The organism is Methanobrevibacter sp. TMH8 (assembly GCF_020148105.1).
Classification (GTDB): Archaea; Methanobacteriota; Methanobacteria; order Methanobacteriales; family Methanobacteriaceae; genus Methanobinarius.
The window spans coordinates 1-169,723 of the sequence record NZ_JAHLZE010000038.1 but is presented as its reverse complement, the minus strand read 5'-3'; the positions used below and the strand labels follow the sequence as shown (position 1 = coordinate 169,723).

The window sequence follows — 169,723 nt, the reverse complement described above, 5'->3', positions numbered from 1 at the left end:
TTTGAGCACTCTGTTGCTAATATGTTTTTCATACCTGTTGGGATTTTCTTAGGGAAAGTTACTTGGTATCAATGTATTGTTAACAATTTAATTCCAGTTACTATTGGAAATATTATTGGTGGTGCAATCTTCGTCGGAGTCTTGTACTGGTACACTTATCTAAGAGGCCAAGATTCAAACACGTAAAATTAGATCGCTAATATAAAGTAATAAATTAATAAATTTTACCTTTATTTTTTATTTTAAAATTTTTATTTTAAAATTTTTTTATTTTTAAAGTAATAAAATTTGGATGTTCTTTATTTTTTTAAAATTCTCTTTTTTATTAATTTTTATTAATTTTATTAATTTCATCAACTTTATTAATTTTTATTAGATTATCAATATTTGATACAATTATATAACTAAAAATTTAGGGTTATGAATATGAATAAAAATTTTTTTCTATTTGTTTTTGATTATGAACAAGATATTTTTGTTTTTTATTTTAAAAGGATTAATTAATATGATTTTTTTGATTTTTTAGAAATTATAGTTTTTGACGGTGATGAAAATAGATTTACAATAGTTGTTGAGATTTTTAATCAGAAATACCTTTTAAAATTTGAAAATAATCTATTTTTATTTTTGTTAAAAAATTGTTTTAGATCAATATCAGATAATCTTATAAAGTATAAAGTACTATTAAATAATAGAATTATCATTATTAATTATTATTAATAATAATTAATCATTGATAGAAAAAATCCACATTATAATGATGTGCTGTAGATGTAAATGATTATTATATAAAAATCATATGATTATATATGAATATATTATATACTCAATATAGGAGATAAAATAATGGGAAAGGTAAAAAAACAAGATATTTTGGATATCTTGGATAAATACGACAAAAATGATATTACTATAGCTACTCTTGGAAGCCACACATCCCTCCATATTCTTAATGGAGCTAAGGAAGAAGGTTTTAACACTGCCGTTGTTTGTGAAAAAGGGAGAGAAATACCTTATAAACGATTTGATGTTGCTGATGAATATATAATGGTAGATAAGTTCAAAGATATTGTGGATGATGATGTACAACAGAAATTAAAAGATATGAATTCAATTGTTGTCCCTCATGGGTCTTTTGTAGCTTATGCAGGTCTTGACAGAGTTGAAGATGATTTTAATGTGCCTATGTTTGGAAATAGGGATATCTTAAGATGGGAAGCAGAACGAGATCTTGAACGTCAACTTTTAGTTGAAAATGACATAAGGATACCTTACAAATACAGCAACCCATCAGAAATTGATAGAACTGTTATGGTTAAGTTTCCAGGAGCTCGAGGAGGTAGAGGATACTTTGTAGCTTCTTCACCTGAGGAATTCGATAAAAAAATTGATGCAATGAAAGAAAGAAACTGGATTGAAGATGAAGATGTTGCACAAGCACATATTGAAGAATATGTTACTGGTTGTAACTACTGTATACACTATTTCTATTCAGCATTAAAAGATGAAGTTGAACTTATGGGTGTTGATAGTAGATATGAGTCTAGTATTGATGGTTTAGTTCGAATGCCAGCTAAAGATCAATTAGATGTTAACTTTGATCCTTCTTATGTTATAACAGGAAATCACCCAGTAGTTATGAGGGAATCACTTTTACCACAAGTATTTGAAATTGGTGAAAAATTAGTAAAATCAGCTGCAAAATTAGTATCTCCAGGAATGAATGGTCCATTCTGTATGCAAACTCTTGTTAATGATGATCTTGAAGTTATTGTATTTGAAATTAGTGCAAGAACTGATGGTGGAACTAATACTTTCATGAATGGTTCATCATACAGTTACCTTACTTATGGGGAACCAATGAGTATGGGTAGAAGAGTGGCTCGTGAAATAAAAACAGCTTTAAAAGAAGGAGGAATAGAGAAAATAATTACCTAATTATTCTCTATTTTTTATTTTAATTATTTATTTTAATTTATTACTTATTTATTAATTATTTAATTATTTCTTACTTATTTAATTATTTATTTTCATGTTCTAATTTTTATTTTTTATATTTTTAATGATTTTATTTTATTTAGTTTTATTTTCTTTATTCTTTTTTTTACTACCTTTGCCTATATTCTCCTGCGCCATTTTCTTTTCAATTGCTTTTTTTCTACTAGAACTAAAATAGGATCCAGTAAATCCACAAAAAGCACCAATAGCTAAAAATGAAATTATTATCCAAACTTCAATATTATTCCCAGTAATTGGTCCAAGACGTTGGAAAGCTATGGTAGCTATTCCTAAAGGAAGTGTTCCTATAGCTCCAAGAATAATTCCTTGTAATCTGTTTCGAGAAGCATAACCTATATATAAAAGACCTGCAGATGAAAATATTAGTAAAAAATCTAATTTATAATCAATAGCTAAAATAACAATAAATGCAAAGATCGCTGCTCCAAGTATCAGAGATCTCCAGTTTATATTTTGATAAATATCTTTAAGTTCCATTTCCTCACCCATACATTGAATTTAATCAGTGTTTGATTTGTTTTTATATTCTATATTTATAATATTATTTTGTTTCTTATAATTATTTCTATTTGATTTTAATCATTATTTTTTATTAAAAGAAAATAAAAATGTATGATTGATTATTATTCTCAATAAAAATATTAAATTCAGATAAAAATGAGTAAAAATAATTCTATTTAATAAACAAATATATGTTATATTAATTTAAATAAGAGAGTAATAAAAATAGAGAGACAAAAAAGGAGAATAAAAAAAGAAACAAAAAAGAAGAAACAAAAAAGAGTAAAAGTAAAATTAAGAAAATAAAAAGAAGAAACAAAAAGAGGAAATAAAAAATTAAAAATAATAACTGTTTTAGTTATATATTTAATTCATTCTATCTCCAGCTAATGATCCTCCTATGGCCCCAGTAATTCCCATTATTATTGCATAATATATTAAACTTACAATAACAGCTAGTAGTCCTGCAAATCCGAATATTGCTAATCCTGCTACTCCTCCAAATAGTCCTACTATTGCTAAAAGTATAGCTGCAATAATAGTTCCTAGAGATCCTGCAATAGCAGCATTAACTAATCCTCCCCATGCACCTTCTTTTGCTAGATATCCAACAATGAATCCGATTATTAAAAGTCCTATTGTTTCATAAGCCCAAGAAAGGTTTAATGCTGCTAATATAATTGTTAATATAAACCCAATAATCACGGGTCCCCATTTTACCATTTGATCACCTTATTTATTATTTTAGTTCTCCATGTTTTATTATATTAATATTTTTAAAATATTAAATATAATTGCTGTAATAATATGTTTATTTATTATATTAAATATATTTTTTGTTTTTCTATAAATATAATAAAATCATGTTTATCAAGATGATATTAGTAATGGGTTGCATTATGTAATATCATTATACAATGTTAATTCCTATTCATTATTTAATTGGGATTAGTGGGACAAAACATATTTAACTATGATATAAATCAGTAATGTGGAGGTAAATTATTAATAGTGGTGTAAAGTTCAATGACTGGATGATTATTATATTAGAAGTAACTATTATAGTTTGCAATAGTTTGTTATAGTTTTAATTATTTTGAGTGGATTTTTCATAATTATTTTATTATTGATGACTAATAATAATGATTGGGATAAATGTTAATTAAATATAAAAGGAACTGGGGCAATATTTTATTTTAAATTTTATAAGAATATTGTGGATGGATGGATACATACATATAAATATGATGCAAAATAATATTATTATTAGTCAAGAATTATATTAGTATAATTCTTGATAAAACAGATAGGGGTGTAAAATATATGTTTAATAAAAAAATTATTGTAGGATTAATTTTAGCAGTATTAATGAGCATTGCAATGGTGTCTGCAGCTGAAGCAGCTTCAGTCACAAAAGAAAAAAAAGTTGTGTCTGAAGAGAAAATCGACTCTGGAAAAATTAAATGCAATAATGGATCTGTTGTTGTTTTTGAAACATTTTATAATGGTAAAACTAAGAGATTACATATGGATGTAAAAGTTTATACTAAAAACAAAAAGGGTAAATATATTTTAGATGATACTAAATGGAAATCCACAAGTTTAAAGAAAGTAAATAAAAACAAACTTCAAATTGAATCTAGCTCAGTTATTTCTTCTTCTATTAGAATATCTTATGCAAAAACAGGTTTAAATGTTGTAAATTATTACAAAAAAAATAAATCTAAACTACTCAAAAAATGCTTAAAAAATAGGGTCTAAAACACCTAAAATATTCTATTTATTAAATTTATTATTTTTTCTTTTATTATTTTTTTAATTAGCTTAAATATATAATAAAAGTATTATATGATTATTATATTTTTTGCATGAATAAAATCCTTTAATTTATTTGATTTTGTTTTATTTAGTTAATATGTTAATATATTCCTATTTTTATGAAATTTTAATATTAAATACAAATAAATGATATTGATTTGAATTTTATTGTATGCATATTAATGCAACTAGTTATATTATTATGAATAGAAATAAAATCAAAAATTGGACACAAAATAAATAGATTAATTATTAAATTACTTGAAATTTTGAACATATTATTTGGTTTGTATTATTTTAACATAGTAAATAACATGTAAAAATTCAGTAATCTAATAATGTTTGATATATGTTTTAATTTATAATAACTCTTTTCTTAATTCTTCTCCAGACTTTGGTGAAAGCATAGCTAAAGGAACATCAAAAACAGTCATACATCCAGTTTTTCCTTCATTAGCCATTCTTTTAACAGCTCTAGCATAAGAAACTAAAACACTAGAAGTAAATTCTGGGTTACTTCCGAGTTCTAAAATAAATTCCATTCTTTGATTGTTCCCTGCTTGTGAACGACCAGTTCTTATAACATATCCTCCATGGGGCATACCGCTATGATTTTTATCTAATTCTTCCTGAGTTATGAAATTTACTTCAGTATCATATTCATCGAAATAATTTTTCATAGTTTTTATTTCATTTTCAATTTTTGTCTCATCAGCACCTTCTTCAGTAACTACATAACATATTCTGAGGTGTTTTTCTCTAGTGGTAAACTCTGGGTTTTCTCCAGATCTAACTTTATCCAATGCTTTTTCTATAGGTGCTGTGTATTGTTTACCATCAACAACACCTTCAATTCTTCTAATTGCATCAGAATGTCCTTGACTAACTCCTTCTCCCCAAAATGTGTAAGTATTCCCAACAGGTAGCATAGTTTCTCCCATAATCCTATACATTGAAAATAGTCCTGGATCCCAACCAGTTGAAATTAAACTAAGAGTTTTTGCTTCTTTCCCGATTTTATCAATTTTTCCAAAGTGTATGGGGATATTTGCATGTGTATCAAAGCTATCAACAGTATTAAACATTTTGGCGATTTCAGGGGTTTGTTCTGGTAAATCAGTAGCTGAACCTCCACACAAGATCATCACATCAATTTTATCTTTGTAATCTTTGATTTTACCTATATTTTCCATTAATGGATTATTTAAGGTAGTTGGATCTCTCCTTGTGAATATAGATATAAGTTCCATATCTTCATTTTGCTCTATAGCTAATTCAACTCCTTTTCCTAGATTGCCGTATCCCACTATTCCTATTTTAATTTTTTGAGTCAGTATTATCCCTCCTTTTTTGAAATTTCCCATTATTTTCATTTTATTTTTATTAAAAAATTTCTTTTATATTTTTATATTTATAAACCTCTAAATTAAATTTTCATATTCTGAAATATCAAAATATATGATTATATTATGATATAATAAAATATAAGCTTTTCACATTTTTTATAATTTTTTCTTATTATTTCTAATTTTTTATTATTTTTTCACTTTTTTCTGAACAACTTTTAAAAATATTTTTAAAATTAATTAATATTGTTGATTTTATTGTTGATTTAGTTAATAATTTATAAAAATAGATGAATTTTTTATTAAAATAGAATTAAATGGGATGAAGTGAAATATGGTGAAATGAAATGAAATGAAATAAAAATAAAATTAAAATAAATTAATGAAATTTAGATGAATAATATAGAAATAAATTTAAATATAAATAAATAGAATTGGATAAAATAAATACAAAAAGAAAAATATTTTAATATATAATTATAGATTCTTAAACAAAATTATAGATTTTTAAAGAACATTTTTCATTTATGTAAAGAATAAAAGTCTTTCAGACTCTTTTTGTCAGTATCTGAAAGATCATGCCATCTGATTCCTTGAATAGCTCCCTCAATTCCACATAATCGATTATAACATGCAGAAGGATCATTTTCTTTTATAGCTAACCATGCTTCATGAGAACCACATTCTTCAAGGTCTTTCGCTGTTTTTATCCCTATTTTATTCAGTTGGCTTTCTAAAACTTTACCTATATTGGGTAATTTTGATAATTCTCCCATATAATCATTCCATACTCTACTTAATATATCAGTGCTAATGGCACCCAATTCTTAATTTTAATTATTCTTTTGGTTTGTAGACTTCATCTGATGTTTCTTTAACTTTTTCCATTATTTTTTGAATTTTTGAACTTTTGACTTTTGTTGGTTTTTCTTTTTTGTTTAAATCTTCATCAGTAAATAGTTCAGCTATTCCTCCAATAGAACCAAGTATTCCAGAAACTTCAGTTGGTAAGAATATCTTTGTAGAATTTCCATCAGCTATTTTTTCTAGAGCTTCTAAATATTTAATAGCTATTAAATCATTAGTAGGATTTCCTGCATGAATAGCATCATAAACATCAATTGTAGCTTCTGCTTGACCTTCTGCAATAGCTACTTCTTCGTACTTTTGAGCGTCAGCTACTTTTTTAATAGCTTCTGCTTGGCCTTCTGCTTCAAGAATTGCAGCTTGTTTGTCTCCTTCAGCCCGTTTAATTTCAGATTGTTTGTATCCTTCTGCTTCGAGTATAGCTGCACGTTTCATCCTTTCAGCTTTCATTTGTTTACTCATTGCATCTACAATATCTTTTGGAGGCTCAATTCTTTGAATTTCTACTCTAACAACCCGAGTTCCCCATTTGTCAGTAGCTTCATCAAGAACTTCTCGAAGTTGAGTATTTATCATTTCCCTTGAGGTAAGGGTTTGATCAAGTTCAAGATCGCCTATAATATTCCTAAGATTTGTTTGAGCTAACTTTGTTATAGCTTGATAGAAATTAACAACATTGTAAACTGCATTGAATGGGTCAGTTACTTCATAAAATATAACACAATCTACTACAACAACGGTATTATCTTTTGTAATAACTTCTTGTGGTGGAACATCTACTACTTGTTCACGAAGATCCACTTTTCTAATTATTTCAATAAATGGAATTATAAATGTCAAACCACTTTCTACAGTTCTTCGATATTTACCAAATCTTTCAACAACACCTTTTTCATAAGGTCTTAATATTTTTACAGCTTTAAATGCTAAAACAACTATAATAATTATTACTATAATTGTTAATATTAACATATCCATTTTATCACTTTATAAACTTTATAATTTTTATAATTTCATGAATTTCTTATTTTATAATTTTTATTAAATATTATACTTATCTAATATTATTATACATATCTAATCTTTTAAATTATTTTTATTATTATTTTTTTATAACTTTTAGTTTTACACCTTTTACTTCTTCAACAATAACTTTTTCTCTAACTCCTATGTCAACATTAGATATCGCTCTCCATTCTTCTCCAGATATTTTTATCATACCTGCATTTTCTGGGTCAATAGGTTCTGTTACTATTCCTTCCTCACCTATTAATCGTTCGGCAGCTACTTTTACATCAGGTCCTCCTGCTGTAAGGTGATGTGCAAGTGGTCTGGAAGCAATTAAGCAAATTATTGTAACAATAACAAATACTATTAGTTGTGTTGTTGGATCAAAGCCTATGTAGTTAGCTACAGCTGCTGATGCTGAACCTATTCCTACAGACATTAAATAAAAACCTGCACTAACTAATTCTAACAATAAACATGTAGCTGCAAATAGTATCCAAAATTCCAATTGAATTATAAACATTTTTTCACATCTTTATTTTTTATAATATTATAATTAATTTCTCTAATATTATATTTTTAATTTGAGTTTTTAATTATATTATAATATTTAGTTTGATATAGCTTAATTTTAGTTTAATCCTTTGATTTAATTTAACTAGGGTAATATACTAAAAATATAATAGAACATAACTAGAATTATAGATAATTTGGATAAATAATTATAAATAACAATATTCTATTAATAATATTCTATTTTTCAATATTTTCAATATTTTTAATAAATCCCTCTATTTTAGAATCAAAAGATGATTCAATATCATTTTTTGTTAGATATAAATTATTTAATGGATTTTTATCTGCAACTTCCTCCATTTTTGCTAATGTTTTATCATATCCACTACCCCCACAAGTGCAGAAGAAAGAAACATCATTAAATTTTTCTTTATTTTCTTTTAGATATTCTAATATAGCAGGGGCCATTGTAGATGCCCAAACTGGAGTTCCAACTATAACCAAATCATATTCAGAAGGATTTTTTTCAATAGGTTTTATTTTGGCAGGTTTGCTTTTCATTGCATCATAACCTCCTTTTAAATAACCTATAACTCCTGAACGTTTGTTGATATCAATTATTTCCTCAATATCACAATTTAATTTCTTTTGGATTTCTTTAGCTACTCTTGCTGTGGTTTGTGTCCTTGAGTAGTATGTTACTAAAATTTTCATATATGTTATTATATATCTTTTAAATATTTATGTTTTTTGTAAAAAATGAAATAGAAAATATAGCTGAAAATATTAGCTATAAATATTGTTAATATCATATTTTTGTAATGATTTTAAGGTATATATTGAAAATAAAGTTAATATATTAGTTTTATGATAATTTTTAAAATATATTTTAATAATTCATAAGTATTTAAAAATATTATGAATTTTTTATAAATTTTAAAGAAGTTTTAATATTTAGTTTTAGATATCTGATCTTAAGAATACTATTAATTAATAATAATCTTCTTTCAGCTGATCTTTAATTTTTTCTAAAATGGCTTTATGCATTCTTTTTGAAAATTCAGCTTTGTCGGTCTGGGAAAGAACATCTAAATATCCTTGTGAAACTAAATTAAATGCGAATGGCGAAGGAATAACCGTATTTATTGTTTTAATTTCAAGTTGTCCACTTTCCACCCATTGAAGAACACGAATTGCATTTTTAACATCCATAAAATCTTCGATAACTTCTCTTCTAGCCTCTTTAAGGATAGAGAAATTGTCATCCATATCCTCTACAAATTTAAGTAATATTTTCCCTCTTACTTGTTGCCTTCCAACAGATTTATCCTGACCTTTGTATCGACGGAGTGTCATGAGAGATCGCCCTGCACAATGGCGGAAACGACTCGCTAATGTTTCTGTTTTGTTAATAGCTTTTATAAGTATTGATCGAAGTGTTTCTGAGTGGAGTTCTTTAAATGCTTCAAGTCCTCCCATTCGTTTATCAGAGCTAAGATAAAATCCATTATCGGATATGCTTATTGTAATATCGATTTTATTTTTTTTAGCTATAATATAAGCAACTGCCCGAGAAAGTGCATCATTTACTTGTCTTCCAAAAAGTGTGTGGAATATTAGGAATTTTCTTCCACCAAAACCTGTATAATATTCAATCAATAATTTTTTATTACTTGGAATCTGTGCATAGAGATATTGTTCATTAAAATATTCATATATTGAGTTAGCTGCAAATTCATCAACATATAAATATTCATCAATAAATTCCATAATCTCTTCTTTGCTATGTCCTTTTGCAAATCTCCACTCCATAAAAGCTCTAAAACGTTGAATATCAAGAGCTAAGTCAAATGCAAGTGGAAGTTGTTGTGAAAACCAAGAGGGTATTGTTGGAGGGCCGCTGGCTGGTGAAACATTTATTGTCATTCCTCTTCCGTAGTTAAACCGATATATTCCACCACCAAGAACGAAAGTATCTCCTTTTTTCAGTTTTTCCATAAAATCCTGCTCAATTCTTCCAATAATATCTCCATCACATTTTACAGCTACTGAAGTACTATCTGGAATAGTTCCGATATTGGTTGAATATAACATTCTAGCAAGTCTGCCTCTTTTTCCGAACTGATTTTTATCATAATCGATCCAAATTTTAGCATAGACATATCTTTCTTCAAGCTCACCATATTCTCCAGCTAAATAGCTAAGTACATCTTCAAAATCATCTCTGCTTAAATCTTTATAACAGTAACTCTTTCTAATAACATCATATGCATAATCAATATCCCATGGGTTTTCAATACTCATTCCATATATATGTTGTGCTAAAACATCAAGGGCATTATGTGGAATCTTAATTTTATCGATTTTGCCTTCTTTTGCATTTTTAAGAAGTACTGAACATTCAACAAGATCATCTCTATCGGTTACTATAAGTCTTCCCTTTGATTTCTCATGCAACTGGTGTCCACTTCTTCCGATTCTCTGTAATCCTCGCGAAACTGATTTTGGAGAGTTTATAAGTATTACTAAATCAATATATCCTATATCAATTCCTAATTCTAATGATGTTGATGAAACAACAGCTTTTAAGCTCCCTTCTTTTAATTTATCTTCTGCTTGAAGACGAATTTCTTTTGAAAGAGATGAATGATGGGCCATTATATTATTGTCATTATAATTTTCAGGAAACATCTTTTTAAGATTATAAACCATACTTTCGGTCCCACGACGAGTATTTGTGAAAATAAGACTTGTTTTATGTTCCATTATTAAATCATCAACAAGGTTATACATTGCAAGACGGGTTTCTTCTGAATCAGCTACTACAATATCATCTACTGGAGAAAGGACTTCCATATCAAGTTTTTTAAGATAATTAACATCAACAATTAGACAGTCTCTAGGGGTCCCATATTCATATCCAACTAAGAAATTAGCTACTTTTTCAAGAGGTGACACAGTAGCTGAAAGGCCGATTCTTGTATATCCTCCAATAAGATGTTGTAAACGTTCTAATGATAGGCTAAGATGAACTCCTCTTTTATTTTCGGCCAGTGAATGGATTTCATCAATTATAACATACTTAACATTAGCTAACTTTTCTCTAAATTTTGGAGCTACAAGCAATATTGATAATGTTTCAGGTGTTGTAATAAGGATGTGTGGGGGAGTTTTCAGCATCTTTGATCGTTGATATTGAGTAGTATCTCCAGTTCTGACGGCTTTCCTAATTCCAAGCCCTTTTTCGGTTTTTGTTGCAGTTTTTTTATAAGTTGCACCATTTTTAATAGCTATTTTATCAATTTCTGATAGTGGAACTTCTAAATTTTTCTCAATATCATTGTCCAATGCTTTAAGTGGTGAAATATATATGCAGTAGACCTTATCTTCTAGATTTCCTTTTTCTGCCAGAGTTGTAAGTTCACTAATAACAGATAAAAAAGCAGTAAGTGTTTTACCAGACCCTGTTGGTGATGAAACCAATACATTATTGTTATTATGAATATCTACAATGGCTTGCTTCTGAGCCGGAGTGAAATCATTGAATGTGTTATCAAACCATTCTTTTACCCATGGATGAAGGATTTTGTAAATATCCTTTTTAGAATAGCTTTTGGTTTGTTTTTTTATCATTTTATCAATTATAAAAATAAAAATAAATTAGTTTTTATTATATTTGTTTATTATGAATAATAAATTTTTTTCTAACTTTTCTAACATTTTTATAAGAAGATTTTTACTAGTTTAGTTTATCTTTTTGCTTATATCTATTTTATTCTTCATATTATATCCTTAAAATGAATAAGTTTTAATATAATATAAGTTTTAATATAATTATATTTGAATATAATAAAAATAATTATTATAAAAAAATATATAAAAAATTTATAAAAAATTTACAAAATTTATATAGAATATATAAAAGTATTTTTGATGAATAATGATATAAAGAATAATAATATCAATATCTAATATAAAGTAATATATGATAATATAATCTTATTGTATATTGAATGACCAAACGGTGAAAATATGAATAAAGATGAAGAAAAATTATCTATGGAAGAAGCTATAGCTAAATTAACTGATGATGATGTGGAAGTAAGGAAACTTGCAGTTAATAGCTTAGAAGGAATCAATGATGAAGCTGTTGTAGAACCTTTGATAGTAGCCATGAATGATGAAAATACTCCAGTTAGACATAAAGCAGCTGAAAACCTTGGAAAAATAGGAGAATCAGTCGTTGATAGATTAATTGAAGTGGTTAACAGTGAAAAAGGAGAATATAAAAGATTTGCTTCTTTTGCTTTAAAGGGTACTGGTAGTCAAAAAGCTATTGATTATTTTGCAGAAGCTATCCATGATGAAGACTTTGGTGTTAGGAAAATAGCTGTTAGGTCTCTTGGCGAGCTTAAAGCTACTGATAAAATTGATGATATAGCAGAAATTATGCTTGAAGAAGAAGATTGGGGTGTACGTCTCGCAGCTATCAGAGCTCTTGGTGATATGGGAGTTGAAGAAGCTATCGATCCAATTAAAAAAGCTAGAAGAAAAGAAAAAGATAAAGATTTTAAAAAGGCAGCTAATAAAGCAATTAAAAAGATTGAAAAAGATATTAAGAAGAAATAATCCTTTTAGAACATATAAAATATTTTCTGTTATTTTTCTTATTTTTCTTATTATTTATTATTAGTTATTCTTATTTTATTTTATTCTTATTTTTATTAGTTATTATTATTTTTTTAAAGATTTTCCAATGATTTTATCAACTTTTAATTCTAAAACAGTGGTTATTTTTAAGATTTTTTCTTCAAAATCAGTATCTGAATAATTTTTATTAGAATAATTTTTCATTAGATATTTTAATCCTTTTATTTTATCCTTATTATTTAGAATTTCAATTATACCATTTCCACAAATACTTTCGTAATTCATGGAGTATTTACATGGAATATCACCAGATTTAAGCTCTTTAGAACAATCCATTTCAAAAGCTATTTTATTATTTCTTTTAATTAAATCTAATTTTTTCCCTTCAATTGCGGAATGGAAATAAAGGAATAATTGTCCATCTTTGTAGTTATATCCAAAATTTAAAGGAATTATATAAGGATATTCCTCATCGAATATTCCAATTCTACAAATATCACATTTATTCATTATTTTGATTATTTCTGATATGTCTGTTATCTCTCTATCTTTTTTTCTCATAAAATAGTTCCTTAATAAATTGTTTAAATGCAAATAAAAAGATGTTTAGAGTTCAATAAATATATTAAATATATTACTTATATTTTTCAATTTTTTACTTATATTTTTTAATTTTGAAAATTTGTTATTCTTGTTATTTTTATTGTTTTTGTTATTTTTGCATTGATGTAATTCTAATTTTTATGATTATCATTATTTTAAAGTATATATATCAGTTCTTCTATTCTTAATAAGAGGTAATTCTTCTCTTACTTTAGTTATTTCTTCTAAATTAATTTTATGTATAATTAGTTCTTCATTGTAAGATCCACTAGCTATAATTTCTCCCCAAGGGTTAGCTATAATTGAATGCCCATATGCATTATAACTAGCTTCTTTATCAAGTGCTGGTGAAACACCAACAGTAAATACTTGATTATCAAGAGCACGAGTTCTAAAAAGTAGCTCCCAATGGGCAGGACCAGTGGTTAAATTAAATGCTCCAGGGAATATTAATATATCTGCTCCTCTAAGACTCATAAGTCTAGATAACTCTGGAAAACGAATGTCATAACAAATACCAATTCCAATTTTCCCAATTTTTGATTTTGTGTCAATAACGGTAATATTATTTCCAGAACTTAATGTATCTGATTCTTTAAAATAAATTTTATCTTTTACATCTATATCAAATAAGTGCATCTTTCTATGGTATCCAAGAATTTCACCATTATTGTCAAATAAAAAACTAGTGTTATAAATATTTTCAGTACCTGTACGTTTATTTAATTCTTTTTCAGGGATAGAACCAGCTAAAACATGAATATTCTTAGATTTAGCTATATTAGCTATTGGTTTAAGAGTATAACTATCGTCTTTATATTCAGCATATTCAACAAATTTTTCATTTTCATATGGACAATTAAACATCTCTGGTAAAATAGCTATATCCACATTTGCCTTTTTAGAATTTCCTATCATTTCTACAGCTTTTTGGATGTTTTCATCTTTATCATCCACAACATTCATTTGACATAAAGCTATTTTAAAATTTGTCATAAAATCACGGAAAATAGATATTTTTTAATTATTTTTAATTATCTTTAATTATTTTTTAGTATTTTAGTAGTTTTAAAGTATTTTTTAAGTATTTTTAGTATTTTTTAAGTATTTCTCTAGTATAATGAATTTTAATAAATGATATGTATAATAATATATGTAGTTAATAACAAATATAATTTACATAAATTATAAATTAATATAAATTTAATTAGTACAATAATTTTGCATTTAATTTAAATATATATTAATTCAATTAGGTATGAATTCAATTAAGTTTATATTTTTGAAGGTTTTATCATGTCAAATAAAGAAAATAAAGAAAATAAAGATTCAAATAATTCTCCAATGATTTCATTTAATGATATTAATTATGCAATTTATAAAATTGGCAATTGGAAGAATAAGTATGAAATAAATCTAATTGGGAGTTCTAATGAGATTCCAGCTACTGAATCTACAAAAAATCATGTTTTAAATAATATGAAAGAAATAAGGAAGTCAATGTTCGAAATAAATGGAAAAGAAGTTAATGGAATTGTAGGACTTTCTATTCAGTTAAATCCTACCCTTCAAGTAAAGGATATTAATGAATTAATAGCTGAAGAAGAAAAAGAATATGAGAATATTGTTGCTGAAATAAATGGTCTTGAACTTGAAGATCCAAATGGCTCTATTGAACTGGAAAATGATAATTTTCTTATTTATAAGCTAGAAAAAGATCATCACGTTACTGTAGCTAAACCTGCAAATGGTTTAACCATGAAACATCATGCTGAAGAGATTCAGAGGCTTAAAGATCTAAATAAAGATCTAAATAAATAGATAAATAAATTGAATCGTTTTTCTGTATTAAAAATAAAAATATATAATAATCATGGAAAAATGGAGATTACAAAATGCCTCTTGTTTCAGAAATAAAAATTATAAAGAAAGCGAAACAGCCAGTTTTGTCAATTAAGAAAACTATTAATATTGAAAATTTACCTAGATTAATAGATGAAAGCTATGAGAAAATTCAAAACTATTTGAATGAAATTGGTGAATATCCTGGAGATATTCCTTATGTTAGGTATTTTAATATGAATGTGGAAAATCTTGAAGACATGGATGTGGAAAATCTTGAAGTGGAAATTGGTTTTCCTGTTTATAAAGAATTATCTGGAAAAGAAGATATTGAATCTGGTTATTTACCTGAAATGAAAGCAGTTTATACTATATATCAAGGAATTTATCAAGAAATGGTCCCTGATTACTATAAAGTAATAAATTGGGCTGAAGAAAATAACTTAAAATTAAATAAAACATTTATTGAATATTATTATAACAGTTCAGATGATGTTTCAGAAGAAGATTTATTATTTGGAATTATTATGCCTTTAAAATAAAAATATAGTTTAATACATTATAAATAAATTTAATATTATATATTATTTAATAATATAAGAGATTTAATAAAATAAGAAGAGTTAATAATATAAGAGTAAATAATATAAGATCAAAATATAAGGGCAATTAAAAAAATAATTGTTTAAAAAGAAAGTTATCTTAAGATGGAGAATTTTATTGTAATTCACTATATAATTTTTTCATAGGGTATTATGGAAATTTGAATCTTTTAAATTAGCTTCTGAATTATCAATAATTCTTATGTCGCCATCTTCTAAGATTTTGTCTTTCTTTCTAATTTTAGGAATGGTTTTTAGATTTTTAAGTTTATTTGTGTGTTCATCTTGCTTTTCGTGTGGTTTATGAGGATTTTCGTAGATTTCCTCTAGTTGTTCCATAGAATTTATATTGAATCCATTTTCTGTCATTGATATTGAATCAAAAGTACAGAATAGATATAGGAACAAAAATACCACGAAAAATGCGGTTTTTTTGTTCATTTTGAACCTATAACGTTTATTAATCCATGGCTATTTTCAACGGCGTTTGCCTTCAATTTAATAAACTAAAGACTTGACCTCCTGCCTATGTGAGATTGAGTTTTTTCATTTTTTCTTCAATATGCAATCATAGGTCAACTTTATTAAAGGTCAAATTTTATCTAGATTCTAATTTTTTATCCTATCTGTATTGGATTATATTATTTTTAGACTATATAAATTTTACTATTTGGGTCTTTTTATTCTCAAAATGTGTACTAATTTTCATTGAGATTTTCTTAATTTTTTAATTTATAATAATATTATGGATTTAATAATAAATAATATAATAATAACAATAATAATAAAAAAATAAAATAATAATAAAAGGGTTTTAAGGATTATTCAAGGATTATTTTAGTTATTAATTGATTTGATATGTTAAATATAGTTGAATTATAAAATAATATATTAAATGTTGCGAAATTAATTAAATATCAATAATTAAATCAGCTAATTGTTCTAAGTTTCTAACTTCAAATATTTCTGCACCAACATTTTCATAATGGGAAACACAGCTGTCTGCAACATTCCATTTCTTTTTTTCTTCAGGGTTAAGTATTAAAACCCTTTTTGACTTTTTAACTATATTTTCAATTATTTCTGAACTTTTTGGGATTCTTTCTTCTTTTGGACCTGCCCAATCTCTACAATCACTTAAAATTAAAACATAAGATTTGCTATTTAGATGTGCATGTTTTTCAAAATCAGTAAAAGCTGTAAACATATTAGATTTTCCATGAATCATTGAATTTTGATGTCTTATATTCATTACTTTAATAAAAGCATCAACTAAATCTGGTTCAAAAAGAGCAGAAGTTATTTCAACTGATTTATTAGTGAATTCAAATGCTTTAGCTCTGTTGAATGAATTTTGAGCTGCATAAACCATACAAAAAAACCAAATACTAATCCAATCACAGGAAACACTCACATCACTTAGGAAATAATGGTTTTGCTTTTTAATCTTTGGTTTATTTTTAATAAGTTCTAGAAGTGTTCCGCCATGTTTCATATTCCTTCTAATACTTCTTCTAATGTCTGGATTTTGTTTTTTAGCTATTTTATTCTGCCTAGATCTTTGAGTAGCTATTTTCCGACCTAATCTTTGACATAAATCAATTAATTCAACCTGCATGGTATTTATTGTGTTTATATCACTTTTTAAAAGTTCAGAATTTCCTTCTTCTTTTCCATCAGTATTTAAATCATTTAAACTATTTTTTATATAGTTTATTTTATAATTCTGATTGTTGTCTCCATTTTCTTTATTAACTACTCTTTTACTGCTTACAGAAACATTGTATGTTTTTAAGAATGGAGATTTTCTTCCATAACTTGTTTTTTCCTTTTTTTCTATTTTTTCTTCTTTATTAATAAAAAAATCTTCATAAGCTTGGTTGAATCTTTTTCTATGACGTTGATCTTTTAAGTAAATAGATGCTAAAGCTTCTTTCAAATTTCCATTATTTTTTTCTATTAATGGAGTGGCTTTACAAGCTAATTCAGTACTTCTGATACTTGCAGGAATACCATTTTCTCTAAGTTTAGCTGAAAATTTTACTATTTCAGTTATCATAATTTTTTCTCTAAAAGTAGTCAATATCTCATTATTAATTATAATAGTATAATACTATAATATTTTAATATATTATAATTATTTTAATATCATAATTTTTTAATATCATAATTGCTTAAATTTACTTAATTAATCTCTAATATAATTTATTTTAACTTTATATTCTCTAAAACTTTTTGCCGATCATCCTCATTTTTTATTGCAATTGACAAGGTTTTTTCAAAGGAATCTTTATCTAATTCTTCTTTATTAAATACTATAAGACTTTTCACCCAATCTACACTAGCTCTAATAGATGGGTTTTTAGTAACATTTAAGTTTCTTATTTGTTGCACTGCTTTAACAACACTTTTTACTAGTTTTTCAGATGCTGTTGGTATATGTGATCTCACAATTTCCACTTCCCTTTGAAAACTTGGATAATCAATATATAAATATAAACACCTATCTTTTGTTTCATCGAGTAGCTGACGTTGGGAATTTGAAGTCATAATAACTAGTAAATCATTCATTAATTCGAAAGTTCCAAGATCATTAACAGTTATTTGCTTTTCTCCTAATGCTTGAAGAAGGAAACTTTCGACTTCTTCATCTGCTTTATCAATTTCATCAATTAATATTACTGATGATTTATTATTCATAAAAGCTGATAGTAAAGGTCTTTTTATGAAAAAGTCTTCTTTAAAAACATTATCTTCATTTTTGTTCAATTTAGACATTTCAAGGCTCAATAGCTGTTTTTGATAATTCCATTCTCCAACAATTTGTTCAAATGTTATTCCTTCATAACATTGTATTCTAAAGAAATCTTTTTCAAATGCTTTAGCTATTGACTTTGAAAGCTGTGTTTTCCCAGTTCCAGGAGGGCCTTCGATCAAAATAGGTTTTTTAAGTTCAATAGCTAGGAAAACAATAGTGGCTATGGTTTCATCACTAATGTAATTATTCTCAGCTAAAATATCTCCAATTTCATTTATATTTAAATTTTTTGAAATCAAATCACTCCCAATCCACTTAATAATATTCTCACACCTAATAAAACTAAAACAGCACCACCAACAATTTCAAATTTATTTCCAAAGAATGATCCAATTTTTCTACCAATTAATATTCCTATCTCTGAGAATATGAAACAAACTATCCCAATTAATATAATTGGAATTAGTATAGGAATTTTTAAAATGGCAAATGTGACTCCCACAGCAAATGCATCTATACTAGTAGCTATTGCAAGAAGTGTAAGCTCTTTGAAAGAAAAACGGTCCTTACTGATTCCTTCTTCTTTTTCATCCTCAGTTATACTTTCATAAATCATTTTTGCCCCAATAGCTACTAAAAGAATGAAAGCTATCCAAGGAGCAACAGTGGAAACAAAATGTTCTAGCTGAATTCCAGATATCCAACCTAAAACAGGCATTATGGCCTGAAATCCACCAAAAAATATTCCAAACCAAAGCATCTGAATTTTACTTATATTTTTGATAGTGAATCCTTTAGTTATAGATACACTAAATGCATCCATAGCTAATGCAACTGCAAGTAAGATTATTGTTACTAAATCCAATTTATTCCCCTTTAAAGTAGTTTTATTCTAATTATTTATTTACAATATTTATGTTTTATAAATTTTTGTTAATAAGATTTTCTAAAAAAACATTTTTTATATATTACTAAAAAATAGAATAATAAATCTTATTTAATCTTATTTAATCTAGAAAAAATATCAAGTTATATATTAAAATAAAGAATAAAAAGTAGTTTATAATTTATAGTTTTATGTCTTTTTAGTTTTATAGTTTTATTAGTTTTAATAGGTTATTATTTTCATTTATATTATTTTCTATAATTCATTTTTAAATAATATTGCATTTGAAAGAGTTTATTATGATAATAAGAATAAATTATAATTTGTAAATTATTCTTTAATTATTATATTATTCTTGTTAATTATCTATTATTTCTTGTTAAAATTAACTAAAAATTATCATTTTACATAAATACTTTAAAAATCATATAATATTTTATTCTTTCTATTTATAATTTCTTAAGGATGAATAAGATAGTTTTCCTTTAGATTAAATATTTTCTGAAGTTTTTAGTTCTTTTTTAGAAAAGTATATTTACTAGTAGTTACATATTAACGGTAGGAAATAGACTTCCGACTTAAAATATTTTATTATAAAAATATTATCTGAGGAGTTTTTATAAATTGGTATAACATAATGTTTTTGATGAAAAATTTTTATCTTATCTTAAAAATCTAAAGATAAATATTATAAATTTTATTAATGTGTTGTGATTATTATGTCTCAAGGATTAATTAATGGAAAAATATATTTAAAAGAAAAAGAGATTGTTGTGGAAAGAATAGTTTTTAAAAGTGAAAATAGGATGATAGTTTTTTTAGATAATGATGATGATTATAAAGAATTAGAATCTAATAATAATTTTGATGTTCATTTTAATGATACTATTTTACTTAATTGTGGGGTAAATGAGTTTAATAATTCTGAAAATGCTTGTATTGGAATTTATGAAGTTAAAAGAAATGTTGCATAAGATATTTCATAATTTACTATTTTATGAATAGGTTATTTAATTTATGAATATATTATTTAATATTTTTAGCTAATAGTATAATAATCTAACAGTCTAATAGTTTAACAATAGTCTAATTATAATGTAGTAATCTACTATTTTATTGATTTATTAATTATTAATCTAGTTTACTAATTCTACAATTTACAATCTAATACAATTTATAATTTAATAATTCAAAATATATCTAGAGTTACTTTTTTATCATTTTTTAATTCTTTAGGTGCTTCAACAGATTTAAATTCAATTCCTTCTTCTTCAAGAAGTTCTTTAGCATCTTCTCCAATATCTGGTGCTACAAGTAAACCTCTTATTTTTTTCTTTTCTGCTCCAACTTCTTTCAGATAATCTTGATTTTCTTCTTCAAAATCAGCAAGGTATCTTCTTATTTGTTTAACAGCATTAACTCCAGCTTTTCGGCATTTAAGTTCTAAAACCATTAAATTTCCTTCAGAATCTTTTCCAAGAATGTCTATAAAACCATGTTCAGTATTATATTCTCTGGCTGTTGGAGTAAAACCGGGTTCAATCATAGAAGGGTGTTTCATTATCATGTCGCCCATATCTTTCTCATAACCTGCTAATTCTAATTCTTGATAATCTTCAGCTATTGCAAAACTTGCAAAATGAACTTTTTCTATTTCAACCTCTAATTTTTCTTTCGGGGTCCTACGATGGCTTTCTAAAATTAGGTTATTTTCTTTTATTATAGCTCGAGATCTTGATTTCGGAGGTTGCCAATTAACTGGATCGATTTTTCTTTCTTGATGAACTAAAAAAGACCCATCTGGTTTTAACATGATAAATCGTTCTCCCCAATCTAGTTGGCTAAGTGCTCTTCCTTCATAAATCACTTTACAATAGGCAAATATGTTTATTACAGCTTTTTTACGAATACCCGTATCAACAAGATTATAAGCTTCTTCAATATTAGGATTTTCAAGGAGTTTGTATTTCATCATATCACTGTTTAATTTATAATATTTAATTAAATATAATAATTTAATTTAAAATCAATATTTAATTAAAAATTTAATACCAAATCAATATTTAAATATATGTTAAGCTACAATAATTATAATTAAATATATATTAATAATTATTTAATTATTTAATTTTCTAATTATTTAATTTATAATTTAATTATTTAATTTTTAATTACTTAATTATTATTTCAATAAATAATTTAACTAAAATAATTTATTTAAAATAATTTATTTATAAAAGTTTATTTATAATAATTTATTTTTATAAATGGTTATTTAAGTTTTTATAGATTTTTAATTTTTATAAAGATGGGATATTATGGTTTATAAGATTGAGATTGAAATGGATTTATGTATAGCTTGTGGAAATTGTGTTACTGAATGTGAAGAAATGTTTAAAATTGTTGATGATAGATCTACTTTAATTGATGGTGAAATTAATGAAGATAATTTTTCTATTAAAGAGTATGATGACATTTCTTGCGGAATTGATGCAGCTGAAATGTGTCCTGTTGAATGTATAATTGTTTATGAAGATGATATAGCTATTAATTAAGTTAATATAATGTTAAATATAGTTTTGACTATATATTATGTAGCTTAAGTATGTTTAGGAGTTGAAAATATTAATCAATCATATAAAATTAATGTAAATGAAGAGGATTTTACACCAGAATATTATCAATTAGAATCATTTGAATTTTCGTCTGGAGAGAAATTGAATAATCTTCCTGTTGAATATATTGCTTTTGGAACACCAATTACTGATGATGAAGGATATATAACAAATGCTATTGTTTTTTGTCATGGTTGGGGTGGAGATTATGGTTCTTTAAGAAGAATTATTGATATTATGGGTCCTGGCGAACCAATTGACACAAAAAAATTTTTTATTATAGCTATCACCACTCTTGGATCCCTAAACTCAGCAAGCCCTTCTGTTATGGAGCTCGGAGCTAAATTTCCAAAATACTCTATTGGAGATATGGTTAGATTTCAAATGGAATTTTTAAAAGTTAAATTCAATATCAAACATCTAAAGGGAGTTATAGGAAATTCAATGGGTGGATTTGAAGCATTGACATGGGGAGCTAAATATCCTGATTATATGGATTTTTTAATATCTTTAGTAAGTTCATATAAAGTAGCAGGTCATAATTATGCTCTATTTAAGTTTATGAATAATATAATTGAAAGTGATCCTAATTATAACAATGGAAATTATACTAAACCTCTTACAAATTCTCTTAAATTAGCTAATGAATCTATGTATCCGTATGGTTTGTCAAGAGAATATTATAGGTATGAATTATCTAATGATGAAATTGATTTAGCTATGGATGAAATGGCAGAAGAAGCTGTTGAAGAAAAATGGGATGCTAATGATATAGTTTATAGAAATAATGCTTCAACTGCATATGATATTGAAGATATTGTTTCTAATATAAAAGCGAAAAGTTTGATAGTAGCTATAAACCAAGATCAATATTTCCCTCCAGAACTTGATGCTATTCCTATGTCAAAAATGATAAAAGACTCAAAATTAATCATTTATGATTCTATAATGGGGCATATTGGAACTCATGAAATAATAAAGATAAAAAAAGAATTAGAAGAATTTTTAAAAGATTTTAAATAGAATTTTGAAGGATTTTAAATAACATATAAAAATTATAAGATGAAATTTATAGAAAAATAGCTTTTTTGGAATTGATTTTAATAAAATTGATTTTATTAGGGTTGATTTTTTTTAGAAATGATGTTTGGAAAATGATTTTATGAAAGTAAAGGTAAAAGATTATGGGTCTGCTGAAAAGTTAGACTCTGAAGATAAAGAAATGAGTTTTGTGACTTATGAGGTATCTGGATTAGATTCAGATTCATTAGAATTTTTAAAAGAAAATTTAGAAGGAAAAATAGATATTAGTGATGATTTATTATATATCACAATATTCTATGATGAAGAAATGTCTCCATTTCATACTGATGAAGCCAAAGCTAAAATTGATGATTTTATAGCTAGAGAAGAAATAGAAATGACAGTATTTTTATCTAGTTTTTTAGAAGATAAAAATGAATGATATTAATAAATAATATTAACTATTATTCTATTTAATATTATAAATTTATAACATTAAGGTTTATTTAGGATATTTAAGATATTTAGACTTATTCAGATTTGTTTATGTTATTTGAGTTTATTTAGATTTGTTTGGTGAAATTTCTAAATTTAAATCTAAACTAATGTCTAAACTTTTTGATGAATGGGTTAATGATCCTAATGAAATTATATCTGTTCCTGTTTCTACTAATTTTTGTATGTTTTCGGGATCTACTCTGCCTGAAACTTCTATAATAACATTTTCTCTGAGTTTAAAGTCATTTAAAATTTCTATTGTTTCTTGTATTTGATCAAAATTCATATTGTCCAACATTATAATATCTGCGCCATTTTTAGAAGCAATAGCTGCATCTTTACTATTTTCAACTTCAATCTCTATCTTCTTAGTAAAGCTAACTTTCTCTTTTGTTTGTTTTATAGCATCAGCTATTGACCCCACAATTTCAATATGATTATCTTTGATTAAAACCATATCATCGAGACAAAATCTGTGTGTATCTCCACCTCCAATACTTATAGCTAAATTATCGAATTTAGCTAATCCTGGAGCAGTTTTACGAGTTCCTGCAATTTTAATATTAGGATTAATATTTTTTGCTTTTTTAACTATTTCATTTGTTTGGGTAGCTATCCCACTCATTCTCATAAGTATATTAATTGCAGTCCTTTCTAGAGCTAATATGTCTTTAGCTTTACCCATTATTTCAATGATTGTTCCTCCAGCATAAACTTCAGATCCATCATCCTTAAGGACTGCTACCATTAAATTTCTACTTTCAAAGATTTCTTTCGCAATTTGAGAACCAGCCACAATACCAGGTTCTTTAGCTATTATTTTAGCATTAGCTAATGTTTCATCTGAAACTAATGCTTCAGTAGTAATATCTCCAAAACCAATGTCTTCGTCAATCCAATTTTCAATTGTTTTTTTCATTAAATCACCAAATAGCTATATTTTTATTTAATTATTATTTAAATACTAAATTATATATAATTTTTTGAACAAATATTTTTATACTAAAAAAGAATATATTATCATAGAAATATTTTAGAATGTCTATTTTTAATAGGTTCTTTTAATAAATTTTCTTTATTAAATCTTATTTAATAAAATAGATTTATTAATATTCTTACTAATAATCTTACTAGTAATTTTTACTAATAATTTTACTAATAATTTATCCAATAATTTGTCTAATATTTTTATTAATATTTTTATTACTAGTTTGATTTTATAATTTTATTCTTATAAATTTATTTAATAAATTAAATTTACTTTGAATAACTTTATTATAATAATCTTCTTTAATTAAAATCAATTAAAATCAATTAATATTAAAATCAATTAATAATAATTTAATAAATTTAATAAATATAATTTAATTAATAATCTAATACAATAAATTAATATAATAATGCAATATTAATATAATAATGCAATATAATAATTTTATATAATTTAATAATTATCTTGTGATCTAATGGAAATTACATTCTTAGGAACTTCTTCGGCGGTTCCTTCAAAATATAGAAATCATCCAGCTATAGCTTTGAAAGCTTTTGGAGAAATTATGCTTTTTGATTGTGGTGAAGCTACTCAACGACAATTAGCTAATGTAAAAATAAGTCCGATGAAAATTGACAAGATCTTTATAAGTCATTTTCATGGAGATCATATACTAGGACTTCCAGGTATTATCCAATCAATGGGATTTAGAGGAAGGATGGAAGATAATCCTCTCCATATTTATGGTCCTGTTGGTCTTTCAAATGTGAAAGAAGCTATATTTAATCTTGGTTATTTTGCAGTTGATTTTCCAATTATAATTCATGAAATTGATAACAATGGATCGAAAATAGAAACTGTAGTTGAAACCGAAGAATATGTTATTGAATGCATAAAAACTCATCATAATGTAGTTAATCTTTCTTATTCTGTGCATGAAAAGAAAAAACCTAGATTTTTAAGAGAAAAAGCTATGGAATTAGGAGTTAAACCTGGACCTGATTTTGGAAAGCTTCATAAAGGTATTGATGTTGAAGTCGATGGAAAAATAATCAAACCAGAAGAAGTATTAGGACCTCCTAGAATAGGATCAAAAATTGTTTATTCGGGAGATACAACTCCCTGTGAAGAAATGATTGAATTAGCTAAATGTGCAGATATTTTAATTCATGAATCTACTTATAAAGATGAAGATAGTGAAAAAGCTATTAATAATGCTCATTCTACATCATCACAAGTAGCTGAAATAGCTAAACAAGCTAATGTTTCTAAATTGATACTTACTCATATTAGTACAAGATATACTAATATTGATGATTTAAAAGAAGAAGCATTGAAAATTTTTGAAAATACAGAAGTAGCTCATGACTTTATGAATATAAAATTATAATAGTTGATAAAATGAATTTAAATTCCTTTTTACAATCTTTACAATATCCTTTCGCTGAATTTTTGCTTTATTCAATATTAATAGTAATTATTTCATTGATTCTAGTTAAAGTATTTTCATTTGTAATCAACAAAGCTACAGAAAAGTTTGACATTGAGATGACACTTAACTATCTATTGAAAGATCTTTTAAAATATTCAATTTATATCATAGCATTTGTTTTGATACTAGACATGGCTGGAATTAACATAAGTGCGTTAGTAGTTAGTTTAGGTATCATTGGTATTAGTATTGGTTTTGCAGCTAGAGATATTATTTCTAGTTTTGTTTCAGGGATGTTTATATTAGCTGATAAAACTGTGAAAGTTGGAGAAGTTATTGAAGTAGATAATATTAAAGGTGAAGTAAAAAAACTTGGATTTAGAACAACTACTTTAATTACTTCAGATAATCTAATTGTAACAGTTCCTAATTCAGTTCTTGCTAAAAATCCTTATATTAATTATACTTTTCTTGATGAACATAGAATTGATCTAGAAATGATAATTCCATTTAATGTTAATATAAATAAGTTCAAAAATATTTTTATTCAAAGAGTTTCTAATTTAGATTGGGTATTAGAAAACTCTTCTCCTCAAGTTCTTGTAAAAGAAATGGTGGACTGTGGAATAAAGTTAAAAATCAGTGCTTGGGGTAAAGATTATTCTAAAATTGAAGATTGTCGTTTAAATCTTGCTAATGAACTTAGAAAGATAATAAATGAAATTGGAGAATAATTTGAATTTTTATTATAAAAATTGAGTAATTTGGAATCGTATTAAAAGAATAAAATAATTTATAATTGTATTATAAGAATAAAGTAATTTGAAAATGTATTATAGAAAATAATATAAATGAAAATAATAATTATAATACTATAAATTAATAATAAATATATAAATTATAATATTAATAAATCTTATAATAATTTATAATAAGAAAATTTAAATATTTTTATAACTCAAGATAACTTTAATAAATTTAAAATTTAACTAAATAATTTGTATATAAATTTAGGTAATTTTCATGTTAACAGATTTACAAAAAGAAATAATTGACTTGAAGAATGAAAAAAATGCAATTATTCTTGCACACAATTATCAACCTGGTGGAATTCAAGAAATTGCTGATTTTATTGGAGATTCACTAGAACTCTGTATTAAAGCTTCTGAAATTGAAGATAAGGATTTAGTTGTTTTTTGTGGTGTAGACTTCATGGCTGAAACAGCTTATATACTGAATCCTGATAAAAAAATTGTTATACCTGATACAGAAGCTGAATGTCCAATGGCTCATATGTTAAGTTCCAAGCAGTTAGAGGAAGCTAAGCAGAAACATCCTGATGCAGCTGTTGTTCTTTATGTAAATTCTTTAGCTGATGCAAAAGCTAAAGCAGATATTCTTTGCACATCTGCAAATGCTTTAAAGGTTGTAGAAAGCTTGGATCAGGATAAAATCCTTTTTGGTCCAGATAACAATTTAGCTAATTTTGTTGCAAATCAAACAGATAAGGAAATTATTCCTGTTCCTGAAGGTGGACATTGTTATGTTCATAAAATGTTCCATAAAGGAGATATAGCTTTTGTTAAAGAAAATTATCCTAATGCTGAGATTATTGTTCATCCAGAATGTAATATGGAGGTTCAGTCTCTTGCTGACTATGTTTTAAGTACTGGTGGAATGATTTCTCGAGTTAAAGAGTCTGATAATAATGAATTTATAATTGGGACTGAAATAGATTTAATAACAAGGTTAAGTAGAGAATTTCCTAATAAAAAATTTTATCCTTTATTAGATGAAGCTATTTGTAAGACAATGAAGTTACATTCTCTTGAAAAAGTTAAAAATTCTTTGATAAATGAAGAATTTGAAGTATCAGTTCCTGAAGATATAGCTAAAAAATCTTTAAAAGCTGTTCAAAAAATGATTAATGTTTCTAAATAATAAATATTCTTATATAGTGAATATTTTATACTTTTTTTATTAATAAAATAGCAATAGTTTAAAAATATTAATTGTATTAATAAAGATTTAAAAATATTAATTAGGATAATAAAAATTTAAAGATATTATTGGGATAATAATATTTTAATTATATTAATAATAAATATAATCTTAGTTTGGTTAATAATTTAATTAATTGATATTTAAAAGATTATAGTATTAGATAAAATTCATGTTGTTAAAATTTCTTCGTTATATGGGGGTATAACGAAGAAAGACTACCATGTGATCTGTGATTTAGGATATATATTCACACAAAGTGTGATATATATCTTAAATTGGTATATATTTTTAACAAGTATTATTTTAAATTAAGTTATATATAAATATTTTGTAGAATAATTGCTCTACAAATTTATAACAATAAGATTTAGAAAATAAAACATTATTAATGGGTTGTTTTATAATTTAGATGATTTAGTATTTTTATATTAATTTATACTAATTTTTACTAATTTATATTATTTATATTAATTTATATTAGTTTGCAGTGATTTTTATAATAGTTTATTTTTAATTATAATTTATTCTTCAGAATTATCTTCTATTATTGTAAAACCTGTTTTTAAATGTTTTAATTCTTCTTCTGTTAATAATTTTTCTTTTACATTAATATTCATGATATTACTCTGACCAAATGGATCTTCTATTATCAAAGTTGCTTCAATTTCTCCATTAGTCAATAAAGATAATTTTTCAAGAATATCTAGGCCATTTTTTTGAGATTCTTCATCATCAAAAACTATTAAAGCTTGTTTCACTCCTTCTTCAAAACGTACAATTATTCCTTCTACATTTGATACATATCCAAGGGATTTTGGACCAGGTTCTACCTTTAATCCTAGCTCTGGGATCGATACGGTAGCTGATTGGGATTTAATAACTCTAGATTTTAGAGTATCATTATTTATATGAATGGTATGTTTTTTAGGTTCTTTTTGTTCTAAACAAATAACATCATTATGTTTATATCCACATGCAGTGCATATAATTGAAGTTTCAAGAATCTCTCCAAAATGAGGTATGTTAGAGGTTTTTGTTGTAGATTGGGCTGTTTGTTCACCATGACAAACAGGGCAATCTATTACCATTTTTGCCAATTTATCATCTCATTTTTTATATATTATATATGTCTTAACTATTTATAGCTATTTATAGTTATTTATAACCATTCTAAGCTATTTAAAAGTTATTTTTTAGCTATTTATTGGCTATTTTTTACCTATTTCTCTTTTATCTCTTCTTCTGCGTATAAATAACCTTTTGAATCTAAATCTTTGATTATATTTTCTAAAGTTTTTTTATCAGAGGCACAAATCTTATTGCCTCGAATATTGTTTGATAAATTATAGAGATATTCAAAATCTTCTTTTATTTCAGGTTTATTTCTTAAAGATTCTATGAATTTTTTAGTTTTATCTGGGTCAGAAGCATCAACTTTTCTCGTTAAAGGTTCTCTAAATCCAGGAACTAAATAAGTAACATCTTCTATAACTCCACCATGTTTATTTATAATAATATCTACAACATCAGCTAATTCATCAACAGTATTTTTAAGCATAACTGTTTTACAAGTTTCAGTAATACTTGTTAGCATGTTTTGAACAGTTCCATCAACAGTTTGGGTATTTACAACTTTCACATTATTTTCATTAGCTTTTTTCACTAGAAAATCATGAATGACTCTATTTTCAGAGAAATATTCTAGTTGTTTTCCACCTCTGTGAATTTGCATAGCTCTTTTAACAAAACGATCTTTATGATTCTCTTCACTAGATTCTAAAACGAAAAAATGTATTGATGCATCATTTTTAAACTTATCTATATCTATCAATCCTGGAACAAGATGCACGCCCTCAATAACTACATCATCATAATCAGAAATAGCTCTGCTGATTACTTTTTCAATAGCTGGAATAACAAAGGAGGCATGTTCAACAAAACCTGCATTTATAAGTTCATCATTAGTATCAAAATTTTGTTTGTTTCTTAAAACTGTAAATGCATCAAAAGAAGATTTATGTAAAGCAGGTGCATATTCTTCTCCTATGATTCCTCTAACAATTTCTCTAATAAAGTCAGTTTCTAATAAATGTTTTATTTCTAACTTTTTAGCTAATTCTGCAGATATTGTAGACTTACCAATTCCTGATGCACTTCCGACTAATATAACATATGGTTTTCTCAATTTACTCCCTTCTTAGCTTTTTTAACAACAATTACTGAAATAAAAAAAGATTTAGTAATAATCCTTACATTTATTATTTCTGTCATTGTTTAAGTATCTTTTTATTAGCATTTTATTTTCCATAGCTATTTTTTATAGTCTCATCATCTATTTTACTATAAATTTAAGTAGTAGATGAATTTATATGGTTCAATATTGATTTTACTTTATTCATTAGTTTTTTTGAATAGTTTAATAAGTATCTTATGATGGATATATATCAAAATATTAATTTAACAACTTCTAAAAATAAGTTAAAGTAAAAAATTAACCCAAAGAAAAATCCAATTTATAAAAAGAAAAGAAGAATAATAATTTAATAAATTTTTATTCTAATAATAAATAGGTTTATTTTTTTTGTTTTTCAGAACACTAAATCAAACTATGGTAATAAAAGAGCTAATAATATGGATTTTTTTCCTGTTTTTTATAAAACATTAATAGTGACCATTAGATTATTAATTGTTTTATTTTTTTCATATTTTTAACTCTATATAAATTAACATGATTTTTTGGAGTGTGTGTAATGGAATTATCAGTAATTACTAATTAATTATTTCTATATTTAAAGAAAGAATTTAAAGAGGTGTCTTAGTGGAGAGGGGGAACTTACTTATTATTATATTACTTCTTTTATTATAATATTAGTTTATCCCAAAATAATTCTTTCAATGGGCTGAGTATAATAGATATAATTTTTTAGTTACTAATAATTCATAATATTACACACACTCAAAAAAATTTCATTTTTTGATAAATAAAAGGGAATAAATATTTTAGACAATAATATGTTTATTTAAGTCTAAATGATACAAAAAAGATAAATATATACTTGACATAATTACAGTGAAAGAAAATAGTAATAATGATTTTATACTAAAGAATCATTAATAAAAACCACTTTTCTTTTATATATATCGTTTATGTATAATTTTCCTTTAAGATATCTCGTTTTTTAATATTTTTTCTGATTTATTAACTATGGCAGAAATCATTATAATTATTTATAAAGAATAAAATAACTATGAAAATATTAAAAAATTAAAAATAGCTTTTTACCCCTATATTTTCGCATGAATTAATAATTTACCCTCATTAATAATGAGATTATTAATACATAAAACTAAAAACTCTTCAAACCCCCGTTTGACCTGTTTTATTATATTAATAGTAAAAATACTATAAATATAATATTATAATTTATCTAAATATTAAAGTATTAAACTTATAAGATTGTATAATATATAAGTATGATAAACTATTTAAATTTTGTGCTAATATATAATGCAAAACATACAATAGATAATTAATTTCGAGAATAAACATTATATAATATATATATTTCTATTTTTTCTTATCAATTAATAATAAAAAAGAATTAAAATATATCTAACCTTAAATAACCAAAATAAACACCAAAAAACAGATAATCAAAATACATAGTCCAAAATACATATCCAAAATAAATACTCTAAAATAAATAAAAAACTAACAATATACAAAATTGCCTAATGAAACATATGCTCATAAATTTTCATAAATAAACAAAATATTAATGGATTGATATATATAATAAGTTAATAAAAAAGAAAATCATACAAAAAGAGAAAATAGTTGAAATTGATAGAATTTTATAATTATTAAATGCACTTCTCATTAATATAAGATTTTTTTCCAATCTAGCTGGTTTTTTTAAATATTTTTATCATTTGGGCCTTAATTATTATTTATTTGAACATATAATTCATCAATAATTCCAAATCTATTTTTTAGTTTGTTAATTCAAATATTAATAATTTTTAGATTATATTTTATTATCTATTTTGTTTTTATTATCTATCGTTTGATTAATAGATATATAATCTGTTTATTCCACTTTTGTTTCATATTTATACAAATTTTAAGTAATTTTTTTTAAAAATACTCAAACTATATATTTAATAACAATAAAATATAATATTAAAATAATGTATAAGGTATAATTTCTAAGTCCTTAATTTATTATAAAATATATATTTTAATTAAATTATTTAGATTATATTAATATATATTCTAATTATAATTATTATATTAATTAATATATTTAAATATAAAAAAATTATATTAAGATTATATTAATATAAAAATTATATTAATATTAAGTTTTAATGTATTTATGAATGTAAAATTATGCAATTAAAATATATATTTTATAATAATTATTATTATAACTTTATTTATAATATTATAAATGATTTATGTACAATAATTTATATATAATCTAAAAAATTTAGAAATAATTTAGATTATAAAACTCATATTTATAATAATTCAAATAATATAATAAATTTATCAAATTAACTTTATTGAATTTTAGGAGTGATTTCTTGTATTCTATTGTCTCAGTTGAAGAACTTCAAAGTCTTAATCCATTTATCGTCATTGGATGTGGTGGAGGTGGAGAAAAGTTTTCTAATTTAGAAGGAATTGAAACTGTTGGATTCATTGATGATGATGATACTAAGCATGGGAAAACATTTTGTGGATCTAATGTCTCAGGAAGCTTAATTAAGACAATGGAGGAGACTGATGCTAAAAGTGTAGCTATTATGTTGCCAATTGGTGCGGAAGGTTCAGCTCTTAGATATGCTGTTCAAGCTATTGATAATGGTAAAAATGTGGTTTCTTCATTTAGATCACTTCCTCTTAATGACAATATTTCCTTATTAAATTTTGCAAATGAAAAAAATGTTACAATAAAAGAAATAAGTCCTAGATTAGATGTAATCAATGATTTATTCGGTATTTCTCCAGAAAAATGTTGTGAGACTCTTCCTAAAATATCTTATAAACCAAAAGCACCTGTTGTTTTTGTTGGAGGAACCTCTCAAGAATGTGGGAAAAGAACAACAACTAGATTATTGGGGAAAGCAGCTGATAAGAAAGGATTGACTTCAGTTGTTATTTCTACTGATGAAATGGGCTTAGAACAACCTTCTGACTTGAATTTCAGAGCAGGAAGTTTATCAGCAATGGATATTCCTTCTGCAATTCTTGGTTCAATCAGATATCTTGAAAAAAAGAAAAATCCTGATATAATATTTATTGAAGGTCAGTCTAGTTTAACAGAAAAAGGAAATCCTCACCCAAGAGGTTTATCTGCAGCTATTTTAATTGGAGCTTCTCCTGATGCTACAATTGTTTGTCACAGGCCTAATCATCCTTATAGGGATCCAAGGGGCATAACTGAAGAAATAACTGCAATTGAAGCTGTTGAGCCAACTAAAGTTGTAGGGCTGTCTATAAATTTAAGAAATGCTGATTCAAATATGAAATCTGAAGACTTTGAATCAGAGTTTAATTTACCTTCTGCAGATGTTTATAATGAAGGTGCTTCAAAATTATTAGATTCTATTTTAAAATATTTAGAGGAGAACAATAAATGAGTTTTGTTGATACTTTAAAAAGAAGTCTTGGGTTTGATGAAGAAACAAGAGAACCTGTAACAGGAGACTATGCTGAAGATCTATTAGAAAATGATTTTTACATAGCACCTGAGCAACCGTTTTATGAAATTATTTTAATCAGACCTAGAACTGTTGATGATATGGATTATGTATTTGATCAAATTGTTGAAGAAAATAATCCTGTTATTGTCGATTTAGGATTTCTTGAAAATGAAGGTCCCGATGCATTCCAAATGGCTGGAGAAAAGATTAAAATTCTTAGAAATAAACATAAAACAGAGGCAATTTCTCTTTGTAAAGGCCCTGATAAAAATATGATTATTTTAACCCCTTCAAGAATTAATTTAATCAAAAAAGGATAAATAGTTTAGTAGTTTAGTATTATTTTTATAATTATTTTATCTTATTAATCTTAATACTTTATCTTATTCTATTTTATTTTACTTTATATTATATTATTTTATATTATTTTATATTATTTTATCTTATTTCATACTTATTTTATAGTTATTCTTATATTATCTTATTTTTATTTCTATTTTATAGATAATCATCTTATAATTATTAATATTAGTTTATTTTGTCTCTTTAATGTTTTTCAAATTAACATATATTTTATATTAGCATATATTGATTTTTTTCATAATTAAATATTAAAAAAAGTTTTAGCATTTTTGAAAGCTACTTTATCTATTTTTTTCCCATCAAAACCAATTTTTTGTAATGTACGCACTGTTTTTGGAACAGATAAAGGGTCAGATGGCATATTACTTATGTCACTATTTAAAAGGAATTTATCAAATCCATATTCTTTTAAAATATCAACAGCTTCATCAATTTCCATCTTTTGAGGTTGAATGGTTAATCCTAAAATGAAATCTTCATCTATAACTTCATCAATTACTTTTGAATTAATATGATCTATAACAACTAGTTTAGGATCTATTTTTTTAAGTACAACTGACTTAATTTCTTTTAGAACTTCTTTTTTGTCTTTTCGTGGGGTATGGATTATGACCTTTGACTTTGTTTCATCAGCTATTTCAAGCTGTTTTTCAAATATATTAAATTCTTCTGGAGTTAAATTTTCAAGACCTATTTCTCCAATAGCTATTATATCTTTATTTTCAATATAATCATTTAATTTATTAAAAATGATTTCTGGAGATTTAACAATATTCGTTGGGTGGATTCCTAAAGCTACTTTAAGTTCTAACCCATATTTCGCTGCTCTTTCTGTATCATAATTTAAAATTCTTTCTAAATGATTTAAAAGAACAGTTTCATTAGTTATTTCATAAGGATAATAAGCACAAGTTATTGCAGTGTCTATTCCACTTATAAACATTCTTTCAAAGTCTTCGCTGCTTCTTGCATCTCCATGTATGTGTGTATCTATCAATATATATCCTCCTAATAAATTTTTCTTATTTATTATAGATATATTGTATTTTTCATTATTTGTATTTATCCTATAAATTCTTTAATAAAACTTATTTTAGATTTTAGTTTTAACTTTATTCTTAAACTTTTATTTGCATTGATTTTTATTGCAATTTTTAATTTTATTATATTTTTTAATTTTTTTAATTCTTGTAATTTTTATATTTTATTTAATATTTTATTTTATTTTATTTTTGAAAAGTATTACTTTTATTAATATTTTCCATGTATTTTTAATATAATATTTATTTTATTTTGACATAATTTTATTTTGTTATATCTTAGATTTTATATATTTTTATATTATTTTATTACTTTTTTTTATTATTTATTTATACTTAGATAATATTAAATATATTTATCTTATAAATTCTATTTATATATTCAAATAAACATTAACTGATTTGTATTACTTTCCATGATTTTTATTATCAATGTTATTATTTTCATATGTTTATTTTATTATTAAAATATATTGTTTTTTTTAATATTATTCTATTTATTTATCTTAAAACTATTTTATGAATAATAAAATAATTATTATATTATATTATAGTTTAAAATAATTTTATAGGGTTTCATATGTTTAAAATAATTTATATATTGATTTTAATTTTATTAAATGTTAATTAAAGTTTTATTAAAGTTTTATTAGATAATTATAAAGTTTTTATTAATATTCTATTAAAGTTTTTATAATTTTTTATCAAATTTTATTGATCATTTGATACTTTAATTTTTTGATAAAATAATTATATTTAATACTTTTTCTCATATTTTTATAAAAAAATTTATATAGTAATGATATCAAAATTAGTATTATAATTTATTACAGTATTAAATATTTTTAATAAATTTATTAATAAATAATGAATATTAAGTATTAAATAAATTTCTCAGGATTTTTATTTTCTTTTATTTTTTAATAAAAGTAATACTTTATCAATTGGATTATAACATTTTATAATAAAATTGTAATAAGAATTGTAATAAAAACTATAATAAAAATTATAAAATATTATATTAATTTATATTAGTTTATATTAGATTATATCAGCTAATATTAACTTATATTGGATTATGAGGTTATAGTAAATTTATTAACATTGTATGTTTAATATTGTAATAATGGGGGTAATTTTGAGGAAACATATTATTTAAAGGATTAGGGATTGGTATGTTTAATGAAAAAATATGTTATTTGGATTTGTATGAAGAAGTAATGGAAGAAATTAAATTTTTAACTAACTCTGAGATAAGGATGAATGTTTTAAAGTATTTATCTAATTTATCGGCTAATATTAAAGATTTGAGTTTAGCTACTAATTTGAAATATAGTGCTGTTTCACATAGTATCCATCGTTTGATGGAATATGGATATTTATACGATGATGATGGAAAATTTGGGTTGAATAATATAGCTTTAATGAAATTTATGAATTTTATGAATTTTAGAGATTCGTTCTGTATTCTTAGGGATTATATGGATTTTTGGGATGATCATGATATTTCTTGTATTTCAGTAGAGGATTTATCAGATTTAAGTTCATTAAAAAGGTCTTATTTGGTTGAATCAATCCGAACAGATATATATCAACCTCAAAATATTTTTAAAGAAGTTTTAATGAATTCAAACACTGTTAGATCTATATTTCCTTTCATAAACTCCGACTATCCAATAATTTTCGAGAATTTATTGAAAAATAGTGTTAATATTGAATTATTATGTGAAAAATCTGTTACACAAAATTTTATCCAATCTATAGATACTGAAACTCTTAAAAAGGGATTAAAAAATGGAAATTTTAAGATTAAATCTTTAAAAAAGAATATTAATCTATTTTTAACTATAACTGATGATTTTATGTTTTTTGGATTATGTAAAGATAGTGGTAAATTTGATCAAAATCGTCTTCTTGTTTCAAATGAATCTAAAGCTATTGATTGGGCTAATAAAATCTTTGAAAAGTGTAATTATGGTGGAAATAAATTATATTTTTAATATTGTATTAATATGTGAATAGAGGGATTTATATGATGAATAATAAAAGTAAAAATTTCCATGATGTTAATATTAATAATTCTAATGGCAATAAAAAAGTTAATAATAATGATATTACTAATGTTACTGATGTTGATGATAGTAATAATAATATTGATAATATGGGAGATATTGATGTTATTATTCCTGATGATAGTGCTGATGTAGAAAAAATTAACAATTCTAACAATATTTCTCATAAAAGTGATGAAAAAAGAAATTCAGAAATTTTTAATGATATAAAGCGTATATTAACTTCAACACTAAGAACAAAATTATTAATTTCTTTATTTTCTTCAAAAAAAGATTTAAAATCCCTTCGAGCTGAATTAGATAAACCTTCTACTTCTATATTACATGGAGTTAAACAACTTAGAAAATTGAAATTAATTAAAAAAGAAGATGGAATATATGAATTATCCTCAAATGGAAAAATATTAGCTGCAAACATTTTAAAACTTGTAGAAAATACCTCTTCTATTAATAATAATGTTGAATTTTGGAATCAGCATACTATAGAAGATATTCCTCAAACTTTCTTGAAAAAAATATACAATATTCATAATGCAAGACATATTTCTTCTATTAATTCTTCAATTGGAGGAATTTTCTCTGAAAATTTAAATGAGTACTTGGAGTTTGTGTCAAAATCAAGAAAAATTAAGATTTTAACGCCTATATTTTTTGATATACAGTTGGATATAATAATAAATAATTTAATCAGCAATGTAGATTTGGAATTAATTACCACTGATGAAATTCTAGATTATATGAGAGTTAATGGTTATGGCTATAAATTAATATCATTAAAAAAACATGTGAATATTAAAATATGGAAATATCCTAAAGATTTTAAGATCTTTTTGACTTCTTGTGATAATTTTATATCTTTAGGGTTATTTTCTGGAGAATATTATGATGATTCTTCTCTTCTTCTTGATGAAGAAAAAGAAGGAATAAATTGGGGTTTAGGATTATTCGAATATTATAAGAAAGATTCTGTATTAATAAATCTTGAAGAATATTTTGATATTTTTGAGGGACATTAATAATTAAATAAAAAAAGAGGATTATAAAAATAAAAATTGAAAAAATAATAAAATAATAAAAACAAGATAAATGTAGTAAAATAATAAAAACAAGATAAAAATAATAGAAAAATAAGATAAAAAATTTAAAAAATAAAAAAATCTTTAAATTAATTGAAATAGGATTCAACAACTGATTTTAAGGAATCTATTTTAACTCTCTCTTGTTTTTCTGTATCTCTGTCTCTTATTGTGACAGTATTATCTTCAAGAGTATCATAATCTATGGTGATAGCTATTGGCACTCCAATTTCATCAGATCTTGCGTAACGCTTTCCGATAGTTCCAGAAGTATCATAATCAACCATAAAACCAGAATTTCTAAGAGTGGTTGTGATTTCATTAGCTATTTCGTTTAATTCATCTTTATTCATAAGTGGGAAAACTCCCACTTTAATAGGAGCTAATGAATTAGAAAGTTTAAAATAATCTTTATCTTCTTCATTTTCTGCTACATGAAATGAATGTAGAAGTACAGCATATAATATTCTGTCAATACCAAAGGATGGTTCAATTACATGAGGAATTAATTTTTCTCCTTTTATTTCTTCTTCAATATCTTCGAAATTTACATGTTCGCTGTTTATTTCAAATATTTCTCCATCAATTTCAGCACTATATTGGCCTGTTTGATCTATTGAGTTTTTTATAGATTTTATTTTTTCATCATCAGCATTATCTAAAAATTCTTTAACTTTTGGAGCATTTTGTTTAAATGAAGGGCCAAATTTAGTCATATTTGGTTTAGCTATTGTTTTAGAAACTATTTTTGCCTCATCAAATTGAACATACAAGTCTAATTCTTCATTACTGTGTTTGGAATGGGATTTTAAATCATAATCTCCTCTATCAGCTATTCCAATAATTTCAACCCATCCATAACGGTCTGTTTTAACTTCAACATCCCAACAATCAATTGCATAGTGAGCCATTTCATTAGGTAAATGTTGTCTAAATCTTAAAACTTCATCAGGAATTCCAAGCTCTTTTAAGAATTTTTTAGCTAAATAAATTTGATAAATTAATATTTCATTAGCTACAACTCCACTATCTAATGCTTCTTGTGCTGTTATAGTAATTGGATCTTTTTCTTCTATTTGTGTGGCTTGTGAATTTAGAACAAGTTTTTCATTAGCTATTGATTTGAATTTTGGATGAGTTTTATCATGTGGATTAACAAATATTTCAGCTTCTGCTTGTGTAAATTCTCTAAGACGAATAACTCCTTGACGAGGAGAAATTTCATTTCTATAAGCTTTTCCAAGCTGAACAGCACCAAAAGGTAATTTATTTTTGAAAAAACGGGAAAGTCTTTTAAAAAGTATAAAGATCCCTTGAGCAGTTTCTGGACGCATGTATCCTGGTTTATTTCCTTTAGCTCCAATGTTAGTTTTAAACATGAGATTATAATTCCAAATTTCACTTAATTTATCTCCACAATTTGGACATTCTACTTTATGTTTTTCTACAATCTCATCTAACTCTTCGTTTGTCATACCTTCTACTTCAAGATTAGTAACCTCTTCAATGATATGATCTGCTCTAAATACATCTTTACAACCTTTACATTGTATCATAGGGTCTGTGAAATTGTCTACATGTCCTGAAGCTTTTAAAACTTCTTCTGGAGTAACTGTAGGACTTTCTATTTCATAAAATCCTTCACCAGCTATATATTGCTTTCTCCAAAGTTGCATTATATTGTTTTTTAATATAGCTCCAAGTGGACCATAATCAGTAAATCCAGAAACTCCTGAATATATTTCAAATGATGGCCATAGGAAACCTCTTTTTGTACTAATATTTATCATTTTTTCATGATTCATTAATATAGCTCCAAATATGATGTATTTGATTAATATTTTTATCTAATTAATAAGTTTTAAAGATTATTTTTTTTTAACTCATAATCTTGTTTTATTCTACTACTTTCAGGACGAGTTTGACCCATATATTTACTATCTCTTTCAGGATGGCCATATGGTTTTTCTGCACTTGATGTCATAGTTTCAAAAACAATTTGACAAGCACGTTGACCAGGATATAATGCCACAGGCATTTTTCCAATATTTGATATTTCAAGAGTAATTTTACCTTCAAAACCAGGATCAATGTATCCTGCAGTTACATGCATAGTTATTCCAAGTCTTCCCATTGAAGAACGACCTTCTACTCTAGCTACTAGATCATCTGGAATTTTGACAGTTTCATAGGTTGTAGCTAATGCAAATTCATTAGGATGAATAATAAATGCTTCATCATTTTCTACATGCATTGACTCCATATAGGAATCTAAATCTTCAGAGTCTTTAGGATCAATAAATGGTTTTTTTATAATTCTAAATCCTTTAAATTCACTACCAATTCTTAAATCAACTGAAGATGGTTGAATTTGTTTTTCAGTGTTTTCTAAAGGAGTTATTGTTATTTTCCCTTCTTTTAAATATTTTTTTATATCTTTATCACTTAAAATAGCCATTGTCAATCTCCGAAGTCTTTTAGCTTTAAAATTTAATTTTTTCAGTAATTAAATAGGTTTTAATTGATGAAATTTTTATTATTTTTTATATTTATAATCTTATATTCTATATTTATTAATTTTTTATATCAATTTTTTATCTATATCAATTTTTTATTTATATTAATTTTTTATTTCTATTAGTTTTATTATTTTTATTATTTTAATATATCCTTATTTTAATAGATTATTATATAATCAGAATATATAGATAAAAAATTAATAGAAATAAAAAATACACATTAAAAATTAAAAATATTTAGTAAAACTAGAACTAAAAGATATAATTAAAAATACAATTATATACAATATAAATTAAAAAATATTTTTTGAAATTTATTTGAAATTATAATTATCAATATGATTTTTTATTCAAATTTCATCAATATTCTTCTTAGAATTCCTTTTAAAGTATGAGCTTCTCTACCAGTTATAAATGCTCTATTAATAATATTTTTAAAAGATTTAAGGCCTGTTTTTTCTTTATGTTCAGGTATATTGAGTTTTTTGATTAGTTTTTCCATATCTTTTAGAAGATGTTCTTTTTCAAGATTTGTTGCTTCTTCTAATCCTTCTACAGGAAATTCATTTCTATTTTTAAATATTTCGTAAAAAATAATAGCTGCTGCATGAGATATATTCATGATAGGATAGTTATGATCGGTAGGGATACTTACGATAATGTCACATAGGTCTATTTCTTCATTATAAAGTCCATTTCCTTCCCTTCCAAATAAAATAGCTATTTTTTGATTTAAATTTATTGATTCTCCTAATTCTTGTGGCTTTATAGGAATACGAGAAAGATTATAGCTACCTCCAGGAGTACCAGTAGAACCAATTATAAAATCAATATTCTGTTTTTTAAAAAATTCATCAAGATTAGGATATGTTCTTCTTGCAACTGCATCTTCAACAATAGGTCTAGCATGCATAGCTTGATAATATGCTTCTTTTTTTAGTTCACAGGGGTTTATTAAAACAAGGTTTTTGAGACCAAAATTAGCCATAGTTCTAGCTAAAAAACCAACATTTCCTGAAGATTCACATTCTACAAAGACAATAAATATATTTTTTTCTAGTCTATCATAATTCTTTGAAAAATGTAATCCGTCGGCAGTTGAAAGCTTTTTACCTCTTTTGGTTGATTTTTCTTTTGCTTTAGAAACTGCTTTGGTATCTTCTTTAATTTTTTCTTTTTCTTCATCTAAAATATTCGTATTATTCTTAACAAATACTTTTTCTTCTGAAGCTGTATCTCCTACTTAAAACACATCCTTGGATTTTTATTGTTTATATTAATCTTATTGTTTTTATGATTTTCATATTATTTTTTGTATTTTTTGCATTGTTTATTTATATTAGTTTTATATTTTAATCTTTTTCTTATTTTTATATTTTATTATTTCTATAGTTATTTCTATATTTTTAGTTTAAATCAATTTATAAAACTTATTCAATATCATAAGCCATTTTCAAAAGTTCTAATATATTAATCACTTTTATATTTTTTAATCCTTCTTTGTCTAAAGCATCTTGAATATTGTATTGACAAAATGGACATATACTGACTACTGCATCAACATCAAGCTTTTTAATCATATCTGCTTTTTTCTTACCTAAACCAAATGCAATTTCTGGCTTTCCAGCTCTGACCCCTCCACCAGCTCCACAACATTGATCTGGCTTTTCCATTTCTATAAATTCAAGGCCTTTTATTTTATTTAATATTTCACGAGGTTCTTCACTTATACCTTGACCTCTAATAAGGTGACAAGGATCATGATATGTAACTCTCATATTTAAATCTTTCATCTGATTAGTATCAAGTTTATCAGCTAAAAACTCACTAATATCTAATACATTTAGATTGACTCCATATTTGGGATAGTCTTTTTTCAATGTAGCTCCACAACCAGCACAAACTGTGATTATAGTGTCATATTCAGAAAGTGCATTGTTATTTTTTTCAATAAGATCATTTACAATATTAGTTTGTCCGGTTCTGAGCATTGGTGAACCACAACAGACTTGATTTTTTGGAATATCAACTTCAAAACCATTTTTTTCTAAAACATCTATAAGTGCAAATCCTACATTTTGGAGTCTATAATCTACCATACATCCTGTAAAAACAGCTATTTTAGATTTATCCTTAGATTCAGATTTATTTTTTTTCTTTTTATTCACGGCTTCTATAAAACTTTCTTGAAGAGGTTCTACAGACCTACCAGTAGCTGAAATCATTTTTTTAACTTCTTTGTGAGCTTCAAGAGGTCCTAAATTTTTATTATTAGCTAAAGCTCTCAATTTTTCAATAGCATCTCCAAAGCTGTTAATTTCTTTTGGACAGACTTGTCCACACTTTCCACAGCTAGTACAATAATAAAGTCCCTCATTTATACTTTCTTCAGTTCTATTTCCAGCATCTCTAGGGTCAAAATCAAATTTAGATAAATATCGCATGAAGTAAGGCCCTGCAAATTCATCAGTTTCTTTAATAACTGGACAAGCAGAAAGGCATGAGTAACATTCAATACAACTTCTAACTTTTTTAGTATCAACACACTCTTCGTTTTCAATAATGGAAGGACAATCACATCCTTTTATTTGGATATTATCAACCTCTACATTAATATCTTGACTTTTTTTATTAGAGTTAGCTTCTAAAAATAATTGCATTTTAGCTACTTTTTCTTCAATTTCAGATTTATCAACAATCAAATCTTTTATCACAGGAAAGTCTAGGGGTTCAATAACTGAATAATCTTCGATTTCAGCTTTACAAGCTAGAACCACTTCACCGTTCATTTTAAGTGCACAAGACCCACATTGTCCTGCTCTGCATGAACTTCTAAAACTTATATTAGCATTATATTTATCATTAATAGCCATCAAAGCATCTAAAACTTTCATTTTATAAGTTTTTTCAATTTCATATTTTTCAAAATAAGGTTTCTCATCTTTTTCTCTATCAAACCTTAATACTTTAATTTCTATCATTTTATACTCCAATATTTAGATTTAATATCTAAATTTATAATTTTTATAATATATTTAAATTTGTAATTTATATTTGATTAAAAATAATTTTTAATCTTAGCTGTATCTAGATAGTAATCAGATTAAATAATCTTAGATAATACATGTTAATCATTAGTAATAATTTGATATTATATAACATATATAACATATGTATATATGCGGATATCAGTATATAATTTAGATTTATTTGTTTATTTCTATTTAATATTATTCTTGATACTTGTTATTATTAAAGGATATTAAAAATTATTATATAATTATATAATTAATTGTAAAAATGATTTATATAATATGTAAAAATCATCAAAAAATATATTTAATAATTAAACCAAACATATTTATATATTATAAACTTTTATCTTAATTTAAAGAATATATGTTTGTTATATTACTTATAATTATTGATAGAGAAGAATAGAGATGTTTATATAATAATTATATTAATAATTATGTCTTAAAAATATAATACTATTGCTATTATTCAATAAATCGTTTTTAACTTAATTATTTTGTTTATATTATTTATGAGGAATGATAATGGATTTAAATCAATTAGTACAAGGTAAATTTGGGGATAAGGAGTTTTTATTAGGTAATGAAGCTGCTGTTAGAGGAGCTATTGAAGCAGGTATTTCAATCGCAGCAACTTATCCAGGAACTCCGTCTTCTGAGATTGGAAATATTTTATCAGTTCTTGCAAAGGATGCAGGGATTTTTTTTGAATTTTCTGCTAATGAAAAAGTAGCTATGGAAGTTGCAGCTGCTAGTGCAGCTAGTGGAGTAAAATCATTTACATTTATGAAACATGTGGGTCTAAACGTTGCTTCTGATTCATTTATGACAGCAGTTTATACTGGAACTCCTGGAGGTCTAGTTGTATTAAGTGCAGATGACCCTTCAATGTTTTCTTCACAAAATGAACAAGATAATCGTCATTACGCTAGATTAGCTAATTGTCCTGTATTAGAACCTTCAAACCCTCAAGAAGTCAAAGATATGATGGTTTATGGGTATGAACTTTCAAGAGAATTTTCTATTCCAGTTATTCTTCGTACAACTACTAGGGTTTCTCATATGAGAGGTATTGTAGAATTTGATAATGTTCCTAAAAAAGAAGAAAATACAAATTTATCAAAAAACTCTAAAGAAGTTCATTGGAAAAAAGGCTTCTTTAAAAAGAATCCAAAACAATTTGTTCCAGTTCCAGAAAATGCAATGGTAATGCATGGACAAGTTGTAGAAAAAATGGATGATATAGGAGTTATAAGTAATATTTCTGAGTTTAATAGGGTTTTTAGACCTATTGATCATATAATTGAAGAAAATATTAATGGAAATAAAAATATTAATAATAATATTAATATTAATAATAATAATTTTAATAGTAATAATGGTATTAATAAAACTTCTGATTCTAACTTTAATATTGATTTAAGTCTTGGTGAAATTAATAATAAGAGATTTGGTATCATAACTAGTGGTAGTGCATTTAATTATGCTTTTGATGTGGTTAACGAAGATAATTTACCTATTGATATTTTGAAATTAGGTTTTACTTATCCCCTTCCAAGAGATCTGATTTTAGATTTCCTCGAAGAATTAGATGGAGTTTTTGTAATTGAAGAAGTTGATCCAATAATGGAAACAGAAGTTTTAGCTGCTATTGGTGAAATTGGAATGGATATTCCGGTCTTTGGAAAAATTGATGGAACTTTTCCTCTTATTCATGAATTCAATTGTGATATTGTGAGAAATTCTATTAATAAAATAATTATGGGTGAATTTATTGATGATGGGGCTATTGATGAATTTAATAGGTCTAATGATGAATCTAATAATCCTTTAAATAGTGATGAAAAAATAGCTAATATGCAAGATAATTTACCGTCACGTTCTCCTACATTGTGTCCAGGTTGTTCTCATAGGGCTACATATTTTGGTGTTAGGCGTGCAGCTGAAGAATTAAATATAGCTAATGAAAATCTTATATTTTCTTCTGACATTGGATGTTATACTCTTGGTGTAAGTCCTCCTTATGAAACTACTGACTACCTTCTGTCAATGGGATCTAGTATTGGTGATGCTTGTGGATTTTCTGTTGGAACTGATCAATACATTGTTAGTTTTATTGGAGATTCAACATTTTTCCATGGAGGTATTCCTCCTCTTATCAATGGCGTTCATAACAAACATAGATTTGTGGTAACGGTTCTTGATAATAGAACAACTGCAATGACTGGAGGACAACCAAATCCTGGACTTCCAGTTGATGGAATGGGGGATATTGCTCCTGAAATTTCCATTGAAGCAATAGCTAAAGCTTCAGGTTGTGAATTTGTTGAAACAATTAATCCTATGAATCTAAAAAATACAGTTGATACTTATAAAAGAGCTCTTGAATATGATGGGGTGTCTGTTATAATAGCTAAATATCCATGTACTCTTATAAAAGGAATAAAACCAAAAAAACCAATGGCAGTGAAACATGATAAATGTAATGATTGTCATGAATGCATTGACACATTAGCATGTCCTGCAATTTCTTTAGTCGATGGAAAAGTTATTGTAGATGATTTTATGTGTAAAGGTTGTACTGTCTGTGTGCAAATGTGTGATAAAAAAGCTATTGGTGTAAAAAAAGATTAATATCATATTGATTAAAGTATATAATAATTAAAATAAAAAGATTAAGTAAAGAAATTAATTAAAATAAAGAACTTAAAGTATAGAAATTAATTAAAATAAAGATAATTATATTTAATAAAGAAAATTCTTATAATAATTTTAATAGGGATATTTATGTTTAATAAAGAAAATTCTTATAATATTTATATTTGTGGTGTTGGAGGCCAGGGAATCATTAAAACTTCTGTTATCATAGGTGAAGCAGCTATGCATGAAGGGCATGAAGTTGTAATGAGTGAAATTCATGGGATGTCTCAAAGAGGGGGAGTTGTATCTACAGAGTTAAAGATTGGTGATTATAAAAGTTCAATTATAGAAGAAGCTAATGCAGATATAATTCTTAGTTTTGAACCTATTGAAGCAATTAGAGCTTTAAATAAAGCAAATAAGAATACTAACATAGCTTTTAACACCTCTCCAATAGTTCCTTCAACATTAACTCAATTAAATCAGAGCTATCCTAATGTTAAAAATATTATAAATGTTTTAAATGATAATTATAATTCTGTTTATCCAATTGATGGGGAAAAATTAGCTCTTGATGCTGGAAATCTTTTATCTTTAAATATGGTTCTTCTTGGTGGAGCTATAGCTATGGATACATTTCCGCTTTCAAAAAAATCAATTATAAAATCTATGAAGAACAATTTAAATTCAAAATTCCATGAAATGAATTTAAATGCCATTGAAAATGGTTATAATTTGGTAAAAAATAGCTAATAATAAAAATGATTTGATTTCTGTAATTTAGTTCTAATTAGTAAAAATTAAAAAATATAAAAATAAATATGATAATATTCATAATTTAGTAAAACAGCAAAATAAAAATATTAATATGGTGATTTTGTGGCTTATGAAGTAAAAAATGCTATCATTCAAAGAGATGCTCTTGATGAAAGCTTTGAATTAATTGATCCAAAAGGTCTTTTTAAAAATGAGGAAGTCTTAGTAGCTATAGATAGTAATACTTTAATAACAATTCAACTCTTAATAAAATCAATTTTAATAAATGATTTCAAAAAATGGAATGAAATCACTGAATTAAAAGATAATGAGGATATTTCTAGTTTATTTGTAAAATTAGGATATACTAGAGAAGAAATTGCTAAACTATTAAAAAGTTTAGAAGAATAAATAAATGAAATTTTAAATTAATTTTATACTTATTTTTTCAATATTAGTTTTATTTTAAATATGGTAGTTTTAATAAAACTACTTATTTAAATGTATATATAGTATATATAACTCACTATCTTATATTAATAAATATAATTCATTAATATAATTATTAAATATCTTTAATATCTTCATCAGTTAATAGATTTGCATTATTCTTTTTTAGAACTTTTATTCCATCTTCTATATTTTCTAACCTCATTACAACAATAGCTTCATCTCTTTTTTTACTTACAAATGCATAAAGATATTCTACATTTATACCATTATCATCAAGATATCCAAGTACTGTATTGAGACCATTTGGTTCGTCTGGAACTTCTACAATAATTACTTCATTTTCTTTTACTACAAAATTGTTCTTTTCTAGAATTTTTTTTGCTTTTTCATTATCTGATATAATTAATCTTAGTATTCCAAATTTAGTTGTGTCAGCTATAGATAAAGCTCTAATATTAATACCTTCTTTAGATAATATATCAATAGCTTTTTTTAATTTACCTTCCTTATTTTCAATAAATACTGATATTTGTTTATTCTTCATAAAATTTCCCCATTTTACATTTTATCTTATTAATTAAAATCCCGTTCATCAATTACTCTAACTGCTTTTCCTTCGCTTCTTGGAAGAGATTCTGGTTCTACAAGAGTTACATTCACACGCAAACCAATTTCTTTTTGGACTACCTTAGCTATATTTTCTTCAATAGCTTCCATTTTTCTCATTTCATCTGAAAATAGATCTTTGGTGGTTTCTACTTTAATTTCAAGTTCATCAAGGGCCCCAGGTCTTGTAATTACAATTTGATAATTTGGGGTTAAGCCTTCTATTTTAAGTAAAGCTTTTTCAATTTGTGATGGGAATACTATAATGCCTCTTATTTTAAGCATATCATCACTTCTACCAGTGATTCTACTCATTCGTACTAATGTTCTTCCACATTTACATGTTTCTTTGTTAAGTGATGTTATATCTTTGGTACGGAATCTTATTACTGGCATTCCTTCTCTTGTCAAAGTTGTTAAAACTAATTCTCCATTTTCTCCTATAGGGAGCTGTTTTTTTGTTTTTGAATCAATTATTTCGGGATAAAAATGATCATCAGAAATATGAAGTCCCACTTTCTCAGAACATTCTTGAGCTACTCCTGGGCCAATAATTTCAGTTAACCCATAAATATTGAGAGCTATAATTCCAAGACGTTTTTCAAGTTCATCTCTCATTTCTTCAGTCCACATTTCAGCTCCAAAAATTCCTGATTTTAAACTAATTTCTTCAGGGGTTAAACCTTCTTTTTCGAGAACTTCAGCTAAATAGAGAGCATAAGATGGAGTACAAGTTAAGATTGTACTTTGAAAATCTTTCATAACTTCAATCTGACGTTTTGTATTTCCAGCAGAGATTGGGACTACAGTTGCTCCTACTTTGTGGCCTCCATAGTGAATTCCAAGTCCTCCTGTGAATAATCCATATCCATAACAGTTCTGAATTCTATCTCCTCTAGTTCCAAGAGCCATTGTAATTGCCCTTGCACTAACTTCTGCCCATATTTCAAGATCTTTTTTTGTATATCCTGAAACTGTTGGTTTTCCAGTTGTTCCAGATGTAGTATGTATTTCAATTATTTCTTCTTCAGGAACTGCAAACATTCCAAAAGGATAAGCATCACGAAGGTCTGTTTTAGTTGTAAATGGTAATTTTTCTATATCTTCCAAAGTTTTAATATCTTCTGGTTTAATTCCTACTTCATCAAATTTATTTTTATAAAATGGGACATTTTCATAAGCTTTTTTAACTGTCTCTTGTAGCCTTTTTAGCTGCAGTTTCTCTTTTTCTTTTAAATCCATGCATTCTGTTTTTTGATTCCATACCATATTATCCCTATATTATCTTTATATTATTCGTTTTTTGATTATTTTGACAAAAGTGATCTTTTTACTTATTTATTAAATGATTGTTTCATTATTTTATAAATTATATGTATACTACATTATATAATATATATAAATTATATAGGATGTTATATATTTTGTTTTACATTATTATATAGTGTTTTATATTATTATGGTGGTATTATTTGGTGGTTATATTATTCTTTATTATATTATTTTTATTTTTATTTCTTAGATTTTTTATTCTTATTTTTTAGTTTTTTATCTTTTTATATCTTCTTTGAATTTTTATTTTTATTAGATTATTTATTTATTTTTTATTTTTATTTATGTTATTATTAAATTTTTTAATATATCAAAGAACTTAATCAAAATTCATTTATAAAAACTTATATAATAATAATGAACAAAAAAAGTTTATAGTCTTTTTTAGATTAGATTTTAATATTTGAATCATTGGTTAAAATTTGATATATATTTATCTTAATGATTTTATTATTGTATGAGGTTTATTTATGGATTTAATGATTTTATCTATAGTTTTTATAATATATTTCTTAGTTTTAGGGTATGTTGGTTACCTAGCATGGAAACGTACTCAATCATCAGAAGAATTTATGGTTGCAGGGCGTAAAACACACCCTTATATCATGGCACTAAGTTATGGTGCGACGTTCATTAGTACTGCAGCAATTGTTGGTTTTGGGGGAGTTGCGGGACAATTTGGTATGAGTTTGTTATGGTTAGTATTTTTGAATATTTTTGTTGGTGTATTTATTGCATTTATTTTTATGGGAAAAAGAACTCGAAAAATTGGTCACAATTTAGGTGCTTTGACTTTTCCAGAGTTTTTATCTCGTCGATTTGACAGTAGATTCATCCAATATTTTAGTGGTGGAATAATATTCTTTGGTATGCCTATTTATGCATCTGTAGTTCTTATAGGTGCTGCAAGATTTATGGAAACTACTCTTTCTCTTAATTTCCATTTGTCTCTACTTATTTTATCTATTATTGTAGCAGCATATGTTATATTTGGAGGAATAAAAGGTGTAATGTATACAGAAGTAGTTCAAGGAACTATAATGTTTTTTGGAATGATATTTTTGCTTATATTTACTTATTGGTTACTTGGAGGAGTTACAGGATCTCAAACTGCACTTACAAATCTTGCTCCACATTTCCCAGCTAGTGCTCAAGCATTAGGGGGAACTGGGTGGACAACATTTCCAACTCTTGGAAGTCCATTTTGGTGGTCTCTTGTTTCCACAATGATTATTGGTGTGGGTATTGGAGTTTTAGCTCAACCACAATTGGCTGTTAGATATCTTACAGTAAAATCTAACAAAGAATTAAATAGAGCAGTTTTAATGGGAGGTCTTTTTATTGCTGCTATCCCTGGAACTGCTTATATCGTTGGAGCATTATCTAATGTATATTTCTTTGATAAATTAGGACAAATATCTGTTGATGTTGTTGGAGGGAATATTGATAAAATCATTCCTACTTTTATTAATATGGCTCTTCCAGAATGGTTTGTTTATGTGTTTTTATTAACATTATTAGCTGCAGCTATGTCTACATTAAGTTCTCAATATCATGCTCAGGGAACTTCATTAGGTAGAGATATATATGAAACATTAAAAAAGAAAAAAGATGTATCATCTGTTAAATTAACTCGTATTGGAATTTTAGTAGCTGTTGTTTTAGCATTTGTTCTTAGTTTGATATTGCCTGGAAGTGTAGTAGCTCAAGGGACTGCGTTGTTCTATGGAATTTGTGCAGCGGCATTTTTAAGTGTATATATTTGTGCTTTATATTGGAAAAGAGCTACAAGAGAAGGAGCTATTGCTGGAATTGTTTCAGGAATAATTGTAAGTTTGTTTTGGTTAATATTTGTATTTGGAAAAACTGCAAAAGGACTTGGTATTTGCCAATTTTTAACAGGCCAACCAATGCTTATTCCAACTATGCCTTGGCCAGCTATTGATGCTATAATAATAGCTGTTCCTGTATCTTTAATTTTCACTATCGTTGTAAGTTTACTTACAAAACCAATGTCTCAAGAGTATATTGACAAATGTTTCAAAAGTGATGTTTCAAAAAAGTCTGAGACTAGTGGAAAATAAAAATAAAAATAAAAAATGATGTAAAGTTTATTATTATGGTTTAAAGGTGTAAAAATGATTTTAGGAATACCTGATCCCTGGGTTTTAAGTGGTTATATACTTGTTATTCTATCTACACTGATATGTGTAGCATATGGAATAATAAACTGGAATAAAGGTGATGATGATAGTTATTCTGATGAATAGCTATTTTTTTATTATAATTCATCATAATATTCATTTATTTTTTATTTATTTCTTTTTTTAAATTTTGTTAGTCTTTTACTTTTCATATTTTTACTTTTTTTCTATTTCTGATTATTTATGATAAAAAATAATCTTAATTTCTTTGAAAAAAACATAAATTATGTACTATTATTAATAAAAAATATGTTACATCTAAATTTTTTGATAACTATTCTTTTTATTATATTTATTGATATATTTTAAGTATTGATTTCGAAATTTTCACTTAAAATTTGAACATTAGAATCTATTAACAAGATAATTTTCAAATATTAGCTAAAAAACTATTAATTTTCTTAAAAAATTGTTAAAACACTATTTGGATTATATGGAGCTTAATCTATAAAACTTTATATAATATTAAATTAACAAAAAAATTCATAGTTTTATAAATATAATTAATAATAATTAATAATAAAATTTTTTATTTTTTCTTATATCTTATTAACTTGATAAATTTAATCAATATTTAAGTATTTGAGGGGTATCAATGGATTATGTAGTTTTATTAATAGTTTTTCTAATTTATTTCTTTATTGTTGGGTATGTTGGATACTTGGCTTGGAAACGTACTAAATCTTCTGAAGATTTTATGCTTGCAGGACGAAAAACCCATCCTTATATTATGGCTCTAAGTTATGGGGCTACATTTATTAGTACGGCAGCTATTGTTGGATTTGGAGGAGCTGCTGGTCAATTTGGTATGAGTTTATTATGGCTAACATTCTTCAATGTCTTTTGTGGAATATTCATAGCATTTATTCTAATGGGTAAAAGAACTCGTAAAATGGGCCATAATTTAGATTCTTTAACATTTCCAGAATTTTTATCTAGAAGATTCAATAGTAAATTTATTCAATATTTTAGTGGAGGAATTATTTTCTTTGCTATGCCTATATATGCATCAGTAGTTCTAATTGGTGCTGCTAGGTTCATGGAAACATCTTTATCTTTAAATTTTCATTTGTCTTTACTTATTTTATCTATTATTGTAGCAGCATATGTTATATTTGGAGGAATAAAAGGTGTAATGTATACTGAAGCTGTTCAAGGATCAATAATGCTTTTTGGAATGATATTTTTACTTATATTTACTTATTGGTTACTTGGGGGAATCACAGAATCGCATACTGCTCTTACGAATTTAGCTCCACATTTCCCCGCTAGTGCTCAAGCTATTGGGGGAACTGGATGGACAACTTTTCCAACTCTTGGAAGTCCTTTCTGGTGGTCACTTGTTTCTACAACTATTATTGGTGTAGGTATTGGAGTTTTAGCTCAACCGCAATTAGCTGTTAGATTTATGACAGTAGAATCTGATAAAGAATTAAATAGGGCGGTTTTAGTAGGAGGAATATTTATAGCATTTTCTACTGGAACAGCATTTATAGTTGGGGCATTATCTAATGTTTATTTCTTTGATAAAATTGGACAGGTAGCTGTTGATGTTGTAGGAGGAAATATTGATAAAATAATTCCTACTTTTATTAATATGGCTCTTCCAGAGTGGTTTGTTTATGTGTTCTTATTAACATTATTGGCTGCAGCTATGTCTACATTAAGTTCTCAATATCATGCACAAGGAACTTCATTAGGTAGAGACATATATGAAACAGTTAAAAATAAAAAAAGTATCGGGTCTTTTACATTGACTCGTATTGGAATTTTAATAGCTGTTGTTTTAGCATTTGTTCTTAGTTTGATATTGCCTGGAAGTGTAGTAGCTCAAGGAACTGCAATGTTTTATGGGATTTGTGCAGCGGCATTTTTAAGTGTATATATTTGTGCTTTATATTGGAAAAGAGCTACAAGAGAAGGAGCTATTGCAGGAATCCTTTCTGGAACAATTGTATCTCTATTATGGTTAATATTTGTATTTGGAAACACTGCTAAAGGTTTAGGGATTTGCATGCTTTTAACAGGACAATCAACACTTATTAATATTATGCCTTTCCCATCTATTGATGCTATAATAATAGCTGTGCCAGTATCTTTTATTTTCACTGTTGTTGTGAGTTTACTTACTAAACCAATGAGTGAAGAACATATTAAAAAATGTTATGGTGATGTTGGATTAAAAAAATCTGAAATTAGTGGGAAATAATCAAATGATTCAATATTAATAACCAATTATTAAATAATTAATGAACTTATATAGAGGTTTTAAAATGATTTTAGGAATACCTGATCCCTGGGTTTTAAGTGGTTATATACTTGTTATATTATCTACATTATTATGTGTAATATATGGTGTCATAAATTGGAATAAAGGAGATGATGGTGATATTTAATAAGGCAATATCTTTATAATTAAATATAGAAAATTTATAATTTTACTAAATTATTAATAATTAGCCCTTAAAAATATTAAAACTATCAAAACCATTAAAAAATTAATCAATAGCTAGTTATAACTAATAATGTAAATATATGATTTTCATTGGGAATATTTGATGATTATTCAATATTCAATATTAGTCTTTAATATATAATAAATATTAAATATTGTAATGAACAAACCTATTTATTGATAATTCTTTATAAATTGATAAAATTAATATAGTTTATCAATAAAGGATACAAAAAGACATATAAAGGGATATAAATGAAAATTGTAGAGGATATTATTGGTAAGGAAGTAGTAAATACTGATGCTAAATTGATTGGCAAAGTAGCAGATATTGAATTTGATGAAGATACAAAAGAACTAATATCTTTAATTTTGAAGAAAGGTGGGATTTCAGAAACATTAAATATATCAAAAAGTGAAGATGTAATCCCTTATGATATGATTAGTAAGATTGGAGATAAAATTCTCTTGAAAGATTCATTTGATTTATTTGATTTTTGAGTAGATTATATTTTTCACTTTTTATCATTTTAATTATTCTATTTTATGAATATGGTGAATTAATGACTTCAAAAGATTATTTAATTGATATTTTAAAAGAAAATCAAGTTTTTAAAACTGGTAAGTTTACTCTTTCTTCTGGGAAAGAAAGTGATTATTATATAGATATGAAAAAAGCAATTACTGAACCAAATATTTTAAAGACAATTGCTGAACTCATTAATCAATCTATTGATGAGAATAATATTGATAAAATTGCAGGGCCTGCTTTAGGAGCGGTTCCAATTGCCACAGCCGTATCTCTTCAATCAAATATTCCTCTTTTAATGATTAGAAAAGAAAAAAAAGGATATGGGACTTCTAAATTAATTGAAGGAGAATTAAATAAAGGAGATAGTGTGGTTGTGGTTGAAGACGTTACAACTACTGGTGGTTCTTTAATTAAAGCTATAAAAGCTATTCAAGAAAATGGAGGAATCGTAAAAAAAGCTTTTGTAGTTGTTGATAGAGAAGAAGGGGCTGTGAATGAGTTTAAAAAAGAGAATATTATATTTGAACCATTAATTTCAGTTAATGAATTCTTTTAATCTTGATTTTTATATTATTTCTTCATATTTATTTCTTAATTTTTTTTATTTTTTTATTTTTTCTTTTTTATTTTTTTTTATTCTATTCTTCTATTTTTATTCTTTTAAATGTTTTTTCAAATGTGCTAATTCATCAATTACAATTGAAATTCCAAGTTTCACGGCATTTGGTGATCCTGGCATTGAAAATATCAGAGTTTTCTTATAAACTCCTGCAGTAGCTCTTGAAAGTATAGCTCCAGATCCAAGTTCTTCATATGTTTTTGATCTGAATATTTCTCCAAAACCCTTTAATTCTTTTTCAAATAAAGTTTCTATTGTTTCAATTGTTATGTCTCTACTACCTATTCCAGTTCCACCAGTTGTAAATATTATATCAATATCTTCAGATATCATATCTTCAATAGATTTTATTAACTGATCTTTTTCATCAGGAATGATTTTGTAACTATTTACTTCATATTTTTCTTTTAATTTATTTAATATATAATTTCCAGAGATATCTGTATTTTTTTCTTCTTTTTTATCCTTTGATTTTGAATCACTTAGAGTAATGACACCACATGAAACTTTGATTGGTGCTTTTTTCCTATGTTCTTCCATTGTTTCACTTTTCATAATTATTTCTCCCCAAGGATTTAATTTATTTATGATTATTTTGTAGTATAATATTAAATTTTATTTAATGTTTATATTTTATATCTCTATTTATATTATATTTCTATTCAAAATTTAAATTTAAATTTTTATTTTTATTTTCATTGAATTTCCAATTTAATTTTATCAATATTTTTTATTTACATTTATTATTTATACATGTCTAATATAGTTTTTTCATGTATACATCTTTACTTATCATTGACAATTCAACAATTACTAGTATGTTTTCATTAATAAAAATTTAATATCAATCAAATATCTATAATATAATTTTTATTATTGTTTCTCCAATAGTAAAATCTTTTTTACAGTATAGAAAAGTCTATTATGTTATATTTTTGAAACAATAATATTAAAATAGGTATTTATCAATTTTAAAAGGAAAAATAAATAGTGAGGAGGGTAGGGACTAAAATTGGATTGGAGGCGGATTCAATGCCAATTTTTGTTATGATAATAAGAGTTAAGATGAGACCCTACCCTTCAAGATATTACTATGTAGTTCCTTACATATAAATGTTATGTAAAGTATCAAAAATTGTTAATGGCTCTGTTTTATCTTAAATAAAGATTATTTAGAACTATTTTTACTTTTAAATTATTTTAAAATCTTTTGCAATTGTTTTATTAAGAGGATTTTTTTAATATTATAAAATGGTTAATATATATAGATTATTATAAGATTATAGAATTTTTTTTACATATTAATTCTATAATTTTATAATAATTTATTATATTATTTTGTAATAATACAATTATTTATGAAAAACTTATAATAATAAATATTAATACTTTATTAATGTATATTTTTAATATAAATTAATATAAACTTTAATTATTTAGTTATATTGTATTTTCATTATTTTCATTATATTTATCATGGACATAATTTGAAAAATTATATTTTATAATATATAATATTATAATTAATAATATATTTGAATATAATTAATATAATATTAATATTAATTAATATAATATTAAAAAATATATAAATATTAATATTTGAGAATATACTTAATATAAATATAAATATTTATTATAAATTTTAAAATATAATAGTTCTAATCATAAAAATGTAAATTTTTTTATTTTTTGATTAACTTTATTAATTTTTAATACATAATTCTATTATGGAAAAAATGAAAAGTGAAGTATATTATGTATTAGATGCTTCTGCATTTATAGGAGGCTTTGAACTTCAAAATTCTTTAAATTTCACAATATCTGAAATAAGTGAGGAAGTAAAAGATTTAAAGTCAAAAATGATTTTTGATCAAGCAATTGAAGATAATATTTTGAAAATCAGGAATCCAAGCAAATCGGGGATGGAAAAATTAGATAAAATAATTTCAAATTCAGGAGATAATTTAAGACTTTCTATTCCAGATAAAAGATTATTAGCTTTAGCAATTGATTTTTCAAATAAAAATAAAAATGTAAAAGTTGTCACTGATGATTATTCAATTCAGAATGTTCTTAAAATATTAAATATTCCTTATAGAAGTGTTTTAACTGAAGGTATTAAAGGAATTTATAACTGGAAGAAAATTTGCCAAGGTTGTAGGAGAGAATATCCTGATAACTATGAAGAAGAAATTTGTGAGATTTGTGGATCTAATATATTTAAAAAAAGAATAAAATTAAATTAATTAAATATTTTTATTAATAATTTTTATTAGTAATTTTCTAAAAAATGATGAAAAATAATCTAATTATTTCTATTAATAGGTAATTTTAGATTAAACTAATTTATTGTTCTTGTTATTCTATTATCTATTATTTCTCATATTCTTATTAATATTGAATCATATAGGTTATAAAATGAAAATTGGAATTGTTGTACATGGCCCTAATATTGTTGATTCAGGTTATGCTTTAAAAATTATCAATTTTTTAAAAAACTTTGGAGAAGTCCATTGTATATTAGGTGGAACAATGGGGCGAACTGCTGTTATTGATACATCTTTAGAAGATTTAATTGATATTTCAACTAAACGACTTCCAAGTCAATCAGTTAAATTATTTTTAGAGAAAAATGTAGATGTAATCTTTCTTCTTAACTATGGAAAATCTTCGTTAACTGGTCAAACTTTCGGATTTAAAGTTTTTAAAAATTCATTCTTTAATAATTCAATTAATAATAAAATAAATAGGAAATCAGTTGAATTTATTCAAATTGAAAGACCTGGAGAATTTGATGGGAATATAATTCATTGGATTGGGAAAGATAATGATTTAATATTAAAATTATCTGAATTATTGGATTTAAATATATTAAACCCTGAAATAATTGTTAATAAATATTTTAAAGATGAATTAAAGATTTTTAATAGAATTATTTCTGATAATACCGAGGATAATATCAATGTTAACAATGAAATAAAAGATGGGCTAACTAATGGAATAGCAGATGGAATGTCTGATGGAATAACTGATAGTAATAATGATAATACTGGAAAAAACATTGAAAAAGTAAGGAATATATATGGAGCTAGTCCTAATGAAAATATATTTGTTAATGGTATTGTTATTGGTAAATCAAAATCTGAAAATGTCTCTTTAGTTTCTAAAAATGATAGAATTGTTGAAATTATTGGAGGAGATATAAAAATTCATGGTGTTGAAAAATTAGGTACTGTTGATATTGAAAAAGCTATTGTTAAAACTGGTCTCTTAAGAAAGAGTAATCCTAATCCTAGAATATTATCTAAAACCGATAATATTAATATTAAAGCTATTAATAAAATTGAAAAGGATTATATAAATGTTGCTTTTATTGATCATGCTGCTGAAGATATTTATAATCTAGATAACATAGATTTAGCTGTTACTATTGGGGATGATACCACTCTTGTTGCTTCTGATATTCTTTTTAGATTTAATATTCCTATCATTGGTATTACTGATGGTGATTTAGATAAAGTTGTTGAAAATGGATATGTGGCTGATAAATCTGTTATTATTGAAGTTAAATCAGGTTTTGATGATATTGTAGGTAAATCAATCTTTAAAAATCTTTTCAATTCAAAATATTATCTTAAGTTACCAATTATAATTTACAAAAATAAGGATAATAATGAAAATAAGGAAAATTTTAGAAATAATAGAGATATTAAATTTAAAATATTTGAAGATTTTAAAAAAGAAGTATTCAAAATAGTAAATAATATAACAACTGAATACAAAATAAAATAGTAACTATTGTTAGTCAGAATATAATCAATATAATCTTATTTAAAATATAATCAAGAATAATGTGAGGTATAGTTTTGGAATTAGCTGATCTTGTTAAATCTCTTCAAAATTTTGAAGGAGTTTCTAGAAAAGAATCTATAGAAAATATAACTAATAAATTAGAGGAAGTTTATAATATATCTGGAAAAACTCTTCTTGATTTTGGTGATGATGCATCGACTATTGATATTGGTGATGGAAACATAATATTGTTTGCTGCTGATGGAATCTGGGGAAAATTAATGGATGCTGATCCTTATTGGGCAGGTTACTGTTCAATTCTTGTTAATGTCAATGATATTGCTGCTATGGGGGCTAAACCCATTGCTATGGTGAATATTCTATCGATTAATAATCAAAAGATAGCTAATGATCTCCTTGATGGAATAAAAGATGGTTGTAAAAAATTCAATGTTCCAATGGTTGGAGGTCATCTACATCCAGATGCTGATTGTAATACTCTAGATGTTGCAATTGTAGGAATAGCTAAGAAAGATAAGATCATAACTAGTTTTGGAGCAAATGTAGGAGATAAAGTTATTGTGGCTATTGATTTAGATGGTAGACAACATCCTAAATTTGCACTTAATTGGGATACAACCTATTTTAAGGACGAAAAAATTGTACAGGATCAAATAATAATTATGAAAGAAATTGCAGAAAAAGAATTAGTTACTGGGGGAAAAGACATTAGTAACCCTGGAACTTTAGGAACACTTGAAATGTTGTTAGAATCTTCTAATGTTGGAGCAACAGTGGATTTAAATAAAATCCCAAGAAATGATAGTGTATCTTGGGAAGAATGGCTTAAATCTTATCCTGGAGCAGGTTTTGTTTTAACTGCTAAAGAAGAAAATTTAGAAGAATTAATAAGTTTACTTAAAAGTGTTTCAATAACTGCTTCAATAGTTGGGGAAGTAATTGAAGATAAAAAACTTTATTTAATTGATAATGATCAAAAAATGGTTTTATTTGATCAAAAACTGAATCCAGTTCTTAAGATCAAAAATTAATGAGTTTAAATTAATTTTATCTTAAAAGTTTATAATTTAACATTAATAGTTTATATTTATATTTTATATTTATTTAATATTTTATATGTATAATAATTTAATTATATATAACTTAATGACATGTAAATATTTATTGAGGGTTTTTATGAAAGTAAAAATTAATGGAAATGATGTAGAGCTTAAGGAAGGGTCTACAATAAAAGAAGCAATTGATTTTTCAAATGCTCCTTATGATGATGGCAGTATTATTTGTCTTATTAAAGGTAAAAAAGAATTTGAGAAAAACATCAATAAATATAAGATAAAAACTCCAAAAGGAAGTATAATAATTGAAATGGTTGAAAATGAAGAAGCGAAACCATTAATTGACCTTTGGAAAAAACAATACAAAGATTTTGAGGGGCGTTCTATAAGATGGACGTCATCAAATGAAGTAGCGATTGGTCCTACTACAACTGATTTAGAACCAACAATGGATGAAAATAGATATAAAGATGGGGATGTAATATTAAGCTTATCTGGGTTTAGTAATGAATCTACTCATATAATTTTTGCTAAAGAAGATCATTCTGCAGTTTATGGTGTTCCAGATTTTAATAAAGGTATTTTTGCAAAAATTGTAGGTGGAAAAAGAACTGTACGTCTTTTAGATTCTGATGATGATGTTATTTCTGTAGAAGGAATTATTGAAAGGAGTAGTGTCACTGATAGTGCCTCTGTTTCTAATTTAAATACAGTTTTAAAAGAAGGGAATCAATTATTTACATATGTCATGCTCAAAATAGATGAAAATTCTCCTCAATCTGCTGAACACTTATTTTCTTTAATTGAAAAAGGAAATGTTTCTGTTGATTATGAAGCAAATTCTTTTGTTGGTTTTTATTCACTTCAAGGTTTGGGAAAGAGTGTTGAAAACACAACTATGAGAAAAAGAGGAACTGTAACTGTAAGAAATACTGGAAAAGGTATTGGTAAAGTTTATATCTATAGGGAAGATAGAGTAAAATCTCATCATCATACAACTGTTGCTTATGTTGAAAAAGGGATGGAATTATTAGATATAGCTAGTTCTAAAGATAAAATTACTATAAAAAGTAATCCTGAAAGGATAATGACTTTGGCTATGACTCAAAAAGAAACTGAAGATTATTTGAAATCTATTGGCATATCTCATGAAAAAATTGGTGTTATAGATGATGATGGATTGGTAGTTGAACAAAATCCTGAATTTTCTATTGATATTATAAAAGAAGGTAAGGTTACAACAAAAGGTATCAATAAAGAGGATTTAGCTATAATTGAGATTTATGATAATGAAAATGAAGCTCCAAGATCTTCGTGGTACTTTAAAAAGATTTCTGGCTTAGTTGAAAAGCCAATCGGTGCTTTGAAAGTTCATTTTGCATTTCCAGGAATGAAAATGTCCATTTTTGAAGGAGATTCAAAGGAAGCTAAAGGTTTAATTCCTGAAAATATTCCAGGGGCTTGTGTTGAAGCTGGTAAAATTGGTGTTACAAATATGGCTAAGAAAAATGTTGGTTTGATTGGAGTTAGATTTGAGAGTAATGATGAATTTGGTCCAACAGCAGAACCATTTAATGCAACTAACATTGTTGGTAAGATAATTACTGATTTGAATCATATTGAAGAACTAAAAGAAGGAGAATTACTATATATTAAAAGATCTAAGGAATAATAATTATTAAATAGGTAATATTTTAATTAGTTAATTAATTAGTTAATTAGTTAATTAGTTGATTAGTTAGTTAATTAATTCATTCTATTGATTAAAGTTAAAAATTTAGTATAATATGATAGATTTATAATATGATAAATTATTTTAAATTTAGTATAATATTTTATAATCATGTATTAAAAATTCAAAAGGGATATTATGGTTGAAAATGTATGTATCAATCCAGATCTTGGTAGAGAAGACAGAGATCCTGAAGTTGTTACAAGAATGATTATTTTGGGTCCAAAAGCTAATGTCAGTGAAAGTGAAGTTGTTAATCAGATGCATCTTTTAGGATTGCCTTTAACTATCAAACAAACTTGCTATGGTGCTATGGTTAGTGGAAAAGAAGAAGATGTTATAAAAGCTATTAAAGAGGTAAGAAAGTTAGATCCATATAATATTTTTACAAAAGACAGAGGATTTCCACCAGGTGACCCTCGAAGATGTAGAGGGCATAGAAAAGGACCTCGTGAAGGTTTTCATCAAATGGAAAAAGAATTTCAACTTCTTGGCTATGTTTCAGATGCTTTGAAAAATCCAAAAGAAGTTTCTCTTGAAAAAAAGAGTTGTATTCCAGTAGATGAGTTTGAAGATGTCATGAATCAGTGCTTAGATGAGGAAAAATCCAAAGTAAAAGATAAGGATAAAAAATCTAATGTATAAATTCATGAAAAATAATATTATTCATAATAAAATTATAATCTATAATAAAATTTACAACATTTATAAAATTACAAAAATATTTTGATCTTTGAGGTGACACAATGGTAAAAGTAATGATATTTCCACCTAATTCATTGATTTTAGCAGATTTAATTGAAAGAAAAGGGCATGAAGTTCTTTCTCTCCAAAAAGCGGTTAGGAAAAAAGTTAAAGATCCTGATATAGATTCTCCTCCAATGAATCTTACTGAAGAGGATCCTATTAAAGGATTAAAGTATGCAGCTATTGAAGTTCCTTCTGGAGTACGTGGAAGAATGTCTCTAATTGGGCCTTTAATAGAAGAAGCAGAAGCAGCTATAATTGTTGATGATGCTCCTTTTGGTTTTGGTTGTGTTGGTTGTGCTAGAACTAATGAACTTTCTACTTTTCATCTTAGGAAAAGAGGTCTTCCAACCCTTGAATTAACATATCCTAAGAATAAAGATGAAACTACTGATATGGTAAATAAAATCAATACTTTCTTAGATTCACTTCCTAAATCTAATCCTTCTGATTCTGATTCAGACTCTTCTGATTCTAATGGTTCTGAAACTGATAGTTCTTATTCTTCTAATTCTTCTAATTCTAAAAATGAAAAAAATAAAAAGGAGCTAAACAATGGTTAAAATAGCTTTAATATCCTGTGGTACTGAATATAGTGGTATTCAAAAAGAAATAGAAAAAGCAGCCACTACTTTTGGTTCAGAAATAGTTATTCCTGAAATTGATCTTGAATATATTGATGAAGCTTATGAGAAATTTGGATTTTCTGCTGAGAGTTCAAGTTTAAAGCTAATGATAGCGAGGGCTATGTCTATTGTTGAAGGTAAAAGTAAAGCTGATGCTGTTTTTATAGCTACTTGTTTTAGATGTGCAGAAGGTGCTTTAGTTAGAAATGAAGTTAGACGTTTCATTCAAGAAAATACTCGAATTCCTGTTGTAACATACTCTTTCACTGAACGAACAAAAGCTGATGAACTTTTCATTCGTATGGAGGCATTAACTACTTCTGTAGCTAGAAGAAGTATTCTTGCTCGTGAAAAACAAGAAGGATTAACTCTTGGTGTTGATTCAGGTTCAACAACTACAAAAGTTGTTCTCATGGAAAATAATTCAGTTATTGGAACTGGTTGGACAGCTACTAAAGATATTATGGAATCTGTATATAGGGCTGCTGATGAAGCTTTTGAAGGTACTGGCTATAGTTTAGATGATGTTGAAGGTATTGGTACTACGGGATATGGTCGTCTTACTATTGGAAAGAATATGAAAGCAGAACTTATTCAAGAAGAACTATCTGTAAATGCTAAAGGGGCAGTTTATCTTGCAGGTCATCAAAAAGGTGATGCTACTGTTCTTGATATTGGTGGAATGGATAATAAAGTTATTACAGTTAATGATGGCATTCCTGACAATTTTACCATGGGTGGAATCTGTGCAGGTGCTTCTGGAAGATTTTTAGAAATGACTTCACGTAGATTAGACGTTGATATTACAGAACTTGGGCCTTTAGCTATGAAAGGAGATTATAAAAAAGCTATGTTGAACAGTTACTGTATTGTATTTGGTATTCAAGATTTAGTTACTACTCTTGCAGCTGGTGGATCAAAAGAAGATGTAGCTGCAGCTGCATGTCATTCTGTAGCTGAACAGGTTTATGAACAACAATTACAAGAGATTGATATTCGCGAACCTTTAATACAAGTAGGAGGAACCTCTCTTATTTCAGGACTTGTAAAAGCAGTTAGTGAAACTCTTGGAGGAATTGATGTCATAGTTCCTGAATATTCCCAACATATTGGAGCTGTTGGTGCAGCGTTACTAGTTTCTGGAATGGGCAAAAGGCAGGAAAACAAATAATAATAGAAAAATAGGTGCATTTTAATGCTTGTTGAATCTACTGATAAGGAAGGAGCAAAGGTTTATGAAATGATTATTAAACAAATCTTTCAAGATCTTCAATTGTCGCCTTCGATTAAGGACATGAGAGTTTATGTCGATCCTGTTGAAGTTGTATTTATTTTAGCCATGAAAATGGATAAAACTTCTGATTTCACTATTTTAGGCGATGTAACTAAGATAGAATATGATAAAGAAGCAGATAAAACTATTATTCGTGTAAAAGATGAAAATTATCTTCCGAATATTTTAAAAAAGTTATGGCTTGAAAAAGGAAGAGAAAATGTACATCAACCAGATAGATTTAGCTTTGTTCTTGATGGAAACGAGGATAATTTAGAAAACTTAGTAATCGATGACCCTTATGAAAATCTAAAAAAAAGAGTTTATGATGCTGCTTTTAGAATAATTCCTGAAGGATTTAGAATAATTAGAGATATTTCTCAAGATGATATTATAGCTATTGTATGTACTGATGAATTAATTAAAGATGAGTGGCTTGATAGAGGATTAAATTATGTTAAAGAATTGAAATCTTCTTAAATCACTAAATCTTATTTAATTTTATTTAACTTTATTTAATTATATTTAATTTTCTTTTAATTATATTTCAATTTTTATAGAAATTTAATATAATTTTTTTCTAATACAAATTATAGTTTATTATAATTATTATCTTTTGTTCGTTCAAAATACAACAAAATTTAATAACTAGTTCAAACATATTATATAATTGATATTATTATATTCACATTATTTACAAATTAACAAATTCTTTAAATTTTTTTAAATTTTTTTAAATATTTTTAAATAGATTCTTAAATAGATTTTAAACAATGTTAATATAGTTGATTAGATAAACTTTTTAAATAGGGTTTTTAAATATAATTTTTTATATAGTTTTTAAATAAAAGTAAATTCTAAATATATTGGAATATATATTGGAATACACATTGAAATTATTGAAATATATAGATATATTGAAATATATTGTCTTAAATATATAATTTAATTAATCATTTTAATATAAATTTAATATATTTTTATTGATAGATCATTGGATCTAATGATATGAGGTGACATTATGGAAAAACATAACGGAAGTCGTTTTGCTCATATAACTAAGGCTCATCCTTGTTTTAATGAGAAAATGCATGATAAAGTAGGTCGTGCTCACGTTCCTATTGCTCCTAAATGTAATATTTACTGTAATTTCTGTACAAGGGATATTAATCAAGATGAAGATAGGCCAGGAGTAGCTTCTTGTGTTATGAATGCAGATGATGCAATTAAACATGTTGAAGAAGTAACCAAAGAAGGACCAATTTCTGTAGTTGGTGTAGCTGGACCTGGTGATTCATTAGCTAATGAAGCTACTTTTGAATTCTTTGAAAAACTTGGTAAAACTAACTCTGATTTAATCAAATGTATGAGTACAAATGGACTATTACTTCCAGATTATGCAGAAAAATTAGCTAATCTTGGAGTCAATACTGTTACAGTCACTGTTAATGCTATTGATCCTGAAATAGGAAAAGATATTTATACTTTTATTAATTATAAAGGTAAAATCTATAAAGGAAAAGAAGCTGCAGAAATATTAATTAAAAATCAACTTGAAGGAATTGAAAAATTAGCTAACCTTGGGGTTATCATTAAAGTTAATAGTGTTTTAATTCCTGGATTAAATGATGAACATATTGTTGAAATAGCTAAAGAAGTTAAAAAACGTGGAGCTTCACTTATGAATGTTCTTCCACTTATTCCATTAAATAAAATGAAAGATTATTCACGTCCAAGCTGTGCTGAAATCGAAAAAGTACGTGATGAAGTCGAGGAAATATTGCCAGTTTTTAGAGCTTGTACTCAATGTAGGGCTGATGCTTATGGAATTCCTGGTAAAAAAGATGAAGACAAGCATTTAGGAATGACTCCTGCAAGCCATTACTAATTTTAAAACTTTTTTAATCATATAATTGGCGTATTTATCTAATTATTTTTTGATATTTTTAGTAGAATAGTTTAACTATTCTATTATTATTTTTAATAATTTTTATAATACTTAATTTTACATTTTATAAAATACAATTTGTATATAAAATTTTGTATATGTAATTTGATATATTATTTTTATATGTAATTTTTTAACTATAAAATCAATTTTTATAAAATTTTCTAGTTTATTTCAATATTTAATTAGAAAAATAGATTTATTAGATAATTTTATTATTTATTAATGAAAAAAAAAAAGATTATCAATCCTCTCAAAAATAATATTTGAGAGGAACAGATAATTTTGTCCCGATTAATAAAAAGATTGAAGAGCTTATGATTGAGTAAATGCTTTTTTCAATGTAATGATAAACATGATAACTTTTGGGAGAGTTTATTAATTACATTATTAATTTTATTAATCAAAAACAATAATATAGATTATGGATGAACTTGTTTATATATTTTTCGATTTTGTAAATATATGGAATATATATCTATATTAAATTTATCCAGAATTCTTATTAAATTATATTATTTTAATGATAATAATTAGATGTCTTCCTTTTTTCTTTTCAAATTTAGTTTAATTTTTAAATTCATATATTTTTAATATATTAATGAATTTATTATATACTTTATTATATTATATTTATATCTCGAATTAACATATTTATATCTTGAATTAACTAATTTTTATTAATATCAAAATAAAAATAATCAAAATATTTAAATATAATCAATACTAATACCCCTATAGGTATAATCTAAAATATATTTTTAGATTTTTAATTAGGTGAAAAAATGAAAAAGTGTATGGATTCTGAAAACCTTCATATAAGATTGAAAAAAATTATAGGTCAGCTAAATGGTATTGATCGCATGATTGATGAAGATATTCCATGTGAAGATATTATTATGCAAATTAATGCATCTAAATCTGCTTTACATAAAGTTGGTCAAATTGTTCTTGAAGGACATCTTAATCACTGTGTTAAAGAAGGAATTGAAACTGGAGATTCTGAACAAACAATAAAAGACTTTACAAAGGCTATTGAGTATTTTTCACGTCTTTAGTTTTTTATTTTTTATTTTTTTCTTGTATACCTATACCCCTATACCTATATTATTTTATCATTATCATGTATAATCTTTATTGTTATCTATAATTTGATAATAATTTTTTAATTAAATATTCAGTATGTTGGAAGTTTAAAAATGGATATAGAAAGTGAATTTATAATTGAAGAAAAAAGATCAATAATATTTCTAGCTATTTCAGCTATTGCTTTAATAATGAGTTTTTTTAAGATAGCTACAATTGGACCTATTGATTTAGGATGGATAGCTATTATTCTTTGTGGTATACCTATTATTAAAGATGCAATTGTTGGACTTATTACAGAATTTGATATAAAAGCAGATCTTCTTGTTTCTATTGCTTTAATAGCAGCCATAATTATTGGGGAGATATTTGCAGCTGGTGAAGTTGCATTTATCATGGCTATTGGTGGACTTTTAGAAGAGTTTACTGTGGCTAAATCTCGAGCAGGAATAGAAAGATTAGTTCATTTAACTCCACAAACTGCAAGAATAATTTCTAAAGATGATAATAATAATGAACAAGTTGTAGATGCTAAAAAAGTTGCTATTGGAGATTTAATTAAAGTTTTACCTGGTGAAACTATTCCTGTAGATGGAGAAATAGTTAATGGAGAAACTTCTATTGATCAATCAGTAATGACTGGTGAACCTATTCCTGTAGATAAAACTAAAGGAGATGAAGTTTTCAGTGGTACTGTAAATCAGTTTGGATCTTTTATAATGAAAGCTACTAGAATAGGAAATGATAGCTCACTTCAAAGAATGGTTAATTTAGTTGAGTCAGCTGATGCTGGAAAAGCAAAAATTGTCCGCCTTACTGATAAATGGGCAACTTGGATTGTTGTAATTGCACTTTCAGCTGCAATAGCTACTTACTTCTTAACTGGTGAAATAATTCGATCTGTTACAGTTTTAGTTGTATTTTGTCCTTGTGCCCTTGTACTTGCTACTCCAACAGCTATTATGGCAGCAATTGGAAATTTAACAAAGTATGGTGTTTTAGTAAAAGAAGGAGATGCATTAGAACGTCTTTCTCAAGTTAAAAATATTTTATTTGATAAAACTGGGACTTTAACCTATGGTAAAGGAGAAGTTATTGATTTTATTGAATATAATAATTATGATAATACTGACTATAATAATAATAATAATAATAATAATAATAATAATAATAATTCTAAAATCAAAGGTAATGATACAAGTATTAATAACAATTCTAAAGAAATAATTAAAATTGTTGCTTCATTAGAAAATAAATCAGAACACCCTTTAGGAAAAGCTATTGTTAAATATTATAAAGAGTTTAATAAAAATCTAAATAAAAGAGAATTTAATAAAAATTATCAAAAATCTAAAGAAATGGAGTTCACAAGGTTTTTTGATGTAGATAATTTTGAAATGGTTATTGGAAAAGGTGTAAAAGGAATAGTCAATGGAAAATATGTTTTAGCAGGGAATAAAGAATTTTTAAACACGGAAAACAATGTTGAAATAGATGAAAATTGGATAAATTCTTTATTATCTCCTTTTATTGAAAAAGGAAATACAATAATATACATTGCTTTTAAAGATATTAATAATAAAAATAACAATAAAAATAAAAACAATAATAACAATCACAATTACAATAACAATCACGATAATAATTACAATAATAATTATAATAATAATTATAATAACAATTTTAATAATCCTAATAACTCTAATAATTATAATCATGGTGATTATTTCCAATTTGTTGGGGCTATGATTTTAGGGGATTCATTAAGGGAAGATTCAAAAGATACTATTAAAAATATAGAAAAAATTGGACTTAACACAGTTCTTTTAACAGGAGATAGTGAAAAACCAGCTAAATACATGGCAGAACAACTTGGAATTGATGAATTTCATTATAACTGTCTTCCTGAAAAAAAAATGAATTTAATTGATAGTTATCAAGATCTAAATAATGAATTTGTGGCTATGGTGGGAGATGGAGTTAATGATGCACCTTCTCTTAAAAAATCTCATGTTGGAATAGCTATGGGTGGTATTGGAAGTGATATAGCTGTTGATGCTGCTGATATTGCTCTCATAGGTGATGATATTAAGTTTATTCCTCATCTTTTAGGGATTTCAAAGAAATTAATGGAAACTATCAATATCAATATAACATTATCACTTGCTTTAAACTTTATAGCAATTATTTTAGCTATTTTTGGAATTTTAGATCCAATTACAGGCGCTTTAGTTCATAATATAGGTTCTGTACTTGTAATAGCTTACTCTTCATTGTTATTAAACTGGAAAAACAGTAATTTTATGATTTACTAAGGATTTATAATTAATACTATAAATATAAAGTATTTCTATCATTCTTTTAAACTTTTATTTAATATTATATGAAATATTATAATAAAATGTAATATAAAATATTATTTGGAATATTATTTAAAATCTTATTTAAAATCTTATTTGAAATATTATTTAAAATATTTTTAAAAATATTTCTAAAAATTGATTTTTGTTTATAATGAGGAAAGTATTTATTAAAAGTTAGACATATTTTTTATTGTTAATAATTAAGAAAATAAGAAATAAATCATTCAAATTAATTTTATACTTTTAAAATTCAAATTTACTATGTGATATTATGAAAACAATGGAATGGAAAGATAATAAACTAGTATTAATTGATCAAACTAAATTGCCCGATGAATTAACCTATTTTACATGTGAAAGTTATGAAGATGTGATTTTAGCTATTAAAACAATGATTGTTCGTGGAGCTCCAGCAATTGGAGTAGCTGCAGCTTTTGGGATGGTTCTAGGAGAACTTGCAGGAGAAAATTCACAAAAAGTAGCTAAAGAAATAAAAGCATCTCGACCTACAGCTATAAACTTATTTTGGGCTGTTGATAGGGTTTTAGCCAGCGATGATTTTCTTAAAGAAGCTTTAGATATGTATAAAGAAGATATTGATACTAACTTAGCTATTGGAAGACATGGTGCTGAAGTTATTTTAGATGGAGATACAATCTTAACTCATTGTAATGCTGGAGCCCTTGCTTGTGTTGATTATGGAACTGCTCTTGGTGTTGTCCGTTCAGCATATCATGAAGGTAAAGATATTAATGTTATCTGTGATGAAACTCGTCCTCTTGGTCAAGGAGCACGTCTTAGTGTTTGGGAGATGCAACAAGAAAAGATTCCAGTAAAACTGATTCCTGATGTAGCTGCTGGTTATTTAATGCAACAAGGTGAAATTAATAAAGTAGTTATTGGTGCAGATAGAGTAGCTCATGATGGAATAGTTAATAAAATCGGTTCTCTGATGGTGGCTCTTTCAGCTAAAAGATTCCATGTTCCTTTTTATGTAGCCGCTCCTTTGAGCACTTTTGATCATGATATATCTATTTATGATACTGAAATAGAAGAAAGAAGTTCAGAAGAAGTAATTCATTATGGTGGGTGCCGTATTTGTCCTAAAGACACAGAAGTTAGAAATCCTGCTTTTGACATAGTCCCAAAAGATCTTATTACAGGAATCATTACTGAAAAAGGAATTATTGATCCTGATAAGTTTAATGAATTTTTTCAAAAATTAAAATATGAGGATGTTTAAATTTAAAATTATATAATAATTGTTTTTAATTTATAAATTATTATATTCTTTTTATTTTATCATATTATTTACCATTTTTTATTTGTTATATCATTATACTAATTAGTTCTCTTATTATTCTATTATTATTCCATTATTATTCCTTTTTTATTATATTTATTATATTATTATAGCTATAGCTTCTCATTTTCTTATTTTTTTAATCTTTTAGATTTACTTTTTGATGTTTTTCATTTATTAATATGTATTTTGTTAGAATCGGCTACTTTTTTTATTTTTTTAAATTTTTATTAAATACTTGTTTGTGAGTATTATTTTCTTCTTCATGTTTTTCATTTCATTTTACATTATTTTCATTCATATATTTTTATTTCTTATTTTCTATTATATATTAATTGTATATTACTTAATATAAGCTATTCTAGCTTGAATTATGTAGAAAATCTTATATGGAATGTTTTTTATATAAATTATTAAAGTTATATTATCCTATTGAGATAATATTTTATCATATTATTTCCATTTTTTATCATAAAAATATACGTATAATTAATTTATAAAATCTAACTATATAATATGGTTAAAAGATATTTAATGTATAATAAATTATTAAATAAATCCATTAAATCCAATAAAGCTAATAAATAAAAAAATACAAAAATACAAAATGTAGATTCTAATATAAGGCTTTATTATTTTAAAAATTTTAAAATAAGTTTAAGAATTGGGGTATTATGATATGTATATTGAAAAAACAAGTAAAATAAGCAAAATAACATTTTTATTAGCTTTAATATTTACAACTATATTATTATCTTCAATGGCAACAAACTTTGCCAGTGCAGCTGATAATACTACTTTAAAAATTGATGAAAGTGTAGGTCGTTTTGATACAGTTTCACAGCTAAATGCTAAGTTAATTAGCAATGGTACTGGAGTTTTTAACAAGAAAATTTCATTTTATGTTAATAACACTTATGTGGGATATAATAAAACGGATTCAAATGGAATAGCTAAGATAAATTATCTAGTTACAGAAGTTGGCACATATAATATTAGGGCTATTTTTGCTGGAGATTCAAATTACTTAGCTTCTGAAAATAGTTCATTATTGAAGGTTTCTAAAACACCAACAGTTGTAGAAGCAAGCAACTATTTAACTATTAAAAAAACAGTTCTTCTTAAAGCTAAACTCCATTGTAATTGGGGAAATTTAATGGCTGGAAGAACAATTCTATTCTATGTAAATGGTAAATATGTTGGAAAAGGAACAACTAATATTTTAGGAAATGCATACAAAAGTTATAAAATTAAAAATCCTGGAACTTATAAAGTTACAGCTATTTTTGAAGGAGAAAGTAGATATCTTAAGTCCCAAAAAGTAACAACTCTGATAGTTCCTAATTCTAAATTATATGTTCAAAACTCAAAATTTTTAGAAGGAAAATACGTTTATATTAAATCAAAAGTGTATAACCTTAAAAAAGATGCATCTTCTTTAAAAATTTACTTTAGATATCCTAAAGGATGTGATTTTAAGGATATTCAAAATAATATTGGAACATATAAAGTCAATAATAAAAATAGATTAGTTACATGGACTATTCCAAAATTAAATGGAAAAAGTTCAACTACATTTTTATTAAAGCTTTACCCAACAATTAAGAAAAACTATACTGTTGTTCAAGTAGTTAAATATTCAACAAAAAGGATTGTTAATAAGATTTCTTTTGTTTCAAAAGAAGTTAAAATATTATAGGAATATCATGTGTCTATATAAAATATAATTTATTTATATATAAAATTAAATTATAAGTATAAAAATGGAATTATAATTATTAAATAGCTAATTATAATCAATTCAAATTTAAATACTTAATATAAAAGTAATTTAATAAAATGAAATGGATGTATAAATTAAATAATCTAAAGATTAGATTTTAAGAGGTCTAATATGTATAAAATTGAATATGCTAAGCCTATTATTTTTTTGATTCTTTTAGTAAGTGTTTTTTTCGTGCTTATTTCAGCATCGTCTGCTGCGATGTATGATCCAACAAAAACAATTGATCATGGGAAGAAGATAATTAAAGTAAATAATACAAAATATAAACTTTATTGGGAAACTGAACAATCAATATATCAAGATAAGAAGAAAATGCATATTTCTTATAAATCCATGAAAAATAAAGCAGATAAGGGTTATTTATATATTGAATTCTATAAAACTGGAAAAAAGAAGATGGGCATTTCAAAACAGTATTCATCAATGATTTATGGGACTGAAAAAATTGTAAAACTTAAAACTAACACTGATGATTTTTATTGGAAAAAATTAAGGCCAAAAATTTCTAATATTATTAAAAAACCAATATTAAACAAAGGTTTTATTAAATACAATGAAACTAGATATATTAATGCAACATACACGGATCCTAAAACTGGAAATAACGTAACTAAACCATATAAAATAAATTGGGTGGTTTTTTATTATACTCAAACTTCATCTATAGAGATAATGGCAATATACACAAATTTAAGTGCTTTAAACAATTCAAACATTCTTATAAATCGTTTATTACCCTCAGATCAAATTATTCGTCTTGATAAATTTGCCAAAGGAAAATTGAAAATTACCTCCTCTGTTCATGATATTATGCCATGTGGACCTACTAAAAAGTTTAGATATGTTAATACTAATTTAACTCCAAAGCAGTATTATTTGAAAGTATTAAAAAAAGAATTTGAAACAAAGATATAATTTGATGGATTAATGCAAGTAAATTTTAAAAAAAACGCTAATATGTATAAAAATAAGTATATTAAACTTGTATTCTCTTAATTTTTTTAGTAAGTATCTGTTCTTTGCTTTTTTCTGCTTCATCTGCTGCAAGATTTGAGCCAATAGAAAAGATTGATTCTGGAAAAAAAACAGAACACTTAGTTTAAAATTTATTTTATTTTTATTTTTTTATTTTTCATATTTATTTAAGCTTTATACTGATAATTTATTCTTACTTTTAATTTATTCTTATTTTTAATTTATTTTCCTTTTTAACTATTTTTTCATTTATTTTATATCAATAACTTATTTTAGCATCTATAACTACATGCCATTGTCCAGGACTACTTGATTTAACTTTACGAGTAGCTAAGACTTCAACATCTTTATCATAATTTTTAGCTATTCTTTTTATTCTTTCAATTCCAGAATCAAATCCATCAGAAAACTCATAGTAATGTATAATTCCATTATTATTTATTAGGGAAATAGCTAGGTTTAGAAAGTCTTTTGCAGTTCCTGGTAAATTCATAATAATTCTATCAAATTTTATGTTTTCTTTTATGAATTGTTCATTAGCTATTTGATTTATATCTCCTAATATTGGAGTTATTTTTCCTTTTAATTTATTAAGTTTTATATTTTCTTTCATATATTTGATAGCTATTTTGTTAATATCAACAGCATAAATATTTACATCATGGTCCTTAGCTATAAGGATTGGGAAAGGGCCGATACCTGCAAACATATCTAGAATAATTTCTCCATCTTTTACTTGTTCAGCTATTCTTTTTCTCTCTGTAGCTAATCTTGGAGAAAAGTAAACATTACTAACATCTAGTTTAAGTCTAGCTCCATGTTCTTTGTGAATTGTTTCTGGATTTTCTTCTCCAGTTATATGTTCTAATTGTCGTGTTCTCATTACTCCTTCAATAGCACTTTTTTTCATATATATTGCTTTTCGTTTTGTGAAATTAAGAGTAGCTTCTCCAATTATATATTTTTGATCTTGGAGGTTTTCAGGAATTTCAAGAATAACAATATCTCCAATAATATCAAATGAAGTTTTTAAATCTTCTATTTCTTGTTCTGTCAATTTTCCTTTTAATTCTTCACTTATACTTTGAGGATGTTTTTTTACTTCTTCTAAATCTTTTTCAACTAGACTTATATCAGTATAAATATCATTAAAATTGCCCATATTAATAATAGTATTAGTATTAGTATTAGTATTAGTATTAGTATTAGTATTAGTATTAGTATTAGTATTAGTATTAGTATTAGTATTAGTATTATTATTAGTATTTCCCTTTTTTTGGCTGTTTAAATTATTTTTTAGTTTTTCTATAATATTTTTCAGTGTTTCAGTATTTATTTCATCTTTTATAGGAATATATCCATAATTGTCTTCTGTAAGAATTTTATAGTTTCTAGCTATAATCTCTTTTTCCATTAATATTTTACGTATGGTATCTATATATTTTAATGGAGTTTTTATAGTTAACATAGTTATCACTTATTTTTACTATTTCTATATTTTTTATATTCTTTATTTTATTCTTTATTTTATTCCTTTTATATTCTTATTTTTATATTATATTTTATATTATATTTTATCTTATTTTTTATATTATTTCTTATTTTATTTTTATTTTCTTTTTTCTTTTTTCTTTTTCCTCTTTTTTGATTTATTATTTAGATATTCATAAAAATAATTCTAATATTATTCAATAATCTTAATATTTAATATCATAAAAAATTATACTTATAACTAATATTAAAATTATTATATTAAAGATAATAAAATTAAAGATAATGGGATATAATAGAGATAATAATAGGGATAATAATAAAGATAATAATAAAGATAAAATGGATAATATGGGAAAAAATAAATAATACTTATTTTATTGAGAGAAATTATGAAACTAAATAAAAATCAATTAGAACTAATCAATAAACAGCTAATGTGTTTAAATGAAATTGAAGATGAAAAATGTTTCTATAAAAAGAAATTTGGAGAAATTAGTTTAATTGAGACACAAGAAGATTTTGAAAATCTACCTTTTACAGATAAGAATGATTTAAGAGAGGCATATCCTCTTGGATTACAAGCTGTATCAGATGAAAAGATTGTTAGAATACATTCTTCTTCTGGAACAACTGGAACTCCGGTTATAATTCCTTATACTGCTAAAGATATTGAAGATTGGGCATTGATGTTTGAAAGATGTTATAAATTAGCTGGTGTCACAAATAAAGATAGAATACACATTACTCCTGGTTATGGTCTGTGGACAGCAGGTATTGGATTTCAAAACGGTGCAGAAAAACTTGGTGCTATGACTATTCCAATGGGGCCTGGAAATACAGATAAACAGCTAAAAATGATGATGGATATGAAGTCTACAGTTTTATGTGGGACATCTTCATATGCATTATTACTCGCTGAAGAAATAGCTAAACGAGGTATAAAAGATCAAATATGTCTTGAGAAAGGAATTATTGGATCTGAACGTTGGGGAAAAAAGATGCGTAACCGTATTGGAAGTGAATTAGGTGTTAAACTCTATGACATCTATGGGTTAACTGAAATATATGGTCCTGGAATTGGTATTAGCTGTGAATATGAATGTGGGATGCATCTTTGGGATGATTATTTATATTTTGAGATAATTGACCCTAAAACTGGCGAAATTCTTCCTGATGGCGAGATTGGTGAGTTAGTAATAACAACTCTGAAAAAAGAAGGGGCTCCTCTTATAAGATATCGTACTCATGATTTAACCCGAATAATTCCTGGAAAATGTAAGTGTGGAAGTGAATTCCCAAGAATTGATATTTTAATTGGAAGAACAGATGATATGGTTAAAGTTAAAGGAGTAAATATTTTTCCTAGTCAAATAGAGGAAGTTTTAGCTAAAATTAATGGTTCTTCAAGTGAATATCAATTGATGATAGATCATTTAAATGAAAAAGATATTTGCACATTATTTATTGAGATAAAACCTAATTTCAATAAATATGAACTTGAAAGAGAAATTCAATCTCAATTTAAGTCAGATATAGGAATAAAAATCAATGTTAAACCAGTTGATATTGGTGATTTGCCTCGTAATGAGAAAAAATCAACTAGAATATTTGATAATAGATATTAAATTTTTAAATATTCATTTAAATAAGTATTGAATATATATTAATTATAGATTATAAAATTCATTTATTAAGGAGAAATTACATCCATGATAGCAAAAACATTAGCAGAAGAACTTAATATTAAACAATGGCAAAGTGAAGCTACAATAAATCTCATTGATGAAGGAAATTCAATACCTTTTATAGCTAGATATCGTAAAGAAGCTACAGGTTCTCTTGATGATGAAATACTAAGGAAATTTGGAGATAGATTGGGATACTTGAGAAACCTTGAAGAGAGAAAAGAGCAGGTTATTCATTCTATTGATGAACAGGGAAAATTGACTGATGAAATACGTGTAGCTATAGAAAAGTGTGAAACTCTTGTTGAAGTAGAGGATATTTATAGGCCATATAAACCTAAAAAAAGAACAAGGGCGATTATAGCTAAAGAAAAAGGTCTTGAAGGATTAGCTAATATAATTCTTGAGCAAACTACTGAAATTCCAATTCCAGAGGTAGCTAAAGAATATTTGTCTGAGGAGAAAGAAGTAAATACTATTGAAGAAGCTATACAAGGGGCTCAAGATATAATAGCTGAAATAATTTCAGATAATGCTGATTTTAGAAGGTCTATTCGTGGAGTTACATTTAGGTTTGGGGAATTAGCTGTTACTGCTAAAGATAAAGATAAATCTTCTGAATATGAAATGTACTATGATTACTCTGAAAAATTGAATAGAATAGCTACTCACAGAATTTTAGCTATAAATCGTGGTGAAAAAGAGAAAATTTTAAAAGTCAAAATTGCTGCTCCTGTTGATGATATCATTGAGTATTTGACTCGTCACACTCTTATTGACTATGTTAAAGATGATGAAAATAAATTATCTCCAGAATATAATGAATATACAAAAGATATTCTTGAAGAAACTATATTGGATTCATATAAAAGACTCATTGCTCCTTCTATTGAAAGAGAAATTAGGAGTTCTCTTAGTGAAAAATCTGAAGAAAAATCTATTAGAGTTTTTTCAAAAAATCTTGAACAATTACTTATGCAAGGCCCAATTCAAAATAAAGTGGTTTTAGGATGGGATCCTGCATTTCGTACAGGATGTAAATTAGCTGTTGTAGATGGATTTGGAAATGTATTAGCTACAAATGTTATATTTCCAACAGAACCTCAAAATAAAATAGAAGAATCAAAAGTTGTTGTTTTAAAGTTAATTAGGGAATATAATGTTGATATTATAGCTTTAGGTAATGGAACTGCTTCAAGAGAATCTGAACAAATTATAATAGATATTATTAAAGGATCATCTGTTCAATATGTTATAGTAAATGAAGCTGGAGCTTCTGTTTATTCAGCTAGTAAATTAGCTACTGAAGAATTTCCAGATTTTAATGTAGGTCAAAGAAGCGCAGTTTCAATAGCTAGAAGACTTCAAGATCCACTTGGTGAACTTGTTAAGATAGATCCTAAATCAATTGGTGTAGGTCAATATCAACATGATATGAATCAGAAGAAGCTTGGAGAGTCTTTATCACAAGTTGTAGAAAAAGTAGTTAATAATGTTGGAGTAGATTTAAATACAGCTTCGATTTCTCTGCTTAGCTATGTTTCTGGTGTAAGTTCAAGTATAGCTAAAAATATTATTCAATATCGTGAAGAAGAAGGTGTTTTTACCAGCAGAAAAGAGCTTTTAAATGTATCTAAGTTAGGTCCAAAAGCATATGAACAGTGTGCAGGATTTTTAAAAGTTTATGGTTCAGATAATCTTCTTGATATAACCACTGTTCATCCAGAATCATATGAAGCTACTAAAAAATTGATTAAGAATTTAGGATATAATTTAGATGATTTTAAAGCTATTAACGATGATTTGAAGAAGATACACTTTGATAAGTTAAATAATTTACATGGTAGTGATTTTGAAAGGTTATCTAAAGATTTAACTATTGGAGAAATAACACTTAAAGATATTGTAAATGAACTTAAAAAACCGGGCAGGGATCCAAGAGATAGTATGCCTCAACCAATACTTAGAAGTGATGCACTTGAAATTGAAGACCTTGAAGAAGGTATGATTCTTGAAGGAACTATTAGGAATATAGTTGATTTTGGAGCATTTGTAGATATTGGAGTTCATCAAGATGGTTTGGTTCATATTTCTCAATTAGTAGAAAATCAATTTGTTAATCATCCATTAGATATTGTAAGTGTTGGAGATATAGTTGAAGTTAAAGTTATAGATGTTGATGTAGAAAGAAGAAGGATACAATTAAGTATGATTATTTAAAAATTTAATTTTATTTAACATTTTATTTAAACATTTAATTTTTTTCTTTTCATTGAAAATTTAAAAATATTGGAAACAGGAGAAATAGCTATGTTATACTTTGTAGGATTAGGATTATTTGATGAAAAAGATATTTCATTAAAAGGATTAGAAGCTTTAAAATCTGTTGATGTAGTTTATGCAGAGTTTTTTACATCTTATCTTTTTGGATCTAGTTTTGAAGCTATTGAAGAGTTAATTGGAAAAGAAATAATAGTTTTAAATAGGCAAGAAGTAGAAGAAGAAAATGTTTTTATGAAGGAAGCGATTATGGGAAAAAATGTAGCTTTAATCTGTGGTGGAGATCCACTTATAGCTACAACACACACTGATTTTTTAGTAGAAGCTAAAAAGAAGGAGATTGAAGTGGAAGTTATTCATGGATCTTCAATACTTTCATCTGCTCCTGGAATTTCAGGTCTTCAAGCTTATAAATTTGGAAAAGTTACTACAATTCCATTTCCCGATGAAAACTTTTTTCCACATTCTCCATATATGGCAATAGCTAATAATTTAGCTAATGATGCACATACACTTATATTGTTAGATATTCAAGCACATAAAAATAGATATATGTCTGTAAATCAAGGATTAGATTATCTTATGAAGATTAAAAATGATTTAATTTCTGATAAACGAGAAAATGAATGTCTTATTGATGAAGATACTTTAGCTATAGGTATTGCACGTGTTGGGTCTAAAAATGTTGTTGTTAAAGCAGATAAAATTGGAAAATTAGTTGATTTTGATTTTGGGGGACCATTGCATTGTATAGCTATTCCATCTAAATTACATATAGTTGAAGCAGAGTATTTAGTTGAAGTTTGTGGAGCTCCAAAAGAGATATTAGATGATATTTAGTATATTTAAAAAAATCATATTAGTAAATTTATATTAATTTATTTATTTATATTATTTTTTTTATTTATATTTTTTTTATTTATTTATTGGATTGATTTGATATATATTGAGGAATATTCATTGGAAAAATTTATATGTTATCTAATACTAATATTTAATGATGTATACTAATTTATAGTATATTTAATAGATAATATCTATAGGTATTGTTGCATTCTTCGGCGAGTAAAGGTTTATAGGTTATTGTCTTCGGTTAATTTTTTTTAAAACAACTAATGAATATTATAATATTTATTTTTCTTTAGAGGTGATTCAAATGGCTTTAGAATTTTCTAATATTTTGACTATTATAATTTTAATACTGATTGTTTTCCCAGTAATTTATTTAATATATATTATGTTGCCTAAAAATAAACATTCTAAAGAAATATATCAAAAACCTCCTACTAAAGATCCTCCTGCTTTTGTAAATTCTCTTTTTGGTAGTGGAATAAATAAAATGGTTGGTGAGATAAACATTGGAAGTTTTTATCTTACTTTATTAGATTTAATAAATAGAAAATATGTTTCTGTTAGAATCACTACTAAAAAAGACCAACATAACCAACATAACCAACATAAAACAACTAATGAAAGAATTAAGAAATCTGAATCACGTGAAAAAACATTAGATAAAATTATTCTAAAAATAAATGAAAAATCTACAGATAAGTTACATCCATTTGAGAAAAATGTTTTAAGATGTATACATTCCTTAGAAAATAAAGGAAATATTAATATTCTTGATACAAAAGAAGCTCTTACTAAAAGATTAAAGGTGAATAGTTTCCAAAAAAACTATGATAATTGGATTAAAAACTTCCATGAAGAATTCTTTAAAGATAATAAATCAGAACTTTTTAACAATAACTTTGATAATCTAAAGATATATGGGGCATTGCTAGGAGTAATTTTCATTATAACTTCAATATTTTCTTACTTTGAAAATTCAAATTTGAATTTGATACTTAGTTTTATTATGGGGGCTTTTGGATTCTTTTTAGTATTTGTACCAATTAAAAAGTTAGGTGGATGGACTAAAGAAGGTGAAGAACTTGAACAAAAATGGAATTCATTTAAAAAATTTTATACTGAAAACTTTAAAAGTACAGATAAATCTCAAAAATTTTTGAATGAAGGAATAAATTACTTACCTTACTTATATGCAATGGGGATTTCTAAATCTGTTTTAGTGAAGAATTTCAGTGATTCTAATAAAGTTACTGATACATATGTATTTTTGAAATATAACACTGATTCTATTATTAAGGAGATAGTTAAAGACTTCTTAGCTGCTGATGGAACATTTGATCCTAAATTTTATAATACTTCTGGGAATTTTGTACCAGGGTTTGGATTGTGAATTTGATAGTTTAATTAATTATGAAAAAGTTATGCGGAATATGTATTATATTTTAACATAATTGGTTTTTGATTAGTGCGATTTTTATGTTTAGGGTTCATAATATTTTTTATTCTTTTAATTTTTTAAGGGATGCTTTAACAAAAGCAGGTATATCAGCTGGGCTTCTGCTTGAAATTATGTTGTCATCTATAACAACTTCTTCATCGATAAATATAGCTCCTGCATTTATTATATCTTGTTTAATAGATTTCCAACCTGTGATTTTACGACCTTTTATAACTTTGGCAGTTATTAAAATCTGTGGGGCATGGCAAATTGCAAATACTGGTTTACCACTTTCAACAAATTTTTTTGTAAATTGTACAGCATTTTCGTCTGCTCTTAATTCATCTGGTGAATATCCTCCAGGGATTAGGAGAGCATCGAAGTCGTTTATTGACACATCTTGAAATGATTTTTCAATTTTTTCTGATGCATTTCCTCTTTTACCTTTTACTATTTGTCCTTTTTCAAGTCCTACAACAGTTATTTCATGATTGTTCTGTTTAAAAGCTTTTATAGGTTCTGTATATTCTACATCTTCAAACATATCTCCTAATATTACTACTATTTTGCTCATTATTTCACTCTCCATTTTGTTTTTTAATTGATTTAATGAGGTTTTTAGATTTTTTATTTTTGTTTAATTCCTTTTTTATCACATTAATTAGTGAGTTATAATATGTTTTTATTTAAATATAAAATATAATGATTACAATTCTTATTAAGATATAATTATTTCAAGTTTTATTAAGATATAATGATTTCAATTTTTATTTTTGGTTATCATTTTCATTAGATTGTTACTTACATCTCCTCTGCTTATAATACCTATGACTTTATTATTGGAATCTATTACTGGGAGTTTTTTGAATTGATGATTAGACAAGATTTGGATAGCTTTCTCAAGAGTATCCTCTTTTTTTATAGAATATATTTCTTTTTTTTGCATTAAACTATCAATTGTTGCATTGATTTTTTCATTTAAAACTTCTTGCTCGGTTTCTCCTTCTTCAATAAATATTGTATAAACAAAATCATGAAATGAACCTTTTTTTGGAGCAAGATATCTCAGGACATCTCCATCACTGATCATATTAATTAATTTATTTTCCTTATCAACAACTGGAACTCCACCAATATTATTTTTGCTTAGTAACCTTAGTAATTCTTTTACTGTTGTAGTGGGTTTTATAGAAATCACATCTGTAATCATGAAATCTTTTACTTTGAATGAGTGTTCTTGAGTTGGTTCTTCTGTTTCAGTTTTTGGTAGATGAATATGTTTACGGTTTAGTACTATAATTATTATGGAAGCTATAACAAAGCAACTTCCAACTAAAAATGGTGTGTTGGGTGAATATAATTGAGCCAATATTCCTGCCATAAAAGGAGCTATAGCTCCACCAATCATACGTAGAAACGAAAATGATGCAGAAGTAGTTGATGTTTCAACAGTAGATGTTTTCATAACTGCATTTGTAAATAAAGAATTACTATTTCCAAATAAAAAACCAGAAAAGACTATACATGCAGACATGACAAGTATGTTAGATGTCCATATTCCCATAATCAAAAGAAGTGCAGTGAAAATAATTAGCATTATATATAATGATTTGATAAATCCGAATTTCTTTTCAATTTTAGGTGCTATAAAGTAAGAGGAAATTCCTAGGAGAATTCCCCATCCTAAGAATATGATACCTATATTAAATGGATCTAATCCTAGTGCAAGAGGACTGTATGCTAGTAATGTGAAAAATCCAAAATTATAAAAACAATTAGCAATTCCTAATACTGCAATTGGTCTATTTTTCATTGCACGTAATGGATCAGTTAATGATGTATTTTTTTTGTCACCTAAATCTTCTTTTACATTTGGAAGCTTAATAAACAATAAAAGAAAAACAATAGTCATCATTATACCAATGCCAATAAATGGGTATCTCCATGAAAATTGTCCTAATATCCCTCCAATTAAAGGCCCTATTGCAACACCTATTCCAACAGCTGCTTCAAATAAAACAATTGCTCTTGTTTTTGAAACTCCTGCTGCTGTAACCATTGCAGCCAATCCAGTTGCAAAGAAAAGGGAACTACCTAATGCCCATATCCCTCGCAAACCAATAATTGTCCAAATATTACTTGCAAAACCTGCAATAGCTGCAAATAGTCCAATAATAATAGTTCCGATGAGTAATGTCTTTTTAAGACCTAATCTTGTAGAAATTGCTCCAGTTATAAGTGCTCCAATTGCTATCACGAAATTATAACTACTATAAAGCAGAGTAACTTCACTTGGACTTGCTGATAATGTTTTAGTAAGTGTTGGTAATACTGGACCTATAAGTCCCATGCCCATCAGAGCAGCTATTACTGCAATAAACAATAACCATGCTGCTGAAGGCAATTTTTCATTTTTTATTGAATCATTTGATGACATTTTTTATCCTATAATCTTTTTTATTTTTAGCTGATATATCAGTTATTTTTTTAAGTTCAATCCCCACATTATGATTAAAAAATTATTCTAAATTTGAATTTAATTTATCAAGTAAATAATTTAATTGCTCAAATTCAGATTCAGTGAAAATAGATTTAATTTCTTTAGAATTTTGAAGCATTAGTTCTGATATTTCTTTATATAACTCTTTACTATTATCAGTTAAATATATTAAAAATTCTCTTTTGTCTTTATATGAAATTTTTCTTTCAATGAGTCCCATTTTTTGAAGAGTATTTAAACTTCTGGTCATAGCTCCTGTATCTTTTTTTGTAGATTTTGAAAGCATATTTTGATTACATCCTTCATTTTGATGTATGAAATATAGAATATACCATTGTTCAAAGGTTATCCCACATTTTTTAAGTTTATTTTGAGTTAACCTTTTTAACATATGACTTATTTTGATAAATCTGAATAAAATATCGTTTTCATCGAAAATATAATCCATATAATTACCTTTATCAATTATTAAAAAATAAAATAAATCTAATTTTATCAATAATATAAAAATTTAATATAACTGACTTATCAATTATTTTATAATAATTATTATATAAAGGTTTTGGAATTTTTATATAATTATAATTTTTATATAATTTTTATATAATTTTTATAATTTTTATTAAATAATAAATAATATAATAAAATAAGAATTAATGAAATACTTCAATTTATCTATTCATTAATATGAATAAAAGATTAAATAAGAAATTAAAGAAAAAAAAATAAAATAAAAATTAAAATAATAAAAATTAGATAAATAAAAGTTAGAATTGAAATAAATAAAAAATAAAATAAAAATAAAAATAATTAGAACAAATTATTTATTTTAAGTTAATGAATACAAATTATTTGCTCTATAAATTTGATTTTTATTTCTATTTAGAGAATCTAGTCTGATATTTTTCACATATTTTGCTAATTTTTTAGGTATCTTAAAGTATATTGTTATTATAGCAGACTGTCCGGATCTTAAAGCTTTAATTTTAGCAGTTGCAGTATATTTTTTGAGTTTAGGATGAACTTTACCAAATTTTTTAGGGTATTGATACCAAATCTTTATTTTAGTGGCTTTAGTACTTAAAGATCCAACATTTGAAACTTTAACTTTTAAAAAGTTAATATTTCCTCTTTTATAATCTCTATAATTACTATAACCTGCTTTAACAGCATTTAAAACAAGTTGTGGTCTGTTTGCAACATATACATAATATATTGCAGTAGCATCCTGAATTTTACCAGAATAAGTTCCAAGACCTCCAATATTAAATTTAGTGAAAGTTGCATTGAAAGTTACTGTAATTTTTTTCCAACCTGAATTTTTATAAGCATGTGATATCCATCCACTACTTCTCTTTTTAGTACCATCACCAAAATTTATATAAGAGCTTTTTATTTTAACGCCTTCTACAGCCATTCCAGATTTTGTAGCTCCTTTGTACCTAACTTTTTTTCCTTTAGCTACTTGAAATGTATTTTGGGCATGTTTTTTAATACTTTTTGGTATTTTCGATTTCTCAATGGCGAAAATATTTCCACTTCCACCTAATCCTGCATAATTATTAGCAGCATTATCTAAATCATTATTTATTGTAACTTTGCCATTATTAATATTCATAGCTGCAGAAACAGTTGATACAGAACATATTATGAGAAATGCAATTAATATTGCGAAAATCCCAATTTTAGTTTTATTAATATTCAAATATATTAACCCCCCCTTAAGTTAATTAGAATATATATTTAAAAAAATATATTATTATTATATAATACAAAAAGTATTACATAATCATTCGTATATATACATTTAATCTTATATAAATTTTTTCATTAAAACAATCAATTATAATGAAATTTCATTTTGCTTAATTTTAGCTATTTTTTAAGTTTTCCAATTCATAACTTAGTCAACAATTTGAAAAAATTTATTTTTCTTTTTATATATTTAATAATTTTTTTATCTATTTTTATTTCTATTTTTATATTAATTCTCAAATTAATCAATATTTTTTAAAATTGTTAAATAATTTCTAGTTCTCTTATTTCAGATAATATATTTATTTTAATATTAAAAAATATTTTAATCAAAAATTTAGAATAATATAATAACATATATTGAATCAAAAGAAACTAAAATACTTGAAAATTTTAAGTATTTAAAATAATAAATCATAAATAGAAATAAAAAATAAATAGAAATAAATCATATGATAAAAATAGAATTAAAAAGATATGAATTGGATGCATAGCTTCTATGGCATTTAATTTCCAATTGTCTTTATTTTTTAGGCTGAGAATATAAAGGGTCATGTTCAATATAAGAAAACTTTAGCTATACACCAATTCAGGAATTTAGCTATTTAGAGAGTATTAAGGTAGCTAAATTATGACATATATTGAATTGTATATACGTTCACATCGTTAGTATATAGCTTATGATATATAAATCTTTCGAAAAAATATGAAATTAATAAAAAATAAGAAAGAATAAGATTATGGTAATAATATAATTTAGCTTAAATCTCTTTATTTTAATAATTATTTAATTTATTTATTAAGTTCAAAGAAACTAGCTATAATAGCTTTTACATCTCCATTAATATCCTTACTAGACCAATTTATAGCTATTTTGTCTTCATTTACTTTAAAGAATGCAGTAGAATTTTCATCAGTAGTAAATGTTTTTATATCTTTTCCATCAATAGTAATAATTGTAATATCAGCTGATGAGGCATTCATAAGTTTATCAAGCTCACTTGACCAATTAGTATCATTTATACTAATACTAAGGTCCTGGGATTGATAAACATCTCCAGATTTTATACCATTGATAATATTTCCACTCATCATTGATCCATTTTCATACTTAGCTGGAACTTTGAATTTAAGATCTCCTAATTGTTTAGTTTCCCAGCTACTACTATCACTCATTTTATTATTACTACCAAAGCCCATTGTAAAGGCTGCTGCAATTGCTATTACAGCTATGATAGCTATAATGATTATGATTAAAAATTTATTATTCATATTAGCACCATCTATATTCTTTAATTTATATTAATTTATTTTATTAATTAATTATATTCTCTAATTATTATAATTCTAACTTATTATAATATATAATTATATATAATTCTTGGTTTAATATAATTGACTATATTTTTGGATATAATCTTGATGTTTTTTATCTAATATCTTAAGTGCAGACATATTTTGAGGACTTGTAGCTGCTCGCTCTTCAACAAGGTTTCTAAGGGTTTTATTCTTCATATGTTCTCTAACTTCAGTTAATACAAAATTAATAGTCTGTTCATTACAACTAGCTATTTGTTCTTGATTCATTTCAAATAGCTTATAAACTTCAAGGTCATAATTCTTTGTGGCCGATACTAAAACATTTAAATAGCTATAATAATCTCCAGCTCCAGTTAAAAATCCATCTATTCCCATATAACTAAGTAATGGTATAAATGAACATTCTGCAAATGTAAATATAAGATAACTACTGGGTTTAATATTTCTCCTAAGTTCTACAATCAAATCAACAAGATCTCTGGGGTGAAGAAGTAAATCATCTCCATTAGCTATAATCAATCCATTGTAACCGAGTTTTTCTAACTCTTGTGCACATTGAACTCTAAGGTCAATATATTTGGATCCTTGAATAACAGCTATATTACATTGAGAATTTTTTTCTTTTTCTTCCTTAGCTAATTCAATAGTTCTTCTAACGCTCCATTCAGCTATTTCTCTTTCAACATTGTAGGCAGATTCTTCATCTTTACTTACAAAAATATTTGGATCACTCTCATCAAATACATTCGGTGTCATAATATCTCTAAGTTTTCCAAGTCTTCCAGGACCATCATGACTTTTTATTTCAAATTTATCTACCATTGATTATCACTTTTTATTATAATAGTTTTTATTTATATTATATTATTCATATATCTTATATTATTTTATAATATTTTAATTTTATATTATTTATAATTAGATTTAAATTAATTTTATTATTTGTATTTTATTATCATATATTTTAAATTGTTTTTAATAAAATTACATTAATATTATATTTTAACATTATATTTTTAATATTATATTTCAAATATTCATAATAAATTGATGGTACCTTTTAGGTTACACTTTAGAAAATTTTAGTAAACTTTATATATAAAGTTTTTACAATTATAATTAAGGATTTAAGATAGGTGCTTAGCACAAGTCAATGATTATCCAAGGTGTGTTTTTAAATGTCTGTTTTTGAACGGCTAAAGACTCTTTTTACAGGGTCAAAAAATGATGTAGTTGAGAATAATTCTGATGAAAAGGTATTGGATCAGAAAAAATCAGATAAAACATCTGATTTAAGACCTAAACAGACAGACTCAAATACAAAAGAAGAAAAAGTTGTTTCTTCATCTACAGCTAAAGTTGAAGTAGTTGAAGTAGAAGCTCCAACTGCCACTCCTGAAAGTAAAAAGTCTGGAAATGCAAAAATTGAAGCTAAAACTGAAACTAAAGATGAAAAAGTTGAAGAGAAAGAAAATAAAGATCATTCAGATAATGATTCTAAAAATAAAGAAGAAAAGAGAGATAATATGACTCTATTAAATACTGAAGATAATAAATTAACATTAAGTAATGTTGATCCAGAATTTACCCAAGTCTTTAAAGATGCTGGAATAGATTCTGTAGAAATTTGTTTCCAATGTGGAACCTGTACTGGTGGATGTCCTTCTGGAAGAAGAACTCCATATAGGGTAAGACAATTAGTAAGAAAATGTTTAATGGGATTAAAAGATGAAGTAATCTCTGATGACTCTTTATGGATGTGTACTACTTGTTACACTTGCCAAGAAAGATGTCCTCGTGAAATAAAAATTGTCGAAATCGTTAAGATGGCAAGAAATATTGCTGCACAAAACGGATTTATGGCTCCTGCACACAAGGCTACTGGTTCTTTTGTTATAAAAACTGGTCATGGTGTACCAATTAATGATGCTACTATGGAACTTAGAAAAAGAGTTGGACTTGATGAATTACCACCAACTACTCATTCTTTCCCAGAAGCTTTAGAAGAAGTACAAAAAATATGTGAACTCACTGGTTTTGATGACTTAATTGGATACAATAAAGCTACTGGAGAGCTTGAATAAATTTTTTACTGGAGGAATAAAGAATGGAAATCGCATATTTCTTAGGTTGTATCATGAACAACCGTTATCCTGGTATTGAAAAAGCAACAAGAATTTTATTTAATAATCTTGATATAGAACTTAAAGACATGGCTGGAGCTTCCTGTTGTCCTGCTCCTGGTGTATTTGGTTCTTTTGATAAAAAAACCTGGGCTTCTATAGCTGCTCGTAATATTACTATTGCAGAAGATATGGACTTAGACATAATGACTGAATGTAATGGATGTTTCGGATCCTTATTTGAAACCAATCACATGTTAAAACATGATGCTGATATGAAAGATGAAATTAATGAAGTATTAGCTGAAACTGATAGGGAATTCAAAGGATCTATCGATGTAAAACATTTAGCTCAAATTTTATACAATGATGTAGGTTTAGACAAACTTTCTGAATTAGTCAGCAACCCATTAAATTTAAATGTAGCTGTCCATTATGGATGCCACTTTTTAAGACCATCTGCTGAAATTCAAATTGATAATGCAGAAAAACCAACTATTTTAGATGAATTAGTTGAAATTACTGGTGCTAAATCTGTACCTTATAAAGACAAAATGATGTGCTGTGGTGCAGGTGGAGGTCTCAGAGCTAGAGATATTGATGTAACTGCAAGTTTCACTAAAGAAAAACTCGACAACATGACTGCTGCAGGTGTAGATGCAATTGTAGATGTTTGTCCATTCTGTCACTTACAATTTGATGTAGGTCAAACTGAAGTAAACAAAATGTATAATACTGACTACGGAATACCTGTTTTCCATTTAGCTCAATTATTAGGATTAGCTATGGGATTAGGTGCAGACGAGTTAACTTTAGATTCTCATTTAATCGACTCTGCTCCAGCTCTTGCAAAAATAGTTGAAGAATCTGACAGAGTTACTGGTGGAGAATAAATATATTATGGTGGATAATATCCACTAATTTTTATTTTTTATTTTTTAGTTTTTAGTTTTTATTTTTTTATTTTTTGTTTCTTTATTTAGCTATTTTCAATATATTTTTTAAAATTCTATATTTATTTCTATAAATTTTGTAAATCTACATATATACAATAATTTTTTATACTAATAAAACAAAAAATATATAACAATTTATAAATTAATTACTAATTATATAAATTAGAATAATTAATTAGAAAGTTTAATATAAAAATTAATTAAAATATTATTTTAAATTATTTTAAATTATTTAAATTTTTTAGAAAGTTATATATTAATGGTTACTAAATTAATTAATAGTATTATTAATATCAAATAAGAAGGTGATGAACGATGTTTATAGCAACACTAGGAGGAATATTTAGATTTAAAGATCTTCCTAAAGAATATGGCCCTTATGTACAGTTTAAAGCAACAATTGAGAAAAGAGAAGTAAAAGACGACGATGAATTAGCTATTTTAGATATTACCGGAACTGATAGTCATCATGTTCTTTTTTTAGATTCTTATGATAATATTGAAGAAATTAAAAAAGAATTAAAAGATGCAGATGCTAAAGTAAATCATACTACTTTGAAAATATTAGAAGGGCATTTAAGCTAGACTCAACTTTTTAAAACTAGTTTTTAATACTTAAAATAATAAAATTAGTTTTATATATTATTCAGATTAATTTATAAATCTTCATAAATGATTTATAAATTAATACCTATTTAATTAAGTTTAATTATAGTTTAATTATAATTTAGTTATATTGATATAACTATATTAATTATATTTTAGCATTATTATACTTATTATACTTATTATTTTATCCAATAGAATTTTATGGTGATTTTATTGTTACCAATTGAACAAACATGGTTAATATTAGTTGATCTTCTTACGGATCTTAAAAAAAGAGGATTGGATATTCCTAATTCTATTAATAAAGATATTAGTCTTCTTAAAACTTCTATTAATTTTTACAAAAAAGATATGTCTCATCCTGACATGATTAAAGAATTTGATCGGGCAAATATTATTATTACAGATATACAAGATAAACTTCTTGAATATGCTGAAAATTTAGATGTAGAATATTATAAAGAATGGGTTGATAAATTAAGAAGAGCTAATCTTGGAGAAGAAATATATAAACAACCAGAAACAGCTTCTAAATTCATTGAAGGAGCTCCGCCAGGTTTTTCGTCTGCAAAGGTTCATCTTAAAAAACCAATAGCTGAAGATCGTGTTCAAGAAATAGCTGAATATAATAATATTATAATAGAATTTGAGGATGATACAACTCTTGCTCTATTTGGAAATTCTGATAATATAAAAATGAGTTTAAAAGAAATAGCTCCTTTCTTTAATGAGTAATAGTTTAATATTTAATTTTTTATCTATATCTTTATTTTATTACTATTTTATTACTATTTTATTCATATTTTATTTCATTTCATTTATTAATTTTAATAATATTTCTATAATATTTCCAATTTTTGTTCTTATTATTTTTTCATTATATTTTAATTATATTTTTATTATATTTTCTTTATATTTTTCATTAGTTAGTGAATATATTTTATTTTTTACTAAGTTTTATTCTTACTTATTCTTGTTTTTATATTTACAAAGACATAAGAATTATTGTCTTTAACTTTATTTGTAAAAATTTAATAATATGTTATAATAAATTAAATAAATAGAGATAAAATATAAAGAAAATTGATTGAGGTGATTTTTTGAAGATATTAGGCATAAGCGACATTCATGGCAAGGAATATGAAGGACTATATAGCTACTTGGAAAAAAATGACATTGACCTTATAATAGTTTCTGGAGATATAACTAATTTTGGCCCATTAGAATTTGTAGAAGAGTTTTTTAATAAACTTTCTAGTTATGATTCTACAATAGTAGCTATTCCTGGAAATTGTGATCCAGAGGGAGTAGTTGAGAGGATTGATCAATCTCCGGCTATTTGTGTTCATGAAGATGTTATTGATTTTGATAATTTAGTTATTTATGGTTTTGGAGGTTCTAATCCTACTCCATTTGATACTCCTAGAGAATTTGATGAAGAAACTCTATATAATTCTATAAAATCGGTGATGGAATCAAAAAACATTGATTCTGTTAAAGAAACAACTGATAATTTTCCTTATGGAAAAATTTCTATTTTAGTTACACATGCTCCTCCTAAGGATACTGAAACAGATAAAATTGCAGATGGGGGTCATGTTGGAAGTTGGGGTGTTAGGAAAATTATTGAAGAATATCAACCTCGTTTAAATTTCTGTGGTCATATTCATGAATCGAGAGGTTTTGACATGATTGATAATACTATTATAGTCAATCCTGGAATGCTTGAAGATGGGTATGGCTCTTTAATAGAAATTGATAACAATAACAATATTATAGCTAATTTTGTTGAATTAAAATGAGGTAGTTTTAATGGATGAAAATAAGGATAATAAGGATAATATCGATAAAGAAGCCAATAAGACTAAAATTGGCAATGTTGCTAAAGAATTTAGTGGGACTAAAGTTGATAATGTTGATTTAGGTGAAGGTGTTTTGAAAAAATCTTCTTCTAAGACATTGATTGTATTTTTAGCAGCATTTACTTCATTTATAACTGCCTTTTCAACTTCTGCAATAGCTGTAGCTATTCCATCCATAGCTAATCAATTTGTTATTGATGCTATACTTCAAAATTGGTTAGCCACATCATTTTTGCTCACTATAGCTGTATTTTCAGTTCCTTTTGGTAAATTATCTGGTAAATATGGATTAAAAAAATTTTTTATTATAGGAATATTAGTATTTTTAATAGGTAGTGTTGGAGCTACTTTTTCGTTTTCAGCATACTCTTTGATATTCTTTAGAATAATTCAAGGAATAGCTGCAGCTATGTTAAATGTTGCAGGTTTTGCACTAGTAACTGAAGCACTGCCTCCTCAAGAACGTGGTAAAGGTATTGGATTAACTATTTCTAGTGTTTATATTGGGTTGACTTTAGCTCCAGTTTTAGGAGGTATACTGACTAAAAATCTTGGTTGGCAAAGTATTTTTTATGTTATAATTCCATTACTTTTCATACCTTTGATTTTAGCTGTGTGGAAAGTTAAAGATGAATGGATTACTGGTGAAAATGATCCATTTGATTTTTCTGGAACCATAATATATTCAGCAGGTATATTATTATTCATGTATGGATTCACAATATTGAATGAACTAAACGGGCTAATTTTAACAATTATTGGAATAGCTCTATTAATAGGATTTGGTATTTGGGAATTAAGACAAAAATTCCCAGTTTTCCATGTTGAACTTTTTAAAAATGTTAGATTTTCATCCTCTTCTTTAGCTGCTCTTATTAGCTATTTAGCTACATTTGTGGTAACTTATATATTGAATTATCATTTACAATATATTGAAGGTATGGATCCTCAAACAACAGGGCTTATTCTTATTGTTACTCCTGCATTAATGGCAATTATAGCACCATTTTCAGGAAATCTTTCAGATAAAATTGAACCTCAGAAATTAGCTGCCATAGGTATGGGATTTGTTACAGTAGCTATCTTTATATTGATATTTTTAGATAAAGGCACTCCTTTAAGTGTAATTATCATAGCTATGATTTTACAAGGAATTGGTTATGGTATTTTCTCATCACCAAATACAAACTCTATAATGGGATCAGTTTCAAGAAAATTTGCCCCTATTGCTTCTGCAACAGTTTCAACTGTTCGAGTTATTGGTCAAACGATGAGTTTAGGTATGCTAACTGTGATTTTTGCTATAGTCATGGGTTCAGTTCAGATTGTTCCGAAATACTACCCATTACTTACACAAAGTTCTCAAATTGCATGTATAATTGCTACTATGCTTTGTATAATAGCTGTATTTGCTTCTTTAGTTGGAATGAAATCTAATACTAAAATGAACAATAATTCTTAGAATTTTATTTTTTATTTTTATTCTATTTTCATTCTTTTCTATTTTTTTATTCTTTTTATGTGTTTTATTCTTTTTATTTTAAATATCGACTTCTTAAAATATATATAAAATATTTACTATAAAAATTAAATAAAAAATTATATTAAATGCTTTGTTCATATAATATAATTCGGGAAAAAATATTAATAGATAATTCTTATCTTTAGATTTAAAAATAATGAACTATTAAAAATATTTAAGTGGTTTAATATTTTATTGCTATTTTATAGTTATTTATTGAAAATTTATTGAAAATAATTTTCTTTGAAAAAGTATTTATTTAAGAAAAATATAATTAAAATACCTGGTTATTCAGAATAACTTTTATTGGAAAGGTTTTTATTGAAGAAACTGTTTATAAGGTTTATATAGTAAAATTTTTATTGAAGAAGCTGTTTGTAAGATTTATATTAAAATTATAAAAAGTTGAGATATATTAATATATATAAAATATATAAAATTAATATTAAAATATATTAAAAATATATATTAAAATATATGAATCATATTTTTATCTTCTTTTTCAGGTGATTAAATGATTATGATACAAGGTGAAGTTAGTGGAAAGATATACACTGAACCATTTTCTAAAGGAGTTCTTTCAAGATCTCTAACAAGAGCTGAAATGGGTCCTAATAAAGCTTATGCGTTTGCTTCTTGTATTGAATCTAAACTTATAGAAAATAATATAAGTCTCATTACTATTGATGAATTAGTTGAACTTATAGTCGAAGATTTAAGAGAAGAGGATTCTGAGATAGCTGAAAAATATATTTCTTGGAGAAAAATAAAAAAAGGAACTGAACCTCTGATTATATTAATTGGAGGAGCTTCTGGTGTTGGAACTTCTTCAATAGCTTTTGAAATAGCTAATCGTTTAGGTATTAGAAATATGATAAGTACTGATATGATTCGTGAAGTTATGCGTAAAATTGTATCTAAGGAATTAAGTCCAGTTATTCATGAATCAAGCTTTACAGCATATAAAGGAATGAGGGTTCAACCCCCTCCTGAATTTGATGATGTTTTAGCAGGTTTTAGGGATCATGTTGATACTGTAAGTGTTGGAATAGATGCTGTTATTGAAAGATCTTTAAAAGAAGGAATAAGTATAGTTATTGAAGGCGTTCATATTGTTCCAGGATTTATTAAAGAGGAACTAATGGAAAAAGATAATGTTGTAATGTTTGTACTTACTTTACAGGATAAAGAGATTCATAAAGGTAGATTTTACTCACGATGTAGACAAATGTGGGCTAGACGGCCATTACAAAGATACTTAGATAATTTTTTTGCAATAAGAAAAACTCATAAATATTTTGAATCTCAAGCAAGAAAATTTGAAGTTCCAGCTATTGAAAATATTGATGTTGTAACTACAATTGATTCAATAATTAAACATATTACTGAAACTTATGGAGGGATAAGTGATGTTGAAAAAGATAAAGATTAGAGATGTGATGACTAAAGATGTTTTCACAACAACTGCCGATGAAGAAGTAGTATTTGCATTTGAAAAATTGATGAAGCATAAGGTAAGTGCATTGCCTGTTCTCAATGATTCAAAAGATATGATTGGAATAGTTACTGCTACAGATTTAGGTTATAATTTAGTATTAGATAAATATAAATTAGGAACTAAGGTTTCAAGTGTAATGGTTGAAGATGTAGCTTCAGTTGGTCCTGATGAGTTTTTATATGATGCAATTCGTGCAATGGAAGATAATGCTCCTGATGGAAGTATTATAAATCAACTTCCTGTTATAGAGAATAATAAACTTATTGGAATTATATCTGATGGCGATATTATAAAAGCACTTAAATAATTTTAATTTGATTAAATAAATTTTTTATTAAGAATTATATAGAAATTTTATTAGTTTGAGATTTTATTTATTTAATTTATTTAACTTTAGTAGCTGATTTAATGTTTTAATTATTTTAGTTTATATGGGAAAAATCCATATAAATTAATAAATATAATCAAATTTTAGATTTTTAAAAATATTATTTTTTGAATTAATATTAAAATTTTTTTGGGAATATTAAAATGGATTTTGAGAAATTTTTAATGCCATTTGGTATGATTGCTACAATTTTTTATTTTTTTCATGTATTTTTGGGTCAGATTATTTGGGAAGGATATAACCCAATAACTACTGATATTAGTACCTTAACTGCAGTAGGAAGTCCAAATGTTGAATTACTCTCTATTTTTACTTTTTTCTATGGTTTATTTTTAATATTTTTTTCAATTGGAATGGTTGTAAAATTTTTTAGGGGAAATAATAATTTAATCAAAATAGGATGTTCATTATTACTTATAATGTCTGTAATTTCATTTATTGGATTTGCTTTCTTCCCTCTATCTGTAGATAAAACTGCCATCAATTTTCAAAATATGATGCATATAATTATAACCGGGATTGTAGTTGTATTAACAATTTCATATCAATTTTTTATAGCATTTGGATTTTTAAAAGATAAATTTAAGGCATTAGGATTAATATCCTTAATTTTAGCTATTTTAACAGTTTTATTTGGATTTTTAACTCCTTTATCTTTAAGCTTTGGTTTAAATATTATTGGTTTAACTGAAAGACTTGTTATATTTACTATATTGATCTATATATTCTTTTTATCAATGGTTTATACTTTTGATTTAGACCTATTTTTGGATAAAAATTAATATTTAGTATTTTTTTGGAAAGATTATTTGAAAAGAGGTTAATGTTTATTATTCATATTACTATTTTTAGATAAATATTGATGTAAAATATTAATATAAAATATTTGTTTTAAAATATTTGTTTTTGAAAAATTTTCTTATTTTATCAAATTATAAAATCTTTAATTTTCTTATTTTTTTATTTTAGTAGTTTTTTATTCTTTTGTTTTTTAAAGTCAAAAAATCTATGATTTTTTTATTTATTAAAAACATTTATATAATATTAAAAACAATATTGTTATTGGCTAGACTGGAGGGTTAGGGGTCCTCTGTAAGCACACACCCCCTTAGGTGCAGTTGAAGTTCAGAAGGCGGCATTTGGATTTAATAACAGCCTTGAAAATTGATATAGAAACCTCGTCCTACAGGATTAATGGTCATAAAATCTTAACTGGAGGGTTAAGGTTAATTATGTTTATTTTGGAAACGTGTCAGGCCTGGAAAGGAGCAGCTCTACCATTAACACTTGATGCTTGTAGAGTAGCGGGGCGGAGTTGATTTTCGAGAGTACTGTTGTTATTGAAATTTGTCCACTTCTGGACATGCCATTTTATGATTATAATTTCTTTAATTAGAATCGATTAATACTATAGTGTATTTTTCTATTTATCTAATATTTTAATGATTATTTTAGAATATATTTTTCATGATTTTCTTGTTTATTTATCAAGTTTTTCATGATTTTTTATAAATTTAGAGAATAAAATAGAAAAGGTTTATAAGTAGAATAATACAAATATTGGAATGCTATTTTAATTATTATAACTAATTAATTATAAAGGTCAATTAGTTAAAATATTAGTGATTTATATTATTATTAAATAAATTAGACAATTATTAAAATTAATTTAATAAAATTAATATAAAATTTTCTTTTAAAATCAGTATGTCGGGATGGCCCAGCCTGGTACGGCGTTGGACTGCTAATCCAATGATCCCTTGGATCTCGGGGGTTCAAATCCCCCTCCCGGCGTTTTCACATTTATTATTTCCTTAATTTAATAAGGTTTAATTATTTTTTCTTTTTTCCTATTTTTGTTTTGATTTTTCAGAGGTTCACATTTTATCCAATGGTTCTTCATGGTCATAATCTGCATCATATGGACATGCATGAGCTATAACTAATTGGATAATATTTATTTTATCTGTTAATTTATTTTGAACTTGATGTGAAATTTTATGAGCTTCTTTTAGTGATAAATCAGGATCAACTTCAACATGTAAAGCCAATGTTGCATATGATCCAAAATAATTAACCCTAATACTGTGAACTCCATAAACTCCTTCAACAGAATTAGCTATTCTTTTTATTTCACAAATAAGCTCTTTTGAAGGTAATTTTCCCATTATATTATTTATGTTGTCCTTTCCAACATCATATGCTGCTTTTAACACAAACAAACCTATTAAAAATCCTACTAATGGGTCTAAAAAGGTATATCCAAATTGTGAAAGAATTACACTGATTAATATTGCTATACATGAAAGTATATCCATTTGTTGATGTTTCCCATCAGCTACAATTGCTGGGCTGTTTATTTTCTTTCCAAGATTTATAATATATCTACTCATTATTATATTGATTATTATTCCAAAAAATGCCATTATACCAGCTAAATAGCTAGGAATTCCAATTTCTCCTCCAAAAAATAGTCTTTCTATAGCAACAGTTAGTATTTCATAAGCTATGAATGCTAAAAAGATAACTATAACAAGGCCTGCTATAGCTTCTGCTCTACCATGGCCTAAAGGATGTTCTTTATCTGGTGGTTTTTGACCTATTTTAAATCCAATATAAGCTATAACAGAAGTAGCTATATCTGATAATGTATGAGCTCCTTCAGCTACAAGAGCGAAACTTCCAGAAAATATCCCTACAGTAATATTAAAAATAGTTAAAAATACATTTCCAGCTATTCCAATACGCGCTGCTTTTTTTCCTTTTTTATCTCTTTCAGAGTAGTCTATATAAACATCTCCTTTATATTGATATTTTTTAATAATTATTCATTTTCTGTTTGTATAATTTGTTCTATTTTTGTTTGTATATTTATTCTATTTTTTTGTATAATGTATTCAATTTTTGTTTGTATAATTTGTTCTATTTCTGTTTTTATAATATTATTAATATAATAATATTATATTTGATAATACTGAAATTTTAATTAAATATTTATTTTTTCTAATCTATTCATAGCTTCTTCAATATTCTCATAAGAATTAGCATAAGACATTCTTATATTACAATCACAAGTTTGTCCAAATCCACTTCCAGGTACTGTAATAACTCCTGCTTTTACAGCTTTTTGAACATATTCAAATGAATTTTCTACTTGAGGAAAAGCATAAAATGCACCATCTAATCTTGTACATTTTAGTCCAAGTTCATCTAATCGTTTTGATATTAGGTCTCTTCTTCTTTTAAATTCACTTGTCATACTTTTAACATATCCTTGAGGACCTTTAAGTGCTTCATACCCAGCTACTTGTGAAATTGAACTTGCACATGCTGTGTTGTATTGATGTATTTTAAGAAGTTCTTCAATAATTTCATTTTGCCCAGCTAAATAAGCTATTCTAAGTCCAGTCATAGCATAAGTTTTGGAAAAACCATTAATAACAATTGCATTATCAGTAAATTCACAAGGGGAGTAATGTTTTTTATCATATATTATTTTTTCATATATTTCATCACTTATTATCATAAAATCATGATCAGTAGCTAAATCAGAAATAGATTTTATATCTTTTTTTTCCATAACTGCTCCTGTTGGATTAGATGGAGAATTCATAATAAATGCTTTTGTTTTAGAGGTTATTTTTTCTTCAACATCTTCAAATTTGATTTTATAATTATTACTAATTTTTGCTTCAACTGGGATTGGTTTAGCATCAGATAAATCCACACAAGCTTTGTATGATAAGAATCCAGGATCTGGAATTAGAACTTCATCTCCTCTTTCGAATAATCCTTGTGCACACATATATAATGCTTCACTAGCTCCAACTGTGACTATTATTGATTCAGTATCTATACTTAGATTATTATCACTTTTAAGTTTCTTAGATATTTCTTCCCTTAGTTCTAAAAATCCTTTATTAGATGTGTAATGGGTAAAACCTTCATCAAGAGCTTCATTAATAGCTATTTTAACATTTTCAGGAATATCAAAGTCAGGTTCTCCTATTCCAAGGTTTATAGCATTCTCATCACAAACCTCAAACATCTTCCTTATCTGGGATAACTCAATTGATTTTAGTCTTTCAGCTGGTTTAACCATATTTTCACACTTTTTATATCTTTATTATAATTATTGTATATGGAAACAATATTATTTAAACTATTTTATTAGAAACATCTTTTTCTTATTTAATTTCTATTTTATTACAAGAACCACAACCATAACATGGTTTTTCTTCGCACCAAGGAGTTAAATCAATATTAAACATTTTTTCTCTTTCTTTTTTTAGAAATTTATGATTTAATCCAATATCAATATTTTTCCAAGGTAAATTATCAATATTACTAGAATCATATCCATTACTAAATTTTTTCCACTCTTGCAGTGAAATTTTTGTTTGCAATGATTTTTCAAGGATCTCTCCAACTTCTTTTCCTTTACAGGATAAAACATACTGTATTAATCCCATTTTAGCACTATCAAATTTAACATCAATTCCTTTTAATTCTGATTTCATATACTTTATTTTTGATTTAATATCTTTTAGGTCATATCCTTCCCATTGCATTGGTGTTTGAGGTTTTGGAATCATAGGATTTATACTGAATTTAATAGAATTTTTTTTAGAATGTTTATCAGAATTTCTTTTAGGACTTTTATTAGAACTTCTACTATAACTTCTATTAGAGCTTCTATTAGAATTTTCATTATGTTTCAAAGAATTTATTTTTTTTATATATTCAGCTAAATTTTCTATATCTTCATATGTTTCATTTGGTAATCCTATTAAGAAATATAATTTTATGTTAAATCCAAGGTTCAAAGCATCTTTTATAACTTTAAAAATTTTGTTATCCTCAATATTTTTATTAATAGATTTTCTAAGTGAATATATAGATTCTGGAGCTATAGTAATTGTTTTTGCACCACTTTTCTTCAATTTTTGGAGTGTTTGTAGTTTGATGGATTCAATTCTCATTGAAGGAGTAGATATTTGAAATTTTCGAGCTAATAGTTCTTTAGTTAGCTCATCTATTTCAGAGTAATCAGAAACTGCTGCTCCAATCAATGAAATCTTATTTATCTCAGTATTTTTCCTTGCTTCTTCTGCAACACTCAATAACTTTTCAAGTGAAGTTTCTCGCATTGGTCTATATAGATATCCAGACATACAGAACCTACATCCTCGTGAGCAACCTCTTGAAACATTCAAGAGGATTGAATTTCCAAATACTGGTAAAAATTCTTCATCTTCTTTTTTTTCACATTTCACTATTATTGGATTGGTGATATGGAAAGCATTATCCATATTTTCTACAATTACTTTTTCAACTTTATTATCAACAGCAGGGATATAAACTCCTTTAATAGATGTAAAGGATTCAACTTCTTTTTGAGGATATTTTAATTCTTTATATAAATCTAAAAAATTGTTTAAAACTTCTTCGGCTTCACCGATAATAAAAACATCAATAAAATCAGAAATAGGCATAGGATTTCCTGTTGCACATGGTCCTCCAGCTATTATAAGAGGATATTTATTATTATAATTATTATTATTTCTTTCTTCCCTTTTAATAGGTATTTCTGCTTTTTTCAGGATTTCTAGCATATTAAAATAATCTTGTTCATATTGAAGAGAAAAACTAATAATATCAAAATCTTTAAGGGGGCTGTTTGATTCGATACTTCTAATGTTTGGATAAACAACTCTCTCACACCAACTATCCTTTCTTTCATTAATCATTTCATAGATAATTTGATAACCTAATGAAGACATAGCTGTTTTATATAAATTAGGATAAACTGATGCAGCTCTAATATCTACCTGTAATGGCTTTTTTATAATAACATTTTCTTCATAAATCATGTTTTTAGCTAAAAGTTTATTTATATCATCTTTAATTTATTTATATCATCTTTAATTTTTAATCATTAATTTTCAATTATTTATTTTTAATTATTTATAATTTATATTACATTTTTATGATTTAATAATTTTTACTATATTTAAATAATTTGATTTTTTCTAAAATAATTTCATTACTTGAAATTATATGATTTTTTGTTTGGACATTTATTTTTTATTAATTAATACTATATATAGTATTAATTTGGATAATAAAAGAATATAACTTTATATGCTAAAAAACAAGGTCAAATAAACATTATTTTTTCTTTTCTTAAATCAATTGAATAACTATATAATTAGTTATATATCTATGAAATCAATTTTCATTAATGGAAATTTCTTTGATTTTTATTAGAATAATTCATTTTACATCCTTAAATTTAAATTAAAGTCAATTTTATTCATATTTGTAATGATTTGGTTAATTTTCAGTTAAAAACTAATCATTGTTTTTTAGGAAATTTTTTTTATTTTAAAATCATATCAATACTTTATAACTATTTTCACTAGATTCCCTTTTTTCATAGCAATTATTAGAAAAATAGCTTAATTTAATCCTTATTTTTATTTTAGAAAGCTTTATAAGGGATAAAGATAAATTATCCTTATCCATTATACAAAATTGTTCATTTGAAAAGTGAGGATAAAAATGACTATGAGTATAATGAGTTAATCTGAGGTGGAAAAATTTCGATAAAGAAAAATACATTGCTTTTTGCAATGTTATGTCTATTTTTTATATCTATAGGCACAGCATTTGCAAGTGATGTAAATGATAATAATAATATTAGTTTTAAAAATGAAAATAATGGAAATACACAAAATAGTGAATTATCTGTTATATCAGATAATATAAATGGAACTTCAGATTCAAATAATGTAAATATATTGAGTCAATCAGAAGTTTCAGATAATGAATCAAATGTGAATAACAATGCAGAATCAGAGTCAATAAATGAATCTAATTCAGATATTAACTCTTCATCTGAACTTAAAACATTAGCCCAAGTAATAGATCAGACTACAAATCAAACTACAAATAACACTACAAATAGTACTATTAATAGTACTGTAAATACTAATACAAATAGTAGTGGAAATCAAACAATAAATGTTACAAATAATACTACTTCAAAAAATGTCGGTTCTACCAATTCTTCTAATTCTAAAAATTCAAATTCTAATCAAAATTTAGCTGCTGCTGGAGATTCAAAGCCAAGTAAACTTACTCAAAACCAAATTACTGCAGCTTCTTATTCAGTATATAAATATATCAGAGCTAATAAGAAATTGCCAAATTATGTCACTATTGCAGGTTATAAATTTTCAATGCCTGAATTCATGTATCTTCTCAGTAAAACTACTGTTAACAAATATAAGAAAATTACTTCTAGTGTTGCAATTAAATATGGGATTAAAAATCCTTCAAAACCTTCTGGGTCTACAATAAAAGCTAAAATGTCTAAAAAACAATATGCCGTTCTTGCTAACAATATAGCGAATTATATTATTAAAAATAATAAAGTTCCAAATTATGCTTCTTCATCATGGGGAAAAATACAGTATCAAACAGCTATTTATGGTCTTACAAAGGTTTTAGCATGGAGTTATGTTCATAATAATAAAATTCCTACTTCTTTATCATTAACAGTTAGTAAATCTCAAGCATTGAATAAATATATTCCTAAATATTCAACTAGTTCTTCAAGTAGTGAATCTAGTAAAACTAAAGTGCCTTCTAGTGTTTTAAACAGTAAATACAATGGAGAATCATTGACTAAATATTTGAGTTCAAGTAAAAACTGTCAATCTACATCTTCAACAATAAAATCATTATCTAATTCCCTAATAAAGAACTGTAAAACAGAGCTTGAAAAAGCAACAGCTATCTTTAATTGGGTAAGAGATAAAGTATCTTATAGTTTTTATTATAATACCAAAAAGGGTGCTGTAAAAACTCTTAGTTCTAGAAGTGGAAACTGTGTTGATAAAACTCATTTATTAATTGCTTTAATGAGATCTGCTGGAATTGCAGCTAAATATGTTCATGGTAAAGCTAAATTTAGTAGTGGAAGTGTATATGGACATGTTTGGGCACAAGTACTTGTTGGTGATACTTGGGTTGTTGCAGATACCACCAGCTCAAGAAATAGTTTTGGTGTTGTAAATAATTGGAATCCCAAAACTGCTACAATCTATGGTTCATATTCTACATTGAGTTTTTAAATTTAAGAATATTAGATTTTATTTGTTAAATGAGGGTTAAATCCCTTTATTTATTTTTTTACTTTTATTATATTTTTTATTTATATTTTTAGTTTTTATTTTTAATTTTTAGTTATCTTTTAATTATTTTAATTATTATTACTATTTCCCTTTTTTATATTATTACAGAATTTTTAAGATTTATTTTTTAAAAATATTATTCTTTAAAAATTTACTTAACTGTTTTTACTAGAAATCTTTAGCTATTAACTCTTAGCTATTAACATTTTCAATTATTTTAACAATTAAATATATATGTATAAAAGTTGAATTAATTGTTATAAAAATTAACTTTAGAACTGAATGTAATTACTTAATGTTTTAATATTAAAACATTATAATTAAGGATTATTAAAATGAGTATCAAAAAACGATATAAAAAATTGGCTGTTGGAGGAACATTTGATAGGTTCCATAATGGTCATAGAAAATTACTTGAAGAAGCTTTTAATCAAGGAGAAATGATTGTTATTGGGGTTACTTCTGATTCATTCGGAGGTAAAAAAGGAGATATTGATTCTTGTAATAAAAGAATGGAAAATTTAAATCATTTTTTAGCTACAAAACATGATAATTTTCAGATATCTAGACTTGATGATCCTTTTGGTTCAACTATTTTTGAGGAAAATTTTGATGCAATTGTTGTAAGTGAAGAAACTGAACCAACAGCTCATGAAATTAATAAAATTCGAAAAGAAAAAGGAATGGATCCTATTGATGTAATAGTGATTAGTTTTGTCAATGCAGATGATGGAATTCCTATTTCTTCTACAAGAATAAGAAAAGGAGAGATAGATACTAAAGGTCATTTGTTAAAATGATTTTTAATGTCTTATTTTTTCTTGTTTAATTGTTTATAATATTCTATTTTGTAATATTCTGTTTTATAATATTATCCTGTTTCATAGTATTGTTTTATGATAATATTAATGTTTTATAGCATTTTGTTTTATAATATTATCCGGTTTTGGTTCTTTTTATATTATAGCTTAACGTTATTTTTAGATTTTGTAAAGAATACTATCTCTTACTTTTTCTATTAAGTTTAATAAACTACTGTTTATACTATCAGAAATTTTGAATATGTAGTTTCCAGCTAATATAACTATTATTAAGATAGTTCCTATTAGAAGAATCATTTCTGCACTAATTTGCCCGTTTTTATCATTAAAAATTTTCATATTTCTATTTTCTATTAAATTCATTGTTTCTATTAATTTTTTATTTTTTATTAAATTAAGTAGAGTTCATAGCATTTCTAACATCATTAACATCATTACTAGCATTTAAACTGGTTTGATTATTTGCAAAATAGCTTCTGTATATTAATAAGGCAGCTATAGCTATTACAATAACCCCACCAAATAATAATATATATTCTGCTGCACCTTGACCACTATTCTCAGTTTTTATATTTATAATATCAGTTTTTACATTTTTTATTTTTTCTTTCATGTTCATAATACAAACTCTCCATGTTTTATTACAAATTCTATTACAAATTATTGTTGTGTTTTGTACTATTTAATATTATCTATTTTAAAAAATGTATTATTAATTTCATTACTATTTCATATTTTTTATTAACATTCCTTTTATCAAAACATTATATTTATTAATAAAGGTTACTATAAATATTATATTATAAATTAAGATAGTAATATTATAAATTAGGATATTATCAATAGAATATATAAAAAATTGAATAAAATAAATTGATGTAGGTAATATTTGGGGATGAAATTCTTTAAAATTGATGGAATATTCAATAAGTTCCATATTTATATTTGGTTAGTATAATTATTGTTTATATCTTTAAAAATTAAGTTATTATAAGGTGGTTTAGTGGCAAGTTTAGCTAAAATTTTTGGAGGAGTACTATTACTAGTATCAGGAATAACTATTATCTATGAAAGCAGTCTTCGTCATCTTGTAGAAATAGTAACTATATTAGGATTCATACTAGTTATTATAGGGTTTTATTTACTCATTCTATCTTTTTTTGAAAGAAATAAATCTCCAAAACTTCAAGATTTTAAAAAGAATTCAGATAATAATTCTAAAATGAAAAAATTAGATAATAATCTTGAAAGTAAAAATAATAGGCTAAACAAGGATAATGGTGGCCGAAATACTAATAGTAATAAGAATAATATGGCTGCTAATTTAGGAAAGAATTTAAATAATTCTAAATTAGGTTCTTTAGACACTAAAAAGATTTCAGACAAAGTCAGAGATGTTTCAAAAAATAAAGATCCAAAATCAGTACTAAAACCAATATTGCCAAAATCAAATGAAGATGTTAAAATGTTTAGATTTACTCCTAATTATGAAAAACCTATGAAAGTGAATAGGAGACCTCAAAAAAGGAATAAATCAAGTTTAAATGGTATTGATAATATTAATAACAAAAATAATGAAATTAATGCTAAGCTTAATAAGAATCTTAATAATAAGAATAATAATCTTGGCTCTAATAATAATTCTAATAATAACATTCCTAATTTAAATGATCTTCCTGGAGAAAAATCTGAAATAATTGTAAGAGCTTTAGCTTCAGATGATTTTATTAAACCAATTCACACTGAATCAAAATCTATTCTTGAGCCTAATGTTTCAGATTCTAATGAATTAGATTTAAATAATTCAAATAATATATATAATTCAAATAATTCAAATAATCTTAATAAGAACAATCAAGATAATAATTATAACTCTTTTCTTGATAATGATTCTGAAGAAATCACAATTGATGATCTTGAGAATGACTTTGTTAATATAAATAATAATACAAGTCCTCAAAGATTAGATTCTTTAGATAATAAAGAACTTTCTAAATTCTTAAGTAGTTATGTTGTTTGTTCAAAAGGTAAAATGACTTCTAAAGAAGCATTTGACGAATTAGCTAAAAGTGCAAAATCCGAAATATATTTAGAAATGCCTTCTATTAAAGAAATGACTAATGATTTCTTGTCAAAAATTTCTTCATTAGATGTTAAAATAATAATTCAAGAGTTTAATATTAAAGACATGTCTTATGTTCTATTAATTACATCTCTTCTTGAACAAGGGGTTAAAATAAGGACATTACCTTTAATCAATACTATTAATCTTATAGCTGATGATTCACATGCTTTAATAATCTCTGAAAATGATTCTTTAAATGATTTAGATATTGGTGCTGTATATAATGATTCAAAATCTATATCAAACGTTAAATCAATGTTTAAAATGTCTTGGGATTTAGCTAATGATTTAGATATTAATAATATTACTAAAGAATTCAGTTAATCAACATTATTGATCAAATATTTCTTGCTGTAATATTTATAATCATATTTCATACATATATTTTTATTTCAGTTTTATTAATTATTATTAATTATTATTTATTATTATTTATTATTTTTAGCTGTATAATATTAATCTGTCTTATTATATCATTATTATAATTATTATTCATATATTTAATCATTTAGGGCATATTATAGTATTATATCATCATAAATTATCATAAATTATCATAAAATTCATATAAATTTCATTATATTATTAAATAAATTAAAAAATCTTATTAAAGAAGTTTTATTAAAAATAATTAAAGAAGCTTTATTAAAAATAATTTATTAATTAAGATATTTTAGAAAGCTTTATAAAAATAATTATTAAAAATTAAATGGTGTTAATATGGAAATAACTTGGTTAGGACATTCTGCATTTGAGATAATTTCAGATAAAGGGCTTAAAATATTGATAGATCCTTTTATAAGTAATAATCCTGCATGTAACATTCCTGTTGAAGAAATAGAAGCAGATGTAATTTTGATAACTCATGGACATAGTGATCATTTTGGAGATGCTATGGAAATAGCTAATAGAACTGGGGCAAAGCTAGTTGGAAATCATGAAACTTCTTTATTTTTGTCGCAACAAGGTTTAGAAGCCGTAGGGATGAATACTGGAGGATCAATCCAGATTCATGGTATAAAAGTTACTATGTTAGATGCAAAACATTCTTCAACTATAGACTTTGTAGAAGAGATTATTCCTGGAGGAAGTGCTGCTAGCTTCCTTATAACATTAGAAAAAGGAACAAAAATTTTTCATGCAGGGGATACTGGTCTATTTGGGGATATGGAAAAGATTATTGGAGATATTTACAAACCTGATATAGTCATGTTACCTATTGGAGATAAATTCACAATGGGGCCTTTTGAAGCAGCTATTGCTACAAGATGGATCTCTCCTAAAGCAGTTATTCCAATGCATTATAATACTTTCCCAGTCATTGAACAAAACCCAACTATATTTGCTAACTTTGTAATGCAAATGGATCCTAACATAAATACTATTATTTTAAATCCTGGAGAAACTTTTAATCCAGATATTTAAATTTAAAATGAATTTTAATTATAGTATTATTAACTATCAATGGCCTTAAAAAAGTTAGTAATATTGGTAATTTAGTGGTTTAATATCAATTATATTTAAATACTATTTTGATAAAAGTTATAATATAATAAATAATTATATTTTCTAAATTTATTATTTAAATTCATAGTAAATTATTATTAAAAATTAATTCATCATTTATTCTGAGTGATAAAATGGGTTTATTTGATTTTATAAAAAATTTATTCAAAAGAAATAAAAAAGTTAGTATTGGGCTTTATGGTCATCCAAATTCTGGTAAAACAACATTGGCAAACCAAATAGCTAAGGATTGGATGGGGAAAGAGATTGGTTCAACTTCTAATGTCCCTCATGAAACTAGAACTGTTTTAAAACAGGAAAAAGTTATTATTAAAGATGGGGATAATGAATTAGATTTTGATATCATTGATACTCCAGGAATAGCTACTAAAATTGATTATCAAAACTTTTTAGAGTTTGGTTTAGAAGAAGGTGAAGCTAAAAACAGGGCAAAAGAAGCTACTAAGGGCATTATTGAAGCAATTAAATGGTTAGATGATGTTACTGGTGTTCTTCTAGTTGTAGATGCTACAACAGATCCTTTAACACAAACAAATATTACTATTATTGGTAATCTTGAAGCGAGGAATATTCCTTTCATTGTTGTAGCTAATAAAATAGATATTGAAGGCGCTAATCCGGATAGAATAGTTTCAGTTTTCCCACAACATACTGTGGTTCCTATTTCTGCTTTAAACGGTGATCAGACAGAAGAACTCTATAAAGCAATGTTTAAGAAATTTAATTAGAGGAGGGTTAAACATGGAAGGACTAAAAATGGATTTCATATCCTCTGAAGCTCTTGAAAATGCATCAAGCATGGAAAAAATTTATATGATTATTGAAAAAGTTAAAAATGGTTCTGTAGTTGTTATGGAAGGGGGTCTTACTCCTTCAGAAAGAGCAGAACTCATTGAAACAACTATGAGAGAAATTGATATTGAAAATTTTGTAGGAATAGATGTTCATACATTAGAAAAAGATTCAGCTTCTTTCTTTGGACTTTCAAAGAAAAAAACAGTTGTTATTACAATTATTGGCCCAGCTAATGTCATGAAAACTGTTAAAAAACAATCTAATCTTTTATCTTTGGTTGCTGATGTTAGTAACAGTTAATTAATTAAGATTAATAATGAGGTTAATTATTTAAAAAGCTAATAGTTAGAATTATTTAATTAGGTAGATTGATTGAAGTGATTTAGTTGAATGTATGTAGTAAATGTGGAACAGAGCTTCATGGTGACGATTTATTAGATGGTTGTCCAAAGTGTGGTAGTAAACTTTTTAAGTTTGTCAACACTAAAGCTATTGAGGAAAAAAAACGTAGGGAAAAAGAAGAAAAAGAAAATCCTCCTGAAGAAAAGCTTACTATTGATGAAGACTCTGTTGAAAGTATTAAAGTAGAAGATAAAGGGGTTTATGAAGTTAACCTTCCTCATATATTAGAAGGAGAAAGTGATGTTTATTCTGATAAGGAAGGTAATTATGCTATTGATATTAATGCTCTTTTAAAAAAGAGTAGAAAAGAAAATGAAGAATAATAACTTATAAACTTTTATTTATTATTTATTGTTAAAATTATCTATTTTTTATATTTTTAACTTTTTTATTTTATTTAGCTTTTTAATTTTTTAAATTTTTTACTTATTAACTTATTTTTTTAACTTATTTAGCTTTTGATTTTTTACTTATTAACTTATTTTTAATTTATTATTTTGAATCATAAATTTGTTTCATATTTATTTTTTCCTATTATTTTTATCAAAAAGGCTATTCCCATGGGAATCCATAGCTACTATTAGAGGTCCAAAGTTTTTAACATTTAATTCCCATATAGCTTCCGGCATTCCTAAATCAAGCCAATGAACATCTGTTATTTCATCTATTGAATCAACATATAATGCTGCACATCCTCCGACAGCTACAAGATAAATTGCACCTTCATCTTGTAATGATTTAGCTACATTTTCATCCATTCCACCTTTTCCAATTATGATTTTTGCTCCCATTCCAATTACATCTTTTTCATAGGGATTCATTCTCATACTTGTTGTAGGGCCAATAGCTACTATCTTAAAACCTGAAGTTTTGTCCCCTTCTATAATAGGTCCTGCATGGAATATAGCTGTTCCTTCAAGATCACAAGGTGTTTTTTCTTTTCCTCTTTCGATTATTCTTTTATGGGCTTGATCTCGGGCTGTTAAAATTTTCCCACTAATATTAACAACATCTCCAGCTTTTAAATCTTTTATATCTTCAAACATTACTGGAGTATTTAATTCTTTCATAAACTCACCTAATGATAACTAAATCCTATTTACTTTTCAGTAAATTACATTATATATCTTTATTCAAATATATTTATTATTCATATTATACTATTAAATTATATTTATTTACTAAATTATATTTATTTATTTATTATTTTTATTTACTTATTATCCAAATATATTTATTATTATTCATATTTATTATATTTAGATACATTCATTGTTCATAATTTTTGCTTTTTTCTTTATTTATTATTTTATTTATATTTATTAATTTATTATTCAATTATCTTATAATTTTATTGTAATTGTTACATATATTGCTTATATTATTTCTATTTTTTTGAAAATATTTAAAAAGTATTTTATATGATTAAAACTCCATAATAATATAATAATTTAAAAATATGATTTAGATAGAATTTAGATATATATTTAAAAATTTATGAAATAAATAATTAAAATAATAAGTGAAATTAAAATAATAAGTTGTTTATAAATAATTTATAAATAATATAGCTTATAAATAGTATATCTACTAAGATAATTATCTATAAATGATTATATATAATAAGATAGTATATCTACTAAAATGATATGTCTACTAAGATAATATATCTAAAAAGATATAATAAACATATTAACAAATCTATATTTCTAAAATATATTCTAACAATATCTACTAAAATAATAGTATTTAACAAGTCATAAATGTCTTTATTTAGAGGTTTAATTCAATGTCAAGTATGAGTAATGTAGCAGGGTTGTCTAAGTATATCAGAACATTCCCAAGTACAAAAATATTAATCTTTTCAATGATATTCATTAGCTTTATAGCTGGTGTGTTATTATTTTTCATAGATCCTGCAAAAAATCTTGGTATTCTAGAAAAAATAATTTATGGTGGAGCATTTGGGTTTGGAGCATTTGGTATTAGTTCAATTTTAGGTGGAGCTCTTAGTCAGCTATTAATTACTTCTATGAAAGGAATTAATCTCAAAACAAAGCATTCTATGCTTTTGGCACTTATGTCTATGGTTTTAGTAGTTATTGTAGCTATTATCGGAGCAATAATTTCTGCAATATTCCATATTGGCTTATTAACTAATTCTGTAGTCTTTGGTTGTGTCCTTGTATTTGCTCTTTTGATTTTTGTTTTTTGGAGTACTTCAAGTATAGGTCTTGTTAGATCTGCTTTTGTTGCATCTTTGCAACCATTATTAATCTTAGCAATGCTTATTGTTGTACTTTTCCTTGGAAGTGCAGATGAAGTATTCGCATTTGGATGGGCTTCATTGTTTATAAAAGTTATCGTGGCTAATATAATCTTTTTATTAGCTATTTACTCTTTTGTAGCAGTAATTGAATCTCCAATGAGAAAAAATTTAGGAATTGGTCTTTTAGATCTTGTTAGCTTATTTATTTCTCATGTTGGGGAAGGTAGTGGTTCTTTAGAGAAAATATTTGAGGATATTGGAGAACCTATTGATACTTTAGTTGGAGTAATTAGTTTTAAAAAGAAAGATGAAGATGAATTAAAATCTCTATTTATTAGTCCTTGTGTTCATCCTGGTCCAATTGGAAGTATCGGAGGTTCTAACATGCCTACAATTCTTGCAAATAAGTTTGATAACTTTACTATGGTAGCTCATGGCCCATCTACTCATGATTTCAATCCAGTTTCTCAAAAAGAGATTAATAAAGTAGAAGATGCTGTTAGAAATGCATTAAATAATATTGCTTATGAAGATAAAGCTAGTAAATTTGTAAGATATTCCGAGGGGAATGCAAAAGTTGCAGTTCAATTTTTCAATGATAATCTTGTTATGCTTAGTACATTTGCACCATATGGAAGCGATGATATTGAATTTAGTGTGGGATTATCTATGATGAGTCAAAGTCAAAAACAATGTAATATTGATAATAGTATTATTGTTGATTGCCACAATTCATTTAATGAAGATAAAGGTAGAGTCCTTCCTGGAAATCCTGAAGTTTTTCAATTATTAGATACAATTGATAAAATAAAATGTGAATCCCAAGAAGATGGTCTTAAAGTAGGCTGTGCTGGGAATTCAATGGAAGAACTTGATAAGAATAATGGTATTGGTGAAAGTGGTCTTAAAATAATGGTAATTGAAGCTCAAAATCAAAGAACTGCTTATGTTCTCTTAGATTCTAATAATATGGAAATAGGATTTAGGGAAGAAATCATTGGTGAGGTCAAAAATGATAAAAAATTAGCTATCGATGAAGTAGAAATAATGACTACTGATACACACTTTGTTAATACTTTATCTAATGGATATAATCCTGTTGGAGTAAGTGAAAGGCCTAAAATAATTGATTATATAAAATTAACTCTTAAACTAGCTATTGAAGATTTAGAATCTGTTGAAGTTGGAGCTTCTGTTGAAAGAATTAAAGGTCTCAATACATTTGGTCCAAATAATTCAGTAGAGTTAGTATCAACTATTAGCTCCATTGTAGCTGTTAGTAAGATCATGGCTCCAATAATATTCATTTTAGCTATTTTCTTTGTTTTCATTTGGATATTCTATTTACCTGGAATTTAGTCATATACTTGGAGTTTAGATATATTCTATGAAACATTTCTTTATTTTTAATTAAATAATGTTCAGATATAGTTTATAATAATTAATATAATTTGAATAATTTACATTAATTAATTATAATTAATTTTAATAATTTTTAATAATTTTTAATTCATTTTAATTAAGTTCAATTTAGTTTAAAATATTTTAATAAATTTTAATAATTTTTAATTAAATTTAATTTATATTATTAAAAAATAAGATTAATAAAGATATATGAAAAAGAAATAATGAATTAAAGAATAAAAAAATTATAAATAATAAAAATAAAGAAAAAGAATAAAAATAAAGATAAAAATAAAAATTGAGATAAAAATAAAGAAAAATAAATATAAAAAGAATAATTTTTTAGATTTAATACATTACAGGTGCATAATTTATTAAAAGAGTCCAAACTACAAACCATGCAAATATAAATGGAAGTATTCCATCCCATAACCATTTTGTGAATCCTTCTTGTTTGCCAAAGAGACTATCACATAGACGACCTATAGCATAAAGTATGATTACTCCAAATACTCCAGCTAAAAGTTCATTATTACCAATTCCTGGAAGCATTCCTAAACTCATTAAAGAAGTTATGTAACCAGTAATTATAGCAGCTACAATATGTACTGAAGTGATTTTAACACTATTATCAATTTCCATCAAATTTCCTCCAATAAATAGAAAAATATAAATTAATTAGAATTTTAATATAATATTAAGTACAATAGGTATATAATAAATACTATTTTATTAAATTATTAAATTTTTAAGTTTATAAATTTATTAAATATTATTTATTAAAAAATATTATTATTAGATTATAATTATTAGATTATAATATTATTAGATAACACTATTAATAAATTATACTATTAATTTTGATAATCTTTAGTTTCAATGTCTATTATGAAACAAATCTTGTATTATATTTTATTAGTACTTAAAATTATTTAGATCTATAATAATAAATACTTTATTAAAATTTATTTTAGTAGATTTATATTAAATATTAAAATATATTCTAATATATTTTTAATATATTACAAAGATAGTTAAGATATAATTTATTTAAAATTTTTATTTAATATAAATTTATAATATATATTATAATATATTTTAAGATATTTTATAGATATAATTTATTTAAAACTTCTATTTAATATGAGTTATAAGATATTTTAAGATATTATAATATATTTTAAGATATTTTATAGATATAATTTATTTAAAACTTCTATTTAATATGATTTATAAGATATTTTAAGATATTATAATATATTTTAAAATATTTTAAAGTTTTATGAAATATTAATAAGTTGAAAATTAATGAATTTAAAAAAATTTGTTAAAATACTATTTAAAAGTTATTAAAGGTTTTATCAATGAAAACAATGTCAAATGTGGATATAAATGCTATATGTTATGAATTAAATAGTCTTCTTGAAGGTGCGAGAGTAGATAAATCATTTCAACCGACTAATGACACAGTTATCATGAGGTTTCATGTAAAAGGAACTGGAAGAATTGATGTTATTTTCCAAGCAGGTGTGAGAATTCATACTACTCAATATCCTCTTGATAATCCTAAAATGCCTCCATCATTTCCAATGGTTCTTAGAAAACATTTAAAAGGAGCTAATGTTGTTTCTATTAAACAACATCACTTTGATCGTGTTGTTGAAATAAAGATGAAAAAAGAAAAAACCTACACTCTTATAATTGAATTATTTTCAAAAGGAAATATAATTCTTCTTGATGATGAAAATAATATTATCATTCCTCTTAAGAGAAAACAATGGAGTGATAGAGATATAAGTTCTAAAAAAGAGTATAAATTTCCTCCTAAAAGAGGAATAAATCCATTAGATCTAAATAAATCTGATATAACTGAATTATTTGAAAATTCTGATTCTGATTTAATAAGAACTTTAGCTAGGAGTGGTCTTGGAGGAATATATTCTGAAGAAATTATTTTAAGATCTGGAATCGATAAAAAAAAGCTTGCAACTGATCTTTCTGATGAAGAAATATCTAAGGTATATGAAATAATCATGGAAATATTTGCACCTTTAAAAGACCATAATTATGCTCCTAATATTGTTTATAGTAAAAGTAATGGGTCTGATTCTTCTAATATTTCTAATATTTCTAATGAGTCTGATAAATCTAATACTTCTGATACTGCTAATGCTTTTAATATTTCTAATACTTCTGATGACTCTAATATTTCTAATACTTCTGATGACTCTAATATTTCTAATGGTTCTAACCTTTTTGATATTGAAGAAGATGTTTTACCCTTAGAATTAGAACTTTATATGGATGAAAAAAAATATCAGAAAAAATATTTTGATACTTATAATGAAGCTGCAGATGAATTCTTTTCAAAAAGAATTAAGAATGAAATAAAAGGGGTTCAAAAAGGAATCTGGGATAAAAAAGTCGGAAAATATTCAAAAAGACTTAAAATCCAGGAAGAAACATTAGCTGGCTTTGAAGAAACCATAATAAAATCTAAAGAAAAAGGAGATCTTATTTATGCTAACTATTCTCAGATTGAAAATCTTTTAAAAGTTATTGAGAATGCTAGGTCTAAAGATTATTCTTGGAAAGAAATAGCTAAAACCCTTAAAGAAGCTAAAAAATCTGGAATGCCAGGGGCTCAAATTGTTGAATCAATGGACAAGTTAGGTAATCTTGTTTTAGACATTGATAATATAAAAATAGCTATTGACTCAAAGTTACCTATTCCTGAAAATGCCGAAGTTTTTTATGAAAAAGCTAAAAAAGCTAAGAGAAAAATTGATGGTGCTTTAATAGCAATTAACAACACAAAAAAACAACTAAAGAAGATGGAAGACAAAAGAGATATAGCTTTGGAAAATGTTATGGTTCCGCAAAAAAGAGTGAAAAAGGATCTTAAATGGTATGAAAAGTTAAGATGGTTCATATCTTCAGATAATTTTTTAGTCATTGGTGGTCGTGATGCTGGTACTAATGAAGCTGTGGTTAAAAAATATTTAGATAATAATGACATATATCTTCACTCTGATATACATGGGGCACCTTCAGTTGTGATTAAGACCGAAGGTAATGAAGTAACTGATAACACTCTTAAAGAATCAGCTATTTTTGCAGCTTCTTTTTCAAGTGCTTGGCCGAAAAATTACGGAACTCAAGATGTATATTGGGTCAATCCAGATCAAGTTTCTAAAACCCCTCAGTCTGGAGAATTTGTAGCTAAAGGGTCCTTTATTATTCGAGGAAATAGGAATCATATTCGTGGAGTAAATTTGAAAATAGCTATTGGAATTGTTGATTATGAAGGAAAAAGAATAATGGCAGGTCCTGTTGATGCTATAAAGGCTCATACTGATAATTATGTTATAATAAAACCAGGTTATATTAAAAAAGAAGCAATAGCTAAGAAAATTCTTCATAAAATAAATGAAGACGATTTAATCACTTTAGATGACGTAGTCAGAGTTTTACCATCTGGTAAGTGTGATATTGTAGATTCTTAAATCTATGATTTTTCATTATTCATTTTTATAATATAGATTTTTATTTTTTATTTTATTTTATTTTTTCATTTTTTCATTTTATTTTTTTGTTTTATTGTTATTTTTAGTATTTTTTTCATTTAGTTTTTATTTTTTCATTTTCCTTTTTCTGATTTTATTTAATAATTTGAATATTATTTTCCATTTTTTATAATTTATTTAGTAGTTTTACTAAATTATTTACAAGTTTATTAATACTAGTTATTACAAAATATTAATTAATTATAATTTAATTATAATAGTATAATATTTCATATTAATTTAGTCCGTATTTTACAGTTACAAGATAATGCTTTATTGACGTTTTATTATATCTATTGGTTATTTATGAATAGATAATTGAGGTGAAACAATTTCTAAGAAAAATGAAGATGATAATAATTATCATATTAAGAGTGGGTCTGGGTCAATTATTCTTGGATTATTAGTAGTATTTATTTTAATTATAGTAGGATTATCTTCTCTATATTTTGTTGCTCCGAGTACATTTGATCCGATTGTTAATCAGATATCTCCAACAAATGAATCTTCTAATAATAGTATTTCAAATAATACTACTGTTAAATCAGTTCCTAATAAAACATCTTCAAATCAGGGATACTCTGAAATTACTATTAATGGATTAAAATTTTATGTAAAAACAGAATATAGTAATTTTACAAATATTTCAAACATTTCAGATATTTTAAATATCTCAACTAATTCAAACAATTCAAATAATTCAACTAATTCAAACAATTTAAATAATTTAAATAATTCAAATATTTCTAATATTTCAGGCATTTCTACTATTCCAATTATTCTCAATAATAACATTATAAACAATCAAAGTTTGGTTAATGATACTAATGGCACTAATATTTCTAATGAAGTAAATAATATGTATAAACTTAATAATTCTGTAAATTTAGATTATAATAATTTTACTCGCTTTTTTGCAAATAATGGATCATTTAATGTAATTATAATTAATAATTCTAATATAGAAGAAGCTCTTGCCTTAGTTAATTCTGAATTATCACTTGACAATCTTAATAGCACTGAAATAGTGATTTCTGGAAGTAATTTAAGTGATAATATAACAATTCTCCATTATAATCAATACTTTGATGGGAATAATATTGGTGAAATGACTTTGGCTTATTTTGAGATTAATAATAAAGTAGTTATTATTGCTAATGCTGGAAACGACGTAGATATGAATGTTATTGAAAGTTTTTTCAAGTTAAATAAATTAAATAGCTAATTTTTTCTTTATTTTTATTATTAATCCTTTTATTTCATTATTTTTATATTTAAGTAATTTTTTCCATTTATATTATTATTTTTAGTATTTTTATTAAATTTTCTTTGTATGATTTTGAGCTATTTTTCATTATTAATCATTTTAATATTTTTTTCTATAATCTTCTAAATTATTAGATTTTTTTTTTAAAATTAAGATTATAATAAAAATATTTCATAGTATTAAAAGCTTTTTATAACAAATTTCTATAAACATTTATATACTAAAATAAAATTATATAATAGCACTTTTATATAATTGATATTTTTTTAAAGAATGAATTATATATGATTGATAATTTTTATAAATAATTTTTATAAAATCAATTAATATATAATTGATATATTTAAAAATAAAACTCATAAATTTTTTATAATGTAATTTGTAAATGAGTATAGAATATCCAATAGGAAAAATAATATAAATTATAACAATGGTGATATAATGGCAAATATTGCAGAAGCTGCAGAAAAGAAATTGAAATCAAGAATCCGAAAATTTAAAAAAGTTGCCAAAGATGAAACTGAAAAAGAAAAGTTTTTTGATCAGTTAGGGGCATCTGTAGAGATATTTTTACCTACAAAAAACCCAGAACAACAAGGAGATAGTATTATATTTTACACAACAGCTGAAGGTAAAATTATCGATGCTGAATATTCTTATAATGAGGGAGAAGAAGATTTTACTTCTTTACAAATTTCCGATAAAGACTTAAATGTTTTAACTGAAATTTTTACAGCAAATTTCAAACTTGAATAAATTAGTTATTGGATATTGATTTAGATATCTATTTTAACTTTTTTAATCTTTATTTATTTTATTTATCTTATTTTCTACTTATTTTTCATTATTTTTTGCTGTTTATTTATTTAATTATTTAGTTATGTAGTTGTTACTATTTAATTATTAATTATGTACTTATTTATCTATTTTACCTATTTTTAGTTTCTAATTTCTAATATTATTTTGTAATGTTTTGATATTTTTATTGTTATTTGATTATTTTGGTTTGATTTTATGATTATTTGTAAATTAATTAATTATTCATAAAAATAAAAAATAATATATAATACTTAAAACATAATAATAACAAATAAAGGATATGTTTAACATTAATATCTGTTGATATTTATGAGAAAATTTGAGAAATTGAGTTCATTAAATGGATATATCCCTCTTAAAAAAACCAATGCTGAACTAAATGATATTGGATTGTTGGTCGATGGTCCAAATATTCTTAGGAAAGAATTTGATTTAGATTTAAGGGTGATAAGAAGTTTAATAGCTGAACAGGGGGATTTAAGGATAGCTAAAGTCCTTTTTAATCAATATGCTTCTGACAAACTTATCGAAGCTGTTGTAAATCAAGGATTCTCCCCTCTTGTTGTAGCTGGGGATACTGATGTGCATATGGCAGTTGAAGCCATGGAACTAATTTATAATCCAAATATTGATACTATAGCTTTAATGACTAGGGATACAGATTTTTTACCTATTATAAATAAAGCTAAAGAAAATGGTAAAGAAACCATTGTTGTTGGTATTGATTCTGGATTTTCAATAGCTTTAAAGAATTCTTCTGATAGCTGTATCATTCTTTCTACTGAAGGTGATATTTTAGAATAAATAATATTTAAAATAATTTCATTATTTTTTATTATTATTTATTATAATATGCTATTTATTAATCTTATTGGTTTTTAGCTGTTCTTTTTTCAATTATTTATTGATATGCTGCTATTATTGCTATTGGTTAGTCTTAATTAGGTTTATGTATATTTATTTGGATTCTTTATGATTGTTTGTTAGGTTTGTTTGTTCTGGATTGTTTGTGATTGTTTGTTAGGTTTGTTTATTGTAGATTCTTTGTGATGGTTTGTTAGGTTTGTTTGTTCTGGTTTGTTTGTGATTATTTGTTCTAAATTATTTTTATGTTTGTTTTAAAATTGTTTACTGTGATATTATGCTTATTAAAAATTCATTAGATGAAATGGAAAAAAGAGAGATATCTCTTAAAGTTATTAAATCTATTATAGAAAAAAAGGGAAGAGATTGTTTATATGATTTAACTGGTTTATCTGGTGGATTTTTAGCTACACAAGAAGAATTAGATCTTTTGGAGACTTATATTGGTCCAGCTATTTTTGAAGAGAAACTTCAAGTTCTTGGTAAAAATCATCTTGGTGGGGAAAAGATATTTGCAGTTAACAGGACTAGTTCTGGGATATTAGCTACTATTCTTTCTATTGTTGAAAAAGATAGTTTTGTAGTTCACTTTTTACCTGAGTTTCCAGCACATCCATCTATTCCTAGAAGTTGTGCTCTTGTAGGTGCTAACTATTTAGAATTTGATGATATTGATAAATTCATATCAATTTTTCCAGATAATGTATCTTTAGTTATTATTACTGGTTCTACCATGGATCATAAAATTTTAGATGAAAAATCTTTTAAAACAGTGATTGATCTAGCTAATGAAAAAAATATCTCTGTTTTAGTGGATGATGCATCAGGTGCTAGACTAAGAACAGCTATTTTTTCTCAAAAAAAAGCTATAGAATTAGGGGCTGATTTAGTAGTTACAAGTACGGATAAATTAATGAATGGTCCACGTGGAGGATTGATGGCAGGGAAAAAAGATTTAATCAATCAAATCAAAACTAAAGCTCATCAATTTGGATTAGAAGCACAACCTCCATCTATCTTAGCAATGGTTAAAGGTCTTGAAAACTATAATGAAAATGATTTGAAGAAGTCCCTAAACAAAAAAGATGAATTGATGGAATTATTAGCTAATGACTTTAAAATGTTTGAAAAAACTCCTACGGGAGTAATGGTTTCTGAAGATAATCTTAAAAATGAAATAATCAATCATTTCAAAAAAGATAATACTCATGATTATGGAAAAATATTGGATAAATTTTCAAATAAAGATCTTTGTTTTATTTGGGCTATGTTACTTTTGAAAGAAGAAGGAATTGTAACTATTCCTGCAGTTTCTATGCCAGGTGCTTCAGCTACAGTTAGATTTGATTTAGCTGCCGTTGATGCTGAAAGAATTGATGTTGATATTATTTTTAATAAAATAAAAAACTCTTTTGAAAGTTTATTGAGTGTTATAAATGATGAAAAATTAGCTAAAGATACTATATTCACTTTTGACTGATTTAATTCATTTCATATAATTTAATTATTCATATGAAATTTATTTATATATTAGAAAAAAATTTTTTAATTTATTATTTACTATTTAGTGGATAATAGCTATGAGATGATGTGAAAATTGTATTTAGTAAAGGGGTTTTATCCAAAGAACTATATATTAGTAAATTTAATATCTTATTTTTAATTTTTATATTTTATTTCTTAATTTTTAAATATAGTTATTTTAAATCTTTTTTAAAGCTTTAATTGTAATTTAATATATTTTAATATTATTTTCAATAAAATAAATAAAAATAAAAAATTAGTAAATAAAACTAATAAATAAAATTAATAATAAAAAAATTAATAAAAAATAAGAAATACTCAATTTATTGAATATATTTAACCTTCTCTGATTATACACTCACCAGATATGATTTTCTTGAGATCTCCGTTTTCGAGTTCGAGGATTAATGCTCCTTGGTTATTTATTCCAACTGCAGTTCCTCTTAAGACTTTTCCTAGAGGTTGTTTTATTTCAACATAGCTACCAATTGTTTGTGACATTCTTCTCCAGTCATATAATATTTCATCGAATTCTCCGGCTTTGAATAATTCATAAACGTCTTCAAATTCATTGAGGAAGTTAGCTATAATTTCATATTCTTCTATTTCTTCTGGTGTTTCATTATCTATAGAAGTTGTTTTTTCTCTAAGATCATCAGCTAAAATATTAGTATCTACTCTTGTATCAATCCCTACTCCAACTATAACATAATCGACAGTACTAAATTTAGCATTCGCTTCTGTAAGAATTCCACAAACCTTTTTATGATTAATAAGTATATCATTAGGCCATTTTATTCTTGCATCTATATTCATTCCTCTAAGGGTTTTGGCTACAGCTACACCAGTAGCTAATGTTATAATTGGTGCTTTTGAAGGTTCAATATCTGGTTTGAGTATTATTGAAAGCCAGATTCCTCCAGTTGGGGACTCCCATTTTTTACCTCTTCGCCCTTTTCCTTTAGTTTGAATTTCAGATAGGATAATAGTTCCTTCTTTAGCTCCAAATCTTGATAAAAATTTAGCTACACTATTGGTAGATTCTACTTCTTTAAAACTGTAAATTTCATTTCCAATATATTTTGTATTTAAATTTTTTCTAATTTTTCCACTTGGGATATAATCGATTTCATAATTCCCAACTTCTTTTATAAATTCTGCAATTTTTTCTTCGTCAATTTGAAAAATTCCTTCAGCAGCTTCTTCTGATATTTTCTCTCTATTTTTTGATAGAAGTTCTTGCATACTTTTTTTCATAAGATCACTATCGATAAATCTTTCCATATTTATTTTCTATTTATTAGATTTTTTCATTTTTTGCTTTTTAGCTGTATTAAGATAAGAACCTACAGCTGCTGAAATAGCAGCTACTTTTTTACCAGGCATGAAAGTTGATCTCATACGATTGATTCTTTCAAGGTCTTCTTCTCTGATTATTCTCATTTCATCATCGATTCTTTTTCTATAATCATCAACAAAATGAGTATGAAGTTCTCCTTTTAAGAAATTTTCATTTTTCATTAGAGCTTTATGGAATGGAATTGTAGTATTAACTCCAATAATAATATATTCACTCAATGCTCTTCTCATTCTATTTATAGCTTCATTCCTATTTCTTCCCCAAGCAATTAATTTAGAAATCATAGAATCGTAAAATGTTGGAATTGTATAATTCATATAAACACCACTATCAAGCCTAACTCCAGGACCTCCAGGAGATCGATATCCAGTAATTTTACCAGGATTTGGTGCAAAATCAGCTAAAGGATTTTCTGCATTTATCCTACATTCAATAGCATGTCCATTTACTTTCACATCTTTTTGTGAGTAGCTAAGTTCTTCACCAGAAGCTATTTTTATCTGTTCCTTAACAAGATCTATATTGGTTATAATTTCGGTAATAGGATGTTCTACTTGAATACGAGTATTCATTTCTAAGAAATAATATTCTCCTCCACTATACAAGAATTCGACTGTTCCCGCACTACTGTAGTCAATATATTCCGCAGCTTTAATTGCACTTTCACCCATCTGTTTTCTTAATTCTTCAGTCATAATTGGTGAAGGAGCTTCTTCAATTAATTTTTGGTGTCGACGCTGAATAGAACATTCTCGATCAGCTACATGAATAGTATTTCCATGATCATCAGCTAAAATCTGAAATTCAATATGTCTTGGTTTTTCAATGTATTTTTCTATAAATACTGTTGAATCTCCAAAGTTTGTAGAAGCTACAGATTGTGTGGATTCAATAGCTCGTACTAATTCATCTTCTTCATAAACAGTACGCATTCCTATTCCTCCTCCACCAGCTGAAGCTTTAACAATAACAGGATAACCAATAGAATCTGCAATTTTTATAGCTTCATCAATATCAGTTACTCCACTATCTGTTCCTTCAATTATAGGAACTCCTGCTTTTTTCATGAGCTTTTTAGAGGTAATTTTGTCTCCCATAGATTCAATAACTTTTCCACTTGGTCCAATAAGTGCAATTCCATTTTTTTCACATCTTCTTCCAAGTTCTGAGTTTTCAGCTAAAAATCCATATCCTGGGTGAATAGCTTCTGCTCCAGATTCGATAGCTATGTCCATTATCTTATCAATATTAAGATAGCTCTTTGAAGGAGAAGGATTACCTAATGCATACCTTTCATCAGCATAATTAGTATAAAGGGAAGTTTTATCAGCATCAGAATAGATTGCAACACTTTTAACATCTAATTCACGACAAGCTCTCATTATTCTTATAGCTATTTCTCCTCTATTAGCAATCAGTATTTTATCAAACATTTAGGACCTCTAGTATTTTTTTATAATATTAATGTTTATTCAATTATGTTTATTATTCAATTATTTTTATAATTATTTTTAATAATATTCATATAGATTCAATTAAGCCATATATATCTATTTTATAATTCATATAGATTTTTTATATACATTAAATACATTACATACATTATATAATTTATATACATTCATTTTCATTTCATTTTTATTAAAACTCATATATGATTATATAATTTTTTATTTTTTACTATTTTACAAAGAGATTTAATTAACATTGTCTATAATATAATTTTTATATTTTTACTATAATTTTACTATAATTATCTATATTATAATAGTGATATATATTATAAATAATTTTTTAAAGAGAATTTTATTAAAAAGTAAAATTAAGAAAAGTAAATAAAGTAAATTATATAATTTATGTATATTATGTATAAATTTAATTAATTCATATAACAATTAATATTTATCATATAACAATTAAAATTGATATTTATATAATTGATATTTTTATAATTGATATAATTAGGTTTATAATATGTATTAGAAATAATAAAAGGAAACACTATGAATATAACAAAAAAAAGGCATCTTGAAATAGCTATTGAAGATATTCCTAAGTTTGAATCTCCTCAGATTGATTTAGAACAGTATCCCACTTCAGCTCCAATAGCTGCTGATCTTCTTTGGAATGCTAATTCTCTTGGAGATATAGCTAACAAAAATATACTTGATTTGGGATGCGGTACCGGAGTTTTTGCTATTTCTTCTCTTTTACTTGGAGCAAATTCAGCTACTGGAATTGATATTGATCCATATTCTATAAAAATAGCTAAAAAAACAGTGGATGAAATGGAAATATCTAATGCTAATTTTTGTGTTAAAGATATTTATGATATTGATTCAAATTTTATTGATTCAAATTTAAATTTTGACACAGTTATTACTAATCCTCCATTCGGTGCTCAGTCAAGATCTAAAAAAGGAGCTGATAGAATATTTATGGAAATAGCTGTTAAATCAGCTAATGTTACTTATTCTTTCCACATGGCTGAAACTGAAGACTTTGTTAAAAAGTTTTATGGAGGCCTTGGTGGTGAAATAACTCATAAAATGTATTATAAGTTTCCTTTACTTAATACTTACGAGTTTCACACAATGGAAACTCGTGATATAGATGTTGTTGTTTTTAGAGTGGTTAAATAAGCTATTTAATTTTATTTTTGAAATTTATTAGTTTTTTAATATTAATGTTTTTTTAGCTTTTTCATTTTTTTTTATTGAATAATTATTATGTTAAAATTTTATTTTTCATTTTTTTCATTATGAATAATATATTATTACAATAATTTTCTCTTTTTATAAAACAGATATTAGTAAAGCTTAAATACCTTTTTAACAATAATTTAATAATATATATTCAATTAAATATATTGAAATATATTAAAAATAACCTTTAATTTAGAAATTTGTAGCTATAATTAAGGTTATTATTAGATATTATTTATTGTATTATTGTTATTTTTACTAAATATAGATATATACTAATATATTTAATCATTGATTCTTATTAGTGAATATCACAGGACATTTATGTATTGTGATAATATTTAATGGAAATAATTAATGTAAATAAATATAATATTCTAATGAAAAATTAGCTACAGATATTATAATTGATATAATATTAACTTATAGATTTACTTAGTGGTAACTATCACTGTGATGGTAATCTTTATATATAGATGATGATAAATATCTATAAATGCATAAAAAACAGGTTTCTGTATTTATTCCAGATTCATTTTTAAGTGAAACAAGCGATTTAAAACTCAAGACATATAAAACTGGAGTTATAGGTCGTGCGTTAGCTGTATTTAATGTGAATCAAGTTGTTATATACAAAGATCTTTCTTACAAAGATGATAAATTTGCTGCGGATGCTGATTTTATGGCTGATGTATTGGGATATATGAATACTCCTCAATATCTTCGAAAAAAAGCGTATCCAATCAAATCTGAGTTAAAGCATGTTGGAATCCTTCCACCACTTAGAACTCCACATCATCCAACTGATTCTGATGTAAAAGTCGGTGAATTTAGACAGGGTTTTACAGTCAAAAGAACTAAGAAAGGTACTTTTGTTGACATTGGAATGGAAGGTAGAGATAACCTAGCTTTTTGCAAAGAGCAACTAAGTGTCAATAAAATCTTTAGTTTTAAAGTCACTAAAGTCGCAAAAGAGGTAATAGTCACACCCGATGAACCTGATGATGTTTATTGGGGATATGAGATATTATCCACTCATAAAAGTCTTAAAAATAGCTTAAAATTAGTTAAACCAGATTTTGTTGTTGAAACAACAAGATATGCTGATACAATAAATTCTATTTTTAATGAATTTGAAGAAAAATTAGACTCTGTAGATAAACTTGCTATTGTCTTTGGTGGTCCTTATTCCTCAATTTCAGAGGAATTAGATGGATTTTCCTGGGATCTAATTAAGGTTAATACCGTCCCTTCCCAAGGAACTGAGACTGTCAGAACCGAAGAGGCAGTTATTTCCACTCTGTCTATCATTAATATGTTACTAACTAGCTGATTTCATTTGAAATTAAGTTTTCAAGGGATATTCAAGAAATTTAGCCATATTAATAAATTTGATTATAGTATTGAACTATAATTTGTAAATTAAGCTTTTAATTTGCTATTTGTTAGCTTGATTGCTGTCAAATTAGCTTGTTTGCTATTTATTTAGATAATATGCTGTTTATTTAGTGTATTCTATATCTAATTAATCATAGCTAAACCTTAAAAAGTTTTAAAGTTTCATATTTATCTAGCAATATTGCTATGAGTATACTCTTTAATATAATGAAAAGTATTGTATGTATATAATATACTTAATTGTATAATGTTTCAATGCTTTAAGTATGTTAAAATATAGTTGTATTGCTATTTATTAAATAAATCTAGATTTAATTAATAATGAAAATTTAAAAAATCAATTCTAATTAATTAAGGAAATATATTCGAAAATATAGTCGATTAATATCGATTAATACAAAAAGATGTAAAAAAAGGAGGTTAAATAAATGGTTAGACATCACCAGCCAAGGAGTGGATCAGTTGCATTCAGTCCTAGAAAAAGAGCTGCTAAAGAGACACCAAGAGTTAAATCTTGGCCTCAAGAAGATGAGCCAAAATTATTAGGGCTTGCTGGATACAAAGTTGGTATGACTCATGCCATGATGGTGGACAATGATAAAAATTCTCCAACCAGTGGTATGGAAGTATTCACACCTGTAACTGTATTGGAAGTACCCCCTGTTGTAGTAATGGGAGTGCGGGCATATGAAAAAACTACTTATGGATTAAAAGTTATTACTGAAGTTCTTGCAGATAATTTAGATAAAGAACTTTCTAGGAAGATTTCACTTCCAAAAGAATACAATCAATCTGAAGCTATTGCAAAGATTCAGGAAGCTTTAGAAGAAACTGAAGACATTAAAGTCTTAGTTCACACAAACCCTAAAGCAACATCTGTTCCTAAGAAAAAGCCGGAAATATTTGAATGTGGTATCGGAGGAAAAACTGCAGAAGAGAAATTAAACGCGGCTCTTGAATTACTGGGCAATGAAGTTAAAGCTACTGACATATTTAGTGATGGTCAGTATGTTGATTCTATTGCTACTACTAAAGGAAAAGGATTCCAAGGACCTGTTAAAAGATGGGGTATTAGGATACAGTATGGTAAAGCTGCTAGAAGTAGTAAAAAGAGACATATCGGTTCAATGGGGCCATGGACTCCATCAAGAACTATGTGGACTGTTCCTCAAGCAGGACAAATGGGTTATCATAAGAGAACAGAATACAATAAAAAAATCTTGAAAATTGGAGATGCGACTGATGTAGATGCAGTCAATCCAGAAGGAGGATTTATAAAATATGGTTTAGTTAAAAACGACTATGTTTTAGTTAAAGGATCCTTACCTGGTCCAAGTAAGAGATTAGTTATTCTTAGGAAAGCTATGAGGGCAAAAGGTAAGTCCAATGATGCACCTCAAATAAACTACATAAGCACAAAGTCTAAACAAGGTGTTTAATTATTTTTTTTATATAGATGTTTATTAAGGTGTTTATTTATGAAAGTTAACGTTTATACAATGGAAGGAGAAGTCAAAGAAGAAATCGAACTTCCAGCTATTTTTAATGAAGAATTTAGACCTGATCTCATAAAAAGAGCAGTTATATCTTCACAAACAGCTAGAGTACAACCATGGGGATCTGACCCTATGGCAGGTAAAAGAACTTCTGCAGAATCCTGGGGTTCAGGTAGAGGTGCAGCTATGGTACCGAGAGTTAAAAATGGTTCCAGAGCAGCATTCATTCCACAAGCTATTGGTGGAAGAAGAGCACACCCTCCAAGACCTCAAAAAGTTTATCATGAAAAGATAAATGTTAAAGAAAGAAGATTTGCTATTAGGTCTGCTGTTGCAGCAACTTCAAATTCAAATCTTGTAGAAGAAAGAGGCCACAAAGTGCAAGATATTCCTCAATTACCTTTAATTGTTGATGATGATCTTGAATCAATTAAGAAAACTAAAGAAACTAGAGAAATTTTTAAAAATTTAGGAATTTTTGATGATATTACTAGAGCAAAGAAAAATACAAAGATTCGAGCTGGTAAAGGTAAACTTAGAGGTAGAAAATACAAAAAAGCTAAAGGTCCTCTAATAGTTGTAGCTGATGATAAAGGCATTAGTTTAGGTGCAAGAAACCATGCTGGTGTTGATGTTGTAACTGTTGAAAATTTAAATGCGGAATTATTAGCTCCAGGTACTCATCCTGGTAGATTAACTGTATTTACTAAATCCGCTATTGAAAAGTTAGGAGGATTATTCCAATAAATTCTATAAGTTCTAGATAAATTTTAAAGTAGAAAAACTCTAAGGTAGAATTTAAAACTAGATATTCATTAGAATTTAAAAAATTGGAATAGTTAAGAAGGTGGATAATATGGATCCGTACTCAGTTATTGTTAGACCTCATGTTACTGAAAAAACTATGAATTTAATCGATCAAAAAAATGAACTCACATTTGTTGTTTTGAGAGAAAGTAATAAAACAGCTATCAAAAATGCTTTTGAACATTTATTTGATGAAAAAGTTAAAAAAGTAAATACTCACATCAGTTCAAATGGATTAAAATTAGCATATATCTCTCTTATAGAAGAGAATGCTGCTGAAGATATAGCTGTTAAAATGGGAGTATTCTAATTAAACTTAACATAAGGAGAATAAAAAATGGGAAAACGATTAATACACCAAAGAAGAGGAAGAGGAACTCCTGCTTATCGTAGTGCTTCTCATCGTTTTAAAGATAAGATTCAATACAGAACTTATGATAAAATCGAAAAAGAAGGCAGTTTGAAAGGTAAAGTCATAGATATAGTTCATGACCCAGGAAGATCCGCACCTATTGCTCAAGTTAAGTTTGAAAATGGTGAAAAGAAATTTATACTAGCTCCTGAAAGCATTCAAATTGATGATGATATTGAATGTGGTGTTTCAGCTTCAATTAGTTTTGGTAATTCATTACCTTTAGCTGAAATCCCTGAAGGAACTCCTATTTATGACATTGAAAATAGACCAGGAGATGGTGGAAAATTTGTAAGATCTTCTGGAACTTATGCTTCTTTAATTACACATGATGCAGATAAAGCAGTTATTGAACTCCCGTCAGGAGAGTTAAAATCATTTAACCCATCATGTAGGGCTACTATCGGCGTTGTAGCTGGTGGGGGAAGAAAGGACAAACCATTCCTTAAAGCAGGTAAAAGATGGCATGCCTATAAAGCTAAAGGTAAGAAATCTATGACTGTTAGAGGAGTAGCTATGAATGCTGTAGATCACCCTCATGGGGGAGGAAACAGACAACATCCAGGACGACCTACTACAATTTCAAGACATGCGCCTCCAGGAAGAAAAGTTGGTTCAATTGCAGCTAAAAGAACAGGTAAGAGAAGATAAATTTAAGGTTGTGACTGTTTGGCAAGAAAAATATTTAAATATCAAGGTTACACTCTAGAAGACTTACAAGCTATGTCTTTAGAGGATTTAATGGAAATTTTACCAGCAAGACAAAGAAGATCCTTGAAAAGAGGATTTTTACCAAGACAACAAATTGTGCTGGATAAATTTAGAAAGTTGAAAAAGCAAGAACAAAAAGGTGGAAAACCTTTAGTTATTAAGACTCATTGTAGGGACATGATAGTATTACCTGAAATGGTTGGTACTATTTTTGGAATTTATAATGGTAAAGAGTTTGTTGAAGTAGAATTTACACCAGAAATGATTGGTTGCTACTTTGGTGAATTTGCACCAACCCGACAAAGAGTTCAACATGGAGACCCAGGTATGGGAGCTACCAGATCATCTATGTTCGTGCCTCTTAAATAGAGTTGCGGAGAAGATTGATTAATAGGGTATAATATATAGAGTAAAATAAGGAGATTATTGTATGGCTGATATTAATTATGCTTATAATGATGAAGATACCTCTAAAACAGCTCGTGCTATGGGTAAAACTCTTAAAATTTCTCCAAAGCATTCTGTTGAGATATGTAGAGCAATTAGAGGAATGAATGTTGAAAAAGCAAAAAATTACTTAAATGAAGTAATCGAAATGAAAAAAGCTGTTCCTTTTAAAAGACATAATAAAAAAGTAGGACACAGAAAAGGATTACAAGGTTGGCCTAGTGGAAGATATCCAGTTAAAGCAGCTTCAGAAATTTTAAAAATTATAGAAAATGCTGAAGCTAATGCTGAATATAAAGGTTTAGATACAGAAAATTTAAAAATTATTCACAGTTCTAGCCACAAAGGTTTTGTTATTAAAGGAGGAATTCCAAGAGCATTTGGAAGAGTTACTCCGTTTAACACACCAACAACCCATATACAAATCGTTTTAGGGGAGGCTTAAATTAATGATTGAAAAAGATTTTGTCACTGAAGGTCTCAAAAGGACCAAAATTGATGAATATTTAGAAACCGAGCTTGAAAGAGCAGGTTATGGTGGAATGGATGTTCAAGTTACTCCTCTCGGTACAATGGTAGTTGTATATGCTGAAAGACCAGGAATGGTTATTGGTAGAGGTGGAAAAACTGTAAGGGCTATTACTCAAACACTTAAAAATGATTTTGATCTTGATAATCCTCAAGTTGAAGTTAAAGAAGTTGATGTACCAGAACTTAATCCAAAAATTATGGCTTATAAAATTGCATCAATGTTACAAAGAGGTATGCACTTTAGAAGAGTAGCTTATTCAACTATTCGTAGAATTATGGGTGCTGGTGCTCAAGGTGTAGAAGTAACTATCTCTGGTAAAATTAGAGGTTCAAGATCTGCTGTTGCAAAATTTGTTGAAGGATACATTAAAAAATGTGGTGAACCATCAACAAGGTTTGTAAAAGAAGGTTTTGCAACTGTACAACTAAAACCTGGTGTTTTAGGAATTTTTGTTAGAATAATGCCTCCTGAGGCTGTTTTACCAGATAAAGTTGACATTCTCCCTCCAACAATTGAAGCTGTTGAAGAAACTGAAGAGGCAGTAAAAGTTGAGGAAGAAATTACTATAGTTGAAGATAATGATTCTGAAATTGTAGAAGAAGAAGTAGAACTTGAAGAGCTCGAAGAACTTGAAGATGCTGAAGATATTGAAGCTAATGATACTGAAGAATCTGAAGATATTGAAGAATCTGAAATAGCTGAAGATATTGAAGAAGTTGAAGATGAAACGGATTCATCTGAAAAAGTTCCTGAAGAAACTTCAGATAAAGAGGATGATTAATTTAAATCCTTTTTAAATTAATATTTATTTATAAGAGTTGAAATAAATGGCAATTTTAAGAAGTAAAGAAATTTGGGAAATGGAAATTGAGGACATTCAGGAAAAATTAAATGAACTCAAAGCAGAATTAGCTAAAAATATTTCTAAAAGTTCTGCTGCTGGAGTTAATGAGAATCCTGGAAAAATCCGAGAACTTAAAAGGACTATTGCTCGTGTTCTTACAATTATGAACCAAAAACAGAAGGAGAACTAAATGAAAATCTGTGATGTATGCGGTCTTCCGGAAGAACTTTGTGTTTGTGAAGAAATTGCAAGAGAAGTTCAAACTGTTAAAGTATATACAGTTAGGAGAAGATTCGGAAAACTTATGACAATTGTAGAAGGTATCGATGAACATGATATTGATATAAAAGAGCTTACCAAAGAATTAAAAGCTAAATGTGCTTGTGGGGGGACAGCTAAGAAAGGTCAAATAGAACTTCAAGGAGATCATAAAAGAAAAGTTAAAGAAGTTTTATCTGATATGGGCTTTTCTTCAGATACTATTGAAATCAGAGATTCTGATAAAAAATTCAATAGAAAAAGAAGAAACTAGTCTTTCTTCAATTAATATCAATAAATAATTGCATATACATTTAAAGATATTTTAAAATATACATTGTCAATTAACTCACGATTCGTTTATTAGATAATATGATAACTTCAAAGAATGTTTTCTATCATGAATTAATAGGATTATATTCAGAAGTTGTTAATAGTTCTAATAAATTTTTAATTGGAATTAGTGGGAATATCATAGATGAAACTAAAAAAACTATCTCAATAGAAACTGAAAATGGAATAAAAATTATTCCAAAAGATATTTCAGTTTTTCATCTATTTCTTCCAAATGGAGAATGGGTTGAGATTGAAGGGAAAATTTTGGTTAGTCGTCCTGAAGATAGAATAAAAAAGAAATATAAAAAATTATAATTGAAGATTATAATTATTTAAAAACGGTTATAAAAATTATATTGGTGATAAAATGGTTGGTCTTAATGTTCAACAAGTAGAAACTGAATGTGATGATGATAACTGTCCTTTTCACGGAACCTTGCCAGTTAGAGGTCAAATCCTTGAAGCGGTTGTGGTTAGTGATAAGGCAGAAAGGACAATCACAGTAGAACGTAGTTTCTACAAATTCATACGAAAGTATGAGAGATATGAAAAGAGAAAATCAAAAATTAATGTTCACAAACCTGATTGTTTCAATGTAAAAGTTGGAGATTCAGTTAAAATTGCAGAATGTAGGCCTTTAAGTAAAACTAAACATTTTGTTTTAGTAGAAGTAAAAGGAGATAGCTAAATGAAGACTCTCACATCTAATGTATCTAAATCTTTACCTATTGGAGCTCGTCTCCAATGTGTAGATAATACTGGTGCACGTGAAATTGAAATTATATCTGTTAAAGGATATAAAGGAGTGCGTAGGAGACTTGATGTTGCTGGAGTCGGTGATCTTGTAGTTGCTTCTGTAAAAAAAGGAACTGCAGATATGCGTCGAGAAATTGTTAATGCTGTTGTCGTAAGACAGAAAAAAGAATATCGTCGTGCTGATGGTCTTCGTGTGAAATTTGAAGATAATGCTGCTGTTATTATTACTCCTGAAGGAGTTTTGAAAGGATCTGAAGTAAGAGGTCCAGTTGCTAAAGAAGCAGCAGACAGATGGCCTAGTGTAGGAAGTGCTGCAAGCATTTTGATTTGATTACATTGGTTATTAATTAATTAAGGTGAAAAAATGTCAAAACAACCAAGAAAGCAAAGAAAAGCTCTTTATAATGCACCTTTACACGCTCGCCGTAATATTATGAGTGTCACTTTAAGCAGGGATTTAAAAGAAGATTATGAAAGAAGATCTTTACCTGTAAAGGTTGGTGACACTGTACAGATCATGCGTGGTGAATTTAAAGGGCATGAAGGAAAAGTTGAAGGCATAGATGCCAGAAACTATAAAATTACTGTTGAAGGAGCTACATTGAGTAAACCTGATGGAAACTCAGTATTTTTCCCAATTCACCCATCCAATTTAATGATTGTTGATGCGGACTTAAAAGACGAAAGAAGAAGCAGAATTATTGAGAGGAAGGAATAAAATGGCAAAAATGGGATCAAGAAAGCATCTTAAAAGGTATAAAGCTCCTAGAAATTGGCCTATAAGTCCAAAAGAAAATGTTTGGACTGTCAAACCCGCAGCGGGACCTCATTCTATTGAAGATTCATTATCTTTACTCGTTGTAATTAGGGATATATTAGGGCTAGCTGATAACTCAAGAGAAGCTAAAAGAATTATTAATACTGGAAAAGTATTAGTTGATGGTAGGGCTAGAAAAGATTACAAATATCCAGTTGGTTTTATGGATGTAGTTCAAATTCCATCATCTGAAGAAGTTTATAGGGTTCTTCCAGATTTAAAAGGTAGATTAACTCTTCATCCAATTTCAAAAGAAAATGAAGGATTTAAATTATGTAAAATAACAAATAAAACCACTATTAAAGAAGGTAAAACTCAATTGAACCTTCATGATGGTAGAAATGTTATTGTTGAAGAATCTTTTTCTGCTGGGGATGTAGTTAGTTTAAAAGTTCCTGATCAAGAAATTACTGATAATTTCAAATTTGAAGAAGGAGCATTAGTTCTTATTACTGGTGGTAAACATATTGGTGAAATTGGTATAATCAATGAAATCAATATTAATAAATCATCCAATCCTAATACTGTTGTTGTTGAAAATAATAAAAAGGAAAATTTCCTTACATTAAAAGATTATGCGTTTGTTATTGGAAAAGACAAACCTGAGATTTCACTTCCTGGAGGTAAATGATGAATCCTATGGAAGAAGTTGGCATTGCTAAAGCTACTTTAAATATTGGTGTTGGAGAATCTGGTGAAAGATTATCTCGTGCTATGAATCTTTTAACTACTCTATTTGGACAAGAACCTGTTAAAACTTTTTCTAAGGTTACAAATCCTGAATTTGGAATTAGAAAGCACCAACCTATCGCTTGTAAAGTAACTTTACGTGGTGAAAAGGCTGATAATGCTATTAAAATGATTTTAGATGGAATTGGTAATCGCCTTGGAGAACAACAATTTGATGATCAAGGGAATGTTTCTTTTGGTATAGCAGAACATATCGATATACCTGGAATTCGTTATGATCCAGATATTGGTATATTTGGAATGAATATTTCTGTTACTTTTGAAAAACCTGGTTATAGGATAAAAAGAAGAAAGATTCAAAAAAGGAAAATTCCTAAAAGACACATGGTTAAAAAAGAAGAAACTATGAAATACATGGAAGAAAACTTCCAAGTAAAGATTGGTGAAGAAGAGTAAATTGATTATAAAATTGAATTTTGAAATAATTAAAAAATAATTATCAAAATCAAAAAATATCAATTACTATAAATAATAATTAAGGTGATATGTTGCCAAGAAAATACGGAAAAGCAGCAAAAAAATGTAGTCGTTGCGGAGATCATTCTGCTATGGTCAGTCGTTATGGGCTCATGTTATGCAGGCAATGTTTTAGGGAAGTTGCTCCTAAAATTGGATTTAAAAAATATAATTAGAGGTGTTTATTATGACTCTTATGGATCCTCTCGCAGATGCTTTAACTAATATAAGAAATAATGAACTTCAGGTTAATGAATCTTGTTCTATTTCTCCTGCCTCTAAATTAATTGGGCAAGTTTTAAGCACTATGCAAAAAGAGAATTATATTGGTGAATTTGAATATATAGATGACAATAAGGCAGGAAAGTTCGAAGTAGAACTTGAAGGTAATATCAATCAATGTGGTGTTATAAAGCCTCGTCATGCTGTAAAAAAAGATGAATTTGAGAAATTTGAAAAAAGATACTTACCAGCAAAAAATTTCGGAATTTTGATCGTAACCACTCCTGAGGGTATTATGACCCACAAGGAAGCTAAAGAAAAAGGTATTGGCGGTCGTTTGTTGGCTTATATGTATTAGGTGATAAAATGGTTCTAGTTGCTAATATTACCGAAGAAATAGAAATTCCTGAAAGTGTAGATATTACCCTTGGCGATGATGTAACTATTAAAGGACCTCAAGGTGAAGTGTCCAGAAAATTTACATATCCTAATATATCTATGAAAAAAGAAGATAATAAAATAATTTTAGAAACTTCTTTTCCTAAAAAGAAAGATAAATCTATGATTGGAACAACTCGTGCTCATATTAATAATATGATTACTGGAGTTACAGATGGTTTCACATATCATATGAAAATTGTCTTTGCTCACTTTCCAATGACTGTTAAAGTCGCTGGAGATAAAGTTAATATTGACAATTTCCTTGGTGAAAGACATCCTCGAGTTGCTAAGATTGTTGGTAGTGCTAAAGTTAATGTAAAAGGTGATGAAGTCACTATTACTGGTATTAACAAAGAAGATGTTGGTCAAACTATGGCTAACTTAGAACAAGCTACTAAAATTAAAGGAAGAGATCCAAGAGTATTCCAAGATGGAATATATCTTATAGATAAAGCTTAAATCATTTTCTACTTTTATGTGGAATATTATATATTTATTATATATTTATGATTTATAAATTATAATTTATTGGTGATTCAATGAAGAAAAAATTCAAAAGACAAGAATATGCCAGATATAAAAAGCTTGGGATAAAATGGAGACGTCCAAGAGGAAAAACCAGTAAAATGAGAAGGTATGAAGCAGGAAAGCCTGCAATGCCATCTATTGGTTATGGTTCTCCAAAAACTGAAAGAGGCCTTCACCCATCTGGATTTAAAGATGTTCTTGTTAAAAATATGTCTGAATTAGAAAATTTAGACCCTGTTACTGAAGCTGGTAGAATAAGTGCTACTATCGGTAAAAAGAAAAAAGAAATGATGTTGGATAAAGCATCTGAATTAGGAATTAAAATTTTAAATAAATAATTTAAAAATAAATAATTTAAATAAATTTATTTAATAACTAAATACTTGAATTATAAGAAATTCATATTATATGAAACTTAAATTTTATTAAATATGAGAATCTCAAATTATAAGAGACTTAAATTATGAGAATCTTAAATTATAGGGACTTAGATTATAAGAAAAATATAATGATTTTTGTATTTGGTTTATATTATATAACTTAAAAATTAAGGGAGCTTTAATAGAGAAAACATTTAATGTTTTTTGTATTTGGTTAAAAGCTAAATGGAGGTTTATTATGAATCTTACCACTCAAAAGAGATTAGCTGCAAGTATACTTAAAGTTGGGATTAATAGAGTATGGATTGATCCTGAACAAACTGAAGAAGTATCAAGAGCTATTACAAGAGAAGGTGTTAAGCAGCTAATAGATCAAAAAGCTATAAAAGCTAAACCTAAAAAAGGTATTAGTAGCTACAGATCAAAAAAATTGGCTGAACAAAAGAAAAAAGGAAAAAGAAAAGGTAGAGGTAGTATAAAAGGAGCTAAATATGCAAGAACTCCTAAAAAACAAGCTTGGATGACTACCATAAGAGCTTTAAGAAAAGATCTCAAATCTATGCGTGAAGCAGAAGAGATTGATCCTACTACTTATCGTAAATTATATAGAATGGCTAAAGGTGGAGCCTTTAGAAGTAAATCTTATATGAAAACCTATGCCAGGGATCATGATTTGATTAAATAAGGAGGAATGAATTTGGCACAAGGATCTAAATATAAAGTGGCATTTAGAAGAAGAAGAGAAGGGAAAACTAACTATGCTGCTAGAATGAAATTAGTAGATTTAGATAAGTCTAGATTAGTAGTTAGAGTTTCAAATGCTAATGTCACAGCTCAAATAATTGATGTTGGAGAAAATGGTGATGAAACCATTGTATCTGCACATAGTAATGAATTACAAAAAATGGGTTGGTTAGGTGGAACCAGTAACACAAGTGCAGCTTATTTAACAGCTTACCTATGTGGTAAAAAAGCTTTAAATAAAGGTGTAACAACTGCAGTTTTAGACATTGGTTTAAAACCATCTATTAAAGGTTCTAAAATATTTGCAGCTGTTAAAGGAGCTAATGATGCAGGATTAGATGTTCCTTTCGGTGAAACTATTGTACCTGAAGAAGATAGAATAACTGGTGAACATATAGCAGAATATGCTAAATCTTTAGATGATGATGAAGTTAAAAAACAATTTTCTAAATATATAGAAAGAGGACTTCAACCTGTAGATTTACCTAATCATTTTGAAGATATTAAAAATAAAATTGAAAATGCTTGAGTGGTACTATGAGTTTTAATATGGAAGACTGGGAACCTAAAACAAAAGTTGGTAGAATGGTCAAAGAAGGTACCATTACTGACATAGATGAAATATTTGAAAAAGGTCTCCCAATTATGGAATTAGAAATCGTTGATGCTTTAGTTCCTGATTTAGAAGAAGAAGTAATGGATGTAAACTTAGTTCAAAGGATGCATAAATCCGGAAGAAAAGTTAACTTCAGAGTAATTGTTGCAGTAGGCAATAAAAATGGTTACGTTGGCTTAGGTCAAGGTAAAGCTCGTGAAGTTGGTCCAGCTATCAGAAAAGCTGTTGATAATGCTAAATATAATATTATCAAAGTAAGAAGAGGCTGTGGAGATTGGGGTTGTGTATGTGGAAGAGAACATACGGTTCCTTTCAAAGTAGAAGGTAAGACTGGAAGTGTAAGTGTTACTTTAATGCCAGCTCCTGCTGGTGTTGGATTAGCTGTTGGAGATGTTGGTAAAACTGTAATGAAACTTGCAGGAATTGCTGATGTATGGTCTCAGACAAGTGGTCAAACCCAAACTACTGTTAACTTTGCAAATGCTACTTTTGAAGCTTTGAAACAGCTAAGTAAAGTTAAAGCAAGTGAAAAAGATCTTAAAAATATGGGTGTATGCTCTAGCTAAGTTATTAAATATAATATTATATTAAATATTAATATTTAATATTCTAAGCTATTATGTTTAAATTTATTAGGTGATTTTATGTTTTTTGTTGTAAGAGTTAGAGGTACAACTGGTGTCAAAAGAGATATTGCTGATACTTTAGATATGTTAAGATTAAATAGAATCAATCATGGAGTTTTAGTAGAAGAAAATCCAAGTTTTGAAGGAATGCTTCAAAAATCTAAAGATTACATTACTTGGGGAGAAATTACTTCTGAAACTTTATCTGATATTATATCTAAAAGAGGAGAATTTATTGGTGGCTTAAAAGTTACTGATGAAGTTTTAGCTGAAAAAACTGATTATTCTTCTATTGATGATTTATCTGAAGCTTTGATTAATGGTGATATTAAAGCAACTGACATTGATATGAAACCAGTATTTAGACTACATCCTCCAAGAAAAGGTTATGAAAGTATTAGGCGTTCAATCAGAGAAGGAGGATCTTTAGGTTACAGAGGAGAATCTATTGAAGATCTAGTCAAAAGAATGTGCTAGATATTAGTCTATTGATATATGTAGGTGTTATTATGATTAGAAAAACTCGTAAAATTAATAAAATGAGAGGTTCTAGGTCTATTGGTGGTGGATGTACCAAAAAAAGGAGAGGTGCAGGTCACAAAGGTGGAAAAGGTAAAGCTGGATTAGGCAAACACCACTGGACATGGACTGTTAAAAATGATCCAAAGCATTTTGGAAAATATGGATTTAAAAGACCTCAAAAAATGCTAAAAAAATCTAACCCTGTTAATATAGGTTATTTAGATGATAACTCAGAAAATTTGTTAGCTAAAGGAATAGCTACAAAAGAAGGAGATTCTATTATTATCGATGTAACTGACTTAGGTTATGATAAAGTTTTAGGTAAAGGTAAAATTTTAAAACCATTAAAAATTAAATCTCCAATGTTTTCTGCTTCTGCAGAAGATAAAATACAAGAAGCTGGTGGAGAAGCTATAAAATTATAGTTTTTATAATTATATTTTTTATTCTATATTATTAATTCTATATTATAATATTGATAAACTATAAAAAATTAAATTAGAAATAATTAAACTATAAGATAATTAAAATATGAAAATTATAAATAAATGAATATTACATTATAAAATATTATAATATTTTTTATGTTATAATAAGTTAAATTTAATATATCAAATTATAATAATCAATTAATTAAGTAGTAAATCAAATTTACAATTTATATATGTTTACTAAGTACTGAGGAATAAAATGATTTTAGATTATTTAAAACCATTGTTTTCTATTTTGCCTCAGGTGAAGTCACCGATTCATAGGCAAGATTTTAAAGAGAAATTAAAATGGACAGCTATTGTGTTGGTATTATATTTCTTCCTGACTCAAATACCATTGTATGGATTAAGTCCTTTAGCTGTAGATCAATTTGCTCAAATGAGAGCAGTCATGGCTGGTAGCTTTGGTTCAATCCTTACTTTAGGAATTGGTCCAATTGTTACTTCATCTATTGTATTGCAACTTTTGGTTGGAGCTAAAATTTTGAAATTAGATCTTTCTAAACATGAAGATAAAGCAATGTTCCAAGGTACTCAGAAAATATTAGCTATTGTCTTCACAGTATTTGAAGCAGGAGTTCTTGTTTATACTGGAAGTTTGATTCCGACTGATCCTTCCCTTTTATGGCTTTTAATGGTTCAACTGATTATTGGTGCTATTTTAATATTGTTCCTTGATGAAGTTGTTTCAAAATGGGGTTTTGGAAGTGGTATAGGCTTATTTATTGCTGCTGGCGTATCTCAATCAATTATTGTGGGAACATTCAACTTCTTACCAACTGCAGCAAGTCCAGGTGTAATGCCAGGTATGATTCCTAAGTTTATACAATCTTTAATCGCAGGTTCACCAGATCCGACTATATTGATTCCATTATTTGCTACTATTGGTGTTTTCTTAGTTGCTGTTTATGGAGAAAGTATGAGGGTAGAAATACCAATATCTCATGGACAAGTTAAAGGACATGGTAGAATTAGAGGTTCAGTAGCTAAATATCCTTTAAAATTCATTTATGCAAGTAATATGCCAGTTATTTTAACTAGTGCACTTCTTGTTAATGTTTCATTAATGGCAAGTGTATTCCAAAAAGCAGGATTCCCAATTTTAGGTCATGTTGCAAATAGTAAACCTATAGATGGTTTGGCATATTATTTAACGACTCCTTCAAGTTTAGGAGTATTATTCACCGATCCTCTTAAAGTTTTAATTTATGGTATTTTCTTTGTAGGATTTTGTATCCTTTTCTCATGGTTATGGGTAGAAATGAGTGGATTGAATGCAAAAGAAGTATCAAAACAATTATATAATTCAGGAATTCAAATTCCAGGGTTTAGGAGCAGTAAGAGACAATTATATAAAATAATGAGAAAATATATTCCTGCACTAACTGTACTTGGAGGTGCATTTGTAGGTTTACTTGCATTTGGAGCAGATTTAACTCAAGCTGTTGGTGGAGGTACTGGTGTTTTACTTACTGTTGGTATTGTCTATAAGTTATATGAAGAAATAGCTCAAGAACAACTTATGGATATGCATCCTATGCTTAGGAAGTTTTTAGGAGATAATTAAAAATAGATTAATTAAATTAATATAATTAATGATTTAATTAATTATAATTTATTTAATCATCATTTTAATTAATCATAATTTATTTAATTCATCATTTATTTAATAATAATTAATAATAAATTAATAATTAATATTGAGGCGATTCATTTGAAATTAATAGTATTGACTGGAATTCCAGGTTCTGGAAGTACTACTGTCTTAAATCAAACATTAGAAAGAATTGATTATGTCCATTTAAATTATGGGGATGTCATGACTGAAATAGCTATAGACAAAGGTATTGTAAGTAATAGAGATGAACTTAGAAAATTATCTCCACAAATTCAAAAAGAAATACAAAAAGATGCTGCAGCTAAAATAAAGGAAAGCTCTAAAGATAAGAATATTATTGTTGATACTCATTGTACAATAGCTACTCCATCTGGTTTTTTACCAGGGCTTCCACAATGGGTTCTTGAAGAATTAAAACCCGATACTTTTGTTTTAATTGAAGCTAATCCTGATGAAATTATGCTTAGAAGACTTTCTGATGAGACCAGAGCTAGAGATATGGAAATGTATGAAGATATTCAGTTACATCAAGAGATGAATAGAGCAGCTTCAATGGCATATGCAACTCTTACTGGTGCTACTGTCAAAATATTAGAAAATCATGATGGTCAATTGGATGATATTGTTAATCAGATGGTAGAAACTTTCCAATAAGTCATGTTATAAGTATAAAAATAATTTAAAGATAATTATAAAAATAATTATAAAATATATATAAAATGAATAAGATGTTAAAAATTAATATTATTAATTAAACCAGTATAATATATATAGTATATAATTAATTATAATATATGAAATATAGTTTAAACGAGGAATAAAATGGTTTTAGAAATAATTTTCAATGGATTAAATTCGATTTTCGGTCCAATAATTGCTTTGGATCCTATGCCTCATAATCCTATGCTCACAATTTTCTTAATATCAACTATTATTGCTTTTGTAACTACATTAGCAAATAAATTATTAGTTGATCAAGACGAAATGGAAGCTTCAAGAAATGAAATGAAGCAGTTCCAAGAAAAAATGAAAGAAGCTCAAATGAGTGGGGATGCTAAAGCATTAGCAAAAGCTCAAGCTATGCAAAAAGATGTTATGGCTAAACAAAGTGATATGATGAAAAATTCTTTCAAGCCATTAATTGTAACCTTAGTTCCAATAATGTTAATGTTTTGGTGGATGGCTCAACCAACTAACCCTATTAATGGAGTACTTGTTCATCTTCCACAGTTTGCTTATTATGTACTGTTGGTTCCTCTTTGGCAATCCCTTTATGGCATGTTCTATGGAGGAGCAAATTATATACCATTTGTTGCAGGATGGTTAGGTTGGTACATAATGTGTACATTTGCTATGACACAAATTCTTAGAAAATTTATGGGCTTTAAATCTGGATTTTAGTATTTAAAATCTAGATTAAGTCATATTATTCTCATGATTTTTAATTTATTCATTAATTACATTATTTATAAGGTAATTATTTATCAATAACCTTTTTTTAATAATTGAGTAAATTATTAATTTTACAACCTCTCATGATCAAATCTCGCTAAATTACAATAGATCATGAATTATTAAATATTAAATCAAATATATATTGAATCAGATAATATACGAATAGAATAAATATATAAATTATATTTAAAAGTATATTTAATTAAAATAGCTATAATTTAAAGCTAAACTATTGAAAGCTAAATTTATTTAAAAAGTTAAATTTAAAATTAGGTGAAAAAATGCCTGAATTAAGATATAGATCTAGATCATATAAAAGAATCAATAAAAGAACACCTGGTGGACAAAATGTCTTAAGGTATAAAAAGAAGAAACCAAGTAAGCATGTATGTGCTGAATGTGGTGCAACTTTACATGGTGTTCCAAGAGGAAGACCTTATGAGTTAGGAAAATTATCAAAATCTAAAAAAAGACCTAATCGGCCGTTTGGAGGATATTTATGTTCCAAATGTCTCCGTGATCATTTCAAATCAGAGGCAAGGTCATAATGATTATAACAGTCGGTGGCTTAGCAGGTAGTGGAACCACTACTGCAGCTGATGTATTGTCAAAAAAACTTGATATTCCTTTTGTTTCTGCGGGAAATATCTTTCGAGATATGGCAAAAGAAAAAGGGATGTCTCTTCTTGAATTCAGTAAATTTGCTGAAGATAATACTGCTATCGATATAGAACTTGATAAAAGACAAGTTGAAATAGCTAAAAAATCTGAAAATCTTATTTTAGAAGGGAGACTTTCTGCTCACTTTGTTGATGCGGATCTTCGAATTTGGTTACTTGCTCCCCTATATATTAGGGCTGAGCGTGTTTGTAATCGTGAATCTAAATCAATGGAACAAGCTGAAGAAGAAATAAGAATCCGTGAAGAAAGTGAAGCTTTAAGATATTTAGATATTCATAATATAGATATTAATAATCTTGATATCTATGATTTAATTTTGAATACTAAAAGATTCGATCCTGTTAGTATTTCAAAAATCATATTAACAACATTAAAGGTGATATAAATGGCATCCATAGAAGTAGGAAGAGTATGTGTTAAAACAGCTGGTAGAGAAGCTGGAGAAAAATGTGTAATTGTTGAATTAATCGATGAAAACTTTGTAGAAGTTGTTGGAGGATCTGTTAAAAATAGAAGATGTAATATCAATCATTTAGAACCCCTTGAAGAAACTTTAGATGTTTCTGGTGACATTGAAGCTATTAAAAAAGATTTAGAATCTTTATAATCAAATAGTTACCATTTTCACTATTTTTACTATTTTTATTCTTTTAATTTTATTCTTTTAATTTTTAATTTTTTAATTCTATATATTCATTATATTTTTTTTATTAGATAATTTATATTAGATACTTTATTATTATAGATAATTTACTTTATTAGATAATTTATATTAGATACTTTATTATTATAGATAATTTATTATTATTAGATACTTATTAGTATATGAAAAAATTTATTAGTAATGATATTAAAATTATATCATTATAATCTATTAATATAATCAATGATTTATCTTATTTTGGAGAAAATTTATATGAAAAAATTATTAATAAAATCAGAAGGAAATACAGATCCTAAATATGGTTCAAAACCTAAAGATAGATCTATTGAAGAACATATTTCTAAAGGAGTTATTAATTTAGACAAACCATCTGGGCCTACATCACATGAAATTGATTCATGGGTTAAAAGGATTCTCAATGTTGAAAAAACTGGTCATGGTGGAACTCTTGATCCAAAAGTTACAGGTGTTTTGCCTATTGGTATAGACTCTGCAACAAGAGTTATCCAACTTCTTTTAGCTGCTCCAAAAGAATATGTTTGTTTATTAACTTTTCATAAAGATGTTTCTGAGGAAAATATTAGATCAATTTTTGATGAATTTCAAGGGAAAATATATCAAACTCCTCCTGTAAAATCTGCTGTCAAAAGGGAATTACGTGTTAGAACAATTTATTATACAAATATTCTTGAAATTGATGGAAGAGATGTACTCTTTAAAATAGGATGTGAAGCTGGAACATATGTAAGGACTTATTGTCATGACATTGGTGAAGCTTTAGGAACTGGTGCACATATGAGTGAATTAAGAAGAACTCAAGTAGGATCATTTACAGAAGATAATAATCTTATAACTTTACAAGATTTAACCGATGCATTTTACTATTGGGATAAAGAAAATGATGAATCATATCTTAGAAAATGTATTTTACCAATGGAATCAGCTACTGAACATTTACCCAAAGTATTTATAAGAGATTCTGCTGTTGATGCAATTTGTCATGGTGCTGATTTAGCAGTTGGTGGAGTTTTATCTTTATCTGAAGATGTAAAAAAAGGAGATACTGTAGTCATATTTACTCTCAAAGGTGAGTTAGTAGCTTCTGCACAAGCTCTTTTAAATGCTGAAGAAATTTTGACTTCTTCTTCAGGAATTGTCTTTGATACAAAAAAAGTTTTTATGGGGACTGGAATCTATCCAATGATGTGGAAATAATTTTATTTCTCCTAATATCTTTTTCAAAGAATTTATTTTTATTTTAATTCCTTTATTTTTATATTTTTTCAATAATTTAAGTAGATTTATTAACCGTAAAGTTTAAATGTATTAAAGTTAAAATATTGTGTTATACTCTATAGGTGACTATTATATCCATTAGTATAGTTTTCATTAGTATAGTTTTTAAAAAAGTATATTTTTAATATAAAATGGAAAATTTTAGTTTTTATCGAGTATTTAATTGTTAATAAAAAGAAATAACTTTTATATTTCAAATTAATAATTATTTGCATGTTTTTGAAACTTTTTTATCAGGAGTATATTTCTTCTTGTGAAAACTATGTTTCATTAGCTATATTGTCTTTGCCGAGATAGTCTAGCCTGGTAAGGCGCAAGACTGGAAATCTTGTGGGGATCTCCCCTCCTGGGTTCAAATCCCAGTCTCGGCGTTTATTAGTATATGATATAATTATAGTGTTATATTTTTGCTTTATTTATGCACTTATGCTTTATTTAGGCAATAAATTTTAATCTTTAATTATATATAACTGATATTTGTACTCTTAGAATTTATAGAAATATTTATAATATTTTTTTTAATATTAACTAAGATTAAATTGTTGAAAACTGTGTTTTGAAATAATATGAAATTATATTGTTGTTCAAAACATTCGAATCCAGATTTTACGTCTCATGGATTCGCTCTACTAATCGGAGGTTATTTAATGGAAGACGATTTTAAGCACTTGGTGCGTATTTCCAGAAAGGATGTAGATGGTAATAAAACTATCGAACATGCTTTAACCGATATCAAAGGTGTAGGATTATCCTTATCAAGGTCTCTTGGTTTAGCTATGGGCTTTGATTTAAACCAAAAAATCGGATATATCTCAGATGAAGATGTTATAAAGATTGAAGAAGCTTTAGAAGATCCTCAAAAGTATAACATTCCTGTATGGATGTTAAATAGACAACGTGACTATGCAACTGGTGAAACTACTCATTTAATTGAATCTGATCTTGTTATGACTTTAAGAGATGATTTAAACAGAATGAAAAAGACCAGAAGTTATAAAGGAAGAAGACATGAAGTCGGTCTCCCTGTAAGAGGTCAAAGAACTAAATCTACATTTAGAAAAGGTTCATCTGTTGGTGTAAGTAGAAGAAGAGGATAATTTATTGAAATATTCACTTTAACTAGTTTATTTTATTATAAATACTATAAAAACTATATATAATTATGGAAAATATATGAATTTTAATATAACAATTATATAGAATCATAAAAACTATATGAATTTTAATATAACAATTATATAGAATCATAAAAACTATATGAATTTTAATATAATAATTATATATAATTATAGAAATTATATAAAATTTAAAAAATAATTAAATAATTTCATTATTTAATATTTTGATTATTTATTAAAGTTAAAGTGGAGATTATTAATCTAATTATCGAATTTTATAATATTTAAGGAGATTATATAATGGGTCATCCAAGAAAAGCAAGAAAACAATATGATACTCCACCTCATCCTTGGAATGCTGAAAGAATCAAGTCAGAAAATAAATTAATGGTTAAATACGGTTTAAAAAATAAAAAAGAGATTTGGAAAGCCGATACATTAGTTAAAAAATATAGTAGGGAAGCAAGATATTTATTAGGTTTCTCACAAGACCAAGTAGAGGAAGAGAGAAATGAATTAATTGGGCATTTAACAAGACAAGGGATTCTTGCAGAAAACGCTCAATTAGAAGATATTCTTAACTTAACTGTTGAAAATGTTTTAAGAAGAAGATTACAAACTATGGTTCATCAAAAAGGTCTTTCTCGAACAGCTAAAGAAGCAAGAATGTTCGTTGTACATGGACATATATCTATGAATGGTAAAAAGGTTGATTCTCCAAGCTATGTAGTTAAAAGAGGAGAAGAAGATCTTATTGATTACTATTCTCCTGCAATAGCTAAACAAATTCAAGAGTATAATGCTGGAAAACAAGGAGCTCCTGGAAATGTAGGTAATGTTGAAAAACCTGCAAATAATTCTGAGAATCCTGAAAATTCTGAAAACACAGAAAATGTGAAAAATCCAGAAAATAATTAATAAATGGTGAAATAATGGCGAAAGATGAAAAATGGGGAATAGCTAATATTTACTCATCATTCAATAATACTATCATCACTGTAACAGATATCACTGGAGCTGAAACCATTTGCCAATGGTCTGGTGGAAAAGTTGTACGTGCAGATAGACAAGAAGCGTCTCCTTTTGCAGCTATGGAAGCAGCTACTCGTGCAGCTGATGATGCTAAAGAAAAAGGATTTGTTGGTTTACATATTAAAGTAAGAGCTCCTGGTGGAAATGGTCCAAGAAGTCCAGGTCCTGGTGCACAAGCTACTATTCGTGCTTTAGCTAGGGCAGGTATAAGAATTGGTAAAATTGAAGATATTACTCCAATTCCTCACGATGGTACTGGACGACCTGGTGGTAAAAGAGGAAGAAGAGTTTAAGAAGGGTATATTATGGAGATTGAAGTCAAAAGTAAAGATGAAAATGAAATTGTTTTCATAGTTCGTGATGCAGAAGTACCTTTTGTCAATGCTATTCGTAGAATTGCTATGATGGAAGTTCCTAAAATAGCTATTGAAGATGTTAACATTGTTCAAAATGATTCAGCAATGTTTAATGAGGTATTAGCTCACAGATTAGGATTAACTCCTTTAATTTCAAATTTAGATGCTATTGAAGGAATGGAAATAGCTGATGAATGTGATTGTGAGGAATATTGTCCTAAATGCAGTGTTTCTTTTACTTTAAATAAAACTGGTCCTGCTGTTATTTATTCTAAGGATTTAGTTTCAACTGACTCAACAATAAAACCTGTATATGACACAATACCGCTCTTAAAACTCAAAGAAGACGAAAATGTGGAATTAGAAGCAGTAGCAAAAATCGGTTTAGGTAAAGATCATGCCAAATGGATGCCTACTACTGTTTGTGCTTATAAACAATATCCTGAAATTACTTTTAATGAAGATGCAGAAGTTAATTATGATTTAGCAGAAGTTTGTCCAAGAAATATATTGAAATCTGACAAACGATCTAAAAAATTAAAAGTTCAAAATATTGAAGACTGTTCTATGTGTAAAAGCTGTGTGAGAGCAGATGAAAATGATTATATCAATATAGGATTTGAGCCAAATAATTTCATATTTAGAATTGAAACTGACGGATCAATGCCTCCTGAAGAGGTTTTATTAAAAGCTTGTGATGTTTTATCAGATAAAGCAGACAAGTTTATTACATTTAGTGAAAATTAACAATTAGAGGAGAAAGGAGAGAAGACAAATGGCTAGAAGAGTTATCAAGACAAATCCTAACCTCACTGGACTTATAAAAAATCTTAAAGATAAATCTTACAATGAAGAGGTAGCTATTTGGAAAGATGTTGCACATAGATTAGAACGATCAACAAGAAGACAAGCAGAGGTTAACTTATCTGATATCAATAGAGTCTCAGAAGAAAATCAAACTGTTCTTGTTCCTGGTAAAGTTTTATCTAATGGTCAACTTGACCATAAAGTTAGTATTGCAGCTTTAAACTTTTCAAAAACAGCTAGAGAGAAAATCGAAGGATCTGGTGGAGAATGCATTTCTATCAGTGAAATAATCGAAAAAAATCCTAAAGGTAGTAATATAAAGATTGTAGAATAATCAATCTATCATTTAGATATATACTACATTTAAATAATTATAAGGTGTTATTAATGATTATTGATGGAGAAGGACATATTTTAGGAAGACTTGCTAGTTTAACAAGTAAAAAACTTCTTGAAGGTGAAGAAATTGTTGTTCTCAATGCTGAGAAAATAATGCTCACTGGTTCAAAAGATTGGGCTTATGCTAAATACAAGCAAAGACTTGATAGAGCAAGTATTTCTAATCCAAGGGATATGGGACCAAAATACCCAAGAAGACCTGAAGAAATATTTAGAAGAACTGTAAGGGGGATGTTACCTATTAAAAAATCTAAAGGAAAAACAGCATTTAAAGGATTAAAAGCTTATGTTGGAATTCCTAAAGAATTTAAAGAAATAGAAACATCTAAATTACCTGATGCAGAATATAATAATATTAAAAAAGGAATAGAATTAGGAGAAATTTCAAAACTTTTAGGAGCTAAATTCTAATTAGCTAGTTACTTTAATTATTAATTAGTTAATTATTTGATTAGTTGTATTGATTAAAAGTTTTTATTATAGGACGTGTTTTTATGAAAAAAGTTGTTCACACTAGTGGAAAACGTAAGACAGCTATTGCTCGTGGTACTGTTCAAGAAGGTAAAGGTAGAGTTAGAATAAACAAACGCCCAATTGAATTATACTCCCCAGAACTTGCTAGATTAAAATTAAATGAACCATTAACTTTAGCTGGAGATTTAGCTAATGATGTTGATATCAATGTTAAAGTTATTGGTGGAGGAGTTATGGGTCAAGCAGAAGCTGCTCGAATGGTAATTGCAAAAGGATTAGTTCAATGGACTAACGACATGGATTTAAAAGAAAAATTTGTTCAATATGATAGGACAATGTTAGTAGGAGATCCAAGACGTTCAGAACCTAAAAAATATGGTGGTCCTGGAGCAAGAGCTCGTAAACAAAAAAGTTATCGGTGAATCGATAAACTTTTTATATTTTTTAAAACATATTATTAATAGATTTTTAAGCTGTTTTTTATCAACTTGGAAATTATTAATATACTTTAAAATATATAATTTAAATATACAATTTTATAAATATGCAATTTTATAAATATATAATTTTATAAATATCAATATATGTTTTATAAATAATATTATAATTTAAAATAATTTTATAATAGATTAATTTTATATTAAATTAATTTTATAATAAAGCAATTTATAATAAAATTATTATTTATAAATTTATTTAATTAATGAAAAGGAAATGATGATTTAATATGATTCCTATACGATGTATAAGCTGTGGAAAGCCTGTTTCTGCATATTTTGATGAATATAACAGTAGAATGGCTGATGGTGAAGATTCAAAAGCTATTCTTGATGATATGGGTCTTAAAAGATACTGTTGTAGGAGAATGTTAATTACTCATGTTGAAACATGGGAATAATGTTTGAATATGGGTTTTTATGTCTTTTAACATATTATTGAATTATGGAGATATAAAATGGCTACAAATAAGTTAACAAGATTTGAAAAAGCTAGAATTCTTGGAGCAAGAGCTCTTCAACTTTCTATGGGTGCTAAACCTTTAGTTAAAGTATCTGAATCTATTGATCCAATTGATATAGCTGCTTTGGAACTTGAAAATAAAGTTTTACCATTGGATGTTAAAAAAAGAGAACTTAAAAGTTAAATTTAGAAAGTTAATTTAGAAAACTAAATTTAAAAACATTTAAAATTAAATTTAAAAGTCAAATTTAAAAGTCAAATTTGAAAGTCAAGTTTTGAAGTCAAGTTTGTAATTTAAGTTTAAAATTAAATTTAAAATTGTGTAATATTAATTAATGAAAAGGAAATGTTTAAATAATTATTTATAATAAGTTGTTAATCAGACTATATTAATCTATAAATCAACCTCTATTTTTAAAAGATTTTTAATCTCATTATAGACATATGGTTAGAATTAGGAACAAATTTAACTATTATTACAAATTAAAACATATTATTAGGTTGATATGATGATAGGGGTATAATATTTATTATTCCTGTTTATATTAAACTTAACTCATGTAAAAACTAGTATAAAATATTATAATATAATAATATAGCATATTAATATATTATTATAGTATAATCTTGCTAAATTCTTTATATGATTAATATACTATGTTATAGATGTATAATAATATAATAATTACCAACCGATATAATTTATTGATAATATATTCATTATCTGCTAGAGGTAAAGTTAATGAATCAAAATAATCAATAATGGATAATAGATATTATAGAAATTAATTTATAAATAATCAATATATAAAATAAATAAATTTATATTTATATAAATTTAATTAAACGCTTTTTGGGGTGTTTTTTTGGATAGTGTTATAGAAGATGTTCGTGTTAGAAAAATTTTAGATAGTAGGGGAAATCCTACTGTGGAAGTCGATATTCTTACTTGGAATGGTTTTGGACGAGCTGCAGCTCCTAGTGGTGCTAGTACTGGATCTCGTGAAGTTGTTGCTTTTCCAGAAGGTGGAGTAAATAAGATAATTAGTGAAGTTGAAGATTTAATATCTTCAGAACTTATTGGTATGGATGCTGAAGATCTTAATGATATAGATCTTGTTTTAAAAGAAATTGATGGTACTGATAATTATGCATCTATTGGTGGAAATACTACTGTAGCTGTATCAATGGCAGTAGCTAAAGCAGCTGCAGCTTCATATAATTTACCACTTTACAAATATTTAGGAGGAAATCTTGTTAATGAGATTCCATATCCTCTTGGAAATATGATGAATGGAGGAGCTCATGCAGGTAAGCATGCTCCAGATATTCAAGAATTTTTAATTGTTCCTGTTGGAGCTCAAAATATTACTGATGCTGTTTTTGCAAATACTTCAGTACATAAAAAATTAAAAGAACTTATTCAAGCTAAAGACTCTCTTTTCACTGGTGGTAAAGGAGATGAAGGTGGATGGGTTCCTAATGTAACTAATATTGATGCTTTAGAAATTCAAGCTCAAGCTTGTGAAGAAGTTGGTAATGAATTGGGAATAGCTATTAAACCAGCACTTGATATGGCTGCTTCTGAATTTTGGAATGAGAAAGAAGAAAAATATGTTTATTCTCAGGATAACGTTTCTAGAGATACTGGAGACCAAATTGAATTTGTTAAAGATATTATTGAAACTTATGGAATGATTTATGTTGAAGATCCATTTGATGAAGCCGATTTTGATGGTTTTGCACAGTTAAATTCTCTTATTGGTGATAAATGTCTTATTTGTGGTGATGATTTATTTGTTACAAATAAAGAAATATTATCAAAAGGAATTGAAATGAATGCAGCTAATGCAATTATAATAAAACCTAATCAAATTGGTTCTTTATCTGAAACCTATGCAACAGTTAAATTAGCTAAAGAAAATGATGTTGCACCTGTTGTTTCTCACAGATCTGGTGAAACTACTGATGAAACTATTGCTCATCTAGCTGTAGCATTTGGAGCTCCTTTGATAAAAACTGGTGCTTTAGGTGGAGAAAGAATAGCTAAATTAAATGAATTAATCCGTATAGAAGAAGAATTATCTAATCCTGTAATGGCTAAATTAGATAAATTTGATTAAAATCATTTTATATTAATAAAATTCTAAAATAATAACTTAATAAATTAATTATAAAATTAATTATAAGACTTTATAAGATTTTATAACTTTTTATAATATTTTATAAAAATATATAAATTATATAAATTATAATGAAAATTGATATTGTTTAAAATTAAGAAGGAGATATTATGGCAAATGTAAGTGTTGACTATGATAAATGTGATGGTGGAGACTGCGGAGAATGCGCAGATGTTTGTCCTATGGAAGTTTTAGTCCTTGAAGGAGATAAAATAGTTATAAAAAATCCTGAGGACTGTAGCTTATGTGAAGTTTGTATGGATGTTTGTCCTCAAGAATGTGTAAATGTTGAAGATGATGATTAGATTAATCATATAAATCATATAAACGAAATTATAAGCAAAATAAAAAATAATTATAGTAATTATATAAAATTCAAACTAAAAATTTAAATTAAAATTAATCAATTAAAGATTTAAATTTAATTAATAATATTAAATATATTAAGATAATAAAGGTGATACATTGTCAGAACTTTTAATACCATTAGAAGAATACTTAGCAGCAGGTTTACACATCGGAACTCAACAAAAAACTCATGATATGGAAAAATATATATTCCGTATACGTTCAGATGGATTATATGTATTAGATATAAGTAAAACTAATGATAGAATTATTGAAGTTGCTAAATTTTTAGCTAAATATGATCCAGAAGATATTCTTGTAGTAGCTACAAGACAATATGGTCAAGCTCCAGTTAAGAAATTTGGAGAAGTAACTGGTTGTAAATCCATTCCTGGAAGATTTATTCCAGGAACATTAACTAATCCTAATTATTCTAAGTTCATTGAACCTAAAGTAATTGTTGTAACTGACCCAAGATCTGATTCACAAGCTATTATAGAATCCAAACAGATTGGTGTTCCTGTTGTAGCTTTATGTGATACTGAAAACTTGCTTAGTACTGTAGATTTAGCTATTCCTGTTAATAATAAAGGAAGAAAAGCTATAGCTTTAGTTTACTGGTTATTAGCTAGACAAATCTTAAGAGAAAAAGGAATCATTGGTGAAGACGAAAGTCTTACAATGGATGCAACAGACTTTGAACTTAAATTTTAGATTATCTATATTTACATTAGGTTTACATAATTTTAATATGTATTTATTAAATTAATTTATTAAACTATAATTTGTTGAATTATTGAACTTTGATGTACTTTGATGTACTTTGATACTTGATGTACTTTGATGTACTTTGATATTATAGATTTAATTAATATAATATATTTAATTAACAAGTTCAATCTTTCATAGATATTATTATATTATAAATAAATTTATTAAATTTAAAAAACATATAATAAATTATGATAAGAAAACCAGCTGTGGCAGGACTATTTTATGATAGTAATCCTGAAAAGTTGAAGAGAAACATAGAATCATGTTTCAAACACAAATTAGGGCCTGGAAACATTCCTAAGTTAGGAATTTCAAGGAATTTCGATCAATTTCAAAATAATGATAGATCTAATTCCCAATATCTAAATGTTTATGGATCTGTTGTTCCTCATGCAGGATATGTTTATTCTGGACCTATAGCTGCCCATGCTTATTATAGTATAGTTGAAAATGGATATCCTGAAACATTTATAATATTATGTCCTAATCATACAGGTTTAGGTACTGGAATATCAATATTTGATAAAGGCAAATGGAATACTCCTTTAGGGGATGTTGAAATTGATGAAGAGTTTGCAAAAAACATGGTTTTAAATTCAAACTTCATTGATTCTGATACATCTGCTCATGTTAAAGAACATAGCTGTGAAGTCCATTTACCATTTTTACAATATTTTTCAAATGATTTTAAGATAGTTCCAATTGTTATGTGGATGCAAGATATGGAAACTTCAGAGGATATAGCTGATTCTATTGTTAAAACTGCAAAAAAATTGAAAAGATCTATTTCAATAATTGCTAGTACTGATTTAACTCATTATGAACCTAAATCTATTGCTGAAAAGAAAGATAAGTTTATATTAGATGCAATAAATAATATGGATGAATCTGCTCTTTTAAATTCAATAAAAACTCATAGAATTACAATGTGTGGTTATGGTCCTACTATATCAACAATTAGAGCATCAAGAGATCTGGGTGCAAAAAAAGGGGAAGTTTTAAAATATGCAACTAGTGGAGATATTTCAGGAGATTTAAGTTCTGTTGTTGGATATTGTTCAGCTATTTTTGTTGATTAATCTTTATGTTTACTTAATTGATTGTTATTCTCGAGTAATTAGGTTTTTAAGACTCATATCTAAGTTTTTATCTGAAAATAAAGATTAAAAATATTATTATATATTATAATAAGATATTTAGGTTGTTAGATTGTATAATGTAAGTATTATTGTAATTGTTATATTATAATAATAATAAATCTGTTAAATGATTATAGATTATTCTGTTATTTCATTAGATTATATTGGGTTATTTCATATTTGTTAGGTTATTTAGTATTTAATTATATTTTATCAGATTGAATTAAATTCTTAATTATATAAAATTTTTCATTGTATAATATTTATCATTGTATAAGATTTAATATTGTATAGGATTATATTAATTAATATTATTGGTGTAAAAAATGGAAACTATGGCTTCAGCTCCGGGTAAAACAATTTTATTTGGAGAACATGCAGTTGTTTATGGAGAACCAGCTATCGCAGGGGCAGTGAATAAAAGAGCCACTATAAAATTGAGAGAATCTCCAGTTGATGTTTCTATTTTTAAATCTGATGATTTAGGTTTTGAAGCAGAATTAGATACTATAGCTAAAAAATATACTTTAAAAAAAGGAAAACCTGGCATAATAAATTATATACTTGAAATTTTATCTAAATATCATGATCATAGTCCTATAGAGGTTGATTTATCATTAGATATTCCTATTGGGTCTGGACTAGGATCTTCAGCAGCTGTAACTGTATCTACTCTTGCAGCACTTTTTAAATATCATGGAAAGAAATTTGACAAGTTTTCTCTTGCTCAAAAAGCTCATGAGGTTGAAATTAATGTTCAAGGAGTGGCAAGCCCTCTTGATACTAGAGTTAGTACTTTTGGAGGATTAATATACCTTTCAAGAGATAAAAATATAGATAGATTGAATACCAATCTTAAATCTTCATTTGTTATAGGTTATACTTCAAAAAGAGGAAATACTGGGAGAATGGTCAAATCTGTAAAATCTTTGAAGCAAAGAAATCCAAAAATCATAAATTCTATTATAAAAACTATGGGTAATATAACTGATGAAGCTAAGTTATCTATTGTTCAGGGGAGAGAATATAGATTAGGTGAACTAATGAATATAAATCAAGGTTTATTAGATTCTATTGGTGTAAATACTAATGAATTGTCTAGAATGGTTTATCTTGCAAGAAAAGCAGGAGCTTCAGGTTCAAAAATTACAGGTGCCGGTGGTGGAGGTAGTATTATCGCTTGTTGTCCACGTAATCAAGATAAAGTTTTCAATGCTCTGAACTACTATGATAATGCTATAAAGCTTAACTTTTCAAAAAATGGAGTTTTTGTAAAGTAAATATTATTATAACAATTAATCAATTAATAAATTTCTATATAAATAATATAACTGATTATAAGATAATAATCAAAATATGAATAATTACAAATAAATAATTACAATATATTATAATATAATAATCACAATATGAATAATCGCAATAAATAGTTGCAATAAAATTAATTAAAAATGATATAATAACTTGGGGTTAAAATGATAATTTTAAAGCTTGGTGGAAGTATACTAACTAAAAAAGACTTAAAAAATCCTGAAGTTAATTATAATAATTTAAATAGGATAGCTAATGAAATAAAGATTGCTCTTACTAATAAATCAACTGAAAACCCTGAAAATGCTGAAAGTGGTAAAAATGCTGAAAATACACAAAATACTGAAAATGATTTATTATATGGGGAATTATCTAAAAAATTAGTTATTATTCATGGAGCAGGTTCTTTTGGACATCCTCCAGCAAAAAAATATGGTATTGGTGAATCTTTTACAATGGATCAATATCCTGAAAAAAGGATTGGATTTTCAAAAACACAACTTTGTGTTAAAAAACTTAACACACTTATTTGTGAAGTATTTATTAACCATGGGATACCTTGTGTATCTATACAAGCTTCATCATTTATAACTACTAAAAATAAAAGGATAAATAATTTTAATCTTGATTTAATAGAAAGATATTTGAAAGAAGGTTTTGTTCCAGTAATTTATGGGGATGTTGTTCTTGATGATGATCTTAATATAGCTGTTTTATCAGGAGACCAAATACTTCAATTCATAGCTAAGAACTTGAAAATTAACACTTCAAAATCAAAAAAAGAAGTTATTTTAGGAACTGATGTAGCTGGTGTTTTTACTAAAAATCCTAATAAATATGATGATGCAGTTCATATTCCTAAACTTAGCTCATTAGATGAAATAGAAGAGCTAGATTCAACAACTAATATTGATGTTACTGGTGGTATGATTGGAAAAATTAAAGAACTTTTAGAATTGGCTAATATTGGTATTGAATCAAAAATTATCGATGCAAATGAACCTAATGCAATATTAAATGCTTTAGAAAGAAAAAAAGTTAAAGGAACAATAATTAAACAAAATTAACCTAATTATTAAAAAATATTATTTGATAAAATAAAAATAATCCAATTTATAATTCAATTTATAATTTAATAATCTAATTAATAATTTAATTAATAATTAAAAATAAGGAAAATAAAATGATTTCAGATAGAAAATTAGAACATCTTCTAATATGTAAACACTATGATGTTCAGTATAAAAATAAGAAGACAGGATTTGAGGATATTGAATTAATCCATAATGCCTTGCCAGAAATATCTAAAGAAGATATTGATATATCTACTAATGTTTTTGGAAAAAAATTAGAATCTCCATTATTTATAACTGCTATTACTGGAGGTCATCCATCAGCTTTACAAATTAATAAAGAATTAGCTGTTGCTGCAGAAAGTGAAAAAATTGGTCTTGGTCTTGGTAGCCAAAGAGCGGCTATTGAAAATAATGATCTTGTAGATACTTATAAAGTAGCCAGAGAAAATGCTCCAAATACTCTTTTGATTGGAAATATTGGTGCTCCTCAAATTATTGGAGATAATGATAAATCTAAGGATTTTGCTAAAAAAGCTGTAGATATGATAGATGCAGATATTCTAGCTATTCATCTTAATGTTCTTCAAGAGTCAATTCAACCTGGAGGAGATACTGATGCAAATGGTTATGTCTCTGCTATTGAAAATATTGTGAATATGGTTGATTTTCCAATTATGGTAAAAGAAACTGGGACTGGAATTGCTACTGAAGAAGCTAAAATTTTAGAAAATATAGGAGTAGAATTTATTGATGTTGCTGGAGCTGGAGGAACTAGTTGGGCAGCTGTTGAAACTTACCGTGCTAAAGATAGGTATTTAGGTGAGCTTTTTTGGGATTGGGGAATTCCAACTGCAGTTAGTACTGTGGAACTCTCAAATTCAATTAATATTCCAATTATTTCATCAGGAGGAATTCGCTCTGGATTAGATGCGGCAAAAGCTATTGCACTTGGAGCAGATTCTGTTGGAATAGCATTACCAATTTTGAAAGATGCATTTATTGGTAGAAATGAAATAATTAATTTTATTAAAAGATTTAATGATTCTTTGAAGATAGCTATGTTTTTAGTTGGTGCTAAGAATTTAGAAGAATTAAAAAATTCTAATTTAGTTATTAAAGGCGAAACTAAAGATTGGCTTGAGGAAAGGGATTTTAACACAAAAATTTATTCAAGGAGGAAATAATTTGACTGTAGAAGTTATTGCAATTGGTGGATATGAAGAAGTCGGAAAAAACATGACTGCTGTAAAGGTAGGTGAAGAAGTAATCATTTTTGATATGGGAATACATCTTGATAGAATAAGTATTCATGAGGATACGGATATTGATAGGATGCATAGTCTGGATTTAATTGAAAGAGGGGTAATTCCTGATGATACTCTAATGAAGGATGTTGATGGAAAAGTTAAAGCTATTGTCTTTTCTCACGGACATCTTGATCACATAGGTGCTGTAGCTAAGTTGGCTCATAGATATGATGCTCCAATAATAGCTACTCCTTATACAATAGCACTTATTGAAAGGACAATTAAAGGAGAAAGGAAGTTTTCTGTTTCAAATCCTCTTAAAACTCTTAATCCTGGAGGTAAGCTAAAGCTTTCTAAAGATATAACATTAGAATTTGTTCAATCTACTCACAGTATCCCACAAGCTGTTTTACCTACGCTTCACACTCCGGAGGGAATAGTTGTTTATGCAAATGATTTCAAATTTGATAACCATCAAAAAATATCTCCTCCTCCTGATTATAATAGATTAAGAGAATTAGGTAAACAAGGAGTTCTATCACTTATTGTTGAGACAACTAGGGCGAATGAATTCAATGAAGTTAAAACTTATTCTGAAAGAGTAGCTAAAATAATATTAGAAGATTTAATGAAGCAACCTCTTAAAGAAAAAGCAGGAATGATTGTCACAACTTTTTCTTCTCATGTTGAAAGGATTCAAGCTATAGCGGACATTGCTAAGACTAGTGATAGGCAAATATTGTTTTTAGGAAGATCTATGGAACGATATTGTGGAATTGCTGAGAATTTTGGAATTTTAGATTTGCCTGATAATGCTAGTGTTTATGGAAGTCCAAAAGCTGTTACAAAAGCACTTACACGGGCAGAAGATAATAGAGAAGACTTTTTATTAGTTACAACTGGGCATCAAGGGGAAGTGGATGCATTACTTCCAAGAATAGCTAGTGGAAGAACTCCATTTACTGTACGTCCTGGAGATAATGTCATTATATCAGCTCCAATTATTCCAAACCCTACAAATAAAGCTAATCGGCACATGATGGAACGTAGGCTAATTTCAAGTGGGGCAAGAATTTATTCCAATGCTCATGTATCTGGGCATGCTGGAAGAGAAGATCATAGAGATTTCCTTAGAATGCTTAAACCAATGCATATAATTCCTGCTCACGGAGAATTAGCAATGTTATCTGCATATGGGGAATTAGCTGAAGAAGAAGGATATAGAATTGGTAATAATGTTCATATTTTGAGAAATGGTCAAGCACAAGTATTTAACGGAGGATTTTCTTAAATTCTTTTTATAATTTTAATATAATAATTAACTATTTTAATAATTAACTATTTTAATGTATAATACTAAGTGATTAGGTTATTAGTGACTAATTAGTGATTATTTTTTTAGTGATTATTATTATTCTGATATATTATAATATATTTATTATTATGGAGGTATTTCATGTCAAATATTAATGAGGAAGTAAGTAAAATATTAGGACAATATTCTAAAGATATTACTAAAGAAATCGAGGATGCTCTTTCATCAATTGGTCCAGAAGATCTTCGTGAAGCTTCAATTTATCTAACTAAAGCAGGTGGAAAAATGTTAAGACCTTCATTAACTGTTTTAGTTAGTGAGTCTGTTGGTGGAACTATTACAAGTTCTATAAAGGCAGCAGCTGCTATAGAATTAATTCATACATTTTCACTTATTCATGATGATATTATGGATAAAGACGATATGAGACGTGGAAAACCTTCTGTTCATAAAGTTTGGGGAGAACCTGTAGCTATATTAGCTGGAGACACTTTGTTTTCAAAAGCTTATGAATTAGTTATTAAATCTAAAGATGAAATTAATTCAAACAACCCCGAAGAATGTTTAAATCGTGTTAATCGCACGTTATCTACAGTTGCTGATGCTTGTGTAAAGATATGTGAAGGTCAAGCTCAGGATATGGGGTTTGAAGGAAACTTTGATGTCAATGAAGAAGAATATTTAGAAATGATATTCAAAAAAACAGGTGCATTGATAGCAGCTGCTACTGAATCAGGGGCTATTATGGGTGGAGCTGATGCAAAGACAGTTTCAGCTATGTATGATTATGGTAAACTTATAGGATTAGCTTTCCAAATTCAAGATGATTACCTTGATCTTGTAAGTGATGTTGATTCTCTTGGAAAACCTGTAGGCAGTGATATAGCTGAAGGAAAAATGACTATAATAGTTGTTAATGCTTTAAATAATGCTAATGAGGAAGATAAGAATCGTCTTATAGAAATTTTGAAGATTGGTAATGAAAGTGGCAATTGTGAACAGGTATATATTGATGAAGCAATGGAAATTTTTGAGAAATATGGTTCTATTCAATATGCTCAAGACGTTGCTCTTGCCAATGTTAAAAAAGCTAAAGAACTGCTTGAAGTTTTACCAGACTCTGAAGCTAAATACACTCTTTCTTTAATTGCAGATTTTGTCCTCCAAAGAAAAAATTAAAATTTTTATAAACCTCTATAAGTTTTTATAATTTTTTATAAATTTTTATAAAATTATTATAAAATATATATAAAAAATATATATATAAAAAATATTTTTATTTAAGATAATATTAGTATAAAATTAATAGAAAAATGAAAAATTTTCATAATATATGAAAAATTGGGGATAGGTGTTAAATTGACTGAAGAATTAGATATTATAGAAAAATTATTAAAAGTAAATATTGATGATGTAGATAATGGTATTAACAATGCTCAGATTGAAACAATTAAAGATTTAGTAGTAAGTGAACTATCAACTGGTGATTTGATAGATGTTTTAATAGGAGTACAAATTCAAAGGCTTTCAATAGGGTTTAAAAAAGAATTAGAACACAAAAAGTTAAATAATAATTCTGAAGCAGCTGTTGAAAATTTAATTCAACTTTTAACATTAAAAGGAGATAATGAATGTGAAGTTTTCGATGGTGATGGTGCTATTGAGATAAATCCTTTTAATTTTAATCCTTAATTATATTTTGGCATTGAATAACTATTTAATTTTTTTAATTATATTTTTATACCATTCTATAAACCATTTTTATTTGGGTTTTAATTATATTTCCAAATTTAAATTAATATTTAAATTTAGATATAAACTTAGATATAAACTTAGATATAAATTTAGATATAAATCTAGTTATAAACTTAGATTTAAATTTTCATCTGTTTTGTTTTCAAGATTTTAATACTACTAAACTTGTTTTATAATAAAAATAAATAGTATTAGTAAATATAATAATCAAATTATTTTTTTCATGGAAATATTTATATAGTATGCCATACAATTAATAACCAGGCTATGGTTTTTGGAATGAATATTCGTTTCAAATTAAAAACAAGTTAAAATAAATATAATTATATTATAGTTTTTTTCCTGTTTTTTTTGATTGGGCCTTAGAGTAAAGTTTAAACGTTTATAATAAACATATTCACCCCCCCTGTGATCTTATTTTTTTCTGTTTAATCTTTTCTCTTAAAACAATTAACTATAAATATTTTTTTATTTGTTACTCTTTTGTATATTATGATGATATATCATAAATTTTAAATTTCAATTAGGGGGTAGAAATATATTATATTTATATAAATTACATCAAAACTATATTTTGTAATAATATTTATTGAATTATAATAAAACTATAATAAAAATACAATAAAAATATATAAAATTATATAAAGTTTAAAATTATACTTTAACTTAATATAATTTGTTTATTATGAGGGATATTATATTTTATATTTTATACTTATAATTATGCTATTATAATTAAATTAAAAATTATAATTAAAATATATTTGGAGCTTTTTTAAATGAATACTAAAGATAAAATTCTTGAAACAACGTTTTTATTATCACTTAAATATGGTTATGCTAATGTATCTATAAAGCAAATTAAAGAAGAGTGTGGAATGTCTGCTAGTTCTATATATCATTATTTTACTGATAAAGACGATATACTTTCTCAAATGATAGATAAATATATTTTAAATATTGTTGATTATAATAATGAAATTATGAAAAATGTAAGTGGTTCATTTATTGAAAAATTAAAATTCATTTTTTATTATAGTATAGGCATAAATATTAAAGAAGAATCTCAGGTTAAAATAACAAAGGAACCTATTAATTATAAAAATTATCATTTAATGTTCAATAGCATTTATCATCAGTATCCTGAATACCGAGAGAAGTTTAATAAATTAAATGAGAGTATGCTTCTTTTTTTTAAGGAATTAATTGATGAAGCAATAGAAAATAATGAAATAGGTAATGTTAATTCAGAAGAAGTTGCAATTTTTATTTTTTCAATTATTAAAGGATATACAGAACTTTGGGTGGGATTGCCGGAATATTCTTTAGATGAAATTATAGATATTAATATAAACAATATATGGCGTGCAATAAAGTAAGAGGAATATAATTTTTTTTATAAAATATATAATAATGAAAATTAGCCTTTGAAACAAAATTAAGAATAATATAGAAATAAAAATAAAAAAATAATGAAATAAAAAATACCTAATAAAAAATAAATTGTAATAAATAAAATGTAATAAAGGAATATAATAAATAAATTTTAACAATAAATTGTAATAAATAAAATATAAAAATAAATTGTAATAAATGAATATAATAACTAAAATTTAATAAAAAAGAAAATAAAATATATAAAAAAGAAAATAAAAAATATATACTCGAAAAAACTTAAATTTTATAAATTTGGTGTACAATGAGGCTTGGTATGTGTTGCACCATAAGCTTCTTTTGAATGTTCTTCGATCTTTAGTACAATTCCATTGGAAAATATTTCATAAGTAATATCATTATCTTTAATTTTCAATGACTTTGAAGTTAGTTCGATTGTACCATCATCTTCTTGATAAAATTGAGATATTTCTAAATTTACTTCATTTGTGACTGTTATCTTTTTATCTTTTTCAGAATATTTGTCTATTCTCTTTTTTATATGTTTCAAAACCTTTTTTTCGTCTGACATTTTATCTCTTCCCTAATATTTTATTATTATTAATCAATTAATTATAATAATGGATATATTTTTATTTGTTTTTTTTAATTATTATTCTTTTTCTTTTTGATTTTTAGATATTTGACTTATTATATTCTTTAGTCATTTCTATTAAATGTTACAAATTACTATCAACTATTTATATTTGATTGTAGAATAAATTATTATGCTAAATAAATTAATATTATTTATGTGATTATATGGACGAGTTAGAAAAAACAATCTATAAATATGCACTTTTAAATGCAATAAAACATAAGGGGAATGGGAATCCTGGAGCTGTTATGGGGGCTATTATGAGTAGTGAACCAGATCTTAGGAAGGATGCAAAAAAAATAGGTCCTATTTCTGGAAAACTAGTTGCAAAAGTTAATCAAATGAGCCTTGAGGAACAAGAATCTGAAATAACTAAACTTGGTGTTGATTTAAATGATCAAAAATCAAAAGAAAAATCTAATAATAAAGAAAAAGGTTTAACTGATTTACCTGGAAGTCATGATGGGATTGTTATGAGGTTTGCACCTAATCCAAGTGGACCTCTTCATATTGGTCATGCAAGAGCTGCTGTTCCCAATGCAGAATATGTAAAGAGATATAATGGGAAGTTGATTCTTCGTATTGAAGATACAGATCCAAAACGGATTTATCCTCCTGCTTATGATATGATTCCAGAAGATCTTCACTGGTTAGGTATTGAATTTAATGAAATTTATTATCAAAGTGATAGATTTCCAATATACTATGAATATGCAGAAAAATTAATTAAAATCGGGGCTGCATATATGTGTACTTGTGATGGTGGAGATTTTAAGAAACTTAAAGATGAATGTGAATCTTGTCCATGTAGAGGAAATTCTCCAGAAGAAAATATGGAACTTTGGAAAGAATTTCCTACTATGAAATCTGGTCAAGCAGTTCTTCGTGTAAAAACAGATATAAATCATAAGAATCCTGCTATTCGTGATTGGGTAGCTATGAGAATTGTTGATGAAGAACATCCTAGAATTGGAACAAAATATAGAATTTATCCTATGATGAACTTTTCTGTAGCTATTGATGATCATTTAATGGGGATGTCTCATGTTTTAAGAGGAAAAGATCATTTAGCTAATAGTGAAAAGCAAAAATACCTATATGAACATATGGGGTGGGATATTCCTAAATTTATCCATTATGGTAGATTAAAAATGGAAGATATTGCTCTTAGTACTTCAAAAGCATTAAATGGAATTGAAACTGGAGAATACAGTGGTTGGGATGATCCACGACTTGGAACTCTTCGAGCCATAGCTAGAAGAGGAATTCAAGCTAAAACTCTTCATGATTTAATGATTGAAATTGGAGTAAAAATGTCTGATTCAGCTATTAGCTGGAAAAAGATTTATGGTTTAAATAGAAACATCTTAGAAGAAAAAGCTAATCGTTATTTCTTTGTTCCTAATCCTAAAAAAATAGAGATAGTTAATTTAACTGAAAGTTTAAATGATAATTTAAATGATAATCTAAGTGAAAATTCAGATAAAAACAGTTTTAGTGACGATTTAAATCTTCCAGAAACTATTGAAAGGCCATTACATCCTGATTATTTAGATAGGGGCAATAGAAAACTCGTATTTGATGGTGAAGTATATATCCCTTCTGATGATTTAAATGATGGAATTACTCGATTAATGGATGCTGTAAATATTAATATTAAATCCAATAATATTAGCTATGATAGTAAGTCCTTTGAAGAAGCAAGAGAAAAAAAGGCAAGAATAATTCAATGGGTTCCAGCTAATGATAATATTAAAGCAAAAATAGTCATGAGTGACGCTTCTATAGTTGAAGGAGTATGTGAAGCAAGTTGTAAAGATCTTAAAATTGGGGATATTGTACAATTTGAGAGATTTGGATTTGCTAGGCTTGATGAGATATCAAATAATGAACTAGTATTTTATTTTGCCCACAAATAAATGAAATTTTTTTATTTTATATTTTCTTTTTTATATTTTATTTCTTAATTTTATTTAGAAAATTTAAAAGATTTAGAAGATTATTGAAAAAGCTATTATTAAACTAATTTTTAATTTTATTATTAGTTAATTCTTAGTTATTTTTTATTCAAGTTTTTATATTTGTGATTTTATTTAAATTAGAGTACTTTTCTAATATCTGAAAAGTTTATCCATTTTTCTTGAGCCCTATATTTAACTCTTATATTTTCGTGTTTAATTTCTAATATTTTGCTAGAATAAGATTCACCATTAAAGTTGAATATTATATCATCTCCAACTTTTATAGTTTGAGGTCTTCCTCCAACAATAATTTGTTCTTCCATATTCATCATACCTCCAATATTATTTAAAGAATTATTTTCATTATAATTTTCAGATGAATCTTTAGAGTTGAAAGAATCTAAATCATTATCATATTTATTATATGAATCATTAGTAGCATTATATGGATCAGAATAATTTGTATTATTATCTAAGTTATAATTATTTTCATTGTTTATATTATCATTTTGATTATAATCTTCATAATTATCATAATCATTAGGTGAGTAATATTTTTTAGGAGTTATATATTCACTATTATTGTAATCATTTTCTCTTTGATTAGGATAGCCTTTTCTTATTGTAAAGTTTCCATCATCTTCAAAATGAGTATTCTCCTCAATATTATTTAAATCTCTTTCATTGTTGTAATTATCATTATAATTGTCATATTCATAATTATTTTCTTTATTTCTTTCAAAATCATTATTTATAATACTTCCATCTTCAGAAAATCCATCAAAATGTATGCTTCCATTAGAATTTTCATTATTTTTATTAATGCCACTTTCTATATCTGTGTATTTATCTTCTTTTTGATATTCATTGCTTATTATATCTTGATGTTTTGTATGCATAGGTTCTTGGAATACTTTACTAGCAACTCCATTGTTTAATTTTTGCTGTTTACTCATTGGCTCTTCCCAAGACTTTGTAACAAACCTGTAATTCTCCAATTCATCGGAATCGTCGTGTTTTTTATCAAATGATTCTTGCCAGTGATTTCCAACAATTGGGGGTAATTCACCTGACAAATCTGAAGCCTTTTTATCTTTATAAAATAATTTAACTAGTACAATAGCTATTATTCCAACTACAACAATTGTAATAATTATTGGGAGTGTTATTGGGTTCATTTTATCATCAATTTTAATTTTATATTGTTAATAAATATTTAATTCCATTTATAAATACTTAACTTATTTATGTTTCTTATTTTTATATTGCTAAATATTAAAGCTTTTTCATTTTAATAATTTTTCATGTTAAATTTATTATTGATATATAATATAATAACAAAATTTATTATATACAATATTATATATTACCAATGAATAGAAATTTTACATTATTTGAATTGATATTTTAAATAATTTTATATTAGTATTTAATTAAGCCTATATCTATTTTATATCAATTTTAAATTGTTATAATTAGATATTAATTTAATATATAATTTAAGATAATATAAACATAAATATGGGATAAATATAAACATAAATAAGATAAATATATAAGATAAATATAATTATATAACTAGGAATGGTGAAATTTTTGTCTGTAAAAATTAATGAAAACTATCTTTTATTAGAAAATAGCTATCTATTTATTGAGATTGCAAGAAGAGTTGAAGAATTCCAAGAAAAGAATCCTAATAGCGATATTATTCGTATGGGTATTGGAGATGTAACAAAACCCCTAACTTCTACTGTTATAAAAGCATTTAAAAATGCTGTTGATGAAATGGGTGATGAAAAAACTTTTATGGGTTATGGTCCTGAACAAGGATACTCATTTTTAGCTGAAGCTATAATAAAAAATGATTTTGAACCTCTTGGAATAGATTTATCTGTAGATGAAGTTTTTATTAGTGATGGGTCAAAATGTGACACTGGTAATATTCAAGAAATATTTGGGTTAGATAATAAAGTTGCTGTTACTGATCCTGTCTATCCAGTTTATGTAGATACTAATGTTATGGCTGGTAGAACAGGTAATATTAATGATAAAGGAATGTATGAAGGATTAATTTATCTTCCATGCACAAAAGAAAATGATTTTGTCCCAGAATTACCAAAAGAAAATGTTGATATTATTTATCTTTGTTTTCCAAATAATCCTACAGGAACTACACTTACTAAAGATCAATTAGCTAAATTCATTGATTATGCAAAAGAAAATAATGCATTAATCCTTTTTGATGCAGCTTATGAAAGGTTTATTACTGAAAACAATGTTCCTCATAGTATTTATGAAATTGAAGGTGCAAAAGAAGTAGCTATTGAATTTAGAAGTTTTTCAAAAACTGCTGGATTTACAGGGGCTAGATGTGCCTATACTATTGTTCCAAAAGAACTTAAAGCCTTTGACAGTGAGAATAATCCTCAATCTGTTAATAAACTGTGGAATAGAAGGCAAACCACAAAATTTAATGGTGTTTCTTATCCAGTTCAAAGAGCAGCTGAAGCTACTTATAGTAAAGATGGAAAAAGAGAACTTGAAGAAAATATTGATTATTATATGAAAAATGCAAAAATAATTAGGGAAAGTTTATCTAAAATAGGTTTAGATGTTTATGGTGGGATTAATTCTCCTTATATTTGGGTTAAAACACCAAAAAATATGGATTCCTGGGAATTCTTTGACTTCCTTCTTAATGAAACAAATGTAGTTGGAACACCTGGTGCAGGTTTTGGACCTAGTGGTGAGGGTTATTTAAGATTAACTGCATTTAATACATTAGAAAACACTAAAAAAGCAATGAAAAGAATATCTGACCTTTCATTTTAATTAGCTTCTTTTATAAATCTTTTAAACATTATTTATTATTTATTTCTTTAATTATTCCTTTATTCTTATTTATTTTTCATTAATTTTATTCTTTTTATTCTTTTTATTTCTTTTTTATTATTTTTTGAGGGTGACTCATAATTTTTTTTCTTTTTTCTTTTATTTTTCCTTTAAATTTATATAGTAGGAAGTACAATCTATATTTAAGAAATATTATTTGTTAGGTTGTGTTTTTTATGGTTTTGAAAGATGATTCTATTAATCAA

The 169,723-nt window shown here is 26.0% G+C and carries 167 protein-coding genes, 2 tRNA genes and 1 other RNA gene; 125 read left to right on the top strand and 45 right to left on the bottom strand.

Translation table 11 applies throughout. The features are described 5' to 3' along the window. Both KQY27_RS09180 and KQY27_RS09175 read left to right on the top strand, forming a co-directional pair. Window positions 1-186, top strand: a 186-nt coding sequence (locus KQY27_RS09180; protein ID WP_224426040.1) for a formate/nitrite transporter family protein, incomplete at its 5' end; no start/stop codon positions are given. Window positions 187-846: 660 nt separating this feature from the next. Continuing rightward, complete coding sequence (locus tag KQY27_RS09175) at window positions 847-1,938, top strand: formate--phosphoribosylaminoimidazolecarboxamide ligase (RefSeq protein WP_224426279.1); 1,092 nt, start codon at window positions 847-849, stop codon at window positions 1,936-1,938. A gap of 135 nt (window positions 1,939-2,073) precedes the next feature. On the opposite strand, the gene KQY27_RS09170 is transcribed toward KQY27_RS09175, so the two are convergent. Together KQY27_RS09170 and KQY27_RS09165 are read right to left on the bottom strand one after the other, a co-directional pair. After that, window positions 2,074-2,496 (bottom strand): hypothetical protein, encoded by a 423-nt coding sequence (locus KQY27_RS09170; RefSeq protein WP_224426278.1) that lies wholly within the window; start codon window positions 2,494-2,496, stop codon window positions 2,074-2,076. 390 nt (window positions 2,497-2,886) lie between these two features. Then, the gene (locus KQY27_RS09165) at window positions 2,887-3,243 is read right to left on the bottom strand and encodes a DUF5518 domain-containing protein (protein ID WP_224426277.1); all 357 of its coding nucleotides are present in this window, start codon (window positions 3,241-3,243) and stop codon (window positions 2,887-2,889) included. Between the two features lie 600 nt (window positions 3,244-3,843). Here KQY27_RS09165 and KQY27_RS09160 point away from each other — a divergent pair. After that, entirely contained in the window at window positions 3,844-4,281 is a 438-nt protein-coding gene (locus tag KQY27_RS09160) for a hypothetical protein (protein ID WP_224426276.1), read from the top strand. Window positions 4,282-4,697: 416 nt separating this feature from the next. On the opposite strand, the gene KQY27_RS09155 is transcribed toward KQY27_RS09160, so the two are convergent. From KQY27_RS09155 to KQY27_RS09130, 6 genes are all read right to left on the bottom strand, one after another. After that, the gene (locus KQY27_RS09155) at window positions 4,698-5,711 is read right to left on the bottom strand and encodes a diaminopimelate dehydrogenase (RefSeq protein WP_224426275.1); all 1,014 of its coding nucleotides are present in this window, start codon (window positions 5,709-5,711) and stop codon (window positions 4,698-4,700) included. Between the two features lie 494 nt (window positions 5,712-6,205). Beyond that, window positions 6,206-6,508, bottom strand: a complete 303-nt coding sequence (locus tag KQY27_RS09150; protein WP_224426274.1) for a TfoX/Sxy family protein — start codon at window positions 6,506-6,508, stop codon at window positions 6,206-6,208. Between the two features lie 13 nt (window positions 6,509-6,521). Next, on the bottom strand, window positions 6,522-7,523 hold the full coding sequence (locus KQY27_RS09145; protein WP_342765758.1) for an SPFH domain-containing protein: 1,002 nt from the start codon (window positions 7,521-7,523) through the stop codon (window positions 6,522-6,524). 130 nt (window positions 7,524-7,653) lie between these two features. Next, window positions 7,654-8,082, bottom strand: a complete 429-nt coding sequence (locus KQY27_RS09140) for an NfeD family protein (protein WP_224426272.1) — start codon at window positions 8,080-8,082, stop codon at window positions 7,654-7,656. A 230-nt stretch (window positions 8,083-8,312) separates the two neighbouring features. Beyond that, a complete protein-coding gene (locus KQY27_RS09135) occupies window positions 8,313-8,789 on the bottom strand; it encodes a flavodoxin (protein ID WP_224426271.1) in 477 nt (158 codons plus the stop codon). Window positions 8,790-9,065: 276 nt separating this feature from the next. Next, window positions 9,066-11,708, bottom strand: coding sequence for an ATP-dependent helicase (locus tag KQY27_RS09130; protein WP_224426270.1), 2,643 nt, complete (start codon window positions 11,706-11,708; stop codon window positions 9,066-9,068). A 399-nt stretch (window positions 11,709-12,107) separates the two neighbouring features. Between KQY27_RS09130 and KQY27_RS09125 the strand changes: the two genes are divergently transcribed. Further along, on the top strand, window positions 12,108-12,704 hold the full coding sequence (locus tag KQY27_RS09125; RefSeq protein WP_224426269.1) for a HEAT repeat domain-containing protein: 597 nt from the start codon (window positions 12,108-12,110) through the stop codon (window positions 12,702-12,704). A 105-nt stretch (window positions 12,705-12,809) separates the two neighbouring features. On the opposite strand, the gene KQY27_RS09120 is transcribed toward KQY27_RS09125, so the two are convergent. Both KQY27_RS09120 and KQY27_RS09115 read right to left on the bottom strand, forming a co-directional pair. Then, window positions 12,810-13,286, bottom strand: a complete 477-nt coding sequence (locus KQY27_RS09120; RefSeq protein WP_224426268.1) for a pyridoxamine 5'-phosphate oxidase family protein — start codon at window positions 13,284-13,286, stop codon at window positions 12,810-12,812. Between the two features lie 192 nt (window positions 13,287-13,478). Then, window positions 13,479-14,324 (bottom strand): carbon-nitrogen hydrolase family protein, encoded by an 846-nt coding sequence (locus tag KQY27_RS09115; protein ID WP_224426267.1) that lies wholly within the window; start codon window positions 14,322-14,324, stop codon window positions 13,479-13,481. A 300-nt stretch (window positions 14,325-14,624) separates the two neighbouring features. Here KQY27_RS09115 and KQY27_RS09110 point away from each other — a divergent pair, with 300 nt between their 5' ends. Both KQY27_RS09110 and KQY27_RS09105 read left to right on the top strand, forming a co-directional pair. Further along, window positions 14,625-15,149, top strand: a complete 525-nt coding sequence (locus KQY27_RS09110) for a hypothetical protein (RefSeq protein WP_224426266.1) — start codon at window positions 14,625-14,627, stop codon at window positions 15,147-15,149. A 74-nt stretch (window positions 15,150-15,223) separates the two neighbouring features. After that, window positions 15,224-15,712: a GyrI-like domain-containing protein gene (locus tag KQY27_RS09105; RefSeq protein WP_224426265.1), complete on the top strand. Its 489-nt coding sequence runs from the start codon at window positions 15,224-15,226 to the stop codon at window positions 15,710-15,712. A 201-nt stretch (window positions 15,713-15,913) separates the two neighbouring features. Here the strand turns inward: KQY27_RS09105 and KQY27_RS09100 are convergent, their stop codons facing one another. The 4 genes from KQY27_RS09100 to KQY27_RS09085 all read right to left on the bottom strand — a co-directional run bounded on the left by KQY27_RS09100 (window position 15,914) and on the right by KQY27_RS09085 (window position 19,395). After that, entirely contained in the window at window positions 15,914-16,213 is a 300-nt protein-coding gene (locus KQY27_RS09100) for a hypothetical protein (protein WP_224426264.1), read from the bottom strand. A 469-nt stretch (window positions 16,214-16,682) separates the two neighbouring features. Beyond that, the gene (locus KQY27_RS09095; RefSeq protein WP_224426263.1) at window positions 16,683-17,831 is read right to left on the bottom strand and encodes a VWA domain-containing protein; all 1,149 of its coding nucleotides are present in this window, start codon (window positions 17,829-17,831) and stop codon (window positions 16,683-16,685) included. Between the two features lie 146 nt (window positions 17,832-17,977). Then, window positions 17,978-18,829 (bottom strand): MoxR family ATPase, encoded by an 852-nt coding sequence (locus KQY27_RS09090; protein ID WP_224426262.1) that lies wholly within the window; start codon window positions 18,827-18,829, stop codon window positions 17,978-17,980. After that, a complete protein-coding gene (locus KQY27_RS09085) occupies window positions 18,826-19,395 on the bottom strand; it encodes a manganese efflux pump MntP family protein (protein WP_224426261.1) in 570 nt (189 codons plus the stop codon). Before KQY27_RS09085 ends, KQY27_RS09090 begins: the two co-directional genes overlap by 4 nt. 740 nt (window positions 19,396-20,135) lie before the next feature. Here KQY27_RS09085 and KQY27_RS09080 point away from each other — a divergent pair. Next, window positions 20,136-20,390 carry a hypothetical protein gene (locus KQY27_RS09080; RefSeq protein ID WP_224426260.1) on the top strand — a complete coding sequence of 85 codons (255 nt, stop codon included), beginning with the start codon at window positions 20,136-20,138 and terminating at the stop codon, window positions 20,388-20,390. Window positions 20,391-20,605: 215 nt separating this feature from the next. Here the strand turns inward: KQY27_RS09080 and nucS are convergent, their stop codons facing one another. Further along, entirely contained in the window at window positions 20,606-21,388 is a 783-nt protein-coding gene (gene nucS / locus KQY27_RS09075; protein ID WP_224426259.1) for an endonuclease NucS, read from the bottom strand. 346 nt (window positions 21,389-21,734) lie between these two features. On the opposite strand from nucS, the gene KQY27_RS09070 reads away from it, so the two are divergent. The 3 genes from KQY27_RS09070 (at window position 21,735) to KQY27_RS09060 (ending at window position 23,496) form a co-directional block, all read left to right on the top strand. Next, window positions 21,735-21,971 carry a ferredoxin gene (locus tag KQY27_RS09070; RefSeq protein ID WP_224426258.1) on the top strand — a complete coding sequence of 79 codons (237 nt, stop codon included), beginning with the start codon at window positions 21,735-21,737 and terminating at the stop codon, window positions 21,969-21,971. Window positions 21,972-22,133: 162 nt separating this feature from the next. Next, the gene (locus tag KQY27_RS09065) at window positions 22,134-23,054 is read left to right on the top strand and encodes an alpha/beta fold hydrolase (RefSeq protein WP_224426257.1); all 921 of its coding nucleotides are present in this window, start codon (window positions 22,134-22,136) and stop codon (window positions 23,052-23,054) included. Between the two features lie 139 nt (window positions 23,055-23,193). After that, window positions 23,194-23,496 carry a DUF5750 family protein gene (locus tag KQY27_RS09060; protein ID WP_224426256.1) on the top strand — a complete coding sequence of 101 codons (303 nt, stop codon included), beginning with the start codon at window positions 23,194-23,196 and terminating at the stop codon, window positions 23,494-23,496. A 117-nt stretch (window positions 23,497-23,613) separates the two neighbouring features. On the opposite strand, the gene nadC is transcribed toward KQY27_RS09060, so the two are convergent. Further along, a complete protein-coding gene (gene nadC / locus KQY27_RS09055; protein ID WP_224426255.1) occupies window positions 23,614-24,471 on the bottom strand; it encodes a carboxylating nicotinate-nucleotide diphosphorylase in 858 nt (285 codons plus the stop codon). Window positions 24,472-25,018: 547 nt separating this feature from the next. On the opposite strand from nadC, the gene rnz reads away from it, so the two are divergent. From rnz to nadA, 3 genes are all read left to right on the top strand, one after another. Continuing rightward, window positions 25,019-25,933, top strand: a complete 915-nt coding sequence (gene rnz / locus KQY27_RS09050; protein WP_224426254.1) for a ribonuclease Z — start codon at window positions 25,019-25,021, stop codon at window positions 25,931-25,933. Window positions 25,934-25,944: 11 nt separating this feature from the next. Further along, on the top strand, window positions 25,945-26,709 hold the full coding sequence (locus KQY27_RS09045; RefSeq protein ID WP_224426253.1) for a mechanosensitive ion channel family protein: 765 nt from the start codon (window positions 25,945-25,947) through the stop codon (window positions 26,707-26,709). A 289-nt stretch (window positions 26,710-26,998) separates the two neighbouring features. Continuing rightward, a complete protein-coding gene (gene nadA, locus KQY27_RS09040) occupies window positions 26,999-27,916 on the top strand; it encodes a quinolinate synthase NadA (RefSeq protein ID WP_224426252.1) in 918 nt (305 codons plus the stop codon). A 584-nt stretch (window positions 27,917-28,500) separates the two neighbouring features. Here nadA and KQY27_RS09035 read toward each other — a convergent pair. Together KQY27_RS09035 and KQY27_RS09030 are read right to left on the bottom strand one after the other, a co-directional pair. Continuing rightward, the gene (locus KQY27_RS09035; protein WP_224426287.1) at window positions 28,501-29,067 is read right to left on the bottom strand and encodes a ZPR1 zinc finger domain-containing protein; all 567 of its coding nucleotides are present in this window, start codon (window positions 29,065-29,067) and stop codon (window positions 28,501-28,503) included. Between the two features lie 131 nt (window positions 29,068-29,198). After that, entirely contained in the window at window positions 29,199-30,164 is a 966-nt protein-coding gene (locus KQY27_RS09030) for a 3H domain-containing protein (RefSeq protein ID WP_224426251.1), read from the bottom strand. A 2,405-nt stretch (window positions 30,165-32,569) separates the two neighbouring features. Here KQY27_RS09030 and KQY27_RS09025 point away from each other — a divergent pair. After that, on the top strand, window positions 32,570-33,628 hold the full coding sequence (locus KQY27_RS09025) for a DUF1611 domain-containing protein (RefSeq protein WP_224426250.1): 1,059 nt from the start codon (window positions 32,570-32,572) through the stop codon (window positions 33,626-33,628). Then, window positions 33,625-34,011, top strand: a complete 387-nt coding sequence (locus KQY27_RS09020) for a cell division protein SepF (RefSeq protein ID WP_224426249.1) — start codon at window positions 33,625-33,627, stop codon at window positions 34,009-34,011. Before KQY27_RS09025 ends, KQY27_RS09020 begins: the two co-directional genes overlap by 4 nt. Before the next feature lie 284 nt (window positions 34,012-34,295). Here the strand turns inward: KQY27_RS09020 and KQY27_RS09015 are convergent, their stop codons facing one another. Beyond that, a complete protein-coding gene (locus KQY27_RS09015) occupies window positions 34,296-35,051 on the bottom strand; it encodes a TatD family hydrolase (protein WP_224426248.1) in 756 nt (251 codons plus the stop codon). 1,218 nt (window positions 35,052-36,269) lie between these two features. On the opposite strand from KQY27_RS09015, the gene KQY27_RS09010 reads away from it, so the two are divergent. Together KQY27_RS09010 and KQY27_RS09005 are read left to right on the top strand one after the other, a co-directional pair. Beyond that, on the top strand, window positions 36,270-37,094 hold the full coding sequence (locus KQY27_RS09010) for a transcriptional regulator FilR1 domain-containing protein (protein WP_224426247.1): 825 nt from the start codon (window positions 36,270-36,272) through the stop codon (window positions 37,092-37,094). A 32-nt stretch (window positions 37,095-37,126) separates the two neighbouring features. Further along, window positions 37,127-38,182, top strand: a complete 1,056-nt coding sequence (locus KQY27_RS09005; RefSeq protein WP_224426246.1) for a transcriptional regulator FilR1 domain-containing protein — start codon at window positions 37,127-37,129, stop codon at window positions 38,180-38,182. 149 nt (window positions 38,183-38,331) lie between these two features. Here the strand turns inward: KQY27_RS09005 and glyS are convergent, their stop codons facing one another. From glyS to KQY27_RS08990, 3 genes are all read right to left on the bottom strand, one after another. After that, window positions 38,332-40,047 carry a glycine--tRNA ligase gene (gene glyS, locus KQY27_RS09000; RefSeq protein ID WP_224426245.1) on the bottom strand — a complete coding sequence of 572 codons (1,716 nt, stop codon included), beginning with the start codon at window positions 40,045-40,047 and terminating at the stop codon, window positions 38,332-38,334. A 56-nt stretch (window positions 40,048-40,103) separates the two neighbouring features. Next, window positions 40,104-40,700, bottom strand: a complete 597-nt coding sequence (dcd, locus tag KQY27_RS08995; protein ID WP_224426244.1) for a dCTP deaminase — start codon at window positions 40,698-40,700, stop codon at window positions 40,104-40,106. Window positions 40,701-41,107: 407 nt separating this feature from the next. Continuing rightward, a complete protein-coding gene (locus KQY27_RS08990) occupies window positions 41,108-41,809 on the bottom strand; it encodes a TrmJ/YjtD family RNA methyltransferase (RefSeq protein ID WP_224426286.1) in 702 nt (233 codons plus the stop codon). Window positions 41,810-41,879: 70 nt separating this feature from the next. Here KQY27_RS08990 and KQY27_RS09365 point away from each other — a divergent pair, with 70 nt between their 5' ends. Continuing rightward, complete coding sequence (locus KQY27_RS09365) at window positions 41,880-42,008, top strand: hypothetical protein (protein ID WP_342765756.1); 129 nt, start codon at window positions 41,880-41,882, stop codon at window positions 42,006-42,008. 183 nt (window positions 42,009-42,191) lie between these two features. Here the strand turns inward: KQY27_RS09365 and tfrB are convergent, their stop codons facing one another. Further along, window positions 42,192-43,742, bottom strand: a complete 1,551-nt coding sequence (gene tfrB, locus KQY27_RS08985; RefSeq protein WP_224426243.1) for a fumarate reductase (CoM/CoB) subunit TfrB — start codon at window positions 43,740-43,742, stop codon at window positions 42,192-42,194. 579 nt (window positions 43,743-44,321) lie between these two features. On the opposite strand from tfrB, the gene KQY27_RS08980 reads away from it, so the two are divergent. The 3 genes from KQY27_RS08980 (at window position 44,322) to KQY27_RS08970 (ending at window position 47,603) form a co-directional block, all read left to right on the top strand. After that, the gene (locus KQY27_RS08980) at window positions 44,322-46,430 is read left to right on the top strand and encodes a thiamine pyrophosphate-dependent enzyme (protein ID WP_224426242.1); all 2,109 of its coding nucleotides are present in this window, start codon (window positions 44,322-44,324) and stop codon (window positions 46,428-46,430) included. Window positions 46,431-46,583: 153 nt separating this feature from the next. Continuing rightward, entirely contained in the window at window positions 46,584-47,189 is a 606-nt protein-coding gene (locus tag KQY27_RS08975) for an indolepyruvate oxidoreductase subunit beta (protein WP_224426241.1), read from the top strand. Window positions 47,190-47,315: 126 nt separating this feature from the next. Next, entirely contained in the window at window positions 47,316-47,603 is a 288-nt protein-coding gene (locus KQY27_RS08970; protein ID WP_224426240.1) for a hypothetical protein, read from the top strand. Between the two features lie 154 nt (window positions 47,604-47,757). On the opposite strand, the gene KQY27_RS08965 is transcribed toward KQY27_RS08970, so the two are convergent. Together KQY27_RS08965 and KQY27_RS08960 are read right to left on the bottom strand one after the other, a co-directional pair. Next, a complete protein-coding gene (locus tag KQY27_RS08965; protein WP_224426239.1) occupies window positions 47,758-48,189 on the bottom strand; it encodes an ACT domain-containing protein in 432 nt (143 codons plus the stop codon). 29 nt (window positions 48,190-48,218) lie between these two features. Next, the gene (locus KQY27_RS08960) at window positions 48,219-49,520 is read right to left on the bottom strand and encodes a phenylacetate--CoA ligase (protein WP_224426238.1); all 1,302 of its coding nucleotides are present in this window, start codon (window positions 49,518-49,520) and stop codon (window positions 48,219-48,221) included. A 533-nt stretch (window positions 49,521-50,053) separates the two neighbouring features. Between KQY27_RS08960 and KQY27_RS08955 the strand changes: the two genes are divergently transcribed. From KQY27_RS08955 to pyrE, 6 genes are all read left to right on the top strand, one after another. Next, window positions 50,054-51,667 (top strand): sodium:solute symporter family protein, encoded by a 1,614-nt coding sequence (locus KQY27_RS08955; RefSeq protein ID WP_224426237.1) that lies wholly within the window; start codon window positions 50,054-50,056, stop codon window positions 51,665-51,667. Between the two features lie 54 nt (window positions 51,668-51,721). After that, on the top strand, window positions 51,722-51,853 hold the full coding sequence (locus tag KQY27_RS09295; RefSeq protein ID WP_255596659.1) for a symporter small accessory protein: 132 nt from the start codon (window positions 51,722-51,724) through the stop codon (window positions 51,851-51,853). Window positions 51,854-52,382: 529 nt separating this feature from the next. Next, entirely contained in the window at window positions 52,383-53,996 is a 1,614-nt protein-coding gene (locus KQY27_RS08950; RefSeq protein WP_224426236.1) for a sodium/solute symporter, read from the top strand. A gap of 64 nt (window positions 53,997-54,060) precedes the next feature. Beyond that, window positions 54,061-54,183: a symporter small accessory protein gene (locus KQY27_RS09290; RefSeq protein WP_255596658.1), complete on the top strand. Its 123-nt coding sequence runs from the start codon at window positions 54,061-54,063 to the stop codon at window positions 54,181-54,183. Between the two features lie 314 nt (window positions 54,184-54,497). Continuing rightward, on the top strand, window positions 54,498-54,743 hold the full coding sequence (locus KQY27_RS08945; protein WP_224426235.1) for a PRC-barrel domain-containing protein: 246 nt from the start codon (window positions 54,498-54,500) through the stop codon (window positions 54,741-54,743). A 62-nt stretch (window positions 54,744-54,805) separates the two neighbouring features. After that, the gene (pyrE, locus tag KQY27_RS08940; RefSeq protein WP_224426234.1) at window positions 54,806-55,330 is read left to right on the top strand and encodes an orotate phosphoribosyltransferase; all 525 of its coding nucleotides are present in this window, start codon (window positions 54,806-54,808) and stop codon (window positions 55,328-55,330) included. Window positions 55,331-55,426: 96 nt separating this feature from the next. On the opposite strand, the gene KQY27_RS08935 is transcribed toward pyrE, so the two are convergent. After that, window positions 55,427-55,948, bottom strand: coding sequence for a MogA/MoaB family molybdenum cofactor biosynthesis protein (locus KQY27_RS08935; protein ID WP_224426233.1), 522 nt, complete (start codon window positions 55,946-55,948; stop codon window positions 55,427-55,429). Between the two features lie 1,184 nt (window positions 55,949-57,132). Between KQY27_RS08935 and KQY27_RS08930 the strand changes: the two genes are divergently transcribed. From KQY27_RS08930 to KQY27_RS08865, 14 genes are all read left to right on the top strand, one after another. Then, window positions 57,133-57,642 carry a ribonuclease VapC gene (locus KQY27_RS08930; protein ID WP_224426232.1) on the top strand — a complete coding sequence of 170 codons (510 nt, stop codon included), beginning with the start codon at window positions 57,133-57,135 and terminating at the stop codon, window positions 57,640-57,642. A gap of 172 nt (window positions 57,643-57,814) precedes the next feature. Continuing rightward, window positions 57,815-59,188 (top strand): DUF2117 domain-containing protein, encoded by a 1,374-nt coding sequence (locus KQY27_RS08925; protein ID WP_224426231.1) that lies wholly within the window; start codon window positions 57,815-57,817, stop codon window positions 59,186-59,188. Window positions 59,189-59,262: 74 nt separating this feature from the next. Beyond that, complete coding sequence (locus tag KQY27_RS08920) at window positions 59,263-60,240, top strand: methanogenesis marker 2 protein (RefSeq protein ID WP_224426230.1); 978 nt, start codon at window positions 59,263-59,265, stop codon at window positions 60,238-60,240. Window positions 60,241-60,385: 145 nt separating this feature from the next. Continuing rightward, entirely contained in the window at window positions 60,386-61,936 is a 1,551-nt protein-coding gene (locus tag KQY27_RS08915; RefSeq protein ID WP_224426229.1) for a methanogenesis marker 3 protein, read from the top strand. 198 nt (window positions 61,937-62,134) lie between these two features. Then, window positions 62,135-62,641 (top strand): methanogenesis marker 6 protein, encoded by a 507-nt coding sequence (locus KQY27_RS08910; protein WP_224426228.1) that lies wholly within the window; start codon window positions 62,135-62,137, stop codon window positions 62,639-62,641. 101 nt (window positions 62,642-62,742) lie between these two features. Continuing rightward, the gene (locus tag KQY27_RS08905) at window positions 62,743-63,306 is read left to right on the top strand and encodes a methanogenesis marker 5 protein (RefSeq protein ID WP_224426227.1); all 564 of its coding nucleotides are present in this window, start codon (window positions 62,743-62,745) and stop codon (window positions 63,304-63,306) included. Continuing rightward, a complete protein-coding gene (locus KQY27_RS08900; protein ID WP_224426226.1) occupies window positions 63,299-64,540 on the top strand; it encodes a methanogenesis marker 15 protein in 1,242 nt (413 codons plus the stop codon). Before KQY27_RS08905 ends, KQY27_RS08900 begins: the two co-directional genes overlap by 8 nt. A gap of 24 nt (window positions 64,541-64,564) precedes the next feature. Further along, entirely contained in the window at window positions 64,565-65,122 is a 558-nt protein-coding gene (locus tag KQY27_RS08895) for a methanogenesis marker 17 protein (RefSeq protein ID WP_224426225.1), read from the top strand. Window positions 65,123-65,663: 541 nt separating this feature from the next. Then, the gene (locus KQY27_RS08890) at window positions 65,664-66,530 is read left to right on the top strand and encodes a radical SAM protein (RefSeq protein ID WP_224426224.1); all 867 of its coding nucleotides are present in this window, start codon (window positions 65,664-65,666) and stop codon (window positions 66,528-66,530) included. A gap of 845 nt (window positions 66,531-67,375) precedes the next feature. Then, complete coding sequence (locus KQY27_RS08885; protein WP_224426223.1) at window positions 67,376-67,648, top strand: metal-sensing transcriptional repressor; 273 nt, start codon at window positions 67,376-67,378, stop codon at window positions 67,646-67,648. Between the two features lie 141 nt (window positions 67,649-67,789). After that, the gene (locus tag KQY27_RS08880) at window positions 67,790-69,991 is read left to right on the top strand and encodes a cation-translocating P-type ATPase (RefSeq protein ID WP_224426222.1); all 2,202 of its coding nucleotides are present in this window, start codon (window positions 67,790-67,792) and stop codon (window positions 69,989-69,991) included. A 319-nt stretch (window positions 69,992-70,310) separates the two neighbouring features. Next, the gene (gene mtnA / locus KQY27_RS08875) at window positions 70,311-71,282 is read left to right on the top strand and encodes an S-methyl-5-thioribose-1-phosphate isomerase (RefSeq protein WP_224426221.1); all 972 of its coding nucleotides are present in this window, start codon (window positions 70,311-70,313) and stop codon (window positions 71,280-71,282) included. A gap of 739 nt (window positions 71,283-72,021) precedes the next feature. Then, a complete protein-coding gene (locus tag KQY27_RS08870) occupies window positions 72,022-73,041 on the top strand; it encodes an Ig-like domain-containing protein (RefSeq protein WP_224426220.1) in 1,020 nt (339 codons plus the stop codon). 195 nt (window positions 73,042-73,236) lie between these two features. Continuing rightward, window positions 73,237-74,043: a hypothetical protein gene (locus tag KQY27_RS08865; RefSeq protein WP_224426219.1), complete on the top strand. Its 807-nt coding sequence runs from the start codon at window positions 73,237-73,239 to the stop codon at window positions 74,041-74,043. Between the two features lie 319 nt (window positions 74,044-74,362). Here KQY27_RS08865 and KQY27_RS08860 read toward each other — a convergent pair whose 3' ends face one another. After that, window positions 74,363-75,571 carry a class I SAM-dependent methyltransferase family protein gene (locus KQY27_RS08860; RefSeq protein WP_224426218.1) on the bottom strand — a complete coding sequence of 403 codons (1,209 nt, stop codon included), beginning with the start codon at window positions 75,569-75,571 and terminating at the stop codon, window positions 74,363-74,365. A 415-nt stretch (window positions 75,572-75,986) separates the two neighbouring features. On the opposite strand from KQY27_RS08860, the gene KQY27_RS08855 reads away from it, so the two are divergent. The 4 genes from KQY27_RS08855 to KQY27_RS08840 all read left to right on the top strand — a co-directional run bounded on the left by KQY27_RS08855 (window position 75,987) and on the right by KQY27_RS08840 (window position 81,804). Beyond that, a complete protein-coding gene (locus KQY27_RS08855) occupies window positions 75,987-77,222 on the top strand; it encodes a phenylacetate--CoA ligase (protein WP_224426217.1) in 1,236 nt (411 codons plus the stop codon). A gap of 84 nt (window positions 77,223-77,306) precedes the next feature. Further along, window positions 77,307-79,502 carry a Tex family protein gene (locus tag KQY27_RS08850; RefSeq protein WP_224426216.1) on the top strand — a complete coding sequence of 732 codons (2,196 nt, stop codon included), beginning with the start codon at window positions 77,307-77,309 and terminating at the stop codon, window positions 79,500-79,502. A 90-nt stretch (window positions 79,503-79,592) separates the two neighbouring features. Beyond that, window positions 79,593-80,402 (top strand): diphthine synthase, encoded by an 810-nt coding sequence (gene dph5 / locus KQY27_RS08845; RefSeq protein WP_224426285.1) that lies wholly within the window; start codon window positions 79,593-79,595, stop codon window positions 80,400-80,402. 316 nt (window positions 80,403-80,718) lie between these two features. Beyond that, entirely contained in the window at window positions 80,719-81,804 is a 1,086-nt protein-coding gene (locus tag KQY27_RS08840) for a DUF2207 domain-containing protein (protein ID WP_224426215.1), read from the top strand. A gap of 109 nt (window positions 81,805-81,913) precedes the next feature. On the opposite strand, the gene KQY27_RS08835 is transcribed toward KQY27_RS08840, so the two are convergent. From KQY27_RS08835 to KQY27_RS08810, 6 genes are all read right to left on the bottom strand, one after another. Beyond that, complete coding sequence (locus KQY27_RS08835; RefSeq protein ID WP_305067307.1) at window positions 81,914-82,426, bottom strand: type 1 glutamine amidotransferase domain-containing protein; 513 nt, start codon at window positions 82,424-82,426, stop codon at window positions 81,914-81,916. Window positions 82,427-82,612: 186 nt separating this feature from the next. Further along, window positions 82,613-84,289, bottom strand: coding sequence for an MFS transporter (locus tag KQY27_RS08830; RefSeq protein ID WP_224426214.1), 1,677 nt, complete (start codon window positions 84,287-84,289; stop codon window positions 82,613-82,615). A gap of 82 nt (window positions 84,290-84,371) precedes the next feature. Further along, window positions 84,372-84,800, bottom strand: a complete 429-nt coding sequence (locus KQY27_RS08825; RefSeq protein ID WP_224426213.1) for a MarR family transcriptional regulator — start codon at window positions 84,798-84,800, stop codon at window positions 84,372-84,374. 381 nt (window positions 84,801-85,181) lie between these two features. Further along, window positions 85,182-86,057: a hypothetical protein gene (locus KQY27_RS08820; protein ID WP_224426212.1), complete on the bottom strand. Its 876-nt coding sequence runs from the start codon at window positions 86,055-86,057 to the stop codon at window positions 85,182-85,184. 842 nt (window positions 86,058-86,899) lie between these two features. Beyond that, window positions 86,900-87,379, bottom strand: coding sequence for a hypothetical protein (locus KQY27_RS08815; RefSeq protein WP_224426211.1), 480 nt, complete (start codon window positions 87,377-87,379; stop codon window positions 86,900-86,902). 114 nt (window positions 87,380-87,493) lie between these two features. After that, window positions 87,494-88,249, bottom strand: coding sequence for an archaeosine tRNA-ribosyltransferase (locus tag KQY27_RS08810; RefSeq protein WP_224426210.1), 756 nt, complete (start codon window positions 88,247-88,249; stop codon window positions 87,494-87,496). 356 nt (window positions 88,250-88,605) lie between these two features. On the opposite strand from KQY27_RS08810, the gene hdrC reads away from it, so the two are divergent. From hdrC to KQY27_RS08755, 11 genes are all read left to right on the top strand, one after another. Then, entirely contained in the window at window positions 88,606-89,511 is a 906-nt protein-coding gene (hdrC, locus tag KQY27_RS08805; RefSeq protein ID WP_224426209.1) for a CoB--CoM heterodisulfide reductase subunit C, read from the top strand. A 23-nt stretch (window positions 89,512-89,534) separates the two neighbouring features. After that, window positions 89,535-90,443 carry a CoB--CoM heterodisulfide reductase subunit B gene (gene hdrB, locus KQY27_RS08800; protein WP_224426208.1) on the top strand — a complete coding sequence of 303 codons (909 nt, stop codon included), beginning with the start codon at window positions 89,535-89,537 and terminating at the stop codon, window positions 90,441-90,443. Window positions 90,444-90,821: 378 nt separating this feature from the next. Continuing rightward, complete coding sequence (locus KQY27_RS08795; protein ID WP_224426207.1) at window positions 90,822-91,091, top strand: DUF749 domain-containing protein; 270 nt, start codon at window positions 90,822-90,824, stop codon at window positions 91,089-91,091. A 228-nt stretch (window positions 91,092-91,319) separates the two neighbouring features. Continuing rightward, window positions 91,320-91,850, top strand: a complete 531-nt coding sequence (locus KQY27_RS08790; protein WP_342765757.1) for a DUF2096 domain-containing protein — start codon at window positions 91,320-91,322, stop codon at window positions 91,848-91,850. A gap of 365 nt (window positions 91,851-92,215) precedes the next feature. Further along, the gene (locus tag KQY27_RS08785) at window positions 92,216-92,917 is read left to right on the top strand and encodes a metallophosphoesterase (RefSeq protein WP_224426206.1); all 702 of its coding nucleotides are present in this window, start codon (window positions 92,216-92,218) and stop codon (window positions 92,915-92,917) included. 10 nt (window positions 92,918-92,927) lie between these two features. Continuing rightward, on the top strand, window positions 92,928-94,439 hold the full coding sequence (locus KQY27_RS08780) for an MFS transporter (RefSeq protein WP_224426205.1): 1,512 nt from the start codon (window positions 92,928-92,930) through the stop codon (window positions 94,437-94,439). A 574-nt stretch (window positions 94,440-95,013) separates the two neighbouring features. After that, entirely contained in the window at window positions 95,014-95,931 is a 918-nt protein-coding gene (locus tag KQY27_RS08775) for a 2-phosphoglycerate kinase (protein ID WP_224426204.1), read from the top strand. After that, a complete protein-coding gene (locus KQY27_RS08770; RefSeq protein WP_224426203.1) occupies window positions 95,906-96,304 on the top strand; it encodes a CBS domain-containing protein in 399 nt (132 codons plus the stop codon). Before KQY27_RS08775 ends, KQY27_RS08770 begins: the two co-directional genes overlap by 26 nt. 224 nt (window positions 96,305-96,528) lie before the next feature. Further along, window positions 96,529-97,167, top strand: a complete 639-nt coding sequence (locus KQY27_RS08765) for a DUF998 domain-containing protein (RefSeq protein WP_224426202.1) — start codon at window positions 96,529-96,531, stop codon at window positions 97,165-97,167. Between the two features lie 277 nt (window positions 97,168-97,444). Further along, an RNA gene (gene ffs / locus KQY27_RS08760) (signal recognition particle sRNA) lies at window positions 97,445-97,758 on the top strand. 336 nt (window positions 97,759-98,094) lie between these two features. Continuing rightward, window positions 98,095-98,179: transfer RNA gene (locus KQY27_RS08755), tRNA-Ser, on the top strand. An 83-nt stretch (window positions 98,180-98,262) separates the two neighbouring features. Here the strand turns inward: KQY27_RS08755 and KQY27_RS08750 are convergent. The 3 genes from KQY27_RS08750 to KQY27_RS08740 all read right to left on the bottom strand — a co-directional run bounded on the left by KQY27_RS08750 (window position 98,263) and on the right by KQY27_RS08740 (window position 102,258). Then, on the bottom strand, window positions 98,263-99,174 hold the full coding sequence (locus KQY27_RS08750; protein ID WP_224426282.1) for a cation diffusion facilitator family transporter: 912 nt from the start codon (window positions 99,172-99,174) through the stop codon (window positions 98,263-98,265). A gap of 197 nt (window positions 99,175-99,371) precedes the next feature. Further along, complete coding sequence (locus KQY27_RS08745) at window positions 99,372-100,487, bottom strand: pyridoxal phosphate-dependent aminotransferase (protein ID WP_224426201.1); 1,116 nt, start codon at window positions 100,485-100,487, stop codon at window positions 99,372-99,374. Between the two features lie 85 nt (window positions 100,488-100,572). Then, a complete protein-coding gene (locus KQY27_RS08740; protein ID WP_224426200.1) occupies window positions 100,573-102,258 on the bottom strand; it encodes a radical SAM protein in 1,686 nt (561 codons plus the stop codon). Window positions 102,259-103,020: 762 nt separating this feature from the next. Here KQY27_RS08740 and KQY27_RS08735 point away from each other — a divergent pair. Next, window positions 103,021-104,526, top strand: coding sequence for a transglutaminase domain-containing protein (locus KQY27_RS08735; protein ID WP_224426199.1), 1,506 nt, complete (start codon window positions 103,021-103,023; stop codon window positions 104,524-104,526). Window positions 104,527-104,921: 395 nt separating this feature from the next. Then, window positions 104,922-105,386 (top strand): phosphopantetheine adenylyltransferase, encoded by a 465-nt coding sequence (locus KQY27_RS08730; protein ID WP_224426198.1) that lies wholly within the window; start codon window positions 104,922-104,924, stop codon window positions 105,384-105,386. Window positions 105,387-105,566: 180 nt separating this feature from the next. Here KQY27_RS08730 and KQY27_RS08725 read toward each other — a convergent pair whose 3' ends face one another. Further along, window positions 105,567-105,770 carry a class III signal peptide-containing protein gene (locus tag KQY27_RS08725; protein ID WP_224426197.1) on the bottom strand — a complete coding sequence of 68 codons (204 nt, stop codon included), beginning with the start codon at window positions 105,768-105,770 and terminating at the stop codon, window positions 105,567-105,569. 31 nt (window positions 105,771-105,801) lie between these two features. Continuing rightward, window positions 105,802-106,020 (bottom strand): class III signal peptide-containing protein, encoded by a 219-nt coding sequence (locus tag KQY27_RS08720; protein WP_224426281.1) that lies wholly within the window; start codon window positions 106,018-106,020, stop codon window positions 105,802-105,804. Window positions 106,021-106,410: 390 nt separating this feature from the next. On the opposite strand from KQY27_RS08720, the gene KQY27_RS08715 reads away from it, so the two are divergent. From KQY27_RS08715 to KQY27_RS08695, 5 genes are all read left to right on the top strand, one after another. Next, window positions 106,411-107,856, top strand: coding sequence for a hypothetical protein (locus KQY27_RS08715; protein WP_224426196.1), 1,446 nt, complete (start codon window positions 106,411-106,413; stop codon window positions 107,854-107,856). A gap of 396 nt (window positions 107,857-108,252) precedes the next feature. Beyond that, window positions 108,253-108,957: a metal-dependent hydrolase gene (locus KQY27_RS08710; protein WP_224426195.1), complete on the top strand. Its 705-nt coding sequence runs from the start codon at window positions 108,253-108,255 to the stop codon at window positions 108,955-108,957. Window positions 108,958-109,172: 215 nt separating this feature from the next. After that, window positions 109,173-109,787 (top strand): Era-like GTP-binding protein, encoded by a 615-nt coding sequence (locus tag KQY27_RS08705; RefSeq protein WP_224426194.1) that lies wholly within the window; start codon window positions 109,173-109,175, stop codon window positions 109,785-109,787. Between the two features lie 13 nt (window positions 109,788-109,800). Further along, window positions 109,801-110,154, top strand: coding sequence for a DUF2073 domain-containing protein (locus KQY27_RS08700; protein WP_224426193.1), 354 nt, complete (start codon window positions 109,801-109,803; stop codon window positions 110,152-110,154). Between the two features lie 86 nt (window positions 110,155-110,240). Further along, window positions 110,241-110,579 (top strand): Zn-ribbon containing protein, encoded by a 339-nt coding sequence (locus tag KQY27_RS08695; protein ID WP_224426192.1) that lies wholly within the window; start codon window positions 110,241-110,243, stop codon window positions 110,577-110,579. A gap of 198 nt (window positions 110,580-110,777) precedes the next feature. Here KQY27_RS08695 and KQY27_RS08690 read toward each other — a convergent pair whose 3' ends face one another. After that, on the bottom strand, window positions 110,778-111,326 hold the full coding sequence (locus KQY27_RS08690; RefSeq protein WP_224426191.1) for a FumA C-terminus/TtdB family hydratase beta subunit: 549 nt from the start codon (window positions 111,324-111,326) through the stop codon (window positions 110,778-110,780). 719 nt (window positions 111,327-112,045) lie between these two features. On the opposite strand from KQY27_RS08690, the gene KQY27_RS08685 reads away from it, so the two are divergent. Continuing rightward, the gene (locus KQY27_RS08685) at window positions 112,046-113,884 is read left to right on the top strand and encodes a DUF2070 family protein (RefSeq protein ID WP_224426190.1); all 1,839 of its coding nucleotides are present in this window, start codon (window positions 112,046-112,048) and stop codon (window positions 113,882-113,884) included. A gap of 393 nt (window positions 113,885-114,277) precedes the next feature. Here the strand turns inward: KQY27_RS08685 and KQY27_RS08680 are convergent, their stop codons facing one another. Further along, window positions 114,278-114,571, bottom strand: coding sequence for a DUF5379 domain-containing protein (locus KQY27_RS08680; RefSeq protein ID WP_224426189.1), 294 nt, complete (start codon window positions 114,569-114,571; stop codon window positions 114,278-114,280). A gap of 722 nt (window positions 114,572-115,293) precedes the next feature. Here KQY27_RS08680 and rqcH point away from each other — a divergent pair. Beyond that, entirely contained in the window at window positions 115,294-117,435 is a 2,142-nt protein-coding gene (gene rqcH, locus KQY27_RS08675) for a ribosome rescue protein RqcH (protein ID WP_224426188.1), read from the top strand. A 669-nt stretch (window positions 117,436-118,104) separates the two neighbouring features. On the opposite strand, the gene KQY27_RS08670 is transcribed toward rqcH, so the two are convergent. Beyond that, the gene (locus KQY27_RS08670) at window positions 118,105-118,290 is read right to left on the bottom strand and encodes a hypothetical protein (RefSeq protein WP_224426187.1); all 186 of its coding nucleotides are present in this window, start codon (window positions 118,288-118,290) and stop codon (window positions 118,105-118,107) included. A gap of 16 nt (window positions 118,291-118,306) precedes the next feature. On the opposite strand from KQY27_RS08670, the gene KQY27_RS08665 reads away from it, so the two are divergent. The 4 genes from KQY27_RS08665 to KQY27_RS08650 all read left to right on the top strand — a co-directional run bounded on the left by KQY27_RS08665 (window position 118,307) and on the right by KQY27_RS08650 (window position 121,925). Further along, window positions 118,307-118,720 (top strand): hypothetical protein, encoded by a 414-nt coding sequence (locus KQY27_RS08665; RefSeq protein ID WP_224426186.1) that lies wholly within the window; start codon window positions 118,307-118,309, stop codon window positions 118,718-118,720. 483 nt (window positions 118,721-119,203) lie between these two features. Beyond that, entirely contained in the window at window positions 119,204-119,518 is a 315-nt protein-coding gene (locus KQY27_RS08660) for a hypothetical protein (RefSeq protein ID WP_224426185.1), read from the top strand. A gap of 372 nt (window positions 119,519-119,890) precedes the next feature. Beyond that, window positions 119,891-120,385, top strand: a complete 495-nt coding sequence (locus KQY27_RS08655; protein WP_224426184.1) for a TIGR00288 family NYN domain-containing protein — start codon at window positions 119,891-119,893, stop codon at window positions 120,383-120,385. Between the two features lie 337 nt (window positions 120,386-120,722). After that, window positions 120,723-121,925: a TIGR03576 family pyridoxal phosphate-dependent enzyme gene (locus tag KQY27_RS08650; protein WP_224426183.1), complete on the top strand. Its 1,203-nt coding sequence runs from the start codon at window positions 120,723-120,725 to the stop codon at window positions 121,923-121,925. Window positions 121,926-122,305: 380 nt separating this feature from the next. On the opposite strand, the gene KQY27_RS08645 is transcribed toward KQY27_RS08650, so the two are convergent. Both KQY27_RS08645 and KQY27_RS08640 read right to left on the bottom strand, forming a co-directional pair. Further along, window positions 122,306-123,226 carry a biotin--[acetyl-CoA-carboxylase] ligase gene (locus KQY27_RS08645; RefSeq protein ID WP_224426182.1) on the bottom strand — a complete coding sequence of 307 codons (921 nt, stop codon included), beginning with the start codon at window positions 123,224-123,226 and terminating at the stop codon, window positions 122,306-122,308. Window positions 123,227-123,262: 36 nt separating this feature from the next. After that, window positions 123,263-124,762 (bottom strand): acetyl-CoA carboxylase biotin carboxylase subunit, encoded by a 1,500-nt coding sequence (locus KQY27_RS08640; protein WP_224426181.1) that lies wholly within the window; start codon window positions 124,760-124,762, stop codon window positions 123,263-123,265. Window positions 124,763-125,332: 570 nt separating this feature from the next. Between KQY27_RS08640 and KQY27_RS08635 the strand changes: the two genes are divergently transcribed. The 54 genes from KQY27_RS08635 (at window position 125,333) to KQY27_RS08370 (ending at window position 164,011) form a co-directional block, all read left to right on the top strand. Next, window positions 125,333-125,971 (top strand): METTL5 family protein, encoded by a 639-nt coding sequence (locus KQY27_RS08635; protein WP_224426180.1) that lies wholly within the window; start codon window positions 125,333-125,335, stop codon window positions 125,969-125,971. A 559-nt stretch (window positions 125,972-126,530) separates the two neighbouring features. Next, window positions 126,531-127,367 (top strand): putative RNA uridine N3 methyltransferase, encoded by an 837-nt coding sequence (locus KQY27_RS08630; protein WP_224426179.1) that lies wholly within the window; start codon window positions 126,531-126,533, stop codon window positions 127,365-127,367. 493 nt (window positions 127,368-127,860) lie between these two features. After that, the gene (rpl3p, locus tag KQY27_RS08625) at window positions 127,861-128,871 is read left to right on the top strand and encodes a 50S ribosomal protein L3 (RefSeq protein WP_224426178.1); all 1,011 of its coding nucleotides are present in this window, start codon (window positions 127,861-127,863) and stop codon (window positions 128,869-128,871) included. A gap of 39 nt (window positions 128,872-128,910) precedes the next feature. Further along, a complete protein-coding gene (gene rpl4p, locus KQY27_RS08620) occupies window positions 128,911-129,675 on the top strand; it encodes a 50S ribosomal protein L4 (protein WP_224426177.1) in 765 nt (254 codons plus the stop codon). Window positions 129,676-129,784: 109 nt separating this feature from the next. Beyond that, a complete protein-coding gene (locus tag KQY27_RS08615) occupies window positions 129,785-130,045 on the top strand; it encodes a 50S ribosomal protein L23 (RefSeq protein ID WP_224426176.1) in 261 nt (86 codons plus the stop codon). Between the two features lie 27 nt (window positions 130,046-130,072). Further along, window positions 130,073-130,798 (top strand): 50S ribosomal protein L2, encoded by a 726-nt coding sequence (locus KQY27_RS08610; protein WP_224426175.1) that lies wholly within the window; start codon window positions 130,073-130,075, stop codon window positions 130,796-130,798. A gap of 18 nt (window positions 130,799-130,816) precedes the next feature. After that, window positions 130,817-131,227, top strand: coding sequence for a 30S ribosomal protein S19 (gene rpsS, locus KQY27_RS08605; RefSeq protein ID WP_224426174.1), 411 nt, complete (start codon window positions 130,817-130,819; stop codon window positions 131,225-131,227). A gap of 61 nt (window positions 131,228-131,288) precedes the next feature. Next, window positions 131,289-131,750, top strand: a complete 462-nt coding sequence (rplV, locus tag KQY27_RS08600) for a 50S ribosomal protein L22 (protein WP_224426173.1) — start codon at window positions 131,289-131,291, stop codon at window positions 131,748-131,750. 4 nt (window positions 131,751-131,754) lie between these two features. Then, window positions 131,755-132,618 (top strand): 30S ribosomal protein S3, encoded by an 864-nt coding sequence (locus tag KQY27_RS08595; protein ID WP_224426172.1) that lies wholly within the window; start codon window positions 131,755-131,757, stop codon window positions 132,616-132,618. A gap of 46 nt (window positions 132,619-132,664) precedes the next feature. Next, window positions 132,665-132,871, top strand: coding sequence for a 50S ribosomal protein L29 (gene rpmC / locus KQY27_RS08590; RefSeq protein ID WP_224426171.1), 207 nt, complete (start codon window positions 132,665-132,667; stop codon window positions 132,869-132,871). Continuing rightward, a complete protein-coding gene (gene yciH, locus KQY27_RS08585) occupies window positions 132,872-133,213 on the top strand; it encodes a stress response translation initiation inhibitor YciH (protein ID WP_224426170.1) in 342 nt (113 codons plus the stop codon). A 98-nt stretch (window positions 133,214-133,311) separates the two neighbouring features. Beyond that, window positions 133,312-133,590: a ribonuclease P protein component 1 gene (locus KQY27_RS08580; RefSeq protein ID WP_224426169.1), complete on the top strand. Its 279-nt coding sequence runs from the start codon at window positions 133,312-133,314 to the stop codon at window positions 133,588-133,590. A 52-nt stretch (window positions 133,591-133,642) separates the two neighbouring features. Continuing rightward, window positions 133,643-133,963, top strand: a complete 321-nt coding sequence (locus KQY27_RS08575; protein WP_224426168.1) for a 30S ribosomal protein S17 — start codon at window positions 133,643-133,645, stop codon at window positions 133,961-133,963. Continuing rightward, a complete protein-coding gene (locus KQY27_RS08570; protein WP_224426167.1) occupies window positions 133,964-134,362 on the top strand; it encodes a 50S ribosomal protein L14 in 399 nt (132 codons plus the stop codon). A 33-nt stretch (window positions 134,363-134,395) separates the two neighbouring features. After that, window positions 134,396-134,749, top strand: coding sequence for a 50S ribosomal protein L24 (gene rplX, locus KQY27_RS08565; RefSeq protein WP_224426166.1), 354 nt, complete (start codon window positions 134,396-134,398; stop codon window positions 134,747-134,749). Window position 134,750: 1 nt separating this feature from the next. After that, a complete protein-coding gene (locus tag KQY27_RS08560) occupies window positions 134,751-135,479 on the top strand; it encodes a 30S ribosomal protein S4e (RefSeq protein ID WP_224426165.1) in 729 nt (242 codons plus the stop codon). Then, window positions 135,479-135,994: a 50S ribosomal protein L5 gene (locus KQY27_RS08555; protein WP_224426164.1), complete on the top strand. Its 516-nt coding sequence runs from the start codon at window positions 135,479-135,481 to the stop codon at window positions 135,992-135,994. The genes KQY27_RS08560 and KQY27_RS08555 overlap by 1 nt, the downstream gene beginning before the upstream one ends. Window positions 135,995-136,083: 89 nt before the next feature. Continuing rightward, window positions 136,084-136,230, top strand: a complete 147-nt coding sequence (locus KQY27_RS08550; RefSeq protein ID WP_224426163.1) for a 30S ribosomal protein S14 — start codon at window positions 136,084-136,086, stop codon at window positions 136,228-136,230. 11 nt (window positions 136,231-136,241) lie between these two features. After that, window positions 136,242-136,634, top strand: coding sequence for a 30S ribosomal protein S8 (locus KQY27_RS08545; RefSeq protein ID WP_224426162.1), 393 nt, complete (start codon window positions 136,242-136,244; stop codon window positions 136,632-136,634). Window positions 136,635-136,642: 8 nt separating this feature from the next. Further along, window positions 136,643-137,176 carry a 50S ribosomal protein L6 gene (locus KQY27_RS08540; protein ID WP_224426161.1) on the top strand — a complete coding sequence of 178 codons (534 nt, stop codon included), beginning with the start codon at window positions 136,643-136,645 and terminating at the stop codon, window positions 137,174-137,176. Between the two features lie 80 nt (window positions 137,177-137,256). Beyond that, entirely contained in the window at window positions 137,257-137,583 is a 327-nt protein-coding gene (locus KQY27_RS08535) for a 50S ribosomal protein L32e (protein ID WP_224426160.1), read from the top strand. A 280-nt stretch (window positions 137,584-137,863) separates the two neighbouring features. Continuing rightward, on the top strand, window positions 137,864-138,310 hold the full coding sequence (locus KQY27_RS08530) for a 50S ribosomal protein L19e (RefSeq protein WP_224426159.1): 447 nt from the start codon (window positions 137,864-137,866) through the stop codon (window positions 138,308-138,310). A gap of 12 nt (window positions 138,311-138,322) precedes the next feature. Next, complete coding sequence (locus KQY27_RS08525; protein WP_224426158.1) at window positions 138,323-138,898, top strand: 50S ribosomal protein L18; 576 nt, start codon at window positions 138,323-138,325, stop codon at window positions 138,896-138,898. Window positions 138,899-138,906: 8 nt separating this feature from the next. Beyond that, window positions 138,907-139,551: a 30S ribosomal protein S5 gene (gene rpsE, locus KQY27_RS08520; protein ID WP_224426157.1), complete on the top strand. Its 645-nt coding sequence runs from the start codon at window positions 138,907-138,909 to the stop codon at window positions 139,549-139,551. A 78-nt stretch (window positions 139,552-139,629) separates the two neighbouring features. Continuing rightward, on the top strand, window positions 139,630-140,088 hold the full coding sequence (gene rpmD, locus KQY27_RS08515) for a 50S ribosomal protein L30 (RefSeq protein ID WP_224426156.1): 459 nt from the start codon (window positions 139,630-139,632) through the stop codon (window positions 140,086-140,088). A 32-nt stretch (window positions 140,089-140,120) separates the two neighbouring features. Further along, on the top strand, window positions 140,121-140,558 hold the full coding sequence (locus tag KQY27_RS08510) for an uL15 family ribosomal protein (protein ID WP_224426155.1): 438 nt from the start codon (window positions 140,121-140,123) through the stop codon (window positions 140,556-140,558). A gap of 265 nt (window positions 140,559-140,823) precedes the next feature. Next, window positions 140,824-142,191, top strand: coding sequence for a preprotein translocase subunit SecY (gene secY, locus KQY27_RS08505; RefSeq protein WP_224426154.1), 1,368 nt, complete (start codon window positions 140,824-140,826; stop codon window positions 142,189-142,191). 147 nt (window positions 142,192-142,338) lie between these two features. Then, window positions 142,339-142,896: an adenylate kinase gene (locus KQY27_RS08500; RefSeq protein ID WP_224426153.1), complete on the top strand. Its 558-nt coding sequence runs from the start codon at window positions 142,339-142,341 to the stop codon at window positions 142,894-142,896. Window positions 142,897-143,064: 168 nt separating this feature from the next. Next, the gene (locus tag KQY27_RS08495) at window positions 143,065-143,643 is read left to right on the top strand and encodes an EMC3/TMCO1 family protein (protein ID WP_224426152.1); all 579 of its coding nucleotides are present in this window, start codon (window positions 143,065-143,067) and stop codon (window positions 143,641-143,643) included. A gap of 335 nt (window positions 143,644-143,978) precedes the next feature. Continuing rightward, entirely contained in the window at window positions 143,979-144,245 is a 267-nt protein-coding gene (locus tag KQY27_RS08490; protein ID WP_224426151.1) for a 50S ribosomal protein L34e, read from the top strand. Further along, entirely contained in the window at window positions 144,245-144,763 is a 519-nt protein-coding gene (gene cmk / locus KQY27_RS08485) for a (d)CMP kinase (protein WP_224426150.1), read from the top strand. The genes KQY27_RS08490 and cmk overlap by 1 nt, the downstream gene beginning before the upstream one ends. Beyond that, on the top strand, window positions 144,764-144,985 hold the full coding sequence (locus tag KQY27_RS08480) for a 50S ribosomal protein L14e (RefSeq protein ID WP_224426149.1): 222 nt from the start codon (window positions 144,764-144,766) through the stop codon (window positions 144,983-144,985). A gap of 309 nt (window positions 144,986-145,294) precedes the next feature. Further along, a complete protein-coding gene (locus KQY27_RS08475) occupies window positions 145,295-146,257 on the top strand; it encodes an RNA-guided pseudouridylation complex pseudouridine synthase subunit Cbf5 (RefSeq protein ID WP_224426148.1) in 963 nt (320 codons plus the stop codon). 368 nt (window positions 146,258-146,625) lie between these two features. Next, window positions 146,626-146,709 (top strand) — tRNA-Ser (locus KQY27_RS08470). Between the two features lie 276 nt (window positions 146,710-146,985). Beyond that, window positions 146,986-147,435, top strand: coding sequence for a 30S ribosomal protein S13 (locus KQY27_RS08465; protein WP_224426280.1), 450 nt, complete (start codon window positions 146,986-146,988; stop codon window positions 147,433-147,435). A 321-nt stretch (window positions 147,436-147,756) separates the two neighbouring features. Continuing rightward, window positions 147,757-148,374, top strand: coding sequence for a 30S ribosomal protein S4 (locus KQY27_RS08460; RefSeq protein ID WP_224426147.1), 618 nt, complete (start codon window positions 147,757-147,759; stop codon window positions 148,372-148,374). 14 nt (window positions 148,375-148,388) lie between these two features. Next, window positions 148,389-148,781 (top strand): 30S ribosomal protein S11, encoded by a 393-nt coding sequence (locus KQY27_RS08455; protein WP_224426146.1) that lies wholly within the window; start codon window positions 148,389-148,391, stop codon window positions 148,779-148,781. Window positions 148,782-148,793: 12 nt separating this feature from the next. Then, entirely contained in the window at window positions 148,794-149,591 is a 798-nt protein-coding gene (locus KQY27_RS08450) for a DNA-directed RNA polymerase subunit D (RefSeq protein WP_224426145.1), read from the top strand. A 28-nt stretch (window positions 149,592-149,619) separates the two neighbouring features. After that, entirely contained in the window at window positions 149,620-149,985 is a 366-nt protein-coding gene (locus tag KQY27_RS08445; protein WP_224426144.1) for a 50S ribosomal protein L18e, read from the top strand. Window positions 149,986-150,038: 53 nt separating this feature from the next. Beyond that, a complete protein-coding gene (locus KQY27_RS08440) occupies window positions 150,039-150,461 on the top strand; it encodes a 50S ribosomal protein L13 (RefSeq protein WP_224426143.1) in 423 nt (140 codons plus the stop codon). Between the two features lie 83 nt (window positions 150,462-150,544). Next, on the top strand, window positions 150,545-150,946 hold the full coding sequence (locus tag KQY27_RS08435; RefSeq protein ID WP_224426142.1) for a 30S ribosomal protein S9: 402 nt from the start codon (window positions 150,545-150,547) through the stop codon (window positions 150,944-150,946). Between the two features lie 305 nt (window positions 150,947-151,251). Beyond that, window positions 151,252-151,422 carry a DNA-directed RNA polymerase subunit N gene (locus KQY27_RS08430; protein ID WP_224426141.1) on the top strand — a complete coding sequence of 57 codons (171 nt, stop codon included), beginning with the start codon at window positions 151,252-151,254 and terminating at the stop codon, window positions 151,420-151,422. A 57-nt stretch (window positions 151,423-151,479) separates the two neighbouring features. After that, complete coding sequence (locus KQY27_RS08425) at window positions 151,480-151,668, top strand: DNA-directed RNA polymerase subunit K (protein WP_224426140.1); 189 nt, start codon at window positions 151,480-151,482, stop codon at window positions 151,666-151,668. 682 nt (window positions 151,669-152,350) lie between these two features. Next, window positions 152,351-153,607 (top strand): phosphopyruvate hydratase, encoded by a 1,257-nt coding sequence (gene eno, locus KQY27_RS08420; protein ID WP_224426139.1) that lies wholly within the window; start codon window positions 152,351-152,353, stop codon window positions 153,605-153,607. Between the two features lie 170 nt (window positions 153,608-153,777). After that, window positions 153,778-153,972, top strand: a complete 195-nt coding sequence (locus tag KQY27_RS08415) for a 4Fe-4S dicluster domain-containing protein (RefSeq protein ID WP_224426138.1) — start codon at window positions 153,778-153,780, stop codon at window positions 153,970-153,972. Between the two features lie 160 nt (window positions 153,973-154,132). After that, window positions 154,133-154,729, top strand: coding sequence for a 30S ribosomal protein S2 (gene rpsB / locus KQY27_RS08410; RefSeq protein WP_224426137.1), 597 nt, complete (start codon window positions 154,133-154,135; stop codon window positions 154,727-154,729). Window positions 154,730-154,977: 248 nt separating this feature from the next. Next, a complete protein-coding gene (amrB, locus tag KQY27_RS08405; protein ID WP_224426136.1) occupies window positions 154,978-155,868 on the top strand; it encodes an AmmeMemoRadiSam system protein B in 891 nt (296 codons plus the stop codon). Between the two features lie 386 nt (window positions 155,869-156,254). Then, window positions 156,255-157,208 carry a mevalonate kinase gene (mvk, locus tag KQY27_RS08400; protein ID WP_224426135.1) on the top strand — a complete coding sequence of 318 codons (954 nt, stop codon included), beginning with the start codon at window positions 156,255-156,257 and terminating at the stop codon, window positions 157,206-157,208. A 195-nt stretch (window positions 157,209-157,403) separates the two neighbouring features. Beyond that, window positions 157,404-158,306 (top strand): isopentenyl phosphate kinase, encoded by a 903-nt coding sequence (locus tag KQY27_RS08395; RefSeq protein WP_224426134.1) that lies wholly within the window; start codon window positions 157,404-157,406, stop codon window positions 158,304-158,306. 116 nt (window positions 158,307-158,422) lie between these two features. Next, window positions 158,423-159,499: a type 2 isopentenyl-diphosphate Delta-isomerase gene (gene fni / locus KQY27_RS08390; protein WP_224426133.1), complete on the top strand. Its 1,077-nt coding sequence runs from the start codon at window positions 158,423-158,425 to the stop codon at window positions 159,497-159,499. A gap of 1 nt (window position 159,500) precedes the next feature. Then, window positions 159,501-160,853, top strand: a complete 1,353-nt coding sequence (locus KQY27_RS08385) for an RNase J family beta-CASP ribonuclease (protein WP_224426132.1) — start codon at window positions 159,501-159,503, stop codon at window positions 160,851-160,853. Between the two features lie 165 nt (window positions 160,854-161,018). Next, complete coding sequence (gene idsA, locus KQY27_RS08380; protein WP_224426131.1) at window positions 161,019-162,056, top strand: short chain isoprenyl diphosphate synthase IdsA; 1,038 nt, start codon at window positions 161,019-161,021, stop codon at window positions 162,054-162,056. A 180-nt stretch (window positions 162,057-162,236) separates the two neighbouring features. Then, window positions 162,237-162,569: a hypothetical protein gene (locus KQY27_RS08375; RefSeq protein WP_224426130.1), complete on the top strand. Its 333-nt coding sequence runs from the start codon at window positions 162,237-162,239 to the stop codon at window positions 162,567-162,569. Window positions 162,570-163,411: 842 nt separating this feature from the next. Next, entirely contained in the window at window positions 163,412-164,011 is a 600-nt protein-coding gene (locus KQY27_RS08370; RefSeq protein WP_224426129.1) for a TetR/AcrR family transcriptional regulator, read from the top strand. 302 nt (window positions 164,012-164,313) lie between these two features. Here KQY27_RS08370 and KQY27_RS08365 read toward each other — a convergent pair whose 3' ends face one another. Further along, on the bottom strand, window positions 164,314-164,598 hold the full coding sequence (locus tag KQY27_RS08365) for a hypothetical protein (RefSeq protein ID WP_224426128.1): 285 nt from the start codon (window positions 164,596-164,598) through the stop codon (window positions 164,314-164,316). A gap of 230 nt (window positions 164,599-164,828) precedes the next feature. Here KQY27_RS08365 and KQY27_RS08360 point away from each other — a divergent pair, with 230 nt between their 5' ends. Beyond that, window positions 164,829-166,583 carry a glutamate--tRNA ligase gene (locus KQY27_RS08360; RefSeq protein ID WP_224426127.1) on the top strand — a complete coding sequence of 585 codons (1,755 nt, stop codon included), beginning with the start codon at window positions 164,829-164,831 and terminating at the stop codon, window positions 166,581-166,583. A gap of 179 nt (window positions 166,584-166,762) precedes the next feature. Here KQY27_RS08360 and KQY27_RS08355 read toward each other — a convergent pair whose 3' ends face one another. Next, window positions 166,763-167,803 (bottom strand): hypothetical protein, encoded by a 1,041-nt coding sequence (locus KQY27_RS08355; protein WP_224426126.1) that lies wholly within the window; start codon window positions 167,801-167,803, stop codon window positions 166,763-166,765. Window positions 167,804-168,221: 418 nt separating this feature from the next. Between KQY27_RS08355 and KQY27_RS08350 the strand changes: the two genes are divergently transcribed. Beyond that, window positions 168,222-169,457, top strand: a complete 1,236-nt coding sequence (locus tag KQY27_RS08350; protein ID WP_224426125.1) for an LL-diaminopimelate aminotransferase — start codon at window positions 168,222-168,224, stop codon at window positions 169,455-169,457. Window positions 169,458-169,723 lie beyond the last annotated feature (266 nt).

Coding starts and splice junctions, on each gene's coding strand:
- KQY27_RS09175 (WP_224426279.1), top strand. CDS start 847: ATGGGAAAGGTAAAAAAACAAGATATTTTGGATATCTTGGATAAATAC.
- KQY27_RS09170 (WP_224426278.1), bottom strand. CDS start 2,496: ATGGAACTTAAAGATATTTATCAAAATATAAACTGGAGATCTCTGATA.
- KQY27_RS09165 (WP_224426277.1), bottom strand. CDS start 3,243: ATGGTAAAATGGGGACCCGTGATTATTGGGTTTATATTAACAATTATA.
- KQY27_RS09160 (WP_224426276.1), top strand. CDS start 3,844: ATGTTTAATAAAAAAATTATTGTAGGATTAATTTTAGCAGTATTAATG.
- KQY27_RS09155 (WP_224426275.1), bottom strand. CDS start 5,711: ATGAAAATAATGGGAAATTTCAAAAAAGGAGGGATAATACTGACTCAA.
- KQY27_RS09145 (WP_342765758.1), bottom strand. CDS start 7,523: ATGTTAATATTAACAATTATAGTAATAATTATTATAGTTGTTTTAGCA.
- KQY27_RS09140 (WP_224426272.1), bottom strand. CDS start 8,082: ATGTTTATAATTCAATTGGAATTTTGGATACTATTTGCAGCTACATGT.
- KQY27_RS09135 (WP_224426271.1), bottom strand. CDS start 8,789: ATGAAAATTTTAGTAACATACTACTCAAGGACACAAACCACAGCAAGA.
- KQY27_RS09130 (WP_224426270.1), bottom strand. CDS start 11,708: ATGATAAAAAAACAAACCAAAAGCTATTCTAAAAAGGATATTTACAAA.
- KQY27_RS09125 (WP_224426269.1), top strand. CDS start 12,108: ATGAATAAAGATGAAGAAAAATTATCTATGGAAGAAGCTATAGCTAAA.
- KQY27_RS09120 (WP_224426268.1), bottom strand. CDS start 13,286: ATGAGAAAAAAAGATAGAGAGATAACAGACATATCAGAAATAATCAAA.
- KQY27_RS09115 (WP_224426267.1), bottom strand. CDS start 14,324: ATGACAAATTTTAAAATAGCTTTATGTCAAATGAATGTTGTGGATGAT.
- KQY27_RS09110 (WP_224426266.1), top strand. CDS start 14,625: ATGTCAAATAAAGAAAATAAAGAAAATAAAGATTCAAATAATTCTCCA.
- KQY27_RS09105 (WP_224426265.1), top strand. CDS start 15,224: ATGCCTCTTGTTTCAGAAATAAAAATTATAAAGAAAGCGAAACAGCCA.
- KQY27_RS09100 (WP_224426264.1), bottom strand. CDS start 16,213: ATGAACAAAAAAACCGCATTTTTCGTGGTATTTTTGTTCCTATATCTA.
- KQY27_RS09095 (WP_224426263.1), bottom strand. CDS start 17,831: ATGATAACTGAAATAGTAAAATTTTCAGCTAAACTTAGAGAAAATGGT.
- KQY27_RS09080 (WP_224426260.1), top strand. CDS start 20,136: ATGTCTCAAGGATTAATTAATGGAAAAATATATTTAAAAGAAAAAGAG.
- nucS (WP_224426259.1), bottom strand. CDS start 21,388: ATGAAATACAAACTCCTTGAAAATCCTAATATTGAAGAAGCTTATAAT.
- KQY27_RS09070 (WP_224426258.1), top strand. CDS start 21,735: ATGGTTTATAAGATTGAGATTGAAATGGATTTATGTATAGCTTGTGGA.
- KQY27_RS09060 (WP_224426256.1), top strand. CDS start 23,194: ATGAAAGTAAAGGTAAAAGATTATGGGTCTGCTGAAAAGTTAGACTCT.
- nadC (WP_224426255.1), bottom strand. CDS start 24,471: ATGAAAAAAACAATTGAAAATTGGATTGACGAAGACATTGGTTTTGGA.
- rnz (WP_224426254.1), top strand. CDS start 25,019: ATGGAAATTACATTCTTAGGAACTTCTTCGGCGGTTCCTTCAAAATAT.
- KQY27_RS09045 (WP_224426253.1), top strand. CDS start 25,945: ATGAATTTAAATTCCTTTTTACAATCTTTACAATATCCTTTCGCTGAA.
- nadA (WP_224426252.1), top strand. CDS start 26,999: ATGTTAACAGATTTACAAAAAGAAATAATTGACTTGAAGAATGAAAAA.
- KQY27_RS09035 (WP_224426287.1), bottom strand. CDS start 29,067: ATGGTAATAGATTGCCCTGTTTGTCATGGTGAACAAACAGCCCAATCT.
- KQY27_RS09020 (WP_224426249.1), top strand. CDS start 33,625: ATGAGTTTTGTTGATACTTTAAAAAGAAGTCTTGGGTTTGATGAAGAA.
- KQY27_RS09010 (WP_224426247.1), top strand. CDS start 36,270: ATGTTTAATGAAAAAATATGTTATTTGGATTTGTATGAAGAAGTAATG.
- KQY27_RS09005 (WP_224426246.1), top strand. CDS start 37,127: ATGATGAATAATAAAAGTAAAAATTTCCATGATGTTAATATTAATAAT.
- glyS (WP_224426245.1), bottom strand. CDS start 40,047: ATGAATCATGAAAAAATGATAAATATTAGTACAAAAAGAGGTTTCCTA.
- dcd (WP_224426244.1), bottom strand. CDS start 40,700: ATGGCTATTTTAAGTGATAAAGATATAAAAAAATATTTAAAAGAAGGG.
- tfrB (WP_224426243.1), bottom strand. CDS start 43,742: ATGATAGAAATTAAAGTATTAAGGTTTGATAGAGAAAAAGATGAGAAA.
- KQY27_RS08980 (WP_224426242.1), top strand. CDS start 44,322: ATGGATTTAAATCAATTAGTACAAGGTAAATTTGGGGATAAGGAGTTT.
- KQY27_RS08975 (WP_224426241.1), top strand. CDS start 46,584: ATGTTTAATAAAGAAAATTCTTATAATATTTATATTTGTGGTGTTGGA.
- KQY27_RS08965 (WP_224426239.1), bottom strand. CDS start 48,189: ATGAAGAATAAACAAATATCAGTATTTATTGAAAATAAGGAAGGTAAA.
- KQY27_RS08960 (WP_224426238.1), bottom strand. CDS start 49,520: ATGGTATGGAATCAAAAAACAGAATGCATGGATTTAAAAGAAAAAGAG.
- KQY27_RS08955 (WP_224426237.1), top strand. CDS start 50,054: ATGGATTTAATGATTTTATCTATAGTTTTTATAATATATTTCTTAGTT.
- KQY27_RS09295 (WP_255596659.1), top strand. CDS start 51,722: ATGATTTTAGGAATACCTGATCCCTGGGTTTTAAGTGGTTATATACTT.
- KQY27_RS08950 (WP_224426236.1), top strand. CDS start 52,383: ATGGATTATGTAGTTTTATTAATAGTTTTTCTAATTTATTTCTTTATT.
- KQY27_RS09290 (WP_255596658.1), top strand. CDS start 54,061: ATGATTTTAGGAATACCTGATCCCTGGGTTTTAAGTGGTTATATACTT.
- KQY27_RS08945 (WP_224426235.1), top strand. CDS start 54,498: ATGAAAATTGTAGAGGATATTATTGGTAAGGAAGTAGTAAATACTGAT.
- pyrE (WP_224426234.1), top strand. CDS start 54,806: ATGACTTCAAAAGATTATTTAATTGATATTTTAAAAGAAAATCAAGTT.
- KQY27_RS08935 (WP_224426233.1), bottom strand. CDS start 55,948: ATGAAAAGTGAAACAATGGAAGAACATAGGAAAAAAGCACCAATCAAA.
- KQY27_RS08930 (WP_224426232.1), top strand. CDS start 57,133: ATGAAAAGTGAAGTATATTATGTATTAGATGCTTCTGCATTTATAGGA.
- KQY27_RS08925 (WP_224426231.1), top strand. CDS start 57,815: ATGAAAATTGGAATTGTTGTACATGGCCCTAATATTGTTGATTCAGGT.
- KQY27_RS08915 (WP_224426229.1), top strand. CDS start 60,386: ATGAAAGTAAAAATTAATGGAAATGATGTAGAGCTTAAGGAAGGGTCT.
- KQY27_RS08910 (WP_224426228.1), top strand. CDS start 62,135: ATGGTTGAAAATGTATGTATCAATCCAGATCTTGGTAGAGAAGACAGA.
- KQY27_RS08905 (WP_224426227.1), top strand. CDS start 62,743: ATGGTAAAAGTAATGATATTTCCACCTAATTCATTGATTTTAGCAGAT.
- KQY27_RS08900 (WP_224426226.1), top strand. CDS start 63,299: ATGGTTAAAATAGCTTTAATATCCTGTGGTACTGAATATAGTGGTATT.
- KQY27_RS08895 (WP_224426225.1), top strand. CDS start 64,565: ATGCTTGTTGAATCTACTGATAAGGAAGGAGCAAAGGTTTATGAAATG.
- KQY27_RS08890 (WP_224426224.1), top strand. CDS start 65,664: ATGGAAAAACATAACGGAAGTCGTTTTGCTCATATAACTAAGGCTCAT.
- KQY27_RS08885 (WP_224426223.1), top strand. CDS start 67,376: ATGAAAAAGTGTATGGATTCTGAAAACCTTCATATAAGATTGAAAAAA.
- KQY27_RS08880 (WP_224426222.1), top strand. CDS start 67,790: ATGGATATAGAAAGTGAATTTATAATTGAAGAAAAAAGATCAATAATA.
- mtnA (WP_224426221.1), top strand. CDS start 70,311: ATGAAAACAATGGAATGGAAAGATAATAAACTAGTATTAATTGATCAA.
- KQY27_RS08870 (WP_224426220.1), top strand. CDS start 72,022: ATGTATATTGAAAAAACAAGTAAAATAAGCAAAATAACATTTTTATTA.
- KQY27_RS08865 (WP_224426219.1), top strand. CDS start 73,237: ATGTATAAAATTGAATATGCTAAGCCTATTATTTTTTTGATTCTTTTA.
- KQY27_RS08860 (WP_224426218.1), bottom strand. CDS start 75,571: ATGTTAACTATAAAAACTCCATTAAAATATATAGATACCATACGTAAA.
- KQY27_RS08855 (WP_224426217.1), top strand. CDS start 75,987: ATGAAACTAAATAAAAATCAATTAGAACTAATCAATAAACAGCTAATG.
- KQY27_RS08850 (WP_224426216.1), top strand. CDS start 77,307: ATGATAGCAAAAACATTAGCAGAAGAACTTAATATTAAACAATGGCAA.
- dph5 (WP_224426285.1), top strand. CDS start 79,593: ATGTTATACTTTGTAGGATTAGGATTATTTGATGAAAAAGATATTTCA.
- KQY27_RS08840 (WP_224426215.1), top strand. CDS start 80,719: ATGGCTTTAGAATTTTCTAATATTTTGACTATTATAATTTTAATACTG.
- KQY27_RS08835 (WP_305067307.1), bottom strand. CDS start 82,426: ATGAGCAAAATAGTAGTAATATTAGGAGATATGTTTGAAGATGTAGAA.
- KQY27_RS08830 (WP_224426214.1), bottom strand. CDS start 84,289: ATGTCATCAAATGATTCAATAAAAAATGAAAAATTGCCTTCAGCAGCA.
- KQY27_RS08825 (WP_224426213.1), bottom strand. CDS start 84,800: ATGGATTATATTTTCGATGAAAACGATATTTTATTCAGATTTATCAAA.
- KQY27_RS08815 (WP_224426211.1), bottom strand. CDS start 87,379: ATGAATAATAAATTTTTAATCATAATCATTATAGCTATCATAGCTGTA.
- KQY27_RS08810 (WP_224426210.1), bottom strand. CDS start 88,249: ATGGTAGATAAATTTGAAATAAAAAGTCATGATGGTCCTGGAAGACTT.
- hdrC (WP_224426209.1), top strand. CDS start 88,606: ATGTCTGTTTTTGAACGGCTAAAGACTCTTTTTACAGGGTCAAAAAAT.
- hdrB (WP_224426208.1), top strand. CDS start 89,535: ATGGAAATCGCATATTTCTTAGGTTGTATCATGAACAACCGTTATCCT.
- KQY27_RS08795 (WP_224426207.1), top strand. CDS start 90,822: ATGTTTATAGCAACACTAGGAGGAATATTTAGATTTAAAGATCTTCCT.
- KQY27_RS08780 (WP_224426205.1), top strand. CDS start 92,928: ATGGATGAAAATAAGGATAATAAGGATAATATCGATAAAGAAGCCAAT.
- KQY27_RS08775 (WP_224426204.1), top strand. CDS start 95,014: ATGATTATGATACAAGGTGAAGTTAGTGGAAAGATATACACTGAACCA.
- KQY27_RS08765 (WP_224426202.1), top strand. CDS start 96,529: ATGGATTTTGAGAAATTTTTAATGCCATTTGGTATGATTGCTACAATT.
- KQY27_RS08745 (WP_224426201.1), bottom strand. CDS start 100,487: ATGGTTAAACCAGCTGAAAGACTAAAATCAATTGAGTTATCCCAGATA.
- KQY27_RS08740 (WP_224426200.1), bottom strand. CDS start 102,258: ATGATTTATGAAGAAAATGTTATTATAAAAAAGCCATTACAGGTAGAT.
- KQY27_RS08735 (WP_224426199.1), top strand. CDS start 103,021: ATGTTATGTCTATTTTTTATATCTATAGGCACAGCATTTGCAAGTGAT.
- KQY27_RS08730 (WP_224426198.1), top strand. CDS start 104,922: ATGAGTATCAAAAAACGATATAAAAAATTGGCTGTTGGAGGAACATTT.
- KQY27_RS08725 (WP_224426197.1), bottom strand. CDS start 105,770: ATGAATTTAATAGAAAATAGAAATATGAAAATTTTTAATGATAAAAAC.
- KQY27_RS08720 (WP_224426281.1), bottom strand. CDS start 106,020: ATGAAAGAAAAAATAAAAAATGTAAAAACTGATATTATAAATATAAAA.
- KQY27_RS08710 (WP_224426195.1), top strand. CDS start 108,253: ATGGAAATAACTTGGTTAGGACATTCTGCATTTGAGATAATTTCAGAT.
- KQY27_RS08705 (WP_224426194.1), top strand. CDS start 109,173: ATGGGTTTATTTGATTTTATAAAAAATTTATTCAAAAGAAATAAAAAA.
- KQY27_RS08700 (WP_224426193.1), top strand. CDS start 109,801: ATGGAAGGACTAAAAATGGATTTCATATCCTCTGAAGCTCTTGAAAAT.
- KQY27_RS08690 (WP_224426191.1), bottom strand. CDS start 111,326: ATGAAAGAATTAAATACTCCAGTAATGTTTGAAGATATAAAAGATTTA.
- KQY27_RS08685 (WP_224426190.1), top strand. CDS start 112,046: ATGTCAAGTATGAGTAATGTAGCAGGGTTGTCTAAGTATATCAGAACA.
- KQY27_RS08680 (WP_224426189.1), bottom strand. CDS start 114,571: ATGGAAATTGATAATAGTGTTAAAATCACTTCAGTACATATTGTAGCT.
- rqcH (WP_224426188.1), top strand. CDS start 115,294: ATGAAAACAATGTCAAATGTGGATATAAATGCTATATGTTATGAATTA.
- KQY27_RS08670 (WP_224426187.1), bottom strand. CDS start 118,290: ATGTTATTATTGAGAATAATTGGAATAGTAGAAATGCCTGAAATATTA.
- KQY27_RS08660 (WP_224426185.1), top strand. CDS start 119,204: ATGGCAAATATTGCAGAAGCTGCAGAAAAGAAATTGAAATCAAGAATC.
- KQY27_RS08655 (WP_224426184.1), top strand. CDS start 119,891: ATGAGAAAATTTGAGAAATTGAGTTCATTAAATGGATATATCCCTCTT.
- KQY27_RS08650 (WP_224426183.1), top strand. CDS start 120,723: ATGCTTATTAAAAATTCATTAGATGAAATGGAAAAAAGAGAGATATCT.
- KQY27_RS08645 (WP_224426182.1), bottom strand. CDS start 123,226: ATGAAAAAAAGTATGCAAGAACTTCTATCAAAAAATAGAGAGAAAATA.
- KQY27_RS08640 (WP_224426181.1), bottom strand. CDS start 124,762: ATGTTTGATAAAATACTGATTGCTAATAGAGGAGAAATAGCTATAAGA.
- KQY27_RS08635 (WP_224426180.1), top strand. CDS start 125,333: ATGAATATAACAAAAAAAAGGCATCTTGAAATAGCTATTGAAGATATT.
- KQY27_RS08630 (WP_224426179.1), top strand. CDS start 126,531: ATGCATAAAAAACAGGTTTCTGTATTTATTCCAGATTCATTTTTAAGT.
- rpl3p (WP_224426178.1), top strand. CDS start 127,861: ATGGTTAGACATCACCAGCCAAGGAGTGGATCAGTTGCATTCAGTCCT.
- rpl4p (WP_224426177.1), top strand. CDS start 128,911: ATGAAAGTTAACGTTTATACAATGGAAGGAGAAGTCAAAGAAGAAATC.
- KQY27_RS08615 (WP_224426176.1), top strand. CDS start 129,785: ATGGATCCGTACTCAGTTATTGTTAGACCTCATGTTACTGAAAAAACT.
- KQY27_RS08610 (WP_224426175.1), top strand. CDS start 130,073: ATGGGAAAACGATTAATACACCAAAGAAGAGGAAGAGGAACTCCTGCT.
- rplV (WP_224426173.1), top strand. CDS start 131,289: ATGGCTGATATTAATTATGCTTATAATGATGAAGATACCTCTAAAACA.
- KQY27_RS08595 (WP_224426172.1), top strand. CDS start 131,755: ATGATTGAAAAAGATTTTGTCACTGAAGGTCTCAAAAGGACCAAAATT.
- rpmC (WP_224426171.1), top strand. CDS start 132,665: ATGGCAATTTTAAGAAGTAAAGAAATTTGGGAAATGGAAATTGAGGAC.
- yciH (WP_224426170.1), top strand. CDS start 132,872: ATGAAAATCTGTGATGTATGCGGTCTTCCGGAAGAACTTTGTGTTTGT.
- KQY27_RS08580 (WP_224426169.1), top strand. CDS start 133,312: ATGATAACTTCAAAGAATGTTTTCTATCATGAATTAATAGGATTATAT.
- KQY27_RS08575 (WP_224426168.1), top strand. CDS start 133,643: ATGGTTGGTCTTAATGTTCAACAAGTAGAAACTGAATGTGATGATGAT.
- KQY27_RS08570 (WP_224426167.1), top strand. CDS start 133,964: ATGAAGACTCTCACATCTAATGTATCTAAATCTTTACCTATTGGAGCT.
- rplX (WP_224426166.1), top strand. CDS start 134,396: ATGTCAAAACAACCAAGAAAGCAAAGAAAAGCTCTTTATAATGCACCT.
- KQY27_RS08560 (WP_224426165.1), top strand. CDS start 134,751: ATGGCAAAAATGGGATCAAGAAAGCATCTTAAAAGGTATAAAGCTCCT.
- KQY27_RS08555 (WP_224426164.1), top strand. CDS start 135,479: ATGAATCCTATGGAAGAAGTTGGCATTGCTAAAGCTACTTTAAATATT.
- KQY27_RS08550 (WP_224426163.1), top strand. CDS start 136,084: ATGTTGCCAAGAAAATACGGAAAAGCAGCAAAAAAATGTAGTCGTTGC.
- KQY27_RS08545 (WP_224426162.1), top strand. CDS start 136,242: ATGACTCTTATGGATCCTCTCGCAGATGCTTTAACTAATATAAGAAAT.
- KQY27_RS08540 (WP_224426161.1), top strand. CDS start 136,643: ATGGTTCTAGTTGCTAATATTACCGAAGAAATAGAAATTCCTGAAAGT.
- KQY27_RS08535 (WP_224426160.1), top strand. CDS start 137,257: ATGAAGAAAAAATTCAAAAGACAAGAATATGCCAGATATAAAAAGCTT.
- KQY27_RS08530 (WP_224426159.1), top strand. CDS start 137,864: ATGAATCTTACCACTCAAAAGAGATTAGCTGCAAGTATACTTAAAGTT.
- rpsE (WP_224426157.1), top strand. CDS start 138,907: ATGAGTTTTAATATGGAAGACTGGGAACCTAAAACAAAAGTTGGTAGA.
- rpmD (WP_224426156.1), top strand. CDS start 139,630: ATGTTTTTTGTTGTAAGAGTTAGAGGTACAACTGGTGTCAAAAGAGAT.
- KQY27_RS08510 (WP_224426155.1), top strand. CDS start 140,121: ATGATTAGAAAAACTCGTAAAATTAATAAAATGAGAGGTTCTAGGTCT.
- secY (WP_224426154.1), top strand. CDS start 140,824: ATGATTTTAGATTATTTAAAACCATTGTTTTCTATTTTGCCTCAGGTG.
- KQY27_RS08495 (WP_224426152.1), top strand. CDS start 143,065: ATGGTTTTAGAAATAATTTTCAATGGATTAAATTCGATTTTCGGTCCA.
- KQY27_RS08490 (WP_224426151.1), top strand. CDS start 143,979: ATGCCTGAATTAAGATATAGATCTAGATCATATAAAAGAATCAATAAA.
- cmk (WP_224426150.1), top strand. CDS start 144,245: ATGATTATAACAGTCGGTGGCTTAGCAGGTAGTGGAACCACTACTGCA.
- KQY27_RS08480 (WP_224426149.1), top strand. CDS start 144,764: ATGGCATCCATAGAAGTAGGAAGAGTATGTGTTAAAACAGCTGGTAGA.
- KQY27_RS08475 (WP_224426148.1), top strand. CDS start 145,295: ATGAAAAAATTATTAATAAAATCAGAAGGAAATACAGATCCTAAATAT.
- KQY27_RS08465 (WP_224426280.1), top strand. CDS start 146,986: ATGGAAGACGATTTTAAGCACTTGGTGCGTATTTCCAGAAAGGATGTA.
- KQY27_RS08460 (WP_224426147.1), top strand. CDS start 147,757: ATGGGTCATCCAAGAAAAGCAAGAAAACAATATGATACTCCACCTCAT.
- KQY27_RS08455 (WP_224426146.1), top strand. CDS start 148,389: ATGGCGAAAGATGAAAAATGGGGAATAGCTAATATTTACTCATCATTC.
- KQY27_RS08450 (WP_224426145.1), top strand. CDS start 148,794: ATGGAGATTGAAGTCAAAAGTAAAGATGAAAATGAAATTGTTTTCATA.
- KQY27_RS08445 (WP_224426144.1), top strand. CDS start 149,620: ATGGCTAGAAGAGTTATCAAGACAAATCCTAACCTCACTGGACTTATA.
- KQY27_RS08440 (WP_224426143.1), top strand. CDS start 150,039: ATGATTATTGATGGAGAAGGACATATTTTAGGAAGACTTGCTAGTTTA.
- KQY27_RS08435 (WP_224426142.1), top strand. CDS start 150,545: ATGAAAAAAGTTGTTCACACTAGTGGAAAACGTAAGACAGCTATTGCT.
- KQY27_RS08430 (WP_224426141.1), top strand. CDS start 151,252: ATGATTCCTATACGATGTATAAGCTGTGGAAAGCCTGTTTCTGCATAT.
- KQY27_RS08425 (WP_224426140.1), top strand. CDS start 151,480: ATGGCTACAAATAAGTTAACAAGATTTGAAAAAGCTAGAATTCTTGGA.
- KQY27_RS08415 (WP_224426138.1), top strand. CDS start 153,778: ATGGCAAATGTAAGTGTTGACTATGATAAATGTGATGGTGGAGACTGC.
- amrB (WP_224426136.1), top strand. CDS start 154,978: ATGATAAGAAAACCAGCTGTGGCAGGACTATTTTATGATAGTAATCCT.
- mvk (WP_224426135.1), top strand. CDS start 156,255: ATGGAAACTATGGCTTCAGCTCCGGGTAAAACAATTTTATTTGGAGAA.
- KQY27_RS08395 (WP_224426134.1), top strand. CDS start 157,404: ATGATAATTTTAAAGCTTGGTGGAAGTATACTAACTAAAAAAGACTTA.
- fni (WP_224426133.1), top strand. CDS start 158,423: ATGATTTCAGATAGAAAATTAGAACATCTTCTAATATGTAAACACTAT.
- idsA (WP_224426131.1), top strand. CDS start 161,019: ATGTCAAATATTAATGAGGAAGTAAGTAAAATATTAGGACAATATTCT.
- KQY27_RS08370 (WP_224426129.1), top strand. CDS start 163,412: ATGAATACTAAAGATAAAATTCTTGAAACAACGTTTTTATTATCACTT.
- KQY27_RS08365 (WP_224426128.1), bottom strand. CDS start 164,598: ATGTCAGACGAAAAAAAGGTTTTGAAACATATAAAAAAGAGAATAGAC.
- KQY27_RS08360 (WP_224426127.1), top strand. CDS start 164,829: ATGGACGAGTTAGAAAAAACAATCTATAAATATGCACTTTTAAATGCA.
- KQY27_RS08355 (WP_224426126.1), bottom strand. CDS start 167,803: ATGAACCCAATAACACTCCCAATAATTATTACAATTGTTGTAGTTGGA.